Source organism: Streptomyces decoyicus (assembly GCF_019880305.1).
Taxonomy (GTDB): Bacteria; Actinomycetota; Actinomycetes; order Streptomycetales; family Streptomycetaceae; genus Streptomyces; species Streptomyces decoyicus.
Genome location: NZ_CP082301.1, coordinates 4580569 through 4811254, shown reverse-complemented (window position 1 = coordinate 4811254; position 230686 = coordinate 4580569). Strand labels below are relative to the sequence as shown.

Below are 230686 nucleotides of genomic sequence, written 5' to 3'. Positions count from 1 at the left end.
GTCGCCGGCCGGTTCCACGGAGCCGAGATCGTCCTGAGTCGTCATGCTGTTCTCCCCCGTTGACGAAGCGCGTGAAGGCGCTCGTGATGATGTCCGCGACCCGACGCGGCGCGGTTCTGCCACGGCACGCTAGCAAGCCTCACTCCTCTCGTACGCGCCATCGACTAGGCTCCGCGCGTCGCACCTGCGACCGAATGGCAAGGGAACAACACGGGGGTGGGAACCATGCCATCGCTGCGCAATTCCGGGGTCGGCCCGGAAGCGGAGCATCCGGAATACGCCGGCCAATACCGCCTGGAGGCACGGCTCGGCTCCGGCGGTATGGGCGTGGTCCATCTGGCGCGCTCGTCCTCCGGACTCCAGCTCGCGGTCAAGGTCATCCATGCCGAATTCGCCCAGGACCCGGAATTCCGTGGGCGGTTCCGGCAGGAGGTGGCCGCCGCGCGGCGGGTCAGCGGTGCCTTCACGGCACCCGTCGTGGACGCCGACCCGGATGCCGAACGCCCGTGGATGGCGACCCTCCACATTCCCGGCCCGACCCTCTCCGACCATGTGAAGCGGAACGGCCCGCTGGCGGTCGCGGAGGTGCGGCGGCTGGCCGCGGGGCTCGCCGAGGCACTGCGCGACATCCATCGCGCGGGGGTGGTGCACCGCGATCTCAAGCCGGGAAACGTGCTGCTGGCCGCCGACGGTCCGAAAGTCATCGACTTCGGCATCTCCCGGCCGTCGGACAGCGAAATGCGCACCGAGACCGGCAAGTTGATCGGTACGCCGCCCTTCATGGCACCCGAACAGTTCCAGCGGCCGCGCGAGGTGGGACCGGCCGCGGATGTCTTCGCGCTGGGTTCGGTCCTGGTGCATGCCGCCACCGGAAGCGGCCCGTTCGACTCGGAGAGCCCCTACATCGTCGCGTACCAGGTGGTGCACGACGAGGCCGATCTGGCAGGCGTACCGGCGGAGTTGGTGCCGCTGGTCGAGGGCTGTCTGGCGAAGGACCCAGCGGACCGGCCGACGCCGGGCGCGCTGATGGAGCTGCTGCGGACGGATGTGCCGCACGGGGCGGCGTCGGGGGCCGCGTTGCCGGTGAGCATGCTGCCGGACGGCATGCCACCGGCCGGTTCGTCGCCGGACACGGCGGCGGGCGGTGCGGCGGCGGTACGGATACCGGAACAGCGGCAGCGGCAGCAGCGGCAGCCGGAACAGCCCGCGCCCGAACAGCTCCCGCCGGTACGTGCCGAGGCCACCCCGCCACGTGCCGAGACGACGCATGTCCGCGTCCCCGCGCCCGTCGAGAGCCCCGCCGAGGGCACCGCCTGGAGTCCCGCCGGGAGTCCCGCCGACGCCGGGCCCGCGGCCGCCCCCAAAGACCCCACAGGCCCCGCCGACTCCCCCGACTCCGGCTTCCCTGCCGGGCCCGGCCGCCCCGCCCGCTCCCGTACCCGCCGCTGGCCGCTCTGGGCCGCGCTCGCCCTGGTCGTGACCGGCGCCGGGGCCTTCGCGGGCGTCCGGGCGCCGGCCCCGGGCGGGACCGGGCAGGACCCCGCCCTCCAGACCCGTCCGTCGCACCTCGAACGCGCCGACTTCCACCCGTGGCGGACCACGCTCGTCGAGCGCCCCACGGGCCATGACGCCGAAATGCCCTTCTGCACCGCCGGATCCGGCGCCGTCTTCTGCGGCCAGTCCGGCGTCCCGGCCGCCCGGCTCGATCCGGACACCGGCCGGCCGTCGTGGCGGCGTACGGACCACCCCTCCCAGGGCAAGAACGCCGCGAAGTACGCCGCGTCGCCGACCCCGCCGGTCCTCTCCGGCGGAGCGCTGTACGTCTTCTCCGCCGACGGCAAGAAGCTGAGCGCCCTGGACCCGTCGGCCGGCGGCAAGGGCGCCACCCGCTGGACCAAGGACCTCTCCGGATACGAGGGCGAGACCAGGATCGTCGGCAACCGCATCCTGCTGACGGCCGCGGACGGTACGGTCACCGCGCTGGACAGCACCACCCACCGGCAGCGCTGGCACAAGCGCTTCCCGGGCCACCAACTGCCGCTCTTCTCGTCGTTCGGCGGCCCGCGCACCGCCTATGCGGCCGAGGGCACCCCCGACGGGACCGGCACCCAGGTCACCGCCATCGACCCGGCGGACGGAAAGGTCCGCTGGTCGCGGCGGCTGCCCGGGGCGCTCGCCCCGGCCGGGACCGGTGCGTCCGGGGCGCTCTATCTGACCGTCACCGACGCGAAGTTCACGTACCGCACCACCGCCGTCCTCCGCTACGACCCGGCCACCGGCCGCACCCGGCGCCTCCCGCTGACCGCGCCGCTCGACCAGGTGGCCGCCGTGGTGCACGGCGAGTCGGTGTATCTGCTGGCCGAGGGCGGTGCCTTGCAGGCCGTCGGGGAGCGGAAGTGGGACACCGAGACCTCGGTCAGCCGGGGCTCGGCACCGGTGGTCAGCGGCGGCACGCTGTATTTCACCGCGGCGGACGGACGGCTGCTCGCGGTCGACACCCACTCCGGCGGGCTGCTCGGCCAGACCCCGCCGCGGCTGGACGGCCGCCGCCACAACGGCTATCTCCAGATGCTGCCCGCACCCCGGGTGGACGCGTCACGCGGCCGGATCTACGCGGCGGCGCCGGACGGCACGGTCTTCGCCGCGGCGACGAAGGACCCGTCCGCCTGGTGACCCCCGGGCCGCGCACCGCCCGGGGCGTGGCAGCGGCAGGCACAGGCTTCCCGCCGGACTCCGGGGACGGTGGTGGCCTCGGGCCCGGCGCTGCCCTTGGTGCACCTCGCGTGCGTGCCGACATGGCACGCCGGGGACACGTACGGGACGCGCGCGGTCACCGGGCCGCCCGGTCGAGCGCGGCGATGAGCCGGTGCGTCGTCTCCAGGTTGCAGCGCCCCAGCTCGATGAGCGGACGCGGCTGCGCGTAGCCGTACGACACGGGGTCCACGCCGAGTGACGGCAGGACGATGCCCGTCCGCTTGAGCGCGGCCGCCAGCTCGGCGCAGGCCGCCTCGGCCGCTGCCCTCTTGTCGGCCGCCGCCCGTCGTTCCGTCGTCATCCTTGCCGCTCCTGTCTGTCGTTTTCCTGCCCGGGGAGCCGGAGCGCAACTACCGTGTGTGTTCCGTCCCTTACGAGGATGGGCCCGGAAAAGGCCGTGAATGCCGCTTGCGCGCCGTATTTCGCGACCACGCACCGTTAGTTCCACACCTTCCACGGAGGAGTCGCCATGCCGCCGAGGCGAGCGGTCACCGGTCGGAGCCAGGAGCCGCGCCAGCGATTCGTGGAAGAGCTGCGATTACTGCGCGCCCAGAAGGGCGACAGCCTGCGGCAGCTGGGCGAGGTGCTGGGCTGGGACTGGTCGCTGTTCGGCAAGATGGAGGGCGGCCAGACGCTGGGCGGCCCGGAGGTGGCGCAGGCGCTGGACCAGCACTACGGGACGCCTGGTCTTCTGCTGACGTTGTGGGAGTTGGCGGCGAGTGATCCAAAGCAGTTCAAGGAGCGGTACCGGCGCTATATGACGCTGGAGCGGAGGCGTTGAGCCTGTGGCACTACGGAGTGAGCCTTCTTCCGGGCATGCTTCAGACGGACGGGTACGCATGCGTAGTGCTGGCAGCGGGCGGCACCAAAGGCGAAGAGCTGACGCGGCAGGTCGAAGCGCGCGTAGGGCGCCGCGAGCTGTTGATGGGTGAGGACGCGCCCCCCTTCCGCACCATCCTGTCCGAGGCCGTGTTACGCACGTCGCTAGAAGATGCTGAGCAGTGGCGAAAGCAGCTGGAGAACCTGGCCGAGGCAGCCGAGCGTCCGAACGTCACGCTCCATGTACTGCCGCACGGCTGTGGGCCGCATGGCTTGGTAAGTACCGATGTGATGTTCCTGCGACTCCCGGACGGTCGCACCGTCGCCTACACGGAGAACGCTCACCGGGGCGAACTCATCGAGGAAACAAGTTCTGTTGAGCGTCTGCAACGCGCGTACGATGCGGTGCGTGACCTGGCGTTGAGCCCGGCCGAATCGCGGAAGTTCGTCATGCGGATGTTGGAGGAAGTGCCGTGCGAGCGATCGACCTGAGCACCGTGACCTGGCGCAAGAGCTCATACAGCAACCAGGACGGCGGCGCCTGCATCGAAGTCTCCGACGACTTCCTGACCACCGCCACCTGGCGCAAGTCCAGCTACAGCAACCCGGACGGCGGCCAGTGCATCGAGGTCTCCGACGACTTCCCCGCCCTCGTCCCCGTACGCGACAGCAAGGACCCCCACCGCCCGGCGCTGCTCTTCGACGCCACCGCCTGGTCGTCCTTCGTCACCGCCGTGAAGAACGGGCAGCTGTCCGACGCCTGACACCGCCGCGCCCCACAGACCGGCCCCCCGCCGCTCGCCCGCGACGGGGGCCGTCGCCGTAGCGCCGGGCGCCGGCAGCCGCCGGCCGGAGTCAGCACCAGGCAGTGAGGTCGTATACGGCCTGGCAGCGGTTATCGGAGACCGGTCGCTGGAAACGTTCGAGGTCGTGTGCCGATGCCAGCGCCGGGAAGATCATGTCGGCGGTCCCACCACGTGAGTCGACCTTCCCTGCCTCGTCGCGCATACAGAAGTCGAGCCCCCAGACATCGCCGGTTTCCGTCCATCTGACGTAGTACCGGGCGTACCGCTCGTCGACGAGCATGAAGCCGAGCAGGCGCCACTCCCCCTCATCCGCTTCCTCTTCCACGTCTTCGGAAAGGGGCGCCGGGTCGTTCGCCGAACCGAGGGAAAGCAGCGGCAGGTACGCAGCATCCGCCAAGGTGAGGGGCGGGGCATCGACGGTATGGAGGAAGTGACGCCGGGCGTCGAGTACGGGCACCGCGAATACTTCGTCGGGGAAGGGCGGACCGAGAGCCTCGCGCTGGGCGATGCACGCGCGGAGTGCGGCGATGAAGTGATCGTGGGGGATTTCCTCGCCGTCATCGTCGAGCAGCGGGAGCTCCAGGGCATATGTGGTGCCAAGGTCTTGGCCGTCCCACAAGACGACTCTCGCCCCGCGATCCATTTCTGTCGGTGGGAGCAGCCCCCGCAGCACATGCGAACCCGGCGTCAAAGGGGAGGCCACGAATGCTCGCAGCCTCCCCAACAGGCTCTCCAGGAGAACGTCGCGCGGGGTTCGGCCGGCGGTGGGGTCGTCCTCAACCACGGTGATCGGTCCTCCCTGGAGAGACGGCCGGTCAGCGGCGTGCCGTGGCCGGGAAAGCAAAGCGAAGCACGGTGCCGGCGGTCGTATTCCACGACCGCCGGCACCGTGCGGTGTCCTGCTGCGTCTTGCTCTGTCTTGCTCGCCTTGCTGCGCCGTGCCGTGTGCGCCCCGGCCTCAGCCCAGCTTGCTCACATCGCGCACCGCGCCCTTGTCCGCGCTGGTCGCCATCGCCGCGTACGCGCGCAGCGCCTGGGAGACCTTGCGCTCGCGCTGCTTGGGCGCGTAGACGCCTTCCAGAGCCAGCCTGCGGGACTCCAACTCCACGTCGCCGACGAGGAGTTCGATGGTCCGGTTCGGGATGTCGATGCGGATGCGGTCGCCGTCCTCGACGAGGGCGATGGTGCCGCCGGCCGCCGCCTCCGGCGAGGCGTGGCCGATGGACAGGCCGGACGTGCCGCCGGAGAAGCGGCCGTCGGTGACCAGTGCGCAGGCCTTGCCCAGGCCGCGGCCCTTGAGGAAGGACGTCGGGTAGAGCATCTCCTGCATGCCGGGGCCGCCCTTGGGGCCCTCGTAGCGGATGACGACGACGTCGCCTTCCTTGATCTGCTTCTTGAGGATCTTGTCGACGGCCTCTTCCTGCGACTCGCAGACCACGGCCGGGCCCTCGAAGGTCCAGATCGACTCGTCGACGCCGGCGGTCTTCACGACGCAGCCGTCCTCGGCGAGGTTGCCCTTGAGGACCGCCAGGCCGCCGTCGGCGGAGTAGGCGTGCGCCAGGTCGCGGATGCAGCCGCCCTCGGCGTCCACATCGAGGCTGTCCCAGCGCTCGGACTGGGAGAAGGCGGTCGCCGAACGCTTGCAGCCGGGCGCCGCGTGCCACAGCTCGACGGCCTCGTCGGACGGTGAACCGCCGCGCACGTCCCAGGTCTTGAGCCACTCGTCCATCGAGGCGCTGTGCACGGTGTGCACGTCCTCGTGGAGCATGCCGGCGCGCCACAGCTCACCGAGGATGGCGGGGATGCCGCCGGCCCGGTGCACGTCCTCCATGTAGTACGTGCCGCCCGGCGCGACGTTCGGCGCGACCTTGGCCAGGCAGGGCACCCGGCGCGAGACCGCGTTGATGTCGTCCAGGTCGAAGCTGAGGCCGGCTTCCTGGGCGGCGGCCAGCAGATGCAGGATCGTGTTCGTCGAGCCGCCCATGGCGATGTCCAGGGCCATGGCGTTCTCGAAGGAGGCGCGGGTGCCGATGTTGCGCGGCAGGACCGTGTGGTCGTCCTCGTCGTAGTGCCGCTTGGTGATCTCGACGACCGTGCGGCCGGCGTTCTCGTACAGCGCCTTGCGGGCGGTGTGAGTGGCCAGCGTCGAGCCGTTGCCGGGCAGCGACAGGCCGATGGCCTCGGTCAGGCAGTTCATGGAGTTGGCGGTGAACATGCCGGAACAGGAGCCGCAGGTCGGACAGGCGTTCTCCTCGATGCGGAGGATGTCCTCGTCGGAGATCTTGTCGTTGACGGCGTCCGAGATCGCGTCGACCAGGTCGAGGGTGCGGACCGTGCCGTCGACGAGGGTCGTCTTGCCGGACTCCATCGGGCCGCCGGAGACGAAGACCGTCGGGATGTTGAGCCGCATTGCGGCCATCAGCATGCCCGGGGTGATCTTGTCGCAGTTGGAGATGCAGATCAGCGCGTCGGCGCAGTGCGCCTCGACCATGTACTCGACGGAGTCGGCGATCAGGTCGCGGGAGGGCAGGCTGTAGAGCATGCCGCCGTGGCCCATGGCGATCCCGTCGTCGACCGCGATGGTGTTGAACTCGCGGGCGATGCCTCCGGCCGCGTGGATCGCCTCGGAGACGATCCGGCCGACCGGCTGGAGGTGGGTGTGGCCGGGCACGAACTCGGTGAAGCTGTTGGCGACGGCGATGATCGGCTTGCCGAAGTCCTCCCGCGCTACGCCGGAGGCCTGCATAAGGGCTCGGGCGCCGGCCATGTTGCGGCCATGGGTAACGGTGCGGGACCTCAGCTCGGGCACGATGGTCACTCCCTCGGGATGTTCGTCCGTATGACCGCCGGCGCCGGCTGCCTGGCCCTGCCATGCACCGGGCGGCGTCATATATCAGCTCCCGTCGAGATTACGCCTCTGATCCAAGATCTGGACAGCCTCTCCGACATGTGAGACGGCTGCCCGGACTGCGGACGCCCGGGAGGACGTCGTTCGTGCAGGTCGGGGCGGCGATCGGGCCTCGGGGGCGCCGTGGAAGCCGGTTGTCAGGGCTGTGTCAGATACCGCTGGAGAGTCGGCGCGACCATGGCGATGATCTCCTCCGGGTCCGCCGAGGCGACCGGGTCCATCCTGATCACATAGCGCAGCATGGCGATCCCGATGAGGTGCCCGGCGGCCAGCTGCACCCGGAACTCCGGGTCGGGGACGTGCAGTTCGTCCGCCACGCGCTGGAGCATCCGGCGCTCGATGAGGCCGCGCAGCACCGCCGCCGCGGTGTCGTTGGTCAGCGCCGAGCGCATGATCGCCAGCAGCGGCTGCCGGGTGACCGGGTTCTCCCAGACGCCGAACATGAAGCGGGCCATCCGCTCCCCCACCTCCGCGCCGCCGCCCGCGAGCGCGTCGGGCATGGTCAGCGCGGGCGCGAAGGTCAGCTCGATGGCGGCCTCGAAGACCTGCTCCTTGGTGCCGAAGTAGTGATGCACCAGCGCCGCGTCCACCCCGGCCGCCTTGGCGATGCCCCGGACCGAGGTCTTGTCGTAGCCGCGCTCGGCGAACTCCGTACGGGCCGCGGCCAGGATCCGCTCACGGGCACCGGGACCGGCCCCGGCGGCGGCGCGGGCCGGGCGGCCCCGGCGGCGGGCCGGTGGAGCGGGCGGCGTAGCGGGCCCGGGGGACGCGTCCTCGGGCCCGTCCCCGCGGCCGCTCACGAACCCGGGACCCAGGTCGGCGAGGCGAGATGCAGCCGGGTGAAGGCCAGCGCCTCGGCCAGGTCGGCCTCGCGTTCGGCGGCGGACATCGCCCGGCGGGTATTGACCTCGACGACCACATGGCCGGCGAATCCGGTGGCCGCCAGCCGCTCCAGCATCTGCGCGCAGGGCTGGCTGCCGCGCCCCGGCACCAGGTGCTCGTCCTTGGCGGATCCGTTGCCGTCGGCGAGATGGACGTGCGCGAGCCGGTCGCCCATCCGCCCCACCATCTCCAGGGCGTCGTTGCGGGCGGTGGCGGTGTGCGACAGGTCGACCGTGAAGTGCCGGTAGTCGTCGTTGGTGGGGTCCCAGTCCGGGGCGTACGCGAGCATCTCGCGGTCCCGGTAGCGCCACGGGTACATGTTCTCGACGGCGAACTTCACGTCCGTCTCGTGCTCCATCCGCCACACCCCGCGGACGAACTCCCGGGCGTAGCTGCGCTGCCAGCGGAACGGCGGGTGCACGACCACCGTCGAGGCGCCCAGCTTCTCCGCGGCGGTGCGGGCGCGCTGGAGCTTGACCCAGGGATCGGTGGACCAGACCCGCTGGGTGATCAGCAGACACGGGGCGTGGATGGCCAGCACCGGCACACCGTGGTGGTCCGAGAGCCGGCGCAGCGCCTCGATGTCCTGGCTGACCGGGTCGGTCCACACCATGACCTCGACGCCGTCGTAGCCGAGGCGCGCGGCGATCTCGAAGGCCGTCGCCGTCGACTCCGGATACACCGAGGCCGTGGACAGCGCGACCTTCGCATCCGGGATGCGCACCACTGGCTCTGTCACGAAGGACAGCGTACGGGCCAAGACCGGGCGCAGGGCAGGAGGTCCGGCGGCCGCGGCCCCCTGTCGGCGGCGAGCGGGGGAGGTGGGACAGGGGGCAAGGGGTGTGGCAGGGCAGGCCGGGGCGTGACGAGTCTCACGCACACCGGGGCTTTGCGGACCCCCTAGGGCAGATGGTCCAGCCGCCGCAGAATGACGCCCTCGCGCAGCGCCCACGGGCAGATCTCCAGCGTCTCGACCCCGAACAGATCCATCGCCGCCTCGGCGACCAGCGCCCCGGCGAGCAGCTGCCGCGAGCGCCCCTCGGACACCCCGGGCAGCCTGCCCCGCTCGTCCGCGGACATCCCGGCCAGCCGCGGCACCCACTCCTCCAGCTTCTTGCGGGTCAGCTCCCGCTGGACGTAGAGCCCCTCCCCCGAGCGCGCGGCGCCCGCGATCCGGGCCAGCTGCCGGAAGGTCTTGGACGTGCCGACGACCCGGTCGGGAGTGCCGTAGCGGCTGAATTCGCTCACCACCTTGGCAATCTCGGCGCGCACCCGGCGGCGCAGCGTCCGGACGTCGTCGGCCTCCGGCGGATCGCCGGGCAGATCGCCCGCGGTCAGCCGTCCCGCGCCCAGCGGCAGCGACACCGCCACGTCCGGGTCCTCGTCCAGGCCGTACGCGATCTCCAGCGAGCCGCCGCCGATGTCCAGCACCAGCAGCCGCCCGGCCGACCAGCCCAGCCACCGGCGGGCGGCGAGAAAAGTGAGCCGCGCCTCGTCCTCACCGGAGAGCACCCGCAGCTCCACGCCGGTCTCCACACCGACCCGGCGCAGCACGTCCTCCCCGTTGGTGGCCTCGCGGATCGCCGAGGTGGCGAACGGCAGCACGCTCTCGACGCCCTTGTCCTCGGCCACCTGGAGCGCCTCGTGGACGGTCGCCACCAGGCGCTCCACGCCCGGGTCGCTTATCGCCCCGGCCTCGTCGAGGAGTTCGGCAAGGCGCAGCTCCGCCTTGTGCGAATAGGCGGGCAGCGGGCGCGCGCCCGGGTGTGCGTCCACCACCAGGAGATGGACCGTATTCGAACCCACATCGAGGACACCGAGTCTCATACGGGGAAACCTACTGCGACCGCCACGCACTCCTGTCGTCGCGGTGCCCCCCGCGACGCGCCTTAGGCTGGAGGCGTGGCAAAGACGAAAAAGGCGAAGCACGAAAAAGCGCTCATGAAGGAAGAAAAGCGGCGCTCTCAGGCGACTGAGGGGGCGCGGTCCCCGAAGAAGGCCCCGGCCGACGAGGTCGGCCTCGACTTCGCCCGCGCCTGGGTCACCTTCCCCGACCCGGCCGACGACGAACAAATCTTCCGCTGCGACCTGACCTGGCTGACCTCCCGCTGGACCTGCATCTTCGGCAGCGGCTGCCAGGGCATCCAGGCCGGCCGGGCGGACGACGGCTGCTGCACGCTCGGCGCGCACTTCTCGGACGACGACGACGAGAAGCGGGTCGCCGAGCACGTGGCACGGCTCACGCCCGACGTGTGGCAGCACCACGACGTGGGCACCGAGTCGGGCTGGGTCCAGGAGGACGAGGACGGCGAGCGGCAGACCCGGCGCTGGGAGGGCTCCTGCATCTTCCAGAACCGCCCCGGCTTCCCGGCCGGCGCGGGCTGCTCCCTGCACCTCCTCGCGCTCCGCGAGGGCCGCGAGCCCCTGGAGACCAAGCCGGACGTCTGCTGGCAGCTGCCGGTCCGGCGCACCTACGACTGGATCGACCGGCCGGACGACACCCAGATCCTCCAGGTGACGATCGCCGAGTACGACCGGCGCGGCTGGGGCCCCGGCGGCCACGACCTGCACTGGTGGTGCACCTCGGCGACCTCGGCGCACGGCGCGGGCGACCCGGTCTACGTCTCCTACAAGCCGGAGCTGACCGAGCTGATGGGCAAGAAGGGCTACGCCAAGCTCGCCGAGCTGTGCGAGGAGCGGCTGGCGGCGACACTGCCGATGGCGCCGCATCCGGCGGACCCGACGCCCCTGAAGCAGCCCGAGAAGCCCGAGAAGCAGAAGTAGCGGACGTAGTAGCCGTAGCGGAAGCAGCGAAGGCGGAAGCAGGGGGGCCGTCCGGGGCGGCGTGACTCCGGTGCGCGCGGCGTGACTCCGGCGCTCAGCGGGCGGGATGGGTCGTGTTCGACGGTGTCGAGGACGGGCCGGGGCCGGTCGGCTTCGGGCTCGGCGTCGGAGACGTGGGGGTGGGCGTCGGGGTCGTCGGGGTCGGCGTGGGTGTCGGCGCCGGGTGCGAGGGGCGCGGTGTCGGCTTCGGCTTGGGGGGCGGCGTCGGGCGCTGCGGACCCGGGGCGGGGCCGGACACGCCATGGCCCTCCAACGTGACGGCGGTGCCGCCGGGCTCGATGGCGATCCTGGCCCGCCAGTGCCCCGCGGGCTCCCGGTCATGGTCGATATAGACCGTGACCGTGGTGGATTCGCCCGGCCGCAGCGACCCCGCCGTATGACTCATCTGAAGCCAGGCCGCGCCCGCCGACGCGCGCCAGCGCACCGGAGCACCGCCCGAGGCGCTGAGCGTGAGGACCGTGGTCCGGCCCCGGGGCTGCGCGGCGACCGTCAGCAGACCGTGGCCCGACGCCTTGCGGCTGTCCGGCCCGCCCGGCCGCTGCGGGATGCCGTCCGCGCTGATCACCTCGACGGACACATCGGGCGTCCCGTCGCCGGTCCGGATACCGGGCTCGGGCGACGTCCTGGCGTTGCCCGCGTTCTCGTACGGGCGGCCGCCCAGCCGCTCCCCGGCCTCCGTGTCGCTGGCCGTCACCGAAGGCGTGCCGCCCGCCGCCTCGTCCGTGGCGGGGCCGCCGTGGTACGCCGCCCACAGGGCCAGCACCGGCGCCGCGATCACCGTGGCGACCACGGTGGTGGTCAGCGCCCGGCCGCGCAGCCTGCGCCGGCGGGCCACCCGGTCCGTAGGGGGGCCGACGGGAAAACCGTTGCGGTCAAAGCGAGGAGAACCGTTTGCCCCACCCGTCCGGCCGCCGCCTCCCGCACCGGCCACCCCTTCCGCACGGCCCGACTTGGCGCGCCGGGCCGCCGCCTGCGCACCGAGCACGGCCTCGCGCGGCGCGGCGACCAGCGGCAGCGTGCCCCGGGCCACCGGCGCCGTACCCGGCCAGGTCCCCGGGGCGGTGGCCCGCTCGGCGGTCCGCCGGCACTCGGCACAGTCGTCGACATGGCGCACCAGCTCCCGGCTGAGCGCCGCGCCCAGCAGCATCTGGGTGTCCCCCGCCAGCTGCGCGACCTCGCGGCAGCGGCCGGACTCGACGACGGCCAGCGCCGCCCGGGTCCGCTCCACCTCGCAGGACGCGGTGGCCAGCAGCGCACGGGTGGCGATCGGGTCGGCGCCGAGCACCGCGGCGACCTCGTCGGCCGAGAGGTGGTGGCGCACCGAGAGCTCCAGCGCCTCGCGCTGCTGGGGGGTGGTGCCCGCGGCCTCCGGCCAGGCCAGCGCGGCGAGTTCACGCTGCCGGCGCTCGGCATCGGCCGTGGCTGCGGCGGTGTCTGTGGCAGTGGCTGCGGCGTCGGGGCTCTTGGCGGCCGGGCCGGTGCGCTCGGCGAGCCGGCGCAGACAGACCCAGCGGGCCAGGGCGTAGAGCCACGAGCGGTAGCGCGCCCGGTCGGCGGGGCGCCGGCCGTGGTGCCGCTCGGCGAGCGCGAGCATCTCGCCGAGCACCGCGGTCGCCGCGTCGTGTTCGCACAGCACCGACAGGCAGTAGGTGAACAGCCCGTCCAGGTAAGGCTCGTAGCCGTCGGGGCGCTTCTCCGGGGGGCGCGTGGCGTCCGGGCCGGGCCGCTCGGAGGGCTGCGGCCGGCTCCGGCGCCGGCCGTTGCCGCGCGACCGGTGTGCGCCGGTGGAGTGCGTGGGGTGCTCGGGCCTGCTGCTCATCACCCCGGCGACGGTAGGCGGATGATGCAGCCGGTCTCGCTCGCGTTGGACACTTTTAACCCTTACGGGTGACCATCTCCCTCAAAAGAGGACACGAATGGCCCTTTACACCGCGGGTGCGCTCCGTGTGCGCCACTCAGTCGGTGCAACCGCCGGCGAGCACGGCCCGCCCCGCCCCTAGAAGTCCGGACGGGGCCTGCTCCTGAAGAGCCTGCGGGAGCGTTGTCGGACCCCACCGCTACGGTGACCCCATGGCAACGCGTAAATCCTCGGGCAAGGAGCGCCCCTCCTACCGCTGTACGGAATGCGGCTGGACCACCGCAAAGTGGCTCGGGCGCTGCCCCGAATGCCAGGCGTGGGGCACGGTCGAGGAGTTCGGCGGCGCCCCCGCGGTGCGCACGACCGCGCCCGGCCGGGTCACCACCGCGGCCCTGCCCATCGGCGAGGTCGACGGCAAGCAGGCCACCGCCCGCTCGACGGGCGTGCCCGAACTGGACCGCGTGCTGGGCGGCGGGCTGGTCCCCGGCGCGGTCGCGCTGCTGGCCGGCGAGCCTGGCGTCGGCAAGTCCACCCTGTTGCTGGACGTCGCCGCCAAGGCAGCCTCCGACGCACACCGCACCCTGTATGTGACCGGCGAGGAGTCCGCCAGCCAGGTACGGCTGCGCGCCGACCGCATCGGCGCCCTCGACGACCATCTGTATCTGGCGGCCGAAACCGACCTCTCCGCCGTCCTCGGCCACCTGGACACGGTCAAGCCCTCCCTCCTGATCCTGGACTCGGTGCAGACCGTCGCCTCCCCCGAGATCGAGGGCGCCCCCGGCGGCATGGCCCAGGTCCGCGAGGTGGCCGGCGCGCTGATCCGGGCTTCCAAGGACCGCGGTATGTCCACCCTCCTGGTCGGCCATGTCACCAAGGACGGCGCCATCGCCGGGCCGCGCCTCCTGGAGCATCTCGTCGATGTCGTCCTGCACTTCGAAGGCGACCGGCACGCCCGGCTCCGCCTGGTCCGCGGCGTCAAGAACCGCTACGGCACCACCGACGAGGTCGGCTGCTTCGAACTGCACGACGAAGGCATCACCGGCCTCACCGACCCCTCGGGCCTGTTCCTGACCCGCCGCGCCGAGCCCGTGCCCGGTACGTGCCTGACGGTGACCCTGGAGGGCCGCCGCCCGCTGGTCGCCGAGGTGCAGGCGCTGACCGTCGACTCCCAGATCCCCTCACCCCGGCGCACGACCTCCGGCCTGGAGACCTCCAGGGTCTCGATGATGCTCGCCGTCCTGGAGCAGCGCGGCCGGATCAGCGCCCTGGGCAAACGCGACATCTACAGCGCGACGGTCGGCGGAGTGAAGCTGACCGAACCCGCCGCCGACCTCGCGGTGGCGCTCGCCCTCGCCAGCGCCGCCAGCGACACCCCCCTCCCCAAAAACCTGGTCGCCATCGGCGAGGTGGGCCTCGCGGGCGAGGTCAGACGGGTCACCGGCGTCCAGCGCAGGCTGTCCGAAGCGGCCCGCCTCGGCTTCACCCACGCCCTGGTCCCGTCCGACCCCGGAAAGATCCCTGACGGGATGCGGGTGCTGGAGGTCGCCGACATCGGACAGGCCCTGAGCGTCCTGCCCAAGCGGGTGCGCCGGGAGGCCCCACAGGAAGAGGGCGCACGCCGGTAGACTTTGCCCTGGTCTCGCCCGTCACCGCAGAATTGCCTGTCGGCCACGTACGCTCCGCTGTACGTCAACACGGCATGGGCCGGGCGGCCTGCGGACCGACAGACCTTCCGACGGAGGAGTGCAGTGGCAGCCAACGACCGGGCATCGACTCCCGGCAGGTCCGGCGGCAGTTCCGGCACCGAGAGCCTGATGCGCGCCACGCTGAGCGCCGTCGCGCCCGGTACGGCCCTGCGCGACGGCCTGGAGCGCATCCTCCGCGGCAATACGGGCGGGCTGATCGTGCTGGGCTTCGACAAGACCGTCGAATCCATGTGTACCGGCGGTTTCGTCCTCGACGTCGAGTTCACCGCGACCCGGCTGCGCGAACTGTGCAAGCTCGACGGTGCGCTGGTCCTCGACAAGGACATCACCAAAATCATGCGGGCCGGAGTCCAGCTGGTCCCGGACGCCTCCATCCCCACGGAGGAGACCGGCACCCGCCACCGCACCGCCCAGCGCGTCTCGATCCAGGCCGGCTTCCCGGTCGTCTCCGTCAGCCAGTCGATGCGCCTGATCGCCCTCTATGTGGACGGCGAGCGCCGCGTCCTGGAGGAGTCGGCCGCGATCCTCTCCCGCGCCAACCAGGCGCTGGCGACCCTGGAGCGCTACAAGCTCCGCCTGGACGAGGTCGCCGGCACCCTCTCCGCCCTGGAGATCGAGGACTTGGTGACGGTCCGCGACGTCACCGCGGTCGCCCAGCGCCTGGAAATGGTCCGCCGGATCGCCACGGAAATCGCCGAGTACGTCGTCGAGCTCGGCACGGACGGCCGGCTGCTCACCCTCCAGCTGGAGGAACTGATCGCCGGCGTCGAGCCGGAACGCGAGCTGGTCGTCCGCGACTACGTCCCCGAGCCGACCGCCAAGCGCTCCCGTACGGTCGTCGAAGCGCTCGCCGAACTGGACGCGCTCAGCCACACCGAACTCCTCGAACTCCCCATCGTGGCCCGCGCGTTGGGCTACACCGGCGCCCCCGAGACGCTGGACTCCGCGGTCTCCCCGCGCGGCTTCCGCCTGCTGGCGAAGGTCCCCCGGCTGCCCGGCACGGTCATCGACCGCCTCGTCGACCACTTCGGCGGCCTCCAGAAGCTGCTCGCCGCCAGCGTCGACGACCTCCAGACGGTCGACGGCGTCGGCGAGGCCCGCGCCCGCTCGGTCCGCGAGGGCCTGTCCCGCCTGGCGGAGTCCTCGATCCTGGAGCGGTACGTGTAGGTACGCCGAGAGGGTGCGCGCCGGGGGCCGGAGGCCGTGAGTCAGGTGCGGCGTCCCGGGGGCCGGAGGCTGGAGGCAGGTGCGGCGTCCCGGGTCGGAGGTGCGTGCCGGGTCGGAGGTGCGTGCCGGGAGCCGGAGGCACGTGCGGGGCACCGGGGTCGGAGTGCTTGCGGCGGGCTCGCGCCGGAAAGTGCGTATGTCCGGCGTGGGCCCAGAAAGTACCTACGTACGTACGTAGGTACGACGGTGTGCGGAGAGTGCGTGCGTCTGACGGCCCCTGGAAGGTGGTGGCCCCGGCCGCTGCCGCCCGCTCCCGGCCTCAGTCCTTGGCGAGGACGAACGACGTATCGGCCGCTTCCAGCCCCGGCACCTTCGCCTCGATCAGATACTTGCCGGCCGGCACCGTGGCCGAGCTCGGAGTGGCGCACTGCGGGCCGCTGGCCCGGCGGTCCCACACGATGGTGCGCTTCACGGAACTCTTGGCCGGCACCTTCAGCAGCGCGGGCGCGGTGCCCGACGGGCAGTCGTTCGAGGCCCACACCCGGTCGTCGCCCGCGGTGTCGGTAATGGTGAGCACCGTGGCCTTCTGCCCGAGGTCCACCTTGCAGGCAGCGCCGGCCGCGTTCTTGACCGTCAGCTCGAACTTCGGCTTGGCGTCCGGCTCATAGGAATCCTTGACGCTGCGCAGCACCAACTCCGCCTTACCGGATGCGCAGTTGGGGAGCGAGGAGGCAGCCGCGACGGCATTCTTGCCCGAGCCCTGACCGATCGGCCCGCCGGGAACGGAACCCGAACCGCCCGAGTCGCCACCGGAACCGTCATCGTCGCCGCCCGCGGCACCCGAGCCGCCACCGGAACCGGCCCCGGAATCCGATCCCCCGCCGCCCGACTCATCGCGCCCGCCCGGCTTTTGGTCGTTCACCGGACCGCTGGCGGAGGGCCCCGGCGTGATGGACGTCGCGGGCCCGTCACCCTGCGACCCCTTGTCCTCGTCGCCGCTCTTGCCGCCGCTTCCGCCCAAGTTCAGGGCCCACACCACCAGAAGGGCGAGCAGTGCGACGATGGCCAGCGCAACAGCCCTCCGCCGCCAGTAGATGGAGGAGGGAAGCGGCCCGATCGGATTGCGCAGTGATCCCACGCGGAAACTCTACGAGAGATCGGCACCCGCACCGGCCAGTACCCGCCGCATCCGGCTGCAACTTTTCCCATGATCGGCCCGGTGACTGCTCCCCGGCCGCGTTTCGGGCCCTAACGGGCCTGATACCCCGTTAGGTCAGGTTCTGCTCCGCTCCGACCACACTTTCGCCAGATACACCGCACTTGGCGACCGGCGAAGGGGAGGGGAAGAGAAGAGAAGCGAAGGCGAAGCGAGAGAGAGTGCGTACGGGGCGCTCCGCCCCCACGGAGCCAGGCACGTCCGCCCCCACGGAGCCAGGCACGTCCGCCCCCACGGAGCCAGGCACGTCCGCCCCCACGGAGCCAGGCACGCGCGCCTCACGACACCGGGCATCCCCACCTCACGACGCCAGGTACTCCCCCTCGCGACGTCAGACACCCCGCGCCACCGAGCCGGGCAATCGCATCTCGCGACGGCCGGCGCCCCAGCCTCACGGCACCAGCACCCCCACTTCACAACCCCGGGCGCCCCCACCTCACGGACCGGCCACCCCCACTTCACAGCCCCAGGCATCCCCACCTCACGGGCTCGACCACTCTTCCTTGTGGCCGAAGCCCTGTCCGTTGTCGATCAGCCGCAGCCAGTCGGGGCGCAGCTCCCACAGCTCGGTCCGCTCCAGGGCGGCGCGTAGCCGGTCGCTCGCCGCCACGAAGGGGAAGCGCTCCAGATAGATCCGCCAGCCGGCCGCCCGCTCGGCGCCGGCCAGGATGCGGCAGCGGCCCCGGCCCTGAAGTCCGGTCAGGGCACTCCATTCCTGACCGTCCCGCTGCGCCGTGAACGCGACCCGTGCGCCGGGCTCCTTGAGGGCCCGGCCGTGCCGCGTCGTGGTCGCCGTGACGAAGTACAGCGCGGGCCCGGCACCCGCCGCCTCGCCGCCCGCCGCGCCGATCGCGGCAGTCCCGTCGATCGCATCGGTCATGTCGGTCGTGTCGGTCACCTCAGTCACGCCGATCGCGTCAGTCATGTCGGCCGCGTCGGTCACCTCAGTCGCGTCGGTCGCGTACAGCACCGCGCACGCCTGCGGCCCGTTCTCGTCCGCGTACGCCAGCGTCATCGTCGTATGGGCGGCCAGCGCCCGCCGGATCGCCTCCGGGCAGGGCGTACGACCCGACCCCGCCGCGCCGCCCAGGCCCGCCGCGCCGCCGTCCGTACCCTCGGCACCGTTACCCTCCGCGCCATTCATCCCCGCGCCGTTCGTCTCCGCGCCGTTCGTCTCCGCGCCGTTCGTCTCCGCACCGTTCATCTCCGCCATGTCCGCATCCTCGCTTGCGGCGCCTCCATTATTCCAGCAACGATTACGGAGAGTAATCAGTTCCCGTCGGATTGTGGTGGGGTGCCGGACCGCCGCGTGCCGCTTGGCCGGGGCCGGCGCCCGGTTGCTGCGTACCGCCGGTAGCCGCCAACCGTGCGCAACCGGCCGTCCTGCGTGCGGGTGGGCGCGCGGCGGGGCGGGCCCGGTACGTTTCCCGGGCGACCTTGGACGTGCCAGGATCGGCAGTGCCATGACTTCGACGCCTGTCACCACCACTGCCACGACCGCCGCCGCCGAGACCGCTTCTGCCGCCGACGCGGCCGCGGGAGCCGCCGACGGGACCGCGCTGCACCGCCCGGTCACCGACTGGTTCGACGAGCACGCCCGCGATCTGCCCTGGCGCCGCCCCGAGGCGGGCGCCTGGGGTGTGATGGTGAGCGAGTTCATGCTGCAGCAGACCCCGGTCAGCAGAGTGCTGCCGGTCTACGAGCAGTGGCTGGCCCGCTGGCCGCGCCCCGCCGACCTGGCCGCCGAGGCGCCGGGCGAGGCGGTGCGGGCCTGGGGCCGGCTCGGCTATCCGCGCCGCGCCCTGCGGCTGCATGCCGCCGCCTCCGCCATACAGGAGCGGCACGGCGGCGACGTACCGCGCGAGCACGGCCAGTTGCTGGCGCTGCCCGGCGTCGGCGAGTACACCGCCGCCGCGGTCGCGTCCTTCGCGTACGGGCAGCGGCACGCGGTGCTGGACACCAATGTGCGCCGGGTGTTCGCCCGCGCGGTGGCCGGCCGTCAGTTCCCGCCGAACGCCACCACCGCGGCGGAGCGCAAACTCGCCCGCCAGCTGTTGCCCGAGGACGAGAAGCTGGCGGCGCGCTGGGCGGCGGCCACGATGGAGCTGGGCGCGCTGCTGTGCACGGCGCGTGCACCGGAGTGCGGGCGCTGCCCGATCGCCGCGCAGTGCGCCTGGCGGCAGGCCGGTTCCCCGGCGCACGAGGGTCCGCCGCGTCGCACCCAGACGTACGCCGGCACCGACCGACAGGTGCGCGGCAAGCTGCTCGCCGTTCTGCGTGAGGCGGTCTCGCCGGTGCCGCAGCAGGCGCTGGACGCGGTGTGGGACGAGCCGGTGCAGCGGGCCCGGGCGCTGGACGGGCTGGTCTCGGACGGTTTGGTGGAGCCGCTGGGCGGTGGCCGCTACCGGTTGCCGCTCACGTAGCGCGGCCGTCAGCTGTAGGGAATTACCTGTAAGAGAAGAAGAGGGCGCGGTCACTTCGGCGGCCGCGCCCTTTGGTGTCCGGTGTCCCTGCCTGACTCCGTGTCACCTTTCGCGTCACTTGACCGGAAAGTGCACCGGATACGACCGGAAGAAGACCTTCCGCCTTCGCGATTGCCGTCGCCTCTCGACCGATAGGCCTTCCGGCGGGGGTGCTTCTCCCCCCGGAGGATGACCCGGGCCGGGCCGCCGTCCGTCCGAGGTATGACCCCTGGCGGGCTGTTACACAACCGAGGGTTTTCCGTGCACTCGCTGTGGGGCCGACGCACATTACGCCGCAACACCCCCTCCGTAGCGTCTTCCTCGTGCTGGAGATGACCGCCAGCACGGTCAACGTGGGGAATCGTAAGCGGATCGGAGGCGTCGGAATGGCGACCAGCGGCGGCAAGGTACTGGACTTCGAAGAGTACGTTCGTACGCGGCAGGAGGCCCTGCTGCGGAGTGCCCGGCGCCTGGTGCCCGACCCGGTCGACGCACAGGATCTGCTGCAGACGGCACTGGTCCGCACGTACGGGCGCTGGGACGGCATCGCGGACAAGTCGCTGGCCGACGCCTACCTCCGCCGCGTCATGATCAACACGCGGACGGAGTGGTGGCGGGCGCGCAAGCTCGAAGAGGTGCCCACCGAGCAGCTCCCGGACGCGAGCGTGGACGACGGCACCGAGCAGCGCGCCGACCGCGCCCTGCTGATGGACATCCTCGGGGTGCTGGCTCCCAAGCAGCGCAGCGTCGTCGTGCTGCGACACTGGGAGCAGATGAGCACGGAGGAGACCGCGGCGGCGCTGGGCATGTCCACGGGGACGGTCAAGAGCACGCTGCACCGTGCGCTGGCCCGGCTGCGGCAGGAGCTTCAGATGCGCGACATCGATGCGCGGATGCTGGAGCGTGGCGAGCAGGGCCGGGAGCGGTGCGCGGCCTGACCGGCGGCGCACGGCACACCACAACACGCCACGCACGACAACCGACATCACGCCACGCACGAGACGAAACGCGTCTTTCCTGATGAAAACGGACACAACGCCAGGCGCCTTACGGCTCACAGCTCGACGCGCGACAATCACCTCAGGAACAGCAGCGGGTTCGGCGGCTGTGCGAGCAGCACGGTGAGCAGGAGCGGATTGACCAGGAACAGGTTGACCAGGAGCGGGTTGACCAAAGGCGGTGCGGCCACGGCAGGTGTGGCCGCCGTCGGCCTTTTGCTGGCCGGGTGCAATCCGGGGGGCGAGGGCGTGCGCAGCGAGGGGACGGCCGGCACCACCCCCGCGCCCAAGGGCGCGGTGCACACCACCCCCAGCCCGACCGCAACCGCCCGGTACAAGAAGGTCGACGCCGTCAAGCTGTTGAAGCACGCGCCGAAGGTCGGCCCGGATGTGAAGAGGTCGCTGGCCAAGCCGTGCGCCGCGGACGAGTACCCGGTCGAGGTGACGTATGCGTCGCTGACCGGCGCCAAGGCCCCCGACGTCATCGTGAACGTCATGACCTGCGCGGACTCCGTGGGCATCGGCGCGTATGTCTTCCGCAGGCGCGAGGGCGCCCCGGACGGGTATGACACCGTGTACATCAACGAACAGCCGTCGGTCTACGCCGGGGTCAACAAGGGCGACCTCGAGGTCTCCAAGCAGACCTACGCCACGGGCGACAAGGTGTGCTGCCCCTCCGGCGAGGACGTGATGAGCTACCGCTGGGCGGACGGCCGCTTCAAGGAGCACGGCCGCCCGTATCACACCGACTACAGCAAGACCACCGCCGACGGCAGCCTGCCGGACGACGGCACGGGAACGGAGGGTTGAGACAACCGCATGGCCGAGACCCATGTGCTCTTCGTCGAGGACGACGACGTCATCCGCGAGGCCACCCAGCTCGCCCTGGAACGCGACGGATTCACGGTCACCGCGATGCCCGACGGGCTCGCGGGCCTGGAGGCGTTCCGCGCCGACCGCCCCGACATCGCGCTGCTCGATGTGATGGTGCCGGGACTCGACGGGGTCAGCCTGTGCCGGCGGATCCGCGACGAGTCGACGGTTCCCGTGATCATGCTGTCGGCGCGCGCCGACTCGATCGATGTGGTGCTCGGTCTGGAGGCCGGCGCGGACGACTATGTCACCAAGCCGTTCGACGGCGCGGTGCTGGTCGCCCGGATCCGCGCCGTGCTGCGCCGCTTCGGCCACGCCAGTGGCCCGGACCGGGCCGGTGCCGCCTCGGCGGAGCCGGCCGACGCCGCCGAGGCGGTGCTGCGCTTCGGTGATCTGGAGGTCGACACCGAGGGCATGGAGGTGCGCAAGGGCGGCGAGAACGTCGCGCTGACGCCGACCGAGATGCGGTTGCTGCTGGAGTTCTCCAACGCACCGGGTACGGTCCTCTCGCGCGACCGGCTGCTGGAGCGGGTCTGGGACTACGGCTGGGGTGGTGACACCCGGGTGGTGGACGTCCATGTCCAGCGGTTGCGCGGCAAGATCGGCCAGGACCGGATCGAGACGGTCCGCGGCTTCGGATACAAGTTGAGAGGCTGACACCTCTGGTGGTCAGGCTGGCCCTGCGGACGGGGCTGAGATGGAAGCTCAGTGCCGCGATCGCACTCGTCGGAGCGCTGGTCGCGATCGCGCTGAGCCTTGTCGTGCACAACGCCGCCCGGCACTCCATGCTCGACAACAGCCGGGATGTGCAGATCGAGCGGCTCAACTTCACGCAGAAGATCTTCGTTTCCACCAACCGGCTCCAGTTCGGCGCGAAGATCGACGACCCGGCGCTGCCGGAGGCCTTGCGTGACGAGGTGGCCAAGAACAAGCGCGCCACCTACCTCCAGGACACCGGGCAGACCGCGCCCGACGTGTGGGCGGCCTCACCGCTCAGCAACGGCCGGGTGCTGTCCGTACACGACCGTTTCCCCGACCGCTTCGCCGTCCTCGACGATCTCGACCAGGCGCTGGTCATCGGCTCGACCGCGGTGGTGGTCGGCGGCTGCGCGCTGGGGGTGCTGGTCGGCGGGCGGCTCTCCAAGCGGCTGCGCAAGGCGGCCGCGGCCGCCGGCAAGCTCGCCGACGGCGACACCGCGGTCCGGATCCGCGACGAGGTCGGCAGCGGGCGGGTACGCGACGAGACCGACGATCTGGCCTTTGCCGTGGACGCCATGTCGGACGCCCTCCAGGAGCGCATCGAGGCCGAGCGGCGGGTCACCGCCGATATCGCTCACGAGCTGCGCACCCCGGTGACCGGTCTGCTGACCGCCGCCGAACTGCTGCCGCCCGGCCGCCCCTCGGAACTCGTACGCGACCGTGCGCAGGCGCTGCGCACCCTCGTCGAGGACGTGCTGGAAGTGGCCCGGCTCGACGGCCATGCGGAGCGCGCCGAGCTGCAGGACGTCGCGCTGGGCGAGTTCGTCACCCGGCGGGTGCGCGCCCTCGACCCGGACATCGCCATCGATGTCGTACGGGATGCCGAGGTCACCACGGACCCGCGCCGGCTGGAGCGGATCCTCGGCAATCTGATCGCCAACGCCGCCCGGCACGGCAAGCCGCCGATCGAGGTCACCGTCGAGGGACGGGTCCTGCGGGTCCGCGACCACGGCACGGGTTTCCCCGAGGCACTGCTGCGCGAGGGCCCCAGCCGCTTCCGCACCGGCAGCAGCGACCGGGCGGGCCGCGGCCACGGCCTGGGGTTGACCATCGCGGCCGGCCAGGCCCGCGTACTGGGGGCCCGCCTCACCTTCCGCAACGCGGATGAACTCACCGACGGCTCGACCGGTGCCGTCTCCGTCCTCTGGCTGCCGGAGAACGCGCCGACCAATACGGGCAGCTTTCCGGTTCTGCATCTTCCGGATCGCTGAGCCGGTGAGCCGGTGAGCCGGTGGCTCAGGTTGCCCGGCACCGGCGGAGGTGCGGTACCCCGCCGTCGGCGCCGTCGGCTCATGTCCCGTCCCGTACACGGCGGTCCGGTCCGGTCCCGTCCCGTACACGGCGCACCCGACGGCCCCGTCCCGTACACGGCGTACCCGGCGGTCACCCCGTACGCGGCGGTTCCCCCGTACACGCCGAGCGGCCCCCGGCGGGAAGCCGGGGGCCGCTACGGGGCCGGTAACTGAGGGCCGGTCAGAGGCCGGCCGGGGCCGGTCAGACGGTCTCCGGCACCGCCACCCGGTCCGCCGGGGCGTCCCCGCCCTCCGGGCTCTCGGCGGGCTTGGCCGGGCCGCCGCGCAGCGGCACCTCCTTGAGGAACCAGGCCGCGGCGAAGCCGACGATGCTGATCGCGGCGCCCCACAGGAAGACGTGGTGGGTACCGGTGGCGACCGCGTGCGCGTAGGCGTCCTTGATCACCGGCGGCAGCTTGGCCAGGCCCTTCGGGTCCATCTGGGCCCCGCCGCTGGTCATCTTCTCGCCGGCCTTGCCGATCCGCTCGACCATCGTGGACTGCACCTGGTGGGTGAAGATCGCACCGAAGATCGCGACGCCGAAGGAGCCGCCGATCGTACGGAAGAGGGTGGCCGAGGACGAGCCGACGCCCATGTCCTTCATCTCGACGCTGTTCTGCGCGATCAGCATCGTGGTCTGCATCAGGAAGCCCATACCGGCGCCGAGCACCGCCATGTAGACGCCCGAGGTGAAGCGCGTGGTGTCGGTGTCCATCAGGGACAGCAGCGCCAGGCCCGCGGTGATCAGTCCGCCGCCGACCACGACGAAGATCTTGTACTTGCCGGACTGGGTGGTGACCCGGCCGGCGAACAGCGACACGACCATCATCGCGAGCAGCATCGGCAGGAGCAGCAGGCCGGAGTTGGTGGCCGAGGCACCCTGCACGGTCTGCTGGAACAGCGGCAGGAACGTCATCGACCCGAACATCACGAAGCCGACCAGGAAGCCGATGAGTGTGACCAGCGAGAAGTTGCCGTTACGGAAGATGTGCAGCGGCAGCACCGGCTCGCTGACCTTGCGCTCCACGAGCACGAAGAGGGCGAGCGCGACCACTCCGAGGACGCCTAGGCCGATGATCTGGCCGGACAGCCAGTCGTACTCGGTGCCGCCCCAGGTGGTGATCAGCACCAGCGAGGTGATGCCCAGGGTGAGCAGCGCGGCGCCGACGTAGTCGATCCGGGTCTGCGACCGCTTCTTCGGCAGGTGCAGCACCGCGGTCACCATGACCAGCGCGATCGCACCGAGCGGCAGGTTGATGTAGAAGCTCCAGCGCCAGCCGAGGTGGTCGGTGATGCTGCCGCCGACCAGCGGCCCGCCGATCATGGCGACGGCCATGACACCGGCCATCATGCCCTGGTACTTGCCGCGCTCCCGCGGCGGAATCAGATCGCCGATGATCGCCATGACGCCGACCATCAGACCGCCCGCGCCCAGGCCCTGGACGGCGCGGAAGCCGATCAGCTGTCCCATGTCCTGCGCCATGCCGGACAGCGCGGAGCCGATCAGGAAGAGCACGATGGACGACAGGAAGACGCCCTTGCGTCCGTACATGTCGCCGAGCTTGCCCCAGATCGGCGTCGAGGCGGCGGTGGCGAGGGTGTAGGCCGTCACGACCCAGGACAGATGGTCCATCCCGCCCAGTTCACCGACGATCGTCGGCATCGCGGTGCCGACGATCATGTTGTCCAGCATCGCGAGGAGCATCGCGATCATCAGCGCGAAGAGCACCACGCGTACGCCGGGCGGCTGCTTGGCCGCGCCCGGGTCCTGTGCGGCGCCCGGTTTCCCCTTCGTCGCCGGCTTCTGTCCGTCCCCCGTCGGGGTCGCATGTTGCGACTTCCCCATTGCTCACTCCCACTTACTTGCCGCCCGGCTAGTTCAGTACAGTGATGAAGGTAGGCGGCCAACTAGCCGGGCGTCAAGTAAGTTTCTCTGGTGCCCGGCTGGGCAGCTCTCTGACCAGTACCGACAACGCAGGAGAACGCCATGAGCGCACAGGCGCGCAGGGGAAACACCCGGCAGCGCATCCAGGACGTAGCGCTGGAGCTGTTCTCCGAACAGGGCTACGACAAGACCTCGCTGCGCGAGATCGCCGAGAAGCTCGATGTCACCAAGGCGGCCCTCTACTACCACTTCAAGACCAAGGAAGACATCGTCATCAGCCTGTTCCAGGACCTGGCCAGGCCCATCGACGAGCTGATCGCCTGGGCCGAGGAGCAGCCGCGCACCCTGGAGACCAAGCAGGAGCTGATCCGCCGCTACAGCGAGTCGCTGCGCTCGGCCGAGCCCCTCTTCCGCTTCATGCAGGAGAACCAGGCGGCGGTGCGCGATCTGAGCATCGGCGAGACCTTCAAGTCACGCATGCTGACGCTGTTCGGCCTCCTCAAGGAGCCCGAATCGGAGCTGACGGATCAGGTGCGCTGCATCACGGCGCTGTTCTCCATGCATGCGGGCATGTTCGCGATGCAGAACGTGGAGGGCGACCCCGAGGAGAAGCGCAAGGCCATCCTCGAGGTCGCCACAGAACTGGTCACGGCGGCAAACCCGCCGCACCGCCGGCCAGCCCGGCCGGACTCAGCTCAGACGGTGTCGCCGTGAGCCCGCAGGAATCCGGTCGGCTCGATGCCCGACCCGTAGTTGGGGCCGGTGCGGACCTCGAAGTGCAGGTGGGGACCGGAGGAGTTACCGGTGCTGCCGGACAGGCCGATCTGCTGGTCGGTGCCGACCTGCTGGCCGACCTGGACCTGGATCGATGACAGGTGCGCGTACTGGGTGTACACCCCGTCGGCATGCTTGATCACAATGGCGTTGCCGTAGGCCGGGCCGTCGCCGCCACCGTTGGGGCCGGCCTTGACGACGGTGCCGGAGTGCGCGGCCTTGACCTGGGTGCCGCTGGGCACGACGAAGTCCTGGCCACTGTGGCTGTGCGACCACATGTTGCCGGCCAGACCGAAGGTCGAGCCCAGGGTGTACTTGTCGACCGGCGTCACCCAGGCGTTGGCCTTCTTGGCCGCGTCCTTCTTGGCCTTGGCCGCGGCGGCCTTGGCGTCGGCGACGGACTTGGCCTGCGCGTCGGCCTGCGCGGTGACGGTCGAACCGACACCCGAGGTGAGGTTCAGCAGACCACCGTCGGCGGCGGTGGCGACACCGGCGCCGAGCGCGGCGGTAACGCCGACACCGGCGGCCACTATGGCGACGCGATTGCGCAGAGCGGTCTTCTTCGAATTGCGGAGAGCGGCGAACTTCGACATGCGGGTTTCCTCCAGAGCTTTGATTGGTTTTCCCGGCTGCGGTCCGGGATTGCCATTCCTTGGTAACCCGCATTCGCCGCCCCGCCAAGGCGCCTTTCTACTAACCCGGCCCGTACGAGGAGCCGAGTGAACTGGGCCCTTGCGCCCTCGCCGGAGACTTGCGCGAAACCCCCAAATCCGGACATCTGGAACGCCTGATGAGTCCGCCGCACACCGCCTGAACAGGAACTTTCTCCAGATGCCGCTTGGGGGCCAGGTCCCCCCTCGCCTCCGCCCCCCAAGCCCCCCGCCCTCGCCCCCGAAAACCCCGGCAGCTCCGCGGCCCACTTCCCCTAATTTCTTTAGTAGGCCCCAAATCGGCTGTGCGCCATGTCACCGATAAACAAGATCCAATCCCTTTCGGCGGCCATTCGGACACCCGATTCGGGGTCGGGAACCGCTGTGACGGGGGTTACTCGGGCTTTTGTGACCCGGGTTACCCGGCCTTTGTGACGCCGGTAACTCGGCCTTTGTGACCCCGGTAACTCGAGCTCACCAAATGTCCATATTCGCCGTGAATGGGACGCCGATATCAGTGGCCTGGACCACACCCTCCCCGCGCCGTCCACCCTCCGCGTGAACCTGGCCGATCCCCGCCCGGCGCCCCGGCGGCCGCCCTAGCCTGGCCGGACCACAGCACCGGCCACGGGGGAGGGCGGACCGCACCATGGACCCGTCAGCAGTGGGTGTCCGGCTCGCCTCGGGCGTGGTCGCACCGCTGGTCAGGAAGCTCTTCGTCAAGGAGGGACCGGGCGCCGGCCTGGTAGCGGCGCCGGTACGGATATCCGGCCTGGTCACCTTCAAGGGTGAGAAGCGGACCCTCTCCGACAAGGACCTGCACAGGCTCGCGACGGAGCTGGTGCACCGGGCCGTACGGGCCTGCGGCCCCGGCGAGCGCCCGCTCCCCGCGGACGAGGAGCCGGCCGTGGCCGACGCCCTGGCCGCCACGCTGCGCGGCCTCGGCGAGCTCGACATGGACGACGTACAGGCCGTCCACCTGGGCGCCGCCGCCCTCGCCGCCCGTCTGCAAGCGGCCCGCCCACCCGCCGTCCACGGCCTCTCCCGGGACGCCGAGCTGCTGCACGACGACCTGCTCGGCACCGCCTGCCTGCACATCGTCCACTTCTTCAGCCAACGCTCGGTCTTCGTGGCCCGCACCCTCGTCCAGCAGAGCCGGAGCCTGGACAGCCTGATCGGCGTCATCGACGCCTTCATCGAACGGCATCCGTCCCCACGGGCCGCCGATGCCGCCTTCGAGCGCAGCTACCTCGCCTACCTCGCGCGCAAGCACGGCCGGCTGACCATCTACGGCATCGACCTCGCCCACTCGCCGGACCGCTGGCCGCTGGATGCGGCCTATATGAGCCTGGAGGCGACGGCCCCGGCCGGCTGCGAGCTGCCCGGCAGCAGCCCCTTCACCGAGGAGGGCGTCCCCCGGCCCGAACCGCCGGCCCCCGTTCCCGTCCCCGCCGACCAGGCCCTGGCCGGCCGCGACCGGGTCCTGCTGCGCGGTGTCGCCGGCTCCGGCAAGAGCACCCTCGTCCAGTGGCTGGCCGTCTCCTGCACCAAGGCCCCCGGCGAGACGGCCCTCCCCCACCTCTACGGCCGGATCCCCTTCGTCCTCCCCCTGCGCACCCTCACCCGGGACGGCGCACCGCTGCCCACCCCCGACCGCTTCCTCGCGGCCGTCGGCTGCCCCGTATCCGGCGCGCAGCCCGGCGGCTGGGCCGACCGCGTACTGGCCTGTGGACGGGCGCTCCTCCTGGTCGACGGCCTGGACGAGATCCCCGAGCGCGAGCGCGAGCTCACCCGCCGCTGGCTGCGCGATCTCATCGACGCCTTCCCGGACAACCTGTGGATGGTGACCTCCCGCCCCTCCGCCGTACGCGACGACTGGCTCGCCGCCGACGGCTTCGGCGAGCTGACGCTCTCCGCGATGAGCCGTACCGAGGTCGCCGCGTTCATCGGCCGCTGGCACGGCGCGGCCCGCTGCGACGCCGAGGACCCCGGCCGGCTCGACGCCTACGAGCAGTCCCTGCTGACCGCGGTCCACACCAAACAGGATCTCGCCCGGCTCGCCACCAACCCCCTCATGTGCGGTCTGATCTGCGCGCTGCACCGGGACCGCCGCGGCTATCTGCCCACCGGCCGCAAGGAGCTCTACGACGCCGCCCTGGGCATGCTGCTCTCCCGCCGCGACCGCGAACGCGATATGGCCGCCCCCACGGGCATCGAGCTGAGCGACGAACCGCAGATCCAGCTCCTGCAGCGGCTCGCCTACTGGCTCATCCGCAACGGCCGTACGGAACTCGACCGCGAGCGGGCGGAGCGCATCATCGGCGAGGCCCTGCCGTCCGTGCCCGCCGCCGCGGAACAAGGCACCGCGGCGGCTGTTTTCCGCCATCTGCTGCTGCGCAGCGGGCTGCTCCGCGAACCGGCCCCCGGTGCGGTCGACTTCGTCCACCGGACGTTCCAGGACTACCTCGGCGCCAAGGCGGCCGTGGAGGACGGGGATTTCGGTCTGCTGGTGTCCCGCGCGGAGGACTCCCAGTGGGAGGACGTGATCCGGATGGCGGTCGCACACGCGAGACCGCGCGAACGGGCGGAGATCTTACGGGGGCTGGTCGCCCGCGGCGACGGCATCGAGGACCGCCGGGCCCGTTTGCGCGTGCACCTGCTGGCCATGGCGTGCCTGGAGCATGCGACGGAGCTCGATCCGCGGGTGCGGGACGAGGTGCATGAGCGCGCGGGGGCGATTCTGCCGCCGCGGACCCGCGAGGAGTCCAAGCTGCTCGCCGAGGTGGGCCCCTTCGTCCTGGAGCTGCTGCCCGGTCCGGAGGGGCTGGAGGACGATGAGGCGCGGGAGGTGGTGGCGACCGCCGCGCTCATCGGGTCGGACGCGGCGCTCGAAGTGCTGAAGCGCTTCCGGGACCATCCTTCGGTCGGCCCGCGGTATCAACTGGTCTGGGCCTGGCCGAAGTTCGATACCGACCACTTCGCTCAGGAGATCATCCGCCACCTTGGTGACGACGTGACGTTCTCCGCAGCATCACCCGCCGAACTGCGCACTCTCAGCGCCCTCGGAGGCCGGCCACGCACTCTCGTCACCGGGTCCTTCACGCCCCGTGAACTCCTCGGCGCACTGCACCCTGGCCAGCTCACCCATCTGACCCTCGAAAGCAACCCGGAAATCCGCAGCCTGGAATTCATCCAGGAGTTCCCGGAGCTGGAGTCACTGACGCTGTGGGACTGCCCCTCGGTCACAGACTTCGCCCCTCTTGCGCCGCTGCCCCTTCGGACGCTCTCCGTCAACGGCCGGGAGGGCGGCGGGGTGCCCAGCCCGTGCGGGCTCGGCCACCTGCGCCATATCGAGAACCTGATGCTCACCACTCCGCTCCCGCCGGGGGGCCTGGCGGCGCTACCGACGGATGCCCGGCTGACCCACCTGTCGCTGGGCATGCCGATCGGTTCCGAAGGCACCCAGGTGACGGCCTGGACCCATCTGCAATACCTCCGGCTGGAGCTCACCACCCAGGATTTCGGCGAAGCCCAGTGGCGCGCCCTCACACACCTGTCCGAGCTGGAGCAGTTGGCCTTCGGTGCGGAAAGCCGAGGCGCTCTGCGGGTGCCACCCGCCGTGCAACTGCCTCAGGTGAAGATCCTCAGCGTCCTCAATTTCCCGCGGCATCCGGCATCCGATCTGAGCCGTATGCTGCGCACCCTTCTCCCGGTCTTCCCCGGCCTCAGGACCCTCCATCTCTACGGCATGGTCAACACCGCGATCTCCCTTCCCCCCTTGACCGCCCTTTCCGGCCTCAAGGAGGTGCTTCTCTCCCAGCTCCGCCCTGAGCCCGCCCCTGCCCTCCCTCCCCACACCAACCTCACCATCTACCCCCGCCCCCGCGCCTAAGCTGGCCACCAGAGAAGCCTTCAACCCCCCTACTCGGAACCGCAGTTACGGGGAACCCATGGATCCCACGAACATCGTCGCCCGCCTCACTCCCCACGCCCTCGATCCGCTGGTCCGCAAGCTCTTCGTCGCCGAGGGGCCGTTCGCCGGGCCGGTCGACCGGCCCGTACGCATCTCCGCGCTGCTCTCCTTCACCGGCGAGAAACCGGCTCTGACGGAGCGGGAGCTGCACGGCCTCGCCGCGGCCCTCGTCGAGCAGGCGCTGGACGGCACGTGCGGCGACGAGGGCCGGGCCGTCACCACCGCCCTGGCCCGTACCCTCCGTGCTCTCGCCGACATCGAGATGGACGATCTCGACGCCGCCCGGCTCCTGCCCGCCGAATTCGCCCGTCGCCTGTGCGAGACCGTGCCCGGTGTCACCCGGCATCTGACCGCCGACGGCGCCCGGCTGCACAGCCTGCTGCTGGATGCCGCCGCGCTGCACATCCTGTACTTCTTCACCCGGCGGTCGGGGTACGTGGCCCGCACCCTCGTCGAACAGACCCGGACCCTCGCCACTCTGATCGACGGCCACGGCACGTCCGGGCTCCGGCCCCCGCTTCCCGCCGCCGAGGACACCGCCTCCCGGTACGCCGCCCCGGTGAGCTCCGGCCGCGAGGACACCACCGCCCCGTACACCGCCCCAAAGGCCCCCTCCCCCCACGACACCGCCGTTCACGGCACCACCGTTCACGACACCGCCGTTCACGACCCCGCCCTCCGGGACGCCGCCTTCGAGGCCCGCTACGCCCACGACACCGCCGCCCTCCACAACCACCTCACGATCTTCGGTATCGATCTCGCGCACTCCCCCGACAGCTGGCCGCTCGACGCCGCCTACCTGGGGCTCCAGTGCGAGCCCGGCCCCACGGACGCCGACGCGCCGCAGGACGCCGGTTCCGCGCCGGACGCCGCCGGGCAGGACGACCCGCCGCTCCCCGCCGAGCAGGCGCTGTCGGGCCGCGGGCAGGTGCTGGTCCGCGGGGTGGCCGGGTCGGGCAAGACGACGCTGCTCCAGTGGCTGACCGTCGCCACCGCCCGCGACGAGCTGCCCGAGGTGCTCGCGGGGCTGCGCGGCCGGGTTCCGTTCCTGCTGCCCGTACGCCGCTTCGCCCGCGAGGGCCTTCCCTCCCCCGCCACCTTTCTGAGCGCCGTCGGCTACGGGGAGGCCGGGGAGGCGCCGGCCGGCTGGACGGAGCGCGTCCTCGGCGCGGGCCGCGCGCTGCTGCTGATCGACGGGATCGACGAGGCCCCCGAGAGCGACCGCGAGCAGGTGCGCCGCAAGCTCGGCGAGTGGACCGTGCGCTATCCGGGCAACGTCTGGATCGTCACGTCCCGGCCGTCCGCCGTCCCCGGCAACTGGCTCGCCGACGAGGGCTTTTGCGAGGTGTCGCTGGCCCCGATGAGCCGCGAGGACGTCGCCGCGTTCATCCAGCGCTGGCACCGTGCCGCGGCCCAGCAGAGCCCGGCCGACCTCGACCGGCTCGGCCACTACGAGCGGACGCTGCTCAATGCCGTACGGATCACCCGCGACCTGGGGCGGCTGGCGACCAACCCGCTGATGTGCGGGCTGCTGTGCGCCCTGCACCGCGACCGCCGCGGCTATCTGCCCAACGGCCGCAAGGAGCTCTATGACGCGGCGCTGTCGATGCTGCTGGAGCGCCGGGACCGGGAGCGGGCGATGGCGGCCACCGACGGGGTCGAGCTGACCCGGCAGCCCAAGATCCAGCTGCTCCAGAAGCTCGCCCACTGGATGCTGGTCAACGGCCGCTCGGAGATGGACCGGGTGACGGCGGTCGACACCCTCGCCCGGCATCTGCCCGCGATCCCGGACGCGGCCCGCCAGGGCGGCCCCGAGGACGTCTACCGGCATCTGCTCAACCGCACCGGGCTGCTGCGCGAGCCCACCCCCGGCACGGTCGACTTCGTGCACCGCACCTTCCAGGACTATCTCGCCGCCCGGGCGACGGTGCAGCGGCACGATTTCGAGCTGCTGCTCGACCATGCCCACCACGACAACTGGGAGGACGTCATCCGGATGGCCGTGGCCCTGGCCCGGCCCGATGAGTGCGCGGCCCTCCTGGACGGGCTGCTCGCCCCGCACCCCGGCGTACGCGCCGCCGAGGCCCGGCACCGCAAGCTGCTCGCGGCGGCCTGTCTGGAGCACGCCACCGAGCTGGACCCGGCGGTGCGGTCGCGGGTGCAGCGCTTCACCCGCGACATGGTGCGGCCCAGCACACCCTCCGCGGCCCGCGCCCTGGGCTGGATAGGGCCGATCGTGCTGGAGATGCTCCCGGACCCCACCCATGTCTCCGACCGCGAGGCCTACCTCCTCGCGATCACCGCCACCTCGATCGCCGACGACATGGCGATCGACTATCTGACGGGCCTGCGCGACCGGGCCCATCACGAGGTACGGGCGCAGCTCGCCGGGGCCTGGCGGCGCCATGACACCGCCCGCTACGCCCGCGAGATCATCGCCCACCTGGAACCGGCCGAGCTGTACTTTCCGGTCTCCGACCTGGAGGAGTTGCATGCATTGCGCCGGCTGGGCGGGCGCCCGCATCTGCGGATCGCCGGGCCTTTCACGCCCGACCAGCTCATCGAGGGCATTGTTCCGGCCGAGGGCCTGACCCGGTTGTGGCTCGCCTACGATCTGGGCGTTTCCATGGAGTGGCTGTCCGCCTTTCCGAAACTGGACACCCTTCGCATCGGCCGTCGTATTCCGCCGGTGCGGGGTGTTCCCGAAGGGATTGGCGTCGTTCAGATGTAGCGGGCGGGCGCCGGGAGCGTTGTCCAGAAACGGCCGAAAATGACCTAGCAATTACGGCACTGCATTTCCCTGTCGCATACAGAACTGCCCCGGAACCGTGAGAAACGATTCCGGGGCAGTGCCGTATGCGGGATATCCGCGGTGCCGGTCAGGCGTCCTTGCTCAGGTTCGGGCCCGAACCGCCGGCCGTGGACTCGATCGGCGGGGCGTCGGGCAGTGCCGACTTCTCCTCGCCGCGGAAGGTGAACTTGGCGGTTTCACCCTCGCCCTCGACATCGACGACCACGATGTGGCCCGGACGCAGCTCGCTGAAGAGGATCTTCTCCGAGAGTGCGTCCTCGATCTCGCGCTGGATCGTGCGGCGCAGCGGACGGGCGCCGAGCACCGGGTCGTACCCGCGCTTGGCCAGCAGCGACTTGGCCTCGCTGCTGAGCTCGATGCCCATGTCGCGGTCCTTGAGCCGCTCGTCCACCTTGTTGATCATGAGGTCGACGATCTGGATGATGTCTTCCTCGGTCAGCTGGTGGAAGACGACGGTGTCGTCGACACGGTTGAGGAACTCGGGGCGGAAGTGCTGCTTGAGCTCTTCGTTGACCTTGTTCTTCATCCGCTCGTAGCTGGACTTGGTGTCGCCCTGGGCCGCGAAGCCGAGGTTGAAGCCCTTGGAGATGTCCCGGGTGCCGAGGTTGGTCGTCATGATGATGACCGTGTTCTTGAAGTCCACGACCCGGCCCTGGGAGTCGGTCAGGCGACCGTCCTCCAGGATCTGCAGCAGCGAGTTGAAGATGTCCGGGTGGGCCTTCTCGACCTCGTCGAAGAGCACGACGGAGAACGGCTTGCGGCGCACCTTCTCGGTGAGCTGGCCGCCCTCTTCGTAGCCGACGTAGCCGGGAGGCGAACCGAACAGCCGCGAGACCGTGTGCTTCTCGCTGAACTCCGACATGTCGAGGGAGATCAGCGCGTCCTCGTCGCCGAACAGGAACTCCGCCAGCGTCTTGGACAGCTCGGTCTTACCGACACCGGACGGGCCGGCGAAGATGAACGAGCCACCGGGACGCTTGGGGTCCTTCAGGCCGGCACGCGTACGGCGGATGGCCTGGGAGAGCGCCTTGATGGCGTCCTTCTGGCCGATGACGCGCTTGTGCAGCTCGTCTTCCATCCGCAGCAGCCGCGAGGACTCCTCCTCGGTGAGCTTGAAGACCGGGATGCCGGTGGCCGTCGCCAGAACCTCGGCGATCAGCTCCTCGTCCACCTCGGCGACGACGTCCATGTCGCCGGCCTTCCACTCCTTCTCCCGCTTCGCCTTCGCGGCCAGGAGCTGCTTCTCCTTGTCGCGCAGGCCCGCGGCCATCTCGAAGTCCTGCGAGTCGATCGCGGACTCCTTCTCCCGGCGCACATCGGCGATCTTCTCGTCGAATTCGCGCAGGTCCGGCGGCGCGGTCATCCGGCGGATCCGCATCCGGGAGCCGGCCTCGTCGATCAGGTCGATCGCCTTGTCCGGCAGGAAGCGGTCGGAGATGTAGCGGTCGGCGAGGGTGGCCGCCGCGACCAGCGCGGAGTCCGTGATGGAGACGCGGTGGTGCGCTTCGTAGCGGTCCCGCAGACCCTTGAGGATCTCGATGGTGTGCGGGAGCGACGGCTCCGCGACCTGGATCGGCTGGAAGCGGCGCTCGAGGGCCGCGTCCTTCTCCAGGTGCTTGCGGTACTCGTCGAGCGTGGTGGCACCGATGGTCTGGAGCTCGCCTCGCGCCAGCATGGGCTTGAGGATGCTTGCGGCGTCGATCGCGCCCTCGGCGGCGCCCGCACCCACCAGGGTGTGGAGCTCGTCGATGAACAGGATGATGTCGCCGCGGGTGCGGATCTCCTTGAGGACCTTCTTCAGGCGCTCCTCGAAGTCACCGCGGTAGCGGGAGCCGGCGACCAGGGCACCGAGGTCGAGGGTGTAGAGGTGCTTGTCCTTGAGGGTCTCGGGCACCTCGCCCTTGACGATGGCCTGCGCCAGGCCCTCGACGACCGCCGTCTTGCCGACGCCGGGCTCGCCGATGAGGACCGGGTTGTTCTTGGTACGGCGGGACAGCACCTGCATGACCCGCTCGATTTCCTTCTCGCGCCCGATGACCGGGTCGAGCTTGGTCTCGCGAGCGGCCTGCGTCAGGTTGCGGCCGAACTGGTCCAGGACGAGGGACGTCGAGGGAGTGCCCTCGGCGGGGCCGCCGGCCGTGGCGGCTTCCTTGCCCTGGTAGCCGGAGAGCAGCTGGATGACCTGCTGCCGCACCCGGTTCAGATCGGCGCCCAGCTTCACCAGGACCTGGGCGGCGACGCCCTCGCCCTCGCGGATCAGGCCGAGCAGGATGTGCTCCGTACCGATGTAGTTGTGGCCGAGCTGGAGGGCCTCGCGGAGCGAGAGCTCCAGGACCTTCTTGGCACGGGGGGTGAAGGGAATGTGCCCGGACGGAGCCTGCTGGCCCTGCCCGATGATCTCCTCCACCTGCTGGCGGACCGCCTCGAGCGAAATCCCGAGGCTCTCCAGGGCCTTAGCGGCGACACCCTCACCCTCATGGATCAGGCCCAGGAGGATGTGCTCGGTGCCGATGTAGTTGTGGTTGAGCATCCGGGCTTCTTCCTGAGCCAGGACGACAACCCGCCGCGCACGGTCGGTGAACCTCTCGAACATCGTTAATCGCTCCTCAGAGCGGTCAGGCAGTTAGGGGTCGGTCCCCTCCCTGTCCTTCCGCATGCTAGTCCCGCGGGGCGGGACAGCTCATTCCAACTGCCGACACCCGTCCGGATCACCCCCGCTCCGGCGGGGAAATTTACTGCCGAACAGCTGACATCTGCTCCAACTCGATGGTGCGAGACGATGTTCCCGCAGGCCAGGCATATACGCCCACTGCCACTACGCCCGTGGCGAACGCGCCCTGTACCGACACGCCGTCCGCCGCCGGCCGTCAGCCGGGGAGAAGCGCCTCGGGCGCCGGTCACACCTTCTCTTCCCACTGAGACTGTCTTACCCGCAGGGACTGACACTCCATGCGGCGCAGAGCCCTTCCATCCGCTACGGGCGAACATCCGCACGCCACCGGATGCCCCCGCACGCCCTCTTGCGTGGGTACGGTGCGTATCCATGTCTCCACCCAGCGTAACTTCCCGGGTTTTCGGGAGTTGCACCGGGCATGGCCCGCGTGCTTCCGCGCCCCCGCAGTCCCCTCGCCCCCGCCCCTCTCGTCACGGTCCGCCGCTGGTACGAGGAGGAGCTGGGCTGGCCGACCACCGGAACGGAGCCGGTGGAGCTCCTGACGGGGCTGCGCTTCGATGTCCTGGAGATGCCGGCCGATGCGGGAAGCGCCGTATTGCGGCGACTGCCGCGCACCGGCCCGGTGGCGCTCCTTCGGGCCGGATGCGACGGGAAACACGCGGGTGATCGGCCGAAATTGCTCATGCTCATCGCGGCCGGCGGCGCCGAAGAACTCCCGGGAATCCTGGAATGGCTGGAGTGGGGCGCACTCGCAGCGGATCTCACGACGCGTGGGACGGGAGACCGGATGCCCGCGCCGGCGTTCTCCGCCGGCACAGCACTGTCATACGGAATCGGCTCGCGGGAGGCCGCGGGGTGGGTGCGGCCTCCCCGGACCGGGCACGAGGCGGAGAATTCCCTGCCCACCACGGGGTTCGGGGCAGGATTCGGGGACGTTGGAGGCGCCCCCGACCTCGTGCGGCTCGTGAGCGCGGCAGCGACGGAGTGCCACCGTGCCCGGTTGTCGCGTGCTCGTAATAGTCAATCGGACCGCGCGAAGGGCGATCAGGCGTTGGCCTTCTCGAATGCCTCACGAATGTCGGCGGGGACGCGGCCGCGGTCATTGACGTTGTAGCCGTTCTCCTTCGCCCAGGCACGGATCTTCGCGGTGTCCTGGCTGCCGCCGGAAGCAGCGGCGCGCGTCTTGCCACGGCCCGAAGAAGCGCGGCCACCGGTACGCCGGCCGGCCTTCACGAAGTCGGCAAGCGAGTCGCGCAGCTTCTGCGCGTTGCTGTCGGAGAGGTCGATCTCGTAGGACTTGCCGTCGAGAGCGAACGTCACCGTCTCGTCCGCCTCGCCACCGTTGAGGTCGTCGACAAGAAGAACCTGAACCTTCTGTGCCACCGGTTTCCCTTTCATCGAATGCGGATTACGACGGAAAGCAAACCGCTTTTCCGGGAAAAACACAAACCCTTGGGTAGGGTTCACTTGCCCGCAGACCGGGGAACGCATGCTTCCGTAGCCATGAGATAGGGGAGCGATTCGGACATAGAACACTCATCACAGGTGCAGAAGCATCCGGCTGTTACCCAGGGTGTTGGGCTTCACTCGTTCGAGGCCCAGGAACTCCGCAACGCCCTCGTCATAGGAACGCAGCAGCTCACTGTAGACATCACCGTCTACCGGGGCTTCGCCGATCTCTACGAAGCCGTGCTTGGTGAAGAAGTCGACTTCGAAGGTGAGACAGAAAATGCGCCGCACTCCGAGCCAGCTCGCAGTGCGCACGAGCTTCTCGAGGACTTGGTGGCCGACGCCGGATCCCTTCAGCCGGGGGTCCACGGCCAGGGTGCGGACCTCGGCGAGGTCTTCCCACATGACGTGGAGTGCTCCGCAGCCGACGACCTCGGCGTCTTCGTCCCGCTCGGCGACCCAGAACTCCTGGATGTCCTCGTAAAGCGTGACGGTGGCTTTGTCGAGCAGGATCCCGTTGCGTGAGTAGGCGTCGATGAGGCGGCGTACGGCCGGTACATCGGCGGTCCTGGCACGGCGGACGGTGAGGCCTTTTGAATGCGGAGGCATGCCGGGACGCTATCGCCCGTTGCCGGTGGCACTCGCCCCGGGTTCATCCCCTTCGGCCGATCCGGCTTCACCGGCGCCTTCCGGTGGCGCTTGCGCTTCGGCTACTTCCGCGGGGGCAGCCTCTTCGGGCTCCGGTGCCTGTTGTTCTGCGTCTTCCGCGGGTTCATCGACTTGCACCATCCGTACGGCATCACGCAGGGCATGTCGCTGTTCCGGGGACATCATGCCGAAGAAGGCCACAAGAGCGGCCGCGGGGTTGTCGCTGGCGGACCATGCTTCGTTCATCAGTGCGGCCGCGTAGGCGGCGCGAGTGGAGACCGCCTCATATCGATAGGCGCGGCCTTCTGCTTCGCGGCGCACCCAGCCCTTCTGATGGAGGTTGTCCAATACGGTCATGACCGTGGTGTAGGCGATCGACCGTTCCTTCTGCAGATCTTCCAGGACTTCGCGAACGGTGACCGGGCGGTTCCACTCCCAGACCCGCGTCATGACCGCGTCTTCCAGATCACCCAAGCGTCTCGGCACACAAGAACAATAGTGGGAGATGTCGCGAATGCCCGTTGATCTCGTGGCGTTTGTGCCGGAAAAAGGAGGTACGGCCCGGGATGATCAATCCCGGGCCGTACGGTGCGTGCGGGCCGCCGAAAGGGCGGCGGGCGGCTCAGACGCGGTGCGCCGCGGGCTCCTGGCCGGCGGATTCGGCGCGGGCCAGCGCGGCGTCCACGGCCGCATCCTCCTTGGCCTTGTTCGCTCCGCCCTGGCTCTTGATGATCGTCACGATCAGAGCGGTGAAGGCCACGGCCATCACTACGGGCGGGAGCAGCGCTGCGACGTAATCCATGGCGTGTGGCCTCCTTATAGGGCTGAGCCGCCGAGATAGGGCTGAGCCTCCGAGAGTACGCAGCCAGAGTACGCAGCGGTCAGGCGGTGCGGCTTTCGGGGGGCGGGGCGGGCTTGCGGCGGGGCGGGAAGACCTCTCCCGGCGTGGGGATCGGCCGGTCCCGCTGCGGATCCTTCGGCCGCGGCGACGGCTGGGGCTCCGGCTTGCGCTCCGGTTTCGGCTCCCGTGCGGGCTCCGGTTCCCGCCCGTTGCGGGCGGCTGAGCGGCCGCCTGGCAGCGCGCGGAGCCGGGTTCGTACGGATTGTTCGGCCAGCTGCTCGCAGTGGCGCAGCAGGGCGCTGCGGCGTTCGCGCTCGGCGGCTGTGCCGGGCCGCTCGCCCAGCGAGCGCAGGGCGGCGAGATCGTCGGGGCCGGGGACATGGCCGGCCGCCAGCGCCTCGGCCAGCTGCGCGAGGTAGCCGGTGGCGGAGCCGGGCAGGGCTTCGCGGTATCGGGCGAGGTCGGCGAGCAGGAAGGCACGCAGCCTGCCGCCTTCGCGGACCGCCTCGTCCACGGCCTCGGCCAGCCGGAGATATTCCTGGATGTCCTGCGACCACTCGGGGCGGAGGACGCCGAGCGGGGCGGGGTGGGACGTCGTCTGCAGGGCATGGGCGAGGGCGCGACGGAGCACACGCAACTCATCGGCGCTGAACGCCATGCCGCCGCGGGTTCCGTTTGGCATTGGCATGTGGCGACTTTACGACCGTTTCCGACAAAAGCCGCTTAATTCGTGAACGGTGGCGCGGCAGCGAGCCGCACCACCGGTGCCCTGGCGCGGCGCGGAACGGCTCCGGAGGCCGGGCGGTGTTCCGTCCCGCCCCGGCGGCGCCCCGCACACCGGGACGCTCCGGCCCGCACCCGGCCGGGCAGTGTCCCCCACGACCGGCCGGTGTCCCTCTACGACCGGGCGATGTTCCGCTCGTAGACCAGCCGCAGGCCGATGAGGGTGAGCCACGGCTCGTGGGCGTCGATCACCGACGACTCACCGAGCACCATCGGCGCCAGCCCGCCGGTGGCGATCACGGTCACCTCGTCCGGGTCCTCGGCCAGCTCCCGCGCCATGCGCTGCACCACACCGTCGACCTGGCCCGTGAAGCCGTAGAGGATGCCGGACTGCATGGCCTCCACGGTGTTCTTGCCGATGACGCTGCGCGGCCGGGCCAGTTCGATCTTGCGGAGCTGGGCGCCCTTGACGCCCAGCGCGTCCACGGAGATCTCGATGCCCGGTGCGATCACGCCGCCGACGTACTCGCCGCGCGCACTGACCGCGTCGAAGGTGGTGGCCGTACCGAAGTCGACGACCACCGCGGGGCCGCCGTAGAGCTCGACGGCCGCCAGGGCGTTGATGATCCGGTCGGCGCCGACCTCCTTCGGGTTGTCCATGAGGATCGGCACGCCCGTCTTGACGCCCGGCTCCACCAGGACGGCGGGCACATCGCCGTAGTAGCGGCGGGTCACCTCGCGCAGCTCGTGCAGGACGGAGGGCACCGTGGAGCAGATGGAGATGCCCTCGATGCCGTCGCCCAGGTCGTCGCCGAGCAGCGGGTGCATGCCCATCAGGCCCTGGAGGAGGACGGCGAGCTCGTCGGCGGTGCGCCGGGCGTCGGTGGAGATCCGCCAGTGCTCGACGATCTCCTCGCCGTCGAAGAGGCCGAGCACGGTGTGGGTGTTGCCCACGTCGATGGTCAGCAGCATGCTCCGCACCGCCTCCGGTTCACGTCACGCACGAAGGGCTCGCCCGGGGTGACAGGCGGGACGACGGGCGGGCGGGTGTTGCCTGCGTCGATGATCAGCAGCATGGCGGTCAGCGGTCCTCACGCACGGCGTCGTCCGCGCCCTGGGGACCCTGCCCCTCGTCCTCGCGCAGGTCGAGGCCGATGTCGAGGATCGGGGAGGAGTGCGTGAGCGCGCCCACCGCGAAGTAGTCGACACCGGTGGCCGCGTAGGCGCCGGCGTTGTCCAGCGTGAGGCGGCCCGACGACTCCAGGATGGCGCGGCCGGCGACCAGCTCCACCGCCTCCCGGGTCTGCTCCGGGGTGAAGTTGTCCAGCAGGATCAGATCGGCACCCTCGGCGAGGATCGGCGGGATCTGGTCGATCCGGTCGACCTCCACCTCGATCGGCACCCCGGGGAACTCGGCCCGTACGGCCGTGAACGCCTCGGCGATACCGCCCGCCGCGACCACGTGGTTGTCCTTGATCAGGGCCGCGTCCGACAGCGACATCCGGTGGTTGACGCCGCCACCGCAGCGCACCGCGAACTTCTCCAGGGCGCGCAGTCCCGGCGTCGTCTTACGGGTGTCACGGACCTTCGTCTTCGTGCCTTCGAGCGCATCCGCCCAGGCCCGGGTCGCGGTCGCGATGCCCGACAGGCGGCACAGGATGTTCAGCGCGCTGCGCTCGCCGGTGAGCAGGTCGCGGGTGCGGGTGGTGACGCTCAGCAGCGTGGTGCCGGCCTCGACCCGGTCGCCGTCCTCGACATGACGCTCGACCGCGAACTCATCGGTGCACACGATGGACAGCACCGCCTCGGCGATCCGCAGCCCGGCGACCGTACCGGCCTCACGGGCCGTGAAGTCGCCGGTGGCGACCGCGTCCTCGGGGACGGTCGCCACGGTCGTGACGTCCACGCCCTGGTCGAGGTCCTCTTCGACGGCGAGGTGGGCGATGTCCTCGACCTGTACGGGGTCGAGCCCGGCGGCCACCAGGAGCGCGGCCAGGTCGGGGTCGAGGCCGCAGGTCAGCGGGTCGAGCTCGTACTCGCCCTCGTCGCCGCCGCAGCCACAGGCGTCGCCGCAGCCTCCCCCAGACGCTGTCTGGGGGGACCCCCAGGCGGAGGCACCGCCGGTGGGCCCGCCGATCTGGAGGAGGGGGAGGTCGTCGGGGGTGCTGCTCACGGGCTGGGCTCCGTATTCGGGGAGAGAGGCGGTGGGGCCTGTGTTGGCGGGCGGTGAGTCGCTGGTCATGGGTGGGGTGGCTGGGGTCGGTGGGCCTGTGGTCAGGGGCCGTGGTCAGGGGGCCGTGGTCGGCGGGAAATCGGCGGTCGCCGTCGTATGGAGGATCAACGCGCGGTCCGCATCCAGGGTGATGCGGAAGTGCCGGCGCCAGGAGGCATCGTCACGGTCCGGGTGGTCCTCGCGCCAGTGGCAGCCGCGGGTCTCCGCACGGCGCTGCGCCGCGGCGACCAGTACCCGGGCGACGCACAGGAGGTTGGTCGCCTCCCAGGCTTCCACACCGGGCTCGGGGGCCTTGCGGTCGGCGGGGGCGGCGTCGGCGCTTCCGGCGCTCGTGGTGCTTCCGGTGCTCTCGGTGCTGCCGGTACTCCCAGTGCTGCCGGTACTCCCGGTGCTTCCGGTGCTTCCGGTGCTTCCGGTGCTTCCGGTGCTTCCGGTGCTTCCGGAGAGCGTCCCGTCGGCCGGTTCGCGGGTGCCCGTTGCGCCGTTTCTCCCGGCCGCCTCGCGGTGGATGCGGTCCAGTTCGGCGGCGGCGCGGGCGAGGCTCTCGGCGCTGCGCAGCACGCCGGCACCGGCGGTCATGATCCGCTGCACAGTGATCCGGGCCTCGGGGGCGAGGAGCGGAAGGGTGGTGCGCGGGGCGGACGGCGTGGAAGCGGTGGAAGCGGAAGAGCTGGAAGGCGTGGAAGGCGTGGAAGGGATGGACGCCGGAGCCGGGCCGGCCGGGTGGTCCGCGGCGCCGCTCGCGGCGGTTTCCGAGGCGATGTCCGACGCGATCCGCTCCGCGAAGACCAGGCCTTCCAGGAGGGAGTTGGAGGCGAGCCGGTTGGCGCCGTGGACGCCGGTGCAGGCGACCTCGCCGCACGCGTAGAGGCCGGGGACCGTGGTGCGCCCGCGCAGATCGGTGCGTACGCCGCCGGAGGCGTAGTGCGCGGCGGGGGCGACCGGTATCGGCGCGGTGACCGGGTCGATGCCGTGGCTGCGGCAGGCGGCGAGGATGGTCGGGAAACGGGTCTCCCACATCTGGGCGCCGAAGTGCCGGCCGTCCAAGTACATGTGCTCGACGCCCTGTTCGTGGGCCTGGCGCATGATCGCCTTGGCGACGATGTCACGCGGCGCCAGTTCGGCGAGTTCATGCTGACCGACCATGAAGCGGGTGCCGTCGGCGTCGACGAGGTGGGCGCCCTCGCCCCGTACGGCCTCGGAGATCAGCGGCTGCTGGCCCTCCGCTTCCGGGCCCAAATACAGGACGGTGGGGTGGAATTGGACGAATTCCAGGTCGGACACCTCGGCGCCGGCGCGGAGTGCCAGGGCCACGCCGTCGCCGGTGGAGACCGCCGGGTTGGTGGTCGCGGAGAAGACCTGGCCCATGCCTCCGGTGGCGAGCACCACCGCGGGGGCGTGTACGGCCCCGACCCCGTCGTGCTGGCCCTCCCCCATGACGTGCAGGGTGACGCCGGACGTGTGGCCGTCGGCGTCCGTGAGCAGGTCGAGGACGAGGGCGTTCTCGATGGTGCGCAGCCCGGCCGCGCGGACCGCCTCGACGAGCGCGCGGGAGATCTCGGCCCCGGTGGCGTCGCCGCCGGCGTGCGCGATACGGCGGCGGTGGTGGCCGCCTTCGCGGGTGAGGGCTACTTCGTCGCTGCCCGGTGCGGTGTCGAAGCGGGCGCCGGTGCTGATCAGCCGGTGGACGGCGGCCGGGCCTTCGGTGACCAGGGCCCGTACGGCCGTCTCGTCGCACAGTCCGGCGCCGGCCACGAGGGTGTCGGCCAGATGCTGCTCGGGGGTGTCGCCGTCGCCGAGAGCCGCCGCGATACCGCCCTGCGCCCAGCGAGTGGAGCCGTCGTCCAGGCGGGCCTTGGTGACGACGACGGTGCGGCGGCCGGCCGCGGCGCAGCGCAGCGCGGCGGTCAGCCCGGCCACCCCGGAGCCCACGACCACGACGTCCGCCTCGATGGCCCAGCCCGGGGCCGGGGCGTTCAGACGTATGCCGGTGCTTGAGACGGGGCCGGTGCCGGTAGCTGTTCCGGTGGCGGTCATCGGGTCGCTCCGAGGGGGCCTTGGGGGGTGGTCGGGGGTGTGGTGGGCGGGGTGGAGGTGACGGAGGGGGCGGAAGGGGAGGGAGCGGCAGGGGAGGGAGCGGCAGCGACGGATGTGACGGTGTCCACGGTGTCCGCCGTATCTGCCTTATCCGCCGTGTCCGCCGTGTCCGACGCTTCGGTGGTGGCTCCGCCCTGGTGGGCAGCCGTCGCCTCCGGTCGCCCGGCGCCGAAGACGAGGCGGATGTTGTCGATGAGCCGGGTGGTGCCTACCTTGGCGGCGACCGCGAGGATGGCCTCGCCCTCGTACGCGTCCGGGACCTCGGTGAAGTCCGACGGGTCGACCAGGGCCAGGTAGTCGAGCGTGAGCGGCGGGTCCAGACGGGCGGCGTCGTCCAGCACCGCGCGGGCCGCGGCGCGCGCCACCGCCGGACCGTGCAGGGCGCCCGCGGCGGCGTAGGCGACGGCATGTGCGTCGGCGGCGGCCCGGTCCTCGCCGAGGGCGGCCAGCGCCGCGGCACGGTCCGGCGCCGGGTGGTGGCCCACGGAGGCGGCGCGGACGCGCAGCGCCTCCTCGGCGGCGAGCCGGTCGCGGGCCGCGAACAGCGCCGCCGACAGCGCGAGCGCCGTGCAGCGCTCGGGGCCGGAGAGGTAGCGGTTGCGGCTGGAGAGGGCGAGTCCGTCGTCCTCTCGCACCGTGGGGACGCCGACGATCTCGACGGGGAAGTTGAGGTCGGCGGCCATCCGCGTGATGACCGCGAGCTGCTGGGCGTCCTTCTGCCCGTAGAAGGCGAGGTCCGGTGCCGTCAGATGCAGCAGCTTGGCGACGACGGTCAGCACTCCGTCGAAATGCCCGGGGCGGCTGGCGCCCTCCAGGAGGGTGCCCATGGGGCCCGCGGCGATCCGGATCTGCGGTTCTCCGCCCGGGTAGACCTCGTCGACGGACGGCGCGAAGACCACGTCCGCGCCCGCCGCGGCGGCCAGCTCGACATCCGCGTCCAGGGTGCGCGGATAGCGGTCGAGGTCCTCCCCGGCGCCGAATTGCAGCGGATTGACGAAGACCGTGACGACGACCTGCCCCTCGGGCCCGACCCGGCGGCGGGCGGTACGGATCAAGGTGGCGTGGCCCTCGTGCAGGGCGCCCATGGTCATGACGACGGCGCGGACACCGGTGCCGCGCGGCAGGTCGCGGAGGGCGGTGGCGGTGTGGACGAGGTGGGCGGGGTGGCTTGCGTCCGCGGGCGGGGCGGCGTGGCTTGCGTCCGCGGTCCGGGCCTGGTGGCCCGCGTCGACGGTCCGGGTGGGGTGGCTCGCGTTCGCGGGCTGGTCCGGGTGGGGGCTCAGCGGCGAGGAGGTCATCGGTCGCCTTCCTCGGGGCCGTGGTCGGGGGTGTCGGGCGCGTCGGGGTCCGGGCCGGAGGTGTCGGAGCCGGAGGTGTCGGAGCCGGAGGTGTCGGAGCCGGGGGTGTCGGGGTCCGGGCCGGAGGTGTGGGGACCGGGGGTGTCTGGGGCAGAGGTGCCCCGTGCGGGGGCGGGGCCGTCGCCGTGGTCGGCGAGCACATCGAGCAGGTCCTCGGCCAGTTCCGGCTTCAGCAGACCGTGGTCCAGCGCCCGGTCCGCGGTCGTACGGGCCATGGCGACATATCCGGCGACGCTCTGCGGCGCATGCCGGCGCAGCTCCGCGATATGGGCGGCGACGGTGCCGGCGTCACCCCGTGCGACCGGGCCGGTCAGCGCCGCGTCACCGGACCGCAGCGCGTTGTCCAGGGCGGCGCCGAGCAGCGGCCCCAGCATCCGGTCCGGGGCCTGCACGCCCGCGTCATGGAGCAGCTCCATCGACTGGGCCACGAGCGTGACCAGGTGGTTTGCGCCGATGGCGAGCGCCGCGTGGTAGAGCGGACGGGCTGATTCCGCGATCCACTCGGGCTCCCCGCCCATCTCGATGACCAGCGCTTCGGCGGCCATCCGCAGCTCGTCGGGCGAGGTCACACCGAACGAGCAGCCGGCCAGCCGCTGGACGTCCACGGAGGTGCCGGTGAACGTCATGGCCGGGTGCAGGGCGAGGGGCAGGGCGCCGGCACGGGTGGCCGGGTCCAGCACGGCGGTGCCGAACCGGCCAGAGGTGTGCACCAGCAGCTGGCCGGGCCGTACGGCGCCGGTCTCGGCGAGGCCGCTCACCAGGTCGGCGAGGGCGTCGTCGGGGACGGTCAGCAGGACAAGGTCGGCACGGGCGAGCACCTCGGCCGGGGTGACCAGCGGGACATCGGGCAGCAGCTCGGCGGCGCGTCGTACGGAGGCGTCGGAGACGCCCGACACGGCAACCGGGCGATGCCCTGCGAGCTGGAGCGAAGCGGCGAGGGCGGGCCCGACACGGCCCGCACCGACGACTCCGACGGTCAGCCGGGCGGGGCGGTCCTGGGCCTCGGTGGGTGGCATTGCGTTCACGCGGCGATGGCCTTCCGTTCCAGTCCGCGGGGGGTACCGGACGATTCATCGCCATGCTACGCGAGTGTTTCCGGCGGTCTTCAGAGCTGTGCGAAAGGTGAGACCGGGGTCTCGCGCGGGACTTATCCACAGGGGTCGCGGCGCCACGCGGGACTGCGCCATGCTCGGTGCAACGAAGCGCAGAAAGCGTCAGGGAAACAGCAGCCAGGGGGGCATATGAGGCGCATGACGGAAGCGGACGACGGCGTCACTGACTCGGGATCCGGCTCGGGGTCGGGGTCGGGATCCGGCTCGGGGTCGGGATCCGGCTCGGGGTCGGGATCCGGCTCGGGGTCGGGATCCGGCTCGGGGTCGGGATCCGGCTCGGGGTCGGGATCCGGCTCGGGGTCGGGATCCGGCTCGGGGTCGGGATCCGGCTCGGGGTCGGGGCCGGGGTCCGGGTCGCGAGAAGTCTCGGGTGGCGATGCGGGGCGCACTACGGGCGGGGCGGTGCGGGGAGGCTCGGGGGGAACTGCTGGGCGTACTTCGGGGCGCGCGTCGGATGACGCTTCGAGCGGGGCGGCCGTGGAGGGTTCAGGCAGTGCCACCGACAGGGCCTCGGGTGGCGCGCAGGCCGGGACGAGTGCCGAGGCGGCGAAGCGGGCCCGGAGGCTGGCGGCCTTCCGCGGCTCGGAGCGCATGCTGGCGGGAGACGTGTTCCTGGAGACCCTCCGCGAGCGACTGGACCGCCTGGTGGCCGATGCTCCGGCCGCGTACGACCTGGACAACCGGCCGGACTTCTACGGCAACGACGACAGCATGGTCGGCGAACTGGAGCGCCGGACCGCCGACGCCCTGGGGACCGAGGCCGCCGCCTTCTTCCCGACCGGCACGATGGCCCAGCAGGTGGCGCTGCGCTGCTGGGCGGGGCGTACGGGCAACGCAACGGTCGCCGGCCATCGGCTGTCGCATCTGGAGATGCATGAGCGCGACGCCTATGCGGTGGTCAGCGGGCTGCGCATGGTGCATCCGACGAACGCACCGCGGCTGCCGACCGCCGCGGAGATATACGAGCTGGCGGAGCCGTTCGGAGCCCTTGCACTCGAACTCCCGCTGCGGGAGGCCGGATTCGTCCTGCCGTCGTGGGACGAGCTGACCGCGGTGGTGGCAGCGGCGCGGGACCGTGATGCGGTGGTGCACTTCGACGGCGCGCGACTGTGGGAGTGCGGCCCGCACTTCGGCCGTTCGCTCCCGGAGATAGCGGCCCTCGCGGACAGCGTGTACGTCTCCTTCTACAAGTCACTGGACGGCATATCGGGCGCCGCGCTCGCGGGCACCGAGGACTTCGTCGAGGAGGCACGGGTCTGGCGGCACCGGTATGGCGGTCAGCTGTTCCAGCAGTGGCCGGCCGCGCTGGCCGCGCTGATCGGTCTGGACCGTGAGCTGCCACGGCTGCCGGAGTACGTGGCCCATGCGAAGGTCGTGGCCCGCGCGCTGGGCGAGGGCCTGGCCGAGGCCGGTGTCCCGTGGTTCAGGGTGCACCCGGAGGTGCCGCACACCCATCAGTTCCACGTGTGGCTGCCGCACCCGCCCGAGCTGCTCGACGAGGCCGTCGTGCGCCAGGCGGAGGAAACCGGGACAGCGGTGTTCCAGCGCTGGTTCGAGCCCACCCCGGCCGGCCCGCCCGGCGTGGCACTGACCGAGGTGACGGTTTCCGCGTCCGCCATGGACTGGACGGAGGGAGAGATACGAGCGGCCGTCAAGGAGTTCGTGGATTTCGTGCGCCGTGTTGGGGGGTGATGGCGCCGCGTAGGGGGATGGCGCCGGGGTGGGCGTGGTCTTGGGAGTGCTGGGCGCGGGGCGGTGGTGAGGCCCGTAGCTGCGGTGGGGCTCAGGGGCGGCAATGGGGCTCGGGACGCCGGGCCTTGGACTTCGGGGCAGGGCTACGGCCACGGGCTCAGGGCGACGGGCATGGGCTGGGGCGCTGAGCCTTGGACGCTGGGCGGCGGGCCTTGGGCTGGCTGGGGCGCTGCGCCTCGGACCCAGGGCGGGGCCTTGGGCTGGGGCGCTGAGCTTCAGGTACAGGGCCGGGCCATGGGCTGGGCTGGGCTGGGCTGGGGACGACGACGAGCCTCGGGCGCTGGGCGGCGGGCCCCAGGCTCCGGGCTCCGGGCTCCGGGCTCCGGGCTCCGGGCGGGTTATGGCGCGGCGTCGGAGCGGAGCCTCGGGGTCGGCTGCGGGGTGTCGTCGGGGCGGGTGGTGGGGGTGGGCGCCGGGGCTTGGGCGGAGGTGGGGGCCGGGGGCGGGGTGGGGCGGGGCGGGGGGAGGGGGCGACGGGAAAGACGGAGCAAGCCCGCAGCCACCCACCGCACCGCCCCCCGGATACGCCCCGGAAGCCGGTCGGCAGGCTCCGTGACGACTGCGTAGAAACGGCGCCACTGCTGGATTTCGCGGGCGGTGCGCACGGTGTGGGTGCCCGGGGCGGGTGGGGCGGCTTCGCCTCGTTGGGCGGCGCGGTAGCTGTCGAGGAGGTGCTGCTGAGCGGCGTTCATGCCCTCACTCTGGGACGGCCCCGCGTCCGGCGGCCCGTCGATTGACGGGAGCCGTCAATCGACGTCCGTGCAGGTGGCGGCCTCGCGCATGATGGGCGCATGTCCAACGTCATCGACATCACCGGGCTGCCGCCTGAGCGCATCGTCTTCTGCCCTTCCCCGTTGGCGGAGCTGGGCGCCGCTCTCCATGCGCTGTCCGAACCGGGGCACCACCCCGGGCTGCACGGCTGGGTCACCGCCACCAACGCGGCGCTGAAGCCCGACCTCGCCGACCGGCTGTGCGAGGCGGATTTCCTGTGGCGGTCCTCCCGCTCCGACATCCTGCTGCCGGCCCGCCCCGGGGCGACGCTGGCCGAGGACCTGGACGAGCTGGACAAGATCGACGATGAGCGGTTCGTGGCCGCCGCGTTCGAGATCACCTGCTCGGCGAGCTACACCCGCCCCACCCCGTCGCCCCTTGTCGACGCGGACGAGCGGGCGCGGGTACGGGAGATGGCCGCCGCGCGCGGCCCACGGCAGGCGGCCTTCACCGACCGGATGCTCACCGACCCCGACGGTCTGCGGGTGTGGCTGCGCCGCCTGTTCGAGGACTGCGAGGAGGCGTTCTTCGGGGACATCTGGCGGCGGGTGGGCATCCAGCTGGCGGCCGATGCCCGGCACAAGACCGAGTTGCTGCGCCACAAGGGCCTGGCCGAGACGCTGTCCGCGACGTCGAAGGCGCTGTCCCTGGAGGACGCGCAGGACGGCAGCGGCGGTACCCGCATCCTGGTCGACAAGCTCGCCCGGGGACGTACGACGGCGTTCGCGGACGCCGCGGATCCGGGCGTCACGTTCCTTCCGACGTCGTTCGGCTGGCCGCATGTGCTGTTCAGTCACGCCCCCGGCTGGCGCCCCGTGGTCCAGTACCCGGTCGCCGGCCCGGAGTTGCCGGCGCCGGCCGCGCTGGAACTCGTCCAGCAGCGGTTGGAGGCGCTGGGCCATCCGATGCGGATGCAGTTGTGCCGCACGCTGTCGCGGGGGCCGCATACGACGGGGGAGCTGGCGACCGCGTTCGGCATCACCCCGCCGGAGGTGTCGCGGCATGTCGCGACACTGAAGAAGGCCGGGCTGATACAGACGCGGCGCCGTGGGCGTTATGTGCTGCATCAGCTGGACCTCCAGGTGGTGGCCCGGCTGGGCAGCGACTTCCTCGAGGGCGTGCTGCGTTGACGGCGTGCGACGCCGACGGGCGCAGGCGCGCCCCCGCCCCCAGCAGCCAACCCTCCTCGCCCCTACGCCCCCGCTCCCCCGGCCCGCACCAGCCCCGTTTCATACGCGAGCACCACCGCCTGGACCCGGTCCCGGAGGCTCAACTTGGTGAGGATGCGGCCCACGTGGGTTTTGACGGTGGCTTCCGAGAGCACCAGCCGTGCCGCGATCTCACCGTTCGACAGCCCCTGGGCGACCAGCAGCAGCACCTCCCGCTCGCGGTCCGTCAGCCGTTCCAGTTCGGGCCGGGACGGCTCGGCGGAGGTGGCGGGCAGCATGGGGGTGAAGCGGTCGAGGAGCCGGCGGGTGGTGGACGGGGCGACGACCGCGTCGCCGCTCTCCACCGCGCGGATCGCGGCGAGCAGATCGCTGGGCGGCACGTCCTTGAGCATGAATCCGCTGGCCCCGGCCTTCAGCGCGGAGAAGGCGTATTCGTCCAGGTCGAAGGTGGTCAGGATGAGGACCTTCGGGGCGTCCTTCTTCTGCCCGCCCTCGCAGATCCGGCGGGTGGCCTCCACCCCGTCCAGATGCGGCATCCGTACGTCCATGAGGATCACGTCGACCTGGGTGGCGCGCAGCACCTCCAGGGCCTCCACGCCGTTGCCCGCCTCGGCGACGACCTCCATGTCGGGCTGTGCGGCCAGCACCATCCGGAAACCGGTGCGCAGCAGCACCTGGTCGTCGACGAGCATCACACGGATGGTCATGTGCAGGGGGTCCCTTCGTGCAGGAGTGGGGGCTGAGCGTACGGGGTCGTACGGGGTGAAGTGCGGCGGGCCGCGGGATGCGGCGGTGATCGTCAGGGGCCGGCGGGCGTCGTCACCGCACCGGTTTGAGCGGCAGGACGGCACTGACCCGGAAGCCGCCCCCCGGCCGCGGCCCCGCAGCCAGGGTGCCACCCACCATGCCGACCCTTTCGCGCATCCCGATGAGGCCGTGGCCGAGGCCGTCCGCCCCGCCCTCCTCGTAGAGCTCGCGCTGCGCGCCCCGCCCGTTGTCCTCGACGAGCAGGTCGAGGTCGTCTTCCTTGTAGGAGAGGCGGACGGTCGCGCCGACGTCGGGGCCGCCGTGTTTGCGGGTGTTGGTGAGTGCTTCCTGGACGATGCGGTAGGCGGTGAGTTCGACGCTGCTGGGCAGTTCCCGCGGCTCGCCCTCCACCTGGAAGTCGACGTGCAGTCCCGCGCCGCGTACCTGCTCCATGAGGTCGCTGAGCTGCTCGACGCCCGGCTGGGGGACGTATTCGCCGCTCTCGGGCTGTTCGCCGGTGCGCAGTACACCCAGCAGCCGGCGCATTTCGGCCAGCGCCTGGCGTCCTGTGCCGGAGATCGTCTCCAGGGCCTGCCGGGTCTGCTCGGGGGCGGCGTCGAGGACGTATGCGGCACCGTCGGCCTGGACGACCATCACCGAGACGTTGTGGGCGACGACATCGTGCAGTTCGCGGGCGATACGGGCGCGCTCGGCCGCGACCGCGATCCGGGACTGCGCTTCGCGCTCCTTCTCCAGCCGGGCGGCCCGCTCCTCCAGCTGCGCCCAGTAGGCGCGGCGGGTGCGCATGGAGTCGCCGAGCACCCAGGCCAGTACGAAGGGCACGGTGAGCAGCACGGCGAAGAAGATGCTGTCCCCGACCGACCGCTGGTTGAACGCGCTTCTGAAGCGCACGGCGGAGAGGGCGGGGCCGACGAGGGCGCCGGCGAGGGCACAGCGGGAGGCCCAGCGGGGCACGGTGGGTGCGGACGCGACGGTGTAGGCGATCACGAACATCGCGAAGTCGGCGGGCATGGTCTCGATGCCGGCGAGCAGTTGGCCGACGCCGATGGCCGCCGTCAGCAGCAGCATTTTCACGGGAGCCTTGCGGCGCAGCGCGACGACGAGGCACAGGCCGATTGTGAAGATCGCGGCGGCGATCTGCTCGCTGCCGTGGACGTCGATCCCGACCCACAGGCCACTGAACCCGAGCAGGGGGAGGGCCCAGAAGGTGTCCACTCCCGTCGGGTGCCTGCGGAGGAAGTCATAGAGGCGCTGCACGTAACCCAGCGTAGGCACCGCGGATACGTGTACGAGTCGACCGGAGGAGCGATCCTGTGCGCCGGGTCTACTCCCCAAGGTGGAGACTCCATGCGCCAAATGTGTCGGTCCTCGGGACGACCGGCGCACCACCCCGTCCGCCGGGCCGGCGCCCGCCCGTACCGTGGGGCAGGTGACGAACGAGTGGTGCGGGTGGCGTGAGGCCACGGAGCGGGCGCTGTACGGTCCGGACGACGGCTTCTACACCCGCCCCGGCGGCCCCGGCCCGGCCGGTCACTTCCGCACCTCCGTGCATGTCTCCGGTCTTTACGCCGGCGCCGTCGCCACTCTTCTGCGCCGTGTCGACGCCGCTCTCGGTCATCCGGACGAGCTGGCGCTGGTCGATGTGGGTGCGGGGCGCGGCGAGCTGCTGACCGGTGTGCTGGCCGTGCTGCCCGGTGAGGTGGCCGCGCGGCTGCGTCCGTGTGCGGTCGAGCGCGCCGCGCGCCCCGGGGGCCTCGATCCGCGGATCGACTGGCGGGGCGAGCTGCCCGCGCCGGGCTCGGTGACCGGCCTGCTGTTCGCGAATGAATGGCTCGACAATGTGCCGGTGGATGTCGTCGAGACGGATGCGGACGGGGTGCCGCGCCGGGTGCTCGTACGCGCCGACGGCACGGAGCGGCTGGGCGGGCCGGTGGACGGCGCGGACGCGGAGTGGCTCCGCCGGTGGTGGGCTCCGCCGCCGGGCCCTGACGCCACCGGTGGCACCACCGCCTCCGATGCCCTGTCCCCGGAGCTGCGCGGCTCTCCCGGGCTGCGCGCCGAGATCGGCCGCCCCCGGGACGAGGCCTGGGCGCAGGCCGTCCGTACGTTGCGCGCCGGGCTCGCCGTCGCCGCCGACTATGCGCACGAACGGGGTGACCGACCGCCCTTCGGCACGCTCACCGGCTTCCGCGACGGCCGCGAGGTGTCTCCTGTCCCGGACGGGAGCTGTGACATCACGGCGCATGTGGCGCTGGACGCCTGTGCCGGGCCGTCGGCGGAGCGGCTGACCCAGCGCGAGGCGCTGCATGCCCTGGGGGTGGACGGCCGGCGTCCGCCGCTCGCCCTGGCCGCCACCGACCCGTCGGGGTACGTGCGGGCGCTCGGCTCGGCCGGGTCGGCGGCGGAGCTGACCGATCCGGCGGGCCTGGGCGGGTTCGGCTGGCTCCTGGAGCCGGTGGGCGGGGCATGTGCGGGGCTGCTCACGGCAGGGGGCGCCTGAGGGCCAGGGCGGCTCCCGGGACGGCGTGCTGCAAGACTGTTCCCATGACGGAGACGACGGTCGGCATCGGCGGCGCGGCGGAGAGCACCGACATGGTGCTGAACATCGGCCCGCAGCATCCCTCCACGCACGGCGTGCTGCGGCTGCGCCTCGTCCTGGACGGCGAGCGCATCCAGCACGCCGAGCCGGTGATCGGCTATATGCACCGCGGTGCCGAGAAGCTCTTCGAGGCGCGCGACTACCGCCAGATCATCATGCTCGCCAACCGGCACGACTGGCTGTCGGCGTTCTCCAACGAGCTGGGCGTGGTGCTGGCCGTCGAGCGGATGCTGGGCATGGAGGTGCCCGAGCGTGCCGTGTGGCTGCGGACGCTGCTCGCCGAGCTGAACCGGGTGCTGAACCATCTGATGTTCCTCGGCTCGTATCCGCTGGAGCTCGGCGGTATTACCCCCGTCTTCCACGCCTTCCGGGAGCGGGAGGAGCTCCAGTCCGTCATGGAGGAGATCTCCGGCGGCCGGATGCACTACATGTTCAACCGTGTCGGCGGCCTCAAGGAGGATCTGCCGGCGGGCTGGCTCGGCCGGGCCCGGCACGCCGTCGCCGATGTGCGCTCCCGGATGGATGTCTTCGACAACCTGGTGCTGGGCAACGAGATCTTCCGCGGCCGTACGCGTGGGGTCGGGGTGCTCGCGCCGGAGACGGTGCATGCCTTCGGGGTCTCCGGGCCGATCGCCCGGGCCTCCGGTGTCGACTTCGATCTGCGGCGCGACGAGCCGTATCTGGCGTACGGGGAGCTCCAGTCGACGCTCAAGGTCGTCACCCGCGAGGAGGGCGACTGCCTGGCCCGCTTCGAGTGCCTGCTGGAGCAGAGCCACAATGCGCTCGAGCTCGCCGATGCCTGCCTGGACCGGATCGAGGAGCTGCCGCCGGGGCCGGTCAACCAGCGGCTGCCCAAGGTGCTGAAGGCGCCCGAGGGCGCGACGTACGCCTGGACCGAGAACCCCCTCGGCATCAACGGCTACTACCTCGTCTCCAAGGGCGACAAGACCCCTTACCGCCTCAAGCTGCGCTCGGCGTCGTTCAACAACATCCAGGCGCTGGTGGAGCTGCTGCCGGGCACGCTGGTCGCCGACATGGTCGCCATTCTCGGCTCGTTCTTCTTCGTCGTCGGAGACATCGACAAGTAGGACAAGTCGGCATTGACAAGAGGAGGGGCGGGCGGCATCCCGTTCGCCCCGGAGCGCCGCCGGGTCCAGGACACGGCGGCGTCGCTCTCCGCTTCCCCTCCGATTCCTCTCCGGCTTTCTCCCCCGCAGGTCATCCACACCCTGTGGACGAAAAGGGGCTCCTGGTCTCCGCCGGATGGAGGGACTCCTGCGCACTCACCCCGCCCAGCCCGAAGGCGTTCAGCCCGAAAGCGTTCCGCCGGAAAACGTCCTGCCGGAAAACGTTCCGCCGGAAAGCCGCCTGGCCCCGGAGCTGAGGAACGCTCGGGGGCCAGGCGGCTGTCGGACCAGGGTCAGGAGATGGCGCTGCGCAGGGCGCCGAGGTCGAACTGTTCGGTCTCGTCGTGCTCGGTCAGGTCGATGACCTCGCCGGTGCCGGCGGTCGTTTCGCCCTCGGTCTGCTCACCGCCCGGCCGGTCGTCACCCGCCCGCGCGCCCTCGGTCGGCTCGCTGTCGGCCAACTCGCCGCCGGTCCGCCCACCGTCGGCCGCGGCGCGCTCCGTGGGCAGCTGCGGACGGGCGTCCCCGAGGGCCGTACGGGCCGTGCGGGCCGACTGTTCGGCGAGGGCCTCGTCGCCGACGACGTCCGCCAGATCGTCCTCCAACGGCGCGGTCAGCTCCGGGGGGCCGGAGGCGGTCGCATTGCCGAAGAAGTCGAAGCCGCCCTGGGCGCGGGACGCGGCGGGGCGGGGCGGGGCGAAGGCGGCGGCGGTTGCCGGGACCGGGCGGAGCGCGGGTCCGGCGGCGGCGGCCGTACGGGCATGTGCGTCGCCCGTGCGCTGTGCGGCGGCCGCCGACGGGTTCCCCCGGCCGTTCTCACCGTCCTGGCCGCCACGGGCCTCGCGGCGGGCGGGCGGTCCGGACCGGGCCGTCCCTTCGGGGCGGGAGTCGTCCCGCGGCGTGCGTGCGGCCTTCTGGGCGGTGCGCTGCCGGGCGGCGTTGCGGGCCAGCTGGCGCAGGGCCCGGTCGGCCTGGGCGTAGGTCGCGGCGGCCGGAGTGGGGGTCTCCCCTGCGTTCGGGGGGACCGCCTGCCCGTGGGGATGGAGCCGAGAGCTCGGGTGGGGAGCCGAGAGTTTGGGGGAGAGGTGGAGAGCCCGGGTCAGCCCGGCGCCGACCGGCAGCGCCTTGGGCGGCGCGGCGGCCTCGATGGCGAGCAGCCGGCGGCCCTCCAGGGCGCTGGCCCGCTCGGTCTCGGCGGTGGCGTAACGGCGCAGCAGCGCGGCGTGTTCGCTGCGCAGCCGGGCCAATTCGGCGCGCTTGGAGCGGAGTTTGGCGTCCAGGGCGGCGCGGAGCTCGCGGGATTCCTCCACATCCGTTTCGAGCTCGGCTATCCGCTCCTCGGTGCGCCACTCGTCGCGCACCCGGGCCCGGTCGAGTTCGGCGACCCGCCGGCCGGCCGCACGGTCCCAGGTCCGCAGAAGGACGGCGCCGGTGAGGGCGGCGGCCGCCGCGCCCGCGGCGAGCAGCCGTTGCACCAGATCGTCGCCGGCAAACCACGCGCCCGCGGCGCAGGCTATTGACGCACCGGCGACCGTCACGGGAGGAAGCAGCCGGTGGAGGGGTGGTGAATGGCGGTGGCGTCCTCGTGGCATGGCCAGAAACTTACCGTGCGTGCGGGACTTATGGGGCCCCGCACACCAATCCGTTTCCCGCTGGTTACTTCTTGACCAGGCCCTTGGACTCCACATACGCCTGCGCGACATCCGCGGGCTTGAGTCGCTCGGCATCGACCTTGCGGTTCAAGTTGATGAGGTCCTCGGTCGTCAGCGTCCGTGTGAGCTTCCCGAGGGCGGTCTCGATCTCCTTGTCACCAGCACTCTTGGCATTCACCACCGGCAGCACATTGTCGGCGTTCTGAAGCTTCTTGTCGTCCTTGAGGAGCACCAGCCCGAAGTGGTCGAGCGTGGCGTCCGTGGTGGTGGTGAGCACCAATTGGTCGGTGCCGTCCTTGACCGCCTGCTTGGCCTGCGGGGTCCCGACGCCCTTGGGGTCCAGAGCCGTGATGTCGATGCCGTACGTCTTCTCCAGACCCGGCTTGCAGAACACCCGGGTCTCGCACTCCTCGCCCGAAGCGAGTTTGATCTTCTGGTTCGATGCGCCGAGGTCGGAGAGGGTCTTCAGGCTGTGCTCGGCGGCGAATTCCTTGCTGACCGCGAAGGCGTTCTGGTCCGTCGCGGCCCCCGCCGCCAGCACCTCGAGTCCGCGCGGCGCGGCGAGCTTCTTCAGGGCCGTCACCGTCTTGTCGATGTCACTGGAGGCGACGGGCTTCGCCTTGCTGCCGTTCTTCTTCGCGTTGAGGAATTCCGCGAGGGTGGAGGCGTATTCCGGAACGACATCGATCTGGCCCTTCTCCAGGGCCGGTTCATACAGCTCGCGATTGGCCAGGGTCTGTACCCGCGTGCGGTAACCGGCATCGGTCAGGACCCTGGAATAGATCTCGGCGAGCACCTTCGACTCGGTGAAACCGGCCGAGCCGATCACGATCTCGTCCTTGCCGCCGCCCTTGCCGTTGCCGCCGCCCTTCTCCTCCAGGCTCTTGCCACCGCACGCGGCCAGCCCGGCCGCCAGGGTGATGACGGTGCCCGCGACCACCGCGGTGCGCGCCACACGCGACTTGCTGCTCATGGATGCCACCATTCAGTCCGTTCGGATCAGGTCAGTTCAGGTCGAGTCGGTCACCCGGGCCACGCCGGGCGAGGTCGAGTCGGTCACCCGGGCCGGGCCGGGTCAGTTCGGTCGGGCTGACCGGCGAGGGCGATCGGTCAGGGCAACCGGTCAGTCAGGACGACCGGTCAGTCAGCGACCGGTCAGTCAGCGACCGGTCAGGAAGACGCGGGCCGAGTCGAGTGAGGTCGGCCCGTCCGCGCCGCTCGCCGCCGCCCCCGCATCGGGTCGAGGAGCCGCTCCGCCAGGACCAGGACACCCTCCACGGTCAGGGCGAGCACGGCGACCAGCAGCGCGCCCGCCACCACTTGGGCCGTGTCGTAGTTGCCGAAGCCCGCGGTGATGATCCGGCCCAGGCCCCCGCCGCCGGCCAGTGCGGCCAGCGTCGCCGTCGCCACCACCTGCACCGTGGCCGAGCGCAGTCCCGTCATGATCAGCGGGTAGGCGAGCGGTATCTCGACCCGCAGCAGGAGTTGCGGCCCCGACATGCCCATCCCGCGCGCGGCCTCGACCACATCACGGTCCGCCTCCCGCATCCCCAGATAGGCGTTGGTCAGCAGCGGCGGCACCGCGAACAGCACCAGTGCGATGACCGTCGGCCAGTCGCCGTGCCGCCCCAGCGGGCTGAGCGTCAGCAGCACCAGCACCGCGAACGTCGGTACCGCACGCCCCATGTTGGAGAGGTTGACCGCCAGCGCCCCGCCCTTGCCGAGGTGCCCCAGCCAGAGCGCCACCGGCAGGGCTATCAGAGTGGAGAGGGCCAGGCACAGCGCGCTGAGCCAGAGATGCTCGGCCAGGCGGTGCCACACCCCCTTCTCCCCGGCCCAGTTGGCGGCCGTCGTCAGCCACTGCCAGGAACCGGCGATTGCCCCCATCTCAGGCCACCGCCTTCGCCACACGGGCCACGCGCCGCGCCCGGCCCTTCGCCCGCTTCTGCGCCCTCGTCCACGGCGTCAGCAGCCACTGGAGGCCCATGAGCAGCAGATCGGCGAGCAGCGCCAGCAGCACGCACAGCACCGAGGCCGTCAGCACCTCCGCTTTGAAGAAGCCCTCCATGCCGCTGGCTATGAGGTTCCCCAGGCCGCCGTAGCCGACGACGGAGCCGATGGTCGTCATTGCCACCGTCGAGACCGTGGCGATACGCACCCCGGCCACCAACGCGGGCAGCGCGAGCGGGAGTTCCACCTCGTACAGCAGGCGCGCCGGGCCGTACCCCATCCCCCGGGCGGCCTCCCGCACCTCGGCGGGCACCGCCGCCAGACCGGCGAGGATGTTGCGCACCAGGATCGTCAGCGAATACAGCACCAGGCCCGTCACGACCACTGACGCCGAGACCCCGAAGACCGGCGTCAGCAGGGCGAACATCGCCAGCGAGGGGACCGTGTAGAGCACCGTCGTCAGCCCGAGGACCGGGCCGGCCGCGCCCCGCCACCGCCGGGCCACCAGCGCCAGCGGAAAGGCGATCAGCAGGCCGATCGCCACGGACACGGCCGTGATGCCGATGTGCTGGACCGTCGCGTCCACCAACTCCTGGCTGCGGGTGCGCAGATACTCACCGCAGATCCAGTCGTTCGTCTCCAGACAGCTCGGCCCGCCGGCGCCGCCGCTCATGGCCCGTCACCTCCCCCGCCCCGTTCGCTCACCCTTCCGGTGACCGTCTGCGACCCTAAACCCCGCCACTGACAATCGGACCGGTCCGGCAGCTCACGGGCCACATCGCCATCCACGTGCAACACGGCGTTCACGACCGCCCGTCCACAATGGGCCCGTCCACACCTGGGGGAAGAATGATCCGCTTCGAGCACGTCACCAAGAGCTACCCCGACGGCACCACCGCCGTGGACGACCTCACCTTCGAGGTCGCCGAGGGTGAACTCGTCACGCTCGTCGGGCCGTCGGGCTGCGGCAAGACCACGACGATGAAGATGGTCAACCGGCTCATCGAGCCCACCAGCGGCCGTATCCTCCTCGACGGCGAGGACATATCCGCCCTCGACCCCGTCCAGCTGCGGCGCCGAATCGGTTACGTCATCCAGCAGGTGGGGCTGTTCCCCCACAAGACCGTCCTGGACAACACCGCCACCGTCCCGCACCTGCTCGGCCGGCCGCGGACGAAGGCCAGGGCGCGCGCCGCCGAACTCCTCGACCTGGTCGGCCTGGACCCGTCGACGTACGGCGACCGCTACCCCGACCAGCTCTCCGGCGGGCAGCGCCAGCGCGTCGGGGTGGCCCGCGCGCTCGCCGCCGACCCGCCCGTGCTGCTGATGGACGAGCCGTTCGGCGCGGTCGACCCGGTGGTGCGCGAGCACCTCCAGAACGAGTTCCTGCGGCTTCAGTCCACGCTCCGCAAGACGGTCCTCTTCGTCACCCACGACATCGAGGAGGCGGTCCGGCTCGGCGACCGCATCGCCGTCTACGGGGCGGGGCGCATCGAGCAGTTCGACACCCCCGCGACCGTGCTGGGCGCCCCCGCGACCCCGTACACCGCCGCATTCGTCGGTGCGGACCGGGGCCTGAAGCGGCTCTCCGTCACCCCCGTCGAGCCCGGCGACCTCGAACAGCCCCCGGTCGTCCGCCTCGACGACCCCGCGGCCCGTGCCGCGGACAGGCTCGCCGCCGACGGCGCCTCCTGGGCGGTCGTCCTCGATGCCGACGGATCGCTGCACGGCTGGGTCCCGTCCGCGGCGCTCACGGGCGCCGCGGAGATCTCGGGGAAAGCCCCCGGCCCGGTCGGCACGAAGCGCGCCCCCGAAGGCTCCACCGTCCGCACGCACGCCCGCCGGATGGACGCCCGGCTGCCGCTCGGCGCCCCGCTCAGGCAGGCACTCAGCACGATGCTCCAGCACGACGCAGGCTGGGTCGCGGTCCAGGACGGAGAGCGCTACCTGGGCGTCCTCACCCCCGCCCGGCTGCACAGCGCGCTGCGCCGCTCCACCACGGCGGACGCCGCGAACGTCCCGCGCGGCGAGGTCTCACTCGATACGGTCCCCGGCCCCGGCCCCGGCGGTACGGTCCCTGGCCTCGGAGACAGGGACCCGGGCCCCGGCCGTACGGCCCCAGGCGCCGACGCCACGGCCTCGGGCGCCGATGTCACGGCCCCACGCGCCGACGCCTGAACGGGCGTCGCGCCGACGCCTGAACGGGCGTCGCGCCGACGCCTGAACGGGCGCCGATGCCTGAACGGGCCACCGCGGGCACGGCGCGCCCCACTACGGCGCCACGACCTGCCCTGCGCGCCCCACTACGGCGCCACAGCCCGCCCGGCCCGCTCCGGCCCCGGCCCAGGCCTCACGCCCTCGCGTCGACCCCGCCGTCGCCGTTGCCGTTGCCGTCGTCCTCCGGCAGTTTGCACACCCGCTCCAGGAAGATCGCCGCGGCGACCACCGCCGCCCCGGCGAGCACCGACAGACCGGCGTAGATCGCCTGGTCCCGGCGCGGTACGGCATCGAGGCCGGTGGTCAGCAGAAAGACGCCGACACCGCCGTACAGCCCCGACACCAGCGAGGCCACCAGCGCGCTCGCCTGCCCGAAGACCACCGCGCGGGCGGCCACCAGCGGATCGACGCCCTTGGCGCCCGGCCGGCGCTCGCGCTGCGCCCGCAGCCGCGCCCGGAGCGAGAACGCGGTGGCGGCGACGACCGCGGCGATCAGCGCCAGCACGATCGGTGCGGCCACCGGCACGCTGGGGAGGGTGCCGAAGGAGTCCCACAGCCGGGCGCCTCCCCAGGCCAGCACCCCGGCGGCCAGAAACAGCCCGACCAGCACCTTGATGTGTAGCTGCTTCACCGAGCGATCGCCCCTCGCGCCGTCATGACCATCTCTGCCGTGCCGACCATCCTTGCCGTTATGGCCGCCTTGTCCGTCCCCTACGGATGCATCCCGCGGGGAACCGACCCGCAACCCTAACGACTACTCCGGCAGCCGCAGTTCCAGGTCCGAGCGCGGCACCACACCGTCGCGGCCCACCGCCGACAGCAGCGCGGCCACCGCACCCTGCCCCGGAACCTCTGCCTCCGGCTCGATGTCGTGCCACGGCACCAGCACGAACGCCCGCTCGTGGGCCCTCGGGTGGGGCAGCGTCAGCCGCGGGTCGTCGGAGATCACGTCCTGGTACGCCACGATGTCGACATCGATCGTGCGCGGGCCCCATCGCTCGTCGCGGACCCGCTCGAACGCCTCCTCGATCGCCTGCCCGCGCTCCAGGAGGGAGGCCGGCGGCAGCGTCGTCTTGATCAGCACCACGGCGTTGAAGTACGCCGGCTGGGAGCCGGGCGCCACGCCCCACGGCTCGGTCTCGTAGACCGGGGAGACCGCCTTGACCCGCAGGCCAGGGGTGTCTTCCAGGGCGTCGACGGCGCCCTGGAGCGTCTCCAGGCGGTTGCCGAGATTGCTGCCGAGCGAGATCACGGCACGTTTGGGGTTGGAGAGCGTCACATCCGCGGCATCCACCTGCTCCACGACGGAGGCGGGCACCGGCTGTACGGTCGGGTCACCGGGCTGGGGGCGCCGCACGGCGGCTCCATCAGTGGTGGTCGTCGGCTGACGGGCGGTATTCATACTCGGCTCCGAGTGATGGTGATGGTCACGTCGTCGAAGGGGACGGTGATGGGCGCATCGGGCTTGTGCACCACCACCTCCACCTCCTGCACGCCCTCGTGCTTGAGGCACTGGCCGGCGATGCGCTCCGCCAGGGTCTCGATGAGGTCGACGGGCTCGCCCTGGACGACGGCCACCACCTCCTCGGCCACAACGCCGTAGTGCACGGTCTTCGCGAGATCGTCGGATGCCGCTGCCGGGCGGGTGTCCAGGCCGAGCACCAGGTCGACGATGAAGGTCTGGCCTTCCTCGCGCTCCCGGGGAAACACCCCGTGGTGGCCTCGGGCCTTCAGCCCACGCAGCGCGACACGATCCACGCGAATCACTCCCACTGGTCCACGGCACCTCTGGCGCCACTGTTCGTCGGATTCCGGGCAGCCGCCGGAGCGATCCGGCAACACTGCCCCGCCGTCGAATCTACCTTCGAGGAACGACAGTCCTCGCCTACGGGGGCTATGGACAAGACCCCGTCCGGCTGCTAAAAGCGGCCCATCCGGGCAGCATCCGGCAAACCGGGAGATCGTCCGCGCGGCCTCTTACCCCCCTGCTCACGCCCCACCCCTACCCGTGCCGCACTTGGCTCGAACGGGTGCGCCCTAGCCCAGATGGCTGACCCCCGCCGCTGACGACGGCAGGCCGTCGCCCCCGGCGCAAGGGCGGGCGGCCATGGCAAGGCTCACACCCCGCCCGCACCCGGATCACGCCCGCCGGGGCGCGCCGCCCCGGGAAAGGGCTCAGAGCACGTCCTCGCCGCCGCCCTCGCCGGCTCCCCCGGCTTCGTCGGCGTCGTCGTCCTCGTCGTCGTCCCGGTCGGCCAGCACCGGCGACCCGTGATGCGACCACACCCGCCAGCCGTCGTCCGTACGCCGGAAGACATTGGTCGCCACGACCAGCTGGCCGATCAGCGGCCCCACCGAGCCGTCGTCCTCGGCGGGCCCCCCGCTGAGGATGTTCTCGGTGCAGGTCACCAGCGCCGTGTCACCGATGACGTCGATCTCGACGTCCGTGAGGAAGAACTGGATGTACTCGGTGTTCGCCATGATCAGGGCGTACGAGCGGAGCACCTCGCCGCGCCCCCGCAGCACCGGCCACCCGGGGTGGACCACACTCACCTGACCGTCCAGCCACAGCTCGGACAGCGCCTCGTGATCGCCGCGCTCGATGGTCTCGTACAGGGTGGTGTTCGCCTGCTCGACCAGCTCGATGTCCGTCTGTGGGCCCAAGCCGCTCACACCGTTCCCGTCGTCTTCGCCGTCGTGCCGCCGACCTCACCGGTACCTGCCGCACCGGCCGTACCGCCGCTGCCGTCCGCTGCCGCGTCCTCCACGGCACGGGCCACCCGTACCGCGTCCGCGCTCGCCCTGACCTCGTGCACCCGCACCGCCCAGGCCCCCTCTCGCGCCACGATCGCCGACACCGCCGCCGTCGCGGCGTCCCGCTCCCGGGCCGGCGGTGGGGCGGCTCCCTCGTCGCCCGCCAGCACCCTGCCCAGGAACCGTTTCCTCGAAGCGGCCACCAGCAACGGACGGCCCAGCGCCCGCAGCTGCGCCAGCCGGGCGACCAGCGCGAGATCGTGCCCGGCGTTCTTGGCGAAGCCCAGGCCGGGGTCGATGACGATCCGGTCCGGATCGATCCCGCCGGCCACCGCGCGCTCCATGCTCCGCCCGAGCTCGTCGACGACCTCGGCGACCACGTCCCCGTAGACGGCGCGGTTGTTCATGTCGATGGACTGGCCACGCCAGTGCATCACCACGAACGGGACGTGGTGCGCGGCCACCACGGGCACCATCGACGGGTCGGCGGCGCCCCCGCTGACGTCGTTGACCAGGCGCGCCCCGGCCTCCACGGCCTGCTCGGCGACCGTTGCGCGCATGGTGTCGACGGAGACCACGACACCGGCCGCGGCGAGCTCGCGTACGACGGGGACGACCCGGCGCAGCTCCTCGGCCTCGTCCACCCGCGCCGCGCCCGGCCGGGTCGACTCGCCGCCCACGTCCACCATGTCGGCGCCCTGTGCCACCAGGTCGAGACCGTGTTTGACGGCGAGTTCGGTGTCGAACCAGTCACCGCCGTCGGAGAACGAATCGGGCGTCACATTGACGACGCCCATCACCGCGCAGCGTTCCCAGTCCGGGAGTCCGGCCACCTGGCCACGCAAGGTACTCATGGCACCAGCCTAGGCCGTGTGCCGACCGGCCGGATTGCGGCCGTCGGCTGCGGGACCGGCCGGGCGTCGGCGCGTTCCCGGACACCGCGGAACGGTCCCGTCCACAGGCCCGGCCCCGGCGCCGGTCAGGCCGCCCGCCCGACCGCGCCCGCCGCCCCGGCCGGCTCGGGCGTGTGCACGCACGGCCGCGGCTCGGCGGGCTTCCGGCGCCGCAGGACGCGCGGCAGGCTCAGCTCCAGATAGCCCTCGGCCTGCAGCGCCGCCAGGCCGATACGGGGGATGTCACGGCTGTTGCGGAAGACCACGAAGCGGGGCTCCCAGCGGGGCCGGAACTTGTCGTTGAACTTGTACAGCGACTCGATCTGGTACCAGCGGGACAGGAAGATCAGCATCCCGCGCCAGAGCCGGATGACCGGCCCCGCGCCGAGCTTCTCGCCGCGCTCCAGAGAGGAGCGGAAGACCGCGAAGTTCAGCGACATCTGCTTGATCCCGAGGTCCGGGGCGGCCTGGAGCGCGGCGACGATCAGCAGTTCGTTCATGCCGGGGTCGGCGCTGCGGTCACGCCGCATCAGCTCCAGGGAGATGCCGCTGTCGCCCCACGGCACGAAGTGCTGCATCGCCTTCAGGTCCCCGTACGGGCCGGGCTCCTCGCCCTCGCCTACCGCCAGATGGGCGGTGGCGATCACCGCGTCGCCGTCGGCCACCGCGTCGATCCGGCCCAGCGCCATGGAGAAGCCGCGCTCGGTGTCGGTGTCCCGCCAGGCGTCCGCGGCCTTCTGGAGCTGCGCCAGCTCGGCCGGCGCCAGGTCGCGCACCCGCCGCACCCGGGTCTCGTAGCCGTTGCGCTCGATGCGCTTGACCATCTGCCGTACGTTGCGCATCGACCGGCCGGAGAGGGTGAAGTCGGCCACGTCCACGATCGCCTCGTCGCCGAGCTCCAGCGCGTCCATACCGGTCTCCCGGGTCCACACCTGGCCGCCGGTCTCGCTGCACCCGGTGACCGCCGGGGTCCAGGAGTGCGCCTTGGCCTCCGCCATGAAGCGCTCGATGGCGCCCGGCCAGGCCTCCACATCGCCTATCGGGTCGCCGCTGGCGAGCATCACACCGGAGATCACCCGGTAGCAGACCGCGGCCTTGCCGGTCGGGGAGAAGACCGCGCCCTTGTCGCGGCGCAGCGCGAAGTAGCCCAGCGAGTCCCGGGCGCCGTGCCGGGCGAGCAGCTCACGCAGCTGCTGCTCGTCGTCGTCGGTCAGCCGGGCCGCCGGGTGCTCGGGGCGGAAGGCGAGATACGCGGTGGTGGCGACCGTCAGCAGACCGAGCGCACCGAGGGAGTAGCCGACGGTGTAGTCCACGTCGTGGGTGTAGCCGACGGGGCCCTCGAAGCCGAACATGCCCCACAGGACGTGCCGGGCACGGTCCCAGACGGAGGGCGAGCCGACGATCTTGTGGGGGTGGGAGCTGACGACGATCATGCCGATGGCGAAGCTCGCACCGCCGAGGACGACGAGGTTGGCCACCGCCTTCCACCGGCTGCGCGGGTCGGGCAGGGCGGCGAACTCCTTCCGGTGCCACACCAGGAAGGCCAGGAGCGCCAGCGAGAGCACCGCGCCGAACACGGAGTGGCGGTAGACCAGCTGGGCGGCGATCCCCACGGGGAGCAGCGCCACGGCCGCGCCCCACGCCCGCCGCTTGCGCCGCTTGAGCCCGTGGGCCAACAGGAGCAGCAGGATGCCCACGACGATGGAGGCGGCGGCGGCCAACGGGCTCACCGCGCCCGGCAGCACCTCGGCCAGGGCGTGCACCCGGCTGTGCCGGAACCGCGGGAAGACCCCGGCGGCCAGGTTGAGCAGGCCGACGACCACGCCGGCCGTGCCGACGACCCGCGGCACCGCTTCGGGCCGCGGGCCGCGGAGCCAGCGTGGTGTTCGCCACGCAACCTTCTCCGACTTTTCGCCATCTAGCCTGTCAGACATCACTTTCCCGTCGCCCCGGTCGAGAGAACGTGCGAGCCTTGTCGCAGCATCTGGACTTTATGCGCCCTGTATGACGGCGTTTCAGGGCTAAGGGTTCCACTAGCGGTACGGATGGCCCGGCCGCCCGGAAGAAAGCACCACATGGGTCTCACCAGCAAGAAAGTGCTGCTTCTTGCCGTCATTGTCGCGGTGGCACTGTTCGTCCTCACCGTTTGGCTCTGGCCCCGCCTGTCCAAGGGGAACTGGCGCGCCGTTCTCGGCCGTATCGGACTCCTGGTGGCGACCCAGCTTTCCCTCTTCGCCGTGATCGGCCTGTTCGCCAACAACTCTTTCGGCTTCTACGCCTCCTGGGCCGACCTCTTGGGCCAGGAGCAGGAGCCCGGCGTGGTCACCAACTACCAGACCGGGCCGAACGGCACCAAGCTCCAGATGCTGGGCACGCAGCGGGTCAGCGTCCAGAACGGGTCCCGCCCGGCGGCCGGCGGCCGGATCGACAAGGTGGTGATCCGCGGCGAGCACTCCCAGATCGCCAGCCCCGCCTTTGTCTATCTGCCGCCGCAGTACTTCCAGAAGAAATACGCGCACAAGAAATTCCCGGCGGCTCTGGTGCTCACCGGCTACCCCGGCACCGCCGAGGCGCTCTACAAAAAGCTGCATTTCCCGCAGACCCAGCACGAACTGCTCAAGCAGCACAAGATGCAGCCGACCGTCCTGGTGATGATGCGCCCTACGGTCGCGCCGCCCCGTGACACCGAGTGCATGGACATACCGAACGGCCCGCAGACCGAGACCTTCTTCACCAAGGACCTGCGCGCGGATATCGCCGGGCACTACCGAATAGGGCGTGAGGCCAAGAGCTGGGGTGTCATGGGTGACTCCACCGGCGGTTACTGCGCACTGAAGATGGCCATGCGCCACCCCGATGCGTACTCCACCGCCGTCGCCCTCTCCGGCGCCTACAAAGCCCCCCTCGACGCCACCACCGGTGACCTCTTCGGCGGCAACCCGCAGCTGAAGCGCGAGAACAATCTGCTGTGGCGTCAGCGTCACCTGCCCGCCCCCGAGGTGAACCTGCTGGTCACCAGCAGCAAGCAGGGCGAGGGGAATTACCACGAGACGCTGCGGTTCATCCAGCAGACGAAGACGCCGAGCCGGATCTCGTCGATCATCCTCGACAGCGGCGGCCACAACTTCAACACCTGGCGCCGGGAGATCCCCGCAGCCCTGGAGTGGATGGGCAACCACCTCAAGGCCTGACGGACCGCTGCCCGTCCCGTATCGCCCCCACCGACGGCCGGGCCCCTCAGCAGCTGCTGAGGGGCCCGGCCGTCGGGCGGTCCGCGCGTCTCAGCGGGCGAGTATCAGGCTCATCGCCTCGGCGCGCGTGGCGGCGTCGCGCAGCTGGCCGCGCACGGCCGACGTCGTCGTCTTGGCACCCGGCTTGCGCACCCCGCGCATGGTCATGCACATGTGCTCGCACTCGATGACGACGATCACGCCGCGCGGCTCCAGGATCTCCATCAGCGAGTCCGCGATCTGCGTGGTCAGCCGCTCCTGCACCTGCGGACGCCGGGCGTACACATCGACCAGCCGGGCCAGCTTGGACAGGCCGGTGATCTTGCCGTCGGCGGACGGGATGTAGCCGACGTGAGCCACACCCACGAAGGGCACGAGGTGGTGCTCGCAGCTGGAGACCAGCTCGATGTCCTTGACCAGCACCATTTCGTCGTGGCCGAGGTCGAAGGTGGTGGTGAGCACGTCTTCCGGCTTCTGCCACAGTCCGGCGAAGATCTCCTTGTACGCCCGTGCCACCCGCCCCGGCGTCTCCAGCAGGCCCTCGCGCTCCGGGTCCTCGCCCACCGCGATGAGCAGCTCGCGGACAGCGTTCTCGGCGCGCTTCTCGTCGAATGTACCGATCTTGCCGTCGACGTCCAGCGTCACAGGGTCCGTCATGTGGTGCCTCGTTCCTTCTGCGCCCGCTCGAAATCGCGGTGGAATCGCGGAATGCCGCGCCCCCCAGGTTAAACCTGGGGGGCGCGGCATCTATTCCGGGGCCCGGGGGCCTCGGGATCAGCTCTCGGGACGCTTGTCCTCGGGGGCTTCCGCCTTCTCCGTGGAGACGGTGGCGGTCGTGGTCACCGAGCCGTTGGCCGGGGCCAGCTCCCTCGGCGACAGCACCGGCGGGCGGCTGGAGGGCGTACGGCGCGAGGAGCCGGTCCACGCCGGGCGGGCCGGGCGCTTGACCACGTGCTTGAAGAGCTCGGCGATCTCCTCCTTGTTGAGGGTCTCCTTCTCCAGCAGCGTCAGCACCAGGTTGTCCAGCACATCGCGGTTCTCGACCAGGATCTCCCACGCCTCGTTGTGCGCGGTCTCGATGAGCCTCTTGACTTCCTCATCGACCAGCGCGGCGACCTCTTCCGAGTAGTCGCGCTGGTGACCCATCTCACGGCCCAGGAAGGGCTCGGAGTTGTCGGTGCCGAACTTGATCGCGCCGAGCCGCTCGGTCATGCCGTACTGCGTGACCATCGCGCGGGCCGTGGCGGTCGCCTTCTCGATGTCGTTCGCGGCGCCGGTGGTCGGGTCGTGGAAGACCAGCTCCTCCGCCGCACGCCCGCCCAGCATGTACGCCAGCTGGTCGAGCATCTCGTTGCGGGTGGTGGAGTACTTGTCCTCGTCGGGCAGGACCATGGTGTAGCCCAGGGCCCGGCCGCGGGACAAGATCGTGATCTTGTGGACCGGGTCGGAGTTCGGTGAGGCCGCCGCGACCAGGGCGTGTCCGCCCTCGTGGTACGCGGTGATCTTCTTCTCCTTCTCGGACATGATCCGGGTCCGCTTCTGCGGTCCGGCCACGACGCGGTCGATCGCCTCGTCCAGGAAGTGGTTGTTGATCAGCTTCTCGTCGCTCCGGGCCGTCAGCAGCGCGGCCTCGTTCAGGACGTTCGACAGATCGGCACCGGTGAAGCCGGGGGTGCGCTTGGCGACGGCCGAGAGGTCGACGTCCTGCGCGACCGGCTTGCCCTTCTGGTGGACCTTGAGGATTTCGAGACGGCCCTGGAGGTCCGGACGGTCGACGGCGATCTGCCGGTCGAAACGGCCGGGGCGCAGCAGCGCCGGGTCGAGGATGTCCGGACGGTTCGTGGCGGCGATCAGGATCACGCCGCCCTTCACGTCGAAGCCGTCCATCTCGACCAGGAGCTGGTTGAGGGTCTGCTCGCGCTCGTCGTGGCCACCGCCCAGGCCCGCACCGCGGTGCCGGCCGACGGCGTCGATCTCGTCGACGAAGACGATCGCCGGGGCGTTCGCCTTGGCCTGCTCGAAGAGGTCACGGACACGGGACGCACCGACACCGACGAACATCTCGACGAAGTCGGAGCCGGAGATCGAGTAGAACGGGACGCCCGCCTCGCCGGCGACGGCACGCGCCAGCAGCGTCTTGCCCGTTCCGGGCGGGCCGTACAGCAGCACGCCCTTGGGGATCTTGGCGCCGACGGCCTGGAACTTCGCCGGCTCCTGGAGGAACTCCTTGATCTCGTGGAGTTCCTCGACGGCCTCGTCCGACCCCGCGACGTCGGTGAACGTCGTCTTGGGGGTGTCCTTCGTGATCAGCTTCGCCTTCGACTTCCCGAAGTTCATCACCCGGGAGCCGCCGCCCTGCATCTGGTTCATCAGGAAGAGGAAGACAACCACGATGAGGACGAAGGGAAGCAGCGAGAGCAGCACGTTGACGAACGGGTTCTGCTTCGACGGGGAGACGGTGTACCCGTCCTTGATCTCGCCGGTCTGGTACTTGGCCTGCAGGTTCTTGGCCACGTCGACGCCTTGGTCGCCGATGTAGCTCGCCTGGAGCTTGTTGGAGCCCTCAATCTTGTTGGAGCCCGACAGCTCGATCTTGATCTTGTTCTCGTCACCGGTCGTCAGCTCGGCGGATTTCACCTTGTTGTCAGCGATCGCCTTGACGACCTGACCGGTGTCCACCGTCTTGTAGCCGCCGGACGAGCCGACGACCTGCATCAACACGACCACGGCGAGGACGGCCAGCACGATCCACATGACCGGCCCACGGAAGTATCGCTTCACGTCCATCCATACGGAGCCGCTGAGGCCCCGTCCCTCCTGCCACAGTGAGGCACAACGCCCTTGGGAGGGCTGGTCGTGCGTACGGTGTATTACTGGCCCGAAAAAGAACTGCCTTCGGACGGTACCCCAGCATTGTCACCCGGCGCCTGCGCCGACGGTGAACATGCGGCCGAGGATTCCGTCCTCCCTGCTCCAACGGTGGAAGGCCCCGAAGGGTTCCCGCCGGCCCGCAGCGGCAGGTCCGAGCCACGTCCGGCCGCGTCGGCCGGACGGGCACGGGGAGCGCCCTCAGCCGCCGTATACGTGCGGCGCGAGGGTACCGACGAACGGCAGATTGCGGTACTTCTCCGCGAAGTCGAGGCCGTACCCCACCACGAACTCGTTGGGGATGTCGAAGCCGATCCACTTCACGTCGATGGCGACCTTGGCCGCGTCCGGCTTGCGCAGCAGGGTGCAGACCTCCAGCGAGGCCGGCTCCCGCGAGCCGAGGTTCGACAGCAGCCACGACAGCGTCAGGCCGGAGTCGATGATGTCCTCGACGATCAGGACGTGCTTGCCCTTGATGTCGGTGTCGAGGTCCTTGAGGATGCGGACCACGCCGGAGGACTGGGTGCCCGCGCCGTACGACGACACGGCCATCCAGTCCATCGTGACGGGGGTGGACAGCGCGCGCGCCAGGTCCGCCATGACCATCACGGCGCCCTTGAGGACACCGACGATGAGCAGGTCCTTGCCCGCGTACTCCGCGTCGATCTTCGCGGCCAGCTCTGCCAGCTTCGCGTCGATCTCTTCCTTGCTGATGAGTACCGACTGAAGGTCGGAACCCATGTCCTTGTCGTCCACCCGTGCCACTCTCGCTCTGTTCGGTGTTCGCGTCAGTCGTGAGACTTCGGATGCGGGGCAGCGTCTGCGGCTCAGCCCTGCCGAATCACCAGTCTGCCACCCTGCCGTCGCACACCCACTCGCCCGGGGAGGTTGATGGCCCCCTGCCCCCTCCAGGCCGTGATGAGCCGGTCCACTTCCTCGATGTGGCGGGCGAAGAGCGAACCGGCCGGTGAGCCGGCGCCGATGACGGCCCGGCGCAGCACCCGGCGGCGCACCGCGGGGGGCAGGGCGAACAGGGCGGCGATGTCGAGGGTGCCGGTGTCGTCGAGGACCGTGCCCTCCGCGTCGGCGGCCCAGGCGTCCAGGGCGTCGGCGTCGTCACGGGAGAGCTGGGCGGTACGGGCGAGCGCCTCGACGACGCCCTTGCCGAGCGCCTTCTCCAGTGCGGGCAGCCCCTCGTGGCGGAGCCGTGAGCGGGTGTAGGCGGGGTCGGTGTTGTGCGGGTCGTCCCAGACGGGCAGCGACTGGATCAGGCAGGCCTTGCGGGCGGTCTGACGGTCCACGTCGAGGAAGGGCCGGCGGTAGCGGCCGTCCCTGCCGCTCGTTGCGGCCATCCCGGAGAGCGAGCGGGTCCCGGAGCCGCGGGCGAGACCGAGCAGCACCGTTTCCGCTTGGTCGTCGCGGGTGTGGCCGAGGAGGACCGCGGTGGCACCGTGGCGCTCCGCGATGTCGTCCAGGGCGGCGTAACGGGCGTCGCGGGCGGCGGCTTCCGGCCCGCCCGCCCCTCGCCCGCCACCACCCCGGTAGGAGGCGCCGTGCGCCACCCTGTTCGGTTCGTTCACATCGACGGCGACGACCTCGACGGGGTCCAGCCGCAGGCCCCGCAGCCGAAGGGCGACCTCGGCGGCGCGGAGGTCCGAGCCCTCCTGGAGGCCGTGGTCGATGGTGACGCCCCCGGCGCGGACCCCCAGTTTGGGGGCCTCGAAGGCGAGAGCGGAGGCGAGCGCCATCGAATCGGCGCCGCCGGAGCAGGCGACGAGCACGAGCGGGGGCTCGTGCCGGTCCTGCGCGCAGTGATGGGTGAGGACGTCGTGGAGTACGCGGCGGACCGCCAGGCGTATCGCGGCGACCGCTGGATGGGGACCCATGTCCGTTTCCAATCGTTCAGCTGGGGAGCCTCAGGCCGGTGAGGGCTTTTTCGTCACACAGAGTGCCTAGATGGTGACAGAGGCGAGCGGTTCCCCGAGCATTGCACGCCTATCCATCCGTAACGGTCCCTCAGACGGGTGATTGAAGGGGCGCTCTACTGCCACCCGGCGTGCCCAGCTCACGCCGTTCGCTTACGGTGCCCCGTCCGCCTTGCGGTGCACCCGTGCGATCCAGTCCGCCGGTTTGGCGATCTCTTGTTTGGTCGGGAGGGTGTTCGGGGACGTCCAGACGCGGTTGAAGCCGTTCATGCCGACCTCGTCGACGACCGCGCTGACGAACCGCTCGCCGTCGCGGTACTGCCGCAGCTTGGCGTCGAGGCCGAGCAGCTTGCGCAGCGCCTGGTCGAGCCGGCCCGCGCCGCTGGCCCGCCGCTTCTGGAACTTCTCGCGGATCTCGGCGACCGACGGCACGACATCGGGTCCGACACCGTCCATCACGTAGTCGGCATGCCCCTCCAGCAGGGACATCACCGCGGTGAGCCGGCCGAGGATCTCGCGCTGCGCGGGGGTCTGGACGAGATCGACGAGGGAGCGGCTGCCGTCCTCGCCCTCCTCGCCGTCGGGCTTGGCTCCGGCCAGCGACTGGGCGGCCTCGCGCAGCCGCTCCAGGAGGGTGCCCGGGTCGATGTCCGTCTCGCCGAGGAAGGCCTGGATCTCGCCCTCGATGTGGTCCCGCAGCCACGGGACGGCGGTGAACTGGGTGCGGTGGGTCTCCTCGTGGAGGCACACCCACAGCCGGAAGTCGTGCGGTTCCACCTCCAGCTCGCGCTCCACGTGCACGATGTTCGGCGCGACGAGCAGCAGCCGCCCGCCCTGAGCCGCGGCCGGCAGGTCGCGGGAGGCCGGTGCGAACGTCTCGTACTGGCCCAGGACGCGCGAGGACAGGAACGACAGCAGCATGCCCAGCTCCACGCCGGTGACCTTGCCGCCCACCGCGCCGAGCACCGCGCCGCCGGGGGCCGCCGAGCGGCGGTCCTCCATCTTGGCCAGCAGCGGCTTGAGCACGGCCCGGAACCCGGCGACGTTCGCCTTGATCCAGCCGGGCCGGTCCACGACGAGGACCGGCGTGTCATGCGGCTCCTCGCCCATCGCGTCGGGCTGTGCCATCCGCGTGAAGGCGCGGACATGGGCCTCGGAGGACTTGGCGTGCTTGCGCAGCTCGGCGACGATCGCGCGCGCCTCGTCCCGGCTCACCTCTGGCCCCGGCCGCACGAACCGGGTCGCGGTCGCGACCGCGAGATTCCAGTCGACCATCTCGGTCCCACCGATGCTCGTCATGAGTTCACCGTACGTGGGCGCTCCGCTGTGGGGTAGCGGACCACGGTTTTGGCTCTGCCCACGTTTTCGGCTTTCCCGCCGTGGTGGTTGTTCGCCGTTTGTCGCCCGCTGCGCGGGGCGCTCGCCGTTGCGCCTGCGGCGGGCCGGTCCGCTGCGCTTAGCTCGCGTCCACGTTTTCGGCTTTCCCGCCGTGGTGGTTGTTCGCCGTTGCGCCTGCGGCGGGCGGGTCCGCTGCGCGGGGCTGTGGGGGCGGTGACGGACCTCCGGGGCCTGGTGTGTGGACTGCTTCGCCTTACGTCCACACACCAGGCCCCTCCGGCCCGTCACCTCCCGTGGGTGGGTGGGGAAAGGCTTCGTGGGGGCGGGCGTGGGAGGTGTCCATGGGTGGGCCGGGTGTCCGGTGCCTCAGCGGCAGCCGCAATTGGCCACTGCCGAGGCGAGTTTGTCGAGGGCCTTCTGGGCGCCCTGGGGATCGGTAGTGCCCGTGGTCATGAAGGAGAAGACGAGGAGCCGTCCGTCGGCGTCGACGACGGTGCCGGCCAGGGTGTTCACCCCGGTGAGGGTGCCGGTCTTGGCGCGTACGGCACCGGCGCCGGCGCTCTGGCCCCGGTAGCGGTTGCTGAGGGTGCCGGTGAAGGCGGCCACCGGGAGGCCGGTGACGACCGGGCGCAGGGCGGGACGGTCGGGCGACGAGGCCTGTAGCAGGAGGCGGGAGAGCAGGGCGGCGGTGACCTTGTCGTCGCGGTCCAGGCCGCTGCCGTCCTCGAAGACGGCGCCGGACAGGGGCAGATGCTGCCGTTCGAGGGCGGCACGGACGGCCTTTCCGGCGCCGGCGAAGCTGGCCGGCTGCCGCGAGCCCAGGGCGGTCTGGCGGGCCAGGGCCTCGGCGATGTCGTTGTCGCTGTGGGTGAGCATCCGCTCGACGAGCGCGGACAGCGGCAGGGAGTGGACGGCGGCGATCCGGTCGGCCTTCTTGGGGGCCTTGGCCCCGGCGGGGTCGCCGTCGACGGTGATGCCGCGCTGGTGGAGCAGTCCGGCGAAGGCGTGGGCCGCGGCGCGGGCCGGGTCGGTGTCGCGGGGGGCGGTGCCGTGGTCGGTGTCGTCGAGGCGCGCCTCGTCGGCCATCAGCGCGGTGACGGGGGCGATGTTCTCGTTCGGGCCGATGGGGTGCTCGACGGGGCCCGAGTAGGCGCTGGTGTCGTAACCGAGGCTGATCTTGGTGAGGTGGCGGTGCTTGAGGGCGCGGGCGGTGGCGTCGGCGAGGGTGCGCAGATTCGCGGGCTGTTCCTCGGCGCCCTTCCGCGGGGCGCGGGCGGTGAGGGTGGGGTCGCCGCCGCCGACCAGGACGATGCGGTTCTTGCCGCCCATGACGACGGTGGTGTCGATGCGGTGGTCGGGTCCGCGTACGGAGAGCGCGGCGACGGCGGTGGCGAGCTTCACGGTGGAAGCGGGGGTGGCGGCCGTGCCCTGGTGCTCGCCGAAGACCTCGCGGCCCGCGGCGACGTCCAGGACGGAGGCCGTCCGCAGCGGGCCGAGCGCCGGGTCCTTCAGCAGCGGTGCGAGCGCGTCCGCCAGCCCCGCGCCGGTGGGCACGGGGGCGGCGCCACGGCCCGCGGAGCCGGGGGCGGTGGCGCCGAGCGCGGGGAGCACCGGCGGTGCGCTGGGCGCCGGCCCGGGGTCAGCGGCGTGATGCTCGCCACTGGCACCGTCCATCGAGCCCGCCTCCGTGCGCTCGGCCGTACGCTGACCCGAGTCCCACGGCCCGGCCGCCGCCACCGCGGCGAGCGCGACCGCCAGACCGGTGGCTGCGGAGACCGCCGTCAGCCGCCAGGTCTGCTGGGTATGGCGCGGTGTGGCCTCCCAGGCCTGCCGCGCGGCATCGACCGCGCTTCGCGCCGCCTCGACCGCTGTCTGCGCCGAGCGGACCGCAGCGCGCGTCGCCGCCCGCGCGGACCGCTCCGCCGACTGCCATCTGACCTGCCACTTTCCGGTCTCCGGCACCTCGGACCAGCCCCTTTCGCCACCACACACCTGCGTGGGGGACACTTAATCACCAGACGTATGTGTTGATCATGGAGGAGCCACCCGTGGAGTTCGACGTCACCATCGAGATCCCGAAGGGTTCGCGGAACAAGTACGAGGTGGACCACGAGACCGGTCGGATCCGCCTGGACCGTCGACTCTTCACCTCGACCAGCTACCCGGCGGACTACGGATTTGTCGAGAACACCCTGGGCGAGGACGGCGACCCGCTGGACGCCCTGGTCATCCTGGACGAGCCGACTTTCCCCGGCTGCCTCATCAAGTGCCGCGCCATCGGCATGTTCCGCATGACGGACGAGGCAGGCGGCGACGACAAGCTGCTGTGCGTGCCGGCGTCCGACCCGCGTGTGGAGCACCTGCGGGACATCCACCACGTGTCGGAGTTCGACCGCCTGGAGATCCAGCACTTCTTCGAGGTCTACAAGGACCTGGAGCCCGGTAAGTCCGTCGAGGGTGCCAACTGGGTCGGCCGCACCGAGGCCGAGGCCGAGATCGAGGCCTCGTACAAGCGCCTCGAGGCGCAGGGCGGCAAGCACTGACGCAGCCGTGCCGTCCCGGCGTGTGGCGGGGTTTTCCCGACCGCGGCGCGCCGGGATCTGCGGGCTGATTTTCGTACGCGAACGGGCGGCACCCGGTTGGGTTGCCGCCCGTCGTGCGTGTCGGGGCCCGGTGGCCGCCTAGAAGCCGCGGGTGCGCTTGGCGGCGCGGCGGGCGCCGGCCTCCTCGATGCCGGGGGCCCGCAGGAACAGCCGGGCCACCTCCGCGCCGAGGTTGACCCCCACCGCGATGGCCAGCGCCAGCGAGACGGCCTGGACCAGCGACGTGAGGCCCTGCGGCAGGTGCCCCTGGGCGAAGTTGAGCAGGCCGAAGTACGTGGCGCTACCGGGCAGCAGCGGGCCGATGGCCGCGGTGACGTACGGCAACGCGGACGCATAGCGGTAGCGGGAGAGCAACTGGCCGAAGAGGCCGACCAGTCCGGCCGCGATCGCGGTGGCGGGCACGGCGTTCATCCCGGCGACGTAGGTGAGCGCGCCGTACACGACCCAGGCGACGCCACCGTTCAGGGTCGCAAACGCCACGGTGTGACGTTCCTGCTGGAGCAGCACGCAGAACGCCAGCGCCAGCAGCATGGCCGCCGCGATCTGCACCAGCGGCTCGTTGTAGTCCCCCAGCGACTGCTCGGGGTTGAGCCGCCGCAGGCCGGGGTTCAGCTGAAGACCGATGTAGAGCACGCTGAGCACGCCGACGACGATGCCGACGATGAGGTAGCCGACCTCCAGCAGACGGGCGGCGGCGGTGATGTAGTAGCCGGTCAGCCCGTCGTGGACGCCGGCCACCAGCGCCCGTCCCGGGATCAGCGCGAACAGTCCACCGGTGATCACCGCGGATGCCTGCACATTGAGGTGGGCCAGACCGAAGGCGACACCCACCGCCGCGGGCGGCATCGCCGCGACCACGAACTGGTAGAACTCCGGCAGCCCGCGCGCGGACGCGAGCCAGGCCAGCCGGTCGCCGAGCATCGAGCCCACCGCGGCCGCGACGAACACCAGCATCGTGCCGCCGACCAGCATGGAGGCGGCACCGGACAGCAGCCCGGAGGCCACCGTCAGCGCCCAGCTCGGGTACGGGTGGCGGTTACGGCGGATCTCGGCGAGGCCGCGGTAGGCCTCTTCGAGGGTGATGCCCTCGGAGGTGATCTCGTCGACGAGCCGGAAGACCGCGGACAGCCGGTTGTAGTCGACACCGCGGCGCCGGACCGTGCGGCTGGCCGTGACCGGGTCGTCGACCAGCGAGGGCTGGTAGGAGATCGACAGCAGGGTGAAGGTGACGGTCGGCTCGACGCGCTCCAGCCCGTAGGCGTGCGCGACGCCGAACATGGCGGCCTCGACGTCCTCCGCGCCCTCACCGCCGGCGAGCAGGATCTCGCCGATACGCAGGGTCAGGTCGAGTACGCGGGGTACGGCCGGGCCGGTCTCGTCGTCGGCCCGCTCGATGCGCTCGGGGACCGGCCGCTCCCCCACCGGCATCCGGAGCATCGTCCGCATCCGGTCCTGCCAGGGCGCCTCTTTGGTGAGGCGGACGGCAGGGATGCCGTGCGGCGGGGTGAAGGCGTAGCTCAGGGCGGTGGAGCCGACGGGCATCGGTGTCTGGCCGGTGGTGCTGCTGGGCCGTGTGAACGCCGAGCCCTCCTGCTCGGCCGGGGTCTCCGGGCGCATGCCGGAGGGCAGCGCGAACTCGGAGGTGGGGTGCTCGTCCTCGGGGAGCGGAGGGTAGGGCACGCCCAGCGGCGGGGTGAAGGCGCTGTGCGCCTCGTCCGGCTGGGGCTTGCGCTCCTCGGGACCGCTCTGATCCGAGGCGCTGCTGCTGCCGCTCGCGCCCCGCTGGCCGCGCTGTGGGTCCGACGCCACGGGTCTTCGCTCTCCTCGTAAGCCTCCTGACGGATGACAAGGACACGATGCCTGATGGGGATGCACGGCGCGTGCCCGGGGGCGACGTTTCGGCTACCAGTCGGAAATGAGTGGGCTGGTGACGCGCGGGGGGTCAGCGCTTGGCGTGGCGGCCGCGGCGGGTGTCGGGGGCGGGGCCGTGGGGGCGGTCCGCGGGGTACGGCGGGGCGGACTGCTCCTTCTTCGCCTTGCCGCGGGCGCGGAGGTACTCGATGGCGATCGGCACGACGGAGATCAGCACGATCGCGACGAGGATCAGCTCGATGTGCTTGTGGACGAACTCGACCTTCCCCAGCGAGGCCCCGAGCAGCGTGACACCGGCGCCCCACAGGGCGCCGCCGATGAGGTTGAAGGTGATGAAGGAGCGGTAGTTCATCCGGCTCACACCGGCGATGATCGGCGTGAACGTACGCACGATCGGTACGAAGCGGGCCAGGATCAGCGACTTGGGGCCGTGCTTCTCGAAGAACTCGTGCGCCTTCTCGACGTTCTCCTGCTTGAAGAGGCGGGAGTCGGGGCGCTTGAAGAGCGAGGGCCCGACCTTGCGGCCGAAGAGATAGCCCGCCTGGTCGCCGAGGACGGCGGCCAGGACGATCAGGGAGCACACCATCCACAGCGGCCGGTCCAGCTTGTTCGTCGTCACCAGCAGGCCGGTGGTGAACAGCAGCGAGTCGCCCGGCAGGAAGAAGCCGATCAGCAGGCCGGACTCCGCGAAGACGATGGCCAGGACGCCGATCAGGCCGAATGTCGCGATCAGATAGTCCGGGTCCAGCCACTGGGGGCCGAGCGCGAGAGTATTCACGGGGTGAAGGCTCCTGGGTCGAGGGCGCCGGATCGTGCGGTGCGACGAGTGAAGCGACGAGGGTGCAGGCGCGGGTGCGGCCCAAAACTATCAACGCCGCATGACTCCCCTTGGTTCCAGGCGGGCCCCGGGGCCCCCACCCGGCCGGGGCCGGGTCGTACGGGCCGGGGGCGCGCTTCCCCGGCCCGCACGGATCACAGGTGGCGGACGGCGTTGGCCAGCATCGCGTCACGCATGTAGACGGCGAGGCCCGGCCTGATGGCCTCGTAGGTGGCGGTGAACCGCTCGTCGGTGACGTACATCTCGCCGAGTCCGCTGTGCATCTCGTAGGGGCAGTCGTAGTACGTGCCGCTGATGAACCGGCGGTGCTCCTCCGCGACGTCCATGGCCGCCTCGGAGTCCGCCGGCACGCCCTGTGCGAGCAGGTCCGCCATCGTGCGGTGCAGGGCGTCGAACTCCGCCGTCAGCCGCTTCCAGTCGTCCTTGGTGTACGTGGCCGCCCTGCGCTGCGATTCCTTGTAGGCGTCCGTGCCGCCCCAGCGCTCCTCCGCCTCCGCGGCATGCGCGTCGGGGTCGAAGTCCCCGAAGACCTCGAACTTCTCCTCCGGTGTGAGCTGTACCTTCATCCTGCGTGCCTCCATCGCGTGTTCGACGGCGGCGGCCATCTCCTGGAGTCTGCCGATCCGCCCCGTCAGCAGGTCGTGCTGGCGCCGCAGATGTTCCTGCGGGTCGGCGTCCGGGTCGTCCAGGAGGGCCGCGACCTCTTCGAGCGGAAACCCGAGCTCCCGGTAGAACAGGATCTGCTGGAGCCGGTCCAGGTCGTACTCGCCGTAGCGCCGGTGACCTGCGTGGTTGCGCTCGCCGGGCAGCAACAGCCCGATCTCGTCGTAGTGGTGCAAGGTGCGCACCGTCACCCCGGCGAAGGCGGCGACCTGCCCTACCGAATAGCTCACTTCCGCTCCCTTCTCGGTACGCGCTCCACGATGTGTCCTCACGTCACGTGAGGTGCAAGTCCGCATCATGAAAAGCCGGTGAGGCGGCGGACGGGGGGATGAGATCCTGCCGCACATGCTGGGGATAACGGATCTGTCCACGTATCTGGTGGGGCTCGCGCTGATCATTCTTCTGCCGGGTCCTAATTCGCTGTACGTCGTTTCGGTGGCGGCCCGGCGCGGGCCGCGGGTGGCCTACCGGGCGGCGGCCGGTGTGCTGTGCGGTGACACGGTGCTGATGACGCTGTCGGCCGGCGGGGTGGCCTCGCTGCTCCAGACCAGCCCGGTGCTGTTCGCCGTCGTGAAGTTCGCCGGCGCGGGCTATCTGACGTGGCTGGCGGTCGGGATGCTGCGCGGCGCCTGGGCGCTGTGGCGCGGCCGGGAAGCGCGCAGGGCCGCGCGGCAGGACGGGGCGGCCGAGGCGCCGAAGGAGGCCGTGGAGCGGCCGTACCGCAGGGCGCTGGTGGTCAGCCTGCTCAACCCGAAGGCGATCCTGTTCTTCATCTCCTTCTTCGTGCAGTTCGTCGACCCGTCCTATGCCCACCCGGTGCTGTCGTTCCTGACGCTGGGCGCCTGGGCGCAGCTGTTCAGCTTCACGTACCTGTCGGTCCTGATCTTCAGCGGGACGTTCCTGGCGGCGACCTTCCGCCGCCGCAAGCGGCTGACGGCCGGGCTGTCCGCGGGCGCCGGCGCGGCGTTCCTCGGCTTCGCGGCGAAGCTGTCGCTGGCGAGCGCGGGCTGACCCGGGGCCGGGCGGGCGGGCCCGGCGCCTTCGCGCGGACGCGGGTACGGGCGGGCGGCGGTCCTTCGGGACGGCCGCCCGCCCGTTGCCCATCCGGTGGGTGCACCCTGGAGGCCACGTACCCCTTATGCCCTTATCGTCGGGTTCGAGGAGGTACGTCCATGCCCGTTCACGACGTGCATGTCGCCGTCATCTACTACTCGTCGACCGGCACCGTCGCCGAGCTCGCCCAGCGGATCGCGGACGCCGCCGAGCACGCGGGGGCCGACGTACGACTGCGCCGGACCGCGGAACTCGCCCCCCAGGCCGCGATCGACGCCAACCCGGCCTGGGCGGCGAACGCGGCGGCCACCGCGGACGTCCTGGAGGCCACCCACGAGGACATGCTCTGGGCGGACGCGGTGATCTTCGGGACCCCCACCCGCTTCGGCAATGTGACCTCGCAGCTCAAGCAGTACCTCGACACCCTGGGCGGCCTGTGGCAGCAGGGCAGGCTGGCCGACAAGGTCTACAGCGGCTTCACCGCGAGCGCCACCCCGCACGGCGGCCAGGAGTCCACCCTGCTCGCGCTCTACCAGACCGTCCACCATTTCGGCGGCATCCTCGTGACACCGGGCTACACCGACCCGGCGAAGTTCCGCGACGGCAACCCCTACGGCACCTCCCACGTCGGCGGCCCGGACACCCCGCTCGACGAGAACGCGCGCACCGCCGCCCGCATCCAGGCGGAGCGCGTAGTGAAATTCACGAAGGCCATCAAGCACGGCCTCTCACCGGCGAGTTGACGGGTAGTGGCGACAGATGACTCTGCACAAAGGCGCATCGGCATCCGACCGTAAGCACACCAAGCACCCGGTCAACCCCTTCTACGGCGAGGCCGACCCGGTCGCCGGCATGGAGACCGAGCCGCCGCGGCACACCCTGCCCGACGGCCCGGTCTCCCCGCACACGGCCTACCAGTTCGTACACGACGAGCTGATGCTGGACGGCAACTCCCGGCTGAATCTGGCGACGTTCGTCACGACCTGGATGGAACCGCAGGCCGGCGTCCTGATGGCGGAGTGCCGGGACAAGAACATGATCGACAAGGACGAGTACCCGCGCACCGCCGAACTGGAGAAGCGGTGCGTGGCGATGCTCGCCGATCTGTGGCACGCCCCCGACCCCGCGGCCACCATCGGCTGTTCCACGACCGGGTCGAGCGAGGCCTGCATGCTCGCCGGGATGGCTCTCAAGCGGCGCTGGATGCAGAGGAACAAGGACCGGTATCCGGGCGAGGCCCGGCCGAACCTCATCATGGGCGCCAACGTCCAGGTCTGCTGGGAGAAGTTCTGCAACTTCTGGGAGGTCGAGGCACGCATGGTCCCGATGGAGGGCGACCGCTTCCATCTGGACGCGGCCTCCGCCGCCGAGCTGTGCGACGAGAACACCATCGGGGTGGTGGCGGTCCTCGGCTCGACCTTCGACGGGTCGTACGAGCCGGTGGCCGGGATCTGCGCGGCACTCGACGAGGTCCAGAAGCAGAAAGGCTGGGACATCCCGGTCCATGTGGACGGCGCGTCCGGCGCCATGATCGCCCCGTTCCTCGACCCGGAGCTGGTCTGGGACTTCCGGCTGCCGCGGGTCGCCTCCATCAACACCTCGGGGCACAAGTACGGCCTGGTCTACCCGGGCGTCGGCTGGGCCCTGTGGCGCGATACGGACGCGCTGCCCGAGGAGCTGGTCTTCCGCGTCAACTACCTGGGCGGCGATATGCCGACCTTCGCGCTCAACTTCTCCCGGCCCGGCGCCCAGGTCGCCGCGCAGTACTACACCTTCATGCGGCTCGGCCGGTCCGGCTTCCGCGCCGTACAGCAGGCGACCCGCGACGTGGCCCGCTCGATGGCCGAACGGATCGGCGCGCTGGGCGATTTCCGGCTGCTGTCCCAGGGCGACGAACTGCCGGTCTTCGCCTTCACCACCGCGGACGACGTCACCGCCTTTGACGTCTTCGACGTCTCGCGGCGGATGCGGGAGCGCGGCTGGCTGATCCCCGCCTACACCTTCCCCCCGAAGCGCGAGGACCTGTCCGTCCTGCGGGTGGTCTGCCGCAACGGCTTCTCCCTGGACCTCGCCGATCTGTTCATGGCGGACCTGGAAGCGCTGCTGCCCGAACTGCGCGAACAGCCACGCCCGTTGCAGCGCCCGGAGAACGTCGCGACGGCGTTCCACCACTAGGGGGCGTCCCCCTGGGGCACGCCCGCACCCCCCACAGCCGACCGCCGCCGCGGCGGACTCCGTTTCCCCCGCGACGGCGTGCGGCCTCCGGCGCTCTCAGCGCCCCAGCCGCCGGTACCTCCGCACCGCCAACGGGAAGAACACCGCGAGCAGCACCAGCGGCCACACCACGGCCAGCAGTCCCGCGTGGCCCGCCGCCCAGCTTTCCCCGGACCACCCCGGGTTGGCGAACAACTCACGGACCGCGCTCGCCGTCGCCGACATCGGGTTCCACTCGGCGACCGCGCCCAGCCAGCCGGGCATCGACGCGGCGGAGACGAAGGCGTTGGAGAGGAAGCCCACCGGCCAGACCAGGATCTGTACCGCCTGCACCAGCTCCGGTCTGCCCGCGAGCAGGCCGAGATGGATGCCGATCCACAGCATCGCGAACCGCAGCAGAAGCAGCAGCCCCACCGCGGCCGCCGCGTCGACCACACCACCGTGCCAGCGCCAGCCCATCGCCAGCCCCACGCCGATCATCACCAGCAGGCTGAGCGCCGACTGGAGCATGTCCAGGACGCTCCGTCCGACCAGCACCGCGGACGGGGCCATCGGCATCGACCGGAAGCGGTCGAGCACCCCCTTGCCGAGGTCCTGGGTCACCGCGATCATCGTCGATTCGAGCCCGAACGCCATGGTCAGCGCGAACATCCCCGGGACCAGGTACTCCTTGTAATTGCCGCCGCCCGGCACGGCCATCCCGCCGCCCAGGAAGTACCCGAACATCAGCAGCAGCAACACCGGAAAGACCAGTTGGACGATGACCTGCACCGGTTGTCTCGCCCAGTGCGCGAGACCGCGCCGGGTCATCGTCCAGGAGTCGGTGACCGCCCACACCATGCCGCTCATACCGTCGTGCCCTCCTTGTCCGCGTCCACCGCCGCGGCGGCCGACGGGCGTGCACCGGCCGCCCCGCCCGTGCCGCCGGCCGCCCCGTCCCCCGTCAGATGCAGAAACACCTCGTCCAGCGTCGGCCGCCGCACCGCGAGGTCCGCGGCCTCGATCCCCGCCGCGGCCAGCACCCGTACGGCCTCCGCCAGCCCCGCCATCCGGTCGGCGACGGGCACGCTCAGGCGGCAGCCCTCCGCGTCCGCGGTGACCGCACCGCCGCCCGCCGCGCTCCCCAGCGCCTCGCCCAACAGGCCGGCCGCCCGGCCCAGTTGCCCCGCGTCGTGCAGGACGACATCGATCCGGTCGCCTCCTGTCGCGGACTTCAGCTCGTCGGGGGTGCCGTCCGCGACCACCCGGCCGCCGTCCACCACCGAGATCCGGTCCGCGAGCTGGTCGGCCTCCTCCAGATACTGCGTGGTCAGCAGCACCGTCGTACCGCCGTCCACCAGCGAGCGCACCGCCTGCCACACCTCGGTACGGCCCCGCGGATCGAGCCCGGTCGTGGGCTCGTCCAGAAACAGGATCCGCGGCGCCATCACCAGGCTTGCCGCCAGATCGAGCCGGCGCCGCATCCCGCCGCTGTAGTGGCGTACCGCCTTGCGTCCGGCATCGGCGAGCCCGAACCGCCCCAGCAACTCGTCCGCCCGCTCGCCCGCCCTGCGCGCCCCGAGGTGGAAGAGCCGCCCGAACATCACCAGGTTCTGCCGCCCGCCGAGCTCCTCGTCGACCGCCGCGTGCTGGCCGAGCAGCCCGATCCGCAGCCGCACCTCGTCCGGCTTCCGCAGCACATCGAAGCCGGCGACCTCGGCCCGGCCGCCGTCGTGCCGCAGCAGCGTGGACAGGATCCGTACGAGGGTGGTCTTGCCTGCGCCGTTGGGTCCGAGGACACCGTGCACGACGCCGTGCGGAACGGTCAGGTCCAGCCCGTCCAGGGCCGCTTTGGTGCCGTAGTGCTTGTGCAGTCCTTCGACGACGATCGCATGATCGCGGTCAGTCACGACATCTCCTCCCGGCTGTAGTCAAGTTTGACTATGTGCCGCCGAAAGGTATTTCCTCCTGCGCGGTTAGTCAAACTTGATTAATGAGCTTCCGTGGCGGCGCCGTCGCCGCCCTTGCGCCCGGCGTCCCCGTCGCCTCCGGGCTCCCCGTCCCCCTGGGAGCGCGCGCTCTTCGCCGCGTACGGATTCTCCTGCCCGTCCGCCAGCACGCCGACGAACGGCTCCCCCTCGCCGGCGAAGACATACGCCCCGCCCTCGATCCGCTCGATCAGCCCCCGCGTCCACACGGCGCCGCTGTCCGCGGAGTGCACCCACATATTCATGATCTCGCCGATGTGGCCGAGCGTTTCGGGCCCTTCCTCGGGCGTGTAGTACCCGGTGACCGTGCTCCGCCACTCCTCCAGCGCCCGCACCCGCTCCTTGAGCAGCGCCACCGCCTCGGCCCGCGGCAGATCGACGACGAAGCCGATGGCCGCGCTGAGCATGTCGACCTTCTGGTCGTGCTGGGCGAGCGCCGCGCGCAGCAGCGCGAAGTACTCCGCCTCGCCCGCCGCGGTCAGCTCGTACTCGGTACGCGGCGGACCGCCGGCGGTGCTGGGCGCGATGTCATGGGCGTGCAGCAGCCCTTGCTTGGCCATCTGCTTGAGCGCGTGATAGATCGAGCCGGGCTTGGCGTTGGACCACTCATGGGCGCCCCAGTACTCCAGGTCGTTGCGCACCTGATAGCCGTGCGCCCGGCCGTGCTGCCGCACGGCGCCCAGTACCAACAGCCGGATCGCCGACATCGTCTCCTCTATCCCTCACGCGCCCTTGCCGTCAGCCTAGAACCCCTGGCAGGGCCCCGCGCTCACCCCCGCTGCGCCTGCTGCTCCTCGTCCACCAGGGCAAAGGCCGTCCTGCCGTCCAGGGACTCGCGGAGGATGTCGGCGTGGCCGGCGTGCCGGGCCGTCTCCTCGATCAGATGCAGCACCAGCCAGCGCATCGACTGCCGGGCCTGCGGCGGGTACCAGGGCGCCTCGGGCAGCGGGAAGGTGTCGTTCAGGCTCGGCACGGAGCGGATGAAGTCCTCCGTGCGCCGTGCGACCTTGTCCCAGAACGCCAGCACCTCCGCCAGGCTCTCGCCGTCCCCGAGCTCGAAGCTCAGGTGCCAGGTCTCGGCGTTCCGCTCGATGGAGTGCGGCCGTTCCTGCGCGGTCTCCACCCAGGTCTGCTCGGTCTCCGCGACATGCTTGACCAGTCCGGCCAGTGACAGCTCACTGACGCTCGGACGCTGGGCCGCCTGGGCATCGGTCAGCCCCAGGACCGAGCGCCGCAGCCCGCCGCGCTGGGCCTCCAGAAAGGCCAGCAGCGCGCCGGCCTCGTCGCCGTGGGCCTCGGCAAGAACGTGAGTGGGCATGGGATCCGCCTTTCCTGACATCCGTCGGCGGCCGGCTTTTCGCCGTCCGCCTTTCGACATCACTCAAGGTAGGAGCCCTTGCGGTCAGCTTCTGTCCGCAACTCGCTGCGGGCCGCCCCGGATCCCCGCACTTCTCAGAACGGGAACTGCGACCGCCCGTGCTGGATGGAGATCCACTTGGTCGTGGTGAACGCCTCCACCATCGCGTCGCCGTTCAGCCGCCCCACCCCGGAGCTCTTCGCACCGCCGAAGGGCACGATCGGCTCGTCATGGACCGTGGCGTCGTTGACGTGGAACATCCCGGTCTCGATGCGCTTGGCGAACCGCACACCCCGCTCGATGTCCCTGGTGTGCACGGCACCGCTGAGCCCGTAGGGCGTCGCGTTGGTGAGCCGCACCGCTTCCTCGTCGCCGTCGAACGGAACCAGCACCACCACGGGCCCGAAGATCTCCTGTTGCAGCAGCGGGGAGTCGTCCGGCAGTCCGCTCAGCACGCTCGGCGCCACCAGCGTGCCCCGGGTCTCGCCGTGCAGGAGCGCCGAGGCGCCGTCGGCGACCGCGCGGTCCACCAGCGAGGTGATCGCCTCGGCCTGGCCCTCGTTGATCAGCGGGCCGATATGGGTCTGCGGGTCGGTGGGGTCGCCGACCTTCAGGGCCGCGACCCTGGCGACGAACTTCTCGGTGAACTCCCGCTCCACGGTGCGGTCCACGAGCACGCGGTTGGCGGCCATACAGACCTGGCCCTGGTGGACGAAGCGGCTGAAGACGGCCGCGTCCACCGCGTAGTCGATATCGGCGTCGTCGAGGACGACCAGTGCGCTGTTGCCGCCCAGTTCCAGCACGGAGTGCTTGAAGTGGGCGGCGGCGACCGTCGCCACATGCCGGCCGACCTTCTCGGAGCCGGTGAAGGAGATGGTCTTGGGCACCGGGTGCTCGATCAGCGCATCACCGATCTCGGCGATGTCGGTGACCACCACATTGAGCACGCCCGCCGGCAGCCCCGCCTCCTCGAAGATCTTGGCGACCAGACCGCCGCCGCACACCGGGGTGTTCTGGTGCGGCTTGAGGACGACGGCGTTGCCGAGGGCGATGGCGGGCGCGACGGACTTGAGCGACAGCAGGAAGGGGAAGTTGAACGGGCTGATGACCCCGACGACACCGACCGGCAGCCGGTAGAGACGGTTCTCCTTGCCGTCGATGGGCGAGGGCAGGATGCGGCCCTCGGCGCGCAGCGCCAGCTGGATCGCCTCGCGCAGGAACTCCCGCGCCAGATGCAGCTCGAAGCCCACCTTGACGAGCGTGCCGCCGACCTCGGCGGCGATCGCCTCGGCCAGCTCCGCCTCACGATCGTCGATGATCCGCAGCACGCGCTCGAAGACGAGCCGCCTGGCGTACGGATTGGTGGCGCCCCACTCCCGCTGCGCGCGCTCCGCGGCGCGGTAGGCCTGGTCTATCTCCTCGACCGTGGCGACGGGTATGGAGGTCAGCTTCTCGCCGTTATAAGGATTGAAGTCGACGATGTCCCATGAGCCGCTGCCGGCCCGCCACTCGCCGTCGATGAACTGATACGCCAACTCGTCGAAGTAGGACATGCCATCCCGATCTGGAGAACAGGGCGCTCAGGGCGCCGCATTGGGGGGTGCTGACTCCTGATGGTGCGCCATCCTACCGACGCGTCACATCAGTTGGAGTAGACCACGCAACAGGTCCCTGGTCTCGGCCGGATTCGGCCCCTCTTCCTGGAGGCGGTCCATCACCCGCGCGTACTGCGCCACCTCTTCGGGCTTGTCCACATAGAGCGCGCTCGTGAGCTGCTCCAGATAGACGACGTCCGGCAGACCCGACTCCTGGAAGCCGAGCATGGTGAAGGCTCCGCTCTCGCCCGCGTGCCCTCCCAGACTGAAGGGCATCACCTGAAGCCGCACATTGGGCCGCTCGGACACCTCGATCAGATGCTTCATCTGCTCGCGCATGACGGCACGTTCGCCGTACGGGCGACGCAGCGCGGCCTCGTCCAGCACACAGTGGAACTGCGCCGACCGCTCGGCCACCAGCAGCTTCTGGCGCTCCAGACGGAGCGCGACGCGACGTTCTATCTCGGCGGGCCCGGCATCCGGCATGCCGCGTCTGACGACGGCCTGCGCATAGGCCTCCGTCTGCAACAGACCGTGCACGAACTGGACTTCGTAGACGCGGAGGAGGGAAGTGGCTCCTTCCAGACCCACATACGTCTGGAACCAGCCGGGCAGCACATCGGTATAGCTGTGCCACCAGCCGGCGACATTCGCCTCCCGCGCCAGCGACAGCAGCGCCTCGCGCTCCTGCTCGTCACCGACGCCGTACAGCGTGAGCAGGTCCTCCACGTCACGTGCCTTGAAGCTCACGCGGCCCAACTCCATGCGGCTGATCTTCGATTCGGACGCACGGATCGAGTAGCCGGCCGCCTCACGGGTTATCCCACGCGATTCACGCAGCCGGCGGAGCTGCGACCCGAGCAGGATCCGCCGCACCACCGACCCGCTCGACTCACTTGCGGACACCTCTCAGACCCTCCTGTGACCCCGCCCTGTCCCAACAGTGGGCCGCAGTCTGCCACGTTCGGGCTTCGTTGAGTGCTCATCCGGTTACTGATATGTGAGGCTCCCGCAAGCCCTCCACGCGAAGCGGCAGGAAGAATTCCGGAGGAATCGGCCCGTGCCGGTGCAATCGCGTCACGTGCACGTGCATCTGCCCTTGCATCTGTCCCGCGCATTGGGAACCATAGGCGTCGCACGCATGCACGCTCGTGAAAGATCCGCCAGATCCGGCTGACCGGCCAGGGTCATGACGTCCGCGAACGCCAGGAGTGCCTCGCATGGGGACCAAGGTTTTGACCATGCTCGAGCCGTTATGGCAGGGCTTTCCTCCCGTCGACCCCTTGACTGTCTCCGGCTCCGCATCCCGCACACTCCCGGCACGCTATGAATCGGTGCGCTGTGCACGTGCGTTCACCCGCGAGACCCTGCAGGGCTGGGATCTGGACGATCTCTTCGACTCGGTCGCCCTGGTGGTGTCCGAGCTCGTCACCAATGCCCTGCGGCACGCGATCCTCGCCGCCCCGGAGCACCCCGACGCCGCGCCGCCCGCCCGGATCCATCTGATGCGCTGGTCCTCGCGGCTGATCTGTGCCGTACGGGACCCGAGCGATGAGTCACCGGTCGCCGGCGAGGCGGATTCCGCCGCGGAGTCGGGCCGTGGGCTGTATCTCGTGGATTCCTTCAGCGACAGCTGGGGCTGGCATCCACTGGCCGGTGCCGCACACGGCAAGATCGTGTGGGCGCAGTTCCGCCTGCCGTAGCCGTTCCCTCACACCGGGCGCCCCGCCACCTACGGGCGCCCGGTTGCGCTGTGCTGCCCTGTGCGCACACCGCGCCGCATACGGGGCCCGCATCCGGCGGCCGCTCGACGGCCGACGGGCGCTCAGTCCCGTACGAGATGGTCGAATTCGCCGTCCTTGATGCCGAGCAGCATCGCCTGGACCTCGGCCGGTGTGTAGATGAGCGCGGGTCCGTCCGGGAAGCGGGAGTTGCGTACCGCGATGTCACCCCCGGGCAGCTTGGCGAACTCCACACAGGAGCCCTGGGAGTTGCTGTGCCTGCTCTTCTGCCATGCCACATCGCGGAGATCTGTGGCGGCCATGCCGTTGTATGCGTGGAGCACAGGGGTCTCCCGGTGATAAATGGTGTCAACTGCCCGGGAGCATAGCTGCGTTCTCATGCGGATGCATGCGCAGATGCACGTGCACGACAGCCGGTGCCGAGGCCGTCACAGCTCGTCGAGCACCCGGTCCGGCCCGCTGCGCACCGCCGGCCGCAGGCCATCGCCGCTGATCCGGTGCCTCTTACACCTGGTACGGGCCGAGGGGGCCGAAGCCCTCACCGCCGAGGAAGAGACGTGTGCCACGCCGCGCGGGTTCCAGGGTCCGGGCGGTCGCCCGGCCGGCCCGCCCGCCCGCCGAGGGGCCCGTACACACGAGAAGGTCCCCTGCGCGTCACACGCAGGGGACCTCCCGCCCGTCACCGGACGGCACCCGTCACCGAAAGGCGGCCGTCACCGAGAGACGACTGTCACCGAGAGACGGCTGTCACCGTGACGCGTACGGGAGCAGCGCCATCTCCCGGGCGTTCTTGATCGCCCGGGAGAGCTGCCGCTGCTGCTGCGCGCTGACCCGGGTGATCCGGCGGCTGCGGATCTTGCAGCGGTCGGAGAGGAACTTCCGCAGCAGATCGGTGTCCTTGTAGTCGATGTACGTGATGCCCGCCGCGTCCAGCGGATTGGGGCGGGGCGTGGGCGTCCGGCGCGGGTCGTGCCGACGGGGCATGAGAACTTCCTTGTACGTACTGAGTGGAGGTGCTGACGGGTACTGCCGGGGCGACAGGTTCGTGCCGGAGGGACCGGCTCCGTACGGATGGGCCCGGCCCGTCTTACGAACCCGCCTTTCGAACCCGTCCTACGAAACGGGGTCGAGGAGTGCGTCGAAGGCGGGCGGCAGGCTCTTCCAGGCCGGCGGGCCGCCCGCGTACTCGGCGTCGGTGAGCAGACAGGACTCCAGCAGGGACTCCAGTCCCGCACGGTCCAGGCCCGGCGAGGTGAAGACCAGATGCTGGGCGCGGTCACCGTGCTCGGGGTGCCAGTCCAGCGCGGCGGCGGCCCGGCGCATCGGCGGCACCATCTCCCATGCGGCGTCCGGCAGCGAGGCCAGCCACGGCCCGGCGTTCTCCACGCACAGCGCCCCGCCGGCCGCGTCCCACGACAGCAGGGTGTCCGGGCGGTCGGCCAGCCAGAACCGGCCCCGGCTGCGCGCGGCCGCACAGGTCAGATCCTCCAGCGCGGAGTAGAGCCGCTCGGGATGGAAGGGCCGGGTGTGCTGCCAGACGAGCGTGCCGACGCCCTCCGCATCGGCCTCCTGCGGCAGCAGCGCACAGGCGGGGTGCTGGCGCGCCGCGGCCGCCGCCACATCGAAACCGGCCGTCGCCGCGGCCGCCAACTCCCCTGATTCCACGGGGACCCGGAGTGCCATCGGATGCAGCTGGTCGAGCAGGGCGAGGTCGGCCGGCTCCGCCGTCTCCTCCCCCGTGGCGATCGCCAGCACCGGCGCGTACTCCAGCTGCCGTGCCCAGGTGTCGGCGACCGTGCGCTGGTCCGAGGCCGCGGCGGCGAGGCCGGCTTCCGCGAGGTCGTCGCCGCAGCTGAGGTAGGGCAGCAGCAGCGCGGGGTCGACGGCGGTGACGACACCGGTGAGGGCGAAGTTCTCGCTGCCGCAGGCGGTGACCACCTCGGCCATCGCCTTGGGCTCGACCGAGTCCCACAGTTCGACGACGGCCAGCCGGCAGGTGCGGCCGGCGGCCAGCCGCTCCAGCTCGGGCACCAGGTCCTCGCGCAGCGCACAGCAGGCGCAGTCGTTGACCAGCGGCGCCGATCCGGTGTCGAGGGTGCCGCCCGCGTCGCGGACCGTGCGCCGCACGGTGCCCTCGGTGGCGGAGGCGAGGTCGTGGTGGAGGGCGACGCTGCCGGGGACGGATCGCAGCAGCCGCTCGACGGCGGCCCGCCGCGCCTCCGCGTGCAGGCCGCCCACCAGCACGACAGGGAGCCGTTCCATCAGCGGGCCTCGCGCTTGCCGTAGCGGCGCTCGAACCGCTCGACGCGGCCCGCGGTGTCCAGCACCCGGGCGGTGCCCGTGTAGAAGGGGTGGCTCGCCGAGGAGATCTCGACGTCGATGACGGGATAGGTGTTGCCGTCCGTCCACTCGACCGTCAGGTCACTGGTCGCGGTCGAGCGGGTCAGGAAGGCGAAGTCGGCGGCCCGGTCGCGGAAGACGACCGGCTCGTATGCGGGGTGGATTCCGGACTGCACAGTGCTCAGCGCTCCTCTCGGAAGGCGACATGACGGCCGGCCACCGGGTCGTACTTGCGCAGTTCCAGGCGGTCGGGGTCGTTACGGCGGTTCTTGCGGGTCACGTAGGTGTAGCCGGTGCCGGCGGTGGACCGGAGCTTGACGACCGGGCGTAGTTCGTTGCGGGCCATGTGGTTAGTATACGGAAATGGTTTCCATTTTCAATAGGCTGCCACCAGGGGCCCTGACCGGAAGGACCGCACCTTGTCCGCCCACTGCCAGCTGACCGGCCGCAAGCCGGGCTTCGGCAACTCCGTCTCCCACTCGCACCGCCGCACCTCGCGCCGCTTCGACCCCAACATCCAGCGCAAGCGCTACTGGCTCCCGAGCGAGGGCCGGCACGTCCGGCTCACGCTGAGCACCCGGGGCCTCAAGACCGTGGACACGATCGGGATCGAGGCCGCCGTGGCCCGCATCCGCGCACGAGGGGAGAAGGTCTGATGGCCAAGCAGAGCAAGATCGCCAAGAACGAGAAGCGCCGCGCTACCGTCGCCCGCTACGCCGCCCGGCGCGCCGTCCTCAAGGCCGTCATCCGCAGCCCGCACACGCCCGAGGAGGAGCGCACCGCCGCCCGGCGCGAACTCTCCCGCCAGCCTCGGGACGCCAGCGCCACCCGGGTACGCAACCGCGACAGCGTCGACGGGCGCCCGCGCGGCTACTTCCGCGCCTTCGGTCTCTCCCGGGTACGGCTGCGCGAGCAGGCGCACGCGGGCTACCTGCCGGGGGTCCGCAAGTCGAGCTGGTAGCGCGCCACCGGCCGTCCGGCCCCGGGGGGGCGCCCCCCTGGACCGGACGGCCGGACCGTTCGGGTAATACTGGACAGAACGTCCGCCGGCATTCCCGACGAAAGCGAGCGCGCTCATGCTCCGCAACGCCTTCGAGCCCTGGCATCTGCTCCTGATCATCGCGGTCCTCGTGCTGCTCTTCGGCTCGAAGAAGCTGCCCGACATGGCGCGCGGCCTCGGCCGCTCGATGCGCATCCTCAAGTCCGAGGCCAAGTCCCTCAAGGACGACCGCCCGGACGGGACGCCTCACGCGGATTCCACCGCCCGCCACTGACGCGGGCCGCCCGGCCCGGACCCGCCGGACGGGCCCCAGCGGTCGCCGCCCGGACACCCCTAGTGGTCGCCGCCCTCGTCGATCAGCCGCCGCACCTCGCGGTCGATCAGCCCCAGCCGGGCCTCGGCGACCAGCGGTACCGCACGCCGCTGCCGCCGCGCCTCGGCGAGATCGATCTCGACGGTGACCAGCGAGGGCTCCCACTTGGGCGCCTGCGCCACCACCGTGCCCCGCGGGTCCACCACCCGTGAGCCGCCCCAGAACGTCGCGCCGAGCTCGTTGCCCACCCGGTTGACGAAGACCACCCAGCACTGGAGCATCCGCGCCGTATAGGACAGCAGCGTGTCCCAGTACAGGCCGGTGTCCATCGCCTCCGGATCCAGGCTCGCCGCGCTGTTGGTCGGGACGAACAGCACCTCGGCACCGTCCTGCACGGCCAGCCACGGCAGCGTCGGCTGCCAGGCGTCGTTGCACACCAGCGTCGCGCCCCGGCCGCCGCTCCTGGCCCGCTTCAGCTCGTACGCGCGCAGCGACTGCCCCGGGCTGACGTGCTTGCGCTCCTCCCAGGCCAGGTAGTTGGGGAGGTACAGCTTGCGGTGGGCATGCACCAGCTCGCCGGCCGAGTAGTGTGCCGCGGTGTTGTACGCCCGCAGGCTGGTGTGCTCGTGGAAGCCGACCAGCACATCGGGGCCGAGAGTGCTGAGCCCCAGCAGCCGCGGATCGCTGGCCTGGAGGGCCTCATCGCGCTTGAGTGCGCCCAAGTGGTAACCGTGCAGGCTCAGTTCGGGAAAGACGACGAGATCCGCGCCCTGCGCCGCCGCCTGCTCGATCTGCTCACGGGCGGCATCGAGGTTCTCCGCCACCTCGCCCAGCACACAGTCCGTCTGCGCCAGCGCAATGAGCATGTCCCCACCTCATCGACCCATTACTTTTGCGGCTTTCATCCCAATTTTGCCAGAGGCCGAGGAGAGCGGCACGGCCCGGCGGCGCTCCCGGTTCCGCACCGGTTCAAACACCCGGAAGACGGGTCCCCACCAATGAGCGAAAGAACGATCCTCCCCGTACCGGACACCGCTTCCGCGCGTTGATCTGCACGATCCGTCGTACCCCCCGCAGGGCCGCTTCCAGCCGCAGCACCGCCCGGCGGCAGCGGTACGACGGCCCGTGGTCGAGTCGTCCGGAAATGCCGACGGCCGACTCGACCGGGCGGCCCAGGCCGAGCGGCCCGCCGGACCCGCTCGGCCGGCCGCCGAGCCCCTGGAGACCCCAGGGAGCACCCGGCCCGCCGCCTGCGCACCTCGCGCTCATCTGTGTCGCGGACGGCCCCTGCGCAGCAGCAGCGCCCCGCCGACCAGCAGCCCGGCGCCCGCACCGGCCATCAGGCCCAGCTCACCGGGCCCGGTGGACGCCAGCAGCGCAGAGCCCGCCGAGGCCCCGGCCCGCGCCACCGCCCCCACGCGCGCGTCCCGCGCGGACCGGGGCGCATGAAGCGTTCCGGCATCGTCCACGGGCTTCCGGGCGTGCTTCGGTGACGTCTTGGCCGGGTGGTCGGCCGGTGGCCGTGCCCGGTCGGGTGCCGGCTCCGGGGCTGCGTGCCGCCGGACCTGCTCAGCGACCGGCCGGCGCGCCACCTGGGACGGCGGTGCCGCGTTCAGGGGCCGCTGGGCCACCGGTACAGGTGCCGCACCGTTGCCGCACGCGTTACCCATGGCCGGGTTGAGCGCCCCGCCCCCACTCACCGAGTTGCCACACGCGTTGACCGGGGCGTCCACGGTCACCTGGACGGTGTTCCCGGACAGCACACCGGGAGAGTTCGCCGTGCTCCCCCCGGCCCCGGCATCCGCATACGCCGTGCCGGCGCCCGCGCCGAGCATGCCCGACGCCGCCGCCACGAACACGCACGTCTTCAGGCTCTGTCGCATCTCTCACCCCTCGTCTCCGTCATGGCGTACGCGCTGCCGCCCGCACGCCCGTGTGCTCGCGCGACCGGGGGGTCGGCAGCGCGTGAGCGGAGCCGACCCCCCGGAGTCGCAAGCGGTGGACCGGCCGCAGCCGGAGAGCCGTCAGCGGTTGCCGACGCCGTTGCCGGACAGCACCGCGATGTCGTCCACGATGTGCGACAGCGCCTCGTCGCCCTTCGCCTGACTCGAGTTCTCGACGCACTGCTGGTTCTGCGGCGACGACAGCACGTTGATGTCCTGGGCGACGAGCCCCGCGAGGGCGGCGTTGACCTTCGGAAGGCCCAGGCAGAGGTCGTTGAGGGAGCCCTGGACGAGCCCGAGCTGGGTGCTCAGCTGGCCGCTCGTGGTGGAGTTGCCGTAAATCGACTTGGCGCCGTTGCCGTTGACCGTGGACGTGCCGCGGTCGTTGCCGATCGCCATGGCCTGCGGCGCGGCCGCCGCGGACATTCCCACGAGCGAGGCCGCAATCGCCGCGCCCGCCATCATCTTCTTCATCGTGCAAACCCTTCAGGAGAACGAACTCCCGGCACGGGAGCCCTGTTTGAATAACCCGTCACACCCGCACGGGTTCCGCATCGTCACCCGAACAGACGGCGATTGCTTTCCCGAAAAGACGTCGTGTGCGCTAGCGGGCCCTTATCGCCCGGACGCCGCCCTTTTCGGACCGGTCGGGTGAACCGAATTTCATTCCTCGGACCGCGGGGGGGGTTCTCCGGGCGGGGCGGACGGTATGACAAAGGGCCCACGCCGCCGCTGAACGGGTACGCAGGCCCTGTCCTGTGTTCTTGGCCGGCATGCCAATGCCCTGGCGACCCCATCAATTTCACAAGGGCATTGGCATGCTTCCCTCCACACGTCCTTCTCAACGATCCGGTGCGCCGGATATCGGTCACGGGCGAATAACAATTCCGCGCACCCGTGTCCGCTGCTTCCCGCTCCGGTTGCTCCGGACGCACCGGATTCGCGCAGCGATGGCAGCAAAAACCCGGGCCGCCCAGAAGAAGGAGGGCTGGGCGGCCCGGGCCTTACTCAGCCGCTCAGTGGTTGCCGGCGCCGTTGGCGGAGAGCACCGCGATGTCGTCCAGAATGTGCGACAGCGGCTCGTCGCCCTTGGCCTGGGTCGAGTTCTCGGTGCACTGCTGGTTCTGCGGCGACGACAGGACATTGATGTCCTGCACGACAGCCCCGACTCCGCCGAGGTTCACCTTGGGCAGGGCGAGGCACGGCTTGTTGAGCGAGCCCTGGATCAAGCCGATCTGCGGGCTCATGTAGCCGTACGTGGTGGAGTTGCCGTAAAACTGCTTCGCACCGTTGCCGTTGACGGTAGAGGTTCCGTGGTCGTTGCCGGTGGCCATCGCCTGAGGGGCGGCAGCGGCGGCAATTCCGACAATGGACACAGCTACAGCTGCGGTCGCAAGTGTCTTCTTGATCATTGCTAGTCCTTCGTGTTTCGGGTTGCCCTGGGACGGGCACGCTGCCCAACTCGAAAGAATTGAGTTGGGTTGTGCTGATTCACTCAAATGAGCTTGTCCCCTGGTCGGTCATACCGAGAAGGGGAGCCGCCCGGGACATAAGGCGGGACGCATTCGAAGGGCCACCGGCCCCCGAGTAGTGGTTTCGGCCGGGGCTCGCGAAGCATTCGGCGACTGCGGTATCCGGAAACGATGAACTGCGAATTTCTGCGTCGGCCGGCCGGGGAGCAATCCGCCGGATAGCCGAGGTTCACGATCATCACGTCCCGCACCGGCGAACTGCTCGGTGCCCGCTCAGCCGGCGGGCGAGGCCGCGCGCCCGGGAATTACTTGCCGAGGGGCAGACCGCCGAGCAGCTTGCCGTTCTTGGCGGCGGCTCCGGTGACGTTCCCGAGCAGCTTCTTCGCGCTGGTCGACTTGACCTTGTCCGTCGTGGTCTTGACCGTCTTGACCAGCGGCGCAAGCTGGTGGCCATCCAGCTGCTTGCTGCTCAGCGCGTCCGTCAGACCGCCGTTGAGGCTCATGGTCGGGGCGCCGGGCTGGGCGGCGAAAGCGGGCACGGCCGCAGCCAGCGCCATGACGGAACCAACAGCAACTGCGGCAGACTTCGCGTACTTCACTTTCAACTGTCCCTTCTCGGGCGGTGCTTGAAGGTGCCGCGGCAAGAGCGCCGCGTGAGCATTCACTTCACTGCTCGGATCACCGCATTCACCCTGACTAACGAGTGCCGTCTCGTGGAGAAACTCTGAAGTTCCGCCTTCTTGACAACGCCACTCAAAAGGTGCGGGCTTTTGCGATTGCGGCGGCCGGTCCCGAACACCGACCGGCCCCGGTGCGCAGACGACAGCACACACCGGGACCGGATCAAGTGAACACGGCTCGAATTTCTTCGAGTCAGTGGTTCAGGCAGTTGTTGCCGAACGCCGGGTTCAGCAGCGCAACGAAGTTGACGGTGTTGCCGCAGATGTTGATCGGGATGTGAATCGGCACCTGGATGGCGTTGCCGGAGAGCACACCGGGAGAGTTCTTGGCGCCACCGGCGGCACCCGCGTCGGCGAACGCCGGCGCAGCCGAGCCCACCGCCATGAGCGTACCGGCAGTGACTGCTGCGACCTTTGCGTACTTCACTTTCAGCCCTTCCTGCAGCGGGTCCGTAGCGAACACGACCGTCGTGTCGCTCGGGCGCTGATCTGCTCGCCCGTAACACCGCTGCCGATATTGGTAACGATTTCCCCTCGTGGACGAAACTCTTCCCGGAAAGTTTTCGGAGGAATCGCCCGAAGGGTGCAAGAACGTTTCAGGAGATTGCCACCGCGCATACGACGCGGAAAAAACACCGGAGTTCGAACGTGCGAGGTACCCACCGAATAACAATTCCCGACGAAAAAGGCAGGAAAAATCTTCGGTCTTACGGTTCGTAAGGGGGTGTCGCGGGCCCGGACCGCTCAGGAAGAGAGAGCCGGCGGCCGGGCCTGCGACCGATGGCCGGGTCAGCGGTTGCCGACACCGTTCGCGGAGAGCACCGCGATGTCGTCCAGGATGTGCGACAGCGGCTCGTCGCCCTTCGCCTGGCTGGAGTTCTCGACGCACTGCTGGTTCTGCGGCGACGACAGGACATTGATGTCCTGGAAGACCGCCAGCCCGGCGCCGAGGTTCACCTTGGGCAGGGCGAGGCACAGCTTGTTCAGCGAACCCTGGACGAGCTCCAGCTGCGGGCTCATCTTCCCCCTGGTGGTGGAGTTGCCGAACGCCGAAGCGGCGCCGTTGCCGTTGACCGTGGAGGTGCCGTTGTCGTTGCCAACAGCCATCGCCTGGGGGGCGACCGCCGCCGAAATGCCGACGATGGACGCGGCTACAGCCGTCGTGGCCAGGACCTTCTTGATCACGATTTACCCTTCTAGAAGCGGAGTGCCCGTATCCGGAGCGCTCTGGTCAACTCGCTTCTGGGGGTGCGGTTTCGCCGTTTCACCCGAATGCCACGAAACCATAGATACATATCACTGGAGCCGGGCGGCGTTCGCCCTCCGGAGGGCATTTTGGCATTTCAAAGGCCGGTACGAAGAATCCGTACCGGCCTTTGACATCGAAAGCCCGTCCACGCGGGCCTGGCCTCAACGGCTATACGAAGATCAGGTGTTGAGGCAGGTGTTGCCGAACGCCGGGTTCAGCAGAGCGAAAATGTTGACGGTGTTGCCGCACACATTGACCGGCACGTCGACCGGGACCTGGATGAGGTTGCCGGAGATGACACCGGGGGAGTTCTGGGCGACACCCGCGGCGCCGGCGCCGCCATGGGCACTGGCCACACCGGCCCCGCCCACAACGGCAATGCCCGCGGCAGCGGACAGGACAGCGGCCTTCGAGACAAACTTCACGGTGAACCTCTTCACTGAGCAGCATTCAGGTATCTGTACGCGCCGCTTAGAGCGACAAGCTGCTCAACTCACCAACTCGGGCAAAAGTAGCGGTTCAATCGGGTGAATACGGCGCTCGCTTGTCCGAAAGGACACAGCAACTCCGCGTCCCTCATGGTGGCACGTCACTCCAACCCGCCTGCGGACAGCGCCGATTGTCACGGGATTCGCGTCCAATGGCGCCAGGAAAGTGTCCCGCGCAGAGGTGATTTCCTGACGGCTTTTGCAGCGGAGTCTGACGTCATGGACTGCCGCCGCGGCCGAAGAGCTGGTTCGGGCGGCCGGCCGGGGTGCGGACCCAGGTCGTCTACGCCGCCGAACTCGCCCTTGGCGTACGGCAGAAGGTGCCGGACGGCGTGACCGTGCGGCAGACGCTCACTGCGGTACGGCCCTCGAACCCCGCGCCTGGGCGCGGAGGTTGTGCCCGGGGGCGACGGGAGCCGGGACCGTCCGCCTCGCCCCTCTGCACGGGGCGTGACCCTCCGCTCGCCGTGCGTAGGGCACAGGTGGTGCCGGGACTGGTGCGCTCTCGCTGCGGCGCGGGCGGGGATCGTGTCGTCCGCGCTGGTCAGGGCGAATGTCAGACCCTGGTGGAAGACTCAGGGACATGAGATGGGCGGTGGCGGAGACGGGCGACGGGGGTGCTCGTCTCTGCCCGCTCGCCCAGGACGGCCGGCCCGCCGGACCGGTGCTGCGGGAGCCCTCGCTCGCCGAGGCCGTGCGCTCGCGTCCCGAGGTCGAGCGGTGGGTGTGGCGGTCCACCCCGGAGATCTACCGGCGGCTGCTGGCGGCGGGGGTGCGGGTCGAGCGGTGCTACGACGTGGAGGCCGCGGAGGCGCTGCTGATCGGCCATGAGGAGGGCCAGTCCGGTCAGCCGCGTTCGCTGGCCGCCGCCTGGGCCCGCCGGCACGGCCTGCCCGTCCCTCCGGATCCGCCCGTGCGTACGGCACAGACCCAGCCGTCGCTGTTCGACCCGGGGCCGGTGCCGCTGCCGCCCGGCACTGACGAGCTGACGGCGCTGCTGGAGGTCTACGGCGGCCAGGTGGCGCGTACGGAGAAGGCGGAGCATCCGGACCGGATGCGGCTGCTGCTCGCCGCGGAATCCGCGGGCATGCTGGTCGCCACGGAAATGGGGCGGGCCGGGGTGCCCTGGCGGGCGGATGTGCACCGCAAGCTGCTCGACGGGCTGCTGGGCGAGCGCTATCCGGGCGGCGGGGAGCCACGCCGGATGGCGGAGCTGGCCGATGAGGTGTCCCGGGCCTTCGGGGCGGGCGCGCGGGTGCGCCCCGATCTGCCCAACGACATCATCAAGGCCTTCGCCCGCGCCGGGATTCCCCTCACCTCGACCCGCAAATGGGAATTGCAGCAGATCGATCACCCCGCCGTGGCGCCGCTGCTGGCGTACAAGACGCTCTACCGTCTGTACACCGCTCATGGGTGGTCATGGCTCCAGCAGTGGGTGCACGACGGCCGCTTCCGCCCCGAGTATCTGCCCGGCGGCACGGTCTCCGGCCGCTGGACCGCCAACGGCGGCGGCGCGCTCCAGATCCCCAAGGTGATCCGGCAGGCGGTGCTCGCCGACCCGGGGTGGCGCCTGGTGGTCGCCGACGCCGACCAGATGGAACCCCGGGTGCTGGCGGCGGTCTCCCGCGACCGGGGCCTGATGGACGTGGCCGGCAGCGGCGAGGATCTGTACGCGGATCTGGCGGCCCGCGCGTTCGGCGGCGACCGCGCCCGGGCCAAACTCGGTCTGCTGGGTGCCATTTACGGCCAGACGTCCGGCGACGCCCTCAAGCACATGGCCGATCTGCGCCGCCGCTATCCGGCCGCGGTGGCGTATGTGGACGAGGCGGCGCGCGCGGGCGAGGAGGGGCGGCTGGTGCGCACCTGGCTGGGCCGCACCTGCCCGCCCGCGTCCGTGGCACCGCCCGACGAGGCGGGCCTGCCCCAGGAGGAGGAGCCGCCCGCGGCGTACGGCAGCAGCTCGGCCGCCGCCCGCGCCCGCGGCCGCTTCACCCGCAACTTCGTCGTCCAGGGCAGCGCCGCCGACTGGGCGTTGCTGATGCTGGCCGCGCTGCGCCGCTCGCTGTCGGAGGGCGGGCTCCGCGCCGAGCTGGTCTTCTTCCAGCATGACGAGGTGATCGTGCACTGTCCCGCCCAGGAGACGGCGACGGTCGCCGAGGCGATCACGGAGGCGGCCTCGGCGGCAGGGCGGATCGCGTTCGGCGAGACGCCGGTCCGTTTCCCGTTCACCACGGCGGTGGTGGAGTGCTATGCGGACGCGAAGTGAGCCGGGCGGCCGACGCCGCAGGCCGGTGCGGGCGTGCGGGTGGGGATCGTGAGCAGAAGCCCTGGTACGTCCGTCCTGAACGAGGAGCGCCCCGTATGAGCGTCCAGCCCGAGATGACCGACCGGACCGCGAGACGAGTGCATCCCGAACTCGTCCCGGCATTCGAGTCGTTGCCGCAGCTCCCCGATCCGTACGCGGACATCGAGGCCACGCGCCAGGAGTTCCACGAAATGCTGGCCACCTTCCCGGCCGACCGTACGGGCGTGTGCAGCGAGCGGTTCGGCATCCCGCGGGCGGACGGCGGCGTGCTGACGGTCGAGGTCTACCGTCCGGAGGGGGCGGCGGGCGCCGTCCCGGAGGAGGGCGCGAACGGCGCCGCCCCCGGGAGCGGAGGTGACGCGCTGCCCGCCGTGCTGCACTTCCACGGTGGCGGGTTCGCCCTCGGCCGGTCGCTGCCGGGCCAGGACCGCGTGGCCCTCGAGCTCTGCCGTGAACTGCCCGCCGTCGTCCTCACCGTCGAATACCGCCTCGCCCCGGAGCACCGCTATCCGGCCGGCGTGGAGGACTGCTATCTCGCCCTGGAATGGGCGGCGGGGCGGGCTGCCGAGCTGGGCATCGACCCCGGGCGGATCGCTGTGGCGGGCAAGTCCGCGGGCGGCGGGCTCAGTGCCGCTGTCGCCCTGATGGCGCGCGACCGGGGCGGGCCTGCGCTCGCCTTTCAGTCGCTGTGCGTACCGGATCTGGATGACCGGGTCGGGGCGGACGAGACGGCGGACGCGGAAGGGGCCGGGGATGCGCGGGTGCTCGACGGGCACGGCGTCCAGACGTCGTGGCAGCACTACCTTCCGGAGGGGACGGCGACGGCGGAGGCGTATGCCGCGCCGGCCCGCGCCCTGGAGCTGTCGGGGCTGCCGCCGGCCCATGTCCTGGTCTGCGATCTCGATCCGATGCGCGACGCGGGGCTGGCGTACGCCCGGCGTCTGATGGATGCGGGCGTGCCGGTCACGGTCCGCAATGTGCCCGGTGCCTGGCACGGCTTCGAGCTGTACGCGGCGGACACCCGGGTGGCGAAGGAGATGACGGCGCACTGGACGGGGCAGTTGAGGGCGGCGTTGTATCCGGTGTGTCCGGCGGTGGTGTGAGGCCGCTCAGTTCGTCCCGTCCGGCGCGCCGGGGGTGCCCTGTCCGGTGGCTGCCTCGACGCCCTGATGCGCGCCGCCCGGGGCCTCGACGGTGGAAATCAGGCCACGGGTGATCCGCACCATCGCCGCGACCAGCAGCTCGCGCGGGCGCTCGGGCCGCTCCAGCCACCACAGGGCGAGCCCGTACAGCGAGCTGCGGATCGCCTCACCGAGGGGCTCCAGCTCGGCCTCGGGGATGCCGGGGACGAACTCGCGCAGCAGCGCCATGTCCGTCTCCCGCTGTCTGCGCTGGAGCTCACGGTGGAAGGCCGCCACCTGAGCGTCCCCCGTGGTGTCCCGGAACATCATGCGCCAGGTGTACGGATGGCTCTGCACATACCCGAACCAGGCGTCGTACATCGCCGTCATCCTCGTGGCCAGGTCGCCCTCGCCGTGGAGGAGTTCGCGGACCGGGGCGGCGGCCAGCTCGTCGCGGTGCCGCTCCAGCAGGGCGAGGTGCAGCTCCTGCTTGGAGTCGAAGTGGCGGTAGAGCATCGGCTTGCTCAGGCCCGCTTCGGCGGCGATCTCCCCGATGGTCGTGCCCGCGAAGCCGCGCTCCGCGAACAGCCGGGCGGCCGTGTCCTCGATGCGCGTCCTGGCCTCGGCGCGCGCGGCGCGGCTCCGCTCGATCTCGCTCATGTGCCCCATCCTGCGATCTGGCTTGTTCCGGCTGGTGATTTCGGCTCGCCATGGCCGCTGCGATAAAGGATACTGGATCGTGTACCACTGGGTATACGCGTCAGTAACTTAGCCACGGGGGCTCATCGTGATCGTTTCCGTCCACTTCGCCGACGTCGGTGTCCGCGCTGTCCGCGCCGTCCTCCGGGAGCATCCACGGCCGGACCGCACCCCCGGCCTCCGGTACGCCCAGACCACGCTCACCGGCGCCGTCGCGGCCGGTCCGCCCCGGGTGCGCCCCGGCCGGGCCGGGCTGCTCGCCTCGTGGGAGGACGATGCCGCGCTCGACCGCTTTCTTGCCGAGGACCCGCTGGCGCGGCGGCTGGCCGGCGGCTGGCACGTACGGCTGCGGCCGCTTCGGATCTCCGGCTCGTGGCCCTCGATGCCCGTCGAGATCGCCCCCGGTGCCGCGGGGGACGAGGAGGACGGGCCGGTCGCCGTCCTCACCCTCGGACAGCTGCGGCTGCGCCGCGCACTGCCGTTCCTGCGCGCCAGTTCCCACGCCTCGGGCCGGGCCGCGGCCGATCCTTCGCTGATCGCGTCGGTCGCGCTGGCCAGACCGCCCCGCTTCGTCGGCACGTTCTCCCTGTGGCAGAGCCTGTCGGCGATGCGCCAGTACGCCTACGGCGCCGACCGGCCCGCGCACCAAGAAGCGGTCAGGCAGGACCGGGCGGATCCGTTCCACCACGAGTCGGCGTTTCTGCGGTTCCGCCCCTACGGCGCCCGGGGCACGCTGGACGGCCATGAGCCGGTGGCGGCGGCAGTGAAGGCCTCGCGCTAGGAGACGCGGTGCAGCACCAGGTGGCTGCCGGTGCCCGGCGGACGGCCCGCGGTCCCCTGGGGAGTGCCGCGGGCCCGCGTGGATCCGCAGGGGCACGCCCTAAACTCCCCGGGCAGGGGCCGGCCACGGGTGAGCGGCCGGGAGGCGATCCGGGAAGGGGCCAGCGTTGACCGACACCGAAGGGGCCCCCGACGCCTCGGCCGCGACTGATCCGTCGGTCACCAAGCTGAGCCCCAGGGACCGCCGGAAGCGGATCGCCGACCGGGTGCTGGCCGAGGGCCAGGTGACCATCGAGGAGCTGGTCGGGGAGCTCGGCGTCAGCCAGATGACGGTGCACCGCGATCTGGACACCCTGGAGCACCAGGGCTGGCTGCGGAAGGTACGCGGCGGGGCCACGGCCGCGCCCAACGCCCTCTTCGAGTCCAACGCGCGCTGGCGCGGCAATGAGCAGGTGGCGGCGAAGGAGGCCATCTGCGCGGCCGCGCTGGCCATAGCCGAGCCCGGCCAGGCCGTGATCATCGATGACTCCAGTACGGCGCTGCCGCTGGCCCGCGCGCTCTCCGGGCGCGGCGCCTACACCGTCATCACCAACTCCCTTCAGGTCATCAACGAACTCGCCGAGGAGCCCGGCATCCGGGTGATCGCGCTGGGCGGCGAGTATCACGCGGCGTTCAACGCCTTCCTCGGCATGTCCACCGCCGACAGCGCCCGCGGCTTCCGCGCCGATGTCGCCTTTCTGTCCACCTCCGCGGTCGACAACGGCCACTGCTACCACCAGGCGCAGGAGAACGTGCTGGTCAAGCAGGCACTGATGGCCGCTGCCCGGCGCAAGGTGCTGCTCGTGGACCACTCCAAGTTCGGCTGCCAGGCGCTCTACGAACTCGCGCCGCCGGCCGACTTCGATCTCGTCATCTCCGATGAAGAGCTTCCCCAGGAGGAACGGGACGCGCTTCAATCCCTGGGTGTGCGATACGAGTTGGCGGCGGAGGGGAGCCGGCGGGAATGAGTGCCGAGAGCGGGACGAGCGCGGGAGCGGCGATGAGTGCACAGAACGGTGAGCGCGGCGCGGCCGCGGGCGCGGGCGGCGACGGGCTGGAGCGCATCAATCCGCCGCATCTCGCGCCGCCGACCGGATTCAGCCATGCCGTGCGCGCCGCCCCGGGCACCATGGTCTTCCTCGCCGGACAGACCGCTCTCGACGGATCGGGCCGGATCGTCGGCGACGGCATCGTCGAGCAGTTCGAGCGGGCGCTGACGAACCTCCTGGACGTCGCGGCGGCCTCCGGCGCCGGCCCGTCCGACCTGGCCAAACTCACGGTCTTCGCCGTAGATGTCGCCGACTACCGCCGCCATGCCCGTGACCTCGGCGCCGTGTGGAAGCGCCTGGTCGGCGGCGCCTACCCGGCGATGGCCGTGATCGGCGCCACCCGCCTGTGGGACGAGACCGCCCTGGTCGAGATCGAAGGCATCGCCGTCGTCCGATAGCGGCCGCGACGCCGGCGGCACGTCGGCCGCCGCCCCCTCCACATACGTCAGGGACGCCCGGCCCGCCGGTCTCCCGGTGGAACGAGCGCCCCTGACGCTGTTCGAGACTCCGCTGGCGACCGCTCAGTTCCGGCCGCGGGCCATCCCCACCGGGTCCTTCTTGAACGCCCAGGTCATCTTGGGCTCCATGGCGAACCGGAAGGCCCGCTGTACGGGGGGTGTGCACAGCACCGTGATGACGGTGCCCGCGGCGAGCGTCAGCAGTACCGCGCCCCAGGGCGTGTGCATCCAGGGAGCGTCGTACCAGTTCCAGAAGCGCGACCCCTTGGCGAGGAAGCCGTGCAGCAGATAGCCGTAGAGGGTGCCCGCGCCCAGCGCCGTGCACCACATCGTGCGGCCCGGAATCCAGGCGAAGAAACAGGCCACCAGCACGAGTGAACAGCCGAACATCGCCGGCGTCATCACCGCACCGCTCCACCACGGGGCGGCCAGCTCCTGCGCGGCGTCGCGGTGGTAGAACCACGCGGCGTTCATCCGCGGCGCCGCCCAGTAGGCGAAGACCAGCGCGGCCGCGAAGACCGGCACGGCCAGGATCCGCGCCTTCTTGCGGCGTACGAGCTTGAAGTGCTCCGGCCGCAGCGACAGCCCGATCACGAAGAACGGCAGGAACTGGAGCACCCGCTGGAGGTCCAGGTCATCGCCGATGTCCGGGGAGAGGGACGCGAGCACGGCGACGGCCAGGGCCAGCGGCACCGGCCAGCGCACGATCTTCCACAGCGGGGTGGTCAGCCGCCAGATGAACAGGGCGGCCAGGAACCACGTCAGATACCAGGGGTCCATCAGGCTGATCGGATAACCCGGATCGTCGTCCGCCCACCTCTTGAAGAGCGTGTAGGCGACTTCGAAGAGGATGTAAGGAACCGCAACTCCGGTAATCAGCCGCTGGAGCCGGTCCTTGCGCATATCGAAACTGCGCGAGAAATAACCGGAGATGATGATGAACGCCGGCATGTGGAAGGCGTAGACGGTGATGTAGAGCGCCGCCGCCGACCGGCTGCCGTCGCGCAGCGGCTCCCAGGAGTGGCCCATCGCCACGAGCACGATGGCCAGATACTTCGCGTTGTCGAAGAAAGCATCGCGGGGCTTCGCCTTGGCGTCGGCCGCACCGGCATTCTTGGCCCGTTCCGCGCCCCGGCCCTTGGCGTGGCCCCGGGGCCTGGCATGCGAGGCGCCGCCCGGGGCCGCCCGCTGACGGGCAGTCGCCGGTCCGGGCGCAGTCGCAGTCGGCGGCGCCAGCGTCGCCGTCGCACCGCCGGCCCCGGCCGGTGCGCCCGCCGGATTCAGCGTGTCATGCGGCGTCTGCCGTGGCGGAGGGAGTGGCACCCGCCGTTCGCCGTACGACGGAAAATCGTTCGTCAAGGAGCCTCCTGGAACGATCCCAGGGGAGGAGCTGAACGCTGGCCCGCACCGGGCCGCAAATCGGAACCCAAAAGCCAAATCCTGCGTCTTAGTTCTTTTACGGGGAGTGTGGCGGCGTCGAACATCTCAGGCACCTTAGCCCCGCGGCGGGAATCACGTAAATCCCCGTCTGCGGCGGCCACACCCGGCGCATCCGCCCTCCACAGCTCCTTCACGGTGCCGCGGGCGGCGGCGTGGCCCGGAGCAGAGTGCGGCACCCCACAAGATCTGGACAATGCCCCTCTAATCCCCGGCCCTTGCCCGCTATTCAATAACACCTTCGACACCGCGCGCTCTCACCGACCGGGCGCTGGTGTTCTTCGCCACGTCCCACGCATAGACCTCCAACGGGCGCCCGTGCGGGCCCCGCAGTCGGTGCACGGCCGTCAGCCAACGCGAACTGAGCGCGGACACACGAGGGTTGATCTGATCCGCGAACCGCGCATAACCCGCCAGTTTGCCTATCCCGGGCGCCCCGAGAATCCCCGTACGTATCTGTGGCGCCCTCTCGTGCACGGCCTTTACGCACGGCACACAGAAGCTCTGGACCACCAGCCGGCTCCGGACATGGGCGCGATCCAGCCACCCTCGTGCCCGTAGTTCGCGGATGACCTGCGCCTCGATTCCGGGATACCTCTCAGGAGCCTTGATCTCCAGCAAAAGGCGTTGCCCGTTTTGGTCCAGACGGCGTAGATAGGCGGCGAGCGTCGGCACCCGCTCCCCCGCGAACCGCTTGCCGAACCAGCTGCCGGCATCCAGCCGCGCGATCTCGGCAGCCGTGAAGTCCCCCACCCGCCATGGCGCCCGCCCGGGAAACACCTTCGCGGCATCGGTCGTCCGCTTCAGCGTGGTGTCGTGCACCACCACCAGCCGGCCGTCCTTGGTGCGCTGCACATCGTTCTCGACCCATATGAATCCGCGGCGGTGCGCGGCATCGACGGCGGCGAGGGTGTTCTCAGGGGCGTAACGGGAGGCGCCGCGGTGGGCTATCACCAGCGTGGCCGCGGTGCCGGGGCCGGCCCGCGTCCCGCTGCTGACGGCGACATCCGCGTACTCCTCCGGGCCGGACGCCATCGCGGACGACGACACCGCGGCCGCCACCAGATAGGCGACGCCCGCCGCGGGGATCCGCAGCGATCTCCGAAGCATGCGGGAGCCTCCTGGTCCGCTCGGCCGCGGACGGCCCCGTCCGCGTCAGGTATGCCCCCTGAGGCCCTTCCTTCCGTCCAGGAATGCGGCTTTCTCCTCAACATGCCCGCATCCCTGGACACCCGCCACGCGAGCATCCCCGCGTCCGCTGTCCGCCACCCCACCCCGCCGGTCTCCTTTTCCCAGGTCAGCCGGGGTGCGGAGGGCAATCGGGCGGGCGGGGCCCGGGTCCCCCGGACGGCCCTCCGTCCGGGCACGCGCCATCGCCGAGGCGCCGTGGGGCGCCTGCGCACCCTGGCCCTGCTCGACCCCCGTTTCCACCCGGAGGGATTACGGGTGGCAGCTCTCGACGGGCGGATCGTGGGCGCCGCGTACGCCGTGCCCGCCTACGCCGTGCGCCTCCAAGGCCGTGCGCCGCCTACGCGGTGCGCCGCTGCACCCCGCTGACCGGCAGCGGCCTGGAGCCGGCGGACGGCTGGATCCCGCTCTTCTTCGTCGATCCGACGCTCCACCGCGTGGGTCTCGGGCGCCGGCTGCTCACTGGTGCCCTGGACTGGCCGCACGGACACGGGCCGCACCCACCTCGGCATCCTGCCGGTCCTGCCGGTCCTGCCCGTCCTGCCGCTCTCGCTGCTCTCGCTGCTCTCGCTGCTCTCGCTGCTCTCGCTGCTCTCACTGCTCTCACTGCTCTCACTGCTCTCACTGCTCTTGCTGCCGCAGAAGCCTGATCTACGGGAGCGATGCCGAGCGGCCTCAAGTGAGCGCCGCGCGAGGGGGGTTCGCGCTTCGTTTCCGTCCCGGCCGTACGGCAGAATTCCTGCCCGTGACGATTCGCTTGCTGATCGCCGACGATCAGGAGATGGTCCGCCGGGGAATACGCCGCATCGTGGAGCGCCAGCCCGACATGGAAGTGGTCGGCGAGGCGGCAAACGGTGTGGACGCGGTGGAGTTGGGACGCACCCTGAAGCCGGATGTCGCGTTGGTGGACATCCGGATGCCGCGCATGGACGGCCTGGAGGTGACCCGCAGGCTGGCCGACCCCGCGGCGGCCGCCCCGGTCCGGATCGTCATCGTGACGACCTTCGACCTCGACGAATATGTCTATCCCGCGCTGCGCTTCGGCGCCTCGGGCTTTCTGCTCAAGCGCTCGGGGCCGACGCTGCTGGTCGAGGCGGTCCGGGCGGCAATGGCCGGCGACAGCCTGATCAGCCCGTCGATCACGGTCCGGCTGCTCCGGCATGTCACCGGCCCCACGGCCGGCCGCCGCCCCCGCCACCGCGATGCGGTGCTGACCGAGCGGGAGGTGGAGATCGCCGGAAAGGTCGCGGAGGGAAAGACCAATGCCGATATCGCTGCCGAGTTGTTCATCTCCGCGGGCACGGTCAAGACCCATGTCGCCAGCATTCAGCGCAAGCTTCAGGTCCGCAACCGGGTCGGGATCGCCGTACGGGCCTGGGAGTTGGGGTACGCGACCGGGCGGACACCGGGCTGACGGGCTCGGCCGGCCACGGGCTGACGGACTTCGCCGGACACCGGGCTGACGGACTCCGCCAGGCACCGAGTTGACGGGGCCGCCGGCCACCAAGCCGTCCGTCAGTCCACGGGGCATCCGTCAGTCGCCAGTCGCCAGGCCATCGGGCCACCGGGCAGCCACCCGCCCCCACCCGGCGGCCACGGCGGCAAAGGCCCGTTCCGCCGCCCCCGTATGTCTCCCGTACAGGCTGTGCGTAGCCTCGCCGCCATGGTGGACGACAGACGTGCCCTGAGAAGACGCCGCCGATGGGGCGGGACGGCCGCCGCGGCGATGCTGCTTCCCGCCGCCATCTCGCCACCCGGCGCCTGGCTGCCGGCGGTCCTGGCGGCGCTGGCGCTGGTCATAGCGGTCCTGCCCTGGCCGATGCGCCGGATCTCCCTCGACCGGGCGGCGGGCGGCGTCGCGCTGCTCTCCCTCGCCGCGGACTCCGTCTCGTTCGGGAAGGCCGGCCTGGCCCTCCTCTGGCTCCCGTTCGAGACGGTCGCGCTGCTCGTCCTCCTGGAGCGGGTGGTACGCCATGTGCCCGGCCCCCGGGCCGGCGTCGCCGGTGCCCTGACCGGCACGGCCGCGATCCTGCTGCCCCTGCGCCACACCCTGCACGCCCCGCACCTCGGGCTCAAGGAAGCGGTCTTCATGGCCGCACTGGCCTTCTTCCCCACCGCGGGTGCGGCAGGCGTCGGGCTCTATCTGCGGGCGCTGGACACCCGCCGGGCACATGCCGTGGCGCTGGCCCGGCGCGAGCAGCGGCTCGAAGTCGCCCGCGATCTGCATGACTTCGTGGCGCACGAGGTCACCGGCATCGTCCTGGAGGCACAGGCGGCCCAGCTGGACGACGATCCCGGCCCCGTGGACCACCGGGCGCTGCTGCACCGGATCGAGCAGGCCGGGCTGCGGGCACTGGACTCCATGGACCGGACGGTGGCGACGCTGCGCGAGGCGGACGGGCGCACATGGGACGAGCCGCCGCCCACCCGGCTCCACGGTCTGGCCGATCTGCCCGAACTCCTCGGCCATTTCTCCTCCTTGGCCACCGCCGAGGTCGCGCTGTCCGTGGAGGACGAGGTGGCCGGCGCCCTCTCACGGGAGGCCGAGGACACCGCGTACCGGGTGGTGCTGGAGGCGCTGACCAACGTACGGCGGCATGCGCCGCAGGCCGGCCGGGTCGAGGTGTTCGCGGGACGGACCGCCGACCGGGCCGTGGAGGTCTTGGTCGCCGACACCGCGGGGCCGGGGTCGCCCGCCGGCACCCGCCGGGGCGGCGGCACCGGCCTCGCGGGCCTCGCCGAGCGGGTCAGCGCCCTCGGCGGCGCGCTGGAGGCGGGCCCGTACGCGCAGGGGTGGCGGGTCAGATGCCTGCTGCCGGCGCCCGCCGTCCGCTGACCCGATATCTGCCGATCGGCAGATGTGCCGCCCGCCCGGCCCCGGGATCCTCCTACCAGTGCACCCATCCGTACCTGTGGAGGAACCGATGTTTCCAGGCGCCGGCGCGAAGCGGCCCGTCACCCTCGTCGTCGCGGCGGCGGCCGTCGCCGCCCTCGGCCTCACCGGCTGCTCGGTGGACGCCACGAAGGCGACACCGGAATCGAAGAGTTTCCCGTACACCGGCACCTCCCTGAAGCTGACGACGCACGAGGTCGCCACGGACCTGGTCGCCACCGACCGCAAGGACATCAAGGTCACCCGCTGGTTCGACGCGGCCGCCGGCAGCGAGCGGCTGACCTGGACCCTCAAGGGCGACACTCTCGACATCGACGCCGGCTGCACCGGAATCGCCCTCTGTGACGCCCGGTTCAAGGTCGAGGTGCCCAAGGGCATCGCGGTGACCAGGGACGGCGAGAAAACCGCTCTGACCGGGAGGCCTCCCGCCCGTATGTAGATCACGTAACAGCCGCTGATGGACGGCTGTTACATGGCTGACAGGCCATCGAGAAGCGTCGCTCCTAGCTTCTGACGCGTCGACCGATCCCTACGAACCGGGGCGAGATCATGAACCGCAGCACGAGCCTGATCCGGCGCCACAAGACGGCCATAGGCGCGGGCCTGGTCTGTGTCGCCGCCCTCGGCACCTTCGCCACCGCCACCGGGGCGAACGCCGCCACCGCCCCGGCACACACCGCTCACGCCCACACCGCGGGTGTCGCCCAGACCGACAACACCCCCTACGTCATCAACCACGCCGGCGAGGAGAACGCGGACCAGGGCAAGGCCGAGCGCAGCCCCGAGAGCCTGGTGCTCTCCGAGTTCACCTCGGTCGGGGACCTCAACTGGAAGCAGTGGGACGCGAAGAAGGCGGTCGCCACCGGTAATGTCACCGGCAACTGGTGCCTCGAGACCTGCCTCGACAAGCCGCTGAAGGGCACCCTCACGCTGTCGGACCCGAAGACCGTGAACGGCAAGAAGGTCTTCTCCTCCTTCACCCTGAAGCTGGCCGGGGGCTCGGGTGCGTACGATTCCGAGGACCTCCAGGGCAAGCACCCGCTCGCCACCAGCTGATGTGAGAAGCCCCCGATGAACAAGCCCACGGCCGTGGCCACCGGCCTCGCGCTGGTGCTGACGGCCGTGGGTCTCACCGGGTGCGGAAACCCCGAACAGCCCCACGTCGAGGGCCCCGCCCTGCCCAGCCCCACCCAGGTCTCCGGACCGGTCTATGTCTCCGACACCCTGGGCCATCCGCTGACCCGCCCCACGGGTTTCGCCCTCACCGAGTTCTCCTCGGTCTCCCGGCTGAGCTGGCGCTCCTGGGGAAAGCCGAAAGCCGTTGCCACCGGGCGGGTGACCGGCATGTGGTGCATCCCCCACTGCCCCGCGCACGGATACCCCGCCACCGTCGAACTCAGCCGCCTACAGCACCAAGAGAACGTCTCGTACTACAGCCGTGCCGTCGTACGGTCCTCCCACCACCTCCCGTCCGACCAGGCAGCCGAGCTGCGCAACGTCCGGCTGCCCGTCCCCGAGCCCTAGGAACGCAAGCGATGACCGATGTGCTGCTCGTGGAGGACGACCCCCTGCTGCGTGAGGCCACCCAACTGTCCCTGGAACGCTACGGATACCAGGTGCGCACGGCCGCCGACGGGCACGCCGGGCTCGCACAGTTCCGCGACCGCGCCCCCGATGTCGCCCTCCTGGACGTCATGCTGCCGCGCCTCGACGGGGTCAGCGTGGTGCGCCGCATCCGTGAGGTGAGCCGGCTGCCCGTGCTGATGCTGTCCGCCCGCACCGATCCGGTGGATGTCGTCCTCGGCCTCGAAGCGGGCGCCGACGACTACCTCACCAAGCCGTACGACGTACCGGTGCTGGTCGCCCGCATACGTGCGGCGCTGCGCCGCACCGCGGACTTCCCCGAGACCGGCCCGCGGGAGGAACCGACGCTGCTGCAGTTCGGCGACCTCACGGTGGACACCGCGTCCATGGACATCCACCGGGCCGGCCGGCTGCTCGAACTCACTCCCACCGAGCGCAGGTTGGTGCTCGAATTCGCGGCCGAGCCCGGCATCGTGCTCTCGCGGACCACGCTGCTGGAACGCGTATGGGACTACGCGTGCGGCGGCGACCCCCGTGTCGTCGACGTCCATGTGCAGCGGCTGCGCGCCAAGATCGGCCACGGCCGGATCGTGACCGTCCGCGGCTTCGGCTACAAGCTCGCGCCCTGACCACCATGGGGCTGCGCACCAAGACCGCCCTGGTCATCGCCGTGACGGCCGCGATCGTCGCCACCCTCATCGGTCTGCTGGTGCACCAGCTCACCGCCGAGGACCAGCGCAAGAACGCCGGCCGTGCGGCCGACGCCCGGCTGGTGGCGGCGGTCGGCGCCTACTCCTCCGGAATCGACAGCGGCGCCCTGGTCAATCCACCGGATCTGCCCGCCGCGCTCCGCAGGACCGTCACCGACCGCCCCGTGCGGGCCACCTGCCTCCAGAACACCGGCGGTTCCGGCGCCCCGGTGCTGTGGGCCGCCACCCGCAGCGGCCGCGAGCTCCTCGCCATCCGCCGCTCCTACGCCCCGCAGGCCCGCGCCCTCGCCGATCTCGACCGGGTGCTGGTCGGCTCCGGTGCGTCCGTCACCGCGCTCGGCTGTGTGCTGGGCGTCGTCGCGGCGGCCGGCGCGGGCCGGCGCATCACCGCGTCCGCCGACACCGCGCAGCGGATCGCGGACGGCGATCTGACCGACCGGGTCCGGCCCAAGGGCAAGGACGAGATCGCCCGGCTCGGGGCCGCCGTCAACACCATGGCCGACGCGCTGAGCGCCCGCCTGGAGGCCGAACGGCAGGTCACCGCCGATATCGCCCATGAGCTCCGCACCCCCGTCGCCGGCCTGGTGACCGCCGTCGGACTCCTGCCGCCCGGCCGCCCGGCCGAACTGGTCAGCGGGGGCGTGGACACCCTGCGCACTCTCGTGGAGAACGTCCTGGAGGTGGCCCGGCTGGATGTGCCGGGAGTCGAACGGGCGCAACACGAGAAGATCCTCCCGAGCACCCTGGCGCACCGGGCAGTCGCCCTGACGGGCGGCGACGTCGAGGTCACGGTCCACAACGAAACGGCCGTCTCGACCGACCCCCGCCGCGTCGAGCGCATCCTCGCCAACCTGCTCACCAACGCCCAACTCCACGGCGCCCCGCCGGTGACCCTGGAAGTCGACGGAGCAGCGGTCCGCGTACACGACAACGGCTCCGGCTTCCCCGCCGAACTGCTCACCCACGGCCCCCAGCGCTTCCGCACCGGCGCCCGCGAACGCGGCGCCGGCATCGGCCTGGGCCTCACCATCGTCACCGGCCAGGCCCGGGTACTGAACACCAAGGTCACCTACGAAAACCCCGCCGCCGGCGGCGCCCTGGCGACGGTCCACCTCACGCCCGAGCAGGCCTGAACGACCGCGTGCCTGACCGCTACGGCCACCCACCGACCGCCGGTGGCCTCACACCGGCCACTCCCGTACGGCTGGACGCACCCAACAAAAAACCCAGGTCAGCGATCTCTGACCTGGGCTTTCCACAGAGCCGCCTTCGGGATTCGAACCCGAGACCTACGCATTACGAGTGCGTTGCTCTGGCCAACTGAGCTAAGGCGGCGTGGTGCGCGGCCCAGTCTACACATCACAGAGGGGTGCTCTGTAACCCGTTTAGGAGCTGGTCAGGGGAGGGCGGGGAGCGGGGTGAAAGGGTGTGAGGCGGGTCACTTGCAGTGCTTGTTCTTCGGGGGGACGGTGCCGTTGAGGAGGTAGTTGTTGATCGCGGTGTCGATGCAGTCGCTGCCGCGGCCGTAGGCGGTGTGGCCGTCACCCTCGTAGGTGAGCAGGGTGGCGCTGGAGAGCTGGGAGGCGAGGGCCTTGGCCCAGCTGTAGGGGGTGGCCGGGTCGCGGGTGGTGCCGACGACGAGGATCGGGGCGGCGCCCTTGGCCTCGATGCGGTGGGGTGTGCCGGTGGGCTTGACCGGCCAGTATGCGCAGTTCAGAGCGGCCCAGGCGAAGTTTGTGCCGAAGACCGGGGAGGCCTTGCGGAAGCTGGGCAAGGCGGCGCGGACCTGGTCGGGGGTGGTGAAGGCGGACGCGAGGTCGAGGCAGTTGACGGCGGGGTTGGCGTACATCTGGTTGGCGTAGGAGCCGTTCGGCTCGCGCTCGTAATAGCTGTCGGAGAGGGTGAGCAGCCCGCGGCCGTTGCCTGCCTTGGCCTGGGCGAGGTAATCGCGCAGGAGGGGCCAGGCGCGCTCGTCGTACATGGCGGCGATGACGCCCGTGGTGGCCAGGGACTCGGTGAGCTTGCGCTCCTCGCCCGTTGCCGCCGGGTGGGCGTCCAGCTTCTTGAACAGGGCGGAGAGCTGGTTGCCTGCGTCCTCGGTGCTCTTGGTGCCGAGGGGGCAGTTCTTGTGCTTGATGCAGTCCGCGGCGAACGCCGTGAAGGCGGTGTTGAAGCCGGTGGTCTGGTCGATGTTGGTCCTGCGGGAGTCGAGCGCCGGGTTCATCGCGCCGTCCAGGACCATGCGGCCGACGCGGGAGGGATAGAGGCCGGCGTAGGTCGCGCCGAGGAGGGTGCCGTAGGAAGCGCCGACGTAGTGGAGCTTCTTGTCGCCCAGGGCGGCGCGCAGTACGTCCATGTCGCGGGCGGCTTCGATCGTGGAGACGTGCGAGAGCACCTTGCCGGAGCGGTCCTGGCAGTCCTTGGCGAAGGTGCGGTAGGCGTTGATGAGCTTGTTGACCTCGGCCGGGGTGTCCGGGGTCTGGTCGGTCTGGGTGTAGCGGTCCATCTGTTTGTTGCCGAGGCACTTGACCGGCGCGCTGCGCGCCACGCCGCGCGGGTCCATCGCCGCCATGTCGTAACGCGCCCGGACCGCGGCGGGCTGGGGCGCGTACTGCTGGAGGTAGTCGATCGCCGACGCGCCGGGGCCGCCCGGATTGACCAGGAGGGAGCCGATCCGGCTGCCGGGGCCGGTGGCCTTCTTGCGGGCCACCGCGAGCTTGATGTCGCCCGCACCGGGGTCGGCGTAGTCCAGGGGCGCCTTCATCGCCGTGCATTCGAAGCCGCTCCCACAGGAGCGCCAGCTCAGCTTCTGGTCGTAGTACGGCCGGAGGGCGGCCGGGGTGGAGGACGGGAGCGGCGCGAGGGTGGCGTCGGCGGCGGGGCGCTGGGCACCGGCTTCCGTTGTGGGGCCGGGGGACGCCTCGGCATCGGGGGACGAACTCCCCGAGGAGCAGCCGGAGATCAGCAGAGCGGTGGCCGCGAGGAGAGCGGCGGAGGTGCGGAGCAGACGGCTGGTGGCCATGGGCGGTCCTTGGTCTCGGTCCCTGGAAAGTGGAGGCGGTGTCGGTCCCTGGAAGGTGGAGTGCGGGTGGCGGGGCGGGGGGCGGTGTTGGTGGGGCGAGTGCCGGCGGTGGTGGGCGGGTGCTGGTGGGGTGAGTGCCGGCGGTGCTGGTGTCGGCGGTGGGGCTTGCTGGGCTGTGGCTGCCGCCGGGGCAGGAGGCCGGCCCTGGTGGTGAGAGCGCGCGGGGCGGGTGGGAGGTCGGGCCCGGGGTGGGGGCGGGGGCAGATGTCCGGTGGCGGGTGTCAGGGGTGGGTGTCGATGTGGCTGGTGGCGGGTGTGGGGCGGCGGACGCCGGGGTGGTTGCCGCGGCGGTTGCCGTGAGGGTTCGGACGGAGAGTATCCGGATGGGGACGTTGCGTGTGCGCCTCCTTGCGTGCGAGGCCGGGTGACCGGCGGGGTCGGGGTGCTGCGGTGGGTGGTGGTCAGCCGGCGCGGAGGGCGACAGCCATCGCCTCGACCGCGAGGAGGGGAGCCACATTGCGGTCCAGGGCCTCGCGGCAGGCGATCACGGCTTCTATACGGCGGAGAGTGCGTTCGGGGGTCGAGGCGGTGGCGATGCGGTGGATGCTGTCGCGTACCTCGTCGTTGGCGAGGGGTACCGAGGCGCCCATCTGGAGGGCGAGGACGTCGCGGTAGAAGCTGGTGAGGTCGACCAGGGCCAGGTCGAGGCTGTCGCGCTGGGTACGGGTGGAGCGGCGCTTCTGCTTGTCCTGGAGCTCCTTCATGGCGCCGGCCGTGCCGCGCGGCAGGCGTCCGCCGGTGCCGGCGGCGGCGCCGAGCGCGGCGCGCAGCTCCTCGGTCTCCTTGGTGTCGACATCCTCGGCGACCTGCTTGGCGTCCTCCCCCGCGGCATCGATCAGCTCCTGGGCGGCCTTGAGGCAGCCGCCGATGTCGTCGGTGCGGAGCGGGAGTTTGAGCACGGCCGCCCTACGGGCGCGGGCACGCTCGTCCGTGGCGAGCCGGCGGGCCCGGCCGATGTGCCCCTGAGTGGCGCGGGCGGCCCGGTCGGCGGCCTCCGGCTCGATGCCGTCGCGCCGGACGAGGACGTCGGCGACCGCGGCGACCGGAGGCGTACGCAGGGAGAGATGGCGGCAGCGCGAGCGGATGGTGGGCAGGACGTCCTCGACGGAGGGCGCACACAGCAGCCAGACCGTACGGGGAGCGGGCTCCTCGACGGCCTTGAGGAGGACATTTCCGGCGCCTTCGGTGAGGCGGTCGGCGTCCTCCAGGACGATCACCTGCCACCGGCCGCCGGCCGGGGAGAGGGAGGACCGGCGGACCAGGTCGCGGGTTTCCTTGACGCCGATGGACAGCAGGTCCGTACGGACGATCTCGACGTCGGCGTGCGTGCCGACCAGGCTGGTGTGGCAGCCGTCGCAGAAGCCGCAGCCGGGGGCACCCCCGAGGGCGCGGTCCGGGCTGACGCACTGGAGGGCGGCGGCGAAGGCGCGGGCCGCGGTGGAGCGGCCGGAACCCGGCGGGCCCGTGAACAGCCAGGCGTGGGTCATCTGGGAGGCGCTGCCGCGGTCGGCGGACGGCTGCGGCTCCGGCTGCTCACCGGGCCGTGGCCGTTCTCCGGCGTGCTCCGCGGTCACGAGGGCGTCCGCATCGCGCGCGGCCGCGGCCAGCTGAGCCGTCAACCGGTCCTGGCCGACCACGTCGTCCCATACCGCCATCGCTGTCCGCCGTTCCTGTCCGTGCCGTTCCGTCGTGCCGTGCGGGGTGCGTGTGCGCCCGGCCGCAGACCACGCATTGCTCCACGCCTGACCCATTGTGGTGCAACCCACTGACAAACGAATCCGGAAGCCGGCGCCGGGCGGCCGGACGGGGGCCGTCCGGCGCCGCGAAACGGCCGTGGCCGCAGCTGTCGGGCTGCGGCCACGGCCGGTCGTTGGGGTCTTCCCGCCGGGCTGGGGCGGGTCACGCCGTATCGCCCCGGGTGACCCGGGGTGACCCGGGGTGACCCGGGTGACCCGGAAAGCGCGTCCTAGCCGCGCCGCCCCCGGCCGCCGCGGCGGCCGTCGTCACCCGCGCCCTCGTCCGCTTCCTCGTCGGCGCGCGGGCCGAGCAGCTCGTCGGCGAGCGTCGGCAGATCGTCCAGCGGGGTCTCCTCCGCCCATTCGGGGCGCGGGCGGCTGCGCTGCGCGTTCTCCACGGGGCGGCCCGTCAGCGGGTCGATCTGCGGGAGTTCGCGGGTGCGCTCGACACGCGACTCGGCGGCGGAGCCGGTGGGCCGGTCCGACGCCGCGCCGGTGGCACCGTTCGCGGCCTCCGGTCCCTCCTTGCGGAACATCCACGGCGGCACCCGGTCGGCCGGGGCATCGTCCCGTACGGGCGGCAGCACGGCGGTCTCCGCCGCGTCGGAGCCGGCCCCAGGCCCGTCCCAGGCGTCCTGCGCGTCCCGTACCGGAGGCAGCACCGCCGTCTCGTCCACCGCACCGGGCACCTCGCCCTCCCCCGTACCGGGCCGGGGCAGGTACTCCGTACGGTCGCTGTCCGGGGCGGGGCCGGACGGGGCGGAGGCGTCGGGCGTGTCCTCTCCCAGCCGCTTCCGCAGATCCGCGACGTACGTCTCCGCAGTGGGCGCCTCGGCCGCTTCCTCGGCCTCGGCAGCCGCCTTGGCCTCCGCCGCGGCCGCCGCTTCGGCTGCCGCCACCCGGGCCTCCTCGGCGCGCAGCAGGGCCGTTTCGGCCTTGCGCTGCTTCTCCAGGCGGCGCTCCTCGGCCTCCTTGCGCAGCCGCGCCTCCTCCTCGTGCTGCTTGCGCAGCCGCTCCTGCTCGGCCTCGCGGGCCCGCTCCTCGGCCTCGCGCCGCTGCCGCTCCGCCTCGGCGGCCTGACGGGCCTCCTCGGCGCGCTTGCGGGCCTCCTCCGCCTGGCGGGCCTCCTCTCGTGCCCTGGCCTCCTCGGCCTCGCGGCGCTTGCGCTCCTCTTCCTCGGCACGCAGCTTGGCGAGCTGCTCCTGGCGCTCGCGCTCCAGGCGCTCCTCCTCCGCCTTGCGCGCGGCCTCCTCCTCGGCCTTGCGGCGGGCCTCTTCCTCGGCGGCCTTACGGGCGTCGGCCTGCGCCTTGATCTCGGCCTCGGACAGCGGGAGCACCTGGTCGAGGCGGTGCCGTACGACGGTGGTGACGGCCGCGGGCTCCTGCCCGGCGTCGACGACCAGATAGCGCGCGGGGTCGGCGGCGGCCAGTGTCAGGAAACCGGACCGGACCCGCTGGTGGAACTCGGCGGGCTCGGACTCCAGCCGGTCGGGCGCCTCGGTGAAGCGTTCCCGTGCGGTCTCCGGGGAGATGTCGAGCAGCACCGTCAGATGGGGGACGAGGCCGTCGGTGGCCCAACGGGAGATCCGGGCGATCTCCGTGGGCGCGAGGTTGCGCCCGGCGCCCTGGTAGGCGACCGAGGAATCGATGTACCGGTCGGTGATGACGACCGCGCCGCGCTCCAGGGCGGGGCGGATGACGCTGTCGACGTGTTCGGCCCGGTCGGCGGCGAACATCAGCGCCTCCGCACGGTCCGAGAGCCCGGACGTCGAGACGTCGAGGATGATCGAGCGCAGTCGCTTGCCGATGGCGGTGGCACCCGGCTCACGGGTCACCACGACCTCATGGCCCTTGCCGCGGATCCACTCCGCGAGCGCTTCGACCTGGGTGGACTTCCCGGCGCCGTCGCCGCCTTCCAGGGCGATGAAGAAGCCGGTGGCGGCGGGTGCCTGGGCCGGGTCGCCGCCGCGCAGCGCCTCGCGCAGATCACGCCGCAGCGGTACGCCCTGCCGGTCGTCGACCTTGCCCAGCACCAGCGCGGCGACCGGCAGCAGCAGCGCGCCGACCAGCATCAGGGTGTAGGCGGCGCCGCCGTAGGCGAAGTCGAAGGTGCCGCTGCCGAGGTCGTGCGGGCCGATGACGGCCGCGAGCAGCGGCGCGACGATGGCGGCCAGCGCGACCGACAGCCGTACGACGGCGTGCAGATGCTCGGTCGTACGGGCGGTGCGGGACTCCTCGGACTCCTGCTCCAGCAGCACATGCCCCGTATTGGCGGCGATACCGGCGCTGATGCCGGACAGCAGCGCGAGCACCAGCACCGTCGTCGGGTCCGGGACCAGCCCCATGGCCAGCAGCCCGACTCCGGTGGCGGCCACCGCGAGGGCGAGCAGCCGGCGCCGGGAGAGCGCGGGCAGCACCCGCTGGGCGCAACGGATGCCGACGGCCGTGCCGCCGGTCAGCGCCAGCACCAGCAGGGCGAAGGCGGCCGGGCCGCCGGCCAGGTCGTAGCCGTGCAGGACGGCGAGCGCGACGGCCGCGGCGATCGCGGCGGCCACCGCGGCGCAGGCCGTCACCAGCAGCGGGAGTGCGCCGGTACGGCCCTTGTCGGCGCCGGGCCGGGCCGTGCCGTTCTCCGGCTTCTCGCCCTGTCCCGGCTGTCCGGCTTTCGCTCCGGTGGTCTTCGGGCGGCGCAGCCCCTCCAGAGGGGAGCGCGGCCGCGGCGTCTGCACCCCGGGGAGCTCGATGAAGTAGAGGATCGATACGGAGGCGGCGAACAGGCCGGCGGCGACATACGAGCCGAGCGCGGCCTGGTGGAGCTGGAACCAGTCGATGCCGGTGCCCAGCAGCTTGCTGATGAGGGTGACGACCACCAGGGCGGCGGCCGCGATCGGCAGCGAGAGGAAGCCGGTGCGCAGCGAGAGGCGGCGCAGGGCGTCCATGTTGTCGGGGAGGGGCCGTACGGAGGCGCCCTCAGGGGGCGGCTCGGGCAGCAGGCCGGGGGCGGCGCTCTCCCGCGCGACGGTCCACAACCGTTCGGCCACGCCGGTGACGAAGACCGTGACCAGCAGCCAGGCCAGCGCGTCGTCCGGCGTCCAGTCGATCCACAGGGGCGCGATGACCAGCAGCGCGAGCCGCAGCACATCCGCGCCGATCATCGTCCAGCGCCGGTCCAGCGGCCCCGAGGGCGCCGTCAGCGCCGACAGCGGCCCCAGCAGGACGGCCCCGAAGAGCAACGTCGCCAGCATCCGGGCGGCGAAGACCGTGGTGACCGCGAGGGCTGCACCCCGATAACCACCGCCGAAGGCGGGCTCGCCGCCCAGCGGTACGTAGAGCGCCGCCTGAAGGGCGAGCAATACGAGGACAAGCATGGACAGGGCATCGCCGATGCCCCCGACAAATTGGGCGCTCCACAGTCGCTTCAGTGGGGGGAAGCGGAGCAGGGCTCGCACGGCGCGCTCGCGGGAATCCGCCGCTAGGGCGCCTGAAGTGGGGGTCACGACCGTTGGCTGCTCGGCACGCGTCATCCCGCCAGCCTAGCGGGACGGTGCGCGCCGTCGAGCGCCCACCCGAACAAACGGGCGGGCACACCGGAACGCATCCGTTGTGCCCGCCCGTGTCCTGCGCTTTTACCGGCGCCGCCGGTGTGGGCGCAGGCCTCAGTCCTCCGCCGGCGCCGCCGTCTTCTTGGCCGCCGCGGTCTTCGCGGTGGCCTTCTTGGCGGTCGTCTTCTTCGCCGTGGTGGTCTTCTTCGCCGCGGTCTTCTTGGCGGCCGTCTTCTTCGCGGCCGTCTTCTTGGCCGGCGCCTTCTTGGCCGCCTTCTTCGCGGTCTTCTTCGCCGGCCCCTTGGCGCGCTTCTCCGCCAGCAGCTCGTAGCCCCGCTCGGCGGTGACCGTCTCGACGTCGTCGTCCCGCCGCAGCGTCGCGTTGGTCTCGCCATCGGTGACATACGCACCGAACCGGCCGTCCTTGACCACCACCGGCTTGCCGCTCACCGGGTCCGTGCCCAGCTCCTTCAGCGGCGGCTTGGCGGCGGCCCGTCCGCGCTGCTTGGGCTGTGCGTAGATCGCCAGCGCTTCGTCGGTCGTGATCGTGAAGAGCTGGTCCTCGCTCTCCAGGGAGCGCGAGTCGGTGCCCTTCTTGAGGTACGGGCCGTAGCGGCCGTTCTGCGCGGTGATCTCCACGCCCTCGGGGTCCTTGCCGACGACGCGCGGCAGCGACATCAGCTTGAGCGCGTCCGCCAGGGTCACGGTGTCCAGGGACATCGACTTGAAGAGCGAGGCGGTGCGCGGCTTGACCGCGTTCTTGCCGGTCTTCGGGGTGCCCTCGGGCAGGATCTCGGTGACGTACGGGCCGTAGCGGCCGTCCTTGGCGACGATCTGATGGCCGCTGTCCGGGTCCATGCCCAGCTCGAAGTCACCGCTCGGCTTGGCGAGCAGCTCCTCCGCGTACTCCACGGTCAGCTCGTCGGGCGCCAGGTCGTCGGGGACGTCGGCGCGCTGATGGCCCTCGGCGTCCTTCTCCCCGCGCTCGACGTACGGGCCGTAGCGGCCCACCCGCAGCTTGATGTCGTCGCTGACCGGGAAGGACGAGATCTCCCGGGCGTCGATTGCGCCCAGGTCCTCGACCAGCTCCTTCAGACCGCCGAGGTGGTCGCCGTCTCCGTTGCCGGCGTCCGCGGCACCGCCCTCGCCGTGGCCCTCGCCGTAGTAGAAGCGCCGCAGCCACGGCACGGACTGCGCCTCACCGCGTGCGATGCGGTCGAGGTCGTCCTCCATCCGGGCGGTGAAGTCGTAGTCGACCAGCCGGCCGAAGTGCTTCTCCAGGAGGTTGACCACCGCGAAGGAGAGGAAGGACGGGACGAGCGCGGTGCCCTTCTTGAAGACGTAGCCGCGGTCGAGGATCGTGCCGATGATCGACGCGTAGGTCGACGGGCGGCCGATCTCGCGCTCTTCCAGCTCCTTGACCAGCGTGGCCTCGGTGTAGCGGGCGGGCGGCTTGGTGGCGTGCCCGTCGGCGGTGATCTCCTGCGCGGCCAGCGCGTCGCCCTCGGCGACCTGCGGCAGCCGGCGCTCGCGGTCGTCGAGCTCCGCGTTGGGGTCGTCGGCGCCCTCCACATAGGCCTTGAGGAAGCCGTGGAAGGTGATGGTCTTGCCGGACGCGCTGAACTCGGCGTCCCGGCCGTCGGCGGCACGGCCACCGATCTTGACGGTGACGGAGTTGCCGGTCGCGTCCTTCATCTGGGAGGCGACGGTCCGCTTCCAGATCAGTTCGTAGAGCTTGAACTGGTCGCCGGTCAGACCGGTCTCGGCCGGGGTGCGGAAGCGGTCGCCGGAGGGGCGGATCGCCTCGTGTGCCTCCTGGGCGTTCTTGACCTTGCCGGCGTAGGTACGCGGCTTGTCCGGCAGGTAGTTCGCGCCGTACAGATGCGTCACCTGCGCCCGGGCCGCGGCGACCGCGGTGTCCGAGAGCGTGGTGGAGTCCGTACGCATATAGGTGATGAAGCCGTTCTCGTACAGCTTCTGCGCCACCTGCATCGTGGACTTGGCACCGAAGCCGAGCTTGCGGCTTGCCTCCTGCTGGAGGGTGGTCGTACGGAACGGCGCGTACGGCGAGCGGCGGTAGGGCTTGGACTCGACCGAGCGCACCGCGAAGTCGGTGTTCTCCAGGGCGGCGGCGAGCGCGCGGGCGTTCGCCTCGTCCAGATGGAGGACGTCGTTCTTGAGCTGCCCGTTGGGACCGAAGTCACGGCCCTGCGCGATACGGCGGCCGTCGACGGAGTTCAGTCGGGCGGTCAGCACCGACGGGTCGCTGGCGTCGCCGGCCCGGCCGGTGGCGAAAGTGCCGGTCAGGTCCCAGTACTCGGCGGAGCGGAACGCGATGCGCTCGCGCTCCCGCTCGACGACGAGACGGGTCGCGACGGACTGCACCCGGCCGGCCGACAGCCGGGGCATGACCTTCTTCCACAGGACCGGCGAGACCTCGTAGCCGTAGAGGCGGTCAAGGATACGGCGGGTCTCCTGGGCGTCGACCAGCTTCTGGTTCAGGTCGCGCGGGTTGGCGACGGCCTCGCGGATCGCGTCCTTGGTGATCTCGTGGAAGACCATCCGGTGGACGGGGACCTTGGGCTTGAGAATCTCCTGGAGGTGCCAGGCGATGGCCTCGCCCTCCCGGTCCTCATCTGTGGCGAGATAGAGCTCGTCGGACTCGGCCAGCAGCTCCTTGAGCTTCTTGACCTGGTCCTTCTTGTCACTGTTGACGACATAGATCGGCTGGAAGTCGGCGTCGACATTCACGCCGAGGCGGGCCCAGGGCTCGCCCTTGTACTTCGCCGGGACCTCTGCGGCGCCGTTGGGCAGGTCGCGGATGTGCCCGACGCTGGCCTCGACCACGTAGCCAGGGCCGAGGTAGCCCTTGATCGTCTTCGCCTTGGCAGGCGACTCGACGATGACGAGTCGGCGGCCGCCGCCGTCTGCGGTCTCGCTGGTCGGGGACAACTTCGCTCTTCTCTCCGGTCGACGCTGGAAATGCCCCCCGGCCGGACGCCGGGGTGCACTGCGGTGACGCTTGACGCTGCGGAGTGTGACGGTACCTCCCGGCCCCGTGTCAAACGGAAAAACCCCGCAACGCCACTCGAACGGTAACCCGACTACATGCCTTCATGCCGCCCGGACCGCATCAGGCGCTCGCCACGGGCCCGGGACGCGCCTTGTGGATCATGGCGGGGCCGCGCTGCTCCCCGGCGCCCACCTCGGCCGTTCCCCGCGCACCGCGGCTCCGGCGCCGTCGGTGATGTCACACAGTGACGGATCCCCGGCGCATCGCCGCTCAGCCCCGGGGCCGCGCACCGCACCGCCCGCGGGCCGACGACCGTCACAAGGCGGTGCCGGATGCCGTCATTGCCTTGATACAGCACGTAAGCGGGCTGGCAGGATGGATACGGCACGGCTCGCCGTTCGAGTCGAGTACTGCCGTCATCACGCACCCTCGGGGGGACCTCAGCCATGGCGAACCAGTACCCCGGACCGCCGCCGGATCAGCCGCCTGGTCAGCCCGGCCAGAACCCCTACGCCACGCCGGACGGCGGCGGGCCTGCCGATGCCGGATACGGGTACCCGCAGGGCGGCCGCCCCGGGGACCCCGGGTACGGCTACCCGCAGGCCGGCTCGCAGCCCCAGCCGGGATACGGCTACCCGAACGATGTCCCGCAGCCGCCGCCCGCGCCCGGTTTCCCGCCGAGCACTGTGCCGCAGCCGGCGCCCGGGGGGTTCCAGAGCGGCCCCGGAGGATTCCAGGGCGGCCCCGGCGGGTTCCAGAACGGCCCCGGGGGATTCCAGGGCGGGGCCCAGCCCGGGGGGATGGCGCTGTCGCTGGGCGATATAGCGGTGGCCGGGGACACGGTCGTCACGCCCGCCGGGCCGATGCCGCTCAAGGGCGCGATGTGGACGGCGACCGACATGTCGCGGACGGAGGAGAAGACGCCGGCGCACGCGGTCGTGCTCGCCATCGTCTTCTTTTTCTTCTGTCTGCTCGGTCTGCTCTTCCTGCTGATGAAAGAGCGGGTGACCCTCGGCTTCGTGCAGGTCACGGTGAACAGCGGTGGCCGGCACCACTCCACGATGATCCCGGTGCAGTCACGCGAGCAGGTGATGTTCGTGCTCAACCAGGTCAACTACGCCAGGTCGCTGAGCGCGTGAGCCCCGCGGAGTCTCGGGGGCCCGGGGAGTCCTGGGGCCCCGACGCGCCCGTGGAGCCCACGGGGGCGTCGATCCGGGCGCGCACCGTCCGCCGGGCGTCGATCGCTCTCGGCGTCGGGGCGTCGGCCGCCGTCTATCTCTGGCACACCGATCCGCACCAACCGGGGCAGCTGCTGATCCCGTGCCCGTTCAAATGGACCACCGGGCTGCTGTGCCCGCTGTGCGGCGGGACGCGGATGGCGTACGACCTGATGCACGGCGAGGTCGTGACGGCGTTCCATGACAACGCCGTGCTGCTCGTGCTGGCCGGGCCGGCCGTCGCGTACGCCCTCGGGCGCTGGCTGGTCGCGGGGCTCGGCGGACGCGTCTACCGGCCACGGCTCTCGGCCCGCGGCAATGCCGTGGTGCTCGGCATCGCCGCGGTGTGGATGGTCGCCCGCAACCTGGTCTCCTAGGGGGACACCCCCCAGGAGACGTCCCGGAGGGTCCGGCCGCGGTTCCCGGACCCTCGCGCGTCAGCGGACGGTGACCTTGACCACCGGCGAGACGATGCTGCCGGCGCCCATACGGAGCTGGTTGACGCCCTTGATGCCGAGCTTGACCCGTACCGAGTACGTGCCGCTGGCGTTGACCGGCGTCCGGGCGGGCAGCGAGACCCACTTCGTGCCCTGCTTCTGCTGGACGGTGACGTTGGTACCGGGCTTGATGCCCTTGGCGGTGCCGGAGATCCGGAACTCCTGCCAGGCGTTGACGGTGGTCGCGCTGGCCTTGGCGGTCAGTGCCGGGGCGCTGGCCACGACGGGCGTGGGCGAGTGGAGGTGCTGCGGCGCGGCGAAGGCGGCGGCCGAGCCGCCGGCGAGGAGGGAGACGGCGATGGTGCCGACGGCGACGTAGCGGAATGCGCGGTTCATGTGGGTTCCTCACTGAAGGGTCGTGAGCCTGCCGGTCGTTGCCGACCTTCACTGAGGAACATGGCCGTCGGCCCGGAAAAGTTCCCGCGTACCGCCACACATCGGCCATCTGTCACAGAACTGGCCGGAAGTGAACGTAGCGGCGCGCAACGGGAGTTGTGGGCGGCGCCCGCACCGGCGGTACGGGCCCGACGACCCAGCGGCTCGGGCACCACAGCTCCCCGGCCCCGGCTCAGCAGCCAGGGCTGCCGGCTCCCGGCTCCCGGCTCCCGGCTCCCGGCTCCCGGCTCCCGGCTACAACGCTGCCAGCAACCAGCCGCCCGTGGCCAGGAACACCACCCCGGACAGCAGCGCCGTCACGGTGGCCACCGGGCGGCTGACGCCCTCGGCGACCGGCGCACCGGTCCGTACGCAGACGCCCGTCCACACCAGCAGTCCGGCGCCAAACAGCGCGAACGCCGCACCGGCAAATGCCTCGGGTCCACTCTCCATGCGGGCAGCGTGGCACCCCGGGACGGCCTCCCGGCGAACGCCGGATGAACGACGTCCGCTCGCTCCGTACCGCTCCCCCGGCCTCCGTCAGCCGCCCGCGGCCACCGGCTCCAGGAACCCCTGCTCGACCAGCATCCGGATCGAGGCCGGCGTACGGTCCCGCAGCAGCACCGGATCCTCGCCGACGAGTTGGGCGATGGCGTCCAGAATCCGCCCGGCCGGGAGCGAGCCGTCAGACACCCCGGCGAAGCCCGCGGCGACCGTGTCCACCTTCGTCGCCCGCCGCATACCGCGGTTCTGGCGCAGCACCACATGCTCGGGGTCCTCCGCCCCGGGCAGCCCGACCTGCTCCTGCACCACTTCGTCGGCGAGCCGGAAGTGGCCGGCCAGCAGCGCCGCGTCGTCCGTGGCCCGCAGGTAGTCCTGGCGGGCGAAGTGCCGTACGACCGACTCCCCCAGCGGCTGTTCCACCGGATGCGGCCATTCCTCGACCGTGATGGACGGGGAGTCCGATCCGGACTTGCGCAGGGTGATCCAGCCGAAGCCGATGGCCTTGGTCTTGTGTGCCTCGAATTCGTCGAGCCAGGCGTCGTACCGCGCGGCGTACTCCTCGTCGCCGGTGCGGTGGTCGCCGGCGTCACGCAGCCACAGCTCGGCGTACTGGGTGATGTCCTGCACCTCGCGCTGCACGATCCAGGCGTCGCAGCCGCGCGGCACCCAGGAGCGCAGCCGGTCGTGCCACTCCTCGCCCGCCACATGCTGCCAATTGGCCAGCAGCTGGCAGTATCCGCCGTCGTTGAGATGCGCGCCGGACTGCTGGACGAGCGTCCGGCACAGGTCGTCGCCGCCCATGCCGCCGTCGCGGTAGGTGAGCCGGGCGCCGGGCGAGATCACGAACGGCGGGTTGGACACGATCAGGTCGTACGTCTCGTCACCGACGGGCTCGAACAGCGAGCCCTCCCGCAGGTCGGCCGGCCCCGCCCCGGAGAGCGCCAGGGTCAGCGCGGCGATCCGCAGCGCCCGGGGGTTGAGGTCCGTGCCCGTGACGCGGGTGGCGTGCTGCGCGGCATGCAGCGCCTGGATGCCGGAGCCCGTGCCGAGATCGAGCGCTTTGGTGACCGGCCTGCGGACCGTGAGCCCGGCGAGGGTCGTGGACGCACCGCCGACGCCGAGCACCAGCTCCGCGCGGTCCTGTTCCCCGACGCCCCGGATACCGCCGGCGCCGCCGACCGCACAGCCCAGGTCGGAGACGATCCACCAGTCCTGTTCCTCGGGGCCGCTGTATGGCCGCACGTCCACGCTCGCGCGCAGTTCCTCGCCGTCCTGCACCAGCCAGCCGTCGGCGAGACAGTCCTCGACGGGCAGCGCGGCCTGCGCCCGCCGCAGCTCCACCGGGCGCTGCAGCAGGAACAGCCGCACCAGCGTCTCCAACGGGCTGTCGCCGCGCGTGGCCCGCAGGGCGGGGACGGTCTCGCTGCGCGCCAGCGCGGCATAGGCCGGCGCGCCGAGCAGATCCAGCAGCCCGTCGGCGGTGAAGGCGGCGGCCAGCAACGCCTCGCGCAGCCGGGCGGTGCGGGCGTTGCTCTCGGGGTCCTGGACATCAGCGGTGGGGAGGTGCGTACTCACGCCCCCATTGTCGGCCCTGCCACCGACAATCGGCGACGGCCCGGCGCCACACCCTTCTCGGGCGCGTCGCCGGGCCGTACGGAGCCGTTGCTGTTCGCGTGCGCCGTGGGCCCTCCCCACGTGTGCGGACGCTCTTGCCGCTACGACTTCTTGGACTGCGTGGGGGCCGGGGAGCCGGACGCGGCCGGGTTCTGGCAGCCCTTCTGGGCGGCCATCGCCTTGCCGACGTCGCCGGCCTCCAGGTTCTTGAAGGCCGCCTCGCTCTGCTTGTTGAGTTTGTTGATGCCGCTGGAGAGATCGCGCAGACCGTCCGCGAACTTGAGCTTGTCCGAGGTGTCGAGTTTGTTGACCTGCTTCTGGAGGTCCGCGTAGCCCTTGGACAGTGAGTTGAGCTCCTTGACGGCGTTCTGCTGGGCCTGCTTGCCCTGTTCGGTGGGCGGCGGCCCGGCCTTCTCCAGGGACTTGGCCAGCGAGGCGTAGGCGCTGGAAATCTTCTGGAAGGCCGCCGAGTCCGTCTGCTGGACCTTCTTGGAGTCCGTGCTGCCGTCATCGGCCGTCTGCATGGCGCCGTTGGCGTCCTGGATCTGCTTGAACTGAGACTGCGCAGGATCGCAGAAAGTCTTCGCCCAGTCATTGAGCTTCTTGTTGCTGTCGTCGCTGCAGCCGGTCAGCGCGAGCACCAGTGCCGCACCGCCGGACAGTGCAGCCACAAGCTTCTTGTTCACCGGATTGGTCCCTTCCATGGCTCTCGGCCCCGGAACATACACGTCCAAAGGGCCTGGGCCACCGGTCGGGGATCCCCTCCGGCCCTCATTGCAGCCATTTGCACCAAGGTCCGCAGGGCCACCCGAGCATGCGGAAGGCGGGTGGCCGGCAGCTGCAAAATACGCCGTCCACCCGCCCAGTTGTGCGGTCCGCGAGGCCTTCGGGAGGTCCTTTCCGGCTAGGACGCCACCGCCGTCTTGGCTGACTTGGCGATGCTTTCCGGATCTTCGGAGTTGTCTTCGTCACCTACGGCGATTCCCCGCCGCTTGGAGACGTAGACCGAACCGACGATGACGGCGATCGCCAGCGCCGAGACCACGATCCGTACGCCGACGCTCTTGTCCTGCCCGTACGAGAACTTCACCACAGCGGGCGCGATGAGCAGCGCCACCAGGTTCATGACCTTCAGCAGCGGGTTGATCGCCGGTCCCGCGGTGTCCTTGAACGGGTCGCCCACGGTGTCACCGATGATCGTCGCGGCATGCGCCTCGCTGCCCTTGCCGCCGTGATGGCCGTCCTCGACGAGCTTCTTGGCGTTGTCCCACGCGCCACCGGAGTTGGCGAGGAAGACCGCCATCAGCGTGCCGGTGCCGATCGCGCCCGCCAGGAACGAACCGAGCGCGCCGACGCCGAGCGAGAAACCGACCGCGATCGGGGTGAGCACCGCCAGCAGCCCGGGGGTGGCCAGCTCACGCAACGCGTCCTTGGTGCAGATGTCGACGACCCGCCCGTACTCGGGCTGTTCGGTGTAGTCCATGATCCCGGGGTGCTCGCGGAACTGCCGGCGCACCTCGAAGACCACCGCTCCCGCCGACCGCGACACCGCGTTGATCGCCAGCCCGGAGAACAGGAAGACGACCGAAGCGCCGAGGATCAGCCCGACCAGGTTGTTGGGCTGCGAGATGTCCAGGCTCAGCCCCATCCCGCTGGCGGCGTTGCCGATCTCCCGTACGGCGGTGGCGATCGCGTCCCGGTACGAGCCGAAGAGCGCGGCCGCGGCCAGTACGGCGGTCGCGATGGCGATGCCCTTGGTGATGGCCTTGGTGGTGTTGCCGACCGCGTCCAGGTCGGTCAGCACCTGCGCGCCGTCACCGGTGACGTCGCCGGACATCTCCGCGATGCCCTGCGCGTTGTCGGAGACCGGACCGAAGGTGTCCATGGCCACGATCACGCCGACGGTGGTCAGCAGGCCGGTGCCGGCCAGGGCCACCGCGAACAGCGCCAGGATGATGGAGGCGCCGCCCAGCAGATACGCCCCGTACACGGCCAGGCCGATCAGCACCGCCGAGTAGACGGCCGACTCCAGGCCGATCGAGATGCCGGCGAGCACGACCGTGGCCGGGCCGGTCAGCGAGGTCTTCCCGATGTCCCTGACGGGCCGCCGGTTGGTCTCGGTGAAGTAGCCGGTCAGCTGCTGGATCAGTGCGGCCAGCACGATGCCGATGGCAACCGCCACCAGCGCCAGAATCCGCGGGTCGCCGCTGCGGCCCAGCACCTCGGTGTCGGTGACACCGGTCAGGTCGGCGTAGCTGGACGGCAGGTAGGTGAACACCGCGATGGCCACCAACACCAGCGAGATGCCCGCGGAGATGAAGAAACCGCGGTTGATCGCCGTCATGCCGCTGCGGTCGCTGCGCCGGGGCGCGACGACGAAGATGCCGACCATCGCGGTGAGCACCCCGATGGCCGGGACCAGCAGCGGGAAGGTGAGCCCGGCGTCACCGAAGGCCGCCATGCCCAGGATGAGGGCGGCGACCAGGGTCACCGCGTACGACTCGAAGAGGTCGGCCGCCATACCGGCGCAGTCACCGACGTTGTCGCCCACGTTGTCCGCGATGGTCGCGGCGTTGCGCGGGTCGTCCTCGGGGATGCCCTGCTCGACCTTGCCGACGAGGTCGGCGCCGACGTCCGCGGCCTTGGTGAAGATGCCGCCGCCGACCCTCATGAACATCGCGATCAGCGCGGCGCCGAGACCGAATCCCTCCAGCACCTTGGGCGCGTCGACCGCGTACACGAGCACCACGCAGGACGCGCCGAGCAGGCCCAGCCCCACGGTGAACATGCCGACGACGCCACCGGTACGGAATGCGATCTTCATTGCCTTGTGCGAGACGGCCGTAAGATCCTTTTTCCCGGTGTCCCCCGCGGCCGGAGTGGCTTCCCGGGCGGCCGCCGCCACACGCACATTGCTGCGCACGGCGAGCCACATGCCGATATAGCCGGTGGCCGCGGAGAATCCGGCGCCGATCAAGAAGAAGGCGCTGCGTCCGGCGCGCTGCGTCCAATTGTCCGCGGGCAGCAGCATGAGCAGGAAGAACACCACGACGGCGAATACGCCGAGGGTCCGCATCTGCCGTGCCAGGTAGGCATTTGCGCCCTCCTGCACGGCCGCCGCGATCTTCTTCATACTGTCGGTTCCCTCACCGGCCGCGAGCACTTGGCGGACCAGCACCGCCGCGACAGCCAGCGCCGCCAGGGCGACCACGGCGATCACCAGCACGATGCCGCGGTTGCCCGCCGTAAGTGAGGGCCCCGCCAGAAAAGTGGGGGTGTCAAGCAACTGAGGGGTGTAAGGCCCCGCCATTCGTCCTCCTTGACGTTTGGCACATGGGCGCGCGGAAGCACGCTCAGGCGTCCTGAGCAAGATGTGGACGGATTGTAGGGAGCCGCGGTTGATCAAAACAGTACGCGTCAAAGGGAATTCGCCGGTAGCAGCGAAGATCAAAAGGTCGACGCCACACGGAATTCGCCCGGACGAAGGAATGCGACGAATTCGCTGACCGCCGACCGATGATCTCTCTGTCGTACTGATCGCCCATTGATCGCAAACTGATCGTCGCTGCTCAAGGACATCACCTCGGAGCCTGAGGCGATGGAGGCTTGCGTGACCCCGGAGAGAATTGATCCGCCCGTATACGACCGAACGGGTGCCCCGCAGCCCGCGGGCCGCTCCCCCGCACCCGGTGAGAGCCCGTCAGATCGAGTCCGGATCGCAACCCATGAGGCTTGATGGGGGCCCGGGGTGGGGGCCGAGGCAGGGGCCGGGGACAGGGGCGCTGGGCGGGGGCCGAGGCAGGGGCCGGGGCGGCAGGGACCGGGGACCGGGACAGGGGCGATGGGCGGGGACCGAGGCGGGGGCAGGTGCCGGGGCGAGGCAGGGGCCGGGACCGGGGCCGGGGCCGACGGTCGGCCGCTGCGGGTCTCCGGGGTCGGCTTACGGGGCCGCGTGTGCCGCGGTCAGCAGCGGCCGTCGGACGGCTGAGGCCACGTCGGGCAGCGGCGGCCTGCTCATGGCACGGTGGGGACAGTGGGGAGGGGGACGAGCCCTACCGCGAGCCGCCCAGGTGCGGCGTCGCTCGCTCAGCTCACCATCGCGTCGTCCGGCCCCGTCGCGCAGCACGAGACAGCCGACGGGCAAGCTCGAGAAAATGCCGGCGATCCGGCGATCCGGGTGTGCCGGATGCCGAATGGAAGCGCGAGCCCGATCAGCTGCTCACGAGAGCGGCCGGGATGCGATCAAACGGGCGGCGCCACCGACCGGTCAGCGGGGCGGCAGGCACAACGACGCGAGCGCCGCCGGCTACGGGCGTGCGCCGCGGCTTCCGGCTACGGACGTAGACCGCGGCTTCCAGGGCATCGGGCATCCCACAGGGCGCTCCGCCGGAGCGCTACGGCAGGACAGCAGCCGTCGCGGTGGGCCAGGTCATGCGGATCAGTCCGCCGTCCTTGCCTGCGGTCACCTCGACATCGTCGACCAGACCACTGATCACGGCGAGGCCCATTTCGTCCTCGCCCTCGGCGTCGCTCTCCGCGGCGCCCTCGGTCTCGTCGGCGCCCCGCGCCCCGGCCGTACCGGAGTCGCCGGAAACGCCATCACCCACCTCGATCGAGAACTTCTTGTCGTCCTCGATCAGCAGGACGCGGACGGGCTCCTCGATGTCATGGCTCTCGTGCAGCCCCACGGCCCGGCTGCACGCCTCACCGACGGCGAGCCGCACCTCGTCCAGCACGGCCTCGTCCACCCCGGCGCGCCGTGCCACGGCAGCCGCGACCAGACGTGCGGTGCGAACGTGCTCGGGAAGGGCGCTGAATCGAAGTTCGACGGTGGCCATGCCATCCCCCTCGTTTTGCGGGCGTGCGACGCAGGGGGCCGGACACCGTGTCCGGGACCCCCCACTGCTTCCTCCCCCCGCACCTGATGGCGCGGGGGACCGGCAAAGTCGTCAGTCAGTAGCTGCGACGGCTTCGTCGACCGAGGTGTGAATCGGGAACACCTTGGTCAGTCCGGTGATACGGAAGATCTTGAGAATGCGCTCCTGGTTGCAGACCAGGCGCAGCGAGCCCTCATGGGCACGCACCCGCTTGAGTCCGCCGACCAGCACGCCGAGCCCAGTGGAGTCGAGGAAGTCGACACGTTCCATGTCCACCACGAGGTGGTAGCTTCCGTCGTTCACAAGCTCGACCAGCTGCTCCCGCAGCTTGGGCGCGGTGTATACATCAATCTCGCCACCGACCTCGACGACCGTACGGTCGCCAACGGTCCGGGTCGACAGGGACAGGTCCACGGATCCTCCAGCACCTTGCTATCGAGCGGTCGCCCCCCTGGGGCCTCCCCACCGAAGGTAGGGGCGGATCTGGCAGCCGCGATGGCATTCAATCACTTACCGGCAGGCGTGCACGACGCCCTTTGAGCATTGTCCGTCACTCCGGTGACACACTCGGTGCCGATGGCCTCCAATCCAGTCCCGCCGGATGCGGGCGCGCGCCCTTCCCCAGGCATGATTCTCGAACGTCTCGCCCGGGGCGCGACCCGCGCTGCGCGCATCACTCATACGGAGCACTTGCCCCCGCGCATCGGCCGCCATGCCGACTGGCCGGAACAGATCCGGCCGGAAGTGATCGATGCCATCCGTTCGGCCGGAATCGAGCGTCCCTGGGCCCACCAGGCACGGACATCCGAACACGCGCTGCGCGGCGAGTCGGTCGTCGTCGCCACCGGCACCGCCTCGGGTAAGTCCCTGGCGTATCTCGCGCCGGTCCTCTCCACGCTCCTGGACGGCTCCGAGGCCCCGAACGGGCGGGGCGCCACGGCCCTGTATCTGGCCCCCACGAAGGCGCTGGCAGCCGATCAGCGGCGGGCCGTACGCGAGCTGGCCGCCCCGCTGGGCACCGCGGTGCGGCCCGCGGTCTACGACGGCGACACCCCCGTCGAGGAGCGCGAGTGGGTCCGCCAGTACGGCAACTACGTCCTGACCAACCCCGACATGCTGCATCGCGGCATCCTGCCGGCACACGCCCGCTGGTCCTCCTTCCTGCGCGCGCTGCGCTATGTCGTCATCGATGAATGCCACAGCTACCGCGGCGTCTTCGGCTCCCATGTCGCGCAGGTCATCCGCCGGCTGCGCCGCATCTGCGCCCGGTACGGCTCCGAGCCGGTGTTCCTGCTCGCCTCCGCCACGGCCGCGAAGCCGGCGCAGGCCGCGACCCGGCTCACCGGTCTGCCCGTGGTGGAGATCACGGAGGACACCTCGCCGCGCGGCGAGTTGGTCTTCGCGCTCTGGGAGCCCCCGCTGACCGAACTCCACGGCGAGCAGGGCGCCCCGGTACGCCGGACGGCCACCGCCGAGACCGCGGATCTGCTCACCGACCTGGCCGTCCAGGGCGTACGCACCGTCGCCTTCGTCCGCTCCCGGCGCGGTGCCGAGCTGATCGCCCTGATCACGCAGGAGCGGCTCGCGGAGGTGGACCGCTCGCTGCCCGGTCGGGTCGCCGCGTACCGGGGCGGATATCTGCCCGAGGAACGCCGCGCCCTGGAACGCGCTCTGCACAACGGCGATCTGCTCGGCCTGGCCGCCACCACCGCGCTCGAACTGGGCGTGGACGTCTCCGGTCTGGATGCCGTGGTCATCGCCGGCTATCCGGGGACCCGGGCGTCCCTGTGGCAGCAGGCCGGCCGGGCGGGCCGCTCGGGGCAGGGCGCGCTCGCCGTGCTCGTGGCCCGCGACGACCCGCTCGACACCTATCTCGTGCACCACCCCGAGGCGCTCTTCGACCAGCCCGTCGAGTCCACCGTCCTCGACCCCGACAACCCCTACGTGCTCGCCCCGCACCTGTGCGCGGCCGCCGCCGAACTCCCGCTCACGGAATCCGACTTCGTGCTCTTCGGACCCGCGGCCGGCGGGCTGATGCCGCAGCTGGAGGCCGCGAACCTGCTGCGGCGGCGCGCCAAGGCATGGCACTGGACGCGTCGTGAGCGGGCCGCCGACCTCACCGACATCCGCGGCCAGGGCGGCCCGCCGGTGCAGATCGTGGAGGCCGGTACCGGGCGGCTGCTGGGCACCGTGGACGCCGCCGCCGCGCACACCACCGTCCACGACGGCGCGGTCCACCTCCACCAGGGCCGTACCCATGTCGTCCAACACCTCGACCTGGCCGACAATGTGGCGCTCGTCGAGGAGGCCAGTCCGCCCTATTCCACGACTGCCCGCGACACCACCGCGATCGCCGTCCTCGAGACCGACACGGAGATCCCGTGGGGCGAGGGCCGGCTGTGCTTCGGGTCCGTCGAGGTCACCAATCAGGTCGTCTCCTTCCTGCGCCGCAAACTGATCACCGGCGAGGTCCTGGGCGAGACCAAGCTCGATCTGCCGCCCCGTACGCTGCGCACCCGCGCGGTGTGGTGGACGGTCACCGAGGACCAACTCGATGCCGCCCGCGTCAACCCCGAGCAGCTGGGCGGCGCCCTGCACGCCGCGGAGCACGCCTCCATCGGCATGCTGCCGCTCTTCGCCACCTGCGACCGCTGGGACATCGGCGGCGTCTCGATTCCCCTCCACCCGGACACCCTGCTGCCGACCGTCTTCGTCTACGACGGCCATCCGGGCGGCGCCGGATTCGCCGAGCGCGCCTTCCACACGGCCGCCGCCTGGCTCACCGCCACCCGCGATGCCATCGTTTCCTGCGAATGCGAGGCCGGCTGCCCTTCCTGCATCCAGTCGCCCAAGTGCGGCAACGGCAACGACCCGCTCCACAAGCGGGGGGCCATCCGGTTGCTGGGCGAGCTGTTGCGCGGGGTGCCGCAGGGCACGTGACGGGGGTGCCGCCACGGGCGGGGCGCGGACCTCGGCAGTCGTGGCGGGCCGGGCCCGCGCCGGGTCGCTGCGCCCCGCCGGCCCGGCACGGGCCCGTACCCGCGAGGTGAACGGGCTGCGGCCCGCTTCGGCCCAGACATCGGCGACCGGCCCGTCCAGCGCACAGCGCACCAGGCGGGTGTGCTGCGCGGCCGCCACCCTGCGGGCCGCCGCACAGGCGCCGGCCGGGCCCTGGAGGGCGTGATCCGCGGCGGCCAGCGCCGCCAGGTCCGCGGCGCCACCCGCCCGGTGCCGTGCCGTGACGGCCTGGCCGGCAGCGATCAGGGCCACGAAGACCGCGCACAGCGCCGCCGCCGCGAAGACCGTCCAGACCGTCGCCGAGCCCTCATCGGCGCACCGTCTCCTCTGCAAGAGCCACCGCCTCCCCTCCGACCTGGACCGTCAGCTGCCCCACACCGGGCAGTTCGGCGTCGACCCGTACGCGCACCAGGTCGCCCTCCCGCGCCAGCGCGACCCGCGCGCCGCGTGGAGCCGCCCCCCGAGCCGCCGAGAGCACCGCCGCCCGCGGTTCCGACCGCGCCGCGGCACGCGCCCCCGCCCGCGCCGCGTCCACACACTCGATACGGGCGCAGACCGCCATCAGCCCCCAGATGAGCGCCGCCACCACCGCCACCAGCACGGGCATGACCACGGCGGCCTCCGCCGTCACAAATCCGGCGTCGCGCGCGCCCCGCGGGGCGCCCCGTGTCCTGGGCCCGGGGGCCCCGGGACACGGGGCCCCACCGTCAGAACTGGACATTGATCGCCCGCTCGAGCACCGACCGGAGCAGCGCCTGCACCGGTCCGCTCGTCACGACCTTGTAGAGCACCGCCGCCAAAGCGCACGCCGCGAGCGTTCCCACGGCGTACTCCGCCGTGGTCATCCCCCGGTCGTCGGCCCCGCGCGCACGCAGCTCCGCCCACCACCGTCGGAACATTCCACCCCGAAACATTGCATCCCCCTTTGTGTGACGTCTGTGTGTGACCTCTGTTGAATTGGCTGTTGAATGGCCTCGAATGAATGGCCACGGACGAATGGCCTCTGGCATGACCGGTGGCGGGTCTCGCTCGGCCACCGGTGATGCGGCCGGCGGGTGGGTGCGTCCACCAGTGGCACAGCCGGTGAGCCGGTCTCCTCCACCAGTGACACAGCCGGTCAGCCGGACTCCTCCGCCTCCTGTGCCCACCCGCCCCGCACCGCTCCTCCCCGGCCCCTCGACTCGCCTCGCCGACCGATCAGTTACGCCCCAGCAGGCCGCCGGCCAGACCGATCAGCACCGGCGCCACTCCGAGCGCCAGGAACGCCGGCAGAAAGCACGCCGACAGCGGCAGGGTGACCAGCACCCCGGCCCGTCGCGCCCGCGCGGTCGCCGCTCGGGCCTGCTCCGCGCGGAGTTCGGCAGCGATCCGGGAGGCCGATTCGACGGCCGGGACCCCGGATATCCCGGCGCGCTCCATACAGCGCGCCAGCCCTTCGGCTCCGGGGAGGGCGGCCAGCCGAGGCCATACGACGGCGGGTTCACCACCCAGACGCAGTTCCGCCGCCACCTGGCGCAGCCGCTCGGCAACCGGTCCGTCGAGCGACCGGCCCACCGCTTCGGCCGCTTCCCTCGGCCCGGCCCCCGCCGCGAGGCAGGCCGCCAGCAGATCACCGGCCGGTGCCAGTTCCGCCCGTACCTCCGCGTCGGCCAACCGCGCCGCCTCCGCGCCCCGTTGGTGCGCCAGCCGACGATGCGCGCCGTATCCCACGGCGAGTCCCGCCAGGACACCTGGCACGCCACCGACGAGGATGACCATGAAGCCGGCCGCTCCCAGGGGCCCGGCCCACTCCATCGCCCGGCCGTTCCGTGGCACACCGTCCGTCGCCGTCGCTGCTCGCCCGCGCCACGGGAGCCGGACGAACGCCCTGGGCCGGGCCCCGCCCGCGTCGTACCGTTCGGCCTTGCCGCCCCAGACCCCCGGGACCCGTCTCCGCACGGCTCGCACGCGACGCGCTTCCCGCACCAGCGCCACCGCGCACAGCACCGCCGCCACGGCCGCAACAGTCATCCCCACCCTGTGGACAACTTCCGCGCTCACACCGATCCCCTCCCTACCCGTCTTCCGCGGCCGCGACGATCCGGACCGTCCAGGCCACCCCGCACCACTCCAGGAGCCCGCCCACCGCCAGGCAGCCCCACCCGGCCGGGGTGTGCAGCAGCACCCGCAGGGGGTCGGCGCCCAGTGCGCCGCCCATCAGGAGCCCGCCCACCGGCAGCAGGGCGAGCATCAGCGCGGTGGCCCGGGGCCCCGCCAACTGGGCCCGTAGCTCGTCGCGTTGGTCCCGTTGGGCCCGGAGCCCGGCCGCGATCCGTTCCAGCCCCGAGGCCAGCCCTGCGCCGCCCTCCACCGCCACCTGCCAGCACGCGGCCATCCCTGTCAGTCCCGCGGCGCCCGGCAGCCGCGCCGCCTCCCGCAGCGCCCGGGCCACGTCCCCTCCGTACCGCGCAGCCGCCACCACCGCCGAGCCGGCCGCTCCCAGACCCGGGGCGCCCGCAGCGAGCAGGGCCTGGGCGGGCTGCCGCCCGGCCCGCAGCTCCCCCGCCACCGCCGCACACAACCCGATCACCGCGGCAGCCCGCCGGTCGCGCGCACGCAGCGCTCCACGGGCGGCCAGCCACCGCCGGACGAGGAGGAGGCCCGCCACGGAGGCGAGCAGCGGGAGTACGGACCCGCCGAGCACCCCCAGCACCAGCCCCGCGGGCAGACACCAGATCTCCCGCCCGACGTCTCCCCAGCGCCCGAAGCTCCAGCGCCGCCCCGCCTCCCCTTCGACCACCCGCCCCGCGCACCACTTCCGCGCCCTCCCGCCCCGCCACCCCACCGCCGGGTCCGCCTCTGTGACGCCGCCGAACAACGCCCGGGCCCGCCGTCGTCCGTCGTCCCGTCGGCCACCGGCCAGCCGGACCGCGGCCGCAGCACAGAGCACCGCCGCCACCAGCGCCACACCGACTGCGCTCATCGGCCCCCACCCCGCTCACACAGCCGAATCAACCGCCCCCAGCCCGGCGCCTCTTGGAAGCCGTCCGGGCCCCAGACGGCAGCCGGCACGGTCACCACGAAGCCGTCACGGTCCCGCTCCAGCACATGGAGCTCGGCGATCCGGCGCCGGCCGGACCGGTCCCGCACGAGATGCAGCACGACCGAGAGCGCGGCCGCCAGCTGGCTGTGCAGCGCGGCGCGATCCAGGCCCGCCGTGGAACCGAGGGCCTCCAGGCGCGCGGGGACATCACATGCGGCGTTGGCATGGACCGTTCCGCAGCCGCCCTCATGCCCCGTATTCAGCGCCGCCAGCAGGTCCGTGACCTCGGCGCCGCGCACCTCCCCGACCACCAGCCGGTCCGGCCGCATCCGCAGCGCCTGCCGTACGAGGTCCCGTAGCGTCACCCGGCCAACGCCCTCCTGGTTGGCGGGCCGGGTCTCCAGCCGCACCACATGGGGGTGGTCCGGGCGCAGCTCCGCCGAGTCCTCGGCCAGGACGATCCGCTCGGCCGGGCCGACCAGTCCGAGCAGGGTGCTGAGCAAGGTCGTCTTGCCGGAGCCCGTACCTCCGCTGATCAGGAAGGAGAGCCGGGCCGCCAGCAGCGCCCGGAGCAGCCGGTCGCCGCCCGGCGGGACCGTGCCGGCCGCCACCAGCTCCCCGAGGCCGAAGGCCCGCGGCCGCAGCACCCGTAACGACAGACAGGTCCCGGCGACCGCCACCGGGGGCAGCACCGCATGCAGCCGCGTGCCGTCCGGAAGCCGGGCGTCCACCCAGGGCCGGGCATCGTCCAGCCGCCGGCCGGCCACCGCCGCCAGCCGCTGGGCAAGTCTGCGCACCTCGGCCGCGTCCCGGAAGCGGACTTCGGTACGTTCCAGCCCGCCGCCGCGGTCCACCCAGACCTCGTCCGGCGCGGTGACCAGGACGTCCGTGACATCGGGCGCGGCCAGTAGCGGTTCCAGCGGGCCGCTGCCCACCATCTCCGACCGCAACGAGGCCACCACACCCAGCACTTCGGCATCCCCCAGGAGCCGCCCCTGCTCGCGCAGTGCCACCGCCACCCGGGCCGGCGTGGGCTCCGCCCCGGCCTCGGCGAGCCGCCTGCGCACCACCTCCAGCAAGTCCTGGCCCTGGCTCATGACCGGCCTCCCTTCCGCACGGCCGCACGAGGAGCCAGGGAACCGGCCGCCGGCCACGGCACCGCGCCGCCGCTCGGTCCGGCCCCCGGTCGCGGCCCACCGCCCGGAGCCGGCCCCGGCCGCGCAGCGGATCCCGGCCCGCCGCCCTCGCTCCCGCAGTCCGCCACCCGCCCCCAGAACCTCGCGCAGAACCGCGCCAGCGGCCCGCGCACCTGCGCCCCCGGCGGCACGCCACGCGCGAGATCCGCCACCAGCCCCGCCTCCCACGGCACTTCCCCGGCCAAGGGCAGCTCCATGAGGCGGGCGATATCGTCCGGCGGCAGTCCGTGCCCATGGCGTCCGGGAGCCCCGCGCGCGACCACCCGCAGATCGCCGAGCACCTTCTGCACCCCGGAGGCCACCCGCTGGGCCGCGGCGACCGCGCGCAGTTCCGTGGGGACGATCAGCAGGCCCATGTCCACCTGCGCCAGAGCCTCCGCCACCGCCTCGTCGACCCTGCGCGGAAGGTCCACCACCACGACGCCGCCACGCCGGCGCGCCGCGGCCAGCACCGCGCGCATGGCCGGGGGCGGGATGGTGACGTCGGAGCCCCGGTCCCAGCTGAGGACCCGCAGCGAGTGCAGCCGCGGCAGCGACTCCGCCAGGGCACCGCAGGCCACCCGGCCGCGCGACTCGGCGAAGGCGGGCCAGCGCAGGCCCTTTTCCTTCTCCCCGCCCAGCAGGACGTCCAGCCCACCGCCCAGTGGATCTCCGTCGACGAGCAGGGTGCGCCGTCCCGTACGGGCCGCGGTGACGGCCAGCGCGCCGGCCAGGGTGCTGGCTCCGGCGCCCCCGCGACCGCCGATGACGCCGACCGTCAGGGCCGGGGGTCCGACGCCCTCGATCGCGTCGGCGATCCGGTCGGTCAGCCAGCGCTCGCCGTCGGGAAGGGCGAGGACGCTCTCGGCCCCGAGGGCGACGGCTTGGCGCCAGAGCTCGGGGTCGTCCGCGTCCCCGCCCGTGAGGATGACGCCCGGCCGCCGTCCGGCGCCGCGCAACCGGGGCGCGCAGTCGTCGCCGACGATCACCAGGGGCGGTGCTTCCCAGTCCCCCTTACGGGCCGGCAGGCCGTGCGCCACTTCGGGCAGCGCACCGGCCGCCGCACACAACCGCAGAAGATCGTCGAGGAGCCGTTCGTCCTCGGTGATGATCAGCGGCCCGCCCGGCTCTTCGCTGGTTCGGACCGCCCGTTCCGATGGCGTGGTTTCGGCCACGTTCTGTCCCCCTGTCGCTGCACAACTCGCTCCTCCGCGAACTCGCGGACTTTCACCGTGCAGCGATCGGGGAAATCTTGTGGATCTTGAACCAAAATTGTGGACAACGCCGTGGCTGTGAATATCCCTGTCACCTATTCCAGCGACGAAGGGCACCTTCCGGGGCTCAAGAGAGTCTTCCTCAGAGCAGCGCGACAACTACGGTGCGTAAGGGGATGCGTGCAGCGCGGGCCGGGGCGCCGCAGCGGCAAGGAGTGGAGTGGATCAGCGTCCGGCGGCGGAAAATGCATCCGGACATGCGACGACCCCCGCCGGGGGGGAGAGCGGGGGTCGTCCCCACGGCCGACTCGGGGGGGGAGGAGCCGGACCGGGTTAGCACGGTCGCGAACGATCCGTGACTTCCATGGTGTACCCGAGAGCCTTCTCAGGCAAACCCACGCGCCAGACCTTACGCCGAATGGTGGGCGCCTATGCTCGCCCCGTGGAAAACCACTCCGTGCCTCACTCGACTCCCCGTACTGCCGCGTTCTTCGACTTGGACAAGACTGTCATTGCAAAGTCGAGCACGCTGACCTTCAGCAAGTCGTTCTACCAAGGCGGCCTGATCAATCGGCGGGCCGTACTGCGCACTGCATACGCCCAGTTCGTGTTCCTGGCGGGCGGCGCCGACCACGATCAGATGGAGCGTATGCGGGAATATCTCTCCTCCCTGTGCCGCGGCTGGGACGTGGCACAGGTGCGGGAGATCGTCGCCGAGACGCTGCACGATCTGATCGACCCCATCATTTACGACGAGGCGGCCTCGCTCATCGAGGAGCATCACGCCGCGGGGCGGGACGTCGTCATCGTCTCCACTTCGGGCGCCGAGGTCGTCGAACCGATCGGTGAACTCCTCGGCGCGGACCGGGTGGTGGCCACCCGTATGGTCGTCGGCGAGGACGGCCGTTTCACCGGCGAGGTGGAGTATTACGCCTACGGCCCGACCAAGGCGGAGGCCGTCCGGGAGCTCGCCGTCTCCGAGGGATACGACCTCGAGCGCTGCTATGCGTACAGCGATTCGGCGACCGACGTCCCGATGCTCTCGGCGGTCGGTCACCCTTACGCGGTCAATCCGGACCGGGCGCTGCGCCGCGAGGCGGTCGCACGTGGTTGGCCGGTTCTCTCCTTCAATCGTCCGGTACCGCTCAAGCAGCGGCTCCCCGCACTGTCGATGCCCTCGCGTCCGGCGCTCGCCGTCATGGCCGCGGCGGGTGCGGCCATGGCCACCGCGACGCTGGTCTGGTACGCGAGCCGGCGGAAAACCACAAAGCCACATCTTGGCCTTATTGGCCGGAGCACTCGCGCCCGTAATGCCCGCGTTTGAAGTCAAACGTAAAGATCTGCAGCGTGGGGTTCCGCTTGCCCCGCCCGAGTAGTACAAAGGCCTTAACGGCCCGCGAGACCAAGGACATCCGAGAGGAACACCTTTAACGCAGGAAGTGGCCCACGGACCGATGCATGAATGCCAAGCACCCACGCGACGTCGACCCGTCGATTGCGGGCCAGCCGCACCAGGTAACCGGACGAAGATTCCGACCTGATGGGCACATATTCGAGCACGCATGGTAACTCGGCGGACATGCCAGCGGCGGTACCACTCATTGGTACCGCCGCAACCCTGTTCAGGGCCGAATGAAGCAATGTTTCAGGGATTCATGAAAACTCCCGAAGCTTTCGCCTCGGCTTCTTCTTATGCCGCACCGCGCTGGAGCGCCTCACAGACCGCAGTGCTCTCCCGTACGCCGAGTTCCACCGCGCGGCCGCAGTGCGCGATCCACGCCGCGACGCCCTCCGGGGTGCCCGAGACATAGCCTTCCAGCGCCGCGACATAGGCCGCGCGCCCCAGTTCGGCGTGCCCGACCTCGGCGGGGCAGATCGACTTCGGGTCCAGTCCGCTGCCGACCAGCACGATCCGCTCCGCGGCCCGCGCGACCAGCCCGTTGCAGGTGGCGAACGGCCGCAGGGCGAGCAGTTCGCCATGCACCACCGCCGCGGTCACCAGGGCCGGCGCCTCGGTGCCGGCGAGCAGCAGCCGCGACAGCCCGTCCAGCCGCCCGGCAACCTCGTCGGCATCCGGCAGCGCGAGCTCGATGAGCGGTTCGTCCACCGGCTCGCCGGCCAGCCGGGGCCGCCCCACCGTCTCGTCCGCCGGCTCCCCCGGCTGCCGCCCCTCGGCCTCCTCGGAACTACGGCCTCCTCCTGATGCCGCCACCAGATGGAGGCGTGCCAGCACCCGCAGTGGCGACTGCCGCCACACGCTGAGCAGCTGCCCGGCCTCGGCTGTCAGCCGCAGGGCCGCGCCGACCGTCCGCGGTTCGCCCTCGACACCGAAGTCGGTGCGGCGCCGGACCTCTTCGAGCGCCCAGTCGGCCCCCGATAGAGCCGCGGAACCGCGCGCTCCGCGCAGCGCCGCCTCGGAGGTCACCTCGTTGCTGCGGCGCCGCATGACCCGGTGCCCGTAGACCCGGTCGACGCCCTTGCGTACGGAGTCCACGGAGTCGGCGACCCCCGGGAGCGAGGCCAGGGTCACGAGCGGGTCGTCGCTCGCTTTGGGGGGTGCGGGGGACATCCCCCGGGAGTTTCCAGCCATGGGTACGACCCTACGCACCACCGGGGCCGACCCCTCGAAGGAGTGGTCTTCCTCACGCAGGGCTCTCACTCAGAGCCATCGGACACTTACCCTTGGTGAACATGAAGATCGCTTTCGTAGGCAAGGGCGGCAGCGGCAAGACCACCCTGTCCTCCCTGTTCATCCGGCATCTCGCCACGGCCCGGCTCCCCGTGATCGCCGTGGATGCCGACATCAACCAGCATCTGGGCGCCGCCCTCGGCCTCGGCGAGACCGCGGCCGCCGCGCTCCCCGCGATGGGTGCCCAGCTCCCATTGATCAAGGACTATCTGCGCGGCAGCAATCCACGGATCCCGTCCTCCGAATCAATGATCAAGACCACCCCGCCCGGCGAGGGCTCGCGGCTGCTGCGGGTCGGCGAGGACAACCCCGTCTACGACGCCTGCGCCAGGTCGGTGGACCTCGACGACTCCGCCGTGCGGCTGATGGCGACCGGGCCGTTCACCGAGTCCGATCTGGGCGTGGCCTGCTACCACTCCAAGGTCGGCGCGGTGGAACTGTGCCTGAACCACCTCGTGGACGGTCGCGAGGAGTATGTCGTCGTCGATATGACGGCCGGCTCCGACTCCTTCGCCTCCGGGATGTTCACCCGCTTCGACATGACGTTCCTGGTCGCCGAGCCGACCCGTAAGGGCGTCGCCGTCTACCGCCAGTACAAGGAGTACGCACGGGACTTCGGCGTCCCCCTGAAGGTCGTGGGCAACAAGGTGCAGGGCACCGAGGACCTGGCGTTCCTGCGCGACGAGGTGGGCGACGATCTGCTGGTGACCGTCGGCCACTCCGACTGGGTGCGCGCCATGGAGAAGGGCCGCCCGACCCCCTTCGCCTGCCTGGAGGAGGCCAACCGCCGCGCCCTGGAGACGCTGCACCACACGGCCGACGCCGCGTACGGGCGCCGCGACTGGGAGCGCTATACGCGCCAGATGGTGCACTTCCACCTGAAGAACGCGGAGAGCTGGGGCAATGCGAAGACCGGCGTCGACCTGGCGGCCCAGGTCGACCCCTCGTTCGTGCTCTCCGAGGGGACGGCGGCCCCACAGCCCGCTTGACCTGCCGGGCGGCGCGGGCGGGCCCGGAGAGGCGCTGGAGAGGCAAGCCGCCCAGCGGCCCTCCGGCGCCCGGCCCGGCCCCTCATTCCTGCCGCCTGTGCGCTCCTTCGAGCGATGAACCGGAATGCCCGCACCCAGGACTTCCCGCCCCGAGAAGAGGCATCAAAACCACAAGCCAAAAGCCATAGCATTCATCCGATAAGGGGAAGGATGACGGCATATGACCGAAAAGACTTCTCCTGCCCTTTACCTGTCATTACGATCCATTTACCGATGCTTGAGAGTCACCGGACCTTCGCTCCACAGCGACAGCCGCCGGCCGGCTCACGTCCCGCCGCAATACACCGCCGCCCCACGATCGCGCCCCGCGCGACCGCGTCGCCCCGGAGGAGACGGGAATGCCGCAGATCGAGAAGACGCCGCCGCAGCCGCCGCCCACACCGCACCACACCGAGACCCCTCCCCCTTCCCGTCCGCCCTCCGGGCCCGGCCCCCGTACGAAGAAGACCGGCCGGGCGGCCTTCCGCCGGGACCTCTCCGCCTCGGCCGTCGTCTTCCTGCTCGCCGTTCCGCTGTCGCTGGGCATCGCCCTGGCCACCGGCGCCCCGCTGCAGGCCGGCCTGATCGCCGCGGTCGTCGGCGGTCTCGTCGCCGGTCTGCTCGGCGGCGCACCGCTCCAGGTGAGCGGCGCGGCAACCGGCCTCCTGGTGGTCACCGCCGACCTGGTCCAGCGCTACGGCTGGCGCGCCACCTGCGCCATCACGGTCCTGGCCGGTCTCCTCCAACTCGCCCTGGGCGCACTGCGGGTGGCCCGTGCGACGCTGGCGGTGAGCCCGGCGATCGTGCACGGCATGCTGGCCGGCATCGGGGTCACCATCGCCCTCGGGCAGCTCCATGTGGTGCTCGGCGGCAGCCCCGACAGCTCTGCGATCGCCAACGCCACCGCGCTGCCCGGCCAGTTGGCGCATCCGCACGCCGCCGCGCTGCTGATCGGCGCGGTCACCGTCGCCGTGCTCATCGGCTGGGGACGGCTGCCGGGCCGCGCCGGACGATGGGCGCGGATGCTGCCGGCCCCGCTGGCCGCCGTGCTCGCCGCGACGGCCGTCAGTACGGGGACAGCGGTGGCGCGCGTGGAGCTGCCCTCCTGGCGGCTGCCCGAGCTGCCCGCGCTGCCGGACGCCTCCCTTCCGGCGCTCGCCGCCGCGGTGCTGACCGTCACCCTCGTCGCCAGTATGGAGTCGCTGCTGTCGGCGGTGGCCGTGGACCGGCTGGCGGCCGAGCGGCCGGGCACCCCCACCGGGCGTGCGCGGCTCAACCGCGAGCTGGCCGGCCAGGGCACGGCCAATGTCGTCTCCGGGCTGCTGGGCGGGCTGCCGATCTCCGGGGGCGCGATGCGCGGCTCGGCCAATGTGCGGGCCGGCGCGGTCACCCGCCGGGCCACGGTGCTGCACGGCGTATGGGTGCTGCTGTGCGCCGGGCTGCTGGCAGCGGCGCTGGAGCTGATCCCGCTGGCGGCGCTCGCCGCGCTGGTCATGGCCGTCGGCGTACGGATGGTGAGCTTCGCGCACATCCGGCACGTACAGCAGCACCGCGAATTCCCGGTGTACGCCGCCACCTTGGGCGGCGTCGTCCTCTTCGGCGTACTCCAGGGCGTGGGGACGGGCATCGCGATCGCGGTCTTCCTGGCGCTGCGCCGGCTGACCCACACCCGGATCACGGTGACCGAGGAGGCCGGGAGACACCGGGTGCGCGTCAGCGGCCAGTTGACGTTTCTGGCGGTACCGCGGCTGACCCGGGCGCTGGCGCAGGTGCCCGCCCATACGGACGTCGTCGTCGAGCTGTGCGGCTCGTTCATGGATCATGCCGCCTACGAGGCACTTCAGTCCTGGTCCACCGCCCATCAGGCGCACGGCGGCTGGGTGACCCTCGGCGGCCGTTCGGGCCGGCCGATCGCCGAGCCGGCCAGCGCACACTCCTGCCGGCCGTGGACGCCGTGGCGCAACCACCACTGCACCCGGCCCGGCCCCGACCGGGCAGCGGACCCGGAGAGCAGCGGAAGCCAACTGCTGGGCGGGGTCAGCGCGTTCCAGCGCCATACGGCCCCGCTCGTGCGCGAGGAGCTGGCCCGGCTGGCGCGCGAGGGCCAGCGGCCCACTCAGCTGTTTCTGACCTGCGCCGACTCCCGGCTGGTCACGAGCATGATCACATCCAGTGGGCCGGGCGATCTGTTCACCGTGCGCAATGTCGGCAACCTGATGCCACCGCCCGGCTCGGACGCCTCCTGCGACTCGGTGGGGGCAGCGATCGAGTACGCCGTGGAGGTGCTGCGGGTCGGTTCGATCACGGTGTGCGGCCATTCGGGGTGCGGTGCCATGGCGGCGCTGCTCGGCTCCGCCGCGCCCGAAGAGGCCGAGCCGACCCCGCTCACCCGCTGGCTGCGGCACGGCCGTCCGAGCCTGGCCCGTATGCAGCGCATCGGACGGCTGGGGCGGGGCGAAGTCGCGCTGAGCGGACGGCCGGTGAGCGACGACCAGGAGCGGCTGGCGCTCGTCAACGTCATGCAACAGCTCGACCACCTCAGGGCGCACGCCTGTGTGGCACGCCGGGTGGCCGAGGGCGCGCTCACGCTGCACGGCATGTATTTCCATGTCGGCGAGGCTCAGGCATACGTGCTCGACGAGACCAACGGGCGGTTCTGCGCGGTCCGCGGCGAGCCGGCGCCGGTGACCGGCTGACCTGCGCGAAGACATCTCCACGCCCCTGGAACGGACCGCGGCGGGACAGGTCTACACCAATATTTTTCCACAGCGCTTGTCAGGGCCAGGCGTGGGCTGATGAGCTATGACCTGGGGACACATCGGCCACCCCTGGGAATGGGAGATGTTGTGAGCAACGAAAGCCTGGCCAACCTGCTCAAGGAGGAGACGGAAGCATGAGCGAGCACTCTTCCCTCTCCAACCTGCTCAAGGAGGAACGGCGGTTCGCGCCGCCCGCCGATCTGGCCGCGCATGCCAACGTCACGGCCGCCGCGTACGAACAGGCCGCGGCGGACCGGCTGGGCTTCTGGGCGGAGCAGGCCGGACGTCTGTCGTGGGAGACCGCACCCACTCAGACCCTCGACTGGTCCAACGCACCCTTCGCGAAGTGGTTCGCCGACGGCAAGCTCAACGTCGCCTACAACTGCGTGGACCGGCATGTGGAGAACGGCCTCGGCGACCGCGTCGCCATCCACTTCGAGGGCGAGCCGGGTGACACCCGCGCGATCACGTACGCCGAACTCCAGCGTGAGGTCTCCAAGGCCGCCCATGCGCTGATCGAGCTGGGCGTGCAGACGGGCGACCGGGTCGCCATCTACATGCCGATGATCCCGGAGACGGTCATCGCCATGCTGGCCTGCGCGCGCCTGGGCGCCCCGCACTCCGTCGTCTTCGGCGGCTTCTCCGCGGACGCGCTGGCCACCCGCATCAACGACGCCGACGCCCGCGTGGTGATCACCGCCGACGGCGGCTACCGCCGTGGCAAGCCGTCCGCCCTCAAGCCCGCCGTCGACGAGGCGCTGACCAAGCCCGGCACGGAGAACGTCCGCAGCGTCCTGGTCGTACGCCGCACCGGCCAGGAGGACGTCGCCTGGCACGAGGGCCGCGACGTGTGGTGGCACGAGATCGTCGAGCGGCAGAGCGACCAGCACACGCCCGAGGCCTTCGACGCCGAGCACCCGCTGTTCATCCTCTACACCTCCGGCACGACGGGTAAGCCCAAGGGCATCCTGCACACCACCGGCGGCTACCTCACCCAGGTGTCGTACACCCACCACGCCGTCTTCGACCTCAAGCCGGAGACCGACGTCTACTGGTGCACCGCCGACGTCGGCTGGGTGACGGGCCACTCGTACATCACCTACGGCCCGCTCTCCAACGGCGCGACGGAGGTGCTCTACGAAGGCACGCCCGACACCCCGCACCAGGGCCGCTGGTGGGAGATCGTGCAGAAGTACGGCGTGACGGTCCTCTACACCGCGCCGACCGCGATCCGCGCCTGCATGAAGTGGGGCGACGACATCCCGGCGAAGTTCGACCTGTCGTCGCTGCGCATCCTCGGGTCGGTGGGCGAGCCGATCAACCCCGAGGCATGGATGTGGTACCGCAAGCACATCGGGGCCGACGCGACGCCGATCGTCGACACGTGGTGGCAGACCGAGACCGGCGCGATGATGCTCAGCCCGCTGCCGGGCGTCACGGCCACCAAGCCCGGCTCCGCCCAGTTGGCACTGCCCGGTATCGCCGCGACCGTCGTGGACGACGATGCCCGCGAGGTCCCCGACGGCGCCGGCGGCTACCTCGTGCTGACCGAGCCCTGGCCGTCCATGCTCCGCACGATCTGGGGCGACGACCAGCGCTACCTCGACACGTACTGGTCGCGCTTCGAGGGCAAGTACTTCGCCGGCGACGGCGCCAAGAAGGACGACGACGGCGACATCTGGCTGCTCGGCCGGGTGGACGACGTGATGCTGGTGTCCGGCCACAACATCTCCACGACCGAGGTCGAGTCGGCGCTGGTCTCGCACCCCAAGGTGGCCGAGGCCGCGGTCGTCGGCGCCACCGACCCGCAGACCACCCAGGCCATCTGCGCCTTTGTCATCCTGCGCGGCGGTGCGGCGGAGGACGAGGGCCTGGTCGAGGAGCTGCGCGCCCATGTCGCCCAGCAGCTCGGCCCGATCGCCAAGCCCAAGCGGATCCTGCCGGTCGCGGAGCTGCCCAAGACCCGCTCCGGAAAGATCATGCGCCGGCTGCTGCGCGATGTCGCCGAGAACCGCGACCTCGGTGATGTCAGCACCCTCACCGATTCCTCGGTCATGGACCTGATCCAGACAAAGCTGCCGAGCGCGGCCAGCGAGGACTGAGCGAGCACGGAGGGCAGAAGGGGCACCCGGCCGACCCGGCCGGGTGCCCCTTCCGTCGTCTCCGCCGGTTCGCGGCCCCGGTCGGCGGCCCGGCTCTGTGCAGCGCACCCGGCCCCTCTCCCGCGCCCCGCGGCGGCCCGTCCTCCAGCGGCCCGACGCCCGAATTGCCCGTAAAGTGAGGCCACCGGATAGCCGCTTGCACCCGCCCGGTAAAGTGGGAGCCGCGTCAATGACACGCCAAGAAACTCAGGGTGCGCCGGGAAGTCTGGTCGGCAACTGCAACAGCCGTACGCAGCTACCGAGAGGCCCGGAGGTCACCGCGTGAGCGCCCCCACCAACCGTCGTTCCCCCTTCCTGGGGCGGATGCCGCTGCCCGAGCGGAACTTCATCGCGGACGCACTGCGTGCCGAAACCGTCGGCGGTGTCCTTCTGCTCGCCGCCGCCGTAGCGGCCCTGATCTGGGCCAACACCCTCGGCGAGAGCTACGAAGCGGTCCGCGGCTTCCACCTGGGACCGGCCGCACTGGGCCTGGACCTGTCCCTCCAGCACTGGGCCGCCAACGGACTGCTCGCGCTCTTCTTCTTCGTCGCCGGCATCGAGCTCAAGCGCGAACTGGTGGCCGGCGAGCTGCGCGACCCGAAGGCCGCGGCGCTCCCCGTGATCGCCGCGCTCTGCGGGATGGCGATGCCGGCGGCCGTCTACGTCGCAGTGAACGGCATCGGCGGCGGCTCCCTCCAGGGCTGGGCGGTCCCCACCGCCACCGATATCGCCTTCGCGCTCGCCGTACTCGCCGTGATCGGCACCTCCCTGCCCGCCGCGCTGCGCGCCTTCCTGCTCACGCTCGCCGTCGTCGACGACCTCTTCGCGATCCTGATCATCGCGATCTTCTTCACCTCGAAGATCAACTTTCTGGCGCTCGGCCTCGCCGTCGCCGGCCTGGTGGTCTTCTACCTGCTGCTGCGCAAGGGCGTACGGGGCTGGTACGTCTACGTCCCGCTCGCCCTGGTCATCTGGGGCCTGATGGAGAACAGCGGGGTGCACGCCACCATCGCCGGCGTCGCCATGGGCCTGATGCTGCGCTGCACCCGGCGCGACGGCGAGACGCAGTCCCCGGGCGAACACATCGAGCATCTGGTCCGCCCGCTCTCGGCCGGCCTCGCCGTCCCGCTGTTCGCCCTCTTCTCCGCGGGCGTGTCCATATCCGGCGGCGCGGTCCATGACGTCTTCACCCGGCCGGAGACCCTGGGGGTCGTACTCGGCCTGGTGGTGGGCAAGGCGCTCGGCATCTTCGGCGGCACCTGGCTCACCGCCCGCTTCACCCGGGCCGAGCTCAACCCCGACCTCAAGTGGCCGGATGTCTTCGCCCTCGCCTCCCTGGCCGGCATCGGCTTCACCGTCTCCCTGCTCATCGGCGAACTCGCCTTCTCCGAGAACCCGGTACTGACCGACGAGATCAAGGCGGCGGTGCTCATCGGCTCGCTGCTGGCGGCCGTCCTCGCCGGCATCCTCCTCAAGCTCCGCAACACCAAGTACAAGAAGCTGTGCGAGGACGAGGAGCGGGACGAGGACCAGGACGGCATCCCCGACATCTACGAACTCGACAAGCCGGAGTACCACCTGCGGATGGCGGCGATCCACGAAGCCAAGGCCGCCGAGCACCGGCGGCTTGCCGAAGTGGCCTCCGGCACGCATGCCGGAGACGATGGTCCGGCATGATCTGAGAGGCTTTGCATCCGGGTGAAGAGATGAGGGAGACGGCGATGAGCGCAGTGCACGACGGCACGGACCGCAGCCTCGGACAGCTGGTGGCCACGGCCACGGCGGAAATGTCCGCGCTGGTGCACGACGAGATCGCGCTGGCCAAGGCGGAGTTCCGCCAGGACGCCAAGCGGGCGGGCATCGGCAGTGCCGCGTTCATGGTCGCGGGCGCACTGGCACTGTTCGCGCTGCCGGTGCTGAGCTTCGCGGCGGCGTACGGCATCCACAACCTCGGCCTCGGCCTCGCCTGGTCCTTCCTGATCGTCGGCGGCGCCTTCCTGGTCCTGGCCGGGCTGCTGGCCCTCCTCGCGATGGTCAAGGTCAAGAAGATCAAAAAGCCGGAGAAGTCCATCAACTCCGCCAAGCAGACCGCGGCCGTCCTCCAGAAGGCCAAGCCGCACCCGCGCCTGGAGCCGGTGGAGCACCCCGTGCTGGAGTCTGTGACACGCTCATCGGTATGACAGCCCCTGACAGCACCGCTTCGGTCGTGCGGCTCGACGTCCCCGGCGGGAAAGCGGTGTCGCACCGCGACGTCGCGGCCAACGGCGCCCGCTTCCACATCGCGGAGATGGGCGACGGCCCGCTGGTGCTGCTCCTGCACGGCTTTCCGCAGTTCTGGTGGACCTGGCGGCACCAGCTCCCGGCCCTGGCCGAGGCAGGCTTTCGCGCGGTGGCAATGGATCTGCGGGGCGTCGGCGGCAGCGACCGCACCCCCCGTGGCTACGACCCGGCGAATCTCGCCCTGGACGTCACCGGCGTCATACGGTCCCTGGGTGAGCCGGACGCCGCGCTCGTCGGGCACGACCTGGGCGGCTATCTCGCCTGGACGGCGGCGGTGATGCGGCCCAAGCTGGTGCGCCGGCTGGCCGTGTGCTCGATGCCGCACCCGCGGCGCTGGCGCTCGGCGATGCTCGCCGACGTCCGGCAGAGCGCCCAGAGTTCGCACATCTGGAACTTCCAGCGTCCCTGGCTGCCCGAGCGCCGGCTGACGGCGGACGACGCGGCGCTGGTGGGCCGGATGATCCGCGAGTGGTCCGGGCCCCGGCCGCCCGAGGACGAGGCGATCGCGGTCTACCGGCGGGCGATGAGCATCCCCTCGACGGCGCACTGCTCCATCGAGCCGTACCGCTGGATGGTGCGCTCGATGGCGCGCCCCGACGGTCTCCAGTTCAACCGCCGGATGAAGATGCCCGTCCGGGTCCCGACCCTGCATCTGCACGGCTCACTCGACCCGGTGATGCGCACCCGCAGCGCGGCCGGCTCCGGCGAGTACGTCGAGGCGCCGTACCGCTGGCGGCTGTTCGACGGCCTGGGGCACTTCCCGCACGAGGAGGACCCGGCGGCGTTCTCCACGGAACTGATCAACTGGCTCAAGGACCCGGAACCGGATCGCTGACGAGCTGCAACGGGAGCGCGGCCCAGGGGCAACACGGTCCCCTGGGCCGACCGTTGAGGGCACTGGACGCAGCCCATGGGGGTCTGCCCGCGCACCGCTGAGCGGGCGGACCGGACCGCTCAGCGACGAACCCCCACGGGGAGATCGAACGCTCGTATGACGAACAGCCACTTGCCTCGCGCATAGGCCAATTGGCGGTCCCCGACGCGGTTACGGACCTTGGGCCACGGGCAGAGTCGAGGGTATGGGCTGGACGCACGACTACCGTGACGTGGCACGCAACCGCCGCAACAGTGCTGTTGCAGTGGGTACTCAGGACAGGGGAGCCCCGGACCTCGGGTCCGGCCAATCCCCCGATCCGGCGCACCCCATGGGCATTCCCCTCATCCTGCGCCGCAGAGCGCGCTGGATGAGCGCACGGCTACGCCATCCCCGTACCTGAACCCCACGCCGCTGCCGTCGGGGCGCGGGAAGCTCGTCTCCCCGCGCCTGACGCGCCCCGCGGCACGTGTCCGGCCGTGAGCACCGGACACGCCCCGGGGACCGCGCGGACAGGTCCTAGATCGCGCAGCCCTGGCTGCCGACCTGTTGCTGGGCCGTACGTCCCTTGAGGACGTCCTGGCGGACCTCGTCGGCGGTCAGCGCATAGCCGGTGTTGGAGTCGTCGAGCGACTTCGCGAAGACGACGCCGTAGACCTTGCCCTGCGGGGTGAGCAACGGGCCGCCGGAGTTGCCCTGCCGGACCGTGGCGTAGAGGGAGTAGACATCGCGGCGGACCGTGCCGCGGTGGTAGATGTCCGGGCCGTTGGCCTGGATGCGGCCGCGGATACGGGCGGAGCGCACGTCATAGCCGCCGTTCTCCGGGAAGCCGGCGACGATGGCGCTGTTGCCGCTGTTCGCGTCCCCGTTGGCGAACTGGAGCGCCGGCGCTTCCAGTGAGGGCACTTCCAGGACCGCGATATCGCGCTGCCAGTCGTAGATCACGACCTTGGCGTCGTACGTACGGCCCTCGCCGCCCACCTGGACGGTCGGCTCGCGCACACCGCCGACGACGTGGGCGTTGGTCATCACGCGGTGCCGGCCGAAAACGAAGCCGCTGCCTTCGAGGACCTTGCCGCAGCCGGGGGCGGTGCCGACGACCTTGACGATGCTGCGCCTGGCCTGCGCCGCCGCCGGGCTGGTGGCCAGCCGGGGGTCGGGGGCCGGCACATTGTTGATCGGCTCGTTGGAGAACGGCGTGAAGACCTGCGGGAAGCCGTTCTGCGCGAGGACGGAGGAGAAGTCGGCGAACCAGGTGCCGGCCTGCTGGGGCATCACCCGGGATACGCCGAGCAGCACCTTGGAGTTACGGACCTCCTTGCCGAGCGTCGGCAGGGACGTCCCGGCCAGCGCCGAGCCGATCAGCCAGGCGACCAGCAGCATCGCCAGGACGTTGACCAGCGCGCCGCCGGTCGCGTCCAGCGCTCTCGCCGGTGACCAGGTGATGTGGCGGCGCAGTTTGTTGCCCAGATGGGTGGTGAGCGCCTGGCCCACGGAGGCGCACACGATCACGATGGCCACCGCCGCGATGGCCGCGAAGGTGCCGGGTGTCGCGTCTCCGGTGATCTCGTTCCAGATCACGGGCAGCAGATAGACCGCGACCAGGCCGCCCCCGAGGAAGCCGATCACGGACAGGATGCCGACGACAAAGCCTTGCCGATAGCCGATGATCGCGAACCACACGGCCGCGACCAGCAGCAAGATGTCCAGGACGTTCACGCCGGACACCGTCTCACGAGCGCCAGTCCAGCGGGACCGCCTTGTCACGGTCCCACGGAATCTCCCAGCCGGCGTAATGCAGGAGCCGGTCGATAACTCCGGCCGTAAACCCCCATACCAGGGCGTTCTCGACAAGGAAGGCGGGCCCGGTGTGGCCACTGGGGTGACGCGTGGTCACGCGATGGGCCGGGTCCGTGAGATCTGCCACGGGAACCGTGAAGACCCGGGCGGTCTCCGCCTGGTCGACCGCGCCGACCGGGCTCGGCCGACGCCACCACCCCAGAACCGGTGTCACCACGAAGCCGCTGACGGGGATGTAGAGCCGCGGCAGCACGCCGAAGACCTGCACACCGGACGGATCGAGACCGGTCTCCTCCTCGGCCTCGCGCAGCGCCGCCCGCACCGGACCGGGCCCGTCCGGATCGCCGTCCTCCGGGTCGAGGGCGCCACCGGGGAACGAGGGCTGGCCGGCATGCGAACGCAGGGTGCCCGCGCGCTCCATCAGGAGCAGCTCCGGGCCGCGGGGGCCATGGCCGAAGAGGATCAGCACCGCGGACTGCCGGCCGCCGCTCTCCGGCGGCAGAAAGCGGCTGAGCTGGCGCGGCTCGATCGTGGCGGCGGCGCGGGCCACCGGGGACAGCCACTCGGGCAGCCCCTCGGCCGTGACCGTGGCATCCCGGCCGGAGGCCGCCCCGGAGGCCGCCCCGCGGACGTCCGCCTCCTCGCCATACCGCTGCTCCCGTGCACTCCTCATACGCGCCCCCTCAGGCCTGGCGTCGATCGTCGGTCAGCTCTGGACGGCGGCCGTCATGAAGCGGCCGCCGCGGGCGCCATCGGGGGAGCGGGCTGCCCCGGATAGTCGGCCGGCGGCTTCAGCCGCTGACCCGGCTGGCCGCCCAGCTCGTACTTCAGCAGCTTCTTCGCCTTCTCCGGGTCCGTCTCGCCCTCGCCGTACGCGGGGCACAGCGGGGCGATGGGGCACGCTCCACAGGCGGGCTTGCGGGAGTGGCAGACACGGCGGCCGTGGAAGACCACACGGTGCGAGAGCATCGTCCACTCGCTCTTGGGGAAGATCTCGGCGACATCCGCCTCGACCTTCTCGGCGTCCTCCGCGGTGGTCCAGCCGAAGCGGCGGGCGAGGCGGCCGAAGTGGGTGTCGACGGTGATGCCCGGAACGCCGAAGGCGTTGCCCAGCACCACGTTGGCGGTCTTGCGGCCGACCCCGGGGAGGCTGACGAGATCCTCCAGACGGCCCGGCACCTCACCGCCGAAGCGGTCGCGCAGCGCGGCCGACAGACCGAGCAGCGACTTCGTCTTCGCCCGGAAGAAGCCGGTCGGCCGGATCAGCTCTTCCAGCTGCTCCGGATCCATCGCGGCCATGTCCTCGGGCGTCGGGCAGACCGCGAAGAGACGCGGGGTGGTCTGGTTGACCCTCAGGTCGGTGGTCTGCGCGGACAGGACCGTCGCGACCAGCAGCTCGAAGGGGTTGGTGAAGTCCAGCTCGGGATGGGCGTACGGATACAGCTCGGCCAGCTCGTGGTTGATCCGGCGGGCCCGCCGGACCATGGCGGCGCGCGACTCGGGCTGGCGCGCGGGGGCCTTCTTGGCAGAGGCCTTCGCGGTGGCCGTCTTGGCGGTCGTCTTCTTCGCCGTCGTCTTCTTGGCTGTCGCCTTCTTGGCGGTGGCGGTCTTCTTGGCGGCCGGCTTCTTGGCGGGGGCCTGTTCAGCGGCCGCAGGGGCCTTCTTCGTGGTGGCCTTCGCGGTCACCTGCTGGGCGACGGCCTTCTGCGCGGTGGCCTTCTTCGCTGCGGCCTTCGTGGCCGCCGCCGGCTTCTCTGGAGTTTCGTTCACGGCGGCCTTCTTCCCTGCCGAGGTCCTGCCTACCGAGGTCTTCTTCACGGAGGTCTGCGCGGTGGTGTCCTGCGCCGCCGGTCGCGACGCGCCGGGCTTGCGGACGGCCGGCTTCCGGCCGGACGTCACCCCGGAGGGCGATTTGTTACTTTTATCGGAATTCGATGCGCGGCCGGACCACTGTTCGCCCACAGCGGAATCACGCCCTGCACTCACTCGTTCGGCCCCCCACTCCTCTGCTCTCACCGGCGTATTGGACACTCGGCCAGACTAAGGCCAGCCACTGACATCCGGCTTGATCACTGTGATTCCTGACCCCAATCGGCCCCCTGCCTTACGGCTCGCGGCACCGGTCCGGCAAACTTGTGATTGATCGCACTGTTTTGCATTCCGGCATGATGGGGACCACAGTCCCCCGGAGCATGTCGACAAGGAGAGATCTCGTGGACGACGTTCTGCGGCGCGCACCGCTCTTCGCGGCGCTCGATGACGAGCAGGCGGCCGAGCTGCGCGCCTCAATGGGAGAGGTCACGCTCGCCCGCGGCGACGCCCTGTTCCACGAAGGGGACCCCGGCGACCGCCTGTACGTGGTCACCGAGGGCAAGGTGAAGCTGCACCGCACTTCCCCGGACGGCCGGGAGAACATGCTCGCCGTCCTCGGCCCCGGCGAGCTGATCGGTGAGCTCTCGCTCTTCGACCCGGGCCCGCGTACGGCCACCGCTTCCGCCCTCACCGAGGTCAAGCTCCTCGGCCTGGGCCACGGCGACCTTCAGCCCTGGCTGAACGCCCGCCCGGAGGTGGCCACGGCCCTGCTGCGCGCAGTCGCCCGCCGGCTGCGCAAGACCAACGACCAGATGTCCGACCTGGTCTTCTCGGACGTGCCGGGCCGTGTGGCCCGCGCCCTGCTCGACCTGTCGCGCCGCTTCGGCGTGCAGTCCGAGGAGGGCATCCACGTCGTCCACGACCTGACGCAGGAGGAGCTGGCGCAGCTGGTCGGTGCCTCGCGCGAGACGGTCAACAAGGCGCTCGCGGACTTCGCGGGCCGCGGCTGGCTGCGCCTGGAGGCGCGCGCCGTGATCCTGCTGGACGTGGAGCGGCTGGCCAAGCGCTCGCGCTGATCCGGCCCGTACACAGCCTGGCAAGGGCCCCGCTCCGGCGGGGCCCTTCGTCATGGTCCCGTCGGCCGCTTCGCCATGGAGCCACGGGACCATTGGATCGCCCTCCGAGCGGGAGCACCGGCTCGCCCCGTAAGCGGGATCACTGGCTCCCCGGTAACCGGGCCCACTGGCTCCCCCGTAATCAGGTCGCACCACCGCCGGCCCCCTCGCCATAGTGGCGCCATGACCAACGGGACGGGGCTGGACCGGGACGGCTGCTTCGTGCGGGAAGGATCCCTGGGCCGCGTCTCCGCGCCGTTCGCGCCCGTCGTGGCGGAGCTCGGCGCCCGGATCCGCGAGCGCTTCGGCCCCGACCGCCTGCACAGCAGCTATCTCTTCGGCAGCATCCCGCGCGGCACCGCCGTCCCCGGAGCCTCCGACCTCGACGCGCTGCTCGCCCTGCGGGACGAGCCCACCGACGCCGACCGCGCCGCCGTCCGCGCCGTCGAGCAGGGCCTGGATGCCGCCTTCCCGCAGATCGACGGCGTGGGGATCCTGCTGTTCGGCGTGGACCGCCTGCGCAGCGAGCGGGAGCGGTACGACCACGGCTGGTTCGTCGCCTGTCTGTGCACCCCGCTCAGCGGCCCGGATCTCGCCGCCGGCCTGCCCCGCTACCGCCCCACGTCGCTCCTCGCCCGCGAGACCAACGGCGACCTGATCCACAGCCTGCCCGGTCTGCGCGAGAAGGCCGCGGCCGCCACCACGGAAGCCGAGCGCATCCGGCTGACCCGGGGTGTGGCGCGCCGGCTCGTACGCACCGGCTTGACCCTGGTCATGCCGCGCTGGGGCGGCTGGACGAGTGATCTCGCCGAGTCCGCGGAGGTGTTCGGGCGCTACTACCCGGCGTACGCCGAGCAGATGTGCGTCGCGGCGCGCGCCGCCCGGACGCCCGCCGCGTACCCGAAGCTGCTGGACGAGCTGCTCACCGGCCTCGCCCCCTGGCTGGCCGCCGAGTACCTGGCCGTCCACGGGGCGAAGGCGCCCCGGCCGTAGGCGAGCTGACGGCGCCTCTCGGCCGACGGAGCACCGGGGCTTGTCCGTCAGGCCCGGCCGGCCGGTATCCGCCGCCAGCTCGCCGCCGGTCTCCGCCATCGGCCTCGCGGACAGCCCGCCGCCAGCCCCTCAGCTCTCGATCAGCCCGTGCTCGCCCAGGTAGTCCAGCTGCGCCCGCACCGAGAGCTCGGCGGCCGGCCACAAGGAACGGTCGACATCGGCGTACACACTGGCGACGACCTCGGCGGGCGTGCGGTGGCCGGCCTCGACCGCGGTCTCCACCTGGGCGAGCCGGTGCGCCCGGTGCGCCAGATAGAACTCCACCGCCCCTTGGGCGTCGTTCAGCACCGGCCCGTGGCCCGGCAGGACCGTCGCCACCCCGTCGTCGACGGTGAGGGACCGCAGCCGGCGCAGCGAGTCCAGGTAGTCGCCCAGCCGCCCGTCGGGGTGGGCGACGACGGTGGTGCCGCGCCCCAGGATCGTGTCGCCCGTGAGCACCGCGCGGTCGGCCGGGAGGTGGAAGGAGAGCGAGTCCCCGGTGTGGCCCGGGGTGGGCACCACGCGCAGTTCCAGGCCTCCGGTGGTGATGACCTCGCCCGCGTCGAGTCCCTCGTCGCCCAGGCGCAGTGCCGGGTCCAGCGCGCGTACGGCCGAACCGGTCAGCTCGGCGAAGCGGGCGGCGCCGTCGGAGTGGTCCGGGTGACCGTGGGTCAGCAGGGTCAGCGCGATGCGCTTGCCGGCCCGCTCGGCGGTGTCGATGACGGCTCGGAGGTGGCTCTCGTCGAGCGGCCCGGGGTCGATGACGACGGCGAGATCGGAGTCCGGCTCGGCGACGATCCAGGTGTTGGTGCCGTCCAGCGTCATCGGCGACGGGTTCGGGGCCAGAACACACCAGGCGCGCGCGGTGGCGGGCCCCGAGATCACTCCGCCACGGGGCTGACCGGGGAGGGCGGATGCTTCGGTCATGCGGGGGTCCCTCCCGAGGGGCTGGGGCGGTCCGAGGAGCCGCCGGCGTCCCCGGGAGCACCGGTGGCGGCGTCGGTCTGCGCGATGTGCTTGGTGAACTCGTCGTGCCCCGGCCAGCTCAGCTCGATCTCGTCGCCCACGAGGCGGGCCTGCGCCAGCACCGGCGTCAGGTTCTGGGCCTCCGCCGCCGCCAGCGTGTCCTCGACCGTGGCGTACGGCTGGAGCGAGCGGAGCGTGGCGATGGTCGGCGGCATCATCAGCAGCTCGCCGCGGTCGTAGCCGGCGGCCGCCTCCTCCGGACGGATCCATGCCGTACGGTCCGCCTCCGTGGAAGCGTTCCGGGTGCGCTGGCCCTCGGGGAGCGCCGCCACGAAGAACCAGGTGTCGTAGCGCCGTGGCTCGAACTCCGGGGTGACCCAGCGGGCCCAGGCACCGAGCAGATCGGAGCGCAGGACGAGCCCGCGACGGCCCAGGAAGTCGGCGAAGGACAGCTCATGGGCGACGAGGGCGGCGCGGTCGGCCTCCCAGTCCTCGCCGGTGGTGTCCGTGACGACCGTGTCGGCCGAGGCGCCCGCGAGCAGCACGCCCGCCTCCTCGAACGTCTCGCGGACCGCCGCGCAGATGATGGTCTGGGCGGTGGCCGGGTCGACGCCCATACGGACCGCCCACTGGGCACGCGACGGGCCGGCCCAGGCCACCGGGCGCTCGTCGCGCGGATCGACGGAGCCGCCCGGATAGGCGTACGCACCCCCGGCAAAGGCCATGGAGGTGCGTCTGCGCAGCATGTGGACGGCGGGGCCGCCGGAAGCGGAGTCCCGCAGCAGCAGGACGGTGGCGGCCCGCCGGGGCTCGGGAGGGGTCAGCTCGCCGTTCGCGAGCGCCCGGATGCGGTCCGGCCATTCGGGCGGGTACCACTGGCCATTGGTCGTGGACGACATGGCCGGATGCTATGCGCTCACGCGCGGATGTTCGAGGGTGTCTTGCGCGCCGGAGGGCCCCTGCTGACGAGGGGCCCCCGGGCGCACGGCACACACCCCGGGCTTCAGCGCCCTGACGGGGTGCCTATTCGGCGATCTCGACCTGGATCTCGACCTCGACCGGTGCGTCGAGCGGCAGCACCGCCACGCCCACCGCGGACCGGGCGTGCACGCCCTTGTCGCCGAGGATCTCGCCCAGCAGCTCGCTGGCGCCGTTGAGGACGCCCGGCTGGCCGGTGAAGTCCGGTGCGGAGGCCACGAAGCCGACGACCTTCACGACCCGCTGGATCTTGTCCAGGTCGCCGATGAGGGACTTCACGGCCGCCAGCGCGTTGAGCGCACAGGTCGCGGCGAATTCCTTGGCCTGCTCGGCGCTGACCTCGGCGCCCACCTTGCCGGTGGCCGGCAGCGCGCCGTCCACCATCGGCAGCTGGCCGGAGGTGAAGACGTACGAGCCGGAGCGCACCGCGGGCTGGTACGTGGCCAGCGGCGGCACGACCTGCGGCAGCTTCAGGCCGAGCGCCGCGATCTTTTCCTCCGCCGCGCTCACGCCTTCTCCCGCTTCAGGTAGGCCACCAACTGCTCGGGGTTGTTCGGGCCCGGAACGACCTGGACCAGCTCCCAGCCGTCCTCGCCCCAGGTGTCCAGAATCTGCTTCGTCGCGTGCACGAGCAGCGGCACGGTCGCGTATTCCCACTTGGTCATGGGCCGAGCGTAATGCCTGTCCACGACAGGCGTGGACGCCGTCCGCCACAGGCCGTCCGCACCCGTCCCACACAGCCTTCGAGAGCGCGGCCACCGGGCCCCTACGGGAGATCCCTGACCCTCCCCGGAGGGAACGCGGGCAGATTCTCCGGGGCTTCCCAGGCGTATCCCGTGCGTAGCCGGGACGCGGACTGGTTAGGCTCCTTGGCGTGAGCAGGCTCCATGTCGTCAGCGGCAAGGGTGGCACCGGCAAGACCACGGTCGCCGCTGCCCTCGCCCTCGCCCTGGCCACCGAGGGTCGCCGTACCCTCCTGGTCGAGGTCGAGGGCCGACAGGGCATTGCCCAGTTGTTCGAAACAGAAGCGCTTCCTTACGAGGAACGCAAGATCGCGGTGGGCCCGGCGTCGGAAGGCGCGTCGCCCTGGGCATCCCCCCGGACGGAGGCCACGGGAGAGGCCTCTCGGGGCGGTGGCGGGAGACGGGCCGGCGGTGAGGTCCACGCCCTGGCCATCGACGCCGAACGCGCCCTTCTGGACTACCTCCAGATGTTCTACAAGCTCGGCAGCGCCGGCCGGGCGCTGAAGAAGCTCGGCGCGATCGACTTCGCCACGACCATCGCGCCGGGTCTGCGGGACGTCCTGCTGACCGGCAAGGCGTGCGAAGCGGTGCGCCGCAAGGACAAGAGCGGAAAGTTCGTCTACGACGCGGTCGTGATGGACGCCCCGCCGACCGGCCGCATCACCCGCTTTCTGAACGTCAACGACGAGGTCGCCGGTCTCGCGAAGATCGGCCCGATCCACAATCAGGCGCAAGCCGTGATGCGGGTCCTCAAGTCGCCCGAGACCGCGGTGCATCTGGTGACGCTCCTGGAGGAAATGCCGGTCCAGGAGACCGCGGACGGCGTCGCCGAGCTGCGCGCCGCCGGCATCCCCGTGGGCGGCATCGTCATCAACATGACCCGCCCGGCGCTGCTGGACAACGGCGACCTCGACAGCGCCGCCCGCGGGGCACGTACGGGCGTCGCCAAGGCGCTCTCTCAGGCCGGTCTGGGCGGCGCCCGCCGCGGCGGCCTGGCGGACCGGCTGATCGACCCCCTGCTGGAGCAGGCGCGCGAACACGCCGAGCGGGTCGAGCTGGAGCGCGCCGAGTACGCCGAACTCACCGCCATCGGCCTGCCCACCCACGAGTTGGAGCTGCTCCCCGAGGGAGTGGACCTCGCCGGGCTCTACCACCTGGCGAGAGACCTGCGGAAACAGGGGCCCATATGACCTCGGACAACACGACGCTGGACGCCTCGGCCCCGCGGCTCGAGGTCGACACGCTGATCGACGACCCGCACACCCGCATCGTGGTGTGCTGCGGCTCGGGCGGCGTCGGCAAGACCACGACGGCCGCGGCCCTGGGCGTGCGCGCCGCCGAGCGCGGCCGCAAGGTCGTCGTGCTCACCATCGACCCGGCCAGGCGGCTGGCCCAGTCGATGGGCATCTCCGAGCTCGACAACGTCCCACGCCAGGTCAAGGGCGTCGACGAGAGCGCGGGCGGCGAACTGCACGCGATGATGCTGGACATGAAGCGCACCTTCGACGAGATCGTCGAGGGTCATGCGGATGCCGACCGGGCCCGAGCAATCCTGGAGAACCCCTTCTACCAGTCCCTGTCGGCCGGTTTCGCGGGCACGCAGGAGTACATGGCCATGGAGAAACTCGGCCAGCTCCGCGCGAACGACGAGTGGGACCTGATCATCGTCGACACCCCGCCGAGCCGCTCGGCGCTGGACTTCCTGGACGCGCCCAAGCGCCTCGGGTCCTTCCTGGACGGCAAGTTCATCCGAGTGCTGATGGCGCCGGCGAAGGTGGGCGGCCGGGCCGGCATGAAGTTCCTCAATGTCGGCATGTCGATGATGACCGGCACCCTCAGCAAGCTCATGGGCGGTCAACTGCTGCGCGATGTACAGACATTCGTGGCCGCCATGGACACCATGTTCGGCGGCTTCCGCACCCGCGCGGACGCCACCTACCGCCTCCTCCAGGCACCCGGGACGGCGTTCCTCGTGGTGGCCGCGCCGGAGCGGGACGCGCTGCGCGAGGCGGCGTACTTCGTCGAGCGGCTGGCCGCCGAGCAGATGCCGCTGGCCGGCCTCGTGCTGAACCGGGTGCACGGCAGCGGCGCCGCCCAACTGAGCGCCGAGCGGGCCCTGGCCGCCGCGGAGGCCCTGACGGACCGCATGGCGGAGGACACCCATGCGGACACTGACCCGGACACCGACCCGGACACCGGGACGGACGCCGGGACGGCCCCGGACGCAGCCGCCGCCCCCGCCACCGACTCCACCGCGGACGCCGCCCCGCCCCCCGGCCACGCAGAAAATAATCTTGAAGCCACCGGCATTGTGGATCTCGACGGCGGGAAGGCTGGCTCACGTACCGCCGGCAGCCCCTCCCCCGCTGCCGCGGCGGAGCAGGTGACACCCACATCAGCCTCAGCGGCGCAACTGGCCGCCGGGCTCCTACGGCTGCACGCGGAACGTATGCAGGTCCTCGCACGCGAACGTCGCACGCGGGACCGCTTCACCGCGCTGCATCCCGAGGTTCCGGTGACGGAGGTCGCCGCACTGCCCGGCGACGTCCATGACCTCGCAGGGCTGCGTGCCATCGGCGACCGCCTGGCGCTGAACCCCACGGCCACCGACGACTGAGCCGTACCCACGGTCGGCTCAGCCACCCACCACGAAGCGCCCCTCACCACCCACGAAGCGCCCCTCACGCACGATTCACGTGCCACGCGCATTTCACGTGTCACACCCATTCCCGTGTCACACGCATCACGAGGCGCGCCGGACAGCGCGCCCCGCCTCTCATCGAGCCTCAACTCCCGGGCGCGTTACAGACACTGGCGCCCATGTCACGACTCGACAGAACGCGCCACCAGCCGAACCTTCTCGGCCACATATCCCGGTCGGCCCCGGCTACCCGGACTACCCGACCGCGGCCAACACGTCGAAGGCCTCGTCCTCGCAGTCCAACGGCAGGATGCCCGTGCTGCGCTCGTATTCCGTACGCGCTGTCTCCAACAGCCGACGCCATGACGTCACTGTCGGGCGGCGGCGCAGCAGCGCCCTCCGCTCGCGCTCGGTCATCCCGCCCCACACACCGAACTCCACCCGGTTGTCCAGGGCATCGGCCAGGCATTCCGTGCGTACCGGACATCCGGTGCACACTGCCTTGGCGCGGTTCTGCGCCGCCCCTTGTACGAACAGTTCATCCGGATCGGTAGTGCGGCAGGCTGCCTGTGCACTCCAGTCGGTTACCCAGCTCATGCTGGCGCCGTCCTCTCCCGAATCGAGGCTCCCCCACGGCGGCAATCGGCATATTCACCGTTGCCAGTTGAGGACGTTACGGAAGGCAGGCAGGGCGCAACACCCCCTTCGGGCCCAATCTTGAATGGCCCGAACGGACTATGCGTACGCGGCAGATCACCCAACGGAGTGACCGAACGGCATACGTCACTTTGCGCACAAGGCGGGACAGTTCACCGCCCTGACACGGGATTTCTCTCGACACGTACAGGCGCGCGGGGGGCGCGATCCGCGAAAGTAGGGGTTGACGAACTGAGGCGTAACCGTTCAGCTGTGGTAGCTGAGAACAGGCTAGGCGAACAGGTGCGCCCCTGTCCGGCGATTGAGAACGTAGGCTGCCCTCATGCCTAAGAAGCGCGATGGCGGGGGTCTGCCCAAGACGCAGCAGGCCGCCAAGTTCCTCGGTGTCAGCGTCCTGGCCGGAGCAGTGCTCGCCGGCCTCGCGCTCCCGGCGGCCGGGGCGCTCGGCCTCACCGCCAAGGGATCGGTCGAGGGCTTCGACGACATCCCGGCGAACCTCAAGACGCCGCCGCTCAGCCAGCGGACCAGGATCCTGGACTCCAAGGGCGGCGAGATCGCCAAGGTCTACTCCCGTGACCGCACGGTCATCGGCCTCAAGGACATGTCGCCGTACATCCAGAAGGCGATCGTCGCGATCGAGGACGCGCGCTTCTACCAGCACGGTGCCATCGACCTGAAGGGCATCCTGCGGGCGCTCAACAAGAACGCCCAGTCGGGCGGCGTCTCCCAGGGCGCCTCGACGCTGACCCAGCAGTATGTGAAGAACGTCTTCATCGAAGAGGCGGGCGACAACCCGGACAAGGTCGCGCAGGCCACCCAGCAGACCCTCGGCCGCAAGGTCAAGGAGCTCAAGTACGCGATCCAGGTGGAGAAGGAGCTCGGCAAGCGCAAGATCTTGCAGAACTACCTCAACATCACCTTCTTCGGGCAGCAGGCCTACGGCATCGAGGCGGCCGCCCAGCGCTACTTCAGCAAGCACGCCAAGGACCTGAACCTCGGGGAGTCGGCGCTGCTGGCCGGCATCGTCCAGTCGCCCAGCCGCTACGACCCGGTCAATGACCCGCAGGAGGCCACCCGGCGGCGCAACACCGTCCTCCAGCGGATGGCCGACATGAAGGACGTCACCCAGGCGGAGGCCGACGCGGCCGCCGAGAAGCCGATCAAGCTGGCGGTCAGCCGCCCCAAGAACGGCTGTATCACCGCCACCGACGGCGCCGGCTTCTTCTGTGACTACATCCGCACGGTCTTCCTCAGCGACAAGGCCTTCGGCAAGAGCCGCAAGGCCCGCCTCAAGCTCTGGAACCAGGGCGGCATGACCATCCGCACCACCCTCGATCCGCAGGCCCAGAAGTCGGTGCAGGCGTCGATAAAGGAGCACGTCTACGACGACGACCCGGTCGCCACCGCCGCCACCATCGTCGAACCGGGGACGGGCAAGATCCTCGGCATGGGCCAGTCGCGCCCGTACGGCTTCCGCGAGAACGAGACCGTGATCAACCTCTCGGTGAACCACGACATGGGCGGGGGCGCCGGCTATCTGCCCGGGTCGACCTTCAAGCCGGTGGTCGCGGCGGCCGCGCTGGAGCAGGGGACGAATCCGGAGCAGCAGTACCCGTCGCCGTACCGGATGCCGTATCCCACCCCGGTCCAGACCTGCGAGGGCGAGTGGCAGGGCAACGGCTCCGAGAACGTCGAGAACGAGAACAAGGAAGAGGTCGGCCCGTACGGCATGAAGGAGGCGACCGCGAAGTCGGTCAACACCTACTTCGTGCAGCTGATCAGCGACATGGGGGTCTGCCCCGCGGTCAAGATGGCGCAGAAGATGGGCATCGAGCGGGCGGACGGCAAGCCGCTCCAGCAGGTGCCGTCGATGACGCTCGGCACGCAGGAGATGTCGCCGCTCACGATGGCGGCCGGCTACGCCACCTTCGCCAGCGGCGGCCAGTACTGCTCACCGGTGGCGCTCGAGTCGATCACCGACGCGCGGGGCCGGGCGATGAAGGTCCCGCAGTCCAGTTGCCGTACCGCCATGTCCAAGAAGACCGCGGACACCATCAACACGCTGCTCAAGGGTGTGGTCGAGGACGGCACCGGCAAGGAGGCCGGGCTCAAGGGCCGCGACAGCGCCGGCAAGACCGGTACCACCGACAGCCGCTACGCCGCCTGGTTCGTCGGCTACACCCCCAACGCGGCCGGCGCGGTCTGGGTCGGCGACCCGCAGCACAAGCGCAAGATGTTCAACATCACCATCGGCGGCGTCCCCCACGACAAGGTCTACGGCGCCGACACCCCCGGCCCCATCTGGCGCGACGCGATGTCCGGCGCACTGGAAGGACGCCCCGCGCCCGCCCTGCCGACCGTCCCGATCGACGACCCCGCCAAGGACAAGAACCAGGGCGACGAGGGCGACAAGGGCCGCGGCAAGCCGAAGCCCGGCCGGGGCGGCCACGGCGGTCACAACAAGCCGGGCGGCGGCTGGCACATCCCCGGCTTCCCCGACATCCTGGGCGGTGGCAACGGCGGCTGGTGAACGGCCGGTTGGGACGATCGGCCGGTTGGAACGATCGGCCGGGGGAACGGCTGGTTGGGCCGCACGGCCGGAGGGTGCCGACCTGTACGGCGAGCGGTGCCGACCCGTACGACGAACGATGCCGGCCCGCTTAACGAAAGGCGAGGGGCGCCCCACACCATGGGGGCGCCCCTCGTCCTTCCCTCAAAAATCCGTCCGGCGGCTCAGCCGGCGAGCAGCTTCTTCACCACCGCGGCCACCCGGCCGCCCTCGGCCCGGCCCGCCACCTGAGGGTTGACGATCTTCATGACGGCGCCCATCGCCCGCGGCCCCTCGGCGCCGGCGCCCTTGGCCTCCGCCACGGCCGCCGCGACCAGCTGCTCCAGCTCCTCGTCGGACAGCTGCTTGGGCAGGTAGTCCGCGAGCACCTCGCCCTCGGCGCGCTCGCGCTCGGCCGACTCCCCGCGGCCGCCCTTCTCGAAGGCGTCCGCGGCCTCCCGGCGCTTCTTCGCCTCCCGCGCGATGATCTTCTCGACCTCGCCGTCGGACAGCTCGCGCGCCTCGGTGCCCGCGACCTCCTCCTTCTGGATCGCGGTCAGCGTGAGACGGAGGGTGGAGGAACGCAGCTCGTCGCGCGCCTTGATCGCGGTGGTGAGGTCGTCCTGCAGCTTGGACTTGAGCGTGGTCATGCCGTCGAGTATGCCCCCACCCACCGACAACCGCCGCGCCTTTTCCCCCGCCCCGCCACGCCCACCGCCCCGGCGAGGCGCCTCCCTCCCACTGCACCCACCCCCCGCACTCTGCGACGATGGGGAGCATGCGCGCGCGATACGGAGTACCCCTGACCCTGACCGCAGTCGGTGCGGCCGGCCTGGCCTACGCCGCCGGCTTCGAAGTCCGCTCCTTCCGCCTCCGGCGCGTCACCGTGCCCGTACTGCCCCGCGGCATGCGGCCGTTGCGCGTCCTGCAGGTCTCCGACATCCACATGGTCAGCGGGCAGCGCAAGAAACAGCGCTGGCTGCAGTCGCTCGCCGGGCTGCGCCCCGACTTCGTCATCAACACCGGCGACAACCTCTCCGACCCCGAGGGCGTACCCGAGACGCTGGACGCGCTCGGCCCGCTGATGGAGTTCCCCGGCGCCTACGTCTTCGGCTCCAACGACTACTACGGCCCCAAGCTGCGCAATCCCGCCCGCTACCTCCTGGAGCGGGCCCAGGGCCGGCACGGCCTCAACGGCAACGCGCCCGCCGTGGGCGTCGTCCACAACCCGTGGGAAGAGCTGCGCGACGCCTTCGACGCGGCCGGCTGGGTCGGCCTGTCCAATTCGCGCGGCCGCCTCAAACTGGAGGGCGTCGAGATCGCCCTGACCGGCCTGGACGACCCGCACATCAAGCGTGACCGCTACGCCGAGGTCGCCGGCGGCCCGGAAGCCGGCGCCGACCTCTCCCTGGCCGTCGTCCACGCCCCCTACCTCCGCTCCCTGGACGCGTTCACCGCCGACGGCTACCCCCTGGTCCTGGCCGGCCACACCCACGGCGGCCAGCTCTGCATCCCCTTCTACGGGGCCCTCGTCACCAACTGCGACATCGACACCGACCGCGTGAAGGGCCTGTCCACCCACACGGCCGCCGGCCACACCTCCTACCTCCACGTCTCCGCCGGCTGCGGCACCAACCGCTACACCCCGGTCCGCTTCGCCTGCCCCCCGGAAGCGACGCTGCTGACGCTGACGGCACGGGACTGAGCGGGGCGGAGTCGGGCGGAGTCGGGCGGAGTCGGCATCCGGGGGAGCCGCGGCGTTCGTGGGTGGCCGCGGGTGAGGGGCCGGTGGCGCTTTTCCGGAGGCCGGCCCTTCTCGCGGCCAACCTTCTCGGAGTCCAGCCTTCCGGAGTCCGCGAACGCCTCCTGCCCCGGACCAGGGTTTTGCCGGGTGGGGTCTCCCGCACTCGTTGATCATCCCCCTACCGTGGGGGGATGTCCGAACCCACCCGGACCTCGCAGTCCACGCGCCATGCCACCGGCCCGGCCGGCGCCGCCGCCCGCACCCCGGCAGCCGCCGTCGCCCCTGCGAGCCGTCACCCGTTGGCGGCCGCCTTCCGCGTCCTCATCACCACGGCCGCCCTGACCGGCCTGCTCCTCGCGGCCCTCGCCACCACCGGCCCGGCCGAGCTCCTCACCCGCTTCGCCGTGCAGGCCAACATCGCCTCAGTGCTGGTCTCCGCCTGCGCCGCCCACCGCGCCTGGACCGGCCGCCGTCCCGTAAGCCCCCGGACCACCGGCGCGCTCCTCCCCTTCCTCTGGCTCCCCGCCCTCATCCACTACGTCTTCCCGGCCGCCGACTCCACCGCCTTCACCCTGCCGGCCGCCAGCACCCCGGGCGTCACCCAAGCCCTCTGCCACCAGCTCCTCTACACGGTCGTCCCGCTCGCCGCTCTCGCCGACTGGCTCCTGCTCACCACTCCCCGCGGCTTCCGCCTGCCCTACGCCTGGCAGTGGCCCGCCTACCCCCTCCTCTTCCTCGCCCTCACCCTCGCCTTCCCCGCCACTTCCGGTGCCCCTTCCCCCACCGCCACCACCGCCGTCTCCATCGGCATCGCCATCTGCGCCCTCCCCTTGATCGCCATCGGGATCGACCAGGTCAGGCCCGCTCCCCGGCTCCACAACAACCGGATTTCGCCTACGGGGATCGGTCCGCTAAAGTAGAGCTCGTTGCTTCGGGGTGTAGCGCAGCTTGGCAGCGCGCTTCGTTCGGGACGAAGAGGTCGTGGGTTCAAATCCCGCCACCCCGACTGAAGGAACAGAGATCAGGGGCCTGATCCGCGAAAGCGGGTCGGGCCCCTGATTCGTTTCCGGGGGCAGGGCTCTTGGGAATCGCGAGAGGCCGAGCCGGGATTCTCGCTCAGGGGCCGCCTCATGACGTGCCGTCACTCGGGTCTCGTGGGCGTCCCTGTGGCGCGGGCCGAGGTGACACAGGACAGGCGCCTGGCCGGCGGCTTCCGTTGCGGGCGGGCCGGGGCGGGCCGGAGGGCGCCGGGTGCGCGCACGGGACTGTGGTCGGTCAGCGCCCCGGGGCGGGCCGGGGCGCTGACCGACGCCGGGTCCGGTGTCCTGCGCGGCAGGGGCTCCCGGGCGCGGTCGGACGGTGTGCGGCAGGTCAGTTCTTTGCGTTGAACGTCACGGGCCGGTCCTGACTCAGTTCGGTGAAGAGTTTTTTCGCCTGCTGTGTGTTCCACTTCACGGCGCTGCCCTTGGGGGTGCGGAAGTTGAGGCTCGATACGGGGACGGTGAGGCGTTTGCCGTCGCCCGCGGTGACGGCCTTCATGGCCTTGAAGAGCGAGGTGAGGTTCGGCAGGCCCGTGTCGTCGTCCACGATGAGGGTGTCCAGGCCGGCACTCATGGTGGGGTAGACCTTGGACGGGTCGAGGAGGGTGCCCGGGGTGGCGGCCTTGCGGGCGAGGGCGGCCAGGAACTTCTGCTGGTTCTGGCTGCGGCCAAGATCGCCCTGGGCCTCCTGGTGGCGCTGGCGGACGAAGGCGAGCGCCGTGCGGCCGTCGAGTGTGTGACAGCCCTTCTTCAGATCCGCGCCGGACTTCTCGTCCTTGACGTCCCTGTCCAGGCACATCGGCACGCCGCCGACCGCGTTCACGATGCCGACGAAGCCGGCGAAGCCGATCTCCGTGTAGTGGTCGATATGGACGCCCGTGTTGCGCTCGATGGCGCGCACGAGCAGGTCGGGGCCGCCGAATGAGAACGCGGCGTTGAGCTTGTTCTTCGACGCGCGGTAGTGCTTGCCGGTCTCGGGGCGGATGTGCGACGGAATGTTCACCCACGAGTCACGCGGCAGACTCACCATCGACGTTCCGTGGTCACCGGTGTGCAGCAGGATCATCGAGTCGGTGCGACGGCCCGCATCGGCCGAGCCGCCGGTGTGGAGATCCTTCTTGGCCCGCTCGGAGAGGCCCACACGGCTGTCGGAACCCACAATCAGATAGTTGGTACCCCGGCCCTGCGGCGGGCGGTCCGCGATCTTGCCGAGATTGACCTCGCGGTGGAGCTTGGTGTCGGCCCAGACGTAGGTGCCCACGGAGCCGACGGCCAGCACGGTGGACAGGACGATCAGCGCGCGCGTGACCCGGCGGCGCCGGCGGGGAGGGCCCGCGGCTCGTCTGCGCCGTCCGGTGTTGCCGCCACCGGGGCCCGCAGGGCCGGTGCGGAGGGGAGGCCGCCCGTTGCCGGTGCGGGCGTCGAGCCCGGACGGAGGCAGCGGCGCCTGCGGCACGGCCTGGTGCGCGTCGAGGTTCTGTGACCGTTCCGGGTGCGTCTGAGGCGAGTGTGCGGCCTGGTGCCACACCTGCCCGGTGCTGTGGTGCGCCGGCGCTTCCCCGTCGCGCCAGGCACCCTCGGGCGGCCCCTCCAGCCAATCAGTCATGCGCGGCAGTCTGCATGCTCATCCGCTCTTCACCAAATGGTGCGCGGATCTGCACAAACGTATGTACCGAATGCGGGGAATGCCGTGGGGGCGCGGGCCGGCAGCCGGGCGCGGGGACGCGGTCCGCCTCGCGTGTGGGGCCCGGCCGCGGGCGGGGAGCGCCCGGCCGCGCCCGGGGCGCCCGCCCGGTCCGGTTCCGGGCGGACGCCCTGAGAGCGCTGTTTCGACGGTCATCGCGATGACAGGCTCTCGTACGCGACCGGTTGTCCGATCTGTTGCGCGGCGGTGCCGGAACGGTGCATGCGCTGCCACTTCAGTCTGGTGCCGAGCAGGAAGGCCACCACGGACTGGATGACCACCAGATACATCAGCTGCCGGTAGATGAACAGCTGGAACGGCATCGCCCACAGCTCCCGCAGGCGCTCGCCGTCGAGCCGCAACGCGTATCCGGCACAGGCCAGTTGGAGGGCGAGGAAGCCGAACCACACCACGGCCGAGATCTCCGGGCCGCGGAAGAGCGCCCCGTACAGGGCGAAGACGTCGACGATCGGTGCGAAGAGCGGCAGGGCGACCTGGAAGAGGGCGAGGTAGCTCAGCCCGCGGCGTCCGAAGCGGCCGGAGGGGCCCATTTCGATGACGGCACGGCGGTGCTTCCACATGGCCTGGAGCGTGCCGTAGCACCAGCGGTACCGCTGCCGCCACAGCTGGCTCAGCGAAGTGGGCACCTCGGTCCAGGCGATCGCGGACTCCTCGTAGACCACCCTCCAGCCCGCCTGCCACAGTGCCATGGTGAGGTCGGTGTCCTCGGCGAGGGTGTCTTCACTGACCCCGCCGACGCCCATCAGCGCGTCCCGGCGGAAGGCACCGATGGCGCCGGGGACCGTCGGCATGCACTCCAGCACTTCGAACATCCGCCGGTCGAGGTTGAATCCGAAGACATATTCCAGGTGCTGCCATCGGCCCAGCAGGCGGCGCCGGTTGCCGACCTTGGTGTTGCCGCTGACCGCACCCACGGCCGGGTGCGCGAGCGGCTGGACGAGCCGGTGGATGGCGTCCGGCTCGAAGACGGTGTCGGCGTCGACCATGACCACGATGTCGTACCGCGTGTGGGCCAGTCCGGTGTTGAGAGCGGCTGCCTTGCCCGCGTTGGTCTGGCGGATCACCTCCACACGGGGGTCACCGATCCGGCCGGCGATGTCCGCCGTATCGTCCGTCGACCCGTCGTCGATCACGATGATCTGCAGATGCGGGTGGGTGGAGGCGAGCAGCGAAAGGACGGTGGACTCGATGCCCGCCTGTTCGTTGTAGGCGGGTACGAGGACCGTCACCGGTTCGGTGATCTCCCGCAGCCAGGGGGAGCCCGGACGGAAGCGTTCCAGGCGCCGGACATGGGCCCGGGCGAAGAAGACGAGCGACGCCAGCCGCAGCACTCCCAGACCGCCGGCGATGCCCAGCACCCAGGTCATACCGTTCACGAACCCGTGCCCGAGGGCCTTGATCCAGACCAGGGCCTGGCCCAGCCAGCGCTCATGGACGGGTGCCGGCGTATCGGCCGAGGCCAGCCCGGTCCCCGCCGTCACTGTGGTGAACTTCTTGACCTTCCGGTTGTTCAGCAGCCGCTCACTGTCGCTGTACGCGACATCGTTCTGGCTGAACTGCCGGATCACCCCCTGGGACGGCTTACGGAACCACCGGTCGGCGGCCACCAGCGTGTAGCCCTCCGCACCGGCCCGCTGGGCCGCCTTCCACTCCGCACCGCACATCGTGTCCACCGCGGTGGTCTGCGGCAGCCGCAGCAGCTTGGTGTGGATGCCCGCCGTGCCCGCCAGCGCCTTCTGCGTCAGCGACAGCTCCAGCCCGGCCCGGAAGGGCGAGGCCGAGCCCATGACCGCGCCGGTGTAGGTGTTCGACCCGATCTCATGGCCCTCGGCCTTGATCCGGCGCACCAGGTCCGGATGTTTGGCCGCCTCGGCACCGCGCAGGAAGAAGGTGGCGTGCGCATGGTGCTTGCGCAGCAGATCGAGCAGGCGTGGTGTCCATACGGGGTCGGGGCCCCCGTCGTAGGTGAGCGCCACGGTGCGGGCGGGCAGCGAGGCGGACTGCACCTTGTCACCGTTGAGGCGCACCACCGGACCGCCCTTGTCCACCGCCGTCGGCACGGGGGTGGTGCAGTCACGCCGGGTCTTCGCGGCGTCGACCTCGTGGGTGGTCCAGCCTTCGAAGAGCAGCGCGCCGAACGCAAGGGGGAGCACGAGGATCAGCAGCAGCCAATGACCACGCGGGTCACGGGACTGCGCATGGCGGCCACGGTTGGAGCGGCGCCTCACGTGGCGACCGGGGTGACTTCGATCACGGTCGGCGCGAGGTGTGTCCGGGCTGCGGCCGTGGCCGGCACCGAAGCCGACGCGGCGCGGGTGAGGAACGACGAGAAGTCACCGGCAGCCGAGACGTACGCCGCTCTCTTCGGCGACGCCTCCCGCCCGGCCGGGACGCGTCCGCGGTCGGCGGCGGACGCCCGGCAGGGGGCGTATCCGACATCGACCGAGTTCCGCAGGACCTTTCCATGCCGGACGGAAGCGTCGGCACATGACTGGGAAACGCGTATTTTCTGCCGTTTTGTGTTCCGGCTGGCCTCACACATGGTCGGCGAGTGTACTCATGGTCGATTTCGGATAACGGCACGTTCCTGGGACCTCTGGCCTGGGTGACAAGCCTCCGGCCCGACGGGCTTGCACCGCGAGGAAAACTCGTTTTCCCAGGTCAGGTAGGTATACCGGGGTTGTCTTGCCCGGTATTGCGCCCTCTGCATCGCGATGTTGGACCACCTTGATCTGAGAGTGTTGTAACACCCGCCCTCGTCGCGGGAGGAGGGGGCGGGGCCGCTGAGCGAGCGCGCGCACGGTGCCGAAAGGGCTGCGGCGGGGTGGCGAACGGGGCCCGGGGAGGCGGCAAACGGGCCCGGGGAGGCCGGGTTTGGTGATGACGCACGGGCACCGGCCAGTACTAGCGGTGACGACGGCCGCGAAGCATCGTCGCGCTCCCGTCCAGGGGCCGGAGAGGGCCGCATCGCCCGGTCCACTGACTGAAAACACCCTTATCCCCGTACGCCGCCAGACCTACCTTTGACTGTGTGACCGGATTCGATATCTGGTCATGAAGTCGGGGGGAGGGGGGCACCGCGTGGAACGCTCGCAGCGCGCAGACCACATCCTGGACGTGGCAGGGGAGTTGCTGGTCGCCTGGGGCTACGGGCGGGTGACGATCGACGAGATCGCCCGCCGTGCCAAGGTCGGCAAGGGCACGGTGTATCTGCACTGGAAGACCAAGGACGCCCTGCTCCTTGCCGTGATGCTGAAGGCGCAATCCCGTATTCATCAGCGGCAGTTGGAGCGTATGCGGGCGGATCCGCTGGAGATTCTGCCGAGCCGGATGCTGCGGCGGCACTTCCTCGACTTCCAGGGCGAACCGGTATTGCGCGCGCTCTACACCGACGACGCCGACATCCTCGGCCGGCTCAACGACACCGCCAAGAAAGAGTTCGCGGAGCTGATGAGCCAGGGCGACCGGCATCTGCGTCGCCATCTCGAAGTGCTCCGTGAACACGGTCTGGTGCGCGCCGACACCGACGTACACCATCAGCAATACGCCTTGTTGGCAACGTCCAACGGGTTCTTCACGGCCGAGGCGCTGCTGTCCGACCGCGCCCCGGACACCCTGGAGGTACGCGCCGACATTCTCGCCCGAACGATCCGAAGCGCGCTGGAGGTGTCAGCCGAGGCGGGGCCGGGATCCGGTGACCCGGATTCCGGTCCGGGCTCTAGTCCGGGCTCCGGTCCGGGCTCCGGCTCCGACTTTGGCCCGGATGCTGCTTCCGCCCGTATGCCCGTCGCCGCGGCTGCAGCCGCTCCCGAAATCATCGCCTGCTATGAGCATTTCAACGAGCTCTGCGCTCAGGAGATGCGCCGACAGATACGTGACTGAGGCTGCGCTGTGAATTCAGTGTGGTGGAGTCGGCGCGATGGACTCAGTGCAACGCATTTCCATCGGAGAATGCGAATTCGGATTCATGCAGAGAGCTCGCGCATTGGGCTCGTGCGCAGGATGCCGTGTACGGGATGCCGGCCCCACGGAGCCGATTCCGTATAACTGACTTCCCGGCCACGGGTGCTCAAGCGCGTCCTGTGGCAAGAAACGAGCCACATCCAAGTCCAGGTCCGCCCGGATTCCTACCCGGAGCCCCGGACCCACTCCCAACCCGGAGGAGATCGAAAGATGTCGGCATTGTCCAGCTCCCCGTTCGCTGCGCACGTCGGGAAACACCCGGGCGAGCCGAATGTGATGGAACCGGAGCTGCTCACCGATCCGTTCGCGGGCTATGGCGCGCTGCGTGAGCAGGCCCCGGTCGTACGGGGCCGGTTCGTGGACGACTCACCGGTCTGGTTCGTGACGCGCTTCGAGGAGGTCCGCCAAGTCCTGCGCGACCAGCGGTTCGTGAACAATCCGGCCTCGCCGCCCCTGGCCCTATCGGCCGAGGAGAACCCGCTGACCAGGCTGATGGACATGCTGGGCCTCCCCGAGCACCTCCGCGTCTACATGCTCGGGTCGATTCTCAATTACGACGCCCCTGACCACACCCGGCTGCGCCGTCTGGTGTCGCGCGCGTTCACGGCCCGGAAGATCACCGATCTGCGGCCGCGGGTCGAGCAGATCGCCGACGAGCTGCTGGCCCGGCTCCCCGAATACGCCGAGGACGGCGTGGTCGATCTCATCCAGCATTTCGCCTACCCCCTGCCGATCACCGTCATCTGCGAACTGGTCGGCATACCCGAAGCCGACCGTCCGCAGTGGCGGAAGTGGGGCGCCGACCTCATCTCGATGGACCCGGACCGGCTCGGCGCAACGTTCCCGGCGATGATCGAGCACATCCATCAGATGGTCCGGGAGCGGCGCGACGCGCTCACCGATGATCTGCTCAGCGAGCTGATCCGTACCCATGACGACGATGGCGGCCGGCTCAGCGACGTCGAGATGGTCACCATGATCCTCACGCTCGTCCTCGCCGGTCACGAGACCACCGCCCACCTCATCAGCAACGGCACGGCGGCGCTGCTCACCCATCCCGACCAGCTGCGCCTGCTCAAGGACGACCCGGCCCTGCTTCCCCGGGCCGTCCATGAGCTGATGCGCTGGTGCGGGCCGGTGCAGATGACCCAGCTGCGCTACGCGGCCGCCGACGTGGACCTCGCCGGTACGCGGATCCACAAGGGCGACGCCGTACAGCTCCTCCTTGTTGGGGCGAACTTCGACCCGCGCCACTACACCGACCCCGACCGCCTCGATCTCACGCGTCACCCCGCCGGCCACGCCGAGAACCATGTGGGTTTCGGCCACGGTGCGCATTACTGCCTGGGCGCCACGCTCGCCAAGCAGGAGGGCGAAGTGGCGTTCGGCAAACTGCTCGCGCACTACCCGCAGATGTCCCTGGGCATCGAACCGGAACGTCTGGAGCGGTTGCCGCTGCCCGGCAACTGGCGGCTGACTTCCCTGCCGTTGCGGCTGGGGTGAGCGCACGTCGCACTCGCACGCGCGACGTGGTGCACAGATCGCGTTCGGCGCGGGGCCTCTTGAGCGCCCGAGCCCCTTTGCCGCGGGCCGTACGGACAGCGGGCCCGGCGGGAAAGCCGTCCCGCCGGGTCCGTACGGGCCGCTGCCGTTGCTACTCGCCGACGCCTGCCAGACGCCGCTGTTCCGGTACTGCATCGTCACGTAGTAGGGGACCAGCTTCTTGGGCGCGTAAACGCTCCCGGTCGTGAGCGGGTCCTGGGCACGGCCCGTCCTCAGTCGGCCCGGCTTGCCTTCAGTGAGTACATGAGGGGGATGCGGGGGCGGTCACCGGGGAAGCGGTGGTAGCCGTCGGCGCTACGGCGTAGTGCGGCGAAGCGCTGGAACAGCGTCATGTCGTGTTCGTGCAGGAAGTCGATGCGCAGGCCGGCGCCGGCCAGGGCCGAGACGACATCGCCGAGCGGGTGCTGCCATTCGACGCTGCGGTTGTTCACCGTCGGGGCGTCGAAATCCGTGTAGGTGCCGGGAGTTTCCTCCACCCAGGCGTCACGGCTGAAGTAGTCGTGGACGAGGCGCGAGCCGGTCTCGTCGTCCAGGGCGTCGCACAGCGGGTGGAATTCGGCGAGGTAGAGGAAGCCGCCGGGGGCAACGAGGGAGGCCGCGGTGTCGGCCCAGCGCTCCAGGTCAGGGAGCCAGTTGAGGGCGCCGATGCCGGTGTAGACGATGTCGTACGCGGTGTCGGGGACAGCTTCGGCGGCGTCGTAGACGTCGGCCGTGACGAACGCCACGCGGTCGGGGCCGTAGCCGAGTTCGGCGGCCAGTTCGCGGGCGGTTTCGATGGCGGGCTCGGAGAAGTCCAGGCCGACGACGCGAGCCGCGCCGCGGTGGGCCCAGGAGAGGGTGTCCTGGCCGAAGTGGCACTGGAGGTGGAGGAGGGAGCGGCCGGCGACATCCCCGACCTCTGCGACCTCGAAGTCACGGAGTACGTCGCGGGCCCGGCGGAATCCGTCCTGGTCGTAATAATCGCTCGCGGTGTGGATGGCGACGCGCTCGTCCCACCTCGCGCGATTGGCCTCCCGCCAGTCGTCGGGGCCGGTGTGTCTTCGCATACGGCGAAGTTATCCACAGCCTTGTGGCCCTCGCCAACAGATTTCCGGCGCCGGGCGCAGAATGGGCCCATGACTGACGAGACGACCGCAGACCCAGGCCACGCCACCTCTCCGACCCCTTCGACGACCGACACCCACCCCACGACGGGGACAAGGACGGGCTCGGCCGACCCGATAGCGGGAGCGAACGGATCGGCGAAGGACTCGACGGGCTCGGCCGGCTCCGGCGGCACGGACACCGCGATGCCGGACTGGGAGAAGCGCTTCCGTGCACCGCGGATCGGGCTGCCGGACTGGGCCGAGGACGCCCCGGACCGCTCCCTGTTCGTCTCGAACGCCACCGGCACCTTCGAGCTGTACGCGTGGGACCGGGCAACCGGCGATCAGCGACAGGCCACGGACCGTCCGAACGGCACGACGGACGGGACGCTGTCGCCGGACGGCCGGTGGATCTGGTGGTTCTCGGACACCGACGGGGACGAGTTCGGCGTCTGGATGCGGCAGCCGTTCGAGGGCGGCGCCGATGAGCCGGCCACTCCGGGGCTCGCCGCCTCGTATCCGGGAGGGCTGGCGATCGGCCGGGACGGGACGGCGGTCGTCGGGTGCTCCACGGACGAGGAGGGCTCGACGGTCCATGTCGTACGGCCTGGGGAGCCGCCGGTGGAGATCTACCGGCACCGCGAGTCGGCGGGCGTCGGCGATCTCTCGCACGACGGCTCGCTCATCGCCCTTGAGCACACCGAGCACGGCGATGCGATGCACTCCGCGATCCGTGTCGTACGGCCCGACGGCTCCACGGTCGCGGAGCTGGACGACACCAACGGCGGGACCGAGGAGCTGGGCCTGTCGGTGATGGGTTTCGCGCCGGTGGACGGGGACGCCCGGCTGCTGGTGGGGCACCAGCGGCGGGGCCGTTGGGAGCCGATGCTCTGGGATCCGCTGACCGGGACAGAGACGGCCCTGGAGATAGACCTTCCGGGAGATGTGGGTGCCGACTGGTATCCCGACGGTTCGGCACTGCTGGTGGAGCACGAGTACCAGGCACGGAGCGAGCTGTGGCGCTACGAGCTGGGTACGCCGGTCGGTGCCACGGCCGGTGCCACTGACGCGGCTACCGCGGCCGGCCGGCCTCTGCTGACGCGGGTCGAGACGCCGGCCGGCACGGTCTCGGGCGCGACGGCGCGGCCGGACGGAGCGGTGGAGTTCCTGTGGTCGTCGGCGGCCCAGCCTCCCGAGGTCCGTTCGACGAGCGGCAAGGTCGTGCTGGACCCGCCGGGTATGAAGGCGCCCGGGTCGGTGCCGGTGCGGGACGTGTGGGTGGAGGGCCCCGGTGGCCGTATCCATGCGCTGGTGCAGCAGCCGGCGGGCGAAGGCCCCTTCCCGACGGTCTTCGACATACACGGCGGCCCGACCTGGCACGACAGCGACGCCTTCGCCTCGTCGCCCGCGGCCTGGGTGGACCACGGCTTCGCGGTCGTCCGCGTCAACTACCGCGGCTCGACCGGCTACGGCCGTGCCTGGACGGATGCCCTCAAGCACCGCGTCGGGCTGATCGAGCTGGAGGACATCGCCGCGGTGCGCGAGTGGGCGGTCTCGTCCGGGCTGGCGGATCCGGAGCGGCTGGTGCTGGCGGGCGGCTCATGGGGCGGGTACCTGACGCTGCTCGGGCTCGGTACGCAGCCGGACGCCTGGGCGGTGGGCCTGGCGGCGGTCCCGGTCGCGGACTATGTCACGGCCTACAACGACGAGATGGAAGCCCTCAAGGCAATGGACCGGACCCTGCTGGGCGGCACTCCCGAGGAGGTCCCGGAGCGCTTCGAGGCGTCGTCGCCGCTGACGTATGTGGACGCGGTGCGGGCGCCGGTCTACATCTCCGCGGGCGTCAACGACCCACGCTGCCCGATCCAGCAGGTGGAGAACTACGTCCAGCGGCTGGAGGGCCGCGGCCATCCGCACGAGGTCTACCGCTACGACGCCGGGCACGGCTCCCTGGTCGTGGAGGAACGGATCAAGCAGGTCCGCCTGGAACTCGACTTCGCCCAGCGGCATGTGATCGACAAGAGGTAGCGGCCGCCTGAGGGATGCCGGGAGGGGCGGCAGGGCGCCCTCGTCGGGGGGTGCCCCTGGGGCCGGACGCCGAGCAGGGTGCCCCGCGCGGGTCGGGCTCTGCACGGGGTGCTTTGTGGGGCGGCGCTGCGCGAGGTGCCTTGCGGGGCGGGCGCTGCACGGGGTGCTTTGTGGGCGGGCGCTGTACGAGGCGCCCCGCGCGGGTCGGGCGCTGCAAGGGGCGCTTTGTGGGGCAGGCGCTGAGCGAAGTGCCTCGTGGGAGCCCTTGTGGGAGCAGTGCCCCAGGGCGGGATGTGGCCGGGAGTCCCGCCGCCTGGTGCCCTGTGAGGTGACCTGTAGAGGGGTGCCTTGTGGGTGGGTGTCCCGTGGGCGGGGGCACTGCTGGCGGGCCCCCGCTGGCGAGTGCCCGTGGGCAAATCCCCTGGGGGCGGGTGTCTTGTGGCCGGGTGCCCCGCGACGGAGCGTTGCGCGGTGGCCAGGGGAGCCCTACGCCACGGCCGGACGCGGGCGAGGCGCTGGGTGGGAGCGATACGCCACGGCGGGACGCTGCCGGGTGTCCCCTGGTGGGGGCCGCCGCCGGACGCTGCCGGGTGGCCCATGCGCGGGGTCCCGCAGCCGCACGCGGTTGGGCGCCGCCGGCCGGGTAACCCATGGGAGGCGGGCCCGTAGCCCTCGGCCGCAGCCGAGGGCCGGAGGGCCGGCAACCGAGGGCCTCAGGGGGTGGTGGGCGAGGGTGGGAGGGGGCGGGGCGGGGGGCGGGGGGCGGGGGGCGGGGGCGGGGCCCAAGGACGGGGGGCGATCAAGCCGCGGCGTGATGAGCCGCGTGATGAGCCAGAGCGGCGTGAGGGTCGCTGCCCTCGCTGGTGGTGTGGTCGGTGTGCACGGTCGCGGCTGTGAGCCGGGGGACGGCGTGGATGAGGGCGTGTTCTGCGGCGACGGCGAGTGCGTGGGCCTGCACCACGGTCAGCCGGGCGTCGACGACGATGTCCGCTTCGGCGCGCAACGTATGGCCGATCCAGCGCATGCGGACCTGTCCGACGCCTCGGACGCCGTCGACCGCGCGCAGTGCGGTCTCGGCCGCGTCGATGAGGCCGGGGTCGACGCAGTCCATCAACCGCCGGTAGACCTCCCTGGCGGCGTCCCGCAGCACCATGAGAATGGCGGCGGTGATCAGCAGGCCGATGAGGGGGTCGGCCGCACGCCAGCCGAGAGCCGCGCCGCCCGCGCCCAGGAGTACGGCGAGGGAGGTGAAGCCGTCGGTACGGGCGTGCAGGCCGTCGGCGACGAGTGCGGCCGAGCCGATCTTGCGGCCGGTGCGGATGCGGAAGCGGGCCACCCACTCGTTGCCGATGAACCCGATCACGGCGGCCGCGGCCACGGCCCACAGGTGGGTGACATCGCGGGGGTTCAGCAGCCGGTCCACGGCCTCGTGGCCGGCCAGGGCCGAGGAGACGGCGATCGTCAGCACGATGGCGATGCCCGCGAGATCCTCGGCCCGGCCGTAGCCGTAGGTGTAGCGGCGGTTCGCGGCCCGGCGCCCGAGGACGAAGGCGATGCCCAGCGGCACGGCGGTCAGCGCGTCGGCAGCGTTGTGGATCGTGTCGCCGAGCAGCGCCACCGACCCCGACAGCGCGACGACCACCAGCTGGATCACGCTGGTCAGGCCCAGGATGCCGAGCGAGAGCCACAGAGTGCGCAGGCCCTCGCGGGAGGTCTCCATCGCGGCGTCGACCTTGTCCATGGCCGCATGGCTGTGCGGGGTGACGAGGTGGGCGAGCCGGTGCCGGATCCGCGACCAGCGGCCGGAGGGGTGGGAGCGATGCGCGTGGTGGTGGCCGTGGTGGGCGGTGCCTGCCTGGTCGTGACCAACTTGGCCGGCCTGTACCTGGTCGTGACCAGCGAGGCCGGCGTGTGCGGACGCGGCGTCATGCCCGTGGTCATGCCCGTGGCCGTGCCCGTGTTCATGGTCATGGTCATGGCCGTGACCGTGGTCGTGGTCGTGGTCGTGGTCACCGTGACCGTGGTCGTGGTGGTGGTCGCCGTGGGCGTGATCATGGCCGTGCGGGTGGGTGCCTTTGCCTGCCATATGGCCTACCGTGGCACGCCGATTCGATTGCGGCTACTGCCGTGATACGCCCCCTGACCAGGTGCAATACCGTTGCAGGAACGGAGGAGTCGCCGAGTTCAGGCCTTCCCGGCCCGCGCCGCCTCGCCCCGGCCCTCGCCCCGGCCCTCGTCCTGTCCCGCACTCTGCGCCTCGCCCTGGTCCGCGCCCCGGCCCTCGTCCTGGCCGTCGCCCCGGTCTGCACCCTGCGCCTCGCCCCGGCGCGGGCCCTGCGGCTCGCCCCCGTCTGCGCCCCGCTCATCGGCCGTGCCTTCCCCCTGGGACAGGCCCCCGGCCGCATCCCCGCCCCCGGCCCGAGGCTCACCCCGTTCCCCGGCCCGAGCCTCCGCGTCCCCGGCCCGAGCCGCGCCCCCGTCCCCCTCCGGCACGATCCCCAGCGCCGCGTCCTTGGCGGCTTCGGCATCGCGGCGGAAGAGGCGGAACCACATGAAGACGACGAAGCCGGCGAAGACGAACCACTCGCCGGTGTAGCCGAGGTTCTGGAAGGCCTTGAGGTCCAGGCCGCTGCCCTCGGCGGCGGCCGGGGGGACGGCGTGCAGCGGTGCCTGGGCGTCGGTGAGCGTGATCCAGGCGTCGTAGACCTCGTACGGCACGATGTTGACCAGCGACGCCGCGCTGATCATGCCGAGCTGGCCCTGCGGCAGCCCGCCACCGGCCTGGACGCCGTCGGTGCCCTGGTTCTCGGAGGCCTGGAGCGCTCCGGTGACCGTCACCTCGCCCTTGGGCGGCGCGGGCACCCTCGCCGTGTCGGCCTTCGCACCGGCGTCGCCGGGCAGCCAGCCCCGTACGACCGGCAGCGCCTTGCCGCTGTCCGTGCGCAGCAGGTTGAGGACGTAGAAGCCCTGCTGCCCGCCGTGCCCGTCCTTCAAAGTGCGGCCCGGTACGAGCAGTTGGTGGGCGGTGTCGTAGTGTCCGCGGGCGCTGGCCTGCCGGCCGGAGGTGATCGTGTCGACGGGCAGCAGATCGGCCAGCGGCCGGGCCGCGGCGGTCTTGGCCCGGGCCGAGCGGTCCTCCTGCTGCTGGTGGGTGTCGACGCGGTCCTCGAAGCGGCTCAGCTGCCAGCTGCCCATGAAGAGGCAGAGCGGAATCGCCAGTACGGCGAACACGTTGATTCCCCACCACCGCGGGGTCAGCAGGAACCGGTACACACCATCAAAGGTACGGGGCCCGTACGACGGGGCCGCACCGCCCCCTCCACCGGGCCCTGCCCCTGCCGCCGGGTCCTGGACCGCCGACCGCTAGGAGGACGCCAGCGCCTCGGTGCGGTACACCGTTCCGGCGCAGGCATCCGTGACCTTGGCATCGGCCGCGGCGGGCTCGCCGGCCTCCGGCGTGTGGCTGAGAACGATTCCACCGGGCGCGCCACCGCCCCCGGCACCCTCGTCGCCGCCTGCCTGGCCGCCGCTGTCGCCCGTTGCCGGCGTCCCGGCGTCCGGCGACTGCCCGGGGTCCTTGGAGGGGTCGGGGGTCGGCGAGGGCCCGGGGCTGACGCATCCGCTGGTGCCGCCGCCGGACTGCGGGATCCAGGCGAACTTGACCTCGTACGCCTCCCCCGGCTTGAGGACCAGCTGGTCAGGGGTGGTGGCCGGGTCGGGCAGGCCGGTGGCCTCGTCTCCCGAGGTGTGGTCGACGACGTGGATGTGGTCGGGGTTGGTGGAGCCCTGCGCGACCAGTCCGACGGTGCCGCCGCCCTCGACGGAGCATGCGGCGGCGGAGGTGTTGACCACCCGGAACATGCCGTAGACGCGGCCCGTGGAGTCCGCCGGACCGACCGTGCTGGTGCCCTGGCCGAGCTGGTCGCGCCCGCAGACCGGCGAGGTGACGTCCATGGTCTCGTCGGGGGCGGGGCTGCCGGCGCCCGCACCGGGGCCCGCGCCGTTCTTCCCCTTGGCCTTGCCCGTGCCCGGTGGTTTGCCCTCGTCCGGCGCCGCGCCGCCCGGCTCGGTCGGCCGCGGGCCGGTCTGCTCGGTGCCTTCGCCGTGTGTGCCCCCGCTGACGCCCTGGGCCGGCCGGCTGCTCGCCGCGCCGGCGGACCGCCGCTCGGAGCTGTCGGCGAGGTTGGCGACGTGGACCATGGCGGGGATGGACGTACCACCGAGCAGCAGCGCGGCCGCCGCGCCCAGGACCACATGCCGGCGGCGCTGACGGCGGGCGGGCACCGCGCGGCGCAGCTGGTCCAGTGCGTCCGGCGACGGTTCGAGGGCGCCGGCGCGGGACTGGAGCAGCCGCCTCAGATCGTCCTCGCCGCCGAAGCCGCCGGTGGGGTGGCTTCGGCCGTGGCCGTCGCCATTGCCGTCACCGGGGCCGTCGCCCGTGCCGCCGGCCTGCGCCTCGCTGCCGTACGCATGGCTGTCGGCAGCGTCACCGGCGTTTGCTCCGCCTCCGGTGGCGGTCGTTGTTCCCTGCGTGCCGGTGGGTGCTCCCACGGCACCGGACGCTGCGTCCTGCGGGCCGGCCGCCGCTCCGGCCGTCTCGGCCGGCGCTCCGTCGGCGACACCGATGTCATCGATGTCGCCGACGTCATCGGTGTCATCGGTGTCATCGTCGTTGACGGATTCCTGGCCGGATGTCGCGCCCTGCCCGGACGTGATGCCCCGTCGGCGGCCCTCCGCCGGCTCGCCGCCCGGGTGCTCCTGCGCCTCACGTGCCGCATACAGCCCACGCGCCGGCTCGCCGGGAGCCCCACGGGCCCCGGCCGCGTCGTCGGGACGGCCGTACGGAACGCCCCCGTGCGCCGCGTCGCACCGGGCGAGTCCGGTGCCGCGTGCGCCGCTCCGGTTCATCGGGTCGATCGCATCGCTCGGGCTGCCGGGAGTGCGCGGGGTGACCGACTTGCGCGGCGTCCTCGGGTGGGTCGGGCCGTTCGACGTGCTCGGGTGGATCGGGCCGTTCACTGTGCTCGGGTGGATCGGTCCGTTCGGCGTGCTCGGGGTGGCCGGGTTGCTCGCGTCATACGAGCCACACGAGGCGAACGGGTCGTACCGGCCAGACGTGGTGCCACTCATGCCGGAGCCTCCATCGCGACGCGGAGCGCCGCGATGCCCCGCGACCCGTAGGCCTTGACCGAGCCGAGCGATATGCCCAGCGTCTGGGCCACCTGCGCCTCGGTCATATCGGCGAAATAGCGCAGCACCAGCACTTCGCGCTGCCGGCGCTGGAGACCGCGCATCGCCTGGATCAACTGGTCCCGCTCCAGCAGGTCGTAGGCGCCCTCCTCGGCGCTCGCCATGTCGGGCATCGGCTTGGAGAGCAGCTTGAGCCCGAGGATGCGGCGGCGCAGCGCGGAGCGCGAGAGGTTGACGACCGTCTGCCGGAGATAGGCGAGGGTCTTCTCGGGTTCGCGCACCCGTCCGCGCGCGGAGTGCACGCGGATGAAGGCTTCCTGGACGACGTCCTCGCAGGAGGCGGTGTCATCGAGGAGCAGTGCGGCGAGACCGAGCAGGGAGCGGTAGTGCGCGCGGTAGGTCTCGGTGAGGTGGTCGACTGTGGTGCCCGCTGCCATCGCGTCGTCAGTGTCCCCACGCTGAGGAGGAATCTGCGCGGGACGCGTGGTGGGCCAGGGAGCGATCACTGGCATGCCCCCGGACGCAAGGGGACGCGGCGGGCGCACTGTTGCGCCTGCTGCCCCTGCCGGGGCGACGGTGAATCCGAGTACCTCTGCCACGCCTGTTGGACACGCTTCCCCCCACAAGGGTTGTACGCGCAAGGCACCGCTTTTGACGATGCATCAAATGCCCTCATGCGTACCAGCTCTTCCTGAATGCCCTAATTACCCCGACGCGAATACCCCGTTTTGCCCGGGGCCCCACCCTGTGGCCCGCGGACATCCCGGGCCACCTGTGAGGGCGGCCACGAAGACGCTCCCCGCCCAACTGCCGGTTGCAGTACGACGGGGAGCGAATGGTCGAACAGATCGTCAGCCCAGATCAAGAGGTTTGGACCGGCAATTCGCTCACAGAATCTTCACACGCCCCACAAAGTATCTCCCAGGAGCTCAGCGCACGACGGCCGATCCCGCCAAGTCGCCCCCCACAGCATGGCCGAAGCCCTTACCGGCATCCTCGGAACCCCTGCCAGAACCCCTGGCGGAGCCCGGCCGGGCAGCCCCGGCGCCGGATTCCCGGCCGGCCCGGGCCTATCCCCGAAGGTCCGCCGCCACCAGCTCGCCCACCTGCGCCGTATTCAGCGCCGCTCCCTTGCGCAGATTGTCCCCGCACACGAACAGCTCCAGCGCCCGCGGATCGTCCATCGAGCGCCGCACCCGCCCGACCCAGGTCGGATCCGTACCGACGACATCGGCGGGGGTGGGGTACTCGCCCACGGCCGGGTCGTCGCTGAGGACGACCCCGGGGGCCGCGGCGAGGATCTCGTGCGCACCGCCGACCGAGACCTCGTTCTCGAACCGGGCGTGGACGGTCAGCGAGTGCGTGGTGATCACCGGCACCCGCACACAGGTCGCGGTGACCGGCAGGTCCGGCAGCCCCAGGATCTTGCGGGACTCGTTACGGATCTTGAGCTCCTCGGAGGACCAGCCGTCCTCCTGGAGCGAGCCGGCCCAGGGCACGACATTGAGCGCGATCGGCGCGGGGAACGGCCCCAGCGTGTCCCCGACGGCCCGCCGCACATCGCCGGGCGCGCACCCCAGCTCCGTACCGGACACCGCGGACAGCTGCGCCCGCAAGGTGTCGACGCCGGCCTTCCCCGTCCCGGAGACGGCTTGGTACGAGGAGACGATCAGCTCGCTCAGCCCGTACTCGGCATGCAGCGCACCCAGCGCGACGATCATCGAGAGCGTCGTGCAGTTCGGGTTGGCGATGATGCCGCGCGGCCGCACCCGTGCCGTGTGCGCATTGACCTCGGGTACGACGAGCGGCACGTCCGGGTCCATCCGGAACGCGCCGGAGTTGTCCACGACCACCGCGCCCTTGGACACCGCGACCGGCGCCCACTGCGCGGCGACCTCGTCGGGCACGTCGAACATCGCGACGTCGATGCCCTCGAAGGCATCCTCGCTCAGCGCGACGACCTCGACCTCGGCGCCCCGCACGGTCAGCTTGCGGCCGGCCGAACGGGGCGAGGCGATCAGCCGGATCTCGCCCCAGATGTCGGCCCGCTCGGACAGGATGCCGAGCAGGACCGAGCCGACGGCGCCGGTGGCGCCGACGACGGCGAGATGCGGCTTGGCGGCCGTACGGGCGTCCGCCCACGCCGTGTCAGCGAGGGACGGACGGCCCGCCTCGGCCGGAATCATCGGCCGGTGCCGCCATAGACCACGGCCTCGTCACTGTCGGTGTCGAGACCGAAGGCGGTGTGCACGGCGCGAACGGCCTCGTTGACGTCATCGGCACGGGTGACGACCGAGATGCGGATCTCGGAGGTCGAGATGAGCTCGATGTTCACGCCCGCGTTCGACAGCGCCTCGAAGAACGTCGCCGTGACGCCCGGGTTGGTCTTCATGCCCGCGCCGACCAGCGAGATCTTGGCGATCTGGTCGTCGTAGCGCAGCGAGTCGAAGCCCACCGCCGCACGGGTCTTCTCCAGGGCCGCGACGGCCTTGCGGCCCTCGGCCTTGGGCAGCGTGAAGGAGATGTCGGTCAGACCGGTCGACGCGGCGGACACGTTCTGCACGACCATGTCGATGTTGACCTCGGAGTCCGCGATCGCACGGAAGATGCGCGCGGCCTCGCCCGGCTTGTCCGGGACTCCGACGACCGTGACCTTCGCCTCGGAGGTGTCATGTGCGACGCCCGAGATGATTGCCTGCTCCATCGGCTGGTCCCCTTGCGGTTCGTTGCTGACCCATGTGCCCTTCAGCCCCGAGAACGAGGAGCGGACGTGGATCGGGATGTTGTATCGGCGTGCGTACTCGACGCAACGGTGCAGCAGCACCTTGGATCCGGAGCTGGCCAGCTCCAGCATGTCCTCGAAGGAGATCCAGTCGATCTTCCGGGCCTTCTTCACGACCCGGGGGTCGGCGGTGAAGACACCGTCCACATCGGTGTAGATCTCACAGACATCGGCGTCCAGGGCGGCCGCCAGCGCGACGGCGGTCGTGTCCGACCCACCGCGCCCCAGCGTCGTGATGTCCTTCTTGTCCTGGGACACACCCTGGAACCCGGCGACGATGGCGATGTTGCCCTCGTCGACGGACGTCTTGATGCGGCCCGGCGTGACGTCGATGATCCGTGCCTTGTTGTGCACGGAATCGGTGATGACGCCGGCCTGGCTGCCCGTGAAGGACTGCGCCTCATGGCCGAGGTTTTTGATCGCCATCGCCAGCAGGGCCATGGAGATCCGCTCTCCGGCGGTCAGCAGCATGTCGAACTCGCGCCCCGACGGAATCGGGGACACTTCCTGCGCGAGATCGATCAGCTCGTCCGTCGTGTCGCCCATCGCCGAAACCACTACGACAACCTGGTTGCCGTTCTTCTTGGCTTCGACGACTCGCTTGGCAACGCGCTTGATGCCCTCGGCATCCGCAACGGATGAGCCGCCGTACTTCTGCACGACAAGGCCCACGTGCGCTCCTCGCAACTGTCTCTTCGGGAGTTTCCTCCCGGACCCCCGGAAATGGGGGTACTGCGGTCGGCTCAGTCTAACGAGCAAGCGGAGTCCGCCCTGCTGATACCACATCGTGAGACCTGAGACTCACTGGTTGATCACTGGTTCTCACCGTGATCACCTGTCCCGTGAGTTTCACGTCCCGAGGCGGCTCCACAAGGCGCACCGTTGCGCCTGCCCGGCGAGCACATGCCCGCTTCTGGCCGGTACACACGAAAACGTAACCCAGGTCACAAGGTCCGGGCGCGGCGAGAGGCGCACGGGGCGGATGGCACGGGGCGCGCCGCACAGAGCGCGGGCAACGGCGCGGGAGCCGGTCTGACGCCCGTCAGCGGGCGGCTGGGGGCCGGACAGGCACCCCGGCGGCCCCTCCCCCGGCTCACACCCCCCGCAGCCCCAGCGGCCCGGCGATCTCCGCCGCCATGACCTTCCCGGCCTCCTCGGCGAGCCGCTCCTCGTCGCCGGTGACGTCACTGTCGGTGTCCAGGCCGTCCAGCTCGACCAGCGGCTGGTCGAGGCGTACGTGGGCGACCAGCGACTGGAGCGCACGCAGCGCGGCCGAGGCGGTCGGTCCCCAGTTGGACAGGTAGGAGAACTGCCACCACCACAGGGCCTCGCTGATCCGGCCCGCCCGGTAGTGCGCGAGGCCGTGCCGCAGATCGGTGATGATGTCGGCCAGGTCGTCGGAGATCCGGCTGGCGACCGGCTCGCTGCGCGGCACATACGGGTCGAAGACCTCGGAGTAGACGTCCACCGGGTCGAGCAGGGTCGCGAAGCGCTCGCGCAGCTCGTCGACGTCCGGCTCCGGGCCGGTGTCCGGCTCGTAGCGCTCGTCGGGGACGAAGTCCTCGTGGGCGCCCAGACGGCCGCCGGTGAGCAGCAGCTGGGAGATCTCCAGCAGCAGGAAGGGGACCGCGCTGTCCGGCTCGTCGCCCTTGGCGACCTCCGTCACCGCGACGATGAAACTCTCGACCGAGTCGGAGATCGATACGGCGAAGTCGTCCGGGTCCTGTGTCGCGTTGTGCAGCGTGGCATCAGACATCGAGAAGTCTCCTCCCTTCGAAGGCCCGCCCGAGCGTGACCTCGTCCGCGTACTCCAGATCACCACCGACCGGCAGTCCGCTCGCCAGCCGTGTCACTCTCAGGCCCATGGGCTTGATCATGCGGGCCAGATACGTGGCCGTGGCCTCGCCCTCCAGATTCGGGTCGGTGGCCAGAATCAGCTCGGTGACGGTGCCGTCCGCGAGCCTGGCCAGCAGTTCCCTGATCCGCAGGTCGTCGGGGCCCACCCCCTCGATCGGGCTGATCGCCCCACCGAGGACGTGGTAGCGGCCGCGGAACTCGCGCGTCCGCTCGATCGCCACGACGTCCTTGGGCTCCTCCACGACGCAGATGACCGCCGGATCGCGCCTCGGGTCGAGGCAGACCCGGCACTGCTCCTCCTGCGCCACATTGCCGCAGGTGCCGCAGAACCGGACCTTCGCCTTGACCTCCATCAGCGCGTTCGCGAGCCGGCGGACATCGGTCGGCTCGGCTTGAAGAATGTGGAAGGCGATCCGCTGCGCGCTCTTGGGACCGACGCCGGGCAGCCTGCCCAACTCGTCGATCAGGTCCTGGACCACGCCTTCATACACGGAACGTCTTCTTTCTCTTCTGCCGTGCTGCGTACGCTAGTTGGCTACTCCTCAGAAGGGGAGACCCGGGATTCCGCCACCGCCCAGACCCTGGGCGAGCGGACCGAGCTTCTGCTGCTGCAACTGCTGGGCGCTGGCGTTGGCGTCCCGGACCGCCGCCAGCACGAGGTCGGCGATCGTCTCGGCCGTCTCCTCGGCGGAGTCGGTGTCGACCGCCTTGGGGTCGATGACCAGGCCCTGGAGCTCACCGGAGCCGGTCACCGTCGCCTTGACCAGACCGCCGCCCGCAGAACCCTCGACGGGTGTCTCCGCCAGCTCCTGCTGGGCGGCCGCGAGGTCCTGCTGCATCTTCTGGGCCTGCTGAAGCAGCTGCTGCATATTGGGCTGACCACCGGGGATCACGACGTGACTCCTGCCATACGACAACGTTTGTGCGGTAGCCCGAGCCTACGTGTTTCACGTGCCCCGCGCCCTACGCCGTAGGGAGGAGCACGGGTGTACGCCTGGTGTACGCCCGCTTACGGGGCCCACCGGCTCTCCGCCCCCTGTCCGGCCGCGTCGCGCGCTGCCCACGCGGTGGTGTGCGCCGGCTACTCGTTGTTGAACTCCTCCACCACCGTCGCGCCGAGTTCACGCACGATCAGGTCATGCCCGCTGAGCGCGGAGTCGACGAGATCGGGGTCGTCCTCGGCCGGCATGTCGTATTCGATCGACGTCGGCGGGGGCTCCGGCGGCGTGTAAGAGGCCTCCGCCGCGGGGCCGCCCTGGCCACCGCCCGCGGACGCCGACGAGGAGACGGCCTCCCGCGCCATCCGGGCGCCCTGGCTGCCGCCGGCGCTGCCACTGCCGCCGCCCGCTCCGGCGCCGCCCTGCCCGTACTGGCTACCGGACGACGGGGGCGCCGAGGGGCCGCCCTGCGGCGGCGGGGACTGCGGACCGCTCTGCGGCGGCGCGGCGGGCGCGCCGCCGCCGAAGCCGCCTCCTCCACCGCCGAAGCCGCCACCGCCGCTACGGGGAGCGCCACCGGCCGGCGGATTGGCGCCGCCCGACGGATCGACGATCGCCTCGACCCGCCACTGCACCTGGAACCGCTCGGCCAGCACGTCCTTGAGGACGTCCTCGCTTCCGCCGTTGGCGAAGCTGTCGCGGGCACCGGCATTGGGGAAGCCGATCTGGAGCGTCGTGCCGTCGAAGCCGGAGACCTGGGCGTTCTGGCTCAGCAGGATCCACGTGAAACGACGGCGGGCCTTCACCGCATCCAGGATGTCCGGCCACATCTGCCGCACCTGGGCGGCGCCCTGTGCCGCCCCCGGGGCCGCCCCGGGCTGCGGCTGCGGGGACACGGGCGCGGACGCGGGCGGTCCGGGCGCCGGCTCGGGCGGCGCGGCGGGCGGCGCGCTCTGCGGGGCCTGTCCGCCCTGGCCCGGGGCCACGGCCGTGGGCCAGCCGCCGGGCTGCCGCCCGGCGCCGGGGCCGTTGCTGCCCGCATTACCGCCTCCGGCGGGGCCTCGGCCCGTGCTTCCGGGCCAGGCTCCGGGGCGCGCGGCCGCAGCCTCCCGGCCGCCGCCCTGCGCTCCGGCCTCCGGTGCCTCCGCGGGACCGCTCCGGGGTGCCTCCGCGCCTCCGCCGTCGCCCCGCTGCTGCTCCCCGCCGGGCCCGGCCACCGGCGCGCCGGGCGCCTCCGCACCAGCCGTCGGCGCAGCGGGAGCGGGAGCCTCCGGGGCGGCCGGAGCCGGGGCAGCCTGGGCCGGGGCGGCCGGAGCCCCCGCACCGCCGCCCACCGCGCCCCGCACCGCAGCACGCGCGGCGGCCGGTCCGGACGGTCCGGCCGGCATCGCCGGATGCGCCTCCGGCCCCGGTACATAGCCCGCCGCGGGCCCGCCACCGGACGCCACCACGGGCGCCGGCCCGGTTCCGGGGGCTGCCCCGGGACCCGCGCCGCCGCTCATACCGCCGGCCCCGCCCAGCAGCGCCGCGCCCGCGCCGCGCTCCAGGCGGTCGAGCCGCGCCTGCACCGAGCGCTCGTCGTCGTACGCCGCGGGCAGCAGCACCCGCGCACAGATCAGCTCCAGTTGCAGCCGCGGCGAGGTCGCCCCGCGCATCTCCGTCAGGCCCGTATTGACCAGGTCGGCGGCCCGGCTCAGCTCGGCCGCCCCGAAGACGGACGCCTGCGCCGTCATCCGCTCCACCACATCGGCGGGGGCGTCGATCAGCCCCTTCTCGCCCGCGTCCGGCACGGCCGCCAGGATCACCAGATCCCGCAGGCGTTCCAGCAGGTCCGCCACGAAACGCCGCGGGTCGTTGCCGCCCTCGATGACCCGGTCCACGACCTCGAAGGCCGCCGCCCCGTCCCCCGCGGCGAACGCCTCCACGATCGAATCCAGCAGCGACCCGTCGGTGTACCCCAGCAACGCCGTCGCCATGGCATACGTCACACCGTCCGCACCGGCACCGGCGAGCAGCTGGTCCATCACGGACATCGAGTCACGCACCGACCCGGCCCCGGCGCGCACCACCAGCGGCAGCACCCCGTCCTCGACCGGGCTGTCCTCACGCCCGCACACCTCGGCGAGGTACTCCCGCAGGGTCCCCGGCGGCACCAGCCGGAACGGGTAGTGGTGCGTACGCGACCGGATCGTCCCGATGACCTTCTCGGGCTCGGTCGTCGCGAAGATGAACTTCAGATGCTCCGGCGGCTCCTCGACGACCTTGAGCAGGGCGTTGAAGCCCGCCGAGGTCACCATGTGCGCCTCGTCGATGATGTAGATCTTGTAGCGGCTGCCGGCCGGCCCGAAGAACGCCTTCTCCCGCAGGTCACGGGCGTCGTCCACGCCACCGTGCGACGCCGCGTCGATCTCGATCACATCGATCGAGCCCCGGCCGTTCCTGGCCAGGTCCAGACACGACTGGCACTTCCCGCAGGGCGTGGGGGTGGGACCTTCCTCACAGTTGAGGCAGCGCGCCAGGATCCGCGCGCTCGTCGTCTTGCCGCAACCTCGCGGCCCGCTGAACAAATAGGCGTGATTGACCCGGTTGTTCCGCAATGCCTGCTGCAGCGGATCGGTTACGTGCTCTTGCCCGATGACCTCGGCGAAGGTCTCGGGGCGGTAGCGGCGGTACAGCGCAAGGGACGACACGCATACGACGATATCGGCCCGCACTGACAACCGGCGGGGCCCCGCAAACGCAAGCGCCCCCCACGCACCCGCCAGAGCCGACCTACCCTTGCTGCCTTCCGGCCCTGGGGGAGTTCAGTCAGATAGCGCCACGTGAGGGGCTGCGCACCACAGTAGCGGATTCCCCGCCGAAGAAACGAACCCGGACCCCGCTCCTCGATCCGCTCGCTCCCCCGCCACCCCCTCCCCGCGATCATGGTCGCGAGCACTCCCCAACGTCTTGTATTGTTTGCGGCGGAGGATTCGCCTAGTGGCCTAGGGCGCACGCTTGGAAAGCGTGTTGGGGGCAACCCCTCACGAGTTCGAATCTCGTATCCTCCGCCATTGCTCTCACCGGGCAATACGTTGAAGGGCCCCACCGCTTGCGGTGGGGCCCTTCGACGTTGTCCGCCTCGGTTCCGCCTCGGATCCGCCTCGGTTTCCGTGTCGGTTTCCGTGTCGGTTCCTCTAGGCCGCGGCCGTGGCGCCCACCCTCCGGCCGCCCCGGCTTCCCCATGATCGCTTCGACGGTCAGGGCAGGGAGTTGAGCAGCAGCAGAACGGTCCCGGCCGTGTGGCGTGTGTCACGCGGCCGGGACCGTTCCGGACGTCCGGCGGACATCGGAGCCTCGTTGTCGCCGGGCGAGGGAGCAGTTGCAGTTCCCTGGGCCCCGGATCCGGGCGGCGGCGCCCGTGCTCAGCCGGTGAAGGCTCGCACGAACTCGTTCGCCGCCTTACCGATGCTGGAACAGGTCGCCATCGCCGTGGGTTTCGCGCCTCCGGGGCAGGCCTTGTCCCGGGTGACCGACCACATCGAGAGCCGGCCGAGTCCCTTCTTCTCGGCGAACCTCTTGAGTTCGGCCGCGTCGTCGGGCCTGAAGACCTCGGCCTTGACGTCGTTCACACCGATCATCGGCGTGACCGAGACGGTCTTCCAGGCCTGCCCCTCGCTCCGGATGCCCAGCGCCGCCTTCACCTGCTTCTGGGTGGCGGTGGCGGCCGCGATGGCGTATTTGCCCATGTCGCCGTCGTAGTAGGTGCCGTAGTCCATCGCCATGATGTTCACGCCGGAGATCCGGGCACCGTTCTTCTTGGCGTTCTCCAGCACCGCGACGGCGTGCCGGTTCAGGCCCGAGGGGAGCACCGGGAGGGTGACGGAGACGTCCAGATCCTTGCGCTGCTGCTGGAGCCGGGCGATCGCCCGGGCGCGGAGGCTGTTGGCCTTGGTGTCCGTCAGGGCAGGGCCCTCGATGTCGAAGTCGACCTTCGTCAGGTCGTAGGCGTCGATGACCTTGCGGTACGCGTTCACCAGCTTGGGCACCGAGCCGCAGACCCTGGCCAGTTCGTTGCCGCTCTGCCCGCCGAAGGAGATACGCACATCGCCGCCCTTGGCGCGCAGCGCGGCCACCTGCCGCGCCACCGGGTTGTCGCCCAGCGCCTGCCTGCCGCCCCACTTGGGTTCGCAGCCGCCTCCCGGGGAGACGAAGGCCAGGTTGTACTCCTTCACCCCGGTCTCCTCGGCGCCCTTGAGGAGGTCGTAGGAGGGCTTGAGCAAGGTGTCCACGTACGGCGAGAAGGCAGCGGGCTCCGCGGAGGGCGTGGCAGAGGGGGTGTGAGGGGCGGAAGGGGCGTCGCTCTTCGACTGCGACGGTTTCGCCGGGCCCGGGCTCCCGGGCTTCTCCTGCTCCCCGCTCGAGCAGCCGGCGAGCAACGAGGCCGCCATCGCCGCCACCACCACCGCGGTGGTGACCGGCTTCGGCTTGCGGCTTCTCCGGGGAACCTGCGCTTCTGCGTGACGCGCCATCGCGGGGCTGCCTCCAGGGGTTGGGGGGCGGGCAGTTGTGTCCGGACGTGCAGCAAGGAGGGAACGGAAACAACGGGAAGCCGCACCGGATCGGCCGATCAGCATGTTGCGCGCCGGGCACGGAGGGCAAGGAGCGCAGGCAAGGCACGGAGAGGGCCAGGCGGGCGAATCATGCCTGGCCAGGCCCTGGGTACGGGCACCGGGCGGCCGGACGGCCCGCCCGCGGGAGTCGCGAAGATCACATCACGTGGGCTGCGGCATCCGCCCCGTGGCCGGTGTCACCGCGCGGCGGCGGGAGGCGGAGGTACGGACTCGCCCTCCTCCTCGTGCTGGACGGCTGCGTCCACGGCTTCGGGGGGCATTGCCAGTCGTACGGCGGTGTAGTGCACGGCGAGGCTGAAGACGATCACGATGACGAGGTCCCACCATTCGGGGAGCACGCCGGTGCCGCCGTAGCGGCCGAGATAGCCGATGAGGACCATGCCGCCGAGCCAGGGCCACACCCAGAGGGCCGATTTGGCGCGCAGGCCGCTGCGTTCGGCCGCCGGGATGCCGCGGCGGGTGAGCGCGAGGACGACGAAGCCGAGCAGGGCGGCGATACCGAGTTTCCAGTCCGCCTCGTACCCGGACCAGTAGAAGATCAAGTTGGCGAAGACGAAGCCGGCGGGCGCCATGACCCGTGCGGCGGCCAGCCGGTACGGGCGGTTGCGGTCGCCGTCCCGTACGCGGAGGGCGTGCAGCGAGACCGGTGCGAACGCGTACATGACGGCCGCTGCCGAGGTGACCAGGCCCACCAGCGCCTGCCAGCTGGGAAACGGCAGAAACGCGAGCTCGCCGACCACGAAGGCGAGGAGGGTCGAGACGACGGGTACGCGGCTGCGGCCGACCTGGGTGAGGACTGGGGGCAGCACCCGCTCCCGCCCCATGGCGTACGAGAGACGTGCGGCACCTGCCATGTAGACCAGGCCGGTGCCTGCCGGGGAGATGACGGCGTCGACGTAGAGGATGGTCGCCAGCCAGCCGGCCCCGACCGCGGTGGCCAGAGTGGCGTAGGGACCAAAATTGCCCTCCCCCACCGGGTGGGCCCAGCCGTCGGCCACGGCTTCGGGGTCCAGGGCGGCGATGAAGGCGACCTGGAGCAGGAGGTAGAGCGCCGTACCGACCGCCATGGCCACGATCACCGCCCGGGAGATGTCGCGCTGGGGATCGCGCGCCTCACCGGCCAGCTGGATGGCCTGCTCGAAGCCCAGCAGCGCGAACACCACACCGGCGGGCAGCGCCGCGAAGACGCCGTGCGCCCCGTGCGGGGCGAAGCCGCCGCCCGCGGTGAAGTTCGAGCCGTGGAAGGCCAGGGTCATCAGGACCACCACGGTCAGCAGGGGTACGGCCGTCTTCACCACCGCGGTGACCGAGTTGATCCCGGACATCAGCCGTACGCCGAGGATGTTGATGAGGGTGAAGACCAGCATGAGGAAGGTCCCGATCACCAGGCCCGCGGTGGTCAGGGTGCCGTTCGGGTGCAGGACGTGCACCCGGTCGTGGAACCAGCCGATGCGGTCCATGTACGAGAGCGTGGCCTCGACCTCGATCGGCGAGATCAGGACCGAGCGCAGCCAGGACATCCAGCCGGCGGTGAAGCCGACCAGCGGGCCGAAGGCGAAGAAGGGGAAGCGGGCGGTGCCGCCCGCGATGGGGTACGTGGCACCCAGTTCCGCGTGGGCCAGCGCGAGCACGGCGAGCATCGTCGAGGCGAGCACCCAGGACACCAGCGAGGCCGGGCCGGCGATGACGGCGGTGGTCAGGGCGCCCAGCAGCCAGCCGGAGCCGATGATCGATCCCAGGGAGATGAACATCAGTCCCCAGAACCCGACCGCTCGCTGGAGATGACGGCTTCCGGCGGCGCTCTCACTCCCCGTCACGGATGGCTTGCTCACGCGCGCTCCTGGTTCACGGACCCATCTTGGTCCCGGGGAGCGGACGGGAAGCGGACCCAGCGCGTATACGCCTTGCGTGTCGCCTCGTGTGCGGAGAGTGAGCAGCTGCCGACTGAGAGCCTTACGGCGCAAGGCAGGCTTTCCGGTGCGGGCGTAGGCGTCGGGCCGGCCCGGCCTCCCCCGCTACCGGGCTACCGGGCTACCCCCAGTGACTGCCCGACGGGTCGGCGAGGGGGTGTACGGAGCCGTTGCGGGGCGGCGGGTGCACGTGGAAGAGCGTGGCGTACAGGCCTTGCCGGGCCAGGAGTTCGTCGTGCCGGCCCGACTCCACCAGGCGTCCCTCGTCCAGCACCAGGATGCGGTCGGCGTCCGCGGCGAGGTCCAGATCGTGTGTGATCACGAGAGTGGTGCGGCCCTCGGCGAGGCGCCGCAGGGGCGCGAGGATCCGCTGGGTGGCCAGGGTGTCCAGACCGGTGGTGGGCTCGTCGAGGATGAGCACGGGGGCGTTGCGCAGCATGGCGCGGGCGATCGCGACGCGCTGCAGCTGGCCGCCGGAGAGCCGGGAGGTGCCGGGGGCGATCACGGTGTCGTAGCCGTCAGGGAGGGCGGCGATGAACTCCTCGGCGTCGGCGGCCCGCGCGGCCTGGACGACGTCCTCGTGGGTCACGTCGTCGCGTCCGCAGGCGATGTTCTCCTCCACGGTGTCGTGCAGGACGAGGGTGTCCTGCGGCAGCAGAGTGATGTTCCGGCGGAGCTGGGCGAGCGGCAGCCTGTTCACGGGGATGCCGTCCAGCCGGACGCTGCCGGTGTCCGGGTCGTAGAACCTCAGCAGCAGGGCGGCCAGGGTCGACTTGCCCGCGCCGCTGGGGCCGGTGATGACCACCAGTTCCCCGGGCACCGCGGTGAAGGAGAAGTCATGGAGCACCTCCTGCTTGCTGCCCGGGTAGTGGAAGCCGACCCGGCACGCTTCCACCGCGCCGAACGCGCGGGCCGGTGCCGGCACGATGACGGAGGGGTCGGGGTCGGTGACGGCGGGTGGCGCGTCGACGATCTCCAGCAGCCGCTCGGCTCCGGCGGTCGCCTCGGTGACCGTCAGACCGAGTTGGCCGAGGCTCTGGATCGGCGGGTAGAGGTAGCCGACGAACGCGGCGAAGGCCAGGAGCTGGCCCAGCGTCATCCGCCCCGAGGCGATCTCCCACGCGCCCAGGCCGATGATCGCCAGGACGCAGAGCGTTTCCAGGACCTGGACCAGCTGCTCGTACAGCTCGTTGAGGCGGGCGCTGGTCACCGACGCCCTCAGCCAGCTGTGGGCCTCGCGGCGGAGCCGCTCCTGCTCGTCGCGCTGCCGGTTGTAGGCCTGGGTCAGGACGACGTTGACCAGCCCTTCCTCCACCACCGAGGTGATGGCGCCGTCCGCCGCGCGTTCCCGGCGGGACACCTCCTTGACCCGGTGGGTGAAACGGCTGGTGGCGAACCAGAACAGCGGGGCCAGGGCGAAGGTGGCGAGCGCCAGGTCCCAGCGCAGCCAGAGCGCGGCCCCGGCGTAGAAGACGACGCCGAACAGGGCCGTGATCGCCTGCACGAAGCCGGAGACCACGAGCTCCTCGATGGCGTCGACGTCGCCGGTCAGCCGCTCGACCAGGTCACCCCGTCGGTTGCGCTGGAAGAAGTGCGGCGGCAGCGTCTGGAGATGCGCGAAGATCCGGGCCCGTAGCCGCATCACGAAGCGCTCCGCCACCCAGGCGGCGAGCGAGTTGCCCAGATACCCCACGATCCCGCCGGCGACGGCCAGGCCGAGCCACAGCCCGGCGGGCCCCCAGAAGGCGCTCACCGAGCCCTTCTGCAAGGCGTTGTCGGTGAGTTCGGCGAAGATGAGGATGGCCACGGTCTCGGCGAGCGTGGCGACGATGGCGCTCAGAATGACGAGGGCGATCCAGCGGCGGTCGCCCCGGGTCAGCGGCCAGAAACGGCGCACCGCCTCCTTGAAGCCCACTCGCCTGGTGCGGATCGAGGTGTCCGCGACGAGCCCCCGGAACACGCGGTCCATGGCGGGGTCCGGGGTCGGCAGCTTCCTCGCCCGCCCAGCGTCCGCCGGAGCGGTGAACTCGTCACCGCCACCGTGCAGCAGTGCCGAACCCTCTTCAACGGGTAGTGGTTCCGTGCCTCGTTGAGGCGACGCTTCGAGGCGCTCTCGGCGCCGGCGTGAGCTGCGCAGGTGCATGGTGGCTACGTCATCTCGTCGCTGCTCGGGCGGTTGACCGGGACCACGTGACACGGCCCCTCAAACGACGAGGCGGACCCGCGCTGTACGCGAGCCAGCCTCGAACTCAGAGGTTTGCGTCAGTGACGCCCGTGTCCGTGGCCACGGCCACGCCCACGACCCCTGCCACGCCCACGCCCGCGCCCGCGCCCGCGGAAGCGGCCGTAGCCACGGCCATAGTCGTCGTAGTCCCAGTCGTCTCCGTGACGCCTGCGCCTGGTGGGGAAGATCTTGCGGAAGCTCATCTCGCCTCCTCGTAGTTTTTTCCTTGCTGTCGAGCCGTTACCGGCTACGACAACTCCCAAGCTACGACGCTCATCTGGTTCCAACAAGGAAATGTGCGTGAAAATTCAGACATAAGCCAATATTCCTCTCAAATACCCCAAAGGGTGACGAGAGGTGACTCTCCGGATGCCATTCGGACGCCTTTGACGCCTCTGCTGTCTCCGACTCATCGGACGCAACGATCGGGCCATCGGGGGCGGAGCGGGCGGGCGTCTGCGAAAGCAAATGGATCTGCCGGAGCGAACGGGTCAGCGGGAGCGCCGCGGTCCGCCGGAGCGTACGGCCACCGGGCCGCTCGGCCCTTGCGCGTCAGCTGACGGGAAGCTTGCGCGTCAGCTGACGGGAAGTCGGCCGGCCGTCCAAGACTGCGGCGGATACGGTCAGTCGCCCTTCTCAGTCGCCCTCCTCGGTGCGCCGCCCGCGGTTGCTGCGGGAAGCGGCGTGCAGGAGGGCCGCGGCGACGCCGGTGGCGGCGATGAGGCCGACGGAGACCCAAAAGGCGTGCCGGGCCCCGTTCAGTGCGGCACGGGCCGGTTCCGACGGGCCGTCGGCCGCGGTGTGGAGGAAAATGGTGCCCAGGAGGGCGGTGCCGAGCGTGCCGCCCAGTTGCTGGGCGGCGTTGAGCAGCCCGGCCGCCGAGCCGGTTTCGTGCGAACGGACCCGGTGCAGGGCGGTGGTGAAGAACGGGACGGCGAACAGACCTTGTCCCGAGCCGAAGACCGCCAGAGCGGCCAACAAGGGCCAGGGGTAGGACGTGGCCGGGCCGCTCCCGTAAGCGACGAGGGCGGCCAGGGTGCCGAGGAGCAGGGCGGTGAGCCCGGCGCACCTCACCCGTGAGCCGTAGCGGGGCACCAGGCGGGTGCCCGCGATCCACGAAGAGACCGCCATCGCGCACGACCACGGCAGCAGTGTGAGCCCGGTGGACAGGACGTCGGTGTGCGGCCCGAGTTGGAGCTGTAGCACGACCACCGTCGTCAGACCGTTGACCACCGCCAAGAACAGCACGGCGGCGGCCAGCGCGGCAGGAAGTCCGCGGCCGCGGAACAGGCCGGCCTCGATGAGCGCATCGCAACCCCGCGCGCCGCGGCGGTGCTGGTGGAACCCGAACGCGGCCAGGACCACGACACCGGCGGCCAGGGCGCCTCACACCTGGGGCGATCCCCCGGCGGTACCGCTCCCGATGAGGGGATGGACGAGCAGACCGATACCGAGGGCCGCCAGTGCCGTGCCCATGAGGTCCAGGCGCGGCCGCCGGCGGGACGAACGTGGTCGCGCAGGCGCTGTGCACCGGCCCCGCGGCCCTGCACCACTACCTGACCCACCGCCTCGGCGCCTTCGGCGCTGCACTCGCTGGAGACCGCCCCCGTGCTGCGCACCGTCAAGGGCGCCGGTCCGCTCGCCGCACCGGCGGCGCCCAGGCGAGGCGCGCCGCAGCGGCGCTGACCTGCACGTCGTCCCCGCACGCCGCGCCCGCCGAAGGCGCCGGGTCAGGTCGCGCTGAGCGCCACCGTCGGATGCAGCCGGGAGGCGCGTACGGCCGGGTAGAGACCCGCGATGACGCCGATCGCCAGGGTGGCGCCGAGTCCGCCGGCCAGCGACCAGGGCGGTACGACGGCGGTCCACCCCTGGGCATGTGCGAAGACGGCCGTGGCGGCGGCGCCCAGCGCGGCGCCCGCCAGTCCGCCGAGTGCCGACAACAGCAGGGATTCGGTGAGGAATTGGAGCCGGACCGAGCCTCTCGTCGCGCCGAGGGCGCGGCGCAGCCCGATCTCCTGGCGGCGCTCCAGTACCGAGATCACCATGGTGTTGGCCACGCCCACCCCGCCGACGAGCAGCGCCACCGCGCCCAGGCCCAGCATCAGGCTGGTCATCCCCTCGTCCGTGGCGGCCTTGGCCGCCAGGGCGTCGGAGGGGCGGGAGACCTTCACCGAGTTCTCGTCACCCGGGTTGACCGTACGGGCCAGCACCCCCTGGACCGCCTCCACCGACGCGTCGGTGGAGCGCTCGAAGAGCATGGTCGGGTGGCCGTCGAAGCCCAGGTAGCGCTCGGCTGAGGGGTATCCGACCATGGCGGTACGGTCCAGGGTCGGCACCAGCTCGATGGGCGCGAGGATGCCGGTGACGACGTACCAGCGGTCGTTCAGCAGGATCTTGGCGCCGGGCTCGCTCATTCCGAGCCGTTCGGCGGCCACCGAGCCCAGGACGACGGTGGGCAGTCGTTCACTGGCACGGTTGAGCCAACTCCCCTGACTGGTACGGGCATTGAGCGCGCCGAGCAGGTCGGGGCGGGCGGCCTGGACCGTGATGCCGGCCGCCATCTCCTCCGGCACGGCATCGCTGCGCCGCACCCGGGCGTCGACCGCGCCGACGGCGGTGGCGTGCTGGACGGGGCCGATCCGCTCGACCATCGACACGGCGTTCTTGGGGAGTTCGGCATTGCCACCCATGGCGTCCTCGCCCGCCTCGGCGGTGAGCAGATTGGTGCCGAGCCGGTCCAGCCGGTCCATGATGTCGGCGCGGCTGGAGGTGGACAGCCCGATGACCGCGACCATCGTCGCGATGCCGATCGCGATGCCGAGGGCGGACAGCACGACGCGGGTGCGGCGGCTGCGCAGGCCCTCGGCGCCGACCCGCAGCACATCGGCCGGGGAGAGCCGGGCCGCCCGGAGTGCGGGGCCGCTCATCGGGTCACCTCCTCGGTGGACTCGACGGGCGAGCCGGGTGCGGCGGGAGCAGTACCGGAGTCGTCGACGATCTCGCCGTCGCGGAAGCGGATACGGCGGGGCAGCGAGTCGGCTATGTCGTTGTCGTGGGTGATGACACAGACGGTCGTCCCGGCCGCGTGGAGCTCGCGGACGAGGTTCATGACCAGGTCGCCGGAGGCGGTGTCCAGCGCACCGGTCGGCTCGTCGGCAAGCAGCAGATCGGGGTCGCCGACCAGTGCGCGGGCGATGGCCACGCGCTGCTTCTCGCCACCCGACAGCTGGTGGGCGAGGTGGCCGATGCGGTGTCCGAGCCCCACTTCCTCCAGGGCCGTACGGGCGCGGGCGCGGCGCTCGCGCAGGCCCGTCCCGCCGTACAGCAGGCCGTCCGCGACGTTGTCCTGGGCGCTGCGGCCGGGCGCGAGGTGGAAGTGCTGGAAGACGAAGCCGATGTGCCGGGCGCGCAGTGCGGAGAGCTGGGCGTCGGACAGCCGGCTCACGTCGTACCCGGCCACCCTGACCTCGCCCGAGGTGGCCCGGTCGAGGGTGCCGATCAGATTGAGCAGGGTGGACTTGCCGGAGCCGGACGGGCCGACGATGGCGGCCAGTTCGCCGCGCTCCACCCGGAGGTCCACGCCCCGCAGGGCGTGCACCCCGCCCGGGTAGGACTTGGTGGCCGCCCGCAGTTCGATCACGGCTGGGGTCATTGCTCGGCCGCTCCGACCTTCATGCCCTCGGCCAGGCCGGAGCCGCTGACCTCGATCCGGCCGTCGGCCGTCAGACCGGTCTCGACCGGCACCATGCGGGTTCTGGCGCCCTGGACCAGCTCCAGCCCGTAGCCGCCCTCGCGCAGCGCGACGACCGCCTCGACCGGAACCGTCAGCACGTCCTTGCGGCTCTCACTGACGAACTTCACGCTGAGGGTGCCCTGCCGGTCCATCTCCCGGAGCTCGGCGCCGTCGTCGAGCGTGATCTCCACATCGATGCCGTCCTGGGGCGAGCCGCCGGAGCCGCCGGAGCCGCCGGAGCCGCCCTCGGCGGACTCGGAGCCCTCGGGGGCCGCCACCCCGCTGACCTTGCCGCGCCGGGTGCCTCCGCCGGGCATGGCGATCTCCACCTTGGTGCCATTGGTGGCCAGGGCCCGGTCGGCCTCGTCGAGCGAGGCCCGTACGACGGGCTTGGTGGAGGCGACCGTCAGGACCGCTTTGTCCGGGCCGATGGTGTCGGCGAGGGCGGCGTCCGCGGACACCACCCGCACGGGGCCGCGCTGGAAGACGACGTCCCCCCGGCCGATCTCGCCGTCGGAGGTCATGTCGAGGGACTTCTGCCACGCCTTGACGGCGGCCTTGGTCGCCTCGTCATAGCGGACGTCCACATACAGCCCGGACCCGAAGCCCAAATCGCGGAGGTTGCGCTCCAGTTGGAGGACGTCCGGGCCGCGGGCACCGGTCTTCATCGCGCGGAACATCGGTGTCGAGCCGTAGAGGAGGACCACCGGCCGTGCGTCGCGCTCATACAGGCGCTGCCCGAGTGACACGGTCTTCCCTGGTTGGGCGGCCTTGGTGATCGTGCCCTCCACGGGGGACTTCACCGCCCGGCGCTGCGCGTAGTCCAGGTGCCCGTCGACGGTCTTGCTCCGGGCGAGGTCGGTGCGGGTGATCTCGGTCGTGGTGGGCGGCCCCTTCGGCTTCCGGCTGTCGGCCGAGGCGTCCTGGCCGGGGTTGGTGAGGATCATGACGCCGGCGGTCACCGCGGTCGCCGTGACCGCCGCCGCCAGGGCGACGAGCCCCCGGCGGCGCTTTGGTGCGGAGCTCACTGCATACCGTCCAGGCCGTCGAGGAGCTTGTCCTTGCAGGCCTGTTCGGCCTGCTGGTATGCGGGCGAGTCCCGCTCGATCTCGGGCGAGGCGGGGTTCGGGTCACCGCCGGGGAGGACATTGCCGTCCTGAAGCTTCGGGTTGGTGAACTTCGATACGCCATGGGCGCGCATGCACTTGGCGTGCGCGAGCATCGACTCGTAGTCCTTCTGGGTGTCGCGGGGCGGCTCCAGGCTCATGGCCTTCCGCATCTCGGACACACACGCGTTGCCCCGGCCGGCCTTGGCGACGTCGTTGTTGCCCATCTCCTCCTGGAGTTTGTTGATCTTCGTCCAGTCGAGATAGCCGCTCAGCTTGGGAGCGGGGTAGTCCTTGGTGATCTTCTTGCGCATGCACTGGACGAACTTCATCTGTGCGTCGTAGAACGCGCTCTTGCCCTGGGCGCCACCGCCCTTGGACGAGCCGGCGCCGTCCTTGGTCTGGTCGGTCGAGGGCGCGTTGCTGACGGAGGCGACCCCTTCGTCGGACGACTCGGCACCGCCGCAGGCGGTGGTCAGCGCGAGGGCGGGTACGGCGATCAGCAGCGCGAGGCGTGCGGCGCGGGAGCGTGTCTTCTGCGTCATGCGGCCAATGTCAGGGCCCTAGTTGGTGGCCGTTCCACGGCCGCATGATGAGAACGTAACAATGCCGCCGGACCGCGCTTTCGCCCTGTGGATAACTCCTGAGCTGCACAAACCCTCGCCCATAATCGACGGCATGCCGCATGTGCTGCTGATCGAGGACGACATGTCCGTACGGGACGGAATGGAGCTGGTGCTGCGTCGGCGCGGCCATGAGGTCGACGCCGTCGCCAGCGGCGAGGCGGGCCTGGAGCTGCTGTCCCGCCCGTGCGAGGGCGGCATCGAGATCGCGGTGGTCGACCTGATGCTGCCCGGTATCGACGGCTTCGAGGTCTGCCGGCGCATCCGCGGCCGGGGCCAGCTGCCCATCATCATGCTCACCTCCCGCGGTGACGATCGGGACGTGGTCAGCGGGCTGGAGGCGGGCGCCGACGACTATGTGGTCAAGCCCATCACCGGCCAGGTGCTGGAGGCGCGTATCCGGGCGGCGCTGCGCCGGGCCGGTCCGGTCACCCGCACGGACAGCGACGACTTCGCCGGGCTCGTCATCGACCGGGCCGGGCTGACCGTCACCAAGCGCGGCACCCCCGTCCCGCTCCCGCCCACCGAGCTGCGGCTGCTGATGGAGCTGTCGGCCGCCCCCCGCCGGGTCTTCAGCCGGGAACAGCTGCTGGAGCTCGTCTGGGAACACGACTTCCTGGGCGACTCCCGGCTGGTGGACGCGGCGGTCGGGCGGCTGCGCGCCAAGCTGGAGGACGTCCCCGCCAAGCCGCGCTACATCCAGACGGTGCGTGGCTTCGGCTATCGCTTCGGGCCGCTGTGAGCGCGCGATGAGGAGCAGGAAGGGGAGCTCCACGGAGAGGGCCGCGGGGACGGGCGCTCCGGCGACGGGCGCGAGGGCCGCGCCGCGGGCCCGTAGGCGGCTCCCCCGCCTTGACGGGCTTCGCGGGCGGCTGATCATCACTGTCGTCGTGGTCGCCCTGATCAGCGCGGTCACCGCCACCGGACTGGCGTACCGGGAATCGCGGGAGGCGGTCCTCAAGCGGGCCCAGAACGCCGCCGTCGACGACTTCCGCAGCCTCGTCGAGGGGCGGGCGGCGGAGTTCGACGTCCCCACCGACCCCCGGTCCATGGCCCGGTTCGCCACCGATATCTCGTCCGGCCTGCACGGCTCACTGGTCGTCGCCCGGTACCGCGACTACACCGCCTCCTCCGACCCGTCAGCGGACCGCACCCGGATCACTCCCGAGCTGCGCGCGGCCGTGCGCACCCACACCCGGGTCTCTCTCCAGCGGGTGGAGTACGGCGGGAAGCCCTGGCTGGCGCTCGGCGCGCCGGTCGGCCTGGAAGCACCGGCCGGCCGTGGCAGTCCAGGGCAGCCGTCCGGGGTCGAGATATTCGCGGCCGTCTCCCTGGCCGAGGAGGAACGCGACACCGCCGAGCTGGTGCGCAGTGTGCAGGGCGGCCTGGTGCCCGTGGTGCTGCTGGCCGCGGTCCTGGCGCTGCTCGCGGCCCGTACGGTGCTGCGGCCGGTCCGCAAACTGGCACGGGCCACGCGCAGGCTGGCCACCGGCGAGCTCAGCATCCGGGTCGAGGAGAAGGGCCATGACGAACTGGCCGAACTCGCCCACACGTTCAACGAAACGGCCGGCGCGCTGGAGCACAGCGTCGGCGAGCTGCGCGAACAGGAGGCCCTGGCCCGCCGTTTCGTCGCCGATGTCTCCCATGAGCTGCGCACCCCGCTCGCCGCCATGACGATCGTCTCCAGCGTCCTGGAGGAGGACGCCGACCAGCTCACCCCCGACACCGCGCACGCGGCCCGTACGGTCAGCGCGGAAACCGCCAAGCTGGCCCGGCTCGTCGACGACCTCATCGAGATATCCCGCTTCGACGCCCGCGCCGTGGCGCTCACGGTCCACGAACTGGACATGGCCGAGGCGGTGCGCGCGACGCTCGCGGCACGCGGCTGGACCGACCAGGTCGTGGCCGATCTGCCTCCGGGCATCCGGGCCCGGCTCGACCGCCGCCGTCTCGACGTCATCGTCGCCAATCTCGTCGGCAACGCCCTCCGGCACGGCGCGCCGCCGGTGACCGTCACCGTACGGGCGGCGGACGACCGGCTCACCGTCTCCGTCGCCGACCACGGCCCAGGGCTGGCCCCCGAGGTCGCCCGCCATGTCTTCGACCGCTTCTACAAGGCCGACAGCGCCCGCAGCCGCTCCGAGGGCAGCGGACTGGGCATGGCCATCGCCCTGGAGAACGCCCGCCTGCACGGCGGCACCATCGAACTCGCACCCCCGGCTCCGGACACCGGCGCCGTCTTCACCCTCCGCATCCCCCGCCGTACGGAATCCGCCTCATGACGCGCCCCCGCACCGCCCTCACCTGCTGTGTGCTCGCCCTCGCCGCCGCGGGCTGCGGTATCCGTCCCACCGGCGTCACGGACGGCGGCACCGCCCCTTCCGGGATCTCGAAAGGCATGCGGATCTACTTCGCCTCCGACAACGGCCCGCGGGGGGTGCCCCGGCCTGACGTGACGTTCGACCAGCTCGACGATGCGTTCAAACTGCTGATCGCGGGACCGTCCCCGGCCGAGCGGGCCGAGGGGCTGACCAATCTCCTCCCCACCGACGTGGATTTCCACGCCGACGCCGACGACGGCGAGGTCACCGTCGTCGCTCCGGGCTATCCCGCCGGCTCCTCCCAGGACCAGGCCACCGGCCAGCTGGTCTGCACCCTCGCCCGTGCCGAGGTCCTCGTCCACGGCACCCGCCCGGACAAGGTCCAGGTGGTGATCGCCGGCGACGGGGAGCGCGTCGGGCCGTACCGGTGCCAGCAGTTCCTTCAGCGCTGAGCCCCGTTCCCCGTCCCCCTCCCCTCCCCTCCCCTCCCCTCCCCTCCCCTCCCCTCCCCTCCCCTCCCCCGGTGATCATCCGTGATCAGGGGTCATCCGTGGTCCGGTCCCACGGGCGCGAGGCGGTAGGCGCCGCCTTCGGAGCGGACCCGGCCTGCCGTGGGCGGCGGGAAGTGGCTGCCCAGGAGCAGGGTGCCGGTGCCCGCCAGCGAGGCGAGAAGGGTGCGGCGGGTGTCCGCGGCCTGTGCGGGGTCGGTGTCCACGCAGCTCCCGATGTCGGGGCGCGACAGCTGGACCGGGTGGTGCAGGCAGTCGCCGGTGATCAGGGCCGTCTGCCCGGCGCTGCGCAGCTCCACGGCGAACTGGCCGGGCGTGTGACCGGGGGTGGGCAGGAGGCGGACGCCGGGGGCGACCTCGGCGCCTTCGGCGGGCACGTCGACCAGGTCGAGCTGTCCGGCGTCGCGGACGGGGTGGACGGAGTCCCGGAACATCTGGCGGCGGGCGTCGTCCATGTCCTGGCCGGACCAGTGGTCCCACTCCGTACGGGACGTCAGGTAGCGGGCGCGGGGGAAGGTGGGGACCCAGCCGTCCTTGTCGGCGACGGTGTTCCAGCCGACGTGATCGGTGTGCAGATGGGTGAGGAGGACCAGGTCCACCGTCTCCGGGGCGAAGCCGGCCGCCGTCAGCCGCTGGAGATAGTCCGTGTCGAGGTGGTCCCAGGCGGGGTTGGTCCGGGGTTTGCCGTTGCCGATGCCGGTGTCGACGAGGAGGCGCATGCCCTGCACCTCCAGCGCGAAGCTGTGCGTGGCCAGGCGCAGGTCACCGTTCTGGTCGGCGAAGTCCGGCCGCAGCCAGGGGGCTTGGGCCAGCACGTCCGGGGTGGCCTCGGGCAGCAGCCACCGGCCGGTCGGCGCGGGGAGCGCGGTCTCGTCGATACGGCGGACGGTGATCTCGCCGACCGTCCAGGCGGGGACCGCTTCACTGACGGCATGCATGAGCTGTCCTCTCGTGGACCAAAAGCAAAATCTTTGCGTTATGTCAGGCTAGCGCGGGCGGAGCTCTAACGCAAACAGTTTGCTTTTATGTGTCGCTGTGCCCCGCCGAGCCCTTAAGGTGGAGTCATGAGCCCCAGGCCGATGACCCGCCCCGGGGGACGCAGCGCCCGCGTCCAGGAATCGGTGCATGCCGCCGTGCGTGCCCTCGAAGCCGAGCAGGGCCGAGCGGCGCTGACGGTCCCTCTGGTCGCCGCGCGCGCCGGCGTCACGCCGTCGACGATCTACCGCCGCTGGGGAGACCTCCAGGAACTGCTTTCCGACGTGGCCGTCGAACGCCTCCGCCCGGAGGCACCGCCCGCCGACCACGGAGCGCTGCGCACGGACCTGGAGGCCTGGGCCGAGCAGTTCCTGGAAGAGATGGCCTCGCCCCCGGGCCGGGCCTACATCCGTGACGCGCTCGCCGGTGATCCGGACGGCAGCAACGCGGGGCAGTGCTCGGCCTACGCCGCCGAGCAGGTGGGCGTCATCCTCGCCCGCGCCGCCGACCGCGGTGAGCAGGTCCCGGACGCCGAACTCGTGATGGACCACATCGTCGCCCCCATGATGTACCGCCTGGTCTTCCGGCCGGGCCCGTTGGACGCGGCGTATGCGCGCGGCCTGGTGGAGGCGACGCTTGCCGGGCTGATGCCGCCGCACTGACCTCCGTCGGCACGCCCGCGCACCGGCGAGGCGCGTGGCGCCCGTCGTGGCGCGTGGCGCCCGTCGTGGCGCGCCGGGTGGCATGGCCCATGAGCCCCGGGTGAGGCCTTCGCCCGCCCCGTCACGGTCCGCTGCACGAAAGGGCCATCCCGCGCATGGTGCTTGCCGAATCCCTGTCCCTCGCCATGCTGTGCGTCGTCCTGGTGGGGGCCGTGATCCGGCCGTTCCGGCTGCCGGAGGCGGTCTTCGCGGTGCCGGCCACCGCCGTGGTGATCGTGGCCGGCGTGATCCCGGTGGCCCATGTCCGCGACGAGGCGGAGCGGCTGGGACCGGTGATCGGCTTTCTCGCCGCGGTGCTGGTCCTCGCCAAACTCTGCGACGACGAGGGGCTCTTCCACGCCTGCGGGACCTGGATGGCGCGCTGGGCCGCGGGGCGGCCCAGCCGCCTCCTGGGCGCGGTCTTCGCCCTCGCGTCGGCCATCACGGCCGTACTGAGCCTGGACGCCACCGTCGTCCTGCTGACTCCCGTCGTGTTCGCCACCGCCGCGCACATGGGCGCCCGTCCCCGACCCCATGTCTACGCCTGCACCCATCTGTCGAACACCGCGTCCCTGCTGCTGCCCGTCTCCAACCTGACGAACCTGCTGGCCTTCACGGCGAGCGGGCTGAGCTTCACCCGGTTCGGTGCGCTGATGGCGCTGCCGTGGCTGGTCGCGATCGGTGTCGAATACCTGGTCTTCCGCCGCTTCTTCGCCACGGACCTGGCCGCCGCGACACCCGGCCCGAGCACCGCCGAGCCGCCCGAACTCCCGCTGTTCGCGCTGGTGACGGTGGCCGGCACGCTCGCCGGTTTCGCGCTGACCTCCACACTGGGCATCGATCCGGCCTGGGCCGCCGCGGCCGGCGCCCTCGTCATGGCGGCCCGTGCGCTCGCCCGGCGCGACACCACCCCGGCCGCCGTCGTCCGGTCCGCCGGGCTGCCGTTCCTCGCCTTCGTACTGGCCCTGGGCATCGTCGTCCGCGCGGTCGTCGACAACGGGCTCGCCGATGCGCTCGGGCACGTGCTGCCCGACGGAACCTCGCTCCCCGCCCTGCTCGGCACCGCCGCGCTGGCCGCCGTACTCGCCAACGTGATCAACAACCTGCCCGCCGTGCTGGTGCTGGTCCTGCTGGCCGCACCGAGCGGCCCCGGTGCGGTCCTTGCCGTGCTCCTGGGGGTGAACATCGGCCCCAACCTCACCTACGCCGGATCCCTGGCCACCCTGTTGTGGCGGCGCATCGTCCACCACCACGAACACGATGTCCGGCTCAGGGAATTCACCCGCCTCGGTCTGCTCACCGTGCCCGCCGCACTGGCCCTGTCGACGGTGGCGCTGTGGGGTGCGCTCCAGCTGATCGGCAGCTGACCCGGCCCCGGCCCGCGCGGCCCCCTCCGGCGTCAGCACCGCTTGGTGCGCTTCAGGAACAGCCCCACCCCCGACCCGATCACCACGACGCCGCCGGCGACGCTGATCAGTACCTGCTGCACCCCGTCGAAGGCGAAACCGCTGGAGACGTTGACGACGACGGCGATGCAGAGCACGCATCAGAGCAGGGCCTTCAAGACGCTGCTTGCGGAGCTGCCCCTGCTGCCCTCGTATCGGCGGCCGGCCACCGCACTGCGCAAGCTGATGGCCGGACTGCTGGGCATCGAGGAGGTCAACCGCCGTCTGGCCGGGCTGGTTTCGGCGCTCGACACCGGCTATCCGCCCGCCGACGCCGGCGCCCACCCGTCGGCGGGACGGCGGATGCCCGATATCGCGCTCACGGCGGCCGGATCGGGGGCGGTCCGCGTCTACCAACTCCTGCCGCACGGCCGGTTCCTCCTGCTGGACCTCGCGGGGGACGACGAGATGCAGCGGCCCGTCGATACGGGCTGGGGGTCACGGGTGGCCGCCTTCACCGTCACCGGGCACGACTCCCGCGCCGACCTCGACGGGGTGCGGGAGATCCTCGTCCGCCCCGACGGCCATGTCGCATGGGCCACCTGCACCACGGACGTGCAGACCCGCCGCGCCGAACGGGCCCGTGCGCTGGCCGGCTGGGCCGGTCTCCCCGTCGGCGGATGAGCACGCCGTGGGGCGCCGGGGTCAGGCCTCCGGCTCGTCAGCCCCGCCCGTCAGGCCCGTCGCCCAGCACCCTGCCCACGAAGGCCGCCAGTCGGGCCCTCATCCGCCCGGGGGTCATGCCTTCCTGGTCGGCGAGGTGCTCGACCAGATCGGCGCGGGTGGCGGCCAGCAGGACGTGCGCGGTGAAGTCGCTGTCCGCGGCCGGTCCGGCCGCCGCCTCGGGCAGTTGCTCCAGCGTGTCCCGCAGCACGCCGTGCCACCACGCGTAGGACGCCCCCTGGTACGGGCTGCCGCTGCCGGCCTCCTCCAGGGCGAGGGAGAGATGGCGGTGGTCGAGCTTGAAGCACAGAACGGCATCGAGCAGTGCCGGCACCCGTTCGCGCGGTGCGGCCGACGGGCCGAGCGGCGCCGGCCCCTCCTCCACGGCCTGCCGCAGGGGCTCGATCCGTGCGTCGAAGACCGCCCGGATCAGTCCGGTGCGATCGCCGAAGCGGCGGAAGAGCGTCCCCTTGCCGACCCCGGCCGCCACCGCGATGTCGTCCATCGACACGCCGCGGGGGCTCGCACTGCGGGCGAAGAGCTCGTCGGCGGCCGCCAGGACGGTCTCGCGGTTGCGGAGCGCGTCCGCGCGCGCCTTGCGTTCGGCCATGGGAGGACCCCCTTTACGAAACGGACTGTCGGTCCGTATGGTTGCGGCAACGGCTAACCGGACCATCGGTCCACATTGTGCCCCCAGTGTAGAGGCGAGGCATCCCCATGAACGACAGCGAACGCGGCACCCCCCTCACCCCCACGGCGCCGGCGGAGGTCTACCGCCACGGGCTGCAACTGCTTCTGGACAAGGACATCGACGGCTGGGTGGCCCTGTGCGACGAGCACGTGGTCTTCGAGTTCCCCTTCGCCCCGGACGGCTTTCCGAAGCGACTGGAGGGCCGGGCGGCGGTCGCCGCGTACCTGCAGGACCATCCCGATCACATCGACGTCCACGCCTTCCCCCACCTGGAGATCCACCGGACCGACGCCCCGGACACCGTCGTGGTCGAAATGCGCGCCGTCGGCGAGATCGTGGCGACCGGCGCCCCGTACGAGATGCCGTACATCGCCGTGGTGACGGTCGTGAAGGGCCGCTTCACGCACTACCGCGACTACTGGAACCCCCAGATGGTCCCGGCCTCCATGAGTGCGGCGAAGTCGCCCCTCACCACCACGTCCTGACGGAGCGACCATGACCGACCACGCCTCCCGGGCCCACGCCCCCCGGACCGGCCAGGGCAGTCGGGCCGGCCACCGCACCCGGGCCGGCCACGACGCCATCCTGGTCACCGGCGCCACCGGCAACACCGGCAGCCGCATCGTGCGCAGGCTCACCGCACTCGGGCACCCCGTCAGAGCCGCCGCCCGCCGTGCCCCCGAGCTGCCCGGCGCACAGGCCGTCCGCTTCGACTGGTACGACCCCGCCACCCACCACGCCGCCCTGCGAGGAGCGGCCCGGATCTATCTCGTGCCGCCCGTCGGGGCCACCGACCCGTCCGCCGTCATGCTGCCCTTCCTGGAAGGGGCCCGTGCGGCCGGTGTCCGCCGCGCGGTCCTCCTCAGCTCCTCCGGCATCCCCGCCGGCGGCCCGATGGTGGGCCGGGTGCATGCGGCCCTCCCGGGCCTCTTCGAGGAGTGGGCGGTGCTGCGGCCCTCCTGGTTCATGCAGAACTTCACCGACCGGCATCTGCACGCGGAGAGCATCCGCACCCACGGCGTCATCCGGTCCGCGACCGGCGCAGGCCGCGTCGGCTTCATCGACGCGGACGACATCGCCGCCGTCGCCGTGCGCGCCCTCACCGACGAACCGCCGCCCCCCGCCCACGACCTGGTGCTCACCGGCCCGCAGGCACTGAGCTACGACGACATCGCCGCCACCCTCACCACGGTCACCGGCCGGCCCGTACACCACCGGCCCCTCGCCTACGAGGAGCTGCGCGACCACCTGGCCGCCGGCATTCCCGCAGAGTTCGCCGCCCTGCTGGCCGGCCTGGACCGCGCCATCGCCGGCGGCGCCGAAGACCGCGTCACGGACACCGTCGAGCGCCTCACCGGCCGCCCGCCGCGCAGCTTCCGCGCCTTCGCGGAAGAGCACGGGCGCGCGGCCGGAAACGCTGAAGCGGGTCCTTGAGCTGGTCCGCACGATGGCGGCGGGCGCCGGGCCGTCATGCCTGGCGCCCGGCGGGCCGTCGGCCGGCCGGGCGCCAGGTGGAGTGTGCGCCGGTGCGGCACCCGGCCTGCCTCCGGGTTCTGCAGCGGCGCACTCACCTCAGCGGGCGGCTCCCGGACTCGCGTGCCCTGCCGAGTTCACCGGGTCCTGCGGGCCGTCGGGGCTGTCGGAGCTCTCGGGGCTCTCGGAATCCGAGGGGCGCTCCGACTCCTCCGGGCTCTGCGAGCTCCTGGGAGGCTCCGGCTCGTCCGGGCTCTGCGAACTCCTGGAAGGCTCCGGCTCCTCCGGCCTGTCGGTGTAGTCGTCGTCCACCGGCTCTTCCATCGGGCCGCGCGAGCTCAGTTGCAGGCTCCCGAACCGCGCGTTCTTCCACGTGCGGTGGGGCACGACGGTGACCACGGATCCGGTGCAGTCCCGCCCGTTGTACAGGACCAGGTCGGTGGGGGTGTCGTTCTCCACCTCGCCGTACCCGTCGCCCACGCCGTAGCAGTGGTCGTCGCCGGGATCGAGGATCTCGTACACCCGGTTTCCGGGCCGGGTGTGGTACGTGATAATGCCGGTGATGGCGTGCGCGCCGGGTGGGGCGAACACGACCAGCCCCCCGACGATGGCCGCAGTGCCAACGAGAGCGGTCAGGCGTCGCACAGTGGGAACTCCTTGTCAGCCATGGGCGGCGGTCCGGCCCCGGTCACGCCCGTGCGGGACTTCGCCATGTGGGGTTCCCGACGACATCTCGGGATATTCACCCCGGCCGGGATATCCACCGCCCGGCGGCATCCCCGGAAGGACTCCATGCGAGGAAGCCATGCGAGGGAGCCACGGGGCCAGGGTGTCCCACCGTCCCGCCCGGCCCGCGGCGCGCGGTGCCCCGTACGCCGCCGTCCTCGGCTCACTTCTCCTGCGGTGGCCTGACGCTGCCCAGCCAGAGGACGTCGCGGGCGCGGGTCATGGCGACGAAGAGCTGACTGCGGGCCAGCTCGCCGCGCTCATCGGCCGTTTCGGTGGACGGGCCCCCGGCCGGGTTCCCCCGGGGCAGATCGGCATCGTGCTGCGGCAGATAGACGCGCTTGAACTCCAGGCCCTTGGCACGGCGGTAACTGCCCAGCTTCACGGCCTCGACCGGGTGCCCGTCGTACTGCTCCAGCGGGCAGACGCGCAGGCCCGCCCGGGTGAGCAGGCGCTGGTAGTGCTCGATGCCGCGCTTGGCGGAGCAGAGCACGGCGGAGTCGGCGAGCTGCTGCGGGGTCAGGGCGCCCAGCGCGGCCAGCAGTGCCGCGTCATGCGCGTCGAGGGTGGGCAGCACCGCGCGCCGTACCTGGCCGTCGTGGTAGGTCAGGTCGACGTCCCGCCGGCCGGGGGTGGGCAGCCCGTCGAGGTCCTCGAAGGCGTCCTCGGCGACCACGGAGAGCGCGGTGTCCACGATGTCCTTGCTGTTGCGGTAGTTGGCCCGCAGCACCTGGCCGCGGTCCCCGCGGATGTCGATGCCCGCGTCCGAGAGGCGGAACCCGCCCGGGTAGACGGCCTGTTGGCCGTCCCCCACCAGCAGCAGTCCGTTGGGGCTGTCGCCGACCAGGGCGTGCAGCAGGCGCACCCCGACGAGGGTCAGGTCCTGGACCTCGTCCACGACGACGGCGGTGTAGTCGCTGTGACCGGTGCGGCCGGCCGCCTCCGCGAGCGCGAGGGAGAGCACATCGTTGAAGTCGTGCACGGCGCGCTCGATGCGCTGGGCCTCGTACGCCTCGTACAGCGCCCACACGGCCTGCCGGTGCGGGCGGCGCAGGCCGGCCCGGCGGCGTCGGCGGGCGAGCACGGCGTACTCCTCGAAGGAGGTGATGCCGCGGCCCTTGATGACGTAGTCGATCTCCTCCTGCCAGTAGGGGTGCAGCGGATCGATCTCGGTCAGACAGCTGTTCCGCCCCACGTGTTTCCAGGCGAGGCTGAAGGCCGTCTCCGCCTTCTCCTTGTGCAGATGGACGGGCACGCCGCGGCTGCGCAGATAGTCCCGCGCCCAGGAGTGCAGGCTGCGGAAGTCGATCCGGTCGGCCACCGCCGGGGCCATGGTCTTCAGGAAGGTGCTCTGTACGCGGGGGAGGTTGTTGGCGAAGGTGACGTACAGGACGCGGCCGTTGGTGCGCTGGGCGAGATAGGCCGCTCGGTGCAGGCCGACGACGGTCTTGCCGGTGCCGGCCGGGCCGCTGATCCTGGCGGGGCCGGCCCAGTTGCGCCGCACCAGCGCGAGCTGGTCGGGGTCGAGGAAGGTCATCCACTGCTCGATGGGGGCCCGGCGCGCTTCGTCGAGGGCGGCTTCCCGCAGCCCGTCGAGGTCGAAGAGGCCGTCGGCCCCGGCAGCCGGCGGCCGGGCGACGGTGGCCGGGGACGACGTGGTGGCGCCCGGCGACGTAGTGGCGCCCGGGGCCGGGGTCGCGCCCGGGGCCGAGGTGGCGGCCTGGGCCGGAGTGGCGGCCGGGTCCTCGTACTCGGGGAAGACCCGCGCCAGGTGGTCGGCGAGGGCGCGGACCGACCCCGCGGACAGCCGGGTGCGCTCCGACAGCAGCGCCGGGCCGATCTCGTGCTCCCCCAGCAGCCGTATCCGGCCCAGCTCCGCGTCGACCCGCTGCCCCGCGAAGGCCAGCAGCGGACGCACCGCCACCGGCGACATCCCCAAGGACGCCACCGCGTTCTCGGCGGCCTTGGTGACCGCGAGCAGCTTGCGCCGGTGCTCGTCGCGCGAGAACCCCCCGGCCCGCAGCCGGCCCCCCGAGGTCTCCGGCGCGGCCCGCCAGTTCTTGACGTCGATGACGAAGACACCGCCGGGGCCGATCAGCAGCATGTCCACATTGGCCGCGCGGGTGCCGGGCCAGCGCCGGTCCACCAGCAGCCGCCAGCCCCGGCCGGCCAGCATCAGCAGCTGGGCGGCGACCCGCCGCTCCCCCTCGCTCGCCGCCTCCCAGCGCTCGGCCCGCTGCCGGGCGGCCTGCCACTGTTCGCGTAAGAGCCGCTCCTGCCGACGGGCCTCCTGCGCCCGCCGGGACGCCGAACCGCCTGCCGCCCCGCCTCGAGAACTCCCTGCCGCCATCGCCCGCCCCCTCGCCGCTCGCCCCGCACGCACGGGGTCATGAACCATAGGCCGATGGCACATGACGCGGTACCGCGCACGGAAGGGGCACGGGCGCATGCGGGCCGGCAGCCCACGGGGGCGGCGCCCGGACCGCCCCGCGGACGGCGGGCGACCCGGGCGGACCGGACCGGCAGCACCGGGCCGGCCCGGATCGCCCGGCTCGCTGCCGCCTACCCCACACGCACCGCCGACGGCCGGAAGACGCGGGCGGCCGACGTGCCCAGCCCGGCCGGCGCGCCCAGCCACCCCGGCGAACCCGTCGGGTGTCGCAGCTCGGGCTCGATGTAGCGCAGGCAGCCCTGGTGCCAGGTGAGGATGCCGGCCATCCAGTTCTCCAGCTCGTGGACATAGCCGTCGAGCGCCTTGCGGGCTTCCGGCGAAAGGCCGAAGTCGTCGTAGACGACCGGGAGTTCATGAGCGGCGACATGCTGGAACTCCTGCATCCGCGACGTCATGAGGTCATGGATGATGTTCAGCGCGGTCGGGTAGTCGCAGTCGAAGAAATTCTGGACGACCAGGATGCCGTTGTGGACCTCGCCCTCGTACTCGATCTCCTTCTGGTACGAGAAGACATCGTTCATCAGACAGGCGTAGTCGGCCGCGGCGTTCTCCAGTGAGCGCAGCGGGCCGGAGCGGTAGACCTCCGGCGGGACCTGCCGGCCGTGGCCGATGCGGCTCAGGCTCATGGTGAGGTCGGAACCGAAGGTCGCGCGGCGCATCTCGATGTAGTCGACCGGATCGGGGATGCGGTTCAGGATCTGGTTGTCGATCTCCCAGAGCCAGCTGGCCGTCATCTTGTCGACGGCCTCCCGGAACGACCGGCGCGCTTCGGGGGTCATCGGTCCCGCCGTACGGGTCCACAGGTCCCCCAGCGCGCGTTCCATGGCGTTGACCGGCTCCGGCACTTCCGCCGAGGAGTCGAGCGGCATGAAGGACGACAGCCGCTCGGTGCACACCTTGGCCGAGGCGATGTCGCGGGTCCGGCCGAAGACCTGGGGGTAGTAGTCGTCCGCGTACGTGCCCCAGGCCAGCCAGGCGGCGCCCAGGTCCAGTTGTTCGGGGGTGGCGTCCGGGTGGAGGCCGGCCGCACACAGCGCCAGGTCGTAGCGGATCATCGCGGGCTCGTCCCAGACGTCGGACAGCGGCACCCCGGGCTGCGGGCCGAGGATGCCCATCCGGTGCGCCCATTCGACGACGCGGCGGCGGGCCCCCTCCAGGTGCGGGCTGAGCGTCGTGGTGAACGGCATGAGGAAGTCGGGAATGCGCGAGGGGCCGACCTTCTGGTGCGGGACATGGGTGGAGCTGCGGATACGGTGCGCCCCACCCGTGGCCAGCGCCGTCTTCAGGTCGGCGGCCGAGGTGCCGAGCCCGCCGAAGGCGAAGGGCGACCAGGCCTGCGAGGTTCCGGCCGCGGAGCCGCCGCCGTTCATGTAGCGGCTGGAGCGCATATGCCATTCATGGCCGCCGGACTGCCAGTCCTGGAGCCCCTTGGCGTACGCCAGCACCTCCGCGCAGGACTTCGGATCGAGGCCCTTCTCCAGGAAGAGCGCGGGGAGTTCGGCCACCACCGTGTTCTCGAACTGCTGGAGCCGCGAGGTGATCAGGTCGTTGACGGCGTCCGCGGCCTCCTGGGTGGTGCAGTCCAGGAAGGTCTCCAGCACCAGGACGCCGTTGCTCAGCTCGCCCTCCTCCTCCGTCTCCCGCTGGTAGGAGAAGAGGTCGTTGCGCAGGTGGACACCGTCGGAGAAGGTGTCCCGCAGCACCCGCAGCGGGCGGGATCCGGCGACGGCCGCGGGCACCTCGGCGCCGGTCGCGAACTCCACCAGTCCCGCCGACCAGGGCGCGCCGCCGACCTTGCGGCGCATCTCGATGTACTCGACGGGGTTGGGCACCCGGTGGATGTTGATGTTGGACAGTTCCCACAGCGACTCATTGAGCAGATGCTCGGTGCTCTCGGCGAAGCGCTGCCGCCACGCCATGGACATGTGCGGCACGGTGCGCGCCCACAGATCGGCAAGTCCCGCCTCGACGGGGTTGGTCGGCTCGGGAACGGGCGCGGTCAGATCCATCGGCATGAAGGCGGGCAGCCGGTCGAGGTACTCCTTGCCGCCCTCCCGGTCGAGCGTCCGCTTGAACATCTCCAGGAAGTGGTCGTCGAAGAAGAAGACCCAGACGTACCAGTCGGTCACCAGCGAGAGCGCATCCGCGTCGCAGTCCGGGTGGGTGTAGGAGCACAGCAGCGCGTAATCGTGGGCGTCGAGGTCCTTCTCCTCCCAGATGTCCGAGCCCTCCAGCATCCCCATGGAGCGGGCCCACTTCTTGGAATGCGTACGCGCCGTCTCCAGATGCGGGTTCAACCGCGCCGGATAGGGCGTATAGAAGTGGGGCAATTCGAATGGCTGTGTCACCGTGCTGGCCTCTCCCCATGCGTACGGAAGGAAGGCACGTGGAACCACGCCTTCCCGACGGGGCAGCGCTACCCCAGGGGTCAGCGCCTTAGGCCTTACGGAGGAGGACCTTCCGCCTCCGCTCCACTTCGGTTCGGTGAGCTCCGAACAGGGGCTATTTCTGGCTGGCTTCCGGCACTTTTCTTTCGTCCATGCCGCGGCTCCGGCCGTGCGCCGCGGTGCGCAGGGCAAGCTGCGCCAGCGCCTCCGGCGCACCGGCCTGGCCGCGGATGCCGGGGAAGGCATTGATGTCCACGATGAGGGGCGCACCGCCGCCGGCATCGAGGAGGTCGACGCCGTAGACGTCCAGGCCGAAGACCTCGCCGACCCGGAGCGCGGCATCCGTCCAGCCGGCGGGCAGGTCGCCGACCGGCAGCGGCAGCGTCGGCCCGCGGCCGTCCGGGGCCAGCTCCGAGCGGCGCAGCCCGGCGAAGAGCCGGCCGTCGACCACCCACAGCTTGTGGTCCCAGCCGCTGTTCACGGTGAACTCCTGCACCACCACCGGCTCGTCGGGCCAGGCGGCGGCCAGTTCCCGCAGCCGTACGGCGCTGTCGGCACGGGCCACGAGGTCATGGCGCCGGCTGAACCGGCTCTTGATCACCAGCGGGCCGTCCGGTGCGCCCGCTGCGGCCAGCTGCCCGAGCGCGGCCACGGAGGTGGTGCCCGCGAACGGCAGTCCGGCCGCGCGGGCGACCGCGGCCATCTCGACGCGGTCCTGGCACCGCGCGGTCGCCGCCGCGGAGTTGAGCACCGGAGCGCCGTGCTCCTCCAGGAGAGCGGCGAGCGCCAGCGCGCGCGGCGTCCGCGCCTTGAGGAGGTAGACATCGGCGAGCGAGGACAGGTCCAGGTCCCGCACCTCGCCGCCCGGATCCAGCCACTCGACCTGATGCCCCGGGGTCAGCAGCTCGGTGACCGCGGCCAACAGCGGATGGCCGGCATCCGCGGTGACCAGACCGACCCTCATCGGCCGCCACCGATCGAGGCCGCGGGCCGGGGGCGCGGGGCGGCGGGCGGGACGGGGGCGCGGGGCGGCGGGCGGGACGGGCGGGATGGTGAACGGGGGCGTGGGGGCGGACGTCGACGGGGCGGGCGTGGCGGCGGGAGCGGCGGGCGTCGCCCTCGGCTCCCCGGTGCTCGACTGCCCGGCGGTCGGCTGCCCGGTGCTCGGCTGCCCGGCAGTGGGGAACCCGGCCCCCTGCCCTGCCGTCCCGTTACGGGCGAGCTCCAGCACCGCGGCGGACACCCGGGCAACGGCGTCCGGTACCTGACGGAAGCTCGGGAAGTCGTTGATGTCGACGACCACCGGTCCGTCGGGCCCGAGCAGAATGTCGACCCCGTAGAGATCGAGGCCGAACACCGTCCCGATCTCGGCAGCGACCCGGGCGATTTCCGGGGTGAGCGGAACCTGCCGTTCGCGTACGGCATGGGCGGGATGCAGCGGGGAGCACCGCTCGGTCGCGTACAGCCGGCCGGCGACGCTGTACACCTTCAGATCCGTACCGGAGTTGGGCACATAGGGCTGGGCGATGAGCAGCCCGCCGCCCGGCGCGCCCGGGGCCCCTGCGTCATCCGGCTCCACGGGATCCAGCAGCCGGTCCGGCGTCGCCACCAGCCGGACGGCACGCCCGGAGCTGCCGTCCGCGGGCTTCACCACAAGCGGGAACTCCGCCTCGGGTATCTCCGCGAACTCCTGGAGGCGGACCGCCGCATACGTCACGGGGACGGGCAGCCCACTGCTGCGGGCGATCACCGCGGCCAGCGCCTTGTCGCGTACGCCACGGATCGCCCGGACATCGTTCACCGTCGTCAGCCCGACGGAGGAGGCGGCTTCCAAGAGCGTCAGCCCCGGGCCGCCGGAGACGGTCTTGAGGACCCAGGCATCGTGGCTGCCCGCGCGGATGGCCTCGGATATGGGGAGCAGCGAGCGGCCGGGCCACAGCACGTCCACCTGGTGGCCCCAGGCGCCGAGTTGGCGGATCACATCCAGCGGCATGCCGTCATGGCGGTACTGCTCCTCCACCAGGAAGCAGAGTCTCATCGGTGCACCCTTGTCATCGCCGCACGTCCACCGTCCGTCCGGCAGATCCATGACACACCAGGATCCCATGCGGATTCCGGCGGGGACCGTGGGCCCACGCACCCGGCTCCGGCCCATATTTCGGCGAGGCTACGCCACCCCGTACACCCCGCACGCAGGCCATGACCAGGACTTTGCCGGACCCCCGCGCGACTTCCGCCACCCGCACTCCCCTCCACCAAATCCCGCATGCCGGAACCCTTGTTCCAATTCTGCACCGGCCCTAGGGTCGGGCCACCCCGGGGACGGCTCAGCGAACAGGACACCCACGCACCGAAGTACGGGAAGCAGGCGAGCGGGTTGGCGAACGAGCGGCAGGCTCCGGCCGAGCGGCAGGATCACGATCACGACGTCCCCAGGGACGGGCACCCGGAACGCGAACCGAGGCCGATTCCGGGGCCGGAACCGGCGCCGGGAAACGACACCTTCCGACGGCGGAAATTCCTCCTCGGTGCGGGCGTGACCGGCGCAGGCGGCCTCCTCGGCGCCACGGGCATCGCACACATCGGAGGCACGGCAATGGCCGCCCCCAACAACCCTCACGGCCCCCACGGCCCCCACGGCAAATCCACCCTTCGGCCCGGACAATTCCACGGCAGACAGCACCTCCTGGTGCCCGAGTTGTTGCTGTTGCCGGACGGGCCGGTGCCCCACCAGGCCGTGCTCGTCAGGGACGGAAAGTTCCGCAAGATCGGGCCGGCGCAGCAGCTCATCGCCGCGCACCCCGGCCTTCAGCCGCTCCGCCTGGACGGCCACGTGCTGATGCCCGGCTTCGTGGACGCGCACCACCATCTGACCCAGAGCTTCGGCAAGGCCCAGTCCTTCGGGCAGCCCTCGGAGATCTTCAAGGCCATATGGGAGCCGCTGGAACATGCCCTGGACGAGGAGAGCGCCTATGTCTCGGCGAAGCTGGCCGCGCTGGAGGCTCTTCGGGGCGGTTTCACCACCGTCGCCGACGCCGGGACCCGTGCCCCCGTGGACGTCCGGTCGGTCGCGCAGGGGACGGAGGAAGCCGGTATCCGGTGCGTACTGTCCAAGATCGTCTCCAGCGGCAACGGCGGCCCGGCGCACCTGGGCCGGTGGGACGGGCATCCGCTGATCCACCCCTCGCTGGCGATCGCCGTCCCCGAGGACGCCCCCGGCGAGGTCATCAAGAAAACCGCCGACCTGTGCGCGGAGGCCGGTGCGGTGCTCCAGATCCACGTGAACGAGCATCTCGCCTCCGTGGAACGCTCGTTGAAGTCCGTCGGCCGCCGCCCCCTGGAGCAGCTGCACCACCTCGGCGCGCTCGGCCCGCACACCCTGGGCGCACACGCCACCCTCCTCACCCCTTCGGAGATGCGGCTGCTGGCCGACTCCGGCGCCGCGATCAGCTACAACCCGGTGGCCAGCGCCTGGAAGGGCAACGGAGTCGCGCCCGCCACGATGCTGGCCGCGATGGACGTGCGCTTCGGCATGGGCACCGACGGCACCCGCGCCGACGGCTTCCGGCTGATCGACGCCGGGGAGACCGCACAACGCCTGGCGTACGGCATGGCCTCGGGCGACTCGTCCTGCGGCGCCGGCCGGATGTGGCTGGAGCACGCCACCTCCCGCAGCGCCGATGCGCTCGGACTGGGCAAGGTGACCGGCGAGATCGCCGTCGGCAAGGCCGCCGACTTCCTCCTCGTGAACCTCGACGTCCCCGAACTCACCCCCTCCTACGACCTGCGCTGGGAACTCGTCCGCCTCGCGAACCGCGACCAGATCACCGCGGTCGTCGTCAACGGCAAGCTCCGCCTGTGGCACGGCTGGCCACCGGACTGGAACGGCCCCGCCCTCGTCGCCCGAGCGGCAGAACTGGGCCCGGAGGTCGTACGCCGGGCGGGGCTGCACCGCGTGGAGCCGACCTGACGCACCCCCTTGCGGCAGCGCATCAGCCAACCCGTCCACGAGGAGGGCCACTTCACCGGAATCTTCCCCTCCACTCGGTCCAGGCCAGTGGGGTCGTGTCCCGTGACCTGCACAGGGTTGCGGCAAAGCGGTGGTCCGACGGCGGGCGGGACGGGGCGTCGGCGCTACCGTGAGGGCGAACGCGACGGAGACGGAGCGGGATGGAACGGGATGAATCGGGAGGCCCAGTGACCAACAAGGCCGCGCCCTTCGACGACCTCGACCGCAAGATCGTTGCGGCGTTGATCGACAACGGCCGGGCGAGCTTCGCCGAGATCGGGGCGGCGGTCGGGCTGTCGTCCACCGCGGTGAAGCGCCGGGTGGACCGGATGCGGGAGAACAACGTGATCACGGGGTTCACCGCCACCGTCCGCCCGGCCGCGCTGGGGTGGCTGACCGAGGCGTATGTCGAGGTGTACTGCGACAGTGCGGCGCCGCCCCGCCGGCTCGCGGAGGTCGTGCGCAACCATCCGGAGATCGCGGCGGCGATGACCGTGACCGGCGGCGCCGATGCGCTGCTGCACGTACGGGCGACCGATGTCGAGCACTTCGAGGAGGTGCTCGAACGCATCAGGGCCGAGCCTTTCATCCGCAAGACGATCAGCTACATGGTGCTGTCCCACCTCCTGCCGGACAGCCCGGAGGCGGGCGCCCGCCAGTCCTCCGGAGGCTCCGCCCCCTGATACGGGGCCGAACGGGCCGGAAACGCTCCGGCTTGCGCAGCATTCCAGCGTCAGCGCGTGCATACACGCAGGATTACTGCGCTGACGAGCAGCATTTGTTTCTTGTGGCCCGAATCCATCGCTCCTTACCGTGGAAGCACCGCGGGTGACCCTCAGTGACACCCGGTCACCCCGCATGTCCGTAGGAGCGAAGGGATCCTCCCGTGCCGATGAGTCGTGTGTCGCGCCCCCGGCGCTATCTGGTCTGCGAGCCCAGACACTTCGATGTGCGTTACGCGATCAATCCGTGGATGCGTGCGGACGCGCAGGTGGACACCGCCCTCGCGGGGCGCCAGTGGGAGACGCTGATGGGCGCCTACCGCGACCACGGGCACACGGTGGAGACCGTGCCCCCGGTGGCCGGGCTGCCCGACATGGTGTTCGCGGCGAACTCCGCGGTCGTCGTGGGCGGCCGGGTCTTCGGCTCGTCCTTCCATGCGCCGCAGCGGCGGCCGGAGTCCACGGAGTACGAGACGTGGTTCAAGGCGGCCGGGTACGACGTCTACCGGCCGGAGTCGCTGTGCGAGGGCGAGGGCGACCTCGTACCGGCCGGCCGCTACATCCTGGCGGGTACGGGCTTTCGCACCACACCGGCCGCGCACCGCGAGGTGCAGGAGTTCTTCGGCGTACCGACGATCGGCCTGCAACTGGTGGACCCGTACTTCTACCACCTGGACACCGCGCTGTTCGTCCTCGAGGAGACGGCGGAGACGGGCGAGGCGAACATCGCCTACTACCCCGGGGCGTTCTCGACCGGCAGCCGTGAAGTGCTGCGGCGGCTGTTCCCCGAGGCGGTGCTCGCCACCCGGGAGGACGCGATGGCCTTCGGCCTCAACTCCGTCTCCGACGGCCGCCATGTCTTCGTCGCCCCGCAGGCGCCCGGCCTGATCGCCCAGCTCGTCGCGCACGGCTATGTCCCCGTCCCCGTCGACCTCTCCGAGTTCCACAAGGCCGGCGGTGGCATCAAGTGCTGCACCCAGGAGATTCGCTGATGACCGCTCCCACCCGCACCGTCCCCGCGCAGGCCGCTCCCCGTTCGTCCGCGGAGCTGATCCAGGCCGAGGGCCCGGTCCTCGCGCACAACTACCACCCGCTGCCGGTGGTGGTCGCGCGCGCCGAAGGCGTCTGGGTCGAGGACGTCGAGGGGCGCCGCTATCTCGACATGCTGGCCGGCTACTCGGCGCTCAATTTCGGCCATCGGCACCCGGCACTGATCGAGGCCGCGCACCGCCAGCTCGACCAACTCACCCTCACCTCCCGCGCCTTCCACAACGACCGCCTCGCCGGTTTCGCCGAGGGTCTTGCCGCGCTGACCGGCCTGGACATGGTGCTGCCGATGAACACCGGCGCCGAGGCGGTGGAGAGCGGCATCAAGGTCGCGCGCAAGTGGGCGTACGACGTCAAGGGCGTCCCCGCGGACCGGGCGACGATCGTGGTGGCCGGCGGCAACTTCCACGGCCGGACGACCACCATCGTCGGCTTCTCCGACGACGACACGGCCCGTATCGGCTTCGGCCCGTTCGCCCCCGGCTTCCGCACCGTCCCCTACAACGATCTCGCCGCGCTCGAAGCGGCCCTGGACGAGACGACGGCCGCCGTGCTGATCGAGCCCATCCAGGGCGAGGCGGGCGTCCTGATCCCCGATGACGGCTACCTCACCGGCGTCCGCGAACTGACGCGGCGCAACGGCTGTCTGTTCATCGCCGACGAGATCCAGTCCGGCCTGGGCCGCACCGGCACCACCCTCGCGGTCGAGCACGAGTCCGTGGTCCCGGACATGCTGCTGCTCGGCAAGGCCCTCGGCGGCGGCATCGTCCCGGTCTCCGCGGTCGTCGCCCGCCGCGAGGTGCTCGGTGTGCTGGGCCCCGGCCAGCACGGCTCGACCTTCGGCGGCAACCCCCTGGCGGCGGCGGTCGGCTCCGCCGTGGTCGAACTGCTCGCCACCGGAGAGTTCCAGCGCCGCGCCGCCGAGCTGGGCGAGCAGCTCCGCACCGGACTGGCCGCGCTGACCGGCAAGGGCGTGACCGGCTTCCGCGCCCGCGGCCTGTGGGCCGGCGTCGACATCGACCCCGCGCTCGGCACCGGACGGGAGATCAGCGAACGCCTGCTGAAGGAAGGCGTCCTGGTCAAGGACACCCACGGGTCGACGATCCGGCTCGCCCCGCCGCTGACCATCACCGCGGAGGAGCTGACGTCGGCGCTGGGATGCCTGGAGCGGGCGCTGGGGTAGGACGACGCGCTCGGCGGGCGTGACCTGCCTTGTGGCGTGGCCGGCCCTGAGGGCGGGGGCCGCCCCTGTAGGCGTGAACGGCCCGATGACCAGCCCTGTGGGCTGACCGGCCCTGAAGACATGACCGGCCCCGGCGACTGCTGCCGCCGGGGCCGGTCAGGGTGCGTACGGATCAGCCGCGTTGCGGTGGCCCGCCCGCGGGCTGCCCGGCCGTCACCGCGGCCGGCCGGTCCCCGGGGGCCGCGGCCGCCGCGCCGTTGTGCTGCGCGGTCCAGCCGTCCAGCGCGGTGCGGCAGGCGTGGTCCAGGTGCCGCAGTTCCGTCAGGTCCAGCTCGACGGGCTTGTCGCGGGGCAGCGCCTCCAGCGCGTCCAGGATCTTGGGCAGCCGCAGGAAGGTCGCATTGCCGCTGAGCGAGACGAGGGTCCGCCCGCCGGTCAACTCCCGCACGTCGGCCTGCACATGCGAGGTGTCCCAAGCGGTCTTCACGACGGCGAGCAGCAGGCCGAGCAGCACGCCCTCGAACATGTTGGTGAAGACGATCGCCCCCGCGGTCACCCCGAGGATCACCGCCTCGCCCCGGTGCTCCCGCCACAGCTGCGGCAGCTGCCGTACGGGCACCAGCTTCGCCCCGGCGTGCACCAGGACGGCGGCGAGCGCGGCGAGCGGCACGACCCCGAGGGCCGCCGGGAACAGCGCGGCGAAGAGCAGCAGCCAGACACCGTGCAGGATGCGGGAGGCCTTCGTCTGCGCCCCGGCCTGCACATTGGTCGCGCTGCGGACGATCACCGCGGTCATCGGCAGCGCGCCGAGCAGCCCGCAGACCGTGTTGCCCGCGCCCTGCGCCATCAGCTCCTTGTCGTAGTCCGTGCGCGCCCCGTCGGTCATCCGGTCGACCGCCGCGGCGCTGAAGAGGCTCTCCGCGGACGCGATGAGGGTGAAGGCGAGCACGGTGCCGAGGACGGACAGCTGGGCCAGGCCGCCGAGTTCACCGAGGCCGGGCGGCTGGATCGACGCCAGCAGGCCGTGCACCTCCACCTTGGCGACGGGCAGCGCGAACACCGCCGTCACGAGGGTGGCGACGGCGATCGCGGCGAGCGGGCCGGGCACCACACGGACCTTCGCGGGCATCCGCTGCCACAGCACGAGGAGGCCGAGGGTGCCCACGCCGACCGCGAACGCGGTGAGGGCCTCGGGACTGCCGGCGATCCCGGCGGCGAGGCCGGGCAGCCCGGCGATCTTGCCGAGGCCGCTGCCGGGCTGGTCGGTATCGGCCATCGCATACACCTGGCCGAGGATGAGGATCAGTCCGATCCCCGCCAGCATGCCCTGGACCACGGCGACGGATATCGCCCGGAACCACCGGCCGCAGCGCAGCGCGCCGAGGACCAGTTGCAGGACGCCGGCCGCGAGCACGATGGCGCCCAGGGACGCCATGCCGAACTTCTGCACGGCCTCATGGACGAGCACCGTGAGCCCGGCGGCGGGGCCGCTGACCTGGAACGAACTGCCCGGCAGACAGCCGACGACGAGGCCGCCGACGATGCCGGTGATCAGCCCGAGTTCGGCCGGCACTCCCGAGGCGACGGCCACACCGACACACAGCGGGACGGCGACGAGAAAGACGACGAGCGAGGCGAGCGCGTCACGGCGGAGCGCGCCGGGAGGCAGCGGGGGAAGCTTGGATGTGGTGCGCTTGAGCGCGGTGAGCATGGATCTCTCCGGTTCGGTGCGTACGGCTTCGCGCATGCGGCTTGTCGCGTACGGCTTCGTGCGTAGGGGGCGGCCGGTGGGGGTCCGGTGGACCGGGGCGGGCCGGGCGGTTGCCCGCTCACAGCGACTCAAAGCGCCCCGTCTCCGGCCGGTGCCTGCGCACGGCCCCCGTATGCACCTCGTAGAACCAGACGTCCAGGGAGAGCCGCCCGGCGGCGATGCCCTCCCCCACGCACGGGTAGGCCCGCAGCCGCTCCGCTTGCGCCAGCGCGTGCCGCTGGACGGCGTCGGCGAGTTCCGGCGTCACGCGGTCCGCCGCGTCCGCCCCCGCGCCGTGCGAGAGCTCCCCCGCGGCGGACTCCAGCCAGCCCCGCACAGCGGGCACGCCGGTCAGGTCCGCACCGCGCACCAGCGCGCCGACCGCCCCGCAGTGGGAGTGACCGCACACCACGATGTGCTCGACGCCCAGGACCCGCACGGCGTATTCGATGGTGGCCGCCTCGCCCGCGGGGTGCTCGGGGCGGTAGGCGGGAACGATGTTGCCCGCGGTGCGCAGCTCGAACAGATCGCCCGGCGCCGCCCCGGTGATCAGCGAGGGCACGACCCGCGAGTCCGAGCAGGTGATGAACAGGGCCTGCGGTGACTGCCCGGCTCCGAACCGGTGGAACTCCTCGCCGCGCGCGGCGCAGCGGGCCTCGAAGGAACGGGCATGGGCGGTGAGTTGCTGCATGGTGGTGGCCTGCCTCCTACTCGCCCTCGTGGGGCGCGTGGTGTGGTCGGGTCATGGGTGGCGCGGCCGCCTCCTCGACGTCGAGGGGGCGGCGACGTGCCCCGGCGCCGGGACGGACCGACTTGCCGGACGCGCTCCGTGAGCACGTACGGCCCACCCTTACGCACCGTTCCTGAAGCCAAGCTGAAGGCTGCCCGAACGGCGGACGTCGCGCGGCGCCATCAGGCCGGGACGTCGCGCACCGCCGCCGGGGCCGGGGCAGCCGTCCCGCACCCCGTCAGGCCGGTGCGGCCGTCCTCCCCGCGCCCCCCGCGCCGGCCGCTGCCAGGAGGGCTGCGGCGGCGGCACGGGCCCGCCGGGCGGCGTCGGGCTCGCCCGTGATCGCGGCCGTGGTGATCGCACCGTCGACGAGCAGCGCCAACTGCCCGGCCAGCGCTTCGGGTGGGGCAACCGGTACGGCCCGGACCAGGTCGGCCAGATAAGAGAGGAGCGCGCCCTTGTGCTCCCGGGCGACGCGGCCGACCCCCTCCGAGGTCGCCCCCAGCTCACCGTACGAGTTGATGAAGGCGCAGCCGCGGAAACCCGGGTCCGAGAACCAGGTGTAGAGCCAGTCGAAGACCACGAGCGGCCGGACCTCGGGGGCATCGGCG

At 71.4% G+C, this 230686-nt stretch carries 197 protein-coding genes, 3 tRNA genes, 1 other RNA gene and 4 pseudogenes (2 of these 205 running past the window's edge); 76 read left to right on the top strand and 129 right to left on the bottom strand.

The features are described from left to right. A protein-coding gene (locus tag K7C20_RS21190; RefSeq protein WP_030081587.1) for a peptidase crosses the window boundary here: on the bottom strand, positions 1-45 show its 5' end (the start). 276 nt of this gene lie to the left of the window's left edge; 45 of the gene's 321 nt are visible here — the first part of the coding sequence; its start codon is at positions 43-45; its stop codon lies beyond the left edge, outside the window. A 180-nt stretch (positions 46-225) separates the two neighbouring features. Here K7C20_RS21190 and K7C20_RS21185 point away from each other — a divergent pair, with 180 nt between their 5' ends. Then, a complete protein-coding gene (locus K7C20_RS21185) occupies positions 226-2673 on the top strand; it encodes a protein kinase domain-containing protein (protein ID WP_053210310.1) in 2448 nt (815 codons plus the stop codon). Positions 2674-2830: 157 nt separating this feature from the next. Here the strand turns inward: K7C20_RS21185 and K7C20_RS21180 are convergent, their stop codons facing one another. Next, positions 2831-3055 (bottom strand): hypothetical protein, encoded by a 225-nt coding sequence (locus K7C20_RS21180; protein WP_053210309.1) that lies wholly within the window; start codon positions 3053-3055, stop codon positions 2831-2833. 168 nt (positions 3056-3223) lie between these two features. Between K7C20_RS21180 and K7C20_RS21175 the strand changes: the two are divergent. Next, positions 3224-4065, top strand: a pseudogene (locus K7C20_RS21175) (helix-turn-helix domain-containing protein). Next, positions 4047-4337, top strand: a complete 291-nt coding sequence (locus K7C20_RS21170; RefSeq protein WP_030081590.1) for a DUF397 domain-containing protein — start codon at positions 4047-4049, stop codon at positions 4335-4337. The pseudogene K7C20_RS21175 and the gene K7C20_RS21170 overlap by 19 nt, the downstream one beginning before the upstream one ends. A gap of 91 nt (positions 4338-4428) precedes the next feature. Here the strand turns inward: K7C20_RS21170 and K7C20_RS21165 are convergent, their stop codons facing one another. From K7C20_RS21165 to K7C20_RS21145, 5 genes are all read right to left on the bottom strand, one after another. Beyond that, positions 4429-5163 carry a hypothetical protein gene (locus K7C20_RS21165; protein ID WP_030081591.1) on the bottom strand — a complete coding sequence of 245 codons (735 nt, stop codon included), beginning with the start codon at positions 5161-5163 and terminating at the stop codon, positions 4429-4431. A gap of 174 nt (positions 5164-5337) precedes the next feature. Continuing rightward, positions 5338-7188: a dihydroxy-acid dehydratase gene (ilvD, locus tag K7C20_RS21160; protein ID WP_030081592.1), complete on the bottom strand. Its 1851-nt coding sequence runs from the start codon at positions 7186-7188 to the stop codon at positions 5338-5340. Between the two features lie 236 nt (positions 7189-7424). Continuing rightward, positions 7425-8087 (bottom strand): TetR/AcrR family transcriptional regulator, encoded by a 663-nt coding sequence (locus K7C20_RS21155; protein ID WP_030081593.1) that lies wholly within the window; start codon positions 8085-8087, stop codon positions 7425-7427. Continuing rightward, complete coding sequence (locus tag K7C20_RS21150; RefSeq protein WP_209444026.1) at positions 8084-8908, bottom strand: sugar phosphate isomerase/epimerase family protein; 825 nt, start codon at positions 8906-8908, stop codon at positions 8084-8086. The genes K7C20_RS21155 and K7C20_RS21150 overlap by 4 nt, the downstream gene beginning before the upstream one ends. Positions 8909-9069: 161 nt before the next feature. Next, a complete protein-coding gene (locus K7C20_RS21145; RefSeq protein WP_030081597.1) occupies positions 9070-9996 on the bottom strand; it encodes a Ppx/GppA family phosphatase in 927 nt (308 codons plus the stop codon). A gap of 75 nt (positions 9997-10071) precedes the next feature. Here K7C20_RS21145 and K7C20_RS21140 point away from each other — a divergent pair, with 75 nt between their 5' ends. Further along, positions 10072-10953, top strand: a complete 882-nt coding sequence (locus tag K7C20_RS21140) for a hypothetical protein (protein WP_053210308.1) — start codon at positions 10072-10074, stop codon at positions 10951-10953. A gap of 94 nt (positions 10954-11047) precedes the next feature. Here K7C20_RS21140 and K7C20_RS21135 read toward each other — a convergent pair whose 3' ends face one another. Further along, positions 11048-12832 carry a BACON domain-containing protein gene (locus K7C20_RS21135; RefSeq protein WP_053210312.1) on the bottom strand — a complete coding sequence of 595 codons (1785 nt, stop codon included), beginning with the start codon at positions 12830-12832 and terminating at the stop codon, positions 11048-11050. 251 nt (positions 12833-13083) lie between these two features. On the opposite strand from K7C20_RS21135, the gene radA reads away from it, so the two are divergent. Both radA and disA read left to right on the top strand, forming a co-directional pair. After that, on the top strand, positions 13084-14496 hold the full coding sequence (radA, locus tag K7C20_RS21130) for a DNA repair protein RadA (RefSeq protein ID WP_030992462.1): 1413 nt from the start codon (positions 13084-13086) through the stop codon (positions 14494-14496). A 123-nt stretch (positions 14497-14619) separates the two neighbouring features. Beyond that, positions 14620-15744 (top strand): DNA integrity scanning diadenylate cyclase DisA, encoded by a 1125-nt coding sequence (disA, locus tag K7C20_RS21125; RefSeq protein WP_053210307.1) that lies wholly within the window; start codon positions 14620-14622, stop codon positions 15742-15744. Between the two features lie 319 nt (positions 15745-16063). Here the strand turns inward: disA and K7C20_RS21120 are convergent, their stop codons facing one another. Beyond that, entirely contained in the window at positions 16064-16882 is an 819-nt protein-coding gene (locus K7C20_RS21120) for a hypothetical protein (protein WP_030081605.1), read from the bottom strand. A gap of 559 nt (positions 16883-17441) precedes the next feature. Beyond that, the gene (locus K7C20_RS38300) at positions 17442-18173 is read right to left on the bottom strand and encodes a hypothetical protein (RefSeq protein WP_245171806.1); all 732 of its coding nucleotides are present in this window, start codon (positions 18171-18173) and stop codon (positions 17442-17444) included. 250 nt (positions 18174-18423) lie between these two features. On the opposite strand from K7C20_RS38300, the gene K7C20_RS21105 reads away from it, so the two are divergent. The 5 genes from K7C20_RS21105 to cseC all read left to right on the top strand — a co-directional run bounded on the left by K7C20_RS21105 (position 18424) and on the right by cseC (position 23263). Continuing rightward, on the top strand, positions 18424-19383 hold the full coding sequence (locus K7C20_RS21105) for an HhH-GPD family protein (RefSeq protein WP_030081609.1): 960 nt from the start codon (positions 18424-18426) through the stop codon (positions 19381-19383). 371 nt (positions 19384-19754) lie between these two features. Continuing rightward, a complete protein-coding gene (locus K7C20_RS21100) occupies positions 19755-20360 on the top strand; it encodes a SigE family RNA polymerase sigma factor (RefSeq protein WP_078953579.1) in 606 nt (201 codons plus the stop codon). Positions 20361-20669: 309 nt separating this feature from the next. Continuing rightward, positions 20670-21230 carry a hypothetical protein gene (locus K7C20_RS21095; RefSeq protein ID WP_245171803.1) on the top strand — a complete coding sequence of 187 codons (561 nt, stop codon included), beginning with the start codon at positions 20670-20672 and terminating at the stop codon, positions 21228-21230. Between the two features lie 9 nt (positions 21231-21239). After that, positions 21240-21950 carry a two-component system response regulator CseB gene (gene cseB, locus K7C20_RS21090; RefSeq protein WP_030081615.1) on the top strand — a complete coding sequence of 237 codons (711 nt, stop codon included), beginning with the start codon at positions 21240-21242 and terminating at the stop codon, positions 21948-21950. Between the two features lie 8 nt (positions 21951-21958). After that, positions 21959-23263: a two-component system sensor histidine kinase CseC gene (gene cseC, locus K7C20_RS21085; RefSeq protein WP_053210306.1), complete on the top strand. Its 1305-nt coding sequence runs from the start codon at positions 21959-21961 to the stop codon at positions 23261-23263. Positions 23264-23546: 283 nt separating this feature from the next. On the opposite strand, the gene K7C20_RS21080 is transcribed toward cseC, so the two are convergent. Continuing rightward, positions 23547-25190 (bottom strand): MDR family MFS transporter, encoded by a 1644-nt coding sequence (locus K7C20_RS21080; RefSeq protein ID WP_030081619.1) that lies wholly within the window; start codon positions 25188-25190, stop codon positions 23547-23549. Positions 25191-25331: 141 nt separating this feature from the next. On the opposite strand from K7C20_RS21080, the gene K7C20_RS21075 reads away from it, so the two are divergent. Next, a complete protein-coding gene (locus tag K7C20_RS21075) occupies positions 25332-25943 on the top strand; it encodes a TetR/AcrR family transcriptional regulator (RefSeq protein WP_030081621.1) in 612 nt (203 codons plus the stop codon). Here the strand turns inward: K7C20_RS21075 and K7C20_RS21070 are convergent. Beyond that, positions 25925-26596 (bottom strand): M23 family metallopeptidase, encoded by a 672-nt coding sequence (locus tag K7C20_RS21070; RefSeq protein WP_030081623.1) that lies wholly within the window; start codon positions 26594-26596, stop codon positions 25925-25927. The two genes, K7C20_RS21075 and K7C20_RS21070, sit on opposite strands and share 19 nt — an antisense overlap. A gap of 706 nt (positions 26597-27302) precedes the next feature. Here K7C20_RS21070 and K7C20_RS21065 point away from each other — a divergent pair. Beyond that, positions 27303-30545 carry an NACHT domain-containing protein gene (locus tag K7C20_RS21065; RefSeq protein ID WP_222892645.1) on the top strand — a complete coding sequence of 1081 codons (3243 nt, stop codon included), beginning with the start codon at positions 27303-27305 and terminating at the stop codon, positions 30543-30545. Between the two features lie 58 nt (positions 30546-30603). Continuing rightward, positions 30604-33357, top strand: coding sequence for an NACHT domain-containing protein (locus tag K7C20_RS21060; protein WP_030081632.1), 2754 nt, complete (start codon positions 30604-30606; stop codon positions 33355-33357). A gap of 148 nt (positions 33358-33505) precedes the next feature. On the opposite strand, the gene K7C20_RS21055 is transcribed toward K7C20_RS21060, so the two are convergent. After that, the gene (locus K7C20_RS21055; RefSeq protein ID WP_030081634.1) at positions 33506-36031 is read right to left on the bottom strand and encodes an ATP-dependent Clp protease ATP-binding subunit; all 2526 of its coding nucleotides are present in this window, start codon (positions 36029-36031) and stop codon (positions 33506-33508) included. A gap of 499 nt (positions 36032-36530) precedes the next feature. Here K7C20_RS21055 and K7C20_RS21050 point away from each other — a divergent pair, with 499 nt between their 5' ends. Continuing rightward, positions 36531-37226 carry an SCO3374 family protein gene (locus K7C20_RS21050; RefSeq protein WP_078952950.1) on the top strand — a complete coding sequence of 232 codons (696 nt, stop codon included), beginning with the start codon at positions 36531-36533 and terminating at the stop codon, positions 37224-37226. On the opposite strand, the gene K7C20_RS21045 is transcribed toward K7C20_RS21050, so the two are convergent. The 10 genes from K7C20_RS21045 to K7C20_RS21000 all read right to left on the bottom strand — a co-directional run bounded on the left by K7C20_RS21045 (position 37157) and on the right by K7C20_RS21000 (position 46477). Then, the gene (locus K7C20_RS21045) at positions 37157-37495 is read right to left on the bottom strand and encodes a histone-like nucleoid-structuring protein Lsr2 (protein ID WP_030081636.1); all 339 of its coding nucleotides are present in this window, start codon (positions 37493-37495) and stop codon (positions 37157-37159) included. The genes K7C20_RS21050 and K7C20_RS21045 overlap by 70 nt on opposite strands. A 156-nt stretch (positions 37496-37651) precedes the next feature. Continuing rightward, positions 37652-38170, bottom strand: coding sequence for an amino-acid N-acetyltransferase (locus tag K7C20_RS21040; protein WP_030081638.1), 519 nt, complete (start codon positions 38168-38170; stop codon positions 37652-37654). Positions 38171-38179: 9 nt separating this feature from the next. Further along, complete coding sequence (locus tag K7C20_RS21035; RefSeq protein WP_030081640.1) at positions 38180-38659, bottom strand: BlaI/MecI/CopY family transcriptional regulator; 480 nt, start codon at positions 38657-38659, stop codon at positions 38180-38182. Positions 38660-38831: 172 nt separating this feature from the next. Next, complete coding sequence (locus tag K7C20_RS21030; RefSeq protein WP_030081642.1) at positions 38832-39011, bottom strand: hypothetical protein; 180 nt, start codon at positions 39009-39011, stop codon at positions 38832-38834. Between the two features lie 79 nt (positions 39012-39090). Further along, positions 39091-39708 (bottom strand): hypothetical protein, encoded by a 618-nt coding sequence (locus tag K7C20_RS21025; protein WP_030081644.1) that lies wholly within the window; start codon positions 39706-39708, stop codon positions 39091-39093. A 239-nt stretch (positions 39709-39947) separates the two neighbouring features. Continuing rightward, positions 39948-40745, bottom strand: coding sequence for a type III pantothenate kinase (locus tag K7C20_RS21020; RefSeq protein WP_030081646.1), 798 nt, complete (start codon positions 40743-40745; stop codon positions 39948-39950). Between the two features lie 109 nt (positions 40746-40854). Beyond that, positions 40855-41946: a carboxylating nicotinate-nucleotide diphosphorylase gene (nadC, locus tag K7C20_RS21015; RefSeq protein WP_030081648.1), complete on the bottom strand. Its 1092-nt coding sequence runs from the start codon at positions 41944-41946 to the stop codon at positions 40855-40857. 114 nt (positions 41947-42060) lie between these two features. Then, a complete protein-coding gene (locus tag K7C20_RS21010; RefSeq protein WP_053208737.1) occupies positions 42061-44043 on the bottom strand; it encodes an L-aspartate oxidase in 1983 nt (660 codons plus the stop codon). Continuing rightward, the gene (gene panC, locus K7C20_RS21005; protein ID WP_409351349.1) at positions 44040-45227 is read right to left on the bottom strand and encodes a pantoate--beta-alanine ligase; all 1188 of its coding nucleotides are present in this window, start codon (positions 45225-45227) and stop codon (positions 44040-44042) included. The genes K7C20_RS21010 and panC overlap by 4 nt, the downstream gene beginning before the upstream one ends. A gap of 170 nt (positions 45228-45397) precedes the next feature. Then, positions 45398-46477: a Rossmann-like and DUF2520 domain-containing protein gene (locus K7C20_RS21000; protein ID WP_053209000.1), complete on the bottom strand. Its 1080-nt coding sequence runs from the start codon at positions 46475-46477 to the stop codon at positions 45398-45400. A gap of 687 nt (positions 46478-47164) precedes the next feature. Here K7C20_RS21000 and K7C20_RS20995 point away from each other — a divergent pair. Then, positions 47165-48265, top strand: coding sequence for a threonine aldolase family protein (locus K7C20_RS20995; protein ID WP_107083386.1), 1101 nt, complete (start codon positions 47165-47167; stop codon positions 48263-48265). 398 nt (positions 48266-48663) lie between these two features. Here the strand turns inward: K7C20_RS20995 and K7C20_RS38295 are convergent, their stop codons facing one another. Beyond that, positions 48664-49017 (bottom strand): hypothetical protein, encoded by a 354-nt coding sequence (locus K7C20_RS38295; protein WP_246655311.1) that lies wholly within the window; start codon positions 49015-49017, stop codon positions 48664-48666. Between the two features lie 99 nt (positions 49018-49116). On the opposite strand from K7C20_RS38295, the gene K7C20_RS20985 reads away from it, so the two are divergent. Next, the gene (locus tag K7C20_RS20985; protein ID WP_030077171.1) at positions 49117-50226 is read left to right on the top strand and encodes a DUF5937 family protein; all 1110 of its coding nucleotides are present in this window, start codon (positions 49117-49119) and stop codon (positions 50224-50226) included. A 62-nt stretch (positions 50227-50288) separates the two neighbouring features. On the opposite strand, the gene K7C20_RS20980 is transcribed toward K7C20_RS20985, so the two are convergent. Continuing rightward, positions 50289-50972, bottom strand: a complete 684-nt coding sequence (locus K7C20_RS20980; RefSeq protein WP_030077170.1) for a response regulator — start codon at positions 50970-50972, stop codon at positions 50289-50291. A gap of 112 nt (positions 50973-51084) precedes the next feature. Further along, complete coding sequence (locus K7C20_RS20975; RefSeq protein WP_030077169.1) at positions 51085-52290, bottom strand: sensor histidine kinase; 1206 nt, start codon at positions 52288-52290, stop codon at positions 51085-51087. Between the two features lie 172 nt (positions 52291-52462). Between K7C20_RS20975 and K7C20_RS20970 the strand changes: the two genes are divergently transcribed. Together K7C20_RS20970 and K7C20_RS20965 are read left to right on the top strand one after the other, a co-directional pair. Further along, positions 52463-53533, top strand: a complete 1071-nt coding sequence (locus tag K7C20_RS20970) for an SAM-dependent methyltransferase (protein ID WP_048828885.1) — start codon at positions 52463-52465, stop codon at positions 53531-53533. A 44-nt stretch (positions 53534-53577) separates the two neighbouring features. Then, the gene (locus K7C20_RS20965) at positions 53578-54720 is read left to right on the top strand and encodes an NADH-quinone oxidoreductase subunit D (RefSeq protein ID WP_053209520.1); all 1143 of its coding nucleotides are present in this window, start codon (positions 53578-53580) and stop codon (positions 54718-54720) included. Positions 54721-55052: 332 nt separating this feature from the next. Here the strand turns inward: K7C20_RS20965 and K7C20_RS20960 are convergent, their stop codons facing one another. The 4 genes from K7C20_RS20960 to K7C20_RS20945 all read right to left on the bottom strand — a co-directional run bounded on the left by K7C20_RS20960 (position 55053) and on the right by K7C20_RS20945 (position 59034). After that, a complete protein-coding gene (locus K7C20_RS20960) occupies positions 55053-56351 on the bottom strand; it encodes a hypothetical protein (RefSeq protein ID WP_030077163.1) in 1299 nt (432 codons plus the stop codon). Between the two features lie 64 nt (positions 56352-56415). Further along, a complete protein-coding gene (locus K7C20_RS20955) occupies positions 56416-57384 on the bottom strand; it encodes an ABC transporter substrate-binding protein (protein ID WP_030077161.1) in 969 nt (322 codons plus the stop codon). A 197-nt stretch (positions 57385-57581) separates the two neighbouring features. Continuing rightward, the gene (locus K7C20_RS20950) at positions 57582-58298 is read right to left on the bottom strand and encodes an ABC transporter permease (protein ID WP_030077159.1); all 717 of its coding nucleotides are present in this window, start codon (positions 58296-58298) and stop codon (positions 57582-57584) included. A 1-nt stretch (position 58299) separates the two neighbouring features. Then, positions 58300-59034, bottom strand: a complete 735-nt coding sequence (locus K7C20_RS20945; protein WP_030077157.1) for an ABC transporter permease — start codon at positions 59032-59034, stop codon at positions 58300-58302. A gap of 176 nt (positions 59035-59210) precedes the next feature. Here K7C20_RS20945 and K7C20_RS20940 point away from each other — a divergent pair, with 176 nt between their 5' ends. Further along, entirely contained in the window at positions 59211-60539 is a 1329-nt protein-coding gene (locus K7C20_RS20940) for an ABC transporter ATP-binding protein (RefSeq protein ID WP_245171375.1), read from the top strand. Positions 60540-60711: 172 nt separating this feature from the next. On the opposite strand, the gene K7C20_RS20935 is transcribed toward K7C20_RS20940, so the two are convergent. The 6 genes from K7C20_RS20935 to K7C20_RS20910 all read right to left on the bottom strand — a co-directional run bounded on the left by K7C20_RS20935 (position 60712) and on the right by K7C20_RS20910 (position 66159). Then, positions 60712-61209 carry a DUF3180 domain-containing protein gene (locus tag K7C20_RS20935; RefSeq protein ID WP_030077153.1) on the bottom strand — a complete coding sequence of 166 codons (498 nt, stop codon included), beginning with the start codon at positions 61207-61209 and terminating at the stop codon, positions 60712-60714. A 123-nt stretch (positions 61210-61332) separates the two neighbouring features. Beyond that, positions 61333-61980, bottom strand: a complete 648-nt coding sequence (gene folK, locus K7C20_RS20930; RefSeq protein WP_048828882.1) for a 2-amino-4-hydroxy-6-hydroxymethyldihydropteridine diphosphokinase — start codon at positions 61978-61980, stop codon at positions 61333-61335. After that, the gene (folB, locus tag K7C20_RS20925; RefSeq protein ID WP_030077148.1) at positions 61977-62336 is read right to left on the bottom strand and encodes a dihydroneopterin aldolase; all 360 of its coding nucleotides are present in this window, start codon (positions 62334-62336) and stop codon (positions 61977-61979) included. The genes folK and folB overlap by 4 nt, the downstream gene beginning before the upstream one ends. A gap of 417 nt (positions 62337-62753) precedes the next feature. Then, positions 62754-63242: a nuclear transport factor 2 family protein gene (locus K7C20_RS20920; protein WP_048828881.1), complete on the bottom strand. Its 489-nt coding sequence runs from the start codon at positions 63240-63242 to the stop codon at positions 62754-62756. A gap of 5 nt (positions 63243-63247) precedes the next feature. Then, the gene (gene folP / locus K7C20_RS20915; RefSeq protein ID WP_245171371.1) at positions 63248-64186 is read right to left on the bottom strand and encodes a dihydropteroate synthase; all 939 of its coding nucleotides are present in this window, start codon (positions 64184-64186) and stop codon (positions 63248-63250) included. A 125-nt stretch (positions 64187-64311) separates the two neighbouring features. Continuing rightward, entirely contained in the window at positions 64312-66159 is a 1848-nt protein-coding gene (locus K7C20_RS20910) for a phosphatidylglycerol lysyltransferase domain-containing protein (RefSeq protein ID WP_053209519.1), read from the bottom strand. A 141-nt stretch (positions 66160-66300) separates the two neighbouring features. Between K7C20_RS20910 and K7C20_RS20905 the strand changes: the two genes are divergently transcribed. Beyond that, a complete protein-coding gene (locus K7C20_RS20905; RefSeq protein ID WP_030077140.1) occupies positions 66301-67416 on the top strand; it encodes an alpha/beta hydrolase in 1116 nt (371 codons plus the stop codon). Positions 67417-67506: 90 nt separating this feature from the next. On the opposite strand, the gene folE is transcribed toward K7C20_RS20905, so the two are convergent. From folE to dacB, 6 genes are all read right to left on the bottom strand, one after another. Next, positions 67507-68112 (bottom strand): GTP cyclohydrolase I FolE, encoded by a 606-nt coding sequence (folE, locus tag K7C20_RS20900; protein WP_030077138.1) that lies wholly within the window; start codon positions 68110-68112, stop codon positions 67507-67509. Positions 68113-68229: 117 nt separating this feature from the next. Beyond that, complete coding sequence (gene ftsH, locus K7C20_RS20895) at positions 68230-70242, bottom strand: ATP-dependent zinc metalloprotease FtsH (RefSeq protein ID WP_053209518.1); 2013 nt, start codon at positions 70240-70242, stop codon at positions 68230-68232. A 282-nt stretch (positions 70243-70524) separates the two neighbouring features. Further along, complete coding sequence (gene hpt / locus K7C20_RS20890; protein WP_030077134.1) at positions 70525-71064, bottom strand: hypoxanthine phosphoribosyltransferase; 540 nt, start codon at positions 71062-71064, stop codon at positions 70525-70527. A gap of 86 nt (positions 71065-71150) precedes the next feature. Continuing rightward, positions 71151-72209: a tRNA lysidine(34) synthetase TilS gene (gene tilS, locus K7C20_RS20885; protein ID WP_053209517.1), complete on the bottom strand. Its 1059-nt coding sequence runs from the start codon at positions 72207-72209 to the stop codon at positions 71151-71153. A 192-nt stretch (positions 72210-72401) separates the two neighbouring features. Beyond that, the gene (locus K7C20_RS20880; RefSeq protein WP_053209516.1) at positions 72402-73547 is read right to left on the bottom strand and encodes a zinc-dependent metalloprotease; all 1146 of its coding nucleotides are present in this window, start codon (positions 73545-73547) and stop codon (positions 72402-72404) included. Between the two features lie 405 nt (positions 73548-73952). Further along, positions 73953-75548: a D-alanyl-D-alanine carboxypeptidase/D-alanyl-D-alanine endopeptidase gene (dacB, locus tag K7C20_RS20875; protein WP_030077126.1), complete on the bottom strand. Its 1596-nt coding sequence runs from the start codon at positions 75546-75548 to the stop codon at positions 73953-73955. 86 nt (positions 75549-75634) lie between these two features. On the opposite strand from dacB, the gene K7C20_RS20870 reads away from it, so the two are divergent. Next, complete coding sequence (locus tag K7C20_RS20870) at positions 75635-76129, top strand: inorganic diphosphatase (protein WP_030077125.1); 495 nt, start codon at positions 75635-75637, stop codon at positions 76127-76129. A 138-nt stretch (positions 76130-76267) separates the two neighbouring features. Here the strand turns inward: K7C20_RS20870 and K7C20_RS20865 are convergent, their stop codons facing one another. The 3 genes from K7C20_RS20865 to K7C20_RS20855 form a co-directional block, all read right to left on the bottom strand. Next, on the bottom strand, positions 76268-77998 hold the full coding sequence (locus tag K7C20_RS20865) for a threonine/serine exporter family protein (RefSeq protein ID WP_030077124.1): 1731 nt from the start codon (positions 77996-77998) through the stop codon (positions 76268-76270). Between the two features lie 133 nt (positions 77999-78131). Beyond that, positions 78132-78839: a DedA family protein gene (locus tag K7C20_RS20860; protein WP_030077123.1), complete on the bottom strand. Its 708-nt coding sequence runs from the start codon at positions 78837-78839 to the stop codon at positions 78132-78134. Positions 78840-79033: 194 nt separating this feature from the next. Further along, entirely contained in the window at positions 79034-79792 is a 759-nt protein-coding gene (locus K7C20_RS20855; protein ID WP_030077121.1) for a MerR family transcriptional regulator, read from the bottom strand. A 115-nt stretch (positions 79793-79907) separates the two neighbouring features. Here K7C20_RS20855 and leuE point away from each other — a divergent pair, with 115 nt between their 5' ends. The 3 genes from leuE to K7C20_RS20840 all read left to right on the top strand — a co-directional run bounded on the left by leuE (position 79908) and on the right by K7C20_RS20840 (position 82790). Beyond that, a complete protein-coding gene (leuE, locus tag K7C20_RS20850; RefSeq protein WP_053209515.1) occupies positions 79908-80573 on the top strand; it encodes a leucine efflux protein LeuE in 666 nt (221 codons plus the stop codon). A 161-nt stretch (positions 80574-80734) separates the two neighbouring features. Beyond that, the gene (gene wrbA / locus K7C20_RS20845) at positions 80735-81358 is read left to right on the top strand and encodes an NAD(P)H:quinone oxidoreductase (RefSeq protein WP_030077117.1); all 624 of its coding nucleotides are present in this window, start codon (positions 80735-80737) and stop codon (positions 81356-81358) included. 16 nt (positions 81359-81374) lie between these two features. Then, positions 81375-82790, top strand: a complete 1416-nt coding sequence (locus K7C20_RS20840) for a glutamate decarboxylase (RefSeq protein ID WP_030077115.1) — start codon at positions 81375-81377, stop codon at positions 82788-82790. Positions 82791-82886: 96 nt separating this feature from the next. Here K7C20_RS20840 and K7C20_RS20835 read toward each other — a convergent pair whose 3' ends face one another. The 6 genes from K7C20_RS20835 to K7C20_RS20810 all read right to left on the bottom strand — a co-directional run bounded on the left by K7C20_RS20835 (position 82887) and on the right by K7C20_RS20810 (position 88654). Beyond that, entirely contained in the window at positions 82887-83678 is a 792-nt protein-coding gene (locus K7C20_RS20835; RefSeq protein ID WP_030077113.1) for an ABC transporter permease, read from the bottom strand. Then, positions 83675-84718, bottom strand: a complete 1044-nt coding sequence (locus K7C20_RS20830) for an ATP-binding cassette domain-containing protein (RefSeq protein WP_048828873.1) — start codon at positions 84716-84718, stop codon at positions 83675-83677. The genes K7C20_RS20835 and K7C20_RS20830 overlap by 4 nt, the downstream gene beginning before the upstream one ends. A gap of 80 nt (positions 84719-84798) precedes the next feature. Further along, complete coding sequence (locus K7C20_RS20825) at positions 84799-85503, bottom strand: PadR family transcriptional regulator (protein WP_048828872.1); 705 nt, start codon at positions 85501-85503, stop codon at positions 84799-84801. A gap of 62 nt (positions 85504-85565) precedes the next feature. Continuing rightward, complete coding sequence (locus tag K7C20_RS20820) at positions 85566-86114, bottom strand: DinB family protein (RefSeq protein ID WP_030077107.1); 549 nt, start codon at positions 86112-86114, stop codon at positions 85566-85568. Between the two features lie 134 nt (positions 86115-86248). Then, positions 86249-87706, bottom strand: a complete 1458-nt coding sequence (locus tag K7C20_RS20815; RefSeq protein ID WP_030077105.1) for an aldehyde dehydrogenase family protein — start codon at positions 87704-87706, stop codon at positions 86249-86251. Positions 87707-87790: 84 nt separating this feature from the next. After that, complete coding sequence (locus K7C20_RS20810) at positions 87791-88654, bottom strand: helix-turn-helix domain-containing protein (RefSeq protein ID WP_078889781.1); 864 nt, start codon at positions 88652-88654, stop codon at positions 87791-87793. A 314-nt stretch (positions 88655-88968) separates the two neighbouring features. On the opposite strand from K7C20_RS20810, the gene K7C20_RS20805 reads away from it, so the two are divergent. Then, a complete protein-coding gene (locus tag K7C20_RS20805) occupies positions 88969-89451 on the top strand; it encodes an ATP-binding protein (protein WP_030077101.1) in 483 nt (160 codons plus the stop codon). A gap of 122 nt (positions 89452-89573) precedes the next feature. On the opposite strand, the gene K7C20_RS20800 is transcribed toward K7C20_RS20805, so the two are convergent. The 5 genes from K7C20_RS20800 to rpmG all read right to left on the bottom strand — a co-directional run bounded on the left by K7C20_RS20800 (position 89574) and on the right by rpmG (position 92176). After that, on the bottom strand, positions 89574-89813 hold the full coding sequence (locus K7C20_RS20800; RefSeq protein WP_030077099.1) for a DUF397 domain-containing protein: 240 nt from the start codon (positions 89811-89813) through the stop codon (positions 89574-89576). Between the two features lie 424 nt (positions 89814-90237). Continuing rightward, the gene (gene rpsR / locus K7C20_RS20795; protein ID WP_030077097.1) at positions 90238-90474 is read right to left on the bottom strand and encodes a 30S ribosomal protein S18; all 237 of its coding nucleotides are present in this window, start codon (positions 90472-90474) and stop codon (positions 90238-90240) included. 129 nt (positions 90475-90603) lie between these two features. After that, positions 90604-91752, bottom strand: a complete 1149-nt coding sequence (locus K7C20_RS20790) for a CobW family GTP-binding protein (protein WP_053209514.1) — start codon at positions 91750-91752, stop codon at positions 90604-90606. Then, a complete protein-coding gene (locus K7C20_RS20785; RefSeq protein ID WP_030077091.1) occupies positions 91752-92006 on the bottom strand; it encodes a type B 50S ribosomal protein L31 in 255 nt (84 codons plus the stop codon). Before K7C20_RS20785 ends, K7C20_RS20790 begins: the two co-directional genes overlap by 1 nt. Before the next feature lie 5 nt (positions 92007-92011). Then, the gene (gene rpmG / locus K7C20_RS20780) at positions 92012-92176 is read right to left on the bottom strand and encodes a 50S ribosomal protein L33 (protein WP_006604069.1); all 165 of its coding nucleotides are present in this window, start codon (positions 92174-92176) and stop codon (positions 92012-92014) included. Positions 92177-92249: 73 nt separating this feature from the next. Between rpmG and rpmB the strand changes: the two genes are divergently transcribed. From rpmB to tatA, 3 genes are all read left to right on the top strand, one after another. Next, positions 92250-92486, top strand: coding sequence for a 50S ribosomal protein L28 (gene rpmB / locus K7C20_RS20775; RefSeq protein ID WP_030077089.1), 237 nt, complete (start codon positions 92250-92252; stop codon positions 92484-92486). Continuing rightward, positions 92486-92791 (top strand): 30S ribosomal protein S14, encoded by a 306-nt coding sequence (gene rpsN / locus K7C20_RS20770; protein WP_030077087.1) that lies wholly within the window; start codon positions 92486-92488, stop codon positions 92789-92791. Before rpmB ends, rpsN begins: the two co-directional genes overlap by 1 nt. A 115-nt stretch (positions 92792-92906) precedes the next feature. Beyond that, a complete protein-coding gene (gene tatA / locus K7C20_RS20765; protein WP_048828871.1) occupies positions 92907-93104 on the top strand; it encodes a Sec-independent protein translocase subunit TatA in 198 nt (65 codons plus the stop codon). A gap of 59 nt (positions 93105-93163) precedes the next feature. Here the strand turns inward: tatA and K7C20_RS20760 are convergent, their stop codons facing one another. The 8 genes from K7C20_RS20760 to K7C20_RS20725 form a co-directional block, all read right to left on the bottom strand. Further along, complete coding sequence (locus K7C20_RS20760; RefSeq protein WP_053209513.1) at positions 93164-94009, bottom strand: nitrilase-related carbon-nitrogen hydrolase; 846 nt, start codon at positions 94007-94009, stop codon at positions 93164-93166. A gap of 399 nt (positions 94010-94408) precedes the next feature. After that, on the bottom strand, positions 94409-95026 hold the full coding sequence (locus K7C20_RS20755) for a chaplin (RefSeq protein WP_030077083.1): 618 nt from the start codon (positions 95024-95026) through the stop codon (positions 94409-94411). A 141-nt stretch (positions 95027-95167) separates the two neighbouring features. Beyond that, on the bottom strand, positions 95168-95560 hold the full coding sequence (locus tag K7C20_RS20750; RefSeq protein ID WP_030077081.1) for a rodlin: 393 nt from the start codon (positions 95558-95560) through the stop codon (positions 95168-95170). Between the two features lie 542 nt (positions 95561-96102). Further along, positions 96103-96498 (bottom strand): rodlin, encoded by a 396-nt coding sequence (locus K7C20_RS20745; protein WP_030077079.1) that lies wholly within the window; start codon positions 96496-96498, stop codon positions 96103-96105. 365 nt (positions 96499-96863) lie between these two features. Further along, positions 96864-97115, bottom strand: coding sequence for a hypothetical protein (locus K7C20_RS20740; protein ID WP_048828870.1), 252 nt, complete (start codon positions 97113-97115; stop codon positions 96864-96866). 316 nt (positions 97116-97431) lie between these two features. After that, positions 97432-97665 (bottom strand): chaplin, encoded by a 234-nt coding sequence (locus tag K7C20_RS20735; protein WP_030077075.1) that lies wholly within the window; start codon positions 97663-97665, stop codon positions 97432-97434. A 362-nt stretch (positions 97666-98027) separates the two neighbouring features. Beyond that, positions 98028-98423 (bottom strand): rodlin, encoded by a 396-nt coding sequence (locus K7C20_RS20730; protein WP_030077074.1) that lies wholly within the window; start codon positions 98421-98423, stop codon positions 98028-98030. 243 nt (positions 98424-98666) lie between these two features. After that, positions 98667-98912, bottom strand: a complete 246-nt coding sequence (locus tag K7C20_RS20725; RefSeq protein WP_030077073.1) for a chaplin — start codon at positions 98910-98912, stop codon at positions 98667-98669. A gap of 646 nt (positions 98913-99558) precedes the next feature. Between K7C20_RS20725 and K7C20_RS20720 the strand changes: the two genes are divergently transcribed. Beyond that, the gene (locus K7C20_RS20720; protein ID WP_053209512.1) at positions 99559-101241 is read left to right on the top strand and encodes a bifunctional 3'-5' exonuclease/DNA polymerase; all 1683 of its coding nucleotides are present in this window, start codon (positions 99559-99561) and stop codon (positions 101239-101241) included. Between the two features lie 95 nt (positions 101242-101336). Continuing rightward, positions 101337-102383, top strand: a complete 1047-nt coding sequence (locus K7C20_RS20715; RefSeq protein ID WP_030077072.1) for an alpha/beta hydrolase — start codon at positions 101337-101339, stop codon at positions 102381-102383. A 6-nt stretch (positions 102384-102389) separates the two neighbouring features. Here K7C20_RS20715 and K7C20_RS20710 read toward each other — a convergent pair whose 3' ends face one another. Further along, positions 102390-103061, bottom strand: coding sequence for a TetR/AcrR family transcriptional regulator (locus tag K7C20_RS20710; protein WP_030077071.1), 672 nt, complete (start codon positions 103059-103061; stop codon positions 102390-102392). Positions 103062-103188: 127 nt separating this feature from the next. Between K7C20_RS20710 and K7C20_RS20705 the strand changes: the two genes are divergently transcribed. The 3 genes from K7C20_RS20705 (at position 103189) to K7C20_RS20695 (ending at position 105366) form a co-directional block, all read left to right on the top strand. Then, positions 103189-103881 (top strand): hypothetical protein, encoded by a 693-nt coding sequence (locus K7C20_RS20705; protein WP_030077069.1) that lies wholly within the window; start codon positions 103189-103191, stop codon positions 103879-103881. A gap of 166 nt (positions 103882-104047) precedes the next feature. Next, the gene (locus K7C20_RS20700; RefSeq protein WP_078953305.1) at positions 104048-104887 is read left to right on the top strand and encodes a DeoR/GlpR family DNA-binding transcription regulator; all 840 of its coding nucleotides are present in this window, start codon (positions 104048-104050) and stop codon (positions 104885-104887) included. Positions 104888-104919: 32 nt separating this feature from the next. Next, positions 104920-105366 carry a RidA family protein gene (locus K7C20_RS20695; RefSeq protein ID WP_053209511.1) on the top strand — a complete coding sequence of 149 codons (447 nt, stop codon included), beginning with the start codon at positions 104920-104922 and terminating at the stop codon, positions 105364-105366. A gap of 123 nt (positions 105367-105489) precedes the next feature. Here K7C20_RS20695 and K7C20_RS20690 read toward each other — a convergent pair whose 3' ends face one another. After that, a complete protein-coding gene (locus tag K7C20_RS20690) occupies positions 105490-106785 on the bottom strand; it encodes an acyltransferase family protein (RefSeq protein ID WP_030077063.1) in 1296 nt (431 codons plus the stop codon). 303 nt (positions 106786-107088) lie between these two features. Next, positions 107089-107973 (bottom strand): glycerophosphodiester phosphodiesterase, encoded by an 885-nt coding sequence (locus tag K7C20_RS20685; protein ID WP_030077061.1) that lies wholly within the window; start codon positions 107971-107973, stop codon positions 107089-107091. 823 nt (positions 107974-108796) lie between these two features. On the opposite strand from K7C20_RS20685, the gene K7C20_RS20680 reads away from it, so the two are divergent. The 7 genes from K7C20_RS20680 to K7C20_RS20650 all read left to right on the top strand — a co-directional run bounded on the left by K7C20_RS20680 (position 108797) and on the right by K7C20_RS20650 (position 114371). Continuing rightward, the gene (locus K7C20_RS20680; protein ID WP_030077059.1) at positions 108797-109465 is read left to right on the top strand and encodes a response regulator; all 669 of its coding nucleotides are present in this window, start codon (positions 108797-108799) and stop codon (positions 109463-109465) included. Between the two features lie 249 nt (positions 109466-109714). Further along, entirely contained in the window at positions 109715-110887 is a 1173-nt protein-coding gene (locus K7C20_RS20675; protein WP_030077057.1) for a sensor histidine kinase, read from the top strand. Positions 110888-110975: 88 nt separating this feature from the next. Continuing rightward, positions 110976-111383: a hypothetical protein gene (locus K7C20_RS20670; protein ID WP_030077055.1), complete on the top strand. Its 408-nt coding sequence runs from the start codon at positions 110976-110978 to the stop codon at positions 111381-111383. 110 nt (positions 111384-111493) lie between these two features. Continuing rightward, entirely contained in the window at positions 111494-112000 is a 507-nt protein-coding gene (locus K7C20_RS20665; RefSeq protein ID WP_030077053.1) for a hypothetical protein, read from the top strand. 15 nt (positions 112001-112015) lie between these two features. Beyond that, entirely contained in the window at positions 112016-112468 is a 453-nt protein-coding gene (locus K7C20_RS20660; protein ID WP_030077051.1) for a hypothetical protein, read from the top strand. Between the two features lie 11 nt (positions 112469-112479). Beyond that, positions 112480-113157: a two-component system response regulator CseB gene (cseB, locus tag K7C20_RS20655; protein WP_030077049.1), complete on the top strand. Its 678-nt coding sequence runs from the start codon at positions 112480-112482 to the stop codon at positions 113155-113157. Between the two features lie 5 nt (positions 113158-113162). After that, positions 113163-114371, top strand: a complete 1209-nt coding sequence (locus K7C20_RS20650) for a sensor histidine kinase (RefSeq protein ID WP_053209510.1) — start codon at positions 113163-113165, stop codon at positions 114369-114371. Between the two features lie 128 nt (positions 114372-114499). On the opposite strand, the gene K7C20_RS20645 is transcribed toward K7C20_RS20650, so the two are convergent. The 5 genes from K7C20_RS20645 to topA form a co-directional block, all read right to left on the bottom strand. Continuing rightward, positions 114500-114573, bottom strand: a tRNA-Thr gene (locus K7C20_RS20645). A gap of 103 nt (positions 114574-114676) precedes the next feature. Next, positions 114677-116260: an alpha/beta hydrolase gene (locus K7C20_RS20640; protein ID WP_030077047.1), complete on the bottom strand. Its 1584-nt coding sequence runs from the start codon at positions 116258-116260 to the stop codon at positions 114677-114679. 461 nt (positions 116261-116721) lie between these two features. Continuing rightward, positions 116722-117975: a DNA polymerase III subunit delta' gene (locus tag K7C20_RS20635; protein WP_053208611.1), complete on the bottom strand. Its 1254-nt coding sequence runs from the start codon at positions 117973-117975 to the stop codon at positions 116722-116724. A gap of 311 nt (positions 117976-118286) precedes the next feature. Further along, positions 118287-121580, bottom strand: a complete 3294-nt coding sequence (tmk, locus tag K7C20_RS20630) for a dTMP kinase (RefSeq protein ID WP_053208610.1) — start codon at positions 121578-121580, stop codon at positions 118287-118289. 132 nt (positions 121581-121712) lie between these two features. Next, positions 121713-124550, bottom strand: coding sequence for a type I DNA topoisomerase (gene topA, locus K7C20_RS20625; RefSeq protein WP_053208609.1), 2838 nt, complete (start codon positions 124548-124550; stop codon positions 121713-121715). A 507-nt stretch (positions 124551-125057) separates the two neighbouring features. Between topA and K7C20_RS20620 the strand changes: the two genes are divergently transcribed. Together K7C20_RS20620 and K7C20_RS20615 are read left to right on the top strand one after the other, a co-directional pair. Beyond that, positions 125058-125750 (top strand): hypothetical protein, encoded by a 693-nt coding sequence (locus tag K7C20_RS20620; RefSeq protein WP_053208608.1) that lies wholly within the window; start codon positions 125058-125060, stop codon positions 125748-125750. Then, entirely contained in the window at positions 125747-126205 is a 459-nt protein-coding gene (locus K7C20_RS20615) for a DUF2752 domain-containing protein (protein WP_030088841.1), read from the top strand. The genes K7C20_RS20620 and K7C20_RS20615 overlap by 4 nt, the downstream gene beginning before the upstream one ends. 60 nt (positions 126206-126265) lie before the next feature. On the opposite strand, the gene K7C20_RS20610 is transcribed toward K7C20_RS20615, so the two are convergent. The 7 genes from K7C20_RS20610 to bldG all read right to left on the bottom strand — a co-directional run bounded on the left by K7C20_RS20610 (position 126266) and on the right by bldG (position 134109). Beyond that, positions 126266-126661 (bottom strand): hypothetical protein, encoded by a 396-nt coding sequence (locus K7C20_RS20610; RefSeq protein WP_053208607.1) that lies wholly within the window; start codon positions 126659-126661, stop codon positions 126266-126268. Positions 126662-126955: 294 nt separating this feature from the next. After that, on the bottom strand, positions 126956-127153 hold the full coding sequence (locus K7C20_RS20605; RefSeq protein WP_030088845.1) for a hypothetical protein: 198 nt from the start codon (positions 127151-127153) through the stop codon (positions 126956-126958). 87 nt (positions 127154-127240) lie between these two features. Further along, entirely contained in the window at positions 127241-128779 is a 1539-nt protein-coding gene (locus tag K7C20_RS20600) for a DUF7059 domain-containing protein (RefSeq protein ID WP_030088847.1), read from the bottom strand. 140 nt (positions 128780-128919) lie between these two features. Further along, the gene (locus K7C20_RS20595) at positions 128920-129504 is read right to left on the bottom strand and encodes a hypothetical protein (protein ID WP_030088849.1); all 585 of its coding nucleotides are present in this window, start codon (positions 129502-129504) and stop codon (positions 128920-128922) included. Between the two features lie 218 nt (positions 129505-129722). After that, the gene (locus tag K7C20_RS20590; RefSeq protein ID WP_053208606.1) at positions 129723-132128 is read right to left on the bottom strand and encodes a sodium-translocating pyrophosphatase; all 2406 of its coding nucleotides are present in this window, start codon (positions 132126-132128) and stop codon (positions 129723-129725) included. A gap of 1084 nt (positions 132129-133212) precedes the next feature. Further along, positions 133213-133656, bottom strand: coding sequence for an ATP-binding protein (locus K7C20_RS20585; protein ID WP_030074865.1), 444 nt, complete (start codon positions 133654-133656; stop codon positions 133213-133215). Positions 133657-133767: 111 nt separating this feature from the next. Beyond that, positions 133768-134109 (bottom strand): anti-sigma factor antagonist BldG, encoded by a 342-nt coding sequence (gene bldG / locus K7C20_RS20580; RefSeq protein ID WP_004571875.1) that lies wholly within the window; start codon positions 134107-134109, stop codon positions 133768-133770. 162 nt (positions 134110-134271) lie between these two features. On the opposite strand from bldG, the gene K7C20_RS20575 reads away from it, so the two are divergent. Beyond that, positions 134272-136635, top strand: coding sequence for a DEAD/DEAH box helicase (locus K7C20_RS20575; RefSeq protein WP_245171024.1), 2364 nt, complete (start codon positions 134272-134274; stop codon positions 136633-136635). A gap of 138 nt (positions 136636-136773) precedes the next feature. On the opposite strand, the pseudogene K7C20_RS20570 reads toward K7C20_RS20575, so the two are convergent. The 7 genes and pseudogenes from K7C20_RS20570 to ssd all read right to left on the bottom strand — a co-directional run. Beyond that, a pseudogene (locus K7C20_RS20570) lies at positions 136774-136965 on the bottom strand (Rv3654c family TadE-like protein); the annotation flags it as partial. 55 nt (positions 136966-137020) lie between these two features. Next, positions 137021-137434, bottom strand: a complete 414-nt coding sequence (locus K7C20_RS20565) for a TadE family type IV pilus minor pilin (protein ID WP_078953033.1) — start codon at positions 137432-137434, stop codon at positions 137021-137023. Continuing rightward, positions 137421-137627, bottom strand: a complete 207-nt coding sequence (locus K7C20_RS20560) for a DUF4244 domain-containing protein (protein WP_048828486.1) — start codon at positions 137625-137627, stop codon at positions 137421-137423. Before K7C20_RS20560 ends, K7C20_RS20565 begins: the two co-directional genes overlap by 14 nt. Before the next feature lie 283 nt (positions 137628-137910). Then, complete coding sequence (locus tag K7C20_RS20555; RefSeq protein ID WP_167352502.1) at positions 137911-138723, bottom strand: type II secretion system F family protein; 813 nt, start codon at positions 138721-138723, stop codon at positions 137911-137913. A gap of 43 nt (positions 138724-138766) precedes the next feature. Next, positions 138767-139675 (bottom strand): type II secretion system F family protein, encoded by a 909-nt coding sequence (locus tag K7C20_RS20550; protein ID WP_030074873.1) that lies wholly within the window; start codon positions 139673-139675, stop codon positions 138767-138769. Further along, a complete protein-coding gene (locus K7C20_RS20545) occupies positions 139672-140832 on the bottom strand; it encodes a TadA family conjugal transfer-associated ATPase (RefSeq protein WP_030074875.1) in 1161 nt (386 codons plus the stop codon). Before K7C20_RS20545 ends, K7C20_RS20550 begins: the two co-directional genes overlap by 4 nt. Further along, positions 140829-142085, bottom strand: a complete 1257-nt coding sequence (gene ssd / locus K7C20_RS20540; RefSeq protein ID WP_030074877.1) for a septum site-determining protein Ssd — start codon at positions 142083-142085, stop codon at positions 140829-140831. Before ssd ends, K7C20_RS20545 begins: the two co-directional genes overlap by 4 nt. Positions 142086-142542: 457 nt before the next feature. On the opposite strand from ssd, the gene K7C20_RS20535 reads away from it, so the two are divergent. Next, positions 142543-143448: an HAD family hydrolase gene (locus tag K7C20_RS20535; protein ID WP_053210492.1), complete on the top strand. Its 906-nt coding sequence runs from the start codon at positions 142543-142545 to the stop codon at positions 143446-143448. 366 nt (positions 143449-143814) lie between these two features. On the opposite strand, the gene K7C20_RS20530 is transcribed toward K7C20_RS20535, so the two are convergent. Further along, positions 143815-144714: a Fic family protein gene (locus tag K7C20_RS20530; protein ID WP_209444043.1), complete on the bottom strand. Its 900-nt coding sequence runs from the start codon at positions 144712-144714 to the stop codon at positions 143815-143817. Between the two features lie 101 nt (positions 144715-144815). Between K7C20_RS20530 and K7C20_RS20525 the strand changes: the two genes are divergently transcribed. The 7 genes from K7C20_RS20525 to K7C20_RS38290 all read left to right on the top strand — a co-directional run bounded on the left by K7C20_RS20525 (position 144816) and on the right by K7C20_RS38290 (position 154298). Next, entirely contained in the window at positions 144816-145802 is a 987-nt protein-coding gene (locus K7C20_RS20525) for an ATP-binding protein (RefSeq protein ID WP_030074885.1), read from the top strand. A 398-nt stretch (positions 145803-146200) separates the two neighbouring features. After that, a complete protein-coding gene (locus K7C20_RS20520; protein WP_053210494.1) occupies positions 146201-148537 on the top strand; it encodes a SulP family inorganic anion transporter in 2337 nt (778 codons plus the stop codon). Positions 148538-148734: 197 nt separating this feature from the next. Beyond that, the gene (gene acs / locus K7C20_RS20515; protein WP_053210495.1) at positions 148735-150702 is read left to right on the top strand and encodes an acetate--CoA ligase; all 1968 of its coding nucleotides are present in this window, start codon (positions 148735-148737) and stop codon (positions 150700-150702) included. Positions 150703-151023: 321 nt separating this feature from the next. Continuing rightward, a complete protein-coding gene (gene nhaA, locus K7C20_RS20510) occupies positions 151024-152418 on the top strand; it encodes a Na+/H+ antiporter NhaA (protein WP_030074891.1) in 1395 nt (464 codons plus the stop codon). Between the two features lie 44 nt (positions 152419-152462). Further along, positions 152463-152921, top strand: coding sequence for a phage holin family protein (locus K7C20_RS20505; protein ID WP_030074892.1), 459 nt, complete (start codon positions 152463-152465; stop codon positions 152919-152921). Then, entirely contained in the window at positions 152918-153856 is a 939-nt protein-coding gene (locus K7C20_RS20500; RefSeq protein ID WP_030074893.1) for an alpha/beta fold hydrolase, read from the top strand. The genes K7C20_RS20505 and K7C20_RS20500 overlap by 4 nt, the downstream gene beginning before the upstream one ends. Positions 153857-154100: 244 nt before the next feature. After that, positions 154101-154298: a hypothetical protein gene (locus tag K7C20_RS38290; protein ID WP_078889645.1), complete on the top strand. Its 198-nt coding sequence runs from the start codon at positions 154101-154103 to the stop codon at positions 154296-154298. Between the two features lie 116 nt (positions 154299-154414). Here K7C20_RS38290 and K7C20_RS20495 read toward each other — a convergent pair whose 3' ends face one another. From K7C20_RS20495 to nth, 3 genes are read right to left on the bottom strand one after another with little or no spacing between them, the layout of a single operon-like run. Next, complete coding sequence (locus K7C20_RS20495) at positions 154415-155614, bottom strand: MarP family serine protease (RefSeq protein WP_030074894.1); 1200 nt, start codon at positions 155612-155614, stop codon at positions 154415-154417. Positions 155615-155627: 13 nt separating this feature from the next. Beyond that, positions 155628-156368 carry an NUDIX hydrolase gene (locus K7C20_RS20490; RefSeq protein ID WP_053210496.1) on the bottom strand — a complete coding sequence of 247 codons (741 nt, stop codon included), beginning with the start codon at positions 156366-156368 and terminating at the stop codon, positions 155628-155630. Between the two features lie 53 nt (positions 156369-156421). Then, a complete protein-coding gene (nth, locus tag K7C20_RS20485) occupies positions 156422-157657 on the bottom strand; it encodes an endonuclease III (RefSeq protein ID WP_409351314.1) in 1236 nt (411 codons plus the stop codon). Positions 157658-157908: 251 nt separating this feature from the next. On the opposite strand from nth, the gene K7C20_RS20480 reads away from it, so the two are divergent. Beyond that, the gene (locus K7C20_RS20480) at positions 157909-158583 is read left to right on the top strand and encodes a Crp/Fnr family transcriptional regulator (RefSeq protein WP_006604164.1); all 675 of its coding nucleotides are present in this window, start codon (positions 157909-157911) and stop codon (positions 158581-158583) included. 222 nt (positions 158584-158805) lie between these two features. After that, positions 158806-159615, top strand: coding sequence for a nucleotidyltransferase family protein (locus K7C20_RS20475; protein WP_030074899.1), 810 nt, complete (start codon positions 158806-158808; stop codon positions 159613-159615). 129 nt (positions 159616-159744) lie between these two features. On the opposite strand, the gene K7C20_RS20470 is transcribed toward K7C20_RS20475, so the two are convergent. From K7C20_RS20470 to K7C20_RS20455, 4 genes are all read right to left on the bottom strand, one after another. Next, complete coding sequence (locus K7C20_RS20470) at positions 159745-160581, bottom strand: MBL fold metallo-hydrolase (protein WP_030074901.1); 837 nt, start codon at positions 160579-160581, stop codon at positions 159745-159747. After that, positions 160578-161519, bottom strand: a complete 942-nt coding sequence (locus tag K7C20_RS20465) for an NUDIX hydrolase (RefSeq protein WP_030074903.1) — start codon at positions 161517-161519, stop codon at positions 160578-160580. The genes K7C20_RS20470 and K7C20_RS20465 overlap by 4 nt, the downstream gene beginning before the upstream one ends. A 124-nt stretch (positions 161520-161643) precedes the next feature. Continuing rightward, positions 161644-162108 carry a RidA family protein gene (locus K7C20_RS20460; RefSeq protein ID WP_030074906.1) on the bottom strand — a complete coding sequence of 155 codons (465 nt, stop codon included), beginning with the start codon at positions 162106-162108 and terminating at the stop codon, positions 161644-161646. Then, a complete protein-coding gene (locus K7C20_RS20455) occupies positions 162105-162263 on the bottom strand; it encodes a DUF4177 domain-containing protein (RefSeq protein ID WP_003967454.1) in 159 nt (52 codons plus the stop codon). The genes K7C20_RS20460 and K7C20_RS20455 overlap by 4 nt, the downstream gene beginning before the upstream one ends. A gap of 209 nt (positions 162264-162472) precedes the next feature. Here K7C20_RS20455 and K7C20_RS20450 point away from each other — a divergent pair, with 209 nt between their 5' ends. Continuing rightward, on the top strand, positions 162473-163531 hold the full coding sequence (locus K7C20_RS20450; RefSeq protein WP_030074908.1) for an ArsA-related P-loop ATPase: 1059 nt from the start codon (positions 162473-162475) through the stop codon (positions 163529-163531). Beyond that, positions 163528-164958 carry an ArsA family ATPase gene (locus tag K7C20_RS20445; protein ID WP_053210497.1) on the top strand — a complete coding sequence of 477 codons (1431 nt, stop codon included), beginning with the start codon at positions 163528-163530 and terminating at the stop codon, positions 164956-164958. The genes K7C20_RS20450 and K7C20_RS20445 overlap by 4 nt, the downstream gene beginning before the upstream one ends. A 279-nt stretch (positions 164959-165237) precedes the next feature. Here the strand turns inward: K7C20_RS20445 and K7C20_RS20440 are convergent, their stop codons facing one another. Further along, positions 165238-165579: a WhiB family transcriptional regulator gene (locus K7C20_RS20440; RefSeq protein ID WP_030074909.1), complete on the bottom strand. Its 342-nt coding sequence runs from the start codon at positions 165577-165579 to the stop codon at positions 165238-165240. Between the two features lie 382 nt (positions 165580-165961). Here K7C20_RS20440 and K7C20_RS20435 point away from each other — a divergent pair, with 382 nt between their 5' ends. Beyond that, the gene (locus K7C20_RS20435) at positions 165962-168169 is read left to right on the top strand and encodes a transglycosylase domain-containing protein (protein ID WP_053210498.1); all 2208 of its coding nucleotides are present in this window, start codon (positions 165962-165964) and stop codon (positions 168167-168169) included. 203 nt (positions 168170-168372) lie between these two features. On the opposite strand, the gene K7C20_RS20430 is transcribed toward K7C20_RS20435, so the two are convergent. Next, a complete protein-coding gene (locus tag K7C20_RS20430) occupies positions 168373-168837 on the bottom strand; it encodes a GatB/YqeY domain-containing protein (protein ID WP_030074912.1) in 465 nt (154 codons plus the stop codon). 128 nt (positions 168838-168965) lie between these two features. On the opposite strand from K7C20_RS20430, the gene K7C20_RS20425 reads away from it, so the two are divergent. The 3 genes from K7C20_RS20425 to K7C20_RS20415 all read left to right on the top strand — a co-directional run bounded on the left by K7C20_RS20425 (position 168966) and on the right by K7C20_RS20415 (position 170937). Beyond that, positions 168966-169892, top strand: coding sequence for a metallophosphoesterase (locus K7C20_RS20425; RefSeq protein ID WP_030074914.1), 927 nt, complete (start codon positions 168966-168968; stop codon positions 169890-169892). 230 nt (positions 169893-170122) lie between these two features. After that, complete coding sequence (locus tag K7C20_RS20420; RefSeq protein ID WP_030074916.1) at positions 170123-170851, top strand: hypothetical protein; 729 nt, start codon at positions 170123-170125, stop codon at positions 170849-170851. Between the two features lie 12 nt (positions 170852-170863). After that, positions 170864-170937, top strand: a tRNA-Pro gene (locus K7C20_RS20415). Positions 170938-171302: 365 nt separating this feature from the next. Here K7C20_RS20415 and K7C20_RS20410 read toward each other — a convergent pair. Together K7C20_RS20410 and K7C20_RS20405 are read right to left on the bottom strand one after the other, a co-directional pair. Beyond that, positions 171303-172577 carry an LCP family protein gene (locus K7C20_RS20410; protein WP_030074917.1) on the bottom strand — a complete coding sequence of 425 codons (1275 nt, stop codon included), beginning with the start codon at positions 172575-172577 and terminating at the stop codon, positions 171303-171305. Positions 172578-172807: 230 nt separating this feature from the next. After that, positions 172808-174904, bottom strand: a complete 2097-nt coding sequence (locus K7C20_RS20405; RefSeq protein WP_053208746.1) for a bifunctional polysaccharide deacetylase/glycosyltransferase family 2 protein — start codon at positions 174902-174904, stop codon at positions 172808-172810. An 853-nt stretch (positions 174905-175757) separates the two neighbouring features. On the opposite strand from K7C20_RS20405, the gene K7C20_RS20400 reads away from it, so the two are divergent. Together K7C20_RS20400 and K7C20_RS20395 are read left to right on the top strand one after the other, a co-directional pair. Further along, complete coding sequence (locus K7C20_RS20400; RefSeq protein WP_030074920.1) at positions 175758-176558, top strand: TetR/AcrR family transcriptional regulator; 801 nt, start codon at positions 175758-175760, stop codon at positions 176556-176558. Between the two features lie 291 nt (positions 176559-176849). After that, complete coding sequence (locus tag K7C20_RS20395; RefSeq protein ID WP_030074922.1) at positions 176850-178142, top strand: cytochrome P450 family protein; 1293 nt, start codon at positions 176850-176852, stop codon at positions 178140-178142. Positions 178143-178414: 272 nt separating this feature from the next. On the opposite strand, the gene K7C20_RS20390 is transcribed toward K7C20_RS20395, so the two are convergent. After that, positions 178415-179248, bottom strand: a complete 834-nt coding sequence (locus K7C20_RS20390; protein WP_030074923.1) for a class I SAM-dependent methyltransferase — start codon at positions 179246-179248, stop codon at positions 178415-178417. 243 nt (positions 179249-179491) lie between these two features. On the opposite strand from K7C20_RS20390, the gene K7C20_RS20385 reads away from it, so the two are divergent. Further along, a complete protein-coding gene (locus K7C20_RS20385) occupies positions 179492-181315 on the top strand; it encodes a S9 family peptidase (protein WP_053208745.1) in 1824 nt (607 codons plus the stop codon). A gap of 799 nt (positions 181316-182114) precedes the next feature. Here the strand turns inward: K7C20_RS20385 and K7C20_RS20380 are convergent. The 11 genes from K7C20_RS20380 to ffs form a co-directional block, all read right to left on the bottom strand. Continuing rightward, positions 182115-183401 carry a cation diffusion facilitator family transporter gene (locus K7C20_RS20380; RefSeq protein ID WP_245171104.1) on the bottom strand — a complete coding sequence of 429 codons (1287 nt, stop codon included), beginning with the start codon at positions 183399-183401 and terminating at the stop codon, positions 182115-182117. Between the two features lie 98 nt (positions 183402-183499). Beyond that, positions 183500-184588 (bottom strand): SURF1 family protein, encoded by a 1089-nt coding sequence (locus tag K7C20_RS20370; protein WP_222892641.1) that lies wholly within the window; start codon positions 184586-184588, stop codon positions 183500-183502. Positions 184589-184678: 90 nt separating this feature from the next. Further along, positions 184679-186445 carry a hypothetical protein gene (locus tag K7C20_RS20365; RefSeq protein ID WP_053210593.1) on the bottom strand — a complete coding sequence of 589 codons (1767 nt, stop codon included), beginning with the start codon at positions 186443-186445 and terminating at the stop codon, positions 184679-184681. Further along, positions 186442-187104, bottom strand: coding sequence for a SigE family RNA polymerase sigma factor (locus tag K7C20_RS20360; protein ID WP_199812784.1), 663 nt, complete (start codon positions 187102-187104; stop codon positions 186442-186444). Before K7C20_RS20360 ends, K7C20_RS20365 begins: the two co-directional genes overlap by 4 nt. Before the next feature lie 471 nt (positions 187105-187575). Then, positions 187576-188691 carry an aspartate-semialdehyde dehydrogenase gene (locus K7C20_RS20355; RefSeq protein WP_030089274.1) on the bottom strand — a complete coding sequence of 372 codons (1116 nt, stop codon included), beginning with the start codon at positions 188689-188691 and terminating at the stop codon, positions 187576-187578. Then, positions 188688-189959 carry an aspartate kinase gene (locus tag K7C20_RS20350; RefSeq protein WP_030989759.1) on the bottom strand — a complete coding sequence of 424 codons (1272 nt, stop codon included), beginning with the start codon at positions 189957-189959 and terminating at the stop codon, positions 188688-188690. The genes K7C20_RS20355 and K7C20_RS20350 overlap by 4 nt, the downstream gene beginning before the upstream one ends. 421 nt (positions 189960-190380) lie before the next feature. After that, the gene (locus K7C20_RS20345) at positions 190381-191043 is read right to left on the bottom strand and encodes a DUF5063 domain-containing protein (protein WP_030089278.1); all 663 of its coding nucleotides are present in this window, start codon (positions 191041-191043) and stop codon (positions 190381-190383) included. Next, positions 191036-191635 carry a recombination mediator RecR gene (recR, locus tag K7C20_RS20340; protein WP_018089931.1) on the bottom strand — a complete coding sequence of 200 codons (600 nt, stop codon included), beginning with the start codon at positions 191633-191635 and terminating at the stop codon, positions 191036-191038. The genes K7C20_RS20345 and recR overlap by 8 nt, the downstream gene beginning before the upstream one ends. 51 nt (positions 191636-191686) lie before the next feature. Then, entirely contained in the window at positions 191687-192037 is a 351-nt protein-coding gene (locus K7C20_RS20335) for a YbaB/EbfC family nucleoid-associated protein (RefSeq protein WP_078889642.1), read from the bottom strand. A 188-nt stretch (positions 192038-192225) separates the two neighbouring features. Continuing rightward, positions 192226-194772 (bottom strand): DNA polymerase III subunit gamma and tau, encoded by a 2547-nt coding sequence (locus tag K7C20_RS20330; protein WP_053210592.1) that lies wholly within the window; start codon positions 194770-194772, stop codon positions 192226-192228. A gap of 46 nt (positions 194773-194818) precedes the next feature. Beyond that, positions 194819-194917: signal recognition particle sRNA small type (gene ffs, locus K7C20_RS20325), an RNA gene on the bottom strand. A 130-nt stretch (positions 194918-195047) separates the two neighbouring features. Here ffs and K7C20_RS20320 point away from each other — a divergent pair. Further along, positions 195048-195135 (top strand) — tRNA-Ser (locus K7C20_RS20320). A 351-nt stretch (positions 195136-195486) separates the two neighbouring features. Here K7C20_RS20320 and K7C20_RS20315 read toward each other — a convergent pair. From K7C20_RS20315 to K7C20_RS20280, 8 genes are all read right to left on the bottom strand, one after another. Beyond that, on the bottom strand, positions 195487-196593 hold the full coding sequence (locus K7C20_RS20315) for a chitinase (protein WP_030089286.1): 1107 nt from the start codon (positions 196591-196593) through the stop codon (positions 195487-195489). 278 nt (positions 196594-196871) lie between these two features. Continuing rightward, positions 196872-198527: an APC family permease gene (locus K7C20_RS20310; RefSeq protein ID WP_053210591.1), complete on the bottom strand. Its 1656-nt coding sequence runs from the start codon at positions 198525-198527 to the stop codon at positions 196872-196874. Positions 198528-198726: 199 nt separating this feature from the next. Continuing rightward, positions 198727-200574 carry an ABC transporter ATP-binding protein gene (locus tag K7C20_RS20305; protein WP_078953668.1) on the bottom strand — a complete coding sequence of 616 codons (1848 nt, stop codon included), beginning with the start codon at positions 200572-200574 and terminating at the stop codon, positions 198727-198729. Positions 200575-201465: 891 nt separating this feature from the next. Then, positions 201466-202194 (bottom strand): MFS transporter, encoded by a 729-nt coding sequence (locus tag K7C20_RS20300; protein ID WP_052414388.1) that lies wholly within the window; start codon positions 202192-202194, stop codon positions 201466-201468. 365 nt (positions 202195-202559) lie between these two features. Next, complete coding sequence (locus K7C20_RS20295; RefSeq protein ID WP_030089294.1) at positions 202560-203756, bottom strand: ABC transporter permease; 1197 nt, start codon at positions 203754-203756, stop codon at positions 202560-202562. Then, positions 203753-204481 carry an ABC transporter ATP-binding protein gene (locus tag K7C20_RS20290; RefSeq protein ID WP_053210590.1) on the bottom strand — a complete coding sequence of 243 codons (729 nt, stop codon included), beginning with the start codon at positions 204479-204481 and terminating at the stop codon, positions 203753-203755. The genes K7C20_RS20295 and K7C20_RS20290 overlap by 4 nt, the downstream gene beginning before the upstream one ends. Next, the gene (locus K7C20_RS20285) at positions 204478-205590 is read right to left on the bottom strand and encodes a peptidoglycan-binding protein (protein WP_048830411.1); all 1113 of its coding nucleotides are present in this window, start codon (positions 205588-205590) and stop codon (positions 204478-204480) included. The genes K7C20_RS20290 and K7C20_RS20285 overlap by 4 nt, the downstream gene beginning before the upstream one ends. Next, positions 205587-206213 (bottom strand): hypothetical protein, encoded by a 627-nt coding sequence (locus K7C20_RS20280; protein ID WP_030089298.1) that lies wholly within the window; start codon positions 206211-206213, stop codon positions 205587-205589. Before K7C20_RS20280 ends, K7C20_RS20285 begins: the two co-directional genes overlap by 4 nt. Before the next feature lie 133 nt (positions 206214-206346). Between K7C20_RS20280 and K7C20_RS20275 the strand changes: the two genes are divergently transcribed. From K7C20_RS20275 to K7C20_RS20265, 3 genes are read left to right on the top strand one after another with little or no spacing between them, the layout of a single operon-like run. Then, positions 206347-207033 carry a response regulator transcription factor gene (locus tag K7C20_RS20275; protein ID WP_053210589.1) on the top strand — a complete coding sequence of 229 codons (687 nt, stop codon included), beginning with the start codon at positions 206347-206349 and terminating at the stop codon, positions 207031-207033. Positions 207034-207040: 7 nt separating this feature from the next. Further along, positions 207041-208573, top strand: a complete 1533-nt coding sequence (locus tag K7C20_RS20270; protein WP_030089301.1) for a sensor histidine kinase — start codon at positions 207041-207043, stop codon at positions 208571-208573. Next, on the top strand, positions 208570-209064 hold the full coding sequence (locus K7C20_RS20265; RefSeq protein ID WP_030089303.1) for a GerMN domain-containing protein: 495 nt from the start codon (positions 208570-208572) through the stop codon (positions 209062-209064). The genes K7C20_RS20270 and K7C20_RS20265 overlap by 4 nt, the downstream gene beginning before the upstream one ends. Positions 209065-209156: 92 nt before the next feature. On the opposite strand, the gene K7C20_RS20260 is transcribed toward K7C20_RS20265, so the two are convergent. Continuing rightward, positions 209157-210059 (bottom strand): MBL fold metallo-hydrolase, encoded by a 903-nt coding sequence (locus K7C20_RS20260; protein WP_222892640.1) that lies wholly within the window; start codon positions 210057-210059, stop codon positions 209157-209159. 126 nt (positions 210060-210185) lie between these two features. Here K7C20_RS20260 and K7C20_RS20255 point away from each other — a divergent pair, with 126 nt between their 5' ends. Together K7C20_RS20255 and K7C20_RS20250 are read left to right on the top strand one after the other, a co-directional pair. Further along, complete coding sequence (locus tag K7C20_RS20255; RefSeq protein WP_030088033.1) at positions 210186-210758, top strand: TetR/AcrR family transcriptional regulator; 573 nt, start codon at positions 210186-210188, stop codon at positions 210756-210758. Between the two features lie 155 nt (positions 210759-210913). After that, entirely contained in the window at positions 210914-212164 is a 1251-nt protein-coding gene (locus tag K7C20_RS20250) for an SLC13 family permease (RefSeq protein ID WP_048830254.1), read from the top strand. A gap of 32 nt (positions 212165-212196) precedes the next feature. Here K7C20_RS20250 and K7C20_RS20245 read toward each other — a convergent pair whose 3' ends face one another. Beyond that, entirely contained in the window at positions 212197-212340 is a 144-nt protein-coding gene (locus K7C20_RS20245) for a hypothetical protein (RefSeq protein ID WP_167352544.1), read from the bottom strand. A gap of 19 nt (positions 212341-212359) precedes the next feature. On the opposite strand from K7C20_RS20245, the pseudogene K7C20_RS20240 reads away from it, so the two are divergent. Further along, positions 212360-212866, top strand: a pseudogene (locus tag K7C20_RS20240) (aromatic-ring hydroxylase C-terminal domain-containing protein); the annotation flags it as partial. A gap of 37 nt (positions 212867-212903) precedes the next feature. Here K7C20_RS20240 and K7C20_RS20235 read toward each other — a convergent pair. Further along, positions 212904-213515, bottom strand: a complete 612-nt coding sequence (locus K7C20_RS20235) for a TetR/AcrR family transcriptional regulator (RefSeq protein WP_030088038.1) — start codon at positions 213513-213515, stop codon at positions 212904-212906. A 107-nt stretch (positions 213516-213622) separates the two neighbouring features. On the opposite strand from K7C20_RS20235, the gene K7C20_RS20230 reads away from it, so the two are divergent. After that, entirely contained in the window at positions 213623-214081 is a 459-nt protein-coding gene (locus K7C20_RS20230; RefSeq protein WP_048830255.1) for a nuclear transport factor 2 family protein, read from the top strand. Positions 214082-214091: 10 nt separating this feature from the next. Continuing rightward, positions 214092-215030, top strand: a complete 939-nt coding sequence (locus K7C20_RS20225) for an NAD(P)H-binding protein (protein WP_078953533.1) — start codon at positions 214092-214094, stop codon at positions 215028-215030. 138 nt (positions 215031-215168) lie between these two features. On the opposite strand, the gene K7C20_RS20220 is transcribed toward K7C20_RS20225, so the two are convergent. The 5 genes and pseudogenes from K7C20_RS20220 to K7C20_RS20200 all read right to left on the bottom strand — a co-directional run. Next, positions 215169-215714, bottom strand: coding sequence for a hypothetical protein (locus tag K7C20_RS20220; protein ID WP_052414378.1), 546 nt, complete (start codon positions 215712-215714; stop codon positions 215169-215171). A 244-nt stretch (positions 215715-215958) separates the two neighbouring features. Continuing rightward, positions 215959-218193 (bottom strand): nuclease-related domain-containing DEAD/DEAH box helicase, encoded by a 2235-nt coding sequence (locus K7C20_RS20215; protein ID WP_245171738.1) that lies wholly within the window; start codon positions 218191-218193, stop codon positions 215959-215961. Between the two features lie 164 nt (positions 218194-218357). Continuing rightward, positions 218358-220595 carry a family 2 encapsulin nanocompartment cargo protein terpene cyclase gene (locus K7C20_RS20210; protein WP_053210211.1) on the bottom strand — a complete coding sequence of 746 codons (2238 nt, stop codon included), beginning with the start codon at positions 220593-220595 and terminating at the stop codon, positions 218358-218360. Positions 220596-220749: 154 nt separating this feature from the next. Next, positions 220750-221598 (bottom strand): ATP-grasp domain-containing protein, encoded by an 849-nt coding sequence (locus K7C20_RS20205; RefSeq protein WP_053210219.1) that lies wholly within the window; start codon positions 221596-221598, stop codon positions 220750-220752. 236 nt (positions 221599-221834) lie between these two features. Beyond that, positions 221835-222672: pseudogene (locus K7C20_RS20200) on the bottom strand (ATP-grasp domain-containing protein); the annotation flags it as partial. Positions 222673-223230: 558 nt separating this feature from the next. Here K7C20_RS20200 and K7C20_RS20195 point away from each other — a divergent pair. The 4 genes from K7C20_RS20195 to rocD all read left to right on the top strand — a co-directional run bounded on the left by K7C20_RS20195 (position 223231) and on the right by rocD (position 227595). Beyond that, positions 223231-224604 carry an amidohydrolase family protein gene (locus K7C20_RS20195; RefSeq protein WP_245171745.1) on the top strand — a complete coding sequence of 458 codons (1374 nt, stop codon included), beginning with the start codon at positions 223231-223233 and terminating at the stop codon, positions 224602-224604. A gap of 227 nt (positions 224605-224831) precedes the next feature. Then, entirely contained in the window at positions 224832-225326 is a 495-nt protein-coding gene (locus K7C20_RS20190) for an Lrp/AsnC family transcriptional regulator (RefSeq protein WP_030989700.1), read from the top strand. 209 nt (positions 225327-225535) lie between these two features. Continuing rightward, a complete protein-coding gene (ddaH, locus tag K7C20_RS20185; protein ID WP_063781310.1) occupies positions 225536-226357 on the top strand; it encodes a dimethylargininase in 822 nt (273 codons plus the stop codon). After that, on the top strand, positions 226357-227595 hold the full coding sequence (rocD, locus tag K7C20_RS20180) for an ornithine--oxo-acid transaminase (protein WP_030077847.1): 1239 nt from the start codon (positions 226357-226359) through the stop codon (positions 227593-227595). Before ddaH ends, rocD begins: the two co-directional genes overlap by 1 nt. 172 nt (positions 227596-227767) lie before the next feature. Here the strand turns inward: rocD and K7C20_RS20175 are convergent, their stop codons facing one another. From K7C20_RS20175 to K7C20_RS20165, 3 genes are all read right to left on the bottom strand, one after another. After that, positions 227768-229306: a SulP family inorganic anion transporter gene (locus K7C20_RS20175; protein WP_053210220.1), complete on the bottom strand. Its 1539-nt coding sequence runs from the start codon at positions 229304-229306 to the stop codon at positions 227768-227770. A gap of 118 nt (positions 229307-229424) precedes the next feature. Further along, positions 229425-230036, bottom strand: coding sequence for a carbonic anhydrase (locus tag K7C20_RS20170; protein ID WP_030077842.1), 612 nt, complete (start codon positions 230034-230036; stop codon positions 229425-229427). 277 nt (positions 230037-230313) lie between these two features. Further along, a protein-coding gene (locus tag K7C20_RS20165) for a TetR/AcrR family transcriptional regulator (protein WP_053210213.1) crosses the window boundary here: on the bottom strand, positions 230314-230686 show its 3' portion. It continues 224 nt past the right edge of the window; only the last 373 of its 597 coding nucleotides appear in the window; its start codon lies off the right edge, out of view; its stop codon occupies positions 230314-230316.

Bases quoted from the DNA above. Each gene is read 5' to 3' on its own strand.
- K7C20_RS20635 (WP_053208611.1), bottom strand. From the start codon at position 117,975: ATGGCGGTATGGGACGACGTGGTCGGCCAGGACCGGTTGACGGCTCAG.
- K7C20_RS21040 (WP_030081638.1), bottom strand. From the start codon at position 38,170: ATGCCTCCGCATTCAAAAGGCCTCACCGTCCGCCGTGCCAGGACCGCC.
- K7C20_RS20605 (WP_030088845.1), bottom strand. From the start codon at position 127,153: ATGGAGAGTGGACCCGAGGCATTTGCCGGTGCGGCGTTCGCGCTGTTT.
- K7C20_RS20825 (WP_048828872.1), bottom strand. From the start codon at position 85,503: ATGTCGGCGATCCGGCTGTTGGTACTGGGCGCCGTGCGGCAGCACGGC.
- K7C20_RS20590 (WP_053208606.1), bottom strand. From the start codon at position 132,128: ATGGCGGGGCCTTACACCCCTCAGTTGCTTGACACCCCCACTTTTCTG.
- K7C20_RS21070 (WP_030081623.1), bottom strand. From the start codon at position 26,596: ATGTCGAAGTTCGCCGCTCTCCGCAATTCGAAGAAGACCGCTCTGCGC.
- K7C20_RS20435 (WP_053210498.1), top strand. From the start codon at position 165,962: ATGCCTAAGAAGCGCGATGGCGGGGGTCTGCCCAAGACGCAGCAGGCC.
- K7C20_RS20910 (WP_053209519.1), bottom strand. From the start codon at position 66,159: ATGTCTGACAGGCTAGATGGCGAAAAGTCGGAGAAGGTTGCGTGGCGA.
- K7C20_RS20650 (WP_053209510.1), top strand. From the start codon at position 113,163: ATGGGGCTGCGCACCAAGACCGCCCTGGTCATCGCCGTGACGGCCGCG.
- K7C20_RS20530 (WP_209444043.1), bottom strand. From the start codon at position 144,714: ATGGCTGGAAACTCCCGGGGGATGTCCCCCGCACCCCCCAAAGCGAGC.
- tilS (WP_053209517.1), bottom strand. From the start codon at position 72,209: ATGGGTCCCCATCCAGCGGTCGCCGCGATACGCCTGGCGGTCCGCCGC.
- K7C20_RS20345 (WP_030089278.1), bottom strand. From the start codon at position 191,043: ATGTCTGATGCCACGCTGCACAACGCGACACAGGACCCGGACGACTTC.
- K7C20_RS20475 (WP_030074899.1), top strand. From the start codon at position 158,806: ATGACCAACGGGACGGGGCTGGACCGGGACGGCTGCTTCGTGCGGGAA.
- K7C20_RS20525 (WP_030074885.1), top strand. From the start codon at position 144,816: ATGAAGATCGCTTTCGTAGGCAAGGGCGGCAGCGGCAAGACCACCCTG.
- K7C20_RS20305 (WP_078953668.1), bottom strand. From the start codon at position 200,574: ATGGACCGCGTGTTCCGGGGGCTCGTCGCGGACACCTCGATCCGCACC.
- K7C20_RS20610 (WP_053208607.1), bottom strand. From the start codon at position 126,661: ATGAACCGCGCATTCCGCTACGTCGCCGTCGGCACCATCGCCGTCTCC.
- K7C20_RS20995 (WP_107083386.1), top strand. From the start codon at position 47,165: ATGCTGGCGGGAGACGTGTTCCTGGAGACCCTCCGCGAGCGACTGGAC.
- K7C20_RS21185 (WP_053210310.1), top strand. From the start codon at position 226: ATGCCATCGCTGCGCAATTCCGGGGTCGGCCCGGAAGCGGAGCATCCG.
- K7C20_RS20790 (WP_053209514.1), bottom strand. From the start codon at position 91,752: ATGGAACGGCTCCCTGTCGTGCTGGTGGGCGGCCTGCACGCGGAGGCG.
- rpsR (WP_030077097.1), bottom strand. From the start codon at position 90,474: ATGCCCCGTCGGCACGACCCGCGCCGGACGCCCACGCCCCGCCCCAAT.
- K7C20_RS20465 (WP_030074903.1), bottom strand. From the start codon at position 161,519: ATGTCGTCCACGACCAATGGCCAGTGGTACCCGCCCGAATGGCCGGAC.
- K7C20_RS20420 (WP_030074916.1), top strand. From the start codon at position 170,123: ATGTCCGAACCCACCCGGACCTCGCAGTCCACGCGCCATGCCACCGGC.
- K7C20_RS20395 (WP_030074922.1), top strand. From the start codon at position 176,850: ATGTCGGCATTGTCCAGCTCCCCGTTCGCTGCGCACGTCGGGAAACAC.
- K7C20_RS20695 (WP_053209511.1), top strand. From the start codon at position 104,920: ATGAGTGCACAGAACGGTGAGCGCGGCGCGGCCGCGGGCGCGGGCGGC.
- K7C20_RS20235 (WP_030088038.1), bottom strand. From the start codon at position 213,515: ATGGCCGAACGCAAGGCGCGCGCGGACGCGCTCCGCAACCGCGAGACC.
- K7C20_RS20940 (WP_245171375.1), top strand. From the start codon at position 59,211: ATGATCCGCTTCGAGCACGTCACCAAGAGCTACCCCGACGGCACCACC.
- leuE (WP_053209515.1), top strand. From the start codon at position 79,908: ATGCTGGGGATAACGGATCTGTCCACGTATCTGGTGGGGCTCGCGCTG.
- K7C20_RS20170 (WP_030077842.1), bottom strand. From the start codon at position 230,036: ATGCAGCAACTCACCGCCCATGCCCGTTCCTTCGAGGCCCGCTGCGCC.
- cseB (WP_030081615.1), top strand. From the start codon at position 21,240: ATGGCCGAGACCCATGTGCTCTTCGTCGAGGACGACGACGTCATCCGC.
- K7C20_RS21050 (WP_078952950.1), top strand. From the start codon at position 36,531: ATGGCCCGCGTGCTTCCGCGCCCCCGCAGTCCCCTCGCCCCCGCCCCT.
- K7C20_RS21055 (WP_030081634.1), bottom strand. From the start codon at position 36,031: ATGTTCGAGAGGTTCACCGACCGTGCGCGGCGGGTTGTCGTCCTGGCT.
- rocD (WP_030077847.1), top strand. From the start codon at position 226,357: ATGACCGCTCCCACCCGCACCGTCCCCGCGCAGGCCGCTCCCCGTTCG.
- K7C20_RS20390 (WP_030074923.1), bottom strand. From the start codon at position 179,248: ATGCGAAGACACACCGGCCCCGACGACTGGCGGGAGGCCAATCGCGCG.
- folE (WP_030077138.1), bottom strand. From the start codon at position 68,112: ATGACGGACCCTGTGACGCTGGACGTCGACGGCAAGATCGGTACATTC.
- K7C20_RS20275 (WP_053210589.1), top strand. From the start codon at position 206,347: ATGCCGCATGTGCTGCTGATCGAGGACGACATGTCCGTACGGGACGGA.
- K7C20_RS20710 (WP_030077071.1), bottom strand. From the start codon at position 103,061: ATGAGCGAGATCGAGCGGAGCCGCGCCGCGCGCGCCGAGGCCAGGACG.
- K7C20_RS38295 (WP_246655311.1), bottom strand. From the start codon at position 49,017: ATGAACGCCGCTCAGCAGCACCTCCTCGACAGCTACCGCGCCGCCCAA.
- K7C20_RS21145 (WP_030081597.1), bottom strand. From the start codon at position 9,996: ATGAGACTCGGTGTCCTCGATGTGGGTTCGAATACGGTCCATCTCCTG.
- wrbA (WP_030077117.1), top strand. From the start codon at position 80,735: ATGCCCGTTCACGACGTGCATGTCGCCGTCATCTACTACTCGTCGACC.
- K7C20_RS20490 (WP_053210496.1), bottom strand. From the start codon at position 156,368: ATGAGGAGTGCACGGGAGCAGCGGTATGGCGAGGAGGCGGACGTCCGC.
- K7C20_RS20365 (WP_053210593.1), bottom strand. From the start codon at position 186,445: ATGAGTGGCACCACGTCTGGCCGGTACGACCCGTTCGCCTCGTGTGGC.
- K7C20_RS20230 (WP_048830255.1), top strand. From the start codon at position 213,623: ATGAACGACAGCGAACGCGGCACCCCCCTCACCCCCACGGCGCCGGCG.
- K7C20_RS21060 (WP_030081632.1), top strand. From the start codon at position 30,604: ATGGATCCCACGAACATCGTCGCCCGCCTCACTCCCCACGCCCTCGAT.
- K7C20_RS20505 (WP_030074892.1), top strand. From the start codon at position 152,463: ATGAGCGCAGTGCACGACGGCACGGACCGCAGCCTCGGACAGCTGGTG.
- K7C20_RS20840 (WP_030077115.1), top strand. From the start codon at position 81,375: ATGACTCTGCACAAAGGCGCATCGGCATCCGACCGTAAGCACACCAAG.
- K7C20_RS38300 (WP_245171806.1), bottom strand. From the start codon at position 18,173: ATGGCGGAGATGAACGGTGCGGAGACGAACGGCGCGGAGACGAACGGC.
- K7C20_RS20295 (WP_030089294.1), bottom strand. From the start codon at position 203,756: ATGAGCGGCCCCGCACTCCGGGCGGCCCGGCTCTCCCCGGCCGATGTG.
- K7C20_RS20955 (WP_030077161.1), bottom strand. From the start codon at position 57,384: ATGAGCAGCAAGTCGCGTGTGGCGCGCACCGCGGTGGTCGCGGGCACC.
- K7C20_RS20255 (WP_030088033.1), top strand. From the start codon at position 210,186: ATGAGCCCCAGGCCGATGACCCGCCCCGGGGGACGCAGCGCCCGCGTC.
- K7C20_RS20670 (WP_030077055.1), top strand. From the start codon at position 110,976: ATGTTTCCAGGCGCCGGCGCGAAGCGGCCCGTCACCCTCGTCGTCGCG.
- K7C20_RS20445 (WP_053210497.1), top strand. From the start codon at position 163,528: ATGACCTCGGACAACACGACGCTGGACGCCTCGGCCCCGCGGCTCGAG.
- ftsH (WP_053209518.1), bottom strand. From the start codon at position 70,242: ATGGACGTGAAGCGATACTTCCGTGGGCCGGTCATGTGGATCGTGCTG.
- K7C20_RS20470 (WP_030074901.1), bottom strand. From the start codon at position 160,581: ATGACCGAAGCATCCGCCCTCCCCGGTCAGCCCCGTGGCGGAGTGATC.
- K7C20_RS20550 (WP_030074873.1), bottom strand. From the start codon at position 139,675: ATGAGCGCAGTCGGTGTGGCGCTGGTGGCGGCGGTGCTCTGTGCTGCG.
- rpmG (WP_006604069.1), bottom strand. From the start codon at position 92,176: ATGGCCCGCAACGAACTACGCCCGGTCGTCAAGCTCCGGTCCACCGCC.
- rpsN (WP_030077087.1), top strand. From the start codon at position 92,486: ATGGCCAAGCAGAGCAAGATCGCCAAGAACGAGAAGCGCCGCGCTACC.
- K7C20_RS21075 (WP_030081621.1), top strand. From the start codon at position 25,332: ATGAGCGCACAGGCGCGCAGGGGAAACACCCGGCAGCGCATCCAGGAC.
- K7C20_RS20960 (WP_030077163.1), bottom strand. From the start codon at position 56,351: ATGCCACGAGGACGCCACCGCCATTCACCACCCCTCCACCGGCTGCTT.
- K7C20_RS20545 (WP_030074875.1), bottom strand. From the start codon at position 140,832: ATGAGCCAGGGCCAGGACTTGCTGGAGGTGGTGCGCAGGCGGCTCGCC.
- K7C20_RS20315 (WP_030089286.1), bottom strand. From the start codon at position 196,593: ATGGCGCGTCACGCAGAAGCGCAGGTTCCCCGGAGAAGCCGCAAGCCG.
- K7C20_RS20290 (WP_053210590.1), bottom strand. From the start codon at position 204,481: ATGACCCCAGCCGTGATCGAACTGCGGGCGGCCACCAAGTCCTACCCG.
- K7C20_RS20835 (WP_030077113.1), bottom strand. From the start codon at position 83,678: ATGAGCGGCATGGTGTGGGCGGTCACCGACTCCTGGACGATGACCCGG.
- K7C20_RS20260 (WP_222892640.1), bottom strand. From the start codon at position 210,059: ATGCATGCCGTCAGTGAAGCGGTCCCCGCCTGGACGGTCGGCGAGATC.
- K7C20_RS21020 (WP_030081646.1), bottom strand. From the start codon at position 40,745: ATGCTGCTGACCATCGACGTGGGCAACACCCACACCGTGCTCGGCCTC.
- K7C20_RS20225 (WP_078953533.1), top strand. From the start codon at position 214,092: ATGACCGACCACGCCTCCCGGGCCCACGCCCCCCGGACCGGCCAGGGC.
- K7C20_RS21010 (WP_053208737.1), bottom strand. From the start codon at position 44,043: ATGACCGCCACCGGAACAGCTACCGGCACCGGCCCCGTCTCAAGCACC.
- K7C20_RS20500 (WP_030074893.1), top strand. From the start codon at position 152,918: ATGACAGCCCCTGACAGCACCGCTTCGGTCGTGCGGCTCGACGTCCCC.
- K7C20_RS20440 (WP_030074909.1), bottom strand. From the start codon at position 165,579: ATGAGCTGGGTAACCGACTGGAGTGCACAGGCAGCCTGCCGCACTACC.
- K7C20_RS21100 (WP_078953579.1), top strand. From the start codon at position 19,755: ATGACCGCCAGCACGGTCAACGTGGGGAATCGTAAGCGGATCGGAGGC.
- K7C20_RS20965 (WP_053209520.1), top strand. From the start codon at position 53,578: ATGACGGAGACGACGGTCGGCATCGGCGGCGCGGCGGAGAGCACCGAC.
- K7C20_RS20750 (WP_030077081.1), bottom strand. From the start codon at position 95,560: ATGAAGAAGATGATGGCGGGCGCGGCGATTGCGGCCTCGCTCGTGGGA.
- K7C20_RS21065 (WP_222892645.1), top strand. From the start codon at position 27,303: ATGGACCCGTCAGCAGTGGGTGTCCGGCTCGCCTCGGGCGTGGTCGCA.
- K7C20_RS20665 (WP_030077053.1), top strand. From the start codon at position 111,494: ATGAACCGCAGCACGAGCCTGATCCGGCGCCACAAGACGGCCATAGGC.
- K7C20_RS20980 (WP_030077170.1), bottom strand. From the start codon at position 50,972: ATGACCATCCGTGTGATGCTCGTCGACGACCAGGTGCTGCTGCGCACC.
- K7C20_RS20195 (WP_245171745.1), top strand. From the start codon at position 223,231: ATGGCCGCCCCCAACAACCCTCACGGCCCCCACGGCCCCCACGGCAAA.
- K7C20_RS20265 (WP_030089303.1), top strand. From the start codon at position 208,570: ATGACGCGCCCCCGCACCGCCCTCACCTGCTGTGTGCTCGCCCTCGCC.
- K7C20_RS20950 (WP_030077159.1), bottom strand. From the start codon at position 58,298: ATGGGGGCAATCGCCGGTTCCTGGCAGTGGCTGACGACGGCCGCCAAC.
- K7C20_RS20520 (WP_053210494.1), top strand. From the start codon at position 146,201: ATGCCGCAGATCGAGAAGACGCCGCCGCAGCCGCCGCCCACACCGCAC.
- K7C20_RS21135 (WP_053210312.1), bottom strand. From the start codon at position 12,832: ATGAGCAGCAGGCCCGAGCACCCCACGCACTCCACCGGCGCACACCGG.
- K7C20_RS20380 (WP_245171104.1), bottom strand. From the start codon at position 183,401: ATGGCAGGCAAAGGCACCCACCCGCACGGCCATGATCACGCCCACGGC.
- K7C20_RS20760 (WP_053209513.1), bottom strand. From the start codon at position 94,009: ATGCTCATTGCGCTGGCGCAGACGGACTGTGTGCTGGGCGAGGTGGCG.
- folP (WP_245171371.1), bottom strand. From the start codon at position 64,186: ATGAGTACCTTGCGTGGCCAGGTGGCCGGACTCCCGGACTGGGAACGC.
- tatA (WP_048828871.1), top strand. From the start codon at position 92,907: ATGCTCCGCAACGCCTTCGAGCCCTGGCATCTGCTCCTGATCATCGCG.
- folK (WP_048828882.1), bottom strand. From the start codon at position 61,980: ATGAATACCGCCCGTCAGCCGACGACCACCACTGATGGAGCCGCCGTG.
- K7C20_RS20585 (WP_030074865.1), bottom strand. From the start codon at position 133,656: ATGGCCACCGTCGAACTTCGATTCAGCGCCCTTCCCGAGCACGTTCGC.
- K7C20_RS20675 (WP_030077057.1), top strand. From the start codon at position 109,715: ATGGTGGACGACAGACGTGCCCTGAGAAGACGCCGCCGATGGGGCGGG.
- K7C20_RS20410 (WP_030074917.1), bottom strand. From the start codon at position 172,577: ATGACTGATTGGCTGGAGGGGCCGCCCGAGGGTGCCTGGCGCGACGGG.
- K7C20_RS20685 (WP_030077061.1), bottom strand. From the start codon at position 107,973: ATGCTTCGGAGATCGCTGCGGATCCCCGCGGCGGGCGTCGCCTATCTG.
- K7C20_RS20425 (WP_030074914.1), top strand. From the start codon at position 168,966: ATGCGCGCGCGATACGGAGTACCCCTGACCCTGACCGCAGTCGGTGCG.
- K7C20_RS21180 (WP_053210309.1), bottom strand. From the start codon at position 3,055: ATGACGACGGAACGACGGGCGGCGGCCGACAAGAGGGCAGCGGCCGAG.
- K7C20_RS20720 (WP_053209512.1), top strand. From the start codon at position 99,559: ATGAGATGGGCGGTGGCGGAGACGGGCGACGGGGGTGCTCGTCTCTGC.
- K7C20_RS20270 (WP_030089301.1), top strand. From the start codon at position 207,041: ATGAGGAGCAGGAAGGGGAGCTCCACGGAGAGGGCCGCGGGGACGGGC.
- K7C20_RS20945 (WP_030077157.1), bottom strand. From the start codon at position 59,034: ATGAGCGGCGGCGCCGGCGGGCCGAGCTGTCTGGAGACGAACGACTGG.
- K7C20_RS20455 (WP_003967454.1), bottom strand. From the start codon at position 162,263: ATGACCAAGTGGGAATACGCGACCGTGCCGCTGCTCGTGCACGCGACG.
- K7C20_RS20745 (WP_030077079.1), bottom strand. From the start codon at position 96,498: ATGATCAAGAAGACACTTGCGACCGCAGCTGTAGCTGTGTCCATTGTC.
- tmk (WP_053208610.1), bottom strand. From the start codon at position 121,580: ATGACGCGTGCCGAGCAGCCAACGGTCGTGACCCCCACTTCAGGCGCC.
- K7C20_RS20880 (WP_053209516.1), bottom strand. From the start codon at position 73,547: ATGACGAGCATCGGTGGGACCGAGATGGTCGACTGGAATCTCGCGGTC.
- K7C20_RS20740 (WP_048828870.1), bottom strand. From the start codon at position 97,115: ATGGCGCTGGCTGCGGCCGTGCCCGCTTTCGCCGCCCAGCCCGGCGCC.
- K7C20_RS20555 (WP_167352502.1), bottom strand. From the start codon at position 138,723: ATGACTGTTGCGGCCGTGGCGGCGGTGCTGTGCGCGGTGGCGCTGGTG.
- K7C20_RS21105 (WP_030081609.1), top strand. From the start codon at position 18,424: ATGACTTCGACGCCTGTCACCACCACTGCCACGACCGCCGCCGCCGAG.
- K7C20_RS20205 (WP_053210219.1), bottom strand. From the start codon at position 221,598: ATGAGGGTCGGTCTGGTCACCGCGGATGCCGGCCATCCGCTGTTGGCC.
- K7C20_RS20820 (WP_030077107.1), bottom strand. From the start codon at position 86,114: ATGCCCACTCACGTTCTTGCCGAGGCCCACGGCGACGAGGCCGGCGCG.
- K7C20_RS21000 (WP_053209000.1), bottom strand. From the start codon at position 46,477: ATGCCACCCACCGAGGCCCAGGACCGCCCCGCCCGGCTGACCGTCGGA.
- cseB (WP_030077049.1), top strand. From the start codon at position 112,480: ATGACCGATGTGCTGCTCGTGGAGGACGACCCCCTGCTGCGTGAGGCC.
- K7C20_RS21080 (WP_030081619.1), bottom strand. From the start codon at position 25,190: ATGGGGAAGTCGCAACATGCGACCCCGACGGGGGACGGACAGAAGCCG.
- K7C20_RS20385 (WP_053208745.1), top strand. From the start codon at position 179,492: ATGCCGGACTGGGAGAAGCGCTTCCGTGCACCGCGGATCGGGCTGCCG.
- K7C20_RS20985 (WP_030077171.1), top strand. From the start codon at position 49,117: ATGTCCAACGTCATCGACATCACCGGGCTGCCGCCTGAGCGCATCGTC.
- K7C20_RS20560 (WP_048828486.1), bottom strand. From the start codon at position 137,627: ATGTTTCGGGGTGGAATGTTCCGACGGTGGTGGGCGGAGCTGCGTGCG.
- K7C20_RS20175 (WP_053210220.1), bottom strand. From the start codon at position 229,306: ATGCTCACCGCGCTCAAGCGCACCACATCCAAGCTTCCCCCGCTGCCT.
- K7C20_RS20215 (WP_245171738.1), bottom strand. From the start codon at position 218,193: ATGGTTCATGACCCCGTGCGTGCGGGGCGAGCGGCGAGGGGGCGGGCG.
- K7C20_RS21035 (WP_030081640.1), bottom strand. From the start codon at position 38,659: ATGACGCGGGTCTGGGAGTGGAACCGCCCGGTCACCGTTCGCGAAGTC.
- K7C20_RS20905 (WP_030077140.1), top strand. From the start codon at position 66,301: ATGGGTCTCACCAGCAAGAAAGTGCTGCTTCTTGCCGTCATTGTCGCG.
- K7C20_RS20565 (WP_078953033.1), bottom strand. From the start codon at position 137,434: ATGTCCAGTTCTGACGGTGGGGCCCCGTGTCCCGGGGCCCCCGGGCCC.
- K7C20_RS20280 (WP_030089298.1), bottom strand. From the start codon at position 206,213: ATGACGCAGAAGACACGCTCCCGCGCCGCACGCCTCGCGCTGCTGATC.
- K7C20_RS20430 (WP_030074912.1), bottom strand. From the start codon at position 168,837: ATGACCACGCTCAAGTCCAAGCTGCAGGACGACCTCACCACCGCGATC.
- K7C20_RS20715 (WP_030077072.1), top strand. From the start codon at position 101,337: ATGAGCGTCCAGCCCGAGATGACCGACCGGACCGCGAGACGAGTGCAT.
- K7C20_RS21025 (WP_030081644.1), bottom strand. From the start codon at position 39,708: ATGGCGTTCAGCGCCGATGAGTTGCGTGTGCTCCGTCGCGCCCTCGCC.
- acs (WP_053210495.1), top strand. From the start codon at position 148,735: ATGAGCGAGCACTCTTCCCTCTCCAACCTGCTCAAGGAGGAACGGCGG.
- K7C20_RS20620 (WP_053208608.1), top strand. From the start codon at position 125,058: ATGGCGAACCAGTACCCCGGACCGCCGCCGGATCAGCCGCCTGGTCAG.
- K7C20_RS20535 (WP_053210492.1), top strand. From the start codon at position 142,543: ATGGTGGGCGCCTATGCTCGCCCCGTGGAAAACCACTCCGTGCCTCAC.
- K7C20_RS20250 (WP_048830254.1), top strand. From the start codon at position 210,914: ATGGTGCTTGCCGAATCCCTGTCCCTCGCCATGCTGTGCGTCGTCCTG.
- K7C20_RS20755 (WP_030077083.1), bottom strand. From the start codon at position 95,026: ATGCGACAGAGCCTGAAGACGTGCGTGTTCGTGGCGGCGGCGTCGGGC.
- K7C20_RS20815 (WP_030077105.1), bottom strand. From the start codon at position 87,706: ATGTCCTACTTCGACGAGTTGGCGTATCAGTTCATCGACGGCGAGTGG.
- K7C20_RS21030 (WP_030081642.1), bottom strand. From the start codon at position 39,011: ATGGATTACGTCGCAGCGCTGCTCCCGCCCGTAGTGATGGCCGTGGCC.
- radA (WP_030992462.1), top strand. From the start codon at position 13,084: ATGGCAACGCGTAAATCCTCGGGCAAGGAGCGCCCCTCCTACCGCTGT.
- K7C20_RS20660 (WP_030077051.1), top strand. From the start codon at position 112,016: ATGAACAAGCCCACGGCCGTGGCCACCGGCCTCGCGCTGGTGCTGACG.
- K7C20_RS20640 (WP_030077047.1), bottom strand. From the start codon at position 116,260: ATGGCCACCAGCCGTCTGCTCCGCACCTCCGCCGCTCTCCTCGCGGCC.
- ddaH (WP_063781310.1), top strand. From the start codon at position 225,536: ATGAGTCGTGTGTCGCGCCCCCGGCGCTATCTGGTCTGCGAGCCCAGA.
- K7C20_RS20355 (WP_030089274.1), bottom strand. From the start codon at position 188,691: ATGATTCCGGCCGAGGCGGGCCGTCCGTCCCTCGCTGACACGGCGTGG.
- K7C20_RS20805 (WP_030077101.1), top strand. From the start codon at position 88,969: ATGGGGACCAAGGTTTTGACCATGCTCGAGCCGTTATGGCAGGGCTTT.
- K7C20_RS20575 (WP_245171024.1), top strand. From the start codon at position 134,272: ATGGCCTCCAATCCAGTCCCGCCGGATGCGGGCGCGCGCCCTTCCCCA.
- K7C20_RS38290 (WP_078889645.1), top strand. From the start codon at position 154,101: ATGGGCTGGACGCACGACTACCGTGACGTGGCACGCAACCGCCGCAAC.
- hpt (WP_030077134.1), bottom strand. From the start codon at position 71,064: ATGGGTTCCGACCTTCAGTCGGTACTCATCAGCAAGGAAGAGATCGAC.